The following is a 217,420-nucleotide window of genomic DNA, read 5'->3' on the forward strand; positions in this document are numbered from 1 at the left end:
CCGCCGCGTGGAGATCGTCCTCCGCTAAGCGGTCGCGACAGCGACTTCGCCTTCACGGGAAGGGGCGCCGAAAGGCGCCCCTTTCTGCGTTCAGGGGGCGGCAAGGGCCGCGAGGCCGGTGGCCCGGACCTCACCCGACAGGCGCAGCGCAGCGCCGTCGATCAGCCCGGCCGCGCGATAGGCTTCAGCGCGCGCGAGGCCGGCGGCGAGAGCGGCTTCGATGGCCGCGGGTTCCAGCGGTCCGACATTCACCGTCACGAGCAGGTCGCCGAGGTCGCTGTCGGGATCGAGGCTGCGTGCAGGTGCCCGCGTCACCGCCGGATGCGCGATGTCGACGGCGTTCGCGATCAGCGTCGCCGCCACATCCGCCGTCGCCGCATCGCGCGCCAGCACCGTCACCGCATCCGCGATGCCGAGGGAGAAGGAACGGCCGTGGCGTCCCGAGGTCGCGATCCCGCCAGGGCGTCGCAGCGTCACCGCGCCATCGAGGCCCAGCGCCGTCGGGTCCGCGACCAGGCCGATCGCGAGGGCTTCGCCCGGCGCGACATGCACCGCGATGTCCCCGCCGTCGTTCACATAGGCGCGGTCCAGTGCAGCGGCCGCGGTCATCGCTGCGAGCACCGCATCGGCCACCGACCCGGCCACGGCTGCCATCGGCGTCACGAAGACCGGCGCGAAGGGGCGGCAGGCCGCGATCATGCGGTGCGCTATGGGATGGTCGACGTGCGGACGCTCGTCCATGGGGCGGCGCAGCTCCCGCAACTCCGCGACGAGGCCCGGCAGGATCGTGGGGAAGAGGCGCAGCGCCGCGGCCTCGGCCGCCTGAACTGCCTCCGGTGCGCCCCAAACGCGCAGCACGACGTCGATCGGGCCGTGGGAAAGATGCAGTCGCCCGTTGGTCAGCCGCTGCGCAACGGGCGGGTCCACGACCTTACCGCGCGAAGGGCCAGGGATTGTCGGGGTGCCAGGTCTCGAGGCGCAGATCCTCGCCCAGGTCGCGCAGCACCTGCTGCACCGGTACGATCTCGTTCACATGCCCGCCGAGGCGCGCGTAGAGCGCGCGCGGCATGGTGAATTCGATCGGCGCGACGATCGCCGGCGTCGGGACGTAGCCGAAGGACAGCTTCGGCATGCGCAGGACGTCCGCCATGACGGTGATGCCGCCGCCGGGCCAGAGATAGACCGGCGCGCCGCCCATGGTGACGCGCGTTTCGCCCCGCGCGACAGATTGCGTCAGCAACACGGGGTTTTCCGTCACGCCCGCGCGCAGCGATCCGCCGGCGCCGGCCATGAAGATGACGGAGCAGAGCGAGGGCTCGCAATTCTCCCCGATGCGATCGACGACGGTGCGCACGGCGGCGGGCATCTCGGCCGGCACGGGCTGCAGCGCATCGTCCAGCACGCAGTAGAGCGCGTGGTCGCCGGTGGTGCTGGTGAACAGCAGGCGCAGGCCTGGCCAGGCCGTCTTCGGGTCGATCTTCTCGATGATCTCGAGCGGGTCGGTGATGTCGGTGCCGCCCCAGCCGAGGCCCGGCTGCGCGACCTGGAAGTAGCGACCCGGCGTGGAGCGCCGCCCGCGCACGCGGATGCCGGCGGGGCGCATGTTCAGCACCTTGCCGGCCTGGTGTTCCGACAGCACGCCGGTGATGTGGTCGTCGACGACAATCACCTCATCGACATGGCCGAGCCATTGCTGCGCGAAGATGCCGACCGTCGCGCTGCCGCAGCCGACGCGCATGCGCTTTTCGGGCGTGCCGTCCACGATCGGCGCGCGGCCGGCCTGCACCACCACGCCGTGGCCGCCGTCGATGGTCATCTCCACCGGTTCGGCATCGCAGAGCTTCAGCATGGTTTCGCAGGTGACGACGCCTTCCTTCTTGCTGCCGCCGGTCAGGTGGCGCACGCCGCCGATGGACAGCATCTGGCTGCCGTATTCGGCGGTCGTCACATGGCCCACCTGTTCGCCGTTCACCCGCACCGCCGCGGCTTCCGGGCCGAGGTGGCGGTCGGTGTCGATCTTCACCTTCACGCCGCAGTAGCTGAACATCCCTTCCGTCACGACGGTGACGGTGTCGACGCCTGCATGCGTGGAACCGACGATGAAGGGTGCGGGCTTGTAGTCGGGATAAGTGGTGCCGGCGCCGACGCCGGTGACGAAGGCGCGCGAGGGATCGAGCAGCTCGCCATCCCATTCGCCCTTCGCGAAGGCGACGACGGGGTGGTTGCCCTCGATCGCCTGGGCGAGCGTCAGGGCAGGATCGGTGCGGACCAGCACGCCGTTCTGGTTGGCGTAGCGCGCGCAGGCGCCGGCACGGCCGGGACGGATGCGGCACAGCACGGGACAGGCATCGCAGCGGATGATGCCGTCACCCTCGGCGGCGCCGAACTTCTCGCTGCGGGCGGCACGCGATGTCATGAGGATGCCTCCGAAGGGCGGGGGGAGAAGAGAACTTCTCCCCCCGGAACCCCCCTCAACCTTCTTTGGCACTTGGCGCTGTCCACGGCCGTCAGACCCCAAAAGCCAAAGAAGGGAGGGGGATCGGGGGAGGTTCTCCTCCCCCGAGCCTTTCCATCAACCGATGCGGCAGCACCGGCACCTCCGTCATCCGCACCCCCGTCGCATGCCGGATGGCCGAGAGGATCGCCGGCGCCGTCGGCACCAGCGCGGGTTCGCCCACGCCTTTCGCGCCGAGGGGGCCTTCGGGCTCGGGGTCCTCGACCAGGTGGATGCGGATGCGCGGCATGTCGCCGGCGGTCGGGATCAGGTAGTCGTGCAGGTTCTCGGTGCGGCCGGGGATGAATTCCTCCATCAGCACCAGGCCGAGGCCCTGCGCGACGCCGCCATGGATCTGTCCGGCGACGAGCAGCGGGTTCACTGCGCGGCCGACATCCTGCGCGACGACGATCTCCTCGACCTTCACCGTGCCGAGCGCGGTGTCGACCCGCACCAGCGCGACCTGCGCGGCGAAGCCGTAGGTCGCATAGGGCACGCCCTGGCCGTCGGCATCGAGCGTGACGGTGGGCGGGTCGTAGCGCGCCTCCGCGGTGAGGTCGGCGTCCAGCGCGACGAGGTCGAGGATGCGCGTGGTGTGCGCGTCGGCGACCGTCAGGCGCGTGCCGTCGAGCGACAGCCGCGCGCCGTCGCCGGCATTGGCCAGCGCGAGGATGCGCGCGCGCAGAGCCTTCGCGGCATCCTGCGCCGCGCGCCCCGACACGAAAGTCTGGCGCGAGGCCGAGGTCTTGCCCGCATCCGGCGTCAGCGCCGTGTCGCCGACGACCTGGCGCAGCGCGGCGATGGGCAGGCCGAGCGCATCCGCGGCGATCTGCCCGATCACCGTCGTGCTGCCCTGGCCGATGTCGACCGCACCGTTGAACAGCGTGAGCGTCCCGTCGCGCGCGAGCGTGATGCGCATGGTGGAGGGGTTGGAGAGCGCGGTGTTGCCGCAGCCGTACCACATGCAGGCGATGCCGGCGCCGAGGCGCAGCCTGCGATGCGTCGCGTTGTGCGCGGCGACGCGGGCAAGCATCGCGTCCCAATCGGCCTTCAGCGCGTCGAGGCAATCCGGCAGCCCGGCCGAGGCGTGCAAGACTTGGCCGGAAGGCGTCGTGTCGCCCTTGCCGATCGCATTGCGCCGGCGGATCTCCCAGCGATCCATGCCGAGGGCGAGGGCGAGGTCGTCGACCAGCGCCTCGGTCGCGATCGCGGCCTGCGGCACGCCGAAGCCGCGGAAGGCGCCGGCCGGCGTGTCGTTCGTGTAGACCGCGCGGGTGCGGTTCAGCACGTTGGGCACGCGATAAGGGCCGGAGGCGTGCACCGGCACGCGGTTCGCGACGGTCGGGCCCCACGAGGCATAGGCGCCGGTGTTGAAGTCGCCTTCGAGCGCATAGGCGGTGAAGCGGCCTTCGGCATCCGCCGCCATGCGGGCGTGCAGGATGGCGGGGTGGCGCTTGGTGGAGGAGGCCATGCTCTCAGCGCGCGAATAGACCATGCGCACGGGCTGGTTCGTCACCCGCGCGGCGACCGCGAGCAGCGGCTGCACCGAGACGTCGAGCTTGCCGCCGAACCCGCCGCCGCAGGCGGTGGGGATGATGCGCACCGACTCGTCCGGCACGCCGAGGACGCGGGCGGTTTCCTCGCGGTCCATCACGGGCGCCTGGGTGCAGGCGGTGATGATCATCGCGCCGTCTTCACCGGGTTGGGCGTAACCGGCTTCGGGTTCGATATAGGCGTGCTCGACGAAGGAAGTGCGGAAGGTGCCGTCGGCGCGAACCGGTGCAGCGGCAAGGGTTGCCTCCGCATCGCCGCGCCGCAGATGGCCGCGCACCAGGATGTTGCCCGGCGCATGGGCGTGGAGTTGCGCCGCATCCGGCGCGAGCGCGGCCGCGACGCCGGACAGGGCGGGCAGGACCTCCCACGCGATCGGCAGGTCGGCGTCGCGCACGGCCGCGACGGCCTCGCGCGTGCCGAGCAGGCCGAGCACGGCTTCGCCGCGGTAGCGGACATAGCCCTCGGCGAAGACGGGCTGGTCCTTGATGTCGGGCATGATACCGAAGGCGTTGCGCCCCGGCACGTCGCGTGCGGAGAGGATCGCGACGAGGCCGAGCTGGTCGCGCGCGGCGTCGAGGTCGCCGAGCGTGAAGCGGGCATGCGCGTGCGGCGAGCGCACTGCGCGCAGCCAGAGCGCATCATCCGGCGCGGCGTCGGCGCCATAGCGCTCGGTGCCCGCGACCTTGGGGGCACCGTCGACACGCGGAAAGGAGGCGCCGACGCGGCCATCCGTCGCAGCGGGCGCGACGTTCCCGCGCGCGACATCCAGCACGGCGTCGATGATCTGGAGATAGCCGGTGCAGCGGCACAGCACGCCGCCGAGCGTGTCCTCGACGGCACGTCGATCGGGCGTCGCGTTACGCCGCAGCAGGTCGAGGGCGGCCATCAGCATCCCCGGCGTGCAGATGCCGCACTGCGCCGCGCCGCGCGCGAGGAAGGCCGCGCGCAGCGTGTCGAGCAGGGGATCGTCGGCCTCTACGGTGGTGATCTCCGCGCCCTCGGCCTGGGCGGTGGCAACCAGGCATGCGCAGACCTGCGCGCCCTCCAGCAGCACGGTGCAGGCGCCGCAATCGCCCGCGTTGCAACCTTCCTTGGTCCCGGTCAGGCCGAGGCCCACCCGCAGTGTGTCCGACAGCGGCGCGAAGGGATCGGCGTCGACCTCGTGGCGCGTGCCGTTGACGGTGAGGGCGGTCATCGCGCGAAGCCCGCGAGCAGATCGCGCAGCAGCACCAGCGCGGCCTCGCTGCGATAGGCGGCCGAGGCGCGCACATCGCCGATCGGCGTGAGCGGGGCGAGATGCGCGGGCTGCGGCACATGCGGCAATTCGGAGGGATGCAGACCGGTCAGCGCGGCCTCGAGCGCCGGCAGGCGCCGCGCGACCGGGGAGCAGGCGCCGACGGCGATGCGGACGTCGGCAACGTGGTCGCCCTCGAGCCGTATCACGCCGGCCGCCATGGCGATGGAGATAACCAGGTAGCGCCGTGCGCCGAGTTTCTCGAAACGGCTGCGCGCGCCGTCGCAGCGGGGGATGTGCAGGGCGGTGACGATCTCGCCCGGCAGCAAGGCTGTGCTCCGATAGCCGGTGAGGAACCGGGCAATGGGCAGTCGCCGCGTCGCTCCGGCCGAAGCCAGTTCCACCTCGGCATCGAGCACCAGCAGGTTCGGGATGCCATCTCCGGCCGGGGAGGCGGTGACGAGGTTCCCCGCGATGGTGCCGCGGTTCTGCACCTGGCGCCCGCCGACCTCCCGCGCTGCCGCGCGCAGCCCGTCGAAGAGCGGCGGCAGAGGCGACTCCGCGATCGTCGTCCAGGTCGTACGCGCGCCGATGCGCCAGCCTTCGGCGGTCTCCGCAATGCCGTCGAGATCGGGCACGGCCGAGAGGTCGAGGATCTCCGGCCGCCAGGGATCGCCCCAGCCCGCGCGCGCGGTGCGGATCGCGTGGATGTCCGTGCCGCCCGCGAGCGGCAGCGCACCGGTCGCGGCGCGGATGGCGAGTGCATCCGCGAGCGTGCGCGGGCGGTGGTAGGCGCTCATGCGGCGCGGCCCTGGCGCAATGCTTCGGTCGCAGCGTTGTCCACCGTGCCGTCCGCGGCGATCGCCACGCCCCACAATGCTCGCGCCTGATCGCGTGTGTAGTAGCCGCGCCGCACGTCGCGCGCGACCAGCGCCGGATCGCGCGCGAAGGGATTGCCGTAGCCGCCGCCGCCGGGCGTCATCACCTCCACCCGGTCGCCGGGCGCAAGCGCGATGCCCTGGTCCTTCGACAAGTGCAGCGGGATGGTGGTCGCGCCGTCGCGATGGATGCGCACGGCGTTCGGCGCGCCGTCGGTGCCGCCGAGCACGCCGGGCGGGCCGAAGCGGCCATGGTCCATGACGAAGGACGCACGTGCCTCGCCGCGCAGCAGCTCGACCTCATAGTGCACGCCGAAGCCGCCGCGATGCGCGCCCGCGCCGCCCGAGGCCTCGCGTAGCGCGAAGCGCGTGAAGAGGATGGGGTAGTATTGCTCCATCACCTCGACCGGCGCGGTCTTGCTGATGCCGATGGTGGAGCAGCCATTGGTCAGCCCGTCCTCCTTCGCATTGCCGCCGTAGCCGCCGCCGGTGATCTGGTACATCACGTAGCCGGCGCCGCGCGCGGGATCGGTGCCGCCGAGGGCGAAATTGCCGGAGGTGCCGGCGGGCGCGGCGGTGACCTCGTCGGGCAGCGCCTGCACCAGGCAGAGGAAGACGGCCTCCGCGATGCGCTGGCTGACCTCCGCGGCGCAGCCGGAGACCGGGCGCGGATAGCGGGCGTCGAGGAAGGTTCCCTCCGGCCGGATGATGTTCAGTGGCGCGAAGGTGCCGGCGTTGATCGGCACGTCGGGGAAGATGTGCTTCACGCCGAGGCAGACGGCGGAATAGGTCGTGGCCCAGACGGAGTTCATCGGCCCGGCGCAGGGATTCGACGAACCAGTGAAGTCGAAGGTCAGCGTGTCGCCTTGGCGCGTCACGGCGAGGGCGATGCGCAGCGGTTCGTTCACCACGCCGTCGGAATCGACGAAGGCCTCGGCGCGCCAGGTGGCTTCGGGCATGCGGCGGATCTCGGCGCGCATGCGTTCGGTGGCGCGGTCGCGGATCAGGGTGATGGCCTCGCGCAGCGTCGCGGCGCCGTAGCGGGCGACCAACTCGCTCAGGCGGCGTTCGCCCACCAGAAGGGCGGCCGCCTGCGCCTTGATGTCGCCGATGCGCTGTTCGGCGACGCGGATGTTGGACTGGATGATGGAGAGGATCTCGCGATCCATCTCCCCGCGCTTGAACAGCTTCACGGGCGGCAGGCGCAGGCCTTCCTGCTCGACCTCGGTCGCGTGTGCGCTGAAGCCGCCCGGGACCATGCCGCCGGTGTCGGGCCAGTGGCCGGTGTTCTGCAGCCAGCAGAACAACGCGCCGTCGACGAAGAAGGGCCTGGCGAAGCGTACATCCATCAGATGCGTGCCGCCCAGGTAGGGATCGTTGACGATGTAGATGTCGCCCGGTTCCGGCGCGGCAACGGCACCTTCGCCGATCAGGCGGATCAGATGGCCGGCGGAATGCTGCATGGCGCCGACGAAGACCGGCAGGCCGCCTTCGCCCTGCGCGATGAGTGCGCCGTCCTGGGCGGCGTAGATGCCGTCGGAGCGGTCGTCGGCCTCGGCGATCACGGGCGAGAAGGCCGATCGCGAGAAGGCCAGGTCCATCTCGTTGCAGACCTGCTGGAGGCCGGCCTGGATGACGGCAAGGGTGAGTGCGTCCATCAGGCGAACAGGTCGGGGGAGTGAACTCCCCCGAACCCCCTCCTTCTTCTGTCCGGGTGCCCGTCCTGCGTCCGGGCACGAATCGTCAAAGAAGGGAGGGGGCCTCGGGGGAGGTTCTCCTCCCCCGACCTTCCTTCCGCCCGTCTCATACGCGCACCCGGAGATTGCCGAGCGCATCGACCACGGCCTCGCTGCCCGGTTCGAGGATGATGGTGGCGTCGGCCTGTTGCAGCACGGCGGGGCCTGGGATGCGCGCGTCCTGGCGCAATGCCTCACGCCGCCAGATGGTCGCCTCGTGCCAGGCACCGTCGGCGTAGAGGCGCCGCGTGCCAAGCCGCGCCTCGCCCCCATCACCGGCGGCGAGCGCACGCAAATCGAAGGCGCGGCGCCGTCCGACGACGCTCGTCGTCAGGTTCACCAGCACGGCGCGGATCTCCGGCAGGCGGACCTGGAAGCGGGCGTGGTAGGCTTCCTCGAAGGCGGCCTGGATCTGGCCGCGCGTCGGTGCGGCGGAATCGAGCGGCACGCGGATCAGATGGGTCTGGCCGCGGAACTGCATCTCGGCGACGCGCTGGACCTCGATGCGCTCGACCTCGGCGCCGCCGGCGGCGACGCCGGACCGCCCGCGCGATTCCTGCGCGGCGAGGACCTCGGCGATCTCGGATTCGGCGATGTCGTCCAGGCCGCGGTTCAGCGTGTTCACCACGTCCTGACGCAGATCGGCGACGAGGCAGCCCAGCGCATTCGTCAGGCCCGGGCGGAAGGGAACGAAGACCTCCGGGATGCCGATCTCGCGTGCGAGCGCGACCGCATGCAGTGGCCCTGCGCCGCCGAAGGCGAAGAGCGCGAAGTCGCGCGGATCATGCCCGCGCGAAAGCGAGACCATGCGGATCGCGCCCGCCATCAGCACGTTGGCCAGGCGGATCACCGCCTCGGCCGCCTGCTCGGGCGTCATGCCGAGCGGGTCGCCGATTTCGCGCGCGAAGGCCTCGCGGACTTCCTCGACGGCGACGCGACGGCCGGTGGCGAGCAGCCCGTCCGGATCCAGCCGCCCCAGCAGCAGGTTCGCATCCGTCACCGTCGGCCGCACCCCGCCGCGGCCGTAGCAGATCGGTCCTGGCGCGCTGCCCGCGCTTTCGGGGCCCACGCGCAGCATGCCGCCGCGGTCGATCCAGGCGATGGACCCGCCGCCGGCGCCGACGGTGCGCACATCGACCATCGGCAAGTGGATCGGCAGGCCATAGGCGATGGAGAGTTCCGCGGACACTTCCGGCACGCCGCCCGCGATCAGCGCGACGTCGGTGGATGTGCCGCCCATGTCGCAGGTGATGGCGTTCCGCACGCCGGATTGCACCAGCGTCGCCGCCGCGGCCATGACGCCGGAGGCCGGGCCGGACATCACCGTCTTGGCAGCCTCGCGCGCCACGGCGCGCGCCGGCACCGTGCCGCCATTGCCGTTCATCACCAGCAGGTCGCGCGCATGGCCGGCTTCCGCAAGGCGATCCTGCAGGTGGCGGATGTAGCGGTCGAGCACGGGCTGCACGGCGGCGTTCACGGATGCCGTGGTGCCGCGCTCGTACTCGCGGAACTCCGAGAGCAGGGAATGCCCGAGCGTCACGTAGTCGTTCGGCCAGATCGCGCGGGCGATTTCGCCAGCGCGGCGTTCATGCGCGGGGTTGGCGTAGGCGTGCAGGAAGTGGATGACCAGCGCCTCGCAGCCCTCGGCCAGCAGGGCGCGCACCTCGCGTTCGACCGCGGCCTCGTCGAGTGGCGTCAGGACATGGCCGCGGGCGTCCATGCGTTCGGCGACCTCGCGCCGCCATTCGCGCGGGATCAGCGGCTCGAAGGATCCGGTCATGCCATAGGCGCGCGGGCGCGTGCGGCGGCCGAGTTCCAGCACGTCGCGAAAGCCGGCCGTGGTGATCAGCCCGACCTTCGCGAGCTTGCGTTCCAGCACCGCATTCGTCGTCGCCGTCGTGCCGTGCACGATCAGGTCGAGCGCGGCGGGCGTCGTGCCCGCGGCCTCGATCGCCACCAGCACGCCGCCGGCCTGGTTCGCCGCCGTGGTCGGCACCTTGGCGATGCGAATGGTGCCGTCGGCTTCCTGCATCACCAGGTCGGTGAAGGTGCCGCCCACGTCGATGCCGGCGATGCGTCTGGCCATGCGATTACACCGTGAGGTAGGCGCGGCGGACATCCTCGTCCGCCTCGAGCGCCGCGATGCCGCCCTGCCAGCGCACGGTGCCCTTTTCCAGGATCAGTGCGCGGTCGGCGACCGCGGCGGCGAAGTCGAGGTTCTGCTCGGAGACCAGCACCGCGATGCCTTCGGCCTTCATGCGCAACACGGCTTCGGCCATCTGCTCGACGATCACGGGGGCGAGGCCCTCCGAAGGTTCGTCGAGCAGCACGGCCTCGGGGTTGCCCATCAGGGTGCGCGCGATGGTGAGCATCTGCTGTTCCCCGCCCGACATGGCGGAGGCGCGACGATGGCGCATCTCGGCGAGGTTGGGAAAGAATTCGAAGAGCCGTTCCGGCGTCCAGGGTGCGCGGCCGGCCGGCGCGGTGCGGCGGCCGACCTCGAGGTTCTCGGCCACCGTCAGGTCGGTGAAGATGCGCCGTTCCTCCGGCACGTAGCCGAGGCCGAGGCGCGCGATGCGGAAGGGGGCGTGGCCGGTGATGTCCTGCCCCGCGAAGCGGATCGATCCGCCGCGTGGGGTCAGCAGCCCCATGATGGCCTTGAGCGTGGTGGACTTGCCCGCGCCGTTGCGGCCCATCAGCGCCGCGACCTCCCCGCGCGCGAGGTGGAGTTCGACGCCGAACAGGACCTCGGCGGGGCCGTAGCCGGCGCGCAGGCCCGTGACGTCGAGCACGCGGTCATCCATGCGCGGCCCTCCGCGCGCGGGCGGCGGCGCGCGTGCCGGAATGGCCGAGATAGACGCGCTGCACCTCGGGGTCGGCGCGGACCTCCTCGGGCGTGCCGCGCGCGATGATCTCCCCGCGCACCAGCACCAGGATGCGGTCGGCATGGGCGAAGACGGCGTCCATGTCGTGCTCGGTGAAGAGCACGCCGATGCCCTCGCTGCGCGCGATGCCGGCGACGAGGGCCATGAGCGCGGCGCGTTCCGCCGGCGCCATGCCCGCGGTCGGTTCGTCCATCAGCAGCAGGCGCGGGGCGGCGGCCAGAGCGATGGCCAGTTCCACGCGCTTCACGTCGCCATAGGCGAGTTCGCCGACCGGGCGATCCGCCTGCGCCGCCATGCCGACGCGATCGAGCAGCGCGAGCGCCGCGTCGCGATGCATCGCCGCCGCGTCCGCCAGCAGCTTCCGCGTCTGCCCGTGATGCGCGATCAGCGCCATCTGGACATTGCCGAGCACGGTGAAGGACAGGAAGGTCTGCGCCACCTGGAAGGTGCGGCCGACGCCGAGGCGGCAGACCTCGCGCGGCGGCATGCCGGTCACCTCCTGCCCGGCGAGCGTCACGCGCCCGCCATCGGGCTTCAGCTGGCCGCCGACCATGTTGAAGGTGGTCGACTTGCCGGCGCCGTTCGGACCGATGATCGCCAGCATTTCCCCGGCGTTCAGCGCGAAGGTGACGTCCTTCGCGGCGAGCACGCCGCCGAAGCGCTTCGTCAGCCCCTCGGCCGCCAGCAGCGTCATGCCGGACGCCTCCGGAGAGAGGCCCAGGCGCCGGCCAGGCCGCGCGGGAAGACGAGGACCATGGCGATGATCGACAGTCCGAGGAACAGCCTCCAGTGGTCGGTCAGCGGCATGAAGAAGTCCTTCACCGCGTGGAAGGCGGCCGCACCTGCGACCGGACCGAGCACCGACTGGATGCCGCCGAGCAGGATCATGGACAGGAAGTCCACGCTCAACGGTATGCCGAGCAGCGTGGGATCGATCGACCCCTTCGAGAAGGCATAGAGCCCGCCCGCCAGCCCCGCCGCCGCACCGGCGAGGGTGAAGCCGAGCCAGCGATGCGTCCGTACGTCGACGCCGATCGCATCCGCCCGCTGCGCCGAATCCCGCGCCGCGCGCAGCGTCGCGCCGAAGGGTGCGTGGATGACGCGGCGGAGGAAGATGATCGCCGCGACCGTCAGCGCCGCCGTCAGGTAGTGATAGACCTCGCGCGACGCCGCCCAGCGCGAGGGCCAGACGCCGACCAGGCCGTTGTCGCCGCCGGTCACCTCGACCCACTGGAACACCACGGCATAGGCGATCTGCGCGAAGGCCAGCGTCAGCATCGCCAGGTAGATGCCTGACAGCCGCACGACGAAGAAGCCGAACAGCGCGGCGAAGGCGCCGCCGACGATCGGGGCGGCGACCAGCGCGGGTTCCATCGGCAGCCCCGCCTTTGTCACCAGCAGCCCCGCGCCATAGGCGCCGAGCCCGAAATAGGCCGCATGACCGAAGGAGACGATGCCGCCATTGCCGACCAGGAAGTTCAGCGAAAAGGCAGCGAGTGCCAGGATCAGCACCTCGGTGCCCACCTTCACCGCATAGGCGTCGACCAGCGGCAGGGCGAGCAGCGCGAGCAGCGCCACCCCCGCCAGCACCTTGCCCGCGAGGTCGAGCGGTCGCGGATCGAGGATGCCCTCCGGCAGTACGGCGCGGCCCGCCGCGGCCTCGGGCTTGCCGAACAGGCCCCAGGGCTTCACCACGAGCACGGCAGCCATCAGCAGGAAGACCAGCACCAGCGTGATCTTGGGGAAGACCAGCACGCCGAAGGCCTGCAGCAGCCCGATCAGCAGCGCCGCGACGAAGGCCCCCGGCACCGATCCCATACCGCCGATGACGGTGACGACGAAGGCCTCGGTGATGATGGACAGGTCCATCTGCGCGCTGGCCGAGACGCGCGGGATTTGCAGCGCGCCACCGAGGCCCGCCAGCGCGGCGCCGAGGAACAGCGTGCCGGTGAACAGCATCGCCTGGTTCACGCCGAGCGCGCCCACCATCTCGCGATCCTGCGTCGCGGCGCGGATCAGCACGCCGAAGCGCGTGCGGTGCATCAGCAGCCACAACAGCGCGAGGACTGTCGGCCCGACGAAGATCAGGAACAGCTCATAGGCCGGGAAACGCTGGTCGAGGATATAGACGCCATGCCGCAGCCCCGGCGCGCGCGGGCCCGGGATGTCGACCGGTCCCCAGACCAGCAGCACCAGGTCCTGCACGATCAGCACCACGCCGAAGGTGGCGAGCAGCTGGAACAGCTCCGGCACGCGGTAGATGCGGCGCAGCAGCAGCACCTCCATCACCACGCCGAGCGCACCCACCGCCAGCGCCGAGGCCAGTACGCCCGCGAAGAACAGCGTCGGCGAGCGGTCGAACTCCAGCAGCCAGGGGACGATCGTGACCGCGAGATAGGCCCCGAGCATGTAGAAGGAGCCATGCGCGAAGTTCACGATGCGCGTGACGCCGAAGACGATCGTCAGTCCGGACGCGATCACGAAGAGCGATGAGGCGCTGGCCAGGCCCGACAGGGCCTGGACCAGCAGGAAACTCCATTCCACGGATCGTCAGGCGGAACGGCGCGCCGCGCGGACCTCGTCCTCGGGGAACATGTAGTCGGCGCCGTCTGCGTAGCGGAAGTTCTTCATCGTGCCGCGATTGCCGCGCAGCGTCGTTTCCCCGACCCAGGCGCCGAGCGTGCCCTGGTGGTCGATGCCGCGCATCGTGACCGGCCCCACGATGGTATCGGACCGCAGGTCGGCAAGGCCATCGACCAGCGCCTCCGTGTCCAGCGCGTTCACCTTGTTGAGCAGGGTGGCGATGATCTGCACCGTGACATAGCCGAGCACGGAACCCAGCCGCGGCGTGTCGTTGAAACGGCCGCGATAGGCTTCGACGAAGGGCTTGTGCGCGGGCGGGCTGTCCACCTGTTCCCAGGGATAGCCGGTGACGATCCAGCCTTCCGGCGTCTCCTCGCCGAGCGGGATCATGTATTCCGGCTCGCCGGTCAGCAGGGAGACGACGGTGCGACGTTCGAACAGGCCGCGCGTGTTCCCCTCGCGGACGAAGGCGGTCAGGTCCGGGCCGAACAGCACGTTGAAGATGCCGTCCGGACGGGACTGCGCCAGCGCGCCGACCGTCGCGCCGGCATCGACGCGGCCGAGGGCGGGGAATTGCTCGGCCACGATCTCGGCATCCGGGATGGCGGAGGGCAGCAGGCGCTTGAAGTTGGCCGCGGCGGACTGGCCGTATTCGTAGTTCGGCGCGACGATCGCCCAGCGCTTGACCGTCTTGCCGCGGATCGCCTCGACCAGCATCCTGGTCTGCATGTAGGTCGAGGGCCGCACGCGCCAGGTGTACCGGTTGCCCTGCGCCATCGTGATGGCGTCGGTCAGCGGCTCGGTCGCGAGGAACAGGCGCTTGCGCTGGTTCGCGAAATCCGCGACCGCGAGGCCGACATTCGACAGGAAGGTGCCCGCGAGGAAGGCGACGTTCTCGCGCGTCAGCAGCTCCTCGGCCACGCGCACGGCGTCGCCGGGCGTCGATCCGTCGTCGCGGAACACGAACTCGATCCGCCGTCCGCCCATCACGCCGCCGGCGGCATTCACCGTATCCTGCGCCAGTTGCATGGCGTTGCGGTAGGGCACGGCGAAGGCCGCCATGCGCGAATAGGAATTGAGTTCCCCGATGCGGATCGGGGCGGGCTGCGCGAAGGCCGGGCGTGCCAACGGCGCGACGGCCAGCGCGCCGAGGGCGCGGCGGGAGACGGTGAAGCGCGGCATCCGGAGGCCTCCTGATAGGTCCCTGTCGCGGGGATGATCGGTGCGGTCGCGCTGCAGCGCAATGGGGTCGTTCCGCTTGACCAGCCGCGAGGGTCCATGCCTTTGTCGGACCCGGAATGGATTATGCCGCGGAGCTGCCCGACCTGATCGCCGCCATCGCCTCGGGCGAGCGGCGCGCGCTGCGCCTGGTCTACGAACGTCAGTCGGTGCGGCTGTTCGGCGTGGCCAATGCGATCCTGCGCGACCGGGACGCCGCCGCCGATGCCTTGCACGACGCCTTCGTGAAGATCGCGCGCCGCGCCGGCCAGTTCGACCCCGCGCGCGGCAGCGCGGAAGCCTGGCTCGGGTCCATCGTGCGCCACGCCGCGCTCGACCTGGTGCGTGCGCGGGGTCGCGAGATTCCGACCGATGACCCCGGCCTCGGCGACGAGGCGATCGACCCGGAGGCGGAGGAGCGCCTCACCGCGACCGAGGACGGGCGGCGGCTGCGGGAGTGCCTCGCCGGGCTCGAGCCCAAGAACCGCGACGGGATCATCCTCGCCTATGTGCACGGCCTGTCGCATGCGCAGATCGCGGCCCGGCTCGCCCTGCCGCTGGGCACGGTGAAGTCGTGGATCCGGCGCGGCCTGCTGGCGCTGCGGGAGTGCCTCGCATGATCCCGACCGATCCCGTGGAACGCGACGCGCTGGCGGCGGAATACGTGCTCGGCACGCTCGAGGCGCATCGCGCGCGCCAGGTCGCGCGCGCGATGGAAACCGACGCGGCGCTGCGGGACGCCGTGGCGGCCTGGGAGGCGCGGCTCGCGCCGCTCGGCGACCTGACGACGCCGGAAGCGCCACCGCCCGGACTGTGGGAGCGCATCGCCGCCGCGCTCGGCGGTCCGCCGGCCGAGGCGCCCGCGCCTGCGCCGCCCCCGGCGCCGCGCCTCTGGCGGTTTTGGGCGATCGGGGCGAGCGCCGTGGCGGCGGGCCTCGCGGCGCTGCTGGTGCTGCGCCCGGCGCCGGAGCCGCGGCTGATGACCGTGCTGCTGACCCAGCGCGACCAGCCGGCCTGGCTGGTCGAGGCCGAGGGTGGTGCGCTGCGCCTCGCCGCGCTGAACCCGCAGCCGGTGCCGGCCGATCGCGTCATGGAGCTGTGGGCGCTGCCCCAGGGGGCAACGGCGCCGACCTCGCTCGGCCTGCTGCCCGGGCCCGATGCGCGCCTGACCGTGACGCCGGCCCGGATCCGGCCGGAGCCGGGGATGCTGATCGAGATCACGCTCGAACCGCCGGGCGGTTCGCCGACCGGGCGGCCGACCGGGCCAGTGCTCTTCATCGGGCGGCTTTCACCGGCGCGGGGCACCTGAGATTTTTTCCGCGCGCCCTGCATCCGGGCGCGCATCCGGCCCGTAAGGCGGTCAGCGGGGCCAGACACGGCCCTGCGGGACGAAGGAATGACCGCCATGACGACCACCCTCCGCCTGGCCCTCGCGGCCTTCGGGACGATCGCCGCCGCGCAGGCCGCGCAGGCCGCGACGATCATCGGCCTGACGGCCGACAACGCGCTGGTGTCGATCGACAGCGAGGCGCGCCGCGCCGCAGCACCCGTGCGCATCACCGGCGCGGAGGGTCGCGTGCTCGGCATCGACCAGCGGCCGCAGGATGGGCGGCTGTATGGCGTGACGGATCGCGGGCAGATCGTGACCATCGACCCTGCCACGGGACGCGCGACGCAGGTCAGCCGGCTCAACACCGAATTCACCTCGGGCGGGCGCGCGGTGGTGGACTTCAACCCGGTCGCCAACCGCCTGCGCCTGATGGGCATGAACGGCACCAACCTGCGCGTGAACGTCGATACCGGCGAGGCGGCACGCGACGGGGAGCTGAAGTATGCCGCCGGTTCGCCCCATGCCGAGACGACGCCGCGCATCGTCGCCGGCGCCTACACCAACAGCGTCGCCGGCACGCAGGCGACGGCGCTCTACACCATCGACACGCTGACGCGGTCCTTCAACCTGCAGGCGCCGCCGAATGACGGCGTGCAGCAGCCGCGCGGCCAGGTGGCCGAGATGCTGCCGCCCGGCGTCGCCTTCGACATCCTGCCCGACGGGCAGGGCGGCAATGCGGGCTACCTGCTCGCCGGCCGCGTGCTGCACATGGTCAACCTCGAGACCGGCGCGGCGCGGGCGGCGGGCGAGGTCGCGAACCTGCCGGCCGTCGAGGTGATCGACATCGCCGCCATGCGGTGATCCGGGCGCGCCCCTGGGCGGGCGTGACTGCCCTGGCTGCGGCCCCCCAAGCCGCCCCGCCCTACCCGGGGGAAAGCGCAGGATCCGCGCCCGCATCCCACGAGATGCGGGCGCGGCGCCGTTCAGCCGGCGAGCACGCGCCGCGCGACGACGTCGAGCTTCGCGAGCATGTCCGGATCGCGCCGGTCCGGCGCGGTGATCAGCGCGTGTTCCAGCGCGCGGTCGCAGCCGGCGGGGCAGGGACCACGCGGCGCGCCGAGCCGCGGCACCACCGCCTTCACCAGCGCGCGCGCCTTGTCGGCGTTGGAGAAGAGGACCTTCACCACCTGCTCGACGGTGACGTGGTCGTGGTCGGGGTGCCAGCAGTCGAAGTCGGTCACCATCGCCATGCTCGCGTAGCAGAGCTCCGCCTCGCGGGCCAACTTGGCCTCGGGCATGTTGGTCATGCCGATGACGTGGCAGCCCCACTGGCGATAGAGCAGGCTTTCCGCCTTGGTGCTGAACTGCGGGCCTTCCATGACGAGGTAGGTGCCGCCGCGGCGCACCGGGATCGCGATCTCCTCCGCCGCCGCTTCCAGCGCGTCCGACAGGCGCGGGCAGACCGGGTGCGCGACCGAGACATGCGCGACGCAGCCGGTGCCGAAGAAGGATTTCTCGCGCGCGAAGGTGCGGTCGATGAACTGGTCGACGATGACGAAATGCCCGGGCGGCAGGTCCTCACGCAGCGAGCCGACCGCCGAGAGCGAGATCAGTTCCGTGCAGCCGATCCGCTTCATCGCATCGATGTTGGCGCGGTAGTTGAGCGCGGAGGGCGGCGTCGGGTGCCCGCGACCGTGGCGCGGCAGGAAGGCGACGCGCACGCCGGCGAGGCCGCCGGTCAGGATCTCGTCCGAGGGATCGCCCCAGGGGGTGCGGACCTTGATCCATTTGCGGTCCTCGAGCCCGTCGAGGTCATAGACGCCCGATCCGCCGATGAAGCCGATCATGGGGGTGATGGTGTCGGACATGGAAAGGACTCCGGGTGCTGCGCGACGCCCGTTTAGCGCGGGGCGCGGCCCGTGCTAAGCGGGCGGCATGACGTTCCGCGCCGCCGCCCGAGTCCTTCTGCCCGCCCTGCTGCTGACCCTGGCGCTGGCGGCTTGCGGGGACCGGTCGCAAGAGCGCGAGGGGCTGGGACCGCGCGGGACGGCGTTGCCGCCGCCGGATCCGGTCACGGGTGCGGCGCGGACGGCGCTGCCGGGGTCGTAGGCCGGACGCAGCCCTCACCCGTCCAGAACGTCGTCCTCGGGCTGGCGGCGCGCGCGATGCGCGTCGATCCAGGCCGCGACGGGCCGCAGCACGACGTTCACCGCCAGCACCAGCGCCGCGACGACCAGCGCCGCGACAAATTCCCGCGCCCCGATCAGCAGGCCGAGGATGGCGACACACCAGATCGTCGCCGCATCCCCCAGCCCCGTCACGTTGCGCCCGGCCTTGATGATGGCTCCGGCGCCGAGGAAGCCGACGCCGGTCGCCACCGCGCCGAAGGCGTTGCCCCAGCCGATCTCCGGCACCTTCGCGAGGATCAGGCAGGCGAAGCCGGCACAGGCCAGTGCCACCAGCGTGCAGGTGCGGATGCCGACCGAACTCGTGCTGATGCCGCGTTCGATCCCAATCGCCGCACCGGCCACGAAGGCAACCAGCAGCACGACGCCTGTCCCGAGATCGGGCCCGAGGGCCGTCAGCCAGGCGTCGAGCGCGGCGTTCACACGTTGAACCGGAACAGCATCACGTCGCCGTCCTTCACGACGTATTCCTTGCCTTCGACCCGCATCTTGCCGGCTTCCTTGGCACCCTGCTCGCCGTTCAGCGTCACGTAGTCGTCGAAGGCGATGGTTTCGGCCGCGATGAAGCCCCGCTCGAAGTCGCCATGGATCACGCCGGCGGCCTGCGGGGCCTTCATGCCCTTCAGGATGGTCCAGGCGCGGGCCTCCTTCGGCCCCACCGTGAAGTAGGTGATCAGGCCCAGTAGCGCGTAGCCGGCGCGGATGATGCGGTCCAAGCCGGAATCCTCCAGCCCGAGCGAGGCCAGGAACTCCGCCCGGTCGCCTTCGGGCATCTGGCTGATCTCGGCCTCGATGGCGGCCGAGACCACCACCGCCTGCGCGCCCTCGGCCTTCGCCTTGGCGAAGACGCGTTCGGACTGCGCGTTGCCGGTCGCAGCGCTGCCTTCGTCGACATTGGCGACATACAGCACGGGCTTCGTCGTCATCAGCTGCAGCCGCGACGCCGCCGCTTCCTCGCCCTTCGGCACCGCGGTGCGCGCGGGCCGGCCGGCCTCGAGCGCCGCCTTGATCGGTTCGATCAGCGCCATCTGCGCGATCGCTTCCTTGTCCCCGCCGCGCGCGCGCTTCACCAGGCCCTGGGCGCGCTTCTCGAGGCTGTCGAGGTCGGCGAGCATCAGCTCCGTCTCGACCGTCTCCGCATCGCGGATCGGGTCGATGTTGCCCTCGACATGGGTGATGTCGCCGTCCTCGAAGCAGCGCAGGACGTGGACGATCGCGTCCACCTCCCGGATGTTCGCGAGGAACTGGTTGCCGAGGCCCTCGCCCTTCGAGGCGCCGCGCACCAGGCCCGCGATGTCCACGAATTCCAGGCTGGTCGGGACGATCTTCTGGCTCTTGCCGACGCGCGCGAGGTCGTCGAGCCGCCGGTCCGGCACCGCGACGCGGCCGACATTCGGCTCGATGGTGCAGAACGGGTAGTTCGCGGCCTGAGCGGCCGCCGTCTGCGTCAGCGCGTTGAAGAGAGTCGACTTGCCGACGTTGGGCAGGCCGACGATGCCGCAATTGAAACCCATCTCAGTCCCCTTGGCCGCCGGCTTGCGGCGCCGCCTTGTGCCACGCGGCGCCGAACTCCTCGGCGAATGTCTCAGCGATCGTCGCGGCGGCGATGCGCGCCGCGCCGTCATCCGTCACGGGCGACAGCGCCGCCGCCCGCAAATGTCCCACGATCTCGCCCACCGACAGCGAGCCGCGCGGCAGCCGCCCGACCGTCTCATGCGCCGCGCGCACGGGGTCGCCGGTGAAGCGCAGGAGGTGCCGCGCCGTGAGCAGCAGGGCCCCCGCCAGCGCCGCGGCCTCGCGTGTGCCTTCGCGCATCACGCGCCGGTCCTCGGCCTCGGGCGAGAAGCCGTCGATGACGAAGAGGTCGAGCGTGTCGCGCAGCCCGGCCGCCGCGCGGGCCAGGCTTTCGGCCTCGCGCGTCAGGGCGGAGGCGAGGACGGCGGTGCCGTTGACGAAATCCTGCGGGCCGGGTCCGCCGAAGCCGCCGTCCATCGGGTGATCGTCGTCTTCCATCACGCCTCCTGGGTCAGCAGCGCGACGCGCGTCATGAAATCCTCGGGGCGGCCTTCGGCGAGCATCGGAGCACACTCGGCAACGGCATCGAGCAGCCGCGCGAGCCAGGCCTGGTCCTGCTTGGCGAAATTGCCCAGCACGTGGCCCGTCACCGCATCCTTGTGGCCGGGATGGCCGATGCCGAGGCGCACGCGCCAGAACTCGGCATTGGCGAAGGCCCGGCGCATGTCGCGCAGCCCGTTGTGGCCGGCGACGCCGCCGCCCTTCTTCACGCGGACCTTGCCGGGGGCGAGGTCGAGCTCGTCATGGAAGGCGGTGATGGCGTCGACCGGCAGCTTCAGGAAGGACGCCGCCTGCTGCACGGAATCGCCGCTCGCGTTCATGTAGGTCATGGGCTTCAGCGCCCAGACCTTCCGGCCGGCGATCACGCCCTCGCTGACCTCGCCCTTGAAGCGCTTGCGCCAGGGGGAGAAGCGGTGGCGGCGGGCGATCTCGTCGAGCGCCATGAAGCCGATATTGTGGCGCTGGCGCGCGTGCTCGCCGCCCGGATTGCCGAGGCCGACCCAGAGCAGGGGGGTGTCGTCGCGCGCGGGCATCATGACCGGGGGGAGAAGAGAACTTCTCCCCCCGAACCCCCCTCAACCTTCCTTGGAACCAAAGGGACAAGGAAGGGAGGGGGTGCGGGGGAGGTTCACCCTCCCCCGCCCTTCACTTCTTCTTCGCGGCCTTCGCCGGGGCGGCGGCAGCGGCGGCGGGCGCCTTCTGCTTGGTCGCCTCGACCGGGGCCGCGGCCGCGGCCGGGGCGCCGTCATCGACCACCGTGGGGGCGGCGATGGAGGCGATCATGAAGTCGCGGCCGACGATGACCGGCTTCGCGCCGAACTGGTCCTTCACGGCGGACCAGCGCAGGCCGGCGCCGATCGCGGCCTCGCCCAGGTCGACCTCGAAGGCCTCCGGCACGTTTTCCGGGTCGGCCATCACCTCGACCTCGCGGCGGACGACGTTCAGCACGCCGCCGGCCTTGATGCCCGGGCAGGTCTCTTCGTTCAGGAAGTGCACGGCGACCTTCACGCGGATGCGCGAACCCGGCGCCAGGCGCTGGAAGTCGACATGGATCGGGCGGTCGGTGACCGGGTGGAACTGCACGTCGCGCATCAGGCAGCGCTCGGTCGAGCCACCCTTCACGGCGACTTCGTACAGGTGCGACTGCCAGCCGCCCTTGTGCAGTTCCTTCATCACGTCGCGCGGGTCGAGCGCCGCGAGGGTCGCTTCCTTCTTCGCGCCGTAGATGACAGCGGGGACGAGCCCCTGACGCCGGGTTGCGCGGGCTGCCCCCTTACCTGCCTGCTCGCGCGCTTCGGCCTCGATCCGGATGGTCTGGACCATGGTCGTGCTCCTTGCATTGGTTTGGTCGCCGCTGCGGGCCGCGATTGGCATGCCGCAACGACAAGCGCCGGCCTCCAGGGGTGCCGGCGCAGGGGGCTTCTAGGGGAAGGGGGGCGGGGGCGCAAGCGCGGAACGGCTTGACGCGGCGCGGGGCCGCGGCCGAGCGTTGGCCGCATGGAAGGTTTCCTGCTGCTCCTCGTCCTGGCGTTCCTGGGCGGGTGGATCCTCGGCGTCGCCGGCTTTGCGCGGGCGGGGGCCGCGCGGCGGGAGGCCGAGGCGCTGCGGCGGGAGGTCGGGATCCTCCGCGGCGAGATCGTCGGCATGGGCGCCGCCCTGATGGCTGCCGGATTCCGCCCGCCGGGGGTCGCGACCGCGCCCACGCCCGAGATGGCCCCCGCCGCCCCGCCGCAACCGGTCGCCGAGGCCGCACCGGAGCCGCCGCCAGCCCCCGAACAGCCGGAGGTCGCCCCGGAGCCGGCCGCCCCGCTGCCGCCCTGGGCGCGCCCCTCCGGCCCGCGGCCGCAGCGGAACATCGAGGAACTGCTCACCCAGCGCTGGGGCGTCTGGCTCGGGGCCGGCGCGCTGCTGCTGGCCGGCGTCTTCCTGATCCGCTTCGCGGTGGAGGAAGGCTGGCTCGGCCCGGAGGCGCGCTGCGTGCTGGCGGCGCTGCTGGGCGTGGCGCTGATCCTTGCCGGGGAATGGCTCGCGCGGCGTCCGGCGCCGGAAGGCGGATCGGCGCTGCCGGATTACGGGCCGCCGGCGCTCGCCGCGGGGGGCGTCGCGGCGCTGTTCGGGGCGGCCTATGCCGCGACGGCGATGTACGCCTTCCTGCCGCCGCCGATCGGCTTCGCCGCCATGGCCGGGGCGGGCGGGCTCGGCATGCTGCTCTCGCTGCGGCGGGGGCCGCTGGTCGCGGTGGTGGGCCTGGTGGGCGCCTTCGTCACGCCGATGCTGGTCGCGACCGACGAGCCGTCCATCCCCGGCCTGTTCGCCTACCTGCTGGTGGTGACCGTCGCGGCGATGATGGTGGTGCGGCTGACCGCCTGGGGCTGGCTCGGCTGGTGCGCGACGGTCGCCGGGGCCTTCTGGGCGCTGGGCGGTACCTTCGCGGCGACCGGGCTCGACCTCTGGGCGCCGACGCTGTTCGTCGTCCTGGGGGCGGCGGCCTTCCTGTTCCTGCTGCCGCGGGAAGCGCTGGGCACGCCGCTCGGCAGCCGGCTCGCGCATGTGCCGCCGATGGTGCTCGGGCTCGCGCTGGTGCCGGTCGCGATCGGGCAATCCGGCCTGGCGCCGGCGATCGGCGTGCTGCTGCTCGCGCCGGTCGCCATCGCGGCGGGGCTGCGCGACGTGTCGCTGTCGCGGCTGCCCTGGCTGGTCGCGGGCCTGGGGCTGCTGCTCCTGCTGGTGTGGAACGTGCCGGCCTGGTCGCCGACCACGGAACTCGTCACGGTCGAGGGCGCGGTGCAGGGGCTGATCCCCGGCGCCTGGGTGCCGGAGGCGCTGTGGCGGTTCATCGGCGCGGCGGTGGCCTTCGCGCTGCTGCACCTGCTGGCCGGGCTGGCGCTGGAATCGCGGCATGGCACCGCCTGGGCGGGTCTCGCGGCCGCGGTGCCGGTGCTGACGCTGCTCGTGGCCTACGCGCGCATCGCCGGCATCGCCGCCGATCCGGTCTGGGGGCTGATCGCCTGCGGCGTGGCGGCAGTGCATGTCGGCGCGGCGGCGCGCGGCATCGCCGCCGGGGATACCGGGCGGGCCGGCGCACACGCCACGGGGGCCACGGCCGCGCTCGCGCTCGGCTGCGCCTTCGTGCTGCGGGACCAGTGGCTCACGCTCGCCGTCGCCCTGTTCCTGCCGCCGCTCGCGATGATCGCGCGGCGCACGGGGCTCGAGGCGCTGCGCCGCGTCGCGGTGGTGGTGGCCGTGACGGTGCTGGTTCGCCTCGCCGCCAATCGCTTCGTGCTCGGCTATGACTGGGGCGACTGGCCGGTGGTGAACGGGCTGCTGCTCGCCTATGGCGTGCCGGCGGTCTGCTTCGCCTGGGCGTCGCGGGTCTTCCTGCGGATGCGCGACGGCATTGTGGTGCGGCTGCTCGAATGCGGCGCGGCGTTGTTCGCGGTGCTGCTCGTGCTGCTCGAGATCCGCCACGGCCTGACCAACGGCAAGATCGGCGGCAGCAGCTGGGGCTTCGCGGAGGCCGGCTGGCAGGCGAGCGCTCTCTTTGCCTGCGCCTGGGTGGCGCTGCTGCTGCACCGGCGCGGCGGTCGCATCGCCATGCTGTGGGCGGCGCGCACTGCCGGGGTGGTGGGGCTTCTGCTCGGCGGCCTGCTGATCTTCTACAACCCCTGGACGGTGAACGAGGCGGTGCCCGGCCTGCCGGTGCTCAACGCGCTCCTGCCGGCCTATGCGCTGCCGGCGCTGCTCTGCGCACTTGCGCTGGCGCGCGCGCCCGAGGCGCACGAGCCCAAGAGCGCAGGGCAGGTCGTGGCGCTCTACACGCTCGCGGCCGCCTTCGCCTGGGTGACGCTCGAGGTGCGGCGCGCGTTCCATCCCGACGACATCGGCTGGGGCCGCATCGGGGAGGCGGAGATGTACGCCTATTCCGGCGCCTGGCTGCTGCTCGGCGCACTGCTGCTCGCGACCGGCATCCGCACGGCGCGGAAGGAGGTGCGGCTCGCCGCCCTCGCGGTCATCGCGCTCACCACCTTCAAGGTGTTCCTGGTGGACATGGACGCGCTGGTCGGTCTGTGGCGCGTCCTGTCCTTCCTCGGCCTCGGCCTGGCGCTGATCGCGCTGGGCGCGATTTACCGCCGCTTCGTGATGGTGAAGCCGCCGGCGCCTATGCCGGAAGCGGCGGCAGCGCCACCGGGCTGACGTCCCAGGCACCGCCGCCGGCGGGCGGGGTGCAGAGGATCGGCAGCGCGTTCGGCGTGCGCACATTGGGTTCGTGGCCGAGGGCGAGGCGCAGGGCGCGGAACAGCGCGCCATGCGCGACGACCAGCACCGGGCCGGGCAGGGCGGTGGCGCGGTTGATCGCCGCGACGCCACGCGCGACGAGACCGGCGAAGGTCTCCCCGCCCGCCGGCGTGTAGCGGCCTTCGATCCAGTCGTCGTACCAGTCGCCCATCGGCAGGCCTTCCTGCTCGCCGAAGGCGACTTCCTGCAGGTCCTCGTCGGTCGCGATCGGCAGGCCGACGGCCTGGGCGACGATCTCGGCGGTGCGGAAGGCGCGGTCGAGCGGCGAGGCGACGATGGTCGCGATGCCGCGCCCGCGCATCGCTTCGGCCGCGCGCGCGGCCTGCATCAGCCCGATGGCGTTGAGCGGGATGTCGGTGCGCCCCTGGCTGAGGCCCTGCGCGTTCCAGTCGGTCTCCCCGTGGCGGAGGAACCAGAAGGGGATGGGGTTCAGCGCGGGGGTCATCCGATCTCCTCTTCGCGGGCGAGCGCCGCGGCGATGGCCGGCACCGCGGCGACCTTCGCGCCCAGGGCCTTCAAATGGGTGAAGCGGTCGGTCGGCAGCTTGAGGAAGTCGGCGAGGAACAGCAGCGCCGACGCGAAGATGTCGGGCGCCGTCACCTGCGACGTGCCGAGCAGCGTGCCGTTCGGCTGCCGGGCCAGCGCGGCATCGACGAAGGCGAGCGCATCGCCCGCGCGGGCCATGGCGGCGCTGCGCAGCTTCGCGGCCGCCGCGGCATCGTCGGCGAGCAGCCCATCCGCCTGGAAGGCGACATAGAAGGTGTTGGCCATGCGGAAATGGCACCAGCAGAGCCATTCCATGCCCTTGGCCCGGCCGATCGCGTCGCGCGGCAGCAGGCCGGAGTCCGGCGCGGCTTCCGCGAGCCAGAGCGCCATGGCGGGGATCTCGGTGATCGTCACGCCCGCATCGGGGATCTGGATCGCCGCGACCTCGCCCTTGGGGTTGATGGCGAGGTAGTCGGGCGTCTTGTGCTCGCCCTTCCGCAGGCTGATGAAGCGGATGTCGAGGTCGACGCCGGCCGCCGCGGCCATCTGATGGACGATGGTTCCGCTGGTGCGGGTCGAGGTCCAGAGGATCGGCTTCGTCATGATGCGTCTCCGGCGAGGGCGATGCAGGCGAAGGCGACCTTCGCCTCGGTCGGCACGCCGAAGCGCGCGGTGTGGCGCGCGGGCAGGCCGTTCGGGAAGTGCTTCACGTATTCCGCGTTGCATGCGTCGTAGTCGGCGGGGTCGGTGATCAGCATCGTCACCTGCACCGCGCGGTCGAGGCTGCTGCCGGCCTCGCGCAGGATGCTCTCGACCATGGCGAGCGCGTTGCGCGTCTGTTCGGCCGCCGTGGCGCCGCGGTGGATGCCGCGGGCCGGATCGTGCGGGGCGGAATGCCCCGACACGAAGACCAGGCCGCCGGCCCGGGTGGCGCGGCTGAAGGGCCGCTTCTCCCCCGGTCCGGGCGGAAGGAAGATGTCGAAGGGTGCGACGCTCACGCCAGGCCTTCGGCCGCCAGCGTGCGCTGCACCGCGGGCCGCGCCTTCATGCGCGCGTAATGCGCGGCGACGTTGGCCGGCAGGTCCTTCTGCAGGCGCGCGTTCCACCAGAAGGAGACGTAGAAGAGCGCGGAATCGGCGAAGGAATAGGTGCCGACCAGCCACTCCTTGCCCTCGAGCGCCTTGTCCATCAGCGCGAGGCCGCGGGAGAAGATCTCGGCGCCGCGGGCCTTCACCGCCTCGGCATCGCCTTCCGACGGGGCGAAGTTCGACGGGCGGAACATGCGGGAGAAGCCCTGCATGTGCATCGTCGCGACGCAGTAGTCGGTGCATTCCAGCGCGCGCGCCTGGGCGTCCATGCCGATCGGCATCAGCCCCGCGGTCGGGAAGCGGGAGGCGATCCAGAAGGCGATGGCGGGGTATTCCGTCAGCACGCTGCCGTCGTCGCGCTCGAGCGTCGGCACCTTCGACTTGGGGTTCACGCCGGTGAACTCGGGCTTGAACTGCGCACCTTCGCGCAGGTTCACGAGCACCGCCTCATAAGGCGCGCCGGTTTCCTCGAGCAGGACATGGATGCCGACCGAGCAGGCGCCGGGGGCGTAGTAGAGCTTCATGGACGATCGTCCTTCCGTTCCGCCGCCGTTCAGGCGGGCGTCCGGACAATCCTCCGGGGGCGCGGGCTTGGCAAGGCGGGCTCGGGTTTCGTTCGACCTGGGGCCGTTCGGCGCGCCCGTCCGCGCCCGTGCCGGCCGTCTCGAAGGCTTTCTCAGTCGCGGCGCGCGAGCCAGACGGTATGACCGCCGCATTCGGGGTCGTTCGCGACGTGGGCCTGAACGGCAAAGCGGTTCGCGGCGAGCAGCGACCGGTATTCAGCCGCATCCAGGCTGGCATGGAACAACGGTTCGCCGCCGAGGCGTCCCATCGCGATGCCATGGCTGGGCCCCGAGGTGAACATCAGCGCGGCACCTGGCGCGGCATGGTCCGCAAAACGGCGGAACATCGCGCGTTGGTCGTCATGGCAGAGGTGGAAGAAGCTGTCCCACGCGAGGAGGGCATCGAAACGGCGTCCGAGCGCGAGGCCGCGCATGTCCGCAACGATCCAGTCGTGCCCCGGCAGGGCGGCCTGCGCCATGGCGATCATCTCGGGGGAGGAATCGACCCCCGTGATGGCGTGCCCGAGGCTGGCGAGATGCGCCGCGACCGGTCGTCCTGGCCCGCATCCGAGATCGAGCACCATCCCCTTGGGCGGCAGCAGCGCGGCGAAGCGCGCCAGCCATCCGGCCTCGACGCCGGGTTCGGTCCCGCGCGCCGCGGCCCAGGCCGCAGCGTGGCGCCGGTAGAGGCCGACGATCCGGCCGGCCTCCTCCTCGTTCAATTGAACAGCGAGGAGACCGAGGATTCCTCGCTGATGCGCTTCATCGCCTCGGCGAGCAGCGGCGCGATGGTGAGCTGGCGGATGTTGCGCGACACGCGCACCGCCTCGGTGGCCTGGATCGAGTCGGTGACCGTCATCATCTCGATCGGCGCCGCACCGATGCGCGCGACGGCGCCACCCGAGAAGACGCCGTGGGTGACGTAGACGCCGGCCGACTTGGCGCCGTTCTTCAGCAGGGCCTCGGCCGCGTTGCACAGCGTGCCGCCGGAATCGACGATGTCGTCGACCAGCAGGCAGTGGCGGCCCTCGACCTCGCCGATCACGTTCATCACTTCCGACACGCCGGCGCGCGGGCGCCGCTTGTCGATGATGGCGAGATCGACCCCGAGCCGCGCCGCGATGGCGCGGGCGCGCACCACGCCGCCGACGTCGGGGGAGACGATCATCAGCTCCCGCCCGTTGTAGCGTTCCTGGATGTCGCGGGAGAACAGCGGCGCGGCGAAGAGGTTGTCCACCGGGATGTCGAAGAAGCCCTGGATCTGCGCGGCATGCAGGTCCATCGTCAGCACGCGGTCGGCGCCGGCCGTGGTGATCAGGTTGGCCACCAGCTTGGCGCTGATCGGCGTGCGGGGGCCGGACTTACGGTCCTGCCGGGCATAGCCGAAATAGGGGATCACGGCCGTGATGCGCCGCGCGGAACCGCGCTTCAGCGCATCGAGCGTGATCAGCAGCTCCAGCAGGTTGTCATTGGCCGGGTAGCTCGTGGACTGGACCACGAACACATCCTCGCCGCGGACGTTCTCGTGGATCTCCACGAACACCTCCATGTCCGCGAAACGGCGGACGGAGGCGTTGGTCAGCGGGATGCCGCAGGCGGCGGCGACAGCCTCGGCCAGAGGGCGGTTACTGTTGCAGGCGACGATCTTCATGGCCGGGGGGCTCCGGGCGCCGTGGCGCGGGCGGTGTCGGGAGGGCGGCGGGTTCGTAGCAACGTGACGAAGATGTGTAAATCTGCCCGCCATACCGTCGCCGCAGGGCCGTATCACGCTGCCCCCGTTCTGAGGACCCCACGCATGCGCCGCGTCACCGCGCTGACCCTCGCGATTGCCCTGCTTGCCGGCGGCGTCGCCGCCCAGACCACCCGGGAATTCGATGCCCAGGGCCGGATGACCGGCCGCAGCGACGGCACGGGGGACGTCCGTCACTTTGATGCCGGCGGGCGGCTCATCGGCCGGTCCCAGACGACGGGCAACACGACGCGGCACTTCGACTCGGCCGGGCGGGCGATGGGCTACAGCGAAACCCATGGCGCCGTGACGCGTCATTACGATGCCGCCGGCCGGCTCACCGGTTCGACCGATTGGCACGGGAACACGGCCCGGCTGCGCGACGCCCAGGGCCGCTCGATCGGGCGCATCGAGCGCCATGGCGACACCTGGCGCCGCTACGACGCCCAGGGGCGTCTGGTGGCGCGAGGCACCGGCCCCGCGCCGAACCGCTGAGTGGATGCGCCGCGCGGCGCACCCGGAAGCGTTGCGAGGCCGCTACTTCTTGGCCTTCGCCATCAGCCCCTTCACCTCGTCCATCGCCTCGGTGAAGCGCTTGTTGAGCAGAGAGATCGCCTCGCTGTTCGACCGCTGGATGAGATCCGCGATCTCCTGCAGGTTCGCCACCGCCTTCTCGTAGGTCGACTTGGCGAGCTCCGCCTGCTTGGCCGCCTTGTCCTGCGGGGCTTCGGCCGAGGCGAGGGACTTCATCGCCTCGGTCATCTCGGCCACCGAGGACTGCAGGATCTCCATGTGGCGGCGCGCGACGGCCTGCGCGCCCTCGAGCGCGACGCGGTTCGCGGCCGACAGGGCCTCGATATTCTTCCGCTGGGCCGTCGCGACCGCTTCCATGTCCGGCATGGCGGGCATGTTGGGCATCTTGAAGTCGGCGAACATCTTGAAGACGTCCATGTCGGGCTTGAAACCGAACGGATCGGCCATCCTGCTCTCCCCTCGTTGCCCGAAAAGCCTAGAGCAGAACGCCGCCGCGGCGATACAGGAACTCGCGGCCGCGAACATTCGTCATGGTTGGGTCATGCCTGATCCGGCATGACCTCCGGATCGGCGGCGGAAGCATCGCGCGCCATGATGCCCACCGTGCGCGCCATCTGCTCCGCCCGGTCGAGCGCGCGGTCGAGCGCCGCCATGGTGTGCCCGAGATCCTCGCTCTCGTCTTCCGCCCAGGCGCGGACGGTGGCGAGCCAGACGCCCACGACGCCGAGCGCCATGGCCCGCCGGGCGCAGCCCTCGCCGCCGATCTCCGCGGCGTCGAGCATCCAGCGCATCGACATCGCGATGCGCGGGGCGAGGACCGCAGCCAGGCCCGGGTCGCGCCGCAGATGCGCGAGGAAGCGCAGGATGCCCGCCCGGTGGGGCTGCATCGCGTCGAACCGGCGCATCAGCACGTCGAAGAGCCGGTCCCGCGCCGCGCCGCCCTGACCCGGCACGGTCCCGTCGAGCACCGCCCGGTCGACGACCCGCCCATGCAGCACGAGGGCATCGAGCCTGGTCGGGAAGCGGTCCCGCAGTGTCGCCAGCGGCACCCCGGACTCGGCCGACAGGCGACCCATGGTCAGCCCGTCCCAGCCATGCGCTGCGACCACGCGCCACAGCGCGCCAATGAGGGCGTCGTCGTTCGTCTCGCTCATGGAGCCAGGATATGGGGGGTTGGGCTCAGCCCGCCAGTTCCCGCGCGCGATCCGTCGCGGCCGCGATGGCCTTCGACATCAGCGCGGGCCAGGCATCGGGTTCCATGAGAACGTTCAGAGCCCGTTCCGTGGTGCCCTTGGGGCTCGTCACGGCCTTGCGGAGGTCGGCGGCATCCTGCGGGCTGGCCGCGAGCAGCGCGCCGGACCCCGCGACGGTCGCCCGCGCCATGCGGCGCGCCAGGTCGGCCGGCAAGCCCTGTTCGATGGCCGCCTTCTCCAGCACTTCGGCCAGCAGGAAGACATAGGCGGGCCCGCCGCCGGACACGGCGGTGACCGGGTTGATCTGATCCTCCTCGGCCACCCAGGCCACCTCGCCCACGGCCTGGAGCAACGCATCGGCCAGCGCCTTCTGGGCGTCCGTCACGCCCGGCGCGGCGTAGGCGGCGGTGAAGCCCTGGCGCACGGCGGCGGGCGTATTCGGCATGGCGCGGACGACGGCGGCGCGCTCGCCCAGCGCGGCGCGCATCGACGCCACCGACCGCCCGGCCATGATCGAGACGAACAGCGCACCGCCCGGCGCGAAACGCGCGAAGGCAGGCAGGCTGGCCGGGGCTTCCTGCGGCTTGATGGCCAGGATCACCGCCGCGGGGCGGAAGTCGGCCGGGATCGATGCCGCATCGGGAACGATGCTTGCACGGCCGGCGAAGGCCGCGGCCGAAGCGGGGTAGGGTTCCACCACGACGGCACGGGACAGGCCGCGTTCCAGCCAGCCGGACAGCATGGCGCCGCCCATCTTGCCGCAGCCGATCAGCAGGAGGTCCGGAAGGGTCTCGCTCATGCCCGGCACCGTGCCTCCTCGGGCCCGGCCGGGCAAGCGGGGGCACGGCCCGATCAGCACGGACTCGCAACGCTCACGGATCCGTGCAGTAATTCCTCGATTCCGGAGGCCGGAACCGGACAGGATGGCAGCCCCCGTTCCGCACCCCGTGCGGGAAGGTCGGGGTGGCGTGCCACGAGGCAGGAGCGGATGGACGGGACGCTGGAAGCGATCGAAGCCGTGCGGTCGACCCGCGAGGCGGCGGCGCGCACCCGGCGCTGGCGCTTCGCGGAATGGATGGGGCGCATCAGCACCCGCGCCGGCATCGTCAGCATCCTCTTCCTGCTCACCGTCGGTCTGCTGGCCGGCAATGCCGCGACGAACCTCGCGCGGCAATCGGCGATCGTCGAGGAACTCGGCGTGCGCGTCCGCCTGGCGGACGAGGCGGTCAGCACCTTCGCCGCCAGCGTGAACAGCTACGGCACGGCGTTCAACACGATGGCGGCCACCGCCGGCCAGCCGAACGCCTTGCCGCCGCGCATCGTCATGCAGGGCACCCAGCTCCTCGCCGCGTTCCGCGAGGTCGAGGCGCTGTTCGGCGGCGAGATCGACAGCGTCGTCCTGGGCGGGGCGCGCGACATGAGCCGCCGCATCGGCGGCCTGTCCGAGCGCGCGCAGCAGGCGTTCGCCGCACGGCGTCGCGCGGATCTCGTTCCGCTGCAGGACGAATGGCTCGACATCCAGGTCGCCTTCAACCGCTTCGCGGATGCGGCGCGCGACGCCTCCCGCGCGCGGGCCGAGGCGAGCGTCGCGAGCGCGCGCCGGATCGCGGGCGACGCCCGCATCGTCACCATGCTCGGCACCGGCCTCGGCGTCTTCGCGGCGCTGCTGACCTGGTACGTGTTGGTGACGACCATCACCCGGCCGGTCGGCGCGCTGGCGCGGACCATGACCCAGGTCGCGCGCGGCGACGTCGCGACCGATGTGCCGCTGACCGATCGCGAGGACCAGCTCGGCCAGATGGCGCGTGCCGTCGTGATCTTCCGCGACAACCTCAACGTCACGCGCAGCCTCGCCGACCGCGCGCTCGACGGCGCGCGGCAGACGGCGAGCTCGACGACCCAGGCGTCCCAGGCCATCGGGAGCATCTCGGACGGTGCCTCGAAGCAGCTGAGCGAGCTGCGCGCCTTCGCCGCCTCGCTGGCCGACAGCGCCGAGCAGATCCGCCTGGTCGGCCAGAACACCCAGGATGCGAGTGCGCGCGCGAGCGACGCGAAGACGCTGCTCGCCGACAGCGTGCACCGCATCCGCGACCTGGTGCAGATCGTCGAGGGCGTGGGCGACGACGCCGAGCGGGTGAACCGCATCGCCGCCTCGATCGCGCAGATGGCGACGCAGACCAACATCCTCGCGATCAACGCCGCCATTGAGGCCGCGCGCGCCGGCGAGCACGGCCGCGGCCTCGCGGTGGTGGCCGAGGAGGTGCGCCAGCTCGCGGCGAACACCGAGGGGCTGGCGACCGAGATCGCCGACCTCGTCCGCGGTGCCGGCCAGCGCACGCGCGAGGGCGGGGCGGCGGCGAAGAATGTCGGCGTCTCGGTCGACCGGCTCGAAGGGCTGGTGGCCGAGAGCGCGCGACTGGCGAGCGACATCGCGACCGCCATGGACCAGCAGCAGGCGACCGTCCGGCAATTGGGAGAGCGCGTGAACACCTTGACCCTGATCGGCCAGTCCAGCGCGACGGCGGCCGAGCAATTGACCGGCACCATGGTCGAACTGTCCCGCCAGGCCGCGGATACGCGCGTGGCCGTCGAATCCGTCGCCGGCGGCGCGAAGCTGGGGCGCAACCTGTGACCGCGCCCGTCGCGCCGCCCGTCGCGGCCTCCATCCTCGTGGTCGACGACAGCGCCTTCAACCGGCTGCTGCTGACGCGCCGCCTCGCCGAGCTCGGCTACCATGACGTCGCGCTGGCCGAGGACGGGCAGCAGGGGCTCGAGGCCATCGCCGCGCGCGCCTTCGATGCCGTGCTGCTCGACATCGAGATGCCGGGCCTCGACGGCATCGGCGTGCTCGACCGGCTGCGCGGGCTGGGGGCCGTGGCCCCGCCGGTGATCGTCATCTCCGCGCTGACCGAGATGGCGGCGATCGTCCGTTGCATCGAGCTCGGCGCCGAGGATTTCCTGCCCAAGAACTTCGACCCGACGCTGCTGCGCGCGCGGCTGTCGACGGTGCTCGAGAAGAAGCGGCTCCGCGACCTCGCGGCGCAGCGCCTCGCGGCGCTGGAGGCGGAGCTCGAGAGCGCGCGCTCGGCGCAGGTCTCGCTCGTGCCGCACGATTTCGCGGCGATCATCGCGGGCGACCTGATCGACGTCTATGCGGCGATGATCCCGGCGCGGCAGGTCGGCGGCGACCTGTACGACGCGGTGCGGCTGAACGAGCGGACGGTGCTGTTCGCGGTCGGCGACGTCTCGGGCAAGGGGGCGCCGGCGGCGCTGACCATGGCGCGCAGCATGGGGCTCGTGCGCGCCTCGGCGCGGCTCTGCGCCGAGCGGCACTGCCCGCCCGATCCCGGCGAGCTGTTGACCATCGCCAATGACGACCTCGCCCGCGACAACGAGGACATGACCTTCGTCACCGCGGCGCTCGGCGTCATCGACCTCGAGACCGGGGAAGGGGCGATCGCCATTGCGGCGCATGACGCCCCGTTCCTGCTGCGCGACGACGCGCCGCCGCGCGATTTCGGCCCCTTCGGGCGGCAGCCGCCGCTCGGCGCGCGGGAAGGTACGGTCTATCGCAGCGAGCCCTTCCGCCTGGCGCGGGGCGAGGCGCTGCTGGTCTTCTCCGACGGCGTGACGGAAGCCGAGAACGCGGCCGGCGAGGCGTTGGAGCGCGAGGGCCTGTACCGCGCGCTGGCGGGCCTCGGGGCCGATCCGCGCAAGGTGGTGGATGGCGTGCTCGCCGCGGCGGCCACATTCGCCGATGGCACGCCGCAATCGGACGACATCACGGCGCTTGCGATCCGCATGCGCTGACCGGGTGGGTCAGGCGGGCGCCAGCCCGTCGGGTTCCAGGACCACCACCGGTTCACCGGTGCCGAGCACGCCGACGCCGCCCACGCCGGGCAGGGCGGCGAGCGTCGGGTGCAGCGGGCGCAGCAGCAGGTCGACGCGCCGGCTGACCCGGCCGACCGACAGGCCGATCCGCCGCCCGCCCGCACCGCGCAGCAGCAGGATGCCGCCCGGTTCGCCCGGCACCGGCAGGCCGAGCGCGGCCTCCAGCGAGACGACCGGCGGCAGTTCCCCCGCGCTGCCGAGGGTGCCGGTGTGCAGCACCGCCTCGACGCGCGCGACGGGCAGGGCGTAGGGGTGGCCGCCGGCCTCGACCAGCAGCACCGGGGCCATGGCGGCCGAGAGCGGCAGGTCGAGCACGAATTCCGTCCCCGCGCCCGGGCGGCTCGACACCGTCACCGATCCGCCGGCGCGGTGGACCGCGTCCTCCACCACGTCGAGGCCGACGCCGCGGCCCGAGGTCGCGCTGACGCGGTCCTTGGTCGAGAAGCCGGGGCGGAACAGCAGGCGGTGCACGCCGGTCTCGTCGAGGCGCGCGGCCTCGGCGCCGCCCACCACGCCACGGGCGACGGCGGCGCGGCGCACCGCCTCGGTGTCGATGCCCGCGCCGTCGTCGGCGACGGTGACGCGCACGCGGTCCGCGCCATGGCGTTCGGCGGCGATACGCAGGTGCGCGCGCGGCGGCTTGCCGGCGGCGCTGCGCTGCGCGGGGGGTTCGACGCCGTGGTCCACCGCGTTGCGCACCAGGTGCTGCAGGGGATCGGCGAGGATCTCAATCAGGCCGCGGTCGATGCTGACCTCGCCGCCGGCGAGTTCGACCTCGATCTCCTTGCCGGCGGCTTCGGCCACCGCGCGGGCGATGCGCGGCATGCGGCCGAACAGGGCGGCGAGGGGTGTGACGCGCAGCTCCATCATCGCTTCGTTCAGCCGGCGCAGCGCGATGGTCAGGCGGTCGGCGGTGCCCTGCACCTCCTGCATGGTGGCGCTGACGCGGTCGGCGAGCGCGGCGGCCTCGGCGGCGCGTCCGGGCGGCAGGTCGCGCGTCAGGCTGGCGATGCGCGTGGCGAGGCCGCGGACCTCGGTGCGGCCCGCGACATCGGCGAGGGAGAGGCCGGCGGCGCGCACCTCGGCCTCGAGGGCGATGATGCCGTCCACGGTTTCCTGCCGCAGGCGCAGCGTGCCGCCGGCGGCGGGCGTGGCGGGCTCGCCGGCCGGCGTGGCGCCGAGCGGCGTCAGCGCGGCGACCAGCGTGCCGGCGGGATCGATGGCGGCGCGGCTCGCCTCGAAGGCGCGGGCATCGGCGGGGCCGGCGAGGAGCAGTTCCAGCACCGGCGGGTCGCTGCCGGGCAGCAGGCGGCTGGCCAGCGCCTCGGCGCCCTGGGCGGTGAGCCATTCGATCAGCGCGGCCTCGCGCTCGACCGTCGCGAGGTGGCCGAGGCGGGCGCGGTAGAGGCCCCGCCCGGACGCGACCGCTGCGGCGGCGCGCTCGGCGCCTTCGGGGCCCAGTGTCGCGGCGAAGTCCGGCGGGATGCCGGGGGCGGCGACCGGTGCGGTGGGTTCCTCGGCCTGGGTGCGCAGGACGGCGAGGCCGCCGGTCGCGACCGCGCGCAGCCGGCCGGCGATCAGCGCGCGGCGGGCGGTGACGGCCGCGGCGGCGTCCGGCTCGGCGAGGCGGTCCCAGAGATCCTCGACCGTGAGCAGCAGGTCCTCGAGCGGCGCCTCGCCGATCGCGGCGGCGATGCGCGCGCCGTCCCGTGCCGCGGCCACGCAGGCGGCGGGGTCGGCGCCGTCCAGCAATTCCGCCAGGGCGCCGAGGCGCGCCGGCAGCCCGGCCTGGCCCGAGGTCTCGGCCAATGCCTGCTGAAGCGCCGCCGCGCCGGCATCCTGGCCGGTCAGCGCCGAGAGCGCCACGAGACCGCGGCACAGATCCCCGAAGGCCGGCAATGCAGAGGGGCCGGCGCGTCGCGGCAGGGCGTCGAGCGTCGCCGCGACGCGCCCCGCCCCCGCGGCGCGGGCGAGCGCCGCGAGCTCAGTGGCGAGCGTCGTCGCTTCGTGCGACGCGCCGGCCGCGAGCGGGGCGAGGTTCATCGCGACCTTGGCGGAGACCTCGGCGAGCACGGCGAAATGCCGCGCGGCCTGCGACGCCGCAGAAGGCGCCGATGCGGGTGGCGGTGCGGCGGCGGGCGGCGGCGTGGCCACCGCCGTGCCGTCCGCGACGGCGCCGAGCCGCGACAGCAGCGCCGCCGGGGCCGGGATGTCGCAATTCTCCCCGACCAGTCCGGCGCGCTGGCGGCGCATGGTGTCGACGGCCGCGACCAGCGCATTCGCCGCCTCCCCGACGATCGCCGCGCGGCCCTGGCGCGCCAGGCCGAGGATGTCCTCGCAGCGATGCGCCACCGCCATCATGCCCGCGCCGCCCAGCGCGCCGCTCATGCCCTTCAGCGAATGGAAGGCGCGGAAGAGGGAATCGATCGCCGCGCGATCGGCGACGCCGGCGGCGAGCAGGGTCTCGATGGTGTCGAGATGTTCCTCGCTCTCGGCCGCGAAGTGGTCGCGCAGGTCGTCGTCGATCACGGCGCGGCATCCTGCGGCAGGCCGGCGGCGCGGCGCGCGGCCGAGATCAGCGCCGCGCCCCGCCGTTCCGCCATGTCGGCCGACAGGGCGCCGGAGGGCTTGCCGGTGACGCCCGCGGCGCCGAGCCGCCGGACCTCCCGCGCCAGCGCCGATCCCGGCGGCGTCGCGGAGGAGACGACGAGCACCGTGCCGCGTCCGTTCAGCGCCCAGTGGCGCAGCATCGTGACGCCGTCCATGCCGGGCATCTCGATGTCGAGCAGCACGAGGTCCGGCGCCGTCTCGGCGCTGCGGGCGATCGCCTCGGCGCCGTCGGCGGCCTCGGCCACCACCTCGAAGGCGGCGTCGGCGGCGAGGATCTGGCGCAGCAGGCGGCGCATGGTGGGGGAATCGTCGACCACCAGCGTTCGGACGCGCCCGGCCGGCGGGGGCGCGGGCGGCGCGAGGGCGGCGTCGAGCGCCCCACCCATCGCCGCGGCCGCCGCGTGCAGCGCATCGGCATCCCCGGCCGCGACCGCGTCCGCCGCCGTGTCGAGCGGGGGCAGCAGCGCGGCGATCCCCACCGCCTCGACCATGGCGCGGAGATTGGCGATGACCCGTCCCGCCGCCGGCAGGTCCGTCGCGGCGGCGAGGCGCGCCGCGCCGGCGCGGTACTCCTCGGCGAAGGCGGCGACGAGGTCGGGATCGGGCGCGGTCATGCGGGCAGGGCCGCCGCGCGGCAGATGCGGACGCCCATGCCGTCGAGCGGTGCGAGGCCCGAGACCAGCACGTCGTCCGCGACCGCCTCGATCAGGGCCGCGGGCAGGGCGCGCAGGCCGAGCACGCGCTCGACCGGCACCGCGACCGGCCGCGGCAACGCCAGGCGCAGCAGCGGCGCCTGGGCGAGAGCCGGCGCGAGGAGGGGTGGACCGAGGCGCGGGTCGAGGTCGTGCACCGGCAGCACCTCCCCCCGATGGGAGACGACGCCGCGCAGGGACGGGACCGGCGCGGGCGCCGGGGCCGGGCGCAGCGGGGCGAGGACGGTCGCGATCTCGGCCGCCACGACGGCGAAGCGGGTGCCGCCGGCTTCGCACAGCAGCAGGCGCGCGACCTCGCGGCCCGCTTCGGGGCCGGCGGCGGGCAGCGCGTGCGGCGCGGCGTCGAGCAGCGCGCGGCCGTCCGGCGTTTCGCGCAGCCGTTCCTCGAGCGCGGGGCCTTCCATGCCGGGCGCGGCGCGACCGATCGGCATGGCGAGCAGGCGGCCGTCGATCCGCAGCAGCGCTACCAGCCCCGAGGCCATCCCCGTGGCGGGCCTGCCCCCGGTGCACCACGCGGGATCGAGGACCAGCACGCGCCGCCCGGCGACCTCATGGATGCCGAAGGCGCCGGGCAGGCCCGGCGGTGTCGCCGGATCCATGCCGGGCCGCAGCGAGCCCATCCCTTCCAGCGCCGCGAGCGGGACGGAGACCGATCCGGTACCGTGCGTGAGCAGGTAATGGTCGCGGCTGCGCGGCGCGGCGAGCGGCATCGCCGCGGGCCGGGGCGGGATCGATAGCGCCACGGGCGCCGGCATGGGCAGCGGCGTCGCTTCCGGCAGGGCGAGCGGCACCGCATCGGCCGTCGGTTCCGTCACCGCGTCACCGCCGCACACGACCGCGCCGCCGTCGCGTTCCACCACCACCCAGGCAGACGGGAAGGGGGTCAGCGCCCAGACCATCGCGCCGCGCCGGTCGACCATGGCGAGGCCCAGCAGTCCCGGCGGCGCGCCCGGCACGGGCCGCGGGGCGGGAGGGGCTTCGAGCCGGCGGGACCGCGGGGGCAGCAGGAAGCAGCGCATGCCCGCACGCAGGGCGAGCGCTTCGGGTTCCGCAGTCATGCGGAACCTCCAATGCCCGTGCGTGTTCCGGCAGCACTCCTCGGCACCGCGCCCCGCCTGTATCGCGAACCCCAGGCTAGGCCCTTCCAGCACCGGAACGCCACCGGCGCGTCAGAGCAGGACCATGCGCAGGCGGTTCCGCCCTTCCGGCAGGCGCTCATAAGCGAGTTCGCGCGTCATCCGCCGCATCAGCACCAGGCCGAGCCCGCCGGGTTCCGCATCCGCGAGGCTCAGCGGCCGTTCCTTCAACTCGCCGGCCGTGGGGTCGAAGGCGCGGCCGGCATCCTCGAAGACCAAAATGCAACGATCCGGCCCGGCCTCGGCCAGCAGGTCGACCTGCGCGGTCGCCGCATCCTCGGCGCCGTGCATGGCGACGTTCATCACCGCTTCCTCGACGAGGAGTTCGGCGCGGTCCGCGATGCCGCCGGGCAGGCCGCGGGCGTCGAGGAAGGCCCGCAGCCGGGGCTGCGCTGCCGTCAGCCCCGCCGAGGAGGCAGGGATGGAGAGGCGGAGCCTGTCCGCCTCTTCCGGACCGGTGGCCTGCGTCACCGACCGGCCCCCGCCTCAGGTCGCGGTCAGCGCCAGCGCCTCGGCATCGTCGGTCGCGATCGGGATCAGCGTACCGAGGGCGACGGTCTCGAACACCGTCATGACCGAGGGCTGAGGGTTGAGGATGACGGCCTTGCGGCCGCGCCGCTGCAGCGTGCGCGCGACGGTCAGCAGCAGCCGGATGCCGAGCGAGCTGACGAACGGGACGGCGGCGAGGTCGACCACCGCATGGCGGTCGGCGGGGGCGATGCTCGCGGTGAAGCGCAACTCGATCTCGCCGGTGCCGGCGGCGTCGAGGCGCCCGTCGAGGACGACACGGTTCACCCCCGGCGCCATCTCCTGAATGTCCATCTTCATCGCGCCATCATCCCTTCCGACCACCGCCAGGACGGTGAGCCACGCCCCACGCTGGACAGTCTCGTTGACGAAGACGTGATAAGGGAAGGGGGCGGCCTCCCGCATGTGACAATTGCATGTCGCGGCCGGCGCGGGGCGCCGGCCGGTGCGGTCAGGCTTCGCCGACGCAGTCCAGCATGGAGGCCGCCAGCGCCTCGGCCGGCGCCTTGCCGCCCCAGAGGACGAACTGGAAGGCGGGGAAGAAGCGCTCGCACTCGGTGATGGCGATGTCGACCATGTCCTCGAGGCTCTCGGCCGAGGCGGAGGGCGAGCCGCGGAGCAGGACGGAATGCCGGAACACCGGCACGCCGTCTTCCGCCTCGATGCCGAAATGGCCGATCCAGAGCCGGTCGTTCGCCAGGGCGAGGAGTTCGTAGAGCTTTTCGCGCCGGTCGGCCGGCACCTTCAGGTCGAAGGCGCAGGTGAAGGCCATCGCGCTGATCTCGTGCGACCAGGAGAAGTGCAGGCCGTAGTCGCACCACTTTCCCGGTGCCTCGGCCGCCATCTCCCCGTCCGAACGGCGCTCGAAGGCCCATTCATTGGCAGCGATGATCTGTTCGAGGATGTCGAGAGGGTTCGAGGAACGGTCGCGGTCCAAGTGGAGAGAGGCGGACATGCGGCACCTCCTTGCCCGGGTCTGCCGCCCGGCACCACTAAATATGGGGTGCGAATCGGGCAGCGGGATACGAAAGGCAGACTACGCAGACGCAGAATCGCGTCGCAAGCCTGCAGCGGTTGTAATTCGGTCTTCAGGTTTCGGGTGAGGAGTCCGTGCCAGCTTCAAGTTCCGAGACCCGGTGTTCAAGGGCGGCGAGCCGGGATTCCAGCGCTTCGGCCTGTTCCCGCGCGCGGCGGGCGACCTCCATCGCGGCGTCCAGTTCCTCGCGCTTGACCAGGTCGAGCCGCCGGACGATCGCCTCGGCCTGCGCCTTGGCCATCGCCTCGAGCTCGGTCCGCAGGCCGGCGAGGACCGAGAAGGCACCCCCGGCGACGCCCGCCAGGTCGTCCATGAATTTCGCGCGGCCACCATTGCCGACCATGGTCATCTCCTTCGTGCCGCTCGCCTTGCGGGGCCGTCCCACCGGGGCCTATACCGCCCGCGCCCCCCTCTCAAGGCCTGCCGGGCGGAATATCGACCATGCACATCGTCACCGGCGGGGCCGGATTCATCGGGTCCAACCTCGTCGCGGCGCTCTGCGCCCGTGGGGAGGAGGTGGTGGTCGTGGACCGGCTGCGCCAGGGCCTGAAGTGGCGCAACCTGGCGAAGCATCCGATCGCGGGCATCGTGGCGCCGGACGACCTTCCGGCCTTCCTGGCGACGAAACCGCCGGTCCGGGCGCTGTTCCACATGGGGGCGATCAGCGCGACGACCGAGACGGACGGGGACCTGGTCGCGGCGACCAACCTCGCCCTGCCGCAGATGCTCTGGGACTGGTGCGCGGATGCGGGGGTGCCCTTCATCTATGCCTCCTCGGCGGCGACCTATGGCGACGGGGCGCTCGGCTTCGAGGACGATCTGCGCGCCGAGGCGCTGGCCCGGCTGCGGCCGCTCAACCTCTATGGCTGGTCGAAGCTCGCCTTCGACCGGCGGGTGGCGCAGATGCTGGCCCTTGGGCGGAAGCGCCCGCCGGTCTGGGCGGGGCTGCGCTTCTTCAACGTCTATGGGCCGAACGAGCACCACAAGGGGCGCATGGCCTCGGTGGTGCTGCACAAGTTCAACCAGATCATGAAGGGCGAGGCGGCGACCCTGTTCGCCTCGGACCGCGAGGGCATCGCCGACGGGGAGCAGAAGCGCGACTTCGTCCATGTGCGCGACTGCGTCTCGGCGATGCTGTGGCTCGAGGCGCATCCGGAGGCGTCGGGCCTGTACAATATCGGCTCGGGCCAGGCGCGCACCTTCCTCGACCTGACGCGGGCGATCTATGCCGCGCTGGGACGCAACGCCGACATCCGCTTCGTGCCCATGCCGGATGACCTCAAGGGCAAGTACCAGTACTTCACGGAGGCGCGGATGGAGCGCCTGCGCGGGGCAGGTTTCACGCAGCCGCCCACGACGCTCGAGGACGGGGTGCGTTCCTATGTGCGGGACGTGCTGATGAACGCCGAGGATCCCTTCGCCTGATGTTCTTCGCCATTCCCTTCCCCGCCATCGACCCGACGCTGATCGAGATCGGGCCCTTCGCCATCCGTTGGTACGCGCTGGCCTACATCGCCGGCATCATCCTCGGCTGGCGGGTCGCCCGGGTGCTGGTCCAGCGCACGCCGAAGGTCGCCACACCCGAGCAGGTTGACGACTACGTCACCTGGGCGACGCTCGGCATCATCCTCGGCGGGCGGCTGGGCTACGTGCTGTTCTACCGGCCGGGCTACTACGTGACGGCGCCGTGGGAGGCCCTCGCGCTGTGGCATGGCGGGATGTCCTTCCATGGCGGGGCGCTCGGCGTGATCGTCGCGACCTGGCTGTTCGCGCGGCGCAACGCGATCGACTGGGTGGCCTTCGCCGACCGCATCGTCTGCGTGGTGCCGATCGGGCTGTTCTTCGGGCGGCTGGCCAATTTCATCAATGGCGAGCTCTGGGGCCGGGTCACCGATGTGCCCTGGGCCATGGTCTTCCCCACCGGCGGGCCGGACCCCCGTCATCCCTCGCAGCTCTACCAGGCCTTTCTCGAGGGCATCGTGCTGTTCAGCGTGCTGATGTGGCTCGCGCGCAGCGAATGGGTGCGGGCGCGGCCGGGCATCCTCTCCGGCACCTTCCTGGCGGGCTACGGCCTGGCGCGCATCACCGGCGAGTTCTTCCGCCAGCCGGACGCGCATCTCGGCTTCCTGTTTGCGGGCGCGACCATGGGGCAGTTGCTGTCGCTGCCGATGATCCTGATCGGCGGCTGGCTGATCCTCCGCGGCCGGGCGCGGCATGTCGAAGGCTGACGCGCCGCCCGAGCGCCTCGATCGTTTCCTCGGCCGGGCGGCCGCCGCCTACTACGCCACGCGGGAACCCTTCGGCACCGGGGGCGACTTCACCACGGCGCCCGAGATCACCCAGGCCTTCGGGGAATGCCTCGGCCTCTGGGCGGCCATCGCCTGGGAGGCGATGGGGCGGCCCGAGCCGGTGCTGCTGGTGGAACTCGGCCCCGGTCGCGGCACGCTGATGGCAGATGCCCTCCGCGCGGTGGGCGAGATGGTGCCGCCCTTCCGCGCGGCGGCGCGGGTGCATTTGGTCGAGACCTCCCCCCGTCTGCGCGCCGTCCAGGCGGAACGGCTGGGCGGCGCGGCGGCCGCCTGGCATGACGACATCGCCGCGCTGCCGCCGGGCCCGGCGATGGTCATCGCCAACGAGTTCCTCGACGCGCTGCCGATTCGCCAGTTCGTGCGCCGCGGCGGAGGCTGGCTGGAACGTTTCGTCGCCGCCGGCGCCTTGGTGGAGGGGTCGGCCGAGGGCGCGCCGGCCCTGCCGGAGGACGCGCCCGAGGGTGCGGTGCAGGAAGTCTGCGAACCCGCGCGCGCGATCGGCGCCGCGCTGGGGGCGCGGATCGCGGCGCAGGGCGGGGCGGCGCTGTTCCTCGACTATGGGCCGGCCGAGAGCGGCTTCGGCGACAGCCTGCAGGCGATGGCGCGCCACGGTGCCGCAGACCCGCTGGGCGCGCCCGGTTCGGCCGACGTCACGGCCCATGTCGACTTCGCGGCCTTCGCGGCGGCGGCCCGTGCGGCCGGGGCGCGGGTGCAGGGGCCGCTGCCGCAGGGGGTCTTCCTCGGGCGGCTCGGGCTGTTCAGCCGGGCGGCGATGCTCGCGCGGATGGACCCGAAGCGTGCGACGCACCATCTTGCGGCGGCGCAGCGATTGGCCGCGCCCGAGCATATGGGGCGGCTGTTCAAGGCGATCTGCCTCTGCCACGCCGGTCTGCCGACGCTGCCGGGATTCGAGGAGGGCTGATGGCCCAGTTCGTCACCGCCGAGAGCCTCGCCGCCGAGTCCGGCCTGGCTCATGCCTTCTTCACCCGCCGGGGCGGTGTGTCCGCCGGGCCCTTCGCGGCGCTGAACTGTTCCCTGTCGGGCAAGGACGACCCGGATGCGGTGCGGGAGAACCGCCGCCGGGCGGCCGACGCCCTGGGCGTGGCGCCGGGATCGCTCGCCGCGCTGACCCAGGTGCACGGCCCGGATGTCGCGGTGGTGGAGACGCTGTGGCCCGACGACGACCGCCCGAAGGCCGACGCGATGGTCACGCGGCGACCGGGGGTCGCGCTCGGCATCGTCACCGCCGATTGCGCGCCCGTCCTGTTCGCCGACCCCGCCGCCGGGGTGATCGGCGCCGCCCATGCCGGTTGGCGCAGCGCCGTCGGCGGCGTGCTGGAGGCAACCATTGCGGCCATGCTCGCGCTCGGCGCCCGGCGGGAAGCGATCGTCACCGCGGTGGGGCCCTGCATCCGCCAGCCCTCCTACGAAGTGGCGGCCGATCTGCGCGACGCGGTGCTGGCGCGTGACCCCGCCCATGCCCGCTTCTTCGCCGACGGGCGGCGGGAGGGGCGCTGGCAGTTCGACCTCGCGGGATATTGTGCCGCCAGGCTCTCGGCGGCGGGCGCCGGGGTCGAAATCACCCCCTACGACACCCTGGCGCTGGAAGGCGACTTCTTCAGCCATCGGCGGAACACGCTCGCCGGGGGTGGGCCGATCGGCCACCAGCTCTCGGCGATCGCGCTGGCGGTCTGAGCACCCCTGGTCAAGCCGGTGCCCGGCGCCAATAAGGACGCCATGCCCTACATCCTGATGTTCGGAGCGTTGATGCTGCTGACCCTGCTGGTGTCCTGCCTTGCGCTGGTCTGACCCCATCCGGGCCGGACTGGCCGCGCTCGCGCTCCTTGTCCTGGCCGCCTGTGGCGACCTGCCGCAGCCCTTCCGAGGCAATCCGGGCGGTCAGGCCGGGCTGCTCGCCGCGCCGCCCGCCTACCGGCTCGCCATTCCCCGGCCCGCTGGCGCCATGTTGACCGACCGCCAGGCGGATGGCTTCGCCGAGGCGCTGTCGACCGCCTTGCTGGCCAACGAGGTCCCGGCTTCGGCGACCGACCCGCTGCCGCTCGACTGGCGGCTGACGGTGGAAACGCGGATCGAGGGCAATGCCGTGGTGCCGCGCTACACCCTGACCGATCCGGACGGGCAGCGTCAGGGCAGCGCCGACGGGGCGCGGGTGTCGTCCCGCGAATGGTCGGCGCCGAGTGCGGACCTGCTGGCCCGCGTCGCGCGCGACGCCGCGCCGCGGGTGGCCGACCTGCTGCTGCGTGCCGAGGCGGCGCGGAAGGGCATGGACCCCGCGGCCCTCGCGGTCGCCGGGCCGCCCCGCATCTACGTCCCGATGGTCCGCGGCGCGCCGGGCGATGGCAACATGGCGCTGACGGCCCGGCTGCGCGAGGCGCTGACCCAGCAGGGCCTGGTGGTGCAGGAGAGCGCCCAGGGCGCCCGCTTCGCGGTCACCGGCCAGGTCGATGTGGTGAACCAACCGGCGACCCGGACCCAGCGGATCGAGATCCTGTGGACCGTGTCGCGCCAGGATGGCGAGGATCTCGGCCGCGTGCTGCAGCTGAACGAGGTGCCGCACGGGGTGCTCGAGCGCTTCTGGGGCGACGTCGCCTTCGCCGCGGCGAACGAGGCCGCGGGCGGCGTCAGGACGGTGGTGTCCAATGCTGGCGGCTTTCCGACCCAGCCGGGCGAGGCGCCGCGCCCATCCGGGCCGCAGGCCGGGCAGGGGCTCGCCATGCCGCAGAACCCGGGCACCCTGCCCACGCCGCAGCCGCAGGCCGCGGAATAGAGCCTGGTCCTGACCACGGCCGGACGATCGGCGAGGGCCCGTCGAAGGCCCTCAGCCGAAATTGAGCGAGGGCACCGCGTCGCCGGCGCGGACCAGGTAGCGGTAGCGATAGGCCTCGGTCATGCCGAGGCCGGTGTTGAGCGCGATCGAGGCGGTGTTCGCCTTGGCCACCTGGCAGAACATCCATTCGGCGCCGAGCCCGGCGGCCCAGTGCGCGGCGGCGCGCACCGCGCGGGCGGCGAGGCCCTTGCGCCGGTGCTCGGGACGCACGGCGAGGTCGAAGAAGCCCGCGATCGGACCGGCGGCGACGGCCGAGATCACGGCGGCCGGCTGCCCGGCGTCCCGCAGCGTGATCCAGGCGCCGGGGACCATCAGCAGCGCCGGGGTGCCTTCCTTTTCGCGGCGGCGCGCGGGGCTCTGGTGCTCGGCCGTCGCGGTGACCGCCATCCAGTCGGCGTCGGGTTCGGGATGGGCCTGGGCGGCGAGATCGGGGGCGGCGAGGGCTGCGATCGGGGCGAGCAGGATGACCGTCTCGTCCTTCTCGACATAGCCGCGCGCGGCCAGCGCCTCGGCCAGGCCCGGCGGATCCAGCGGCGTGGAGCGGAAGCGCGGCGGCACCCCGAGGGCGGCGTAGAATCCCTCGACCCGCGCGACGCGAGCTTCGAGATCCGGATCGGGCGACGGGTCGAGGCTCGACGCCGCATTGGCCCGCCCGGTGCCGCCGGCATAGGCGCGCACGACGAAGGGCCCGTCGAAGGCGATGCGGGGCGCGGGAACGGTGCTGAGCGTCGCGCGTTCGAGCGCGAGGATATCAGGAGGCGTCACGGCTGCAGGCCGAGCCGGCCGATCAGCATCTCCTCCACGCGGGCGGACTGGGCGAGGAAGGCCCCGTAGCTGGGGCCGTCGCGGTAGTCTTCGGTCATGTCGTTCCTGGACAGCACGTCGTGGAACGCCTGGTCCTGCATGGCGGCGCGGAAGGCGTCGTGCAGGCTGGCGGTGATCTCGGCCGGCAGGGCCGCCGGGCCCACGATGCCGAAGGGCGCGGTGACGGTGAGCCGGTAGCCGAGCTCGCGCAGCGTCGGCGCCTCGGGCCAGCGGGGCATGCGCTCGGCCGACCAGACGTTGAGCCAGACGGCATCCCCGTCGGTCACCGCGCTGCCGATGCTGACAGGGCCGGCCATGACGTCGACATCGCCCGCGACCACGGCGCGGACGCCGAGGGCCGCGCCGCGGAAGGGGACGTGGACGACCTGCACGCGTTCGCGCAGCAGCAGCCGTGCCATGGTCAGGTGGCCGTTCGAATTCACCCCGGCGCTGCCATAGGAGAGCACGCCCGGCTTCTCCCGCGCCTCGGCGATGAAGCCGCGCCAGCCCTCGGGGAAGCGGTCCTTCTTCGCGATCGACCCGAAGGCGCTGCCGGCGACGCCCAGGATCGGCGTGAGGTCGCCCGGGAAGTCGAGCGGCAGGTGGTCCAGCAGCGCGATGCGGATCGCCGCCGCGGGCAGCTGCGCGATGACGAGCCCGTCGGGCGTCGCCGAGGCGAGGCCGGCGATCATCCGCACGCCCGGACGGCCGGGCTTGTTGTGGACCTCGATGGGGCGGCCGAGGCGGCGGCCGGCGCATTCGGCCAGAACGCGCATCACCTCGTCATTCGTGCCGCCGGGCGCGAAGGGAACGATGACGCGGACCGGCCCCGAGGGTGTCCAGGCACGGGCCGGCCTGGCGAGCGCCGGCAGGGCGAGCGCCCCCAGCAGCAGGCTGCGCCGTCCGGCGCCGAAGCCTGTCCCGATCATCCGCATGCCCTGCTTCCCGTCGCGCATGCTGCGGGGGCCATCCGTTGCAATCCGTTGCGCGCCTGAAAAACGCTCGTCACCCGGCGCTGCTGTGGTGATCGCACGAGATTGCGAGGGACGGAAGATGGCAGCACGATTCACCGGTACGACGGGGCTTGCCGCCCTGGCCTTGGCCTGGATCCTCACCGCCCAGCCGGCGGTGGCGCAGCAGGGGGCGGCGTCCGCGGGCGAAGTCCAGGGCCAGCAGCGCCGCGGCGCCCTGCGGGCCGAATTCCGCGGCCATGTCGCCGCGGCCGATGCGGCGCTCGCCGCCGGCCGGCCGGCCGAGGCACGGGATCGCATCGGGCGGGCCGAAACCATGGTGGCGAACCTCCGCCGTCCGGGGCGGGAGCGGGTCGGACGGGCGACGCAGGCGCTCGAGGCGGCGCGCGTCGCCCTCGACCGTGGGTCCTATCAGGAGGCCCGGGCCGCGCTCCAGCCGCTGCTGGAGCGGACGGCACCGGTCTCCCGCAAGGCCTGACCGTCTACCAGCGGCGGCCATAGCCCCAGGCCTGGTCGCGGCGGTGCCACGCCGGCGGGGCCGGGCGGTGCCAGCTTTCCCGCCAGGCGGGCGCGGGCCGCCAGGGGCGGTAGGCGTAGCTGCGCCCGTAGCCGTAATGATGGCCGTGCTGCCACGCCGGGGCCGGTCGCCAGCCCTGCACCGGCGGCGGACGGTGGTAGTCCCAGGCGAGGGCCGGGGTGGCGGCGAGGGTGCCGAGGACCAGGGCGAGGATGGGAAGCGAACGGCGCATGGCGGTATCTCCTTCCAGCAAGGACAGGAGACGCCCGGCGCAAGGCGGCGCGGCGGCGCGCCCGTGGCCGGATGGCGGCAGCGCGTGACGGACGGTGACGGAGATCCGGGACCGTTCGGCGGATCCGACGCCGGCCGGCAGCCGTGCCCGCCCGGGGACGCGGGTGGCCGGCTGCGCGCCGGCGCCGCGTCGATCGGTCAGACGTCGTCGGCGAGGCGCGCCAACGCGGCGCGGTAGGTGTCGTCGAACAGCGCGTCGAGCGCGGGGTTCACGCCCTTGCAGCCGGCCGCGACGCGGCCCGCCCAGCCGACATACTCCGTGCGCCGGGCATGGTTCCAATTGGCCGGCGGGCTGTCCGCGATGGCCCGGAGGTTCGAGATCTTGTCGGCGAGCTTCAACTGCTTCGCCGCATCCGACTTCTTGGGCGCCAGCGAGACCTGCAGGGCCTTGCGCGTCTCCTTCGGCAGGGTCTTGTCGTCGGTGGCCTCGGCGACGAGGTTCGCGACCGTTTCGCCGAAGGCGGCGACCAGGTCGGCATGGGTCGTCTCGGTGTCCTCGACCGTGTCGTGCAGCAGGCCGGCGAGGATGGCCTCCTCCGGTGCGCCGGCCTCGGCGAGGATGGCGGCGACCTCGATCACATGGGTCACGTAGGGTTCGGCGGCCGCGCCCTTGCGCGCCTGGCCGGCATGGGCGCGGGCGGCGAAGAGCGTGGCCTGGAGGAGGCGGGCGGCGGAGGTCTCGGCGGGCGGCATGGGATTGTCCTTGCGGCGGAATGGGGCGGGGAGGCAAGCGGCCTCCCGCACGCGGCGCGCGGCGTGGGCGGTCGTGGGGGTTCGGCCCGTGGGGGCCGGTGCCGGCACGGGTCATGGCGCGCGAGGTGCCGGAAACAGCGCGGGCGATGCTCTGCGGCGACGGCGACAACGGCCGCGGGCGTGAACCGGCCGATGCGGCGCGCGGTGGCGGCGGAGATCTGGATAGCGCGGGCCGAGGCGGCGCTGGCGCCGGGCACCGCCGATCATGCGCGCCTCGCGGTCGCGGGTGGCGCTCGTGCCGATCCCCGGTGCCTACGCGGTGACGGCCTGGCTGGACCTGTGGTCGCCGATGCTGGCCGGGCTGGCGCCCTGGCAGACGGCCGCGTTGATCGTGCCGCACATGCTCGGCGCCATGGTCCGGGGCGAAATCCCCGCGGCGCACCGCCGGTTCGGGGGCTGCATCGTCGGCCGGCGCGTCGCCTGACGGCGCCGGCGGGCCCGGCCTGCACCGCGCAGGCCGGAGGCTGGTCGCCGGTCGCGTCCTATCGAGACGCGTCCGGCGCTGCCACGAACACCGATCAGGTGTTCATGGCATCGAAGAAGTCCTGGTTCGTCTTGCTGTACTTCAGCTTGTCGAGCAGGAACTCCATCGCGTCCTGCGTGCCCATCGGGTTCAGGATGCGGCGCAGGACCCACATCTTCGACAGCGTCGCGCGATCCACCAGCAGTTCTTCCTTGCGGGTGCCGGACTTGGTGATGTCGATCGCGGGGAAGGTGCGCTTGTCGGACAGCTTGCGGTCCAGGACGATTTCCGAGTTACCGGTGCCCTTGAACTCCTCGAAGATCACCTCGTCCATGCGCGAACCCGTGTCGATCAGCGCGGTGGCGATGATGGTCAGCGACCCGCCTTCCTCGATGTTGCGCGCGGCGCCGAAGAAGCGCTTGGGGCGCTGCAGGGCGTTCGCGTCGACACCGCCGGTCAGCACCTTGCCCGAGGACGGCACGACCGAGTTGTAGGCGCGGCCGAGGCGGGTGATGGAGTCGAGCAGGATCACCACGTCGCGCTTGTGCTCGACCAGGCGCTTGGCCTTCTCGAGCACCATCTCGGTGACCTGGACGTGACGCGTCGCGGGTTCGTCGAAGGTCGAGGCGACCACTTCGCCGCGGACGGTGCGGGCCATGTCGGTCACTTCCTCGGGCCGCTCGTCGATGAGCAGCACCATGAGGAAGACTTCCGGATTGTTCGCCGTGATCGACTTCGCGATGTTCTGCAGCATCACCGTCTTGCCGGTGCGCGGCGGGGCGACGATCAGCGCGCGCTGGCCCATGCCGATCGGCGCGATCAGGTCGATGACGCGATGGGTGTTGTCCTTGGTCGGGCCCTTGCCGACGGACTCGACCTCGGCGTTCTCCATCTTCAGCCGGCGCTGCGGATAGAGCGGCGTGAGGTTGTCGAAGTTGATGCGGTGCTTGAGCGCCTCGGGCGGCTCGAAGTTGATGCTGTTGACCTTCAGCATCGCGAAGTAGCGCTCGCCATCCTTGGGCGAGCGGATCTGGCCTTCGACCGTGTCGCCGGTGCGCAGGCCGAAGCGGCGCACCTGGGCGGGCGAGATGTAGATGTCGTCGGGGCCGGGGAGGAAGTTCGCCTGCGGGCTGCGGAGGTAGCCGAAGCCGTCGGGCAGGATTTCGAGCGTGCCTTCGCCGAAGATCGCCTGGTCGTTGTCGGCCAGGGTCTTGAGGATGGCGAACATCATGTCCTGCTTGCGGAGCGAGGACGCGTTCTCGATGTTCAGTTCCTCGGCGAAGGCGAGGAGGTCGGCGGGGCTTTTGGCCTTGAGTTCGGAAAGATGCATGGGGTCCTGGACGCGGTCCGAAGCAGGGGATTGGCCGGGACGTTCCCGATGGCCCCGAAGGAGCCTGATCGCCCGGGTCGGCGCCGCGATGGGCGCGAGGGGCGATGTCCCGAATGGAGGAGGGAAGTGGCGGCGCGGGGCGCGATGGCCCGCACCGTGAGCGGGAAGTACCCGGAACCTATGGATGCGCGGGCCGCCCGTCAACGGGGAACCGCGCGGCCGGGCGCGGAACCCCGCGAAATTCAGAAGGGTTTCGCGATCACCATCACGACGATGAGGATCAGGGCGAGGGTCGGCACTTCGTTCAGGATCCGCCAGGTGCGCTCGCTGCGGGTATTGGCGTCGCGCTCGAAGGCCTTGCGGGCGAGGCCGAGGTCATGGTGCAGCCAGGTCATGGTCAGCAGGCCGAGCATCTTCCCGTGCCACCAGCCGGCCTTCCAGTCGACGACCCCGGGGGTGAGGACGAGCAGTGTCCCGAAGGTCCAGGTCCAGATCATCGCCGGGTTCATGATGGCGCGCAGCAGGCGCCGTTCCATCACCTTGAAGAGCTCGGACTGCGCGGAACCGACCTCGACCTGGCAGTGGTAGACGAACAGGCGCGGCAGGTAGAACAGCCCCGCCATCCAGGCGAAGGTGCCGATCAGGTGCGCCGACTTGATCCAGACATACCAGGGCGCGAGCGCGTCGATCGTCACCCCGGCAGGCCCTCGACCAGCGCCATGCTGCCTTCGGTTGCCGAGAGGCGCAGGGCGAGCAGCGGGGCGTAGTCCTCGCTGGCGTAGAAGGCGCGGGCGGCGGCCGCGTCGGGGAATTCGAGGATGACGACACGGTCGAGGCCGGGATCACCTTCCAACACCTCGACCGCGCCGCCGCGGACGATGTAGCGGCCGCCGAACTTCGCGATCACCGCGGGGACGGCCTGGCGGTACTGCTCGAACTTCGCTGGGTCGCGGACGGTGATGTTCACCAGGAAATAGGCGGGCATGTTCTTTCCTCTGGCGCCGGGGCCGCAGCATGGGCGGGGCCGGCGCGCCGGGGCAAGACGGTCTACGGGCGGGCGAGGCCGAGGTCGCGCAGCAGCGTCTGGTTCGCGGCACTCTCGGCCGCGAAGGTCTCGCGGAAGCGATCGCCGGGCAGGAAGGCCGGGACGGAGGCGAGGCGCTGGGCCGTGGTCCGGAAGCCTTCGCTCGCCACCGCCGTCTCGCAGGCGCGCTCGATGGCGGCGGCCGCGGCGTCCGGGATGCCGGCCGGGGCGATCAGCCCGCCGTGGGAGGAGCCTTGGACGGGGTAGCCCAGCTCCCCGACCGTGGGCACGTCGGGCAGGTGCGGCAGGCGTTGGGCGGTGACGACCGCGATCGGCGTCAGGCCGGTCGAGGCCGGGATGGAGGAGGCTTCGATGAAGGCCATGATCTGCCCGCCGAGGGCGGCCTGGCTCATCGGCCCCGCGCCGGTGAAGGAGACCATCAGTCCTTCGACGCTGGCGCGCTTGAGCAGCGCGGCCATCAGGATGTGCTGCGTGCTGGCGCTGCCGGGTGCGCCGTAGACCAGGGCTTCGCGGGCGCTGCGGCCATGCGCGATCATGCCCCGGAAATCCTGGAAGGGCGCGTTGCGGCCGAGGATGACGACCTGCGGGTTATCGTAGACGCGGCAGAGGAAGCGGAAGCTGTCGAGCGAATAGGTGAGCGGGATGGCGTGCGGCTGCGCCGTGATCGGGTTGTTGGGCGTGATGCCGATCGTGTAGCCGTCGGGTCGGGCGCGGGCGAGTTCCGCGCTGCCGATCGTGCCCGCCGCCCCGCCGCGGTTCACCACCACCACGGTCTGCCCCAGCGCGCGGCTGAGTTCCGGCTGGATCGCGCGTGCCATCAGGTCGGTGTTCCCGCCGGGCGGATAGGCGGCGATGAGGGTGATGGTCCGGCTCGGGTAGGCTTCCTGCGCCGTCGCCGCGGAGGCGAGCAGGCAGAGCGCGGCGGCGATCGTGCGGACCATGGTGTTCCTCCCGGCGGTCTCGTTTCTGCCGCGAGACTAGGCGCCCCGGTCCCGGGTCCCAAGGGCCTTTCGGCCCTTGGCGGGGAGAGGTGCGGAGAGGGGAGGCGCCCCTCTCCGCGTCATGGCGTCAGAGCGCCTTCATCGGGGCCGCGATGCCGCGGTCCATCGTCCACTTGCCGAGCGTGTTCCAGCCGCGGTCGTACTGCGGCGGGATGTGCAGCGCGTCGACGCGGCCGAGCTCGGCCGCCGCGCGCATCGGCCAGTAGGGTTCGCGCAGCACCGCGCGCGCCAGCAGGATCAGGTCGGCCTTGCCGTCCGCGAGGATCTGCTGCGCCTGCTTCGGCTCGGTGATCAGGCCGACGGCCGCGACCGGCATGTCGGCGCCGCGCTTCACCGCTTCCGCGCCGGGAACCTGATAGCCGGGCCCCATCGGGATCTTCTGCCCGGCATCGAGGCCGCCCGAGGAGACGTCGAGCAGGTCGACGCCGAGCGCCTTCACGCGGCGGGAGAGCTCCACGCTCTCCTCCGTCGTCCAGCCGCCCTCGACCCAGTCGGTGTGGGAGATGCGCAGGCCGAGCGCGATGTCGGAGGGGATGGCGGCGCGCACGGCGGCCGCCATCTCGCGCGCAAAGCGGGTGCGGCCTTCGAAGTCGCCGCCCCAGGAATCGTTGCGGCGGTTGGAGATCGGGCTGAGGAACTGGTGGGTCAGGTAGCCATGGGCGCCATGCAGCTCGATGAAGCGGTAGCCGGCCTTCACCGAGCGCTTCGCGGCCTCGACGAAGGCGGCGAGGGTCGCGCCGATCTCGGCCTCGGTCATCGCGTGCGGGACGGCGAAGCCCTCGAAGGCTTCGGCGGAGGGCGCCTGGCAGACCCAGGACGGATCGGCCGCGCCGACGCCCCAGGGCGGCTGGCGGGACGCCTTGCGGCCGGCATGCGCGATCTGGATGCCGGCGACGCCGCCGGTGGCGTGGATCGCATCGACGATGCGGGCGTGCGGGGCGATGTGCGCGTCCGACCAGATGCCGACATCCGCCGGGGTGATGCGGCCCTCGGGCACGACGGCCGAGGCCTCGGTGATGATCAGCCCGGCGCCGCCGACCGAGCGCGAGACCAGATGCGCCAGATGCCAATCGGTCGGCAGGCCGTCGTCACGGCAGGAGTACATGCACATCGGCGACACGCCGATGCGGTTCTTGAGCGTGACGCCGCGCAGCGTCAGGGGTGAGAAGAGGTCGGTCACGAGGTGGGACCCTCATTGCGGGATGGGGAGGACCATGGGGGCAGGCGCCCCAGCCGGTTCTCGAGGACGGCGAACCATGTGGGTTGCCCGCGGCCGCGTGGAAGGAGGCGGCCGGAGGCATCGGTCGCGAAGCGGGACAGCGTGACCGCGTCCCGGATATTGCCCCCGATCGCATGCACGGCCCCGGGTTCGACGCGGACCACGATGTCGCAATGCATCGGGCGGAAGCGGCCGCGATCGGCGGCGCGGTCGCGCCAGGACGCCAGCGGCGAGGAGGAACGGTCGGCGCAGACCAGGTCGCCCAGCTGCGGCGCCCGCTCTGCGACTTCGTATGGCATGAAGGGCGCGAGGCCGGGGAAGCGCAGGGCATCGCCGATCAGGGCGTCGACATAGGTGCCATGCGCCGCGGAGGGCGGGAACTCGCGCGCATCCACGCCGGCACCGCGCATCACGTAGGAGATGAAGGCGGCCGACCATGCGGGTTCGCGCCACAGATTCGGGTCGCCGGCACGAAACCGCGCGCGGTTCCGCGCAATGGGTTCCGCGCCTTCGGGCACGGCGCGCCAATAGGCGAGCACGCGGGGGAAGTTGTACGGGTCCGATTCCACGCTCGCAGGGGGCGCCTCGCTGGTCTGCCGCCCCCAATCCACCCATTCGGCCTGCGCGATACGCAGCATGCGGTCGCGCGCCGCGGGCGGATAGGCGAGAGGCGGTTCCGGTGGCGGCGCAGGCGGCGCGGCACAGGCGGCGAGCAGCGCGCCGAGAAGGATGACGGCGCGCCGCATCATGCGGTCAGGCGACCTCGAAGAGGCCGGCCGCACCCTGGCCGCCACCGACGCACATCGTCACCACGACGTATTTCGCACCGCGGCGCTTGCCCTCGATCAGCGCATGGCCGGTCATGCGCGCGCCCGACATGCCGTAGGGATGGCCGATCGAGATCGCGCCGCCGTCGACGTTCAGCCGCTCCTGCGGGATGCCGAGGCGATCGCGGCAGTAGAGGACCTGGCAGGCGAAGGCCTCGTTCAGTTCCCACAGCCCGATGTCGTCCATCTTCAGCCCGTGCTGCGCGAGCAGCTTCGGCACGGCGAAGACGGGGCCGATGCCCATCTCCCCCGGATCGCATCCGGCGACCGCCATGCCGCGATAGATGCCGAGGGGATGAAGGCCGCGCTTCGAGGCCTCCTTCTCCTCCATCAGCACGGCGGCGGAAGCGCCGTCGGAGAGCTGGCTCGCATTGCCCGCGGTGATGAACTTCCCCTGCTTCACCACCATGCCGTCCTTGAAGACGGGCTTGAGGGACTGCAGGCCCTCCAGCGTCGTGTCGGCGCGGTTGCCCTCGTCCTTCTTCAGCGTGGTCGGGACGTCGAGGACCTCGTTGGTCTCCTTGTTGACCAGCTTCATCACGGAGGGCAACGGGACGATCTCGTCGTCGAAGGCGCCGCGGGCCTGGGCGGCCGCGGTGCGCTGCTGGCTGCCGAAGGCGTATTCGTCCTGCGCGTCGCGAGGCACGCCGTAGCGGTCGGCGACGATCTCGGCGGTTTCCAGCATGGACATGTAGAGCGCGGGGACGCGCTCCATCAGCGACGGGTCGGCGCGGCGGAACCAGTTGGCCTTCTCGTTCTGCACGAGGGAGATGGATTCCAGCCCCCCACCCACCGCGACCTGCATGCCGTCATGCAGGATCTGCTTCGCCGCGGTGGCGATGGCCATGAGGCCGGAGGAGCATTGCCGGTCGAGGCTCATGCCCGGCACGGTGTCGGGAAGGCCGGCGGCGAGGGCCACCTGGCGGCCGACATTGGATCCCTGGCAGCCCTGCTGGAGGGCGGCGCCCATGATCACGTCCTCGACCTCCCTGGGGTCGAGCCGGGCACGTTCCACCGCGGCGCGGACGGCGTGGCCGCCCAGCGTCTGCGCGTTGGTGTCGTTGAAGGCGCCGCGATAGGCGCGGCCGATCGGCGTGCGGGCGGTGGAGACGATGACGGCGCTTCGCATGGCGCTTCCTCCCTTGGCGGTGGGCCGAGGGTAGCCGAGCCCTCAGGGGGCGCCCAGCCGCTTCCAGACCCCGTCCGCCGTCGCGACGATCCGCTCCCCCACCGTGAGCTGCCCGCGCACGAAGACCACCGAGCGCGTCGCACGCACCGCCTCGGCCCGGGCCTCGAGGAACTCGCCCGCCTTGGCGCCGGAGACGAAATGCGTGTTGAGCTGGATGGTCACGACCGGGGCCTTGTTCGCGGCCGTCCAACAGGTCACGCCCAGGATCTGGTCGAGGAAGGTGACCAGCATGCCGCCATGGACGATGCCGTGCGTATTGCCGTGGCGCGGTTCGGCGACCAGGCCGTAGACCCAGCCATCCCCGTCCTTCTTCGACCAGAAGGGGCCGACGAGGGTGGGGAAGCCATCCTCGTGCCAATGCAGGATCTTCCAGCCATGGGCGGCGGGGTCGAAAGGGGCGGGGGCGTGCATCATGACCCTGGCTTCGCGCGCCGGGCTGGCGCCGTCAACGGGGGGTGGTAGCGTCCGCGGCATGAGGCTCTTCCATTCCCCCGGCTCGCCCTATGCCCGCATCGCCCGCATGGCGGTCATCGAACTCGGGCTCGAGGATCGCGTCGTGGCCGAGGAGGCGACGCTGCGCGATCCGTCCTCGGTCCTGCTCCCGCACAATCCGGTCGGTCGGGTGCCGACGCTGGTGCTCGACGACGGGACCGCCATCACGGAGACGACGGCGGTGCTGACGATGCTCGACAGCTTGGTCGAGCCAGCGCGGCGGCTGCTGCCGGGGCCGGAAAAGCCGCGGGCGCTCGCGGCCTATGGGCGAGTGCTCGGCGCGCTCGACGGCATCGCGGTGTGGAACCGGGAATTGCGCCGGCCGGAGCACGAGCGCTCGCCGGGCGTCATCGCGCTCGAGGCGCTGCGCGCCGTGCGCGTGACCGATGCGCTGGAGCAGGAGGCGGCGCGCGGCGGCTTCGCGGCGCGGGATGCCGGGTGGTTCGCGCTGGTCTCGCTGCTGGGGTATTGCGAGCGGCGGCACACGGCCTTCGCCTGGCGGCAGGGACGACCGGCGCTGGCCGCGCTGTTCGACGCGGCGCAGGCGCGGCCCGCGGTGGCGCGGACCGTGCCGCCGACAGGCATGGGCAGCGCGGCGCCGCCCCTGCGCTGATCAGGTCGGGATGCGGATGCCGCGGGCGCGGATCAGCGTGCCCCACTTGTCGAACTCGGCGGTCCAGTAGGGGCCGAATTCCGCCGGCGTGCCGCCGACCGGATCGGCGCCCTGGGCGACGACCTGCGCTCGGAAGGCCGGATCGGCGACGGCGACCTTCACCGCTTCGGTCAGGCGCGCGACGATCGGGGCCGGGAGGTTGGCCGGGGCCATCAGTGCCATGTCGGTCGAGGATTCGAATCCCGCGACGCCGGCATCCTGCAGCGTCGGCACATCGGGCGCGAGCGGCGTGCGCCGCGCCGTGCTGACGGCGAGCATCTTCAGCGTGCCGGCCTGGCGATGCGGCAACGCGGTGATGGCGTCGATGAAGGACATCTTCGTCTCGCCGGCGAGCACCGCCTGGGCCGAGGGTGCGCCACCACGATAGGGGACGTGCATCATGTCGAGGCCCGCAGCGGCCATCAGCAGTTCCGTCGCGAGATGGCTGGTCGCGCCGATACCGGCCGAGGAGAAGTTGATCTCGCCCGGCCGCGCGCGGACATAGGCAAGGAAGTCCTGGATCGTCGTGACGGGCACGGAGGGGTGCACGCAGACCGCCTGCGCGGTACGCGCCACCAGGCTGATGCCCGTGAAGGCGGCGCGATTGTCGTAGGGCAGGGGCGAGATCAGGTGCGGTGCGATGGCATAGGTGCTGTTCGTCGCCAGGAGCAGCACGTAGCCGTCGGGGCGCTGCTGGGCGACGAAGTTGTGCCCGATCGTGCCGGAGGCGCCGGTGCGGTTCTCGACCACGAATTGCTGGCCGAAAACCTGGCTGAAGCGCTGCGCGAAAATCCGCGTCATCGTGTCCGACGACCCGCCGGCCGGCCACGGATTGACCAGGGTGACCGGCCGCGTGGGCCAGGCGCCCTGGGCTGTGGCGGTGCGCAGCGCGGGAATGGCAAGTGTGGCGGCGAGCAGGGTGCGGCGGTCGATCAGCGTCACGACGGAGTCTCCTGGCATGGGGCCGGGCCGCCAGCGACGGGCTCGGTCATGGGCAGGGATGGTTCCCCCACGCGGCGATGTGCGCAACCCATGAAATGGCTCGGCGCGACATGGACCTGCACCGATCTGGACAGGCGAAGGCACCTGCGCACAGATGAGGCATGAGGACGCAGAAGCCCGAACCCCGTCTGCTCGATGCCGTCGAGAGCGATGCCGCCCTGCCTGCATCGGTCGATGTCGCCGTGATCGGCGCAGGCATCGTCGGCGTCGGCGCCGCCTATGCGCTGGCCAAGGCCGGGCATTCGGTCGCGTTGCTGGACAAGGGCGTCGTCGCGGGCGAGCAGTCGAGCCGAAACTGGGGCTGGTGCCGCACGCTGAACCGCGATGAGCGGGAGATCCCGCTCATGCAGCACAGCCAGTCGCTGTGGGACAGCCTGCCGGCCGAGATCGGCGCCGACATGGGGTTCCGGCGCAACGGCCTCGTCTACGTCACCAAGGATCCGCAGCAGCTGGCCGGCTGGAAAGCGTGGCTCGACATGGCGCAGCCCTACCAGGTGGGCGCGCGCATGATCGATGCGGCCGAGGCGAAGCGGCTGACGCCAGGCAACGAGCAGGAGTGGATCGGCGGCGTCGTCTCCCCGCGCGACGGGCGGGCGGAACCGGCGAAGGCGGCGCCCGCACTCGCGCGCGGCGCGCGGGCGCTGGGCGCGACGCTGCACCAGACCTGCGCGGTGCGGGGGCTCGACACCACGGGCGGGCGTGTCAGCGGCGTCTTCACCGAGAAGGGGCGGATCGGCGCGCAGGCGGTGGTGCTGGCGGGCGGTGCCTGGGCGTCGATGTTCCTGCGGCGGCACGGGGCGGACATGCCGCAATCCTCGGTGCATTCGACGATCTTCGCGACGACGCCGGCGAAGCAGGTGAGCGGCAGGCCGCTCTACACGCCGGACTTCATCCTCACGCCGCTGCTCGACGGCGGGTACCTGGTGGCGGCGCGGGCGCGCGGGCGGCTCGAACTGACGCCGGCTGGCATCCGCTATGCGCGCCAGTTCCTGCCGAGCCTGCGCAAGAACTGGAAGATGGTGGAGCTGCGCTTCGGCCGGTCCTTCTTCGAAGGGCCGGACGCCTTGCATGGCAAATGGTCCTTCGACCGCCCGACGGTGTTCGAGCGGATGCGCGTGCTCGATCCGAAGCCGAAGGCGAGCATCGTCGAGCCGACGCTGCGCGAGATCGTCGCCATCTATCCCGAGCTGGCGGGGATCCGCGCGGCGCGGCTCTGGGCGGGGTGGATCGATTCGACGCCGGATGCGGTGCCGGTGATCTCGCCGGTCGAGGCGCTGCCGGGCCTGGTTGTCGCTGCGGGGTTCAGCGGGCATGGCTTCGGCATCGGGCCCGGGGCAGGGAGGCTGGCGGCGGACCTTGCGACCGGCGCGCCGCCGGTCGTCGATCCGGCGCCCTTCCGTCTGTCGCGCTTCTTCGACGGATCGCCGCTCCGCCCTCCGGCTGGGATCTGAGCGCCCCTCGCCAGGCGTGGCCCGGACGTGTTCACTGCGCGGCCGGGAGGACTGCCATGGATCATGAGACGCGCCTGCTCGACCTGCCCTCCGGCCTGCTCGAGCTCTGGCTGCAGGGCCACGGGCATCCGCTGGTACTGCTGCCGTCGCTGGGCCGCGGGCAGGAGGATTTCGACGGCATCGCGCCGATGCTGCTCGCCGCGGGGCTGCGGCTGATCCGGCCGGAACCGCGCGGCATCGGACAGTCGGCGCCGCTGCGCGAGGGTTCGACGCTGTTCGACATGGCGCGGGACGTGATTGCGGCGATGGAGCAGGACGGCGTCGCGACCGCGCTGGTGGCGGGCCATGCGGCCGGCAACTGGGTCGCACGCATCACCGCGCATCTGCGCCCGGACCTGGTGCAGGGCGTGGCGATGCTGGCCGCGGTGACGGGGACGACGGTCGATCCGGAGATCAGCGCGGCGATCGCGGGGAGTTTCGATACGTCGCTGCCCGACGATGTGCGGCTGGGGCATCTGCGTCGCGGCTATTTCGCGCCGGGGAACGATGCGAGCGTCTGGCTGCCGGGCTGGCATACCGAGGTCGCGCGCGCCCAACGCCGCGCGAGGGAGGCGACGACGGACAAGTCCTGGCTGCGCGTGGCGGACCGCAAGCCGCTGCTCTATCTGGCGGCGGCTGAGGATGCGATCGCCGCGCCGCCGAGCGAGGAGGATCTGCGCGCGGCGCTCGGGCCGCTGGCGCAGCGCGTGGTCGTCGAGCGCGCCGGGCACGCATTGCTGCCCGAACAGCCCGACGCCGTCGCAGAAGCGCTGATCGACTATGCAAGAAAGCTGTGGCCGTAGGGCCAATGCCAGCGGCCCGAGGCTGAGCCTCGGGCCGGGAGCCCGAAGAGCGACCGCGCCCAGACCAACCGCCGTGCCGCGCGGTCCAGTGCATGGCGCGCAGGCCAAGCGCGCGGATGCGCGCGCCGGCGCCTGAGGCAGACCAAAAACTCGCGCCGGCGCTTGAGGTGAGGAAAACCTCTCACCTCAGCTTGATGTCGATCCGCACCACGTCGCCGCGATAGATCCCATCGGCGACCATCAGCAGTGTGCCGCTCGGGTTCACCGCAGCGCGGCGGACGAAGGCGACGGGGGCGTTGAGCGGGACCTGCAACCCCGCCGCCGTTTCCACATCCGCCGTGCCGATGGTGAGCACCTGCCGGGCATCGGCGATGCGCACGCCGGGAATGCCGGCGACCAGTTTCAGTGCCGTGCGGGTGCGCAGGTCGTTCGCCGTCACCTTCGGCCAGAGGCGTTCGTCGAGCCACACATCGGCGAGCAGGAAGGGCTGGCCGTCGCGCCAATGGCGGCGGCGGACATGGTGGTAGCGCGTCGCGGGGCGGCCGATGTCCACGGACGGCAGCGCATCGGCGGGTTGGTCGGGGCGGTCGTCGAGGATCTCGATCTCCGCGCCCTCGCGCGATCGGAGCAGGCCGGACCAGTCGGTCTTGACCTCGCACCACAGGCGGTTCGCTCCCGGCGTGGCGCGGACGAAGGTACCCTTGGCGCGGTAGCGCGCGATCAGCCCGTCGCGTTCCAACTCGTCGAGCGCCTGGCGGATCGTCGCGCGCGCCACGCCGCATTCGGCGGCGAGCTCGTCGACCGTCGGGATCCGTTCGTCCCGCCGCCAGGTGCCCTGTTCGATCCTGCGGCGAAAGAGCGTGGCGAGCTGGAGGTAGCGCGCCACCGCGCTGCGGCTGAGATCGACGGCCGCCGTCTTCATCCGGCGGCCGCGTTCAGGAAGGGGCGGCCCTCACGGAACGCCTCGATGTCCGAGAGGATGCGTGCGATCAGCGCCTGCCGCGTCTCGATGGTGAGGGACGCCGAATGCGGCGCGAGCACCACGTTGTCGAGGGTGAGGAAGCGCGGGTCGAGCCCGGGTTCGCGCGCGAAGACGTCGAGGCCCGCGGCGGCGATGCGCTTCTGTTCCAGAGCGTCGAGCAACGCCGCCTCATCCACCACCGACCCGCGCGCGATGTTCACCAGCACGCCGCGCGCGCCGAGCGCGTCGAGCACCGCGCCATCCACCATCCCGTCGGTTCCGACGCCGCCCGGCACGGCGAGGATCAGAACGTCGGAGCGTTCGGCCAGCGCGCGCAGGTCGGGCACATGGGTCCAGGGCTGGTCCGGCTTGGGGCGCGGGCCGGTCCAGGCGACGTCCATGCCGAGCCCGGCGCAGCGCCGCGCGATGGCCTGGCCGATCTTGCCCAGCCCCGCGATCCCCGCCGCCTTGCGATGCAGGCTGAGGCCGAGGCCCATGCGTTCCTTCGTCCAGCGCCCGGCGCGGACGAAGCGGTCGGCCTCGGCGACGCGGCGGGCGGCGGCGTACATCAGGCCGATGGCGGCATCGGCCACGTCCTCGGTCATCACGTCCGGCGTATAGGCGACGGCGATGCCGCGGCGCGTTGCCGCGGGCAGGTCGATGCGCTCGAGCCCGGTGCCCTGGCTGACCACCAGGCGCAGGTCGGGCAGGCGGGCGAAATGCTCCTCCCGCGCGCCGGCGAGGGCCATGGTCACGGCGATGCGGAAGCCGGGGCGCGGGCCTTCCGCCGGCGCGTCCTCGACCAGCGTGAAGCGTTCGGCGAGGGCCGCGCGCAGATCGGCCGGGATGGCGGAGAGGAGGAGGATCGCTTCCTTGGTGTCGTTCATTCGGCTCGGATTCCGGCGGCGTCGATGACCTGCTTCCAGCGCGCGGATTCGGCGGCGATGGTGGCGGCGAGGTCCTCGGGCGAGGAGGGCGTCGCTTCCTCGCCGAGGGCTTCCATCCGCGCGCGGTAGGCGGGGTCGTTGAGGATGGTGACGATGGCGGCGTTGAGCCGGGCGACGATCGGCTGCGGCGTGCCCGCCGGGGCGGAGATGTAGTTGAAGGGCGCGGCGTCGAAGCCGGGCAGCGTCTCGGCCAGCGCCGGCAGGTCGGGGGCGAGCGGCGAACGCTGCGGCGTGGTGACGGCGAGGGCGCGTAGGTTCCCCGCCCGTGCCGGGGGCAGAAGGATGGACAGCGTGTCGAGCGCCATGCTGACCGTCCCCGCGATGAGGTCCGTCGTCGCCGGGCCGGTGCCGCGGTAGGGCACATGGGTGATGTCGATGCGAGCCATGAACTTCAGCATCTCGCCGGCGAGGTGCGAGGAGGAGCCGATGCCCGAGGAGGCGAAGGAGAGTCGGCCGGGCTCGGCGCGGGCCAGTGCGATCAGCCCCGTCACGTCCTGCGCTGGCAGCGAAGGGTGGATCGCGAAGAGGTTCGGCGCGCGCTTGTAGCCAGAGACGGGCGCGAAATCGCGCACGGGGTCGTAAGGCAGGCTGCGCATCAGGTGCGGGTTGATGATCTGCGGCCCCGGCGTGCCGTAGAGCAACGTGTGGCCATCGGGCGTCGCGCGCGCGACGAAGAGCGCGCCGACGGTCGCGCCGCCGCCGGGGCGGTTGTCCACCACCACCGGCTGGCCGAGTGCGGCACCGAGCGGATCGGCGAGCATGCGCGCGCTGGCATCGGCCGAGCCGCCGGCGGCGAAGGGCACGACGAGGCGGAGCGGGCGGTTCGGGAAGGATTGCGCGAAGGCCGGCGCGGCGAGGGCGGCCGGGACGGCGAGCAGGGCGCGGCGGGCGAGCCTCATTCGATGGTGATTCCCTGGGATGCGATGACGCCGCGCCAGCGCGCGATCTCCTCCTGCACGGCGGCGGCGAGCTGGGCGGGCGTGCCGCCGAGAGGCTCGGCGCCGAGGGCGGCGAACCGCGCGCGGACGGAAGGGTCGGCAAGCGCATGGTTCGCCGCCTCGTTGATGGCCGCGATGGCGTCGGGCGGCGTGCGTGCGGCCGCGATCAAGTAGTTGAAGGAGGCGTCGTTGAAGCCCGGCAGCGTGGCCGCGATGGGTGGCAGGTCGGGCGCGGCTTCGGCGCGTTGAGGTGTGCTGACGGCAAGGGCGCGCAGCCGGCCTTCGCGCACCAGCGGCAGCAGCGCGGCGGCGGTGTCGAGGATCATGTCGACGCGGCCGCCCATCAGGTCCTGCACGCCGGGCGCGGTGCCGCGATAGGGGATGTGCAGCATCTCGATCCCCGCCATCTGCGCGAAGAGCGCGCCGGCGAGATGCGCGGAGGACCCGATCCCCGCGCTCGCATAGGTGAGGCCGCCGGGGCGCGACTTCGCCAGCGCGATGAGCTCCGCCACGCTGTGCGCGGGGAAGTCCGGCCGGACCACCAGCACCTTCGGCGCACGCATCAGGGCGACGACCGGCGTGAAGTCCGCCATCGCATCGTAGGGGATGTTGCGCATCATCAGCGGGTTGAGGATCTGGATCGACGGCGAGCAGTAGAGCAGCGTCAGCCCGTCCGCCGGTCCGCGCGCCACCGCGATGGCCGCGACGCTGCCATTGCCGCCGGGCCGGTTCTCGATCAGCACGGGCTGGCCGAGGGTCGCCGCCATCGGGTCGGCGACGATGCGCGCGATGGTGTCCGCCGTCCCGCCAGGGGCGAGCGGGACCAGGATGCGCATCGGGCGTGGCGGCTGCCAGGCTCCGGCCGTGACCGGGAAGGCAGCCGTCGCTGCGGCGATCAGGGCGCGACGGCGCATCGCGCTATTCCAGCTTCATGCCGGTCGCGCGTACCACCTCGCCCCAGGTGTCGTAGGCGGTGCGGATGAAGGTGGCGAATTCCTCGGGGCTGCTCGCGACGATGCGGCCGCCCTGGTCGAGCAGCACGCGGCGCGTGTCGGCATCCTCGAGCGCCGCGCGCGCGGCGGCGTACAGCGTCGCGACGCGATCGGGCGGCAGGCCGGCGGGGCCGAGCACGCCGTACCAGGTCTCGCTGATGAAGCCGGGCACGCCGGCTTCCTCGGCGGTGGGGACGTCAGGCAGGATCGCGAGTCGTTGCGGCGCCGTCAGCGCCAGCGCGGGCAGCGCGCCGGAGCGTACCTGGCCGAGCAGCGCGGGGACGTCGGCGCAGAGGATCTGGATGCGCCCCGCGAGAAGCTCCGTCACCGCCGGCGCCGCGCCGCGGAAGGGCACATGGGTGATGTCGATGCCCGCGCGCAGCTTGAACAGCTCGCCCGCGAGATGCAGCGAGGAGCCGATGCCCGCAGAGCCGAAGGTCAGCTGGCCGGGCCGCGCCTTCGCGAGTGCCACGAGTTCCGCAAGGTTGCGCACGCCGAGGCCGGGTGCGACGGAGACGATCTGCGGCACCGCCAGCACCTGCGTGATCGGCGAGAGGTCGCGCCGCGGATCGTAGGGCATGTTGGGCTGCAGGTGCGGCAGGATCGCCATGGCGCCGCTGCTCGCGAGGACCAGCGTGTAGCCGTCGGGGCGCGACTTCGCGACGTATTCGACGCCGATGAGACCACCGGCGCCGGCGCGGGCCTCCACGACCACGGGCTTGCCGAGGCGTTCGCCCATCACGCGTCCAACGGAACGCGCGATGAGGTCGGCCGGGCCGCCGGCGGCGAAAGGAATGACGAGGCGGATAGGCTGGTCGGGGAAGGCCTGGGCGCGGGCTTGCCCGGTCAGTGTCGGCAGCATCAGCGCGGAAAGCGCGGTCCTTCTGCGGATCATCCTTGGTTCCTCCCGTGTCGTTGTTCCTGGCGCCGCTACTCCGGCGGCGGTTGGTCGAAGAGTCCCTCCGGCGGTGCGGCGAGGGGGAGCGCCGCCTCCTCGGGCAGCGGGATGCCGTGCGCGTTCAGCGTCATCGCGACCATGGAGTAGTAGCCGACGAGCGCCGTCAGTTCGACCACGCCCTTGACGCCGAAGCGCTGCGTGACGCGGGCGTGAAGATCGTCCGGCACGTTGCCGTCGCGCAGCAGCAGGCGCGCATAGTCGTAGATCATCGCATCGTCCGGCTGCGTGAAGCGTGGCGGCCGGCCGTCGCGGATGGCGGCGATGATCTCGGGTTCGAGGCCGGCCTCCGCCGCGGCGCGGGCGTGGACGAACCATTCGACCTGCGCCGACCAGCGCCGGCCGGTGACGATGATGGCGAGCTCCGCCAGCCGCTTGCCGAGCGAGGTGCTGAAGCGCAGCGATTCCCCCAGCGCCGACCAGGCGCGCGCGAGGTCCGGCGCATGGATCGCCGCGCGCAGCGGGCCGACGACGCGCCCGCGCGGGCCGGAGACGACGCGGTCCCACACCTCCCGCTGCGCATCCTCGGTCAAATCCTCGCGCGCGGCGGGCAGGGGGATGCGGGGCATGGGCGGCGGTCCTTCCGGCGCGTCAGGCGTCGATGACGGGCGTGGCGAGCATCGACGGGCGCTTCGCGAAGCCGGCCTGCCAGGCGGAGAAGCGCGGGGCGCGGTCGCGCCAACCGAGGTCGGCGAAGCGGAAATCCATGTAGTCGCCGGCGATGGCGAAGGTGATCTGCGCGACGCCGACCGGCGCGGCAGCGATCGCCTCGATCTCGGCATCGATGGCCGGCAGCAGGGCGTCGAGCTTGGTCGTGAAGGTGTCGATCAGTTCGGGCTGCGGGACCGCGCGCGCGCGCTCGGCGCGCCAGAGGATCAGCATGTCGAGGAAGCCGGTCGCGAGCGCGTGGCGGCGAAGTTCGACGAAGCGCGGCATGCCAGAGGCCGGGATGAGGCGCCCGCCGCCGGCCAGGCTGTCGAGGTATTCGACGATGACGAGGCTGTCGTAGAGGACCGTCCCGTCCTCCAGCACCAGGGTCGGGATCTTGCCGAGCGGATTGTCGGGCAGGAGCTCGGGCGCGACCTTGGTCATGGCGACGACGGTGCGCACGGTGTCGATGCGGTCGGCGAGGCCGAGTTCGTGCGCCGCGACCATGACCTTGCGCACGAAGGGGGAGCGCGGGGACCAGTGAAGCTTCATCATGGACATGCGGCGCCGCGGCGCCCCTCCCTCTTGTGCCGTTAGGTCAGTTGTATGACTTTAAGGCCGCGCGCGCCGGCGTCCAGCCATCGCGTGCAGGGAAGGAAACCGGGGTGCATGCCCATCACCTATGAGGCGGTGAAGGCGCTGTCCGCGCAGCTCTACGACTGGTCGCTGCGCGCCGTGCCGGCCGACACCAAGGATGGCCTCGGCCGGGCGCTGGAGGCGGAAACCCATGACGGGGCGCGCCAAGTACTCCGGATGATGCTCGGGTCCGCGCGCAAGGCGGAAGCGGAAGGACGCTTCATCTGCTCGGATGCGGGCGTGCCGGTCTATCACGTCACGATCGGCACCGCGGCGCGGCTCGAGGGCGACATCAAGGCGGCGGTCTCGGACGGCTTCGACGAACTCGTCGCGACCATCGATCCGCCGCTGCTCAAGCATGTGACGAACCCGCTGACGAATGAGCGCGGCTACAAGGGCAAGGACATGCCGCTGGTGACCTGGGACGTCGCCGGCGGGGCGGACTGGGTCGAGATCCTGTGCCAGCCCAAGGCGCTGGGATCGGGCCGCTGGGCGGCGCTCGAGACCTTCTCCTTCCCCACCCTCGCCGAGATCGAGGCCTATGTGATGAAGGTGGTGCTGCAGGCGGGATCGCAGCACTGCCCGCCGGTGATCGTCGGCGTGGGCATCGGCGGGTCCTTCGACGTCGCGGCGCGCATCTCGAGCAAGGCGACGATGCGCCCGATCGGCAGCACGAACCCCGAGCCGGTGCTGGCGGCGATGGAGGAGCGGCTGCTGCGCGCGGTGAACGCCACGGGCTTCGGCCCGATGGGCACGGGCGGCGACACGACGGCGCTGGCGGTGCATGTCGATTACGCCTCGGGGCACGGCTACACGCCGGTCGCCGTGTGCTTCAACTGCTGGATCAACCGGCGGACGCGCGCGCGCATCCATGGCGACGGGACGGTGGAGCGCCTGGAATGACCAGCCTGCACAGCATCCGCATGCCGATGTCGCGGGAGGAGGCGCGCAGCCTGCGCGCCGGCGACATGGTGCTGCTCGACGGGGAGATCGTCATCACCGCCGGGCTGCCGACCGTCCAGCGCCTGGTCGCCTGCGCCGAGGAAGGGCGCGATCCGCCCATCCCGCTCGCGGGGGGGTCGCTGATGCATCTGGGGTCCTATTCGCGCGACACGGCGGATGGCGGGCTCGAGGTGCTCTACATGAACCCGACGACCAGCACGCGCTTCAACGCGCTGATGCCGCGGCTGATCCGGCATTTCGGGCTGACCGCGGTCGGCGGGAAGGGCGGGCTCGACGCTGCCTGCGTGGAGGCGATGCGGGAGGTGGGGTGCGTCTACCTCTCCTTCCTTGGCGGCGGGGCGCCGCTGCATTCGGCGGCGATCGAGGCGGTACGGGATGTCGCCTATCCCGACCTCGTCGCGCATTACCGGCTGGTGCGGCTCGCGGTGCGCGGGCTCGGTCCGCTGACGGTCGGCATCGACGCGCAGGGCAACAGCCTGTTCGACTCGCTGCGGCACGATGCGGAGGCACGCATGCCCGAAATCCTCGCACGGCTCGCCGCGGATCGCGCCGGCGCGCCGTGAATTCTGCCGGGGGCTCGCTTGCCGAGCCTTCCATCCGGTGCATAGACTTCCGCGATCAGCGCGGGACGAGTGATGCCGGGGTATTCGGGCTTTCGTATCCTGACGGAGGGGCTTCGCGGCAACAGCGGCTGGAAGCCCGCCTGGCGCAAGGCGGCGCCGAAGCCGTCCTATGACGTCATCGTCGTGGGCGGCGGCGGGCACGGCCTGGCCACCGCCTTCTACCTGGCGAGCGAGCACGGCATCACCAATGTCGCCGTGTTGGAACGCGGCCTGATCGGGCAGGGCAACACGGGCCGCAATACGACGATCGTGCGATCCAACTACATGCTGCCCGAGAACAACAATTTCTACGAGCATTCGCTGAAGCTTTGGGAGGGGCTGGAGCAATCGCTCAACTACAACGTCATGATGAGCCAGCGCGGCGTCATCAATCTCTTTCACAACGAGGCGCAGAAGAACGCCGCGCTGCGGCGCGGCAACTCGATGCGGCTGAACGGCATCGATGCCGAGATCCTGGATCGTGACGGCGTGAAGGCGATGTGCCCGATCGTCGACGTCGACAACGGCCGCTATCCGGTGATGGGCGGGCTGCTGCAGCGGCGCGGCGGCACGGCGCGGCACGATGCGGTCGCCTGGGGCTTCGCCCATGCGGCGGATGCGCGCGGCGTCGACATTGTCGAGCATTGCGAAGTCACCGGCATGATCATCGAGGGCGGCGCCATCCAGGGCGTGCGCACCACGCGGGGCGAGATCCGGGCGCCCAAGGTCGGTCTCGCGGTCGCGGGCAGCACCAGCACGCTGACGGCCATGGCCGGCTTCGACGTGCCGATCGAGACGCATCTGCTGCAGGCCTTCGTGAGCGAGGGGCTGAAGCCGCTGATCGACTGCGTCGTCACCTTCGGCGCCGGGCATTTCTACGTCAGCCAGTCGGACAAGGGCGGGCTGGTCTTCGGCGGTGGGCTGGACGGGTATCCGTCCTACGGCCAGCGCGGCACGCTGCCGACGGCCGAGCATGTGTATTCGGCGGGCGTCAGCATGATCCCGGCCCTCGGGCGGCTGCGCGGGCTGCGGTCCTGGGCGGGTGTGATGGACATGACACCGGATGGGTCGCCCTATATCTGCAAGACGCCGGTGCAAGGGCTCTACATGACCGCGGGCTGGTGCTACGGCGGCTTCAAGGCGACGCCGGGATCCGGCTGGTGCCATGCCTGGACCATCGCCAAGGACGCGCCGCACCGGCTGAATGCCGCGCATACGCTGGACAGGTTCCGCGAGGGCCGGATGCTCGACGAGCGGGGCAACGGCCCCTTCTTCTGGGCGCAGTAGATGCTGCGCATCCCTTGCCCCCATTGCGGCGCGCGCGACGAGGTGGAGTTCATTTACCGCGGCGATGCCACCGTCACGCGGCCCGGCCCGGATGGCGATGTCGGCGCCTTCCACGACTACCTGTATCTGCGGCGCAATCCGCGCGGCTGGCAGGTGGAGTGGTGGCAGCACAATGGAGGCTGCCGCACCTTCCTGAAGGTGCTGCGCCACACCGTGACGCATGAGGTCCGCGCCGTCGCCACCGCGACCGAGACGCTCGAGGTGCCCGGGGCATGAGCCAGCGCTTTCGCCTGCCCTCGGGCGGCCATGTCGACCGTTCGAAACGGCTGAGCTTCACCTTCGATGGGCGCGCCTATGACGGGCACCATGGCGACACCCTCGCCGCGGCGCTGCTCGCGAACGGCGTGCGGCTGGTCGGGCGATCCTTCAAGTATCACCGGCCGCGCGGGATCTTCTCGGCGGGCGCCGAGGAACCCAATGCGCTGGTCGAATTGCGCGACGGGGCGCGGCGCGAGCCGAACACGCGCGCGACGGTGGCCGAGCTGTTCGACGGCCTGGCCGCCACCAGCCAGAATCATCGCGGCTCGCTCGCCTTCGACTGGATGGCGGTGAACGGGCTGCTGGCGCCCTGGCTCGGCGCCGGCTTCTACTACAAGACCTTCATGTGGCCCGCGTCCTTCTGGGAACGCGTCTACGAGCCGATGATCCGCAAGGCGGCGGGGCTCGGGCGTGCGTCCGGACTGCCGGATCCGGACCATTACGAAGCGGCGCACGCACATTGCGACGTGCTGGTGGTGGGCGCCGGGGCCGCGGGGCTCGCGGCGGCGCGGGCGGCGGGCGCGACCGGCGCACGGGTGATCCTGGCCGAGCAGGACTTCCTGCTCGGCGGCGACCTGTTGAACGAGCCGGGGCTCGAGGTCTGGCGGCAGGAGAGCATCGCGGCGCTGGAGGCGATGCCCGAGGTGACGCTGCTGCCGCGCACCACCGTCTTCGGCTTCTACGACCAGGGCGTGCTGGGCGCGGTCGAGCGGGTGGCCGACCATCTGCCGCAGCCGCCCGCGCATACGGCCCGCCAGCGCTACTGGACGATCCGCGCGAAGGAAGTGGTGCTCGCCACCGGCGCGCATGAGCGGATCATTGCCTTCCCCGGCAATGACCGGCCCGGCGTGATGCTGGCCGGCGCGGCGCGGACCTACGCGCGGCGCTACGGCGTGCGCGCGGGCGAAACCGCGGCGCTCTTTGCGACGCAGGATGCGGCCTATGATGCCGCCTTCGCGCTGGCCGAGGCCGGCACGCGCATCGCCGCCATCATCGATCCGCGCGGCGACAGCGCCGCGATGCAGCGCGCGCGGGAGGCCGGCTTCACCGTGAAGCCAGGCTGCGTGGTGACCGGCACGGTCGGCGGCAATGCGCTGCGCGGCGTCGAGATCGGCGCGGTCGGCAGCGGTGGCCGTGGCGATGCGGTGCCGGCGGACGTGCTGATGGTCTCGGGCGGCTGGAATCCGGCGGTGCACCTCGCGAGCATGTCCGGATCGGCGCTGTCCTGGGATGAGGCGCTGCTGGCCTTCGTGCCGGGCGCGGCGTCCCAGCACGAACGCAGCGCGGGCGCCTGCCGCGGGGTGAACGGCATCGGCGCGGCGGCGGCGGATGGTGCGGCGGCGGGGCAGGCGGCGGCGGTCGCGGCGGGCTTCGCGGCGGCGCCTGCGATTACGCTGCCCGAGGCGCCGGCGCCGGATCATCGCCCCTACGAACTCTGGGAAGTGAAGGGCCGCGGCAAGGCCTTCGTCGACATCCAGGACGACGTCACCGCCAACGACATCCGCCTCGCGCATCGCGAGGGCTACAGCCACATCGAGCACGCCAAGCGCTACACTACCCACGCCATGGGTACGGACCAGGGCAAGGTGGGTGGCCTGGTTGGCGCCGCGGTGCTGGCCGAGGCGCGCGAGGAACCGGTCGCCAAGGTCGGCCTGCCGCGCTTCCGGCCCTACACCTCGCCGGTCGCCTGGGGCGCGATCGCGGGCGGCGAGGTCGGCCAGCACTTCCAGCCCGTGCGCCGGACCGCGCTGCATGGCGTGCATGAGGCTCTCGGCGCTGTGTGGATGGATGCGGGCATCTGGAAGCGCCCGGCCTATTACCCGAAGGCCGGGGACGCCGATGCCTGGGCCAGCGTGAAGCGCGAGGCGCGCGCGGTGCGCGAGCGCGTCGGCGTCTGCGACGTCTCGACCCTCGGCAAGATCGTGGTGGAGGGGCCGGATGCGGCGACCTTCCTCGATCGCGTCTACGCCAACACCTTCTCGACGCTGCAGGTCGGGCGGGCGCGCTACGGGCTGATGCTGCGCGAGGATGGCATCGTCTTCGACGACGGCACCACGACGCGCCTTGGCCACGACCGCTTCTTCGTCACCACCACCACGGCGCAGGCCGGGCCGGTGATGCAGCACCTGGAATTCCACCTGGCGAGCGCCTGGCCGGATCTCGATGTCAGCCTGGCGAGCGTCACCGACCAATGGGCGGCGATGTCGATCGCCGGGCCGAAGGCGCGGGAGGTGGTCGCGGCGGTCGTGACCGGCCTCGACGTGTCGAACGAGGCCTTTCCCTTCATGGCTGTGGCGGATTGCCTGGCGACGGGCGTTCCGGCGCGGCTGTTCCGCATCTCCTTCTCGGGCGAACTCGCCTACGAGATCGCGATGCCGGCGGGATACGCGGCGCAGGTCTGGCGGGCGGTGCTGGCGGCCGGCGCGCCGCACGGCATCGAGCCCTATGGGGTGGAGGCGCTGGGCCTGCTGCGCATCGAGAAGGGGCATGTCGCCGGGTCGGAGCTGAACGGCCAGACTACGGCGCAGGATCTCGGCTTGGGGCGGATGCTGAAGAAGAAGGGCGACTTCATCGGCCGCGTCCTGGCGCAGCGGCCGGGGATGACGGATCCGTCGCGGCCGCGACTGGTCGGGCTGCGCAGCGTCGATCCCGCGCGGCAGATCCGCGCCGGTTGCCACCTCATCGTCGACGGACGCAGCCAGGGCTGGATCAGCAGCGCGACGCAGTCGGTGGTCGATCCGGGCTGGATCGGGCTTGGCCTGCTGCGGGACGGCGAGACACACATCGGCAGCGTGATCGTCGCCGCCAACCCGCTGATGGGCGAGGAGGTGCCGGTGAAGGTGGTCAGCCCGCATGGCTACGACGCGGAGAACCTCCGTGTCCGCGCCTGAGCCCGTGCATCCGCTCGCCGGCGTCGCGCGCGGCCGGCATGGCGCGGCGGGCGATGCGCCGCTGCGCGTGTCCTTTCCCGCGCGCGACATCGTGCAGGTCATGGTCCGGCGCGGCCAGGACGCCGCGCTGGCCGCGGCGATGCGGACGGCCTTCGGCATCGACGCGCCCGGGCCTGGGCACACCGCTTCCGGCAGCGGCGTGACGGCGATCTGGATCCAGCCGGGGCAATGGCTGCTGACGGCGCCGCGGACGACCGAAGGCGCGCTCGCCGTGCGCGCGGCAGAGGCCTTCTCGACCTGCGCGGCCGTCGCGGACCAGAGCCACGGGCGGACCACCATCGCCGTGTCCGGCGCATCCGCGCGGGAGGCGCTGTCGCGCGGCTGCCGCATCGACCTGCATCCGCGCGCCTTCGGCCCCGGCCGTGCCGCGAGCACGCCGATCGCGCAGATCGGCTGCCTGGTGCATCAGACCGACGCCGCGCCGAGTTTCGAGCTGACGGTCTTCTCGACCCTGGCCGAGCCATTCCTGCATTGGCTGCTCGAGGCCGGCGCGCCCTTCGGCGTGGAGATCGCATGAGCGCGGCGGCGAGCCTTCCGGACGAGACCGGAGCGGCCGCCGCCGAAGCTCCGCTGCTCAGCGTCCGCGACCTGACGCTGCACATTCCTGTCCCGCCGCATGTGCTGCGCGCGGTGGATGGCGTGTCCTTCGACCTGCGCCGCGGCGAGACGCTCGGCCTTGTCGGCGAAAGCGGCAGCGGCAAGACGCTGACCGCGCTGATGCTGATGCGCCTGCTGGAACCGCCGCTCGCCGCCCTGCCGAGAGGGGAGGTGCGGCTCGACGGCGCCGACCTGATGACGCTCGATGAGAAGCGCATGTCGGCGCTGCGTGGGCGCACCATCTCGATGGTGTTCCAGGAGCCGATGACCTCGCTGAACCCGGTGATGACGGTGGGGCGGCAGATCGCCGAGCCGCTGGTCCGCCACCTGGGGCTGTCATCCCGCGAGGCCGCCGCGCGCGCGGAGGAGATGCTGCGCCTGGTGCATATCCCCGATCCGGCGCGGGTGGCGCGGGCCTATCCGCACCTGCTTTCGGGCGGGATGCGGCAGCGGGCGATGATCGCCATCGCGCTGGCCTGCCGGCCGGCGGTGCTGGTGGCGGACGAGCCGACCACGGCGCTCGACGTCACGGTGCAGGCGCAGATCCTGGAGCTGCTTGCCGAGCTGCAGCGGGAGATGGGCAGCGCGATCCTTCTGATCACCCACGACCTCGCGGTGATCGCGGAGACCGCGCATCGCGTCGCGGTGATGTATGCGGGCAGGATCGTCGAGGAAGCGCCCGTCGCCGCGCTGTTCGCCGCGCCGCGGCATCCCTATACGCGCGGTCTGCTGGCCTCGATCCCGAAGATAGAGCGCGTGCCGGCGCCGACCCTGCCCGAGATCCCCGGCATGGTGCCGGGAGCGGGGGACCGTCCGCGCGGCTGCGCCTTCATGCCGCGCTGCGCGCGGGCCGTCTCGGGCTGCGCCGCGGAGCCGCCGCCGCTGGCGGAAACCGATCGCGGCCATCGCGTCGCGTGCTGGAATCCGGCGCATGGCTGACCCGCTGCTGAAGGTCTCGGGCCTCGAGGTCCATTTCCCCATCCGCTCGCCCTTCCTGCGGCAGCGCGTCGGCACGGTGCGCGCGGTGGATGGCGTGGACCTCGAAGTCGGGCGCGGGGAAACGCTGGCGCTGGTGGGCGAGAGCGGCTGCGGCAAGACCACGACGGGCAAGGCGATCCTGCGGCTGATCGATCCGACCGGTGGCTCCATCCGTTTCGGCGGGGAGGAGATCGCGCAGCACGGCGCCTCGCGCCTCGCGCCCTTCCGCCGACGGATGCAGATCGTCTTCCAGGATCCCTATGCCAGTCTCAACCCACGCATGACCGTGGGCGGCATCCTGGCCGCGCCTTACGAGATCCATCGCATCGGCACGCCGGCCGACCGCCCCGCGCGGGTCGCCGAACTGCTGCGCACTGTCGGCCTGCCGTCCGAAGCGGCGCGGCGCTACCCGCATGAGTTCAGCGGCGGACAGCGCCAGCGCATCGGCATCGCCCGCGCGCTCGCGCTGGAGCCGGAACTGATCATCGGGGACGAGCCGGTCAGTGCGCTCGACGTCTCGATCCAGGCGCAGGTCATCAACCTGATGAAGCGGCTGCAGGCGGAACGCGGGCTCGCCTACATCATGATCTCGCACAACCTGGCCGTCGTCAGCCATGTCGCGGACCGGGTGGCGGTGATGTATCTCGGCCGCGTGGTGGAAACGGCGCCGCGCGAGACGCTGTTCTTCGACGCGCGTCATCCCTACACCCAGGCGCTGCTGTCCGCCGTGCCGGAACCGGTGCCTGGTCGCCGCCGCGCACGGCAAGTGCTGCAGGGCGACGTGCCGAGCCCCGCGAAGCCGCCCAAGGGCTGCCATTTCCATCCCCGCTGCCCGATCGCCCAGCCCCGCTGCGCGGAGGAGGTGCCGCTGCCCCGCGTCGTCGCCCCTGGCCATGCCGTGGCCTGCCACCTGGCCGCGCCATGATCGGCTTCGTCGCCTGGCGCCTGCTGCAGGCCATCCCGCTGCTGATCGGCGTCTCCCTGATCGGCTTCGGGCTGATGCACCTCGCCCCGGGCGGGCCGCTCGCGGTCTATACGCTGAACCCGACGATCCAGGCGCAGGACATCGAGCGCATCAAGATCATCTTCGGCCTCGATCAGCCGGTGCACGTCCAATACGTGAAATGGGCGACCGGCATCTTCTCCGGCAACTGGGGCTACACCTTCTTCGGCGGGCGACCGGTGCTCGACGTGATCCTGGAACGCCTGCCGGCGACGCTGCTGCTGATGGGTTCGGCGCTGTCGGTGGCGATCGTGCTCGGCCTGTCGATCGGCGTGCTGGGCGCGGTGAAGCGGTATTCCGTCTTCGACGTGCTGGCGACGACCGGCGCGCTGTTCGCGCTGTCCTTCCCGACCTTCTGGTTCGGGCTGATGGCGATCTTCGTCTTCGCGATCGAACTGCGCTGGCTGCCTTCGGGCGGGATGTGGGAGTTGGGGGAGGAAGGCAATATCCTCTCGCTCCTGCGACACCTGGTGCTGCCGACGATGGTCCTCGCGCTGGTGATCACGGCGACCTGGAGCCGCTATTCGCGCTCCGCCTTCCTCGAGGTGATGCAGCAGGACTTCATGCGCACGGCGCGTGCGAAGGGCGTGCCGCCGGCGGCGCGGCTGATGCGCCATGCCTTCCCCAATGCTGCCAAGCCTTTGATTGCCTTGCTGGGCGTCGAGCTGCCCTTCCTGTTCTCCGGCGCATTGGTGACCGAGACGATCTTCGGCTGGCCCGGCATGGGCCGCCTGTTCGTCGATGCCCTCAACATGAAGGAATACCCGATCCTGATGGGCATGATGATGTTCACGGCGATCTTCGTGATCATCGGCAACCTGCTCGCCGACCTGGCCATCGCGGCCATCGATCCGCGGGTGCGGCTGCGATGAGCGCGACAGCCGCCGCCCCGCAGGGCCAGATCGGCCGGGTCTGGACGCGTTTCCGGCGGCATCGCCTGGCGCTGGCGGGCGGCTTCGTGGTGGCGCTGCTGCTGGCCTCCGCGCTGTTCGCGCCGGCCTTCGCGCCGCAGGATCCGACGCTGCTCGACACCGCGCTGCGCTTCCGCCCGCCCTTCGCCGACTGGGCGCATCCCTTGGGCACGGACGAGCTCGGACGGGATACGCTGTCGCGGCTGCTCTACGGAGGTCGCGTCTCGCTCACGGTCGGGCTGGTGGCGATGGTCACCACGGTGATGACCGGGGCGCTGATCGGCATCACCGCGGGTTTCCTCGGCGGGGTCGTCGACAACCTGCTGATGCGTTTCGTCGACACCATGCTGTGCTTCCCGCAGGTCTTCCTGCTGCTGGTGGTCGCGGCCTTCGTACCGCCGACGCTGCTGTCGATCTCGCTGGTGATCGGCCTGACATCGTGGATGGAGGTCAGCCGCATCGTGCGGGCCGAGATCCTGCACCTGAAGGAACAGGATTTCGTCGCGGCGGCGCGGGCGCTCGGCGCATCGCGCGCGCGCATCATGTTTCGCGAATTGCTGCCCAACGCCGCGGCGCCGATCCTGGTCGCGGCGACGCTCAAGGTCGCCTCGGCGGTGCTGATGGAGAGCTACATCTCCTACCTCGGCTACGGGGTGCAGCCGCCGCTCGCTTCCTGGGGCAACATGCTCACCAACGCCCAGGGGTATTTTGATACCGTGCCCTGGCTCGCCATCCTGCCCGGGGCGGCGATCACGCTGACGGTGATGGGCTTCAACTTCATGGGCGACGGGCTGCGCGACGCGCTCGACCCGCGCCTGCGCATGGATCCGTGAACGACAAGAAGAAGGAGGCTCGCGACATGACCATCAGGATTTCGCGCCGCGGCATTCTCGCGGGGTCCGCGACGTTGCTCGCCGCGCCCGCCGTCTGGGGGCAATCGATCAACCGGGATCGCATCATCCTCGCGATGACGCAGGAACCGGTGCAGTTCAACCCGTTGCTGTATGTCAATGCCGGCACCGAGAACGTGCCGGAAGCCTGCATCTTCGACGCGCTGTGGGACGTGAACGACAAGGGCGAGTTCTTCCCGAACCTCGCCGTCCAGGTGCCATCCCGCCAGAACGGCGGCATCTCGGCCGACGGCCTGACCTGGACGGTGAACCTCAAGCGCGACGTGAAGTGGTCGGACGGCCAGCCTTTCAGCGCGAAGGACGTCGAGTTCACCTACCAGACCATCATGAACCCGAATGTCGCGGTGCGCAGCCGCGCGGGCTTCGACCTGATCAAGACCTTCCGCGTGAAGGACGACCACACGGTCGAGATGGAGCTTTCGCGCCCCTTCGTGCCGTTCCTCTGGGCGTGGCAGAACATGCACATCGTCCCGCAGCACATCCTGGGGCGGGAACAGAACATCCAGACCGCGGCCTTCAACAGCCAGCCGATCGGCACGGGACCTTATCTGCTGCGCAGCCGCACCGCCGGCAGCCACATGGTCTATGAGCGCAACCCGAACTACCACCGCGGCCCGGCCAAGGTGCGGCAGTTCATCCACAAGTTCGTGCCGGATCAGATGGCGGCCTATGGCCAGGCGCGCACGGGCGAGGTGGACTACTACGCCCTGTCCGGCGTGCCGCCCGATCGCTGGACCGAGGCCCGCGCCTTCCCGGATCGCGACTTCCTCCGCTACCCGTCGCCGAACGTCCAGTTCATCTACTACAATTGCGGCAAGCCGCAGTTCGCCGATCCGCGCGTGCGTCGCGCGCTGACCATGGCGACGCAGATGCAGAAGTCGATTGACGACATCTACTTCGGCACCTGGCCGCGCACGCTGTCCTACCTGCAGCCCACGCACTGGGCCTACAACAGCGACCTGCGCGACTACACCAACGACGCGGCCGGCGCCGAGCGCCTGCTGGACGAGGCCGGCTGGCGCAAGGGGCCGGACGGCATCCGCGCGAAGGACGGCGTGCAGCTGAAGTTCACCATGTCCACCACCGCCGGCAACACCGCGCGGCAGGGCTGCCAGGCGCTGTTCCAGCAGAACTGGAAGGCGATCGGGGTGGAGATGGAGATCCGCAACATGCCGGCCTCGGTCGTGTGGGGCGAGTACACGACGCAGTCCCGCTTCGACACGCTGCTGGTCGCGTGGGATCCGACGGTGGGCCTCGATCCGGACTACACGGCCCGCTGCCATTCCAAGATGATCCCGGTGAAGCACCGCCAGGGATCGAACTACGTGCAGTACGAGAATGCGGAGGTCGATCGTCTGCTCGAACTCGGCGTCACGCAGACCGAGCAGGCGGACCGCATCGCGACCTACCGGCAGATCCAGGCCATCCTGCACGACGAAGTGCCCTTCGCGGCGCAGGGTGGGTCGGTGCAGGGGCATCTGAAGCGCAAGCAGCTACAGGGGCCGACACCGAACCAGTACGTCACGGACATCACCTGGAACGTGTACGACTGGGCCTGGGCCTGACGAATGGGCGTTCGCGCTACGGCGTGAACGCTCCCCGAGCGGGCACCCATTGGCGTTGCGGTGCAACGCCAATGGGACCCTGGCCGGCCTCGGCGCGCCGGTGGCGCGCCGCCTGACATATCAGGCCGGCATCGCCTCCCAGCCCTGACGGCTACGCCAGTCCAGCGGCAGGTTGCCGAAGCGCGACAGCTTCAGCTGCGACAGGTCCGCGAAGTCGCAATGGCCCTGCAGCACCAGCTGCGCGAGCGCCCGCCCGGTCGCCGGCGAGAGGCCGAATCCGACCGAGGACATGCTCGCCACCACGACATTGCCCGGATCCTCCAGGCGATCGAGGATCGGGCGGCCGTCCGGGGTGTTCTCCACGATCCCGCCCCAGGAGCGGATGACGCGCACATGACCGAGGCGGGGGAACAATTCGTTCAGCCGCCGCGCCAGGCTGGCGACGACCGGCGAATTCACCGGCCGCGGCGTCGCCTCGCCGTCGAGGTCGATCCATTCATGCGGCCCGCCGCCATAGGCGAGGTTCCCGCGCAGCGTCTGCCGCCCATAGAGTCCGTTGCCGTCCACGCCGCCATGCACGATCGACGGCAGCGGCTCGGTGACGATCATCTCGACACGCGCCGGTGCCATCGGCACGCGATGGCCGAGCGGCGCGGCGAGTGCGGCGGTATGCGGCCCTGCCGCGATCACGACGGCGTCGCAGCCGATCTCGCCCGCGCTGGTCTCGACCGCGACGGCGCGGCCGCCCTGGGAGCGGATGCCGCGAACCGCGGTGTGCTGCAGGATGCGCCCGCCGAGCCGTTCCACCGCCCAGGCATAGGCCTGGCTGGTGCGCTGCGGATTGGCGTGGCCGCCATACTTCCAGTGGATGCCGCCGACGGCGTTGTCGCCGACCCAGGGCACCAGGTCGCGCAGTTCGGCGCGATCGAGCGGCGCGGCCTCGAAGCCCTGGTCGGTGGCGAGCTTGGTGCTCTTCCACAGCCGGTCGAGCTGGCCCTCGTCCAGCGCGACCTTCAGCCGGTGCGGGCGCCATTCGGTGGGATGGCCGAGCAGCTCGTCCATCATCGGCCACAAGCGCTGTTCCTCGCGGAACAGGGGCGAATAGGGATGGGTGCAGCCGCCGCCGTTCCGGCCGCTCGCTTCCCAGCCGACGATGCCCTTCTCGACCACCGTGACGGGATGGCCCTCCCGCGCGAGCCAGAAGGCGGTGGACAGGCCGGTGACGCCGCCGCCGACGATGACGATCACTTCACCACCTCCGCGCCGCTGAGCCGTCCACCGATATACTCGGCATCCTCCGGCGCCGGTTCCCAATGCGGCAGCCATTGCGCGGCGATGCCGAACCAGCCGGTCCAGTTGGCCCGCAGCGCGGGATCCTCCTCGAGCGCGGCGAGCACCGACAGCGGTAGCGGGCGGATCGGCGCGCGGTAGGAGGCGAGCGGCGCGGGACGGTCGCGCGACAGCAGCGCGTGCACGCTCTCCCGGCAGCGGCGCCCCTGGCAGGCGCCCATGCCGGCGCGCGTCAGGCGCTTCACCTGATCCTGGTTCAGCGGCCCCAGCGCGCCGAGCCCGGCTTCCGGTCCCGCGGCGTCGAGGTAGCGCGGCGGGCGCAGGGCGCGCAGGTCGCCGGCGCTCACCTCCTCGCAGGCGCAGACCAGGGCGTGGTCTTCGGCGAGCGCGAGGTCGAGCCAGGCGGCCCGCGCCGCGGGCGCCGTGCCGAGGGCATCGCCGACGATCGCGACCTGCGGCGTCGGCTGCGGCGCGAAGCCACCCTTCGCGGCAACCCAGGCGATCGGGCAGCCGAGCAGTTCGGCAAGATCCACCATCGGCACTGTGTCCACGGCCATGACGACGGTGTCGCAGGCGGCCTCGCGCCAGGCATCGCCGTCCTGCCAGGTGATGCGGGCGACGTCCTCGCGCCCCTCGATGCGCAGCGCCGTGGGTGCGGCGATCTGCGCGGCGACCTCGATACCAGCGGTGCGCGCGGCCGTGACGACGCCATCTGCCAGCGTGCCGCCGCCGATCACCGCGATCCGGCGGCCCGAGAAGGCGCCGTAGAGCCGCAGTGCCGCGTCGAAGCCGCGCGCGCCCATGACGCCGGGCAGCGTCCATCCGGCGAAGGGCACTACGACGTCGCGCGCGCCGGTCGCGACGGTGATGCGATCCACCGCGACAAGCCAGGCCGCCTCCCGGTCCGCTAGGCCGAGCACCGGCCGCGGCAACCCGCGATTGGCCACGCCGCGCACGAAGCCGCCCCAGGCGGCAACGCCGAGGGCGACCTCGACGCCGGCTTCCATCGCCGCGATCAGCCCGGGCCGGGCGGCGACGATGCGTTCCTCCATCCGACCCGCATTGCGCGTCGCGGCATCGACGCGCTCGCCGAACAGGTAGGGAATGTCGAGGCCGAAGAGGCCGGGGTCGAGCGGATGCTCGTCCACCAGCAGCGTCTTGGCCCCGGCGGCGGCCGCGGCCTGCGCGGCGGCGATGCCGGCATCCCCGGCACCGATGACGACGTGGTCGTAGCCGTCCCTCAGCGGAAAGGTCTTGCCGGCGAGGGAGGTCGGATCCGCTTGCGACATGCGGAAAGTCTAGGCGGCTCCCCGCCGTCCGTCACCGCACCTTTCGCAGCGCCGTCGGATAGAGTCGACCCGAAGGCGCGCGCATCGCCTCGAGCATGAAGCCGCCGGGCAGTTCGATCGTCTCGCGCGCCGGCGGGGCGTCGGCGGTGGCGTCGAGCGCGGCGCGCAGCGGGCGGCCTTCCATGCCCTCGGGCGCGAGGCCGAGCATGTGCAGCACGGTCGGCACGATGTCGGTGAGGTCGGCGGGCTCCTCGGCCACGGCACCGCGCCGCACCGGCCCGCCCTGCATCACCAGCACCGTCGCGAGTTCCGCGCGGTGCAGCCCGCCATGCATCCCTCCGCCCTCGGGGACGTCCGGGGCGTCGAAGGGGGCGTGGCCGGGCAGGCCCCATTCGTCGGGCTCCTCATGTCCCGCGAAAGTCGCGACGAGGTCGGCGCTGCGTGCATGACCGCTGCCGAGCAGGGAGAGCGGCAGCGCGCGCCCGTCCGCCAGGATCGCGGGATCGCGCGCCAGCAGCGGCCCGGCCCAGTCCTGTGTGGCGAGGAAGTCGGCGATCTGCGGCGCCAGCGCGCGATCGCGGAACCACAGGCCAGGCGCGGCGGCCGGCGCGACGACGACGTCGACATCGGGCGCCATGCCCGTGCCGGCGCGGAAGCCGGCGCGCTGGAGTTCCGTACGCAGGCAGCGCTTGCCGCGCCCGGTCACATGGCCGTGGTCGGACAGCACGACGATCGCGATCTCCGCGGCATCCGGCTGCGCGTCGCGCCAGGCGCGGATGCGTCCGAGCACGGCATCGGCGGCGCGCAGCGCGCGCTGGGTGTGCTCCGCGCGCAGCCCGCCCCAGTGGAACGAAATGTCGGGCTCCGACAGCCAAAGCAGCGCCACGTCGGGGCGGTGCTTCGGTAGGACGTGATCGAGCAGCACGCGCCCGGCGAAGTCGACACGCGGGATGTTCGGTACCGCGGCCTCGGGCGTCGCGCCAAGCGCCTCGCGCACCTCTGTGGCCGTCGCGCCCTCGGTGTCCTCCACGTTCCAGCGGAAGGAGGCGAGGCGCTCCGCCGCCGGGTGCAGCAGGCGCGCGGCACCTGCCGTGCCGGCGCTCACCAGCGCGAAGGTCTTGCCGGCAGGGGCGAGGCGTTCGGCGAGGCTCGGGCGCTGAAGGGGCGATTCCGCGCCGTTCGCCAGCGCGAGCACATCCTCGACCAGTTTCGTGCGCAGCAGCCGGTCGGGGGCGACCGAGGCGTCGAAGACCGTGTTCGCCACCATGCCGTGCCCGCCGGGCCGGCAGCCGGTGATCAGCGAGGGCGTCGCGACGCGCGTCTCGGACGGAAAGACGCTGCGCGCATTGGCGAAGCGCGTGCCTTCGTTCGCGAGGGCAAACAGATACGGCGTCGCCGCCGCATCCACCATGTCGGGCCGCAACCCGTCGAGTGCGACCATGACGACGCGCGTCATGGCGCGGGCTTCAGGCAGCGCGCGACATAGGTCATGAAATGCGCGACGGGGGGCGTCTCGAGGTCCTTGATCTTCGCTTCCTCATCGTAGCGGCGTAGCTGCACGGCATCGGCGTGGTGGGGCAGGGCCTCGAAGGCGGCGACCTCCCCGGCGCTCATCGGCCCTCCCTGGAGCGAGAGGCTCAGCACGCTGTCGGGCGAGAGCTTGCCGAAATAATCGGCCTCGGTCGCGCAGAGATAGCGCTTGGCGGCGACGTGCAGGCGCACGGGTTCGGTCACCTCGGGCCCGAAATACTGGGCCAGCCAGGCATGGCCGAGATCCTCGTGCCGGTCGTCGACGCCCTCGGCCGCGGGGTTCTCGCCGAGGTCGTGCACCAGGTGCCCGATGTCGTGCATCAGCGCCGCGGCGATCAGCGCGGGCGACTTGCCCTGCTGCTCGGCGAGCCAGGCGGATTGCAGCGCGTGCTGGCGCTGCGTCACGTCGTGCAGCCCATAGGCGCCGTCGGCGCGGCGCTCGAGCATGTCGTGGATCTTCTCGACGATGTCGCTGGCCATGGCGGGTGTCCTCAGCCTTCGAAGTGGACGGGGTTGGCCCAGGCGCGGCGGCCCTGGGCATCGGCGACGACGATGCGCGCGAAGCCGCCGCCGCGGGGCTTGGCGATCGGCAGGCGGACACGCGTGGTGCCGGGGGCGACATGCTGCGCGGCGCGCGATCCGCGGCCGAGCACCATCACGCTCGCGGCGGGGGAGCAGGTCACCTCGACCTCGTGCTCGCCCCAGGCGATGTCGTGGATCAGCGGGCCCTGCGTCGCGTAGTAGGCGCCGCCCTTCAGCGCGGCGAGCAGCGCCTCCGGCTCGTTCGCCTCGGCCTTGACCATCAGCCAGCCGCCGAAGGCGTCGGGGCAGGCGAAATGGGCATCGTCGACCGCGATCAGCCCGATGCGCCGGCCGCCGGCGAGCATCTGATCCGCGAGATAGGCGCCGTCGCCGCGGTCCGTGCGCAGCTGGGAAGTGTGGTTGTAGACCTCGACCGCGTGGGCGCCCGGGATGCGCGCCGCGTCCTCGATGGTCAGGCCGTACCAGGCAGGATGGGGGATGGCGACGAAGGCGCCGGCGGCGATGGCGCGCGCGGCGATCGCCGGGCCGTCCTCGCCCTCCGCGAGCGGCGCGAAATCGGGCGGCAGGCCGACGGCGAGGATGTGCCAGATCTCGCCCAGCGCGGTCTGCGGCGCGTGGAGCTCGGCGCCGAGGATCGTCGTGAAGCCGCTGGTGCGGAAGGGGCGCGTGTCGACGATCGGGAAGCCGTACTTCGCCATGAAATGGTCGGTCAGGGCGAGGAAGTCGTAGCCAGCCTCCCGATAAGTCGCGCAGACATCCGCTGCTGTGCGCATCCCGTCCGACATGTCGGAATGGGTGTGGATGTTGCCCTTCCAGAAGCGGCCGGGGCGGGCGAAGGCAGGGTCGGCGATCATGCGCGCATGATCCGCCGCCGCGGCCTGCCTGTCACGCGGCGATCAGGTGACACGCCCCTGCGAGACGCCGGCGGGTGCCGCGGTACGGCCGCCATCGACGACGTACTGCGCGCCCGTGACGTTCGCGGCGAGGTCCGAGCAGAGGAAGAGCACGACATTCGCGACTTCCTCCGCCGTGCCGTAGCGGCGCAGCGGGATGCCGGCGGAATAGCGTTCCTCGACGCCTTCTGGATTGTTCGGCGAGACCTGCCGTTCGATGTCGTGGATCATGCGCGTGTCGATCGGCCCGGGGCAGACGGCGTTGACGCGGATGCCGAGCGGACCGACCTCCCCGGCCGCGACCTTGGTCAGGCCGATGACGGCGTGCTTGGACGCGACATAGGCCGGCATGCCCGGCGTGCCGACCAGCCCGGCGATCGAGGCGGTGTTGACGACCGCGCCGCGCCCCTGGCGGATCATCACCGGCAGGACGTGACGCAGGCCGAGGAAGACGCCCTTCAGGTTGACGCCGATGACGGCGTCGAAATCGGCCTCAGCATGTTCGGCGGTCGGCGCGACGCGGCCTTCGATGCCGGCATTGTTGTGGAAGCAGTCGATGGCGCCGAAGGCGTTGAGCGCCACCGTCACATAGGCCTCGACATCCGCCGCGCGGGTGACGTCGGCGGTGCAGGCGATGGCGTTGCCGCGCCCGATCTCGGCGGCGACTGCGGCGGCGCCGTCGGCGTCACGATCCACCACGACGACCTTGGCGCCGAGCCGCGCGAAGCCGAGGCACGTCGCGCGCCCGATGCCGTTGCCGCCGCCGGTGACGACCGCCACCTTGCCCTTGAAGTCCATGCCGTTTTCCTCCGTCGCCCGGCGCTGCTTCGGCGGCAGGGCGCTTTGCTCCGTCACGATCCAACAAGCGGCGACCGGCGTCCAGCCGAGGCGCCCGCCTTGCCCGGTCCGGTCATGCCGCCGCATGCTGCGCGCCATCTCGTCCGCACCAGGAGCAATCGTCCATGAGCACCAAGACCGCCCTCGTCGTCAGCGCGCATTCCGCCGACTTCGTCTGGCGCTGCGGCGGCGCGATCGCGCTGCATGCCGAGAAGGGATATCAGGTCACGGTCATCTGCCTGTCCTACGGCGAGCGCGGCGAATCGGCGAAGCTGTGGCGGCAGCCGGGCATGACGATGGACCGCGTGAAGACCTCGCGCGAAGCGGAGGCGAAGAAGGCCGCCGGGCTGCTCGGCGTGCACGACATCCAGTTCTGGGACCTCGGCGACTACCCGATCAACCTGACCGAGGCTGCCTTCTTCCGCCTCGTCGATGTCTACCGCGCCATCCACCCGGCCTTCATGCTGACCCACAGCAAGGAGGACCTCTACAACCACGATCACCCGACGGTGTCGGCCTGGGCGCAGAACGCGCGCATCACCGCGCAGGCGCATGGGCACAATCCGGGGCAGAAGGTGCTCGGCGCGCCGCCGGTTTTCCTGTTCGAGCCGCACCAGCCGGAACAGTGCAACTGGAAGCCCGACGTGCTGCTCGACATCGGCAGCGTCTGGGCGAAGAAGCGCGCCGCGATCGAGGCGATGGAGGGGCAGGAGCACCTCTGGGAATACTACACCCGGGTGGCGCAGCAGCGCGGCGCGCAGGCGGCGCGCAACTCCGACAAGAAGATCACCTGGGGAGAGGGCTACCAGTCCGTCTTTCCGCATGTCGTGGAGAGCCTGGCGTGAACGGCGGAGGTGCCGTCCATGGCTGACGCTCCCCTCTCCACGGCGCTGGGCCGCTACCCCGGCACCGCGGCGCTGATCGACGGGCACATGACGTCGCCGCTGTTCGCCCTCGCCCCGGTCGAGGTGAAGCCGATCTCGCGCGCCTTTGCGCCGATGGTCCGCGCGTTGCGCTTCGATGTCAGCGAAATGGCGATCGTGACCTTCCTGATGGCCAAAGCCTGGGCGAAGGACCTCGTGCTGCTGCCGGTCGCGGTCGTTGCGCGGTTTCAGGAGGCAGCACTCCTGTGCCGCGCGGACGGATCCGTGTCCGGCCCGGGCGACCTCCGCGGCAAGCGCGTGGGGGTGCGGGCGTATTCGCAGACCACGGGCCTGTGGCTGCGCGGGCGGATGCAGGACGCCTTCGGCATCGCCCCGGAGGACAATGCCTGGGTGACCTTCGAGGACGCCCATGTCGCGGAATACGGCGATCCCCCCTTCGTCGCGCGCGCGGCGCCGGGCGAGGACATGCTGGCGATGCTGCGATCCGGTGCGCTGGACGCGGCGATCTTCGGCAACGACGTGCCGGCCGATGCGGGGCTGCGGACCGTGTTCGACGATCCGGCGGCAGCTGGCCGGGACTTCGTCGCCGCGCATGGCTTCGTGCCCGTCAATCACCTGGTCGTGGTGCGCGGCGCCCTGGTCAGGGAGCGGCCGGACGTCGTGGCCGCGCTCACGGCGATGCTGCGCGAGGCGGCCGGCGAAGCCGGGCTGCCGCATGGGCGGCCGGCGCTCGAGCCGGCCCTGGCGCTGGCCATCCGCTATGCGCGGGAGCAGGGGCTGCTCCCGCGCGACATGGCCGTCGACGAGGCCTGGGACGGGCTGCCCGCCGGGATCGGATGAGGGCGAGGCGGCCCGGCGCGTCAGCCGCGGCGGGCCGCCTCGATCGCCGCGACGTCGATCTTCCGCATGGTCATCATCGCTTCGAAGGCGCGCCGTGCCTCGTCGCCGCCGGCCGCGAGGGCCTCCATCAGGATCCGTGGCGTGATCTGCCAGGAGAGCCCCCAGCGGTCCTTGCACCACCCGCAGGCGCTTTCCTCCCCGCCATTGCCGACAATGGCGTTCCAGTAGCGGTCGGTTTCCTCCTGGTCCTCCGTCGCGATCTGGAAGGAGAACGCCTCGCTGTGCCGAAAGGCCGGCCCGCCATTCAGCCCCAGGCAGGGAATGCCCGCGACGGTGAACTCGACCGTCAGCACGTCGCCGGCCTTGCCGGAGGGGAAGTCGCCGGGAGCGCGATGCACGGCACCCACGGCGCTGTCGGGAAAGGTCGCGGCATAGAAGCGCGCGGCGGCCTCCGCGTCCTTGTCGTACCAGAGGCAGATCGTGTTCTTCGGCATCGCCTTTCCCTTCCTGATGGATGTCCTGCGTCGAGGCAGGGCCGTGCCGCGACGATGCCATGGCGGGCAGGGCGGGGCACCTCGCAACGGCTTGAGCCGGGCGCGTCCCGGGTCGCATCCCTGGACCGGGCTTGCCTTTCATGGTCTCGTCCGGCGCGCAACGACATCGTGGCGGAGCTGGATACGTCGATGGTCGCTTCTCGACCTGACGTCGTGATCGTCGGTGCCGGCGTCGTCGGCATCGCGACGGCCTGCCACCTGGTCGAGGAGGGTCGCCGCGTCCTCCTGATCGATCGCGACGCACCCGCGCGCGGCGCGAGTTTCGGCAATGCCGGCGGCTTCGCCTTCTCGGACGTGATGCCGCTCGCATCGCCAGGCATCATGCGCAAGGCACCGAAATGGCTGCTCGATCCGCTGGGACCGCTGGCCATCCCGCCGGCCTACCTGCCACGCATCGCCCCCTGGCTGCTGCGCTTCTGGCGCGCGAGCCGGCCCGACCGTGTCCGCGCCAGCATGGTCGCACAGGCGGCATTGATGCGCCTGGCCCGCGAGGCGATGAGCGACCTGGTGCGGCGTGCCGCCTTGGGCGGGATGGTGCGCTCGGACGGTGCGCTGGAGCTGTATGAATCCGAGGCCGAATGGCGCGAGGCCCTGCCGGGGTGGGAGGCGCGCGCGCGGGAGGGCATCGCCTTCGAACACCTTCGCGGCGAAGCGATTGCCGCGCTGCAGCCGGGCCTCGCGCCGGTCTTCCCCGTCGCCACCTTCGTGCCCGGCTGGCAGACCGTTGAAGACCCGCATCGCTTCGCCTTGGCGCTGCTCGCCTATGCCGAGCGTCTCGGCGCGGAGGTCCGGCATGGGTGCGTCGCCGCCATCACGCCACGTGACGACCAGGTCGTCATCGACATCGAGGGCGGCGAGACCATCGAGGCGACGCATGCCGTGATCGCCGCCGGCGCCTGGTCACGGCCGCTGGCCCGCGGCGTGGGGGACCGCATCCCGCTCGAGACCGAGCGCGGCTACAACACCACCCTGCCGCCAGCGGCGTTCGACCTGCGGCGGCAACTGACCTTCCCGGGCCACGGCTTCGTCGTCACGCCGATCGGCGGCGGCGTGCGCGTCGGCGGCGCGGTGGAGCTCGGCGGCCTTACGCGACCGCCGGATTTCAGACGCTCGGCGGCCATGCTCGCCAAGGCGCAGCGCTTCCTGCCGGGGCTGCGTGCCGAAGGCGGTGTGCGGTGGATGGGATTCCGCCCGTCGCTGCCCGACAGCCTGCCGGCCATCGGTCCTTCACGACGGTCGCCGCGCATCATCCACGCCTTCGGGCACGGTCATCTCGGCCTGACGCAATCGGCCGCGACGGGGCGGATCGTCGCGGCCCTCATTGCCGGGCGCAGGCCGCCGCTCGACATCGCGCCCTTCAGCCCGCAACGCTTCTGAGGAACACCGGACCGCTTCCATGGCACGGCACACCTTCTCCTGCATCGATGGACATACCTGCGGCAATCCGGTGCGGCTCGTCGCCGGCGGCGGGCCGCTGCTGCAGGGCGCGACCATGATCGAGAAACGCGCGCATTTCCTCGCCGAGTTCGACTGGATCCGTACCGGGCTGATGTTCGAACCGCGGGGGCACGACATGATGTCGGGCTCGATCCTCTATCCCCCGACGCGTCCCGACTGCGATGTCGCGATCCTGTTCATCGAGACCTCCGGCTGCCTGCCGATGTGCGGGCATGGCACGATCGGAACGGTCACCATGGCGATCGAGAACGGGCTGGTGACGCCGAAGGAACCGGGGGTCGTGCGGCTCGACACGCCGGCCGGCGTGGTGACGGCCCGATACCGCCAGGAGGGTGCGCATGTCGAGGAGGTGCGCATCACCAACATCGCCTCCTTCCTGCAGGCCGAGGGCTTGCCGATCGACTGCCCGGGCCTCGGGCCGCTGAAGGTCGATGTCGCCTATGGCGGCAACTTCTACGCCATTGTCGACGCGCAGGACGGCTTTCGCGACATGGCGGATTTTTCCGCCGGACGCCTGGTGGAACTCAGCCCCAAGCTGCGACACGCGCTGAACGAGGCCTACGAGTTCGTTCACCCGGAGCAGCCCGAGATCAAGGGGCTCAGTCACATTCTCTGGACCGGCGCGCCGACGCGGCCCGGGGCCCATGCGCGCAACGCCGTGTTCTACGGCGACAAGGCGATCGATCGCTCGCCCTGCGGCACCGGGACCTCGGCGCGCATGGCGCAATGGGCTGCCCAGGGGCGGCTGAAGCCGGGCGACGCCTTCGTGCACGAGAGCATCATCGGGTCGCTCTTCCAGGGCCGCGTCGAGGCGGCGACCACCGTAGGCAACAAGCCGGCGATCATCCCCTCCATCGCCGGATGGGCGCGCATGACGGGATACAACACCATCTTCATCGACGACCGCGATCCCTATGCGCATGGCTTCCAGGTGGTCTGAGCGCACTCGCGGGGCGGCTGGCGAACCTTCGTGCGCCTGCGAGGTTTCCCCTGCATCAAGCAAAGGGGAGCAGCTGCATGGCGAACCCATCGAAGACCCGCAAGATCCTGACGAAGCTCGACGATCAGCTCGATGACAGCTTTCCGGCGAGCGATCCGCCGAGCCTGACGGATCCGAGCCGCACCATCCTTCCCAAGGAGGCGGCGGCGGCGGATGCGGAGGATCCGAGCACGAAGGCCGGTCAGAAGGGCAGCGGCAAGACGCCGCTGCCAAAGCGCTAACTTGTGTTCGGCGCCGCCATTGGCTCGCTAAAGTGTTAACCCCAAATCGTGGTGCCGTCCGTAACTTTGAGGTTGCACCTCACTCAACCGGGAGGGATCACCGATGTATTCCCTCTCTCTGTCCAGCGAGGCCGGGATGCCAACCGACAGCGCGGTGGCCGTGATGCGCACGCCCGAACGCTGAGGGGAAATGGAAGCGCCGCTCTTCGCCTTCAGCTGGACGACGACGGCGCTCGCCCTCGTCCTGCTGGCCTTCGTGTCCTGGCGTTGCAGGAGCTGGATCCGCCATCGGCGGTCCCGGAAGGGCGTCGACGACACGACGCGGACCGCGCTGTCGCTTGACGGCGGGCATCGTGTCGCCAGCACGCTGCAGATGGTGCTCTCCCTGCTGCGGGTTCATGAACGCCGGGTGCGGACCCATGAGGAGGAGCCGAAGGAGGCTGCCGCCGCGCTGCGCGCCGCCGAGGAACGCATCGCCACCGTCGCGATCATTCATCGCGAGCTGCACCGCATCGCCGCCAACGGAACGGCGGATATGGGCCGGCTGTTATGGATGGTGGCCGACAGCCTCGCCGGCAGTGCCGGCACCGAGAAGCAGGTCACCGCGCATGTCGAGTGCGGGTCCGTGTCGCTTCCGGCTCAGGACGCCATCCCGACCGCGCTCATCGTGGGGGAGTGGGTCACCCACCGTCTCGCCCGGCGCGGCAAGCCAACCGAGATCCGGATCGACCTGCAATCCGAGGACGGGTTCGTCGCCGTCCAATACGCTGATGACGGCCCGGACTGGGACAGCGACGGCGATGACGAGATGCTGCACTCGGCCATCATCGAGGCTCTTGTCCGTCAGGCCTCCGGAACACTCATTCGAGCGCCTGGGCAAGGCGTTCGTCTTCGTCTGACATTTCCCGCCTCGTCGGCCGCTGTTCCTCAGCCGTGAGGGGCTGCGCCCCCTCGTCCAGCAGTCGTCGCAGTTCGCGCCTGGCGCGGAAGGCACGACTCTTCACCGTGCCGACCGGGCAGCCCATGACCCGGGCCGCATCGTCGTGGCTGAGGCCCGAGGCGACCGTCAGGGCCAGGACCTCGCGCAGCTTCGGCTCCAGCCGATGCAGCGCGCGCCGGATATCCCGTCCTTCCGCCAGGCGTTCCTGGAGCGCCGGCGTCGCGACCAGGTGCTGCGCGACATCGTCGACATTGTCGTGGGCGTGTTTCGACAGGAACGCGTTGTAGAAGCGGTTGCGCAGGATGGTGAACGCCCAGGCCCTGAGATTCGTGCCGGGTTCGAAGCGATGCTGGGCCTGCCACATCCGCAACACCGCGTCCTGAACCAGATCATCCGCATCGGCATGCCGCCGCACGAGAACCCGCGCGAAGGCCCGCAGGTCTGGCAGCAGCGCCAGCATGTCGCGTTCAAAATCCATGCAGCCCCTACCTCGTCAGGGACAGCAACCACTAGCATTGCGCGAGGTTCATTCGCCTTTGGCGGCGAGGCGCTTCACGAGATCGACGAGATGTGATGGCAGCGGCTCCGCCGCCGCATTGGTGTAGATCCGGCGGATGGCTGCCTCGAGTTCTCCCGATGGCCGCTCGTCCTCCCTCGGCGGGGGGGCGGTAGGGGCCGGGAGTTTCTGGTCAGCAATCATCGTCCGCTCATGGAGTTTTCGCGCATCGCCGTATGCAACCACAAGCGCCGCCGGAAGTTCCACCACGACTGAGTGCCGATCGAACCGGCAACCGACTGTGACATCCTGGTCGCAGTGCAGGCGTGGGGCAGGCATGAAGGAAGAGCATGATCATCTCTGGAACCGGTTGAGAGCCTATCTGCGGATCCTGGCCGGAAGCCAGGATCGGGCGGACAGGATCCTGATGGCGTTCCTGCGGCATCTGCTCGGACACCAACGACCGCCGGAGGATTTCATCGAGGCCCTGTCGGCTCTGCACGCGTGGCTGCCGGACCAGTTCTGGCTGCCCGTGAAGAACGACGACGCGCCGGAGCTGCAGCGGGTCATCGGCTGGTACCTGTCGGGGTTCACCTTCCGGGAACGTGCGCTCATCGTCCTGTCGAGCATGCCCGATGTCGGGCTTCCCGCGGCCCGCCGCATCCTTGGGCTGCAGGACGAGGAAGCGGCCGCCATCCTGCACGACGTTGGCCGCCGTGGCGGGGATACCTCCGTCATCGTCCTGTCGGCGCAGGCCTTCGTCGCGCTGGATGTCGCGATGATCGTGCAGGATCTCGGCATCCGGCGCGTGCGCGTGACGCCCCATCTGACGGGGCTGTGCGCGATGGCGGCCCGCGAGCGGCCGCTCGCCGTGATCGCCGATACGGAAGGCGGCATCGCGCCGGAGACCGTGGCGTCCGTCCTGCACCGGTCGAACGGACGCGATATCCCGTCGGTGATCCTGGACGCCCGCGGACGGTCGGTGCGCGGCGGCGTATCGCTGCGCAAGCCGTTCACTGCACGCGCGCTGCGCCAGGCGTTTCTCACCGCGATCGGCGCCTGATCCGCGCGATGCGCGTCCTTCGCAGCGTTGCGCAGGTGAACCCACGGGCTCACCGCCGGTTACTTCGGTCTCTCAATGACGGAGGTATCCATGTCAGACCCGACCATCGCCGGCCAGGCGACCGCCCTCGAGGAGACGCAGCAGCTGATCTCCTCCGACAAGGTCGAAGGCACCAGCGTCTATGGCCGTGATCGGCAGAAGATCGGTTCGGTCTACACGCTGATGATCGACAAGGTGTCGGGCCAGGTCTCCTACGCCGTGGTCAGCTTCGGCGGCTTCTTCGGCATCGGCAGCGACTACTACCCGTTGCCGTGGAGCAGCCTCGAATACGACACCGAGCTCGGCGGCTACTTCGTCTCCATCACCCGCGAACAGCTCGAAGGGGCGCCGCGGTACCGCGCTGATGAAAGCCCCTGGAGCCAGCCCGGCTATGGCCGCGGCGTCTACGAGTATTACGGCATGCCCATCGTGTGATGCGGCCGCATCCCACATCGCATCCATGTCCCGAGGAGCTCCCATGAAGACCCTCACGACCATGCTCGCCGTCAGCGGCATCCTGGCCGGACCCGGTCTGGCCCAGGCGCAGCCGACGCCGGCCACGCCGCCGCCACAGCGCCCGGCGCCGATGCCGCCGGCGACCGTGCCGGCTCCGCAGGCCGGTACCCCCCAGGCCAGCGTGCCGGCTCCCGCGGCGGAGGCGCGCCGTGCGAGCCGCATCATCGGGGCCAATGTCGTCAACGAGCAGAACCGCACCATCGGCTCGGTCGACGATCTGATGCTGTCGCCGACGGGCGGCCCGGTCACCGCGGTGCTGTCCGTCGGCGGCTTCCTCGGCATCGGTGAGCAGTATGTGACGGTGCCGATCAGCGAGTTGCGCTGGAGTACGGAGCATGGGCGCTGGATGCTGCCCGGCGCGACGGCGGAGAGCCTGAAGGCACGTCCCGCCTTCACCTATCCGGATACCGATCGTCGCTGATGGCCTCGGGTCGCGGCGCGACCAGACGCGCGCCCTCGCCAGGAGGGTGCGCGTCCGTGTGCGGGCAACGGCGACGCCCGGTGCGGCCTGGCGGGACATTGCTCGCGAACCCATGCCGCGTTCCTCGGTTCCCCCCTCGACAGCGAGCGGCACCAAGAGCCGCTGCGTAGCCGAGAAGGAGACGACGCATGAAGGTGAGCGACGCGATGACCCGCCAGGTCCAGGTCGTCAACCCGGCTGCCACCGTCGCGGCGGCGGCCCGGGTGATGGCGGAGATGGATGCCGGCGCGCTGCCGGTCGGAGAGAACGATCGCCTCCTCGGCATGATCACCGATCGCGACATCGCCATCCGCGGCGTCGCCATGGGGCGCGGCCCGCAGACCCCTGTGCGGGAGGTGATGACCGGCGAGGTGAAGTACTGCTTCTCCGACCAGGAGCTCGACGAGGTCCTGCGCAACATGGCGGAGATCCAGGTCCGCCGCCTGCCCGTGGTCGACCGCGGCAAGCGGCTCGTCGGCATCCTGTCGCTCGGCGATGCGGCGCTGGCGACGGGTGGGCCGCGGGTCGGCGACGCGCTGGGCGGCATCTGCCGGCCCGGCGGCGCGCGCAGCCAGACGGGGTGAGCACCGGCGATGGTCGAGCCGATGAACAGGCCCCTGGGCGCGGCCAGCGGCGAGGAGCCCGCCGCGCCGCCACCCACCGCGCACCAGGTCTGCGGCGAGTTTCACGACAAGCGGCAGCTCGACGCAGCCATGTCGCGCCTCGAAGGATCGTACTTCCAGCATGCCGATCTTTCGGTCCGGCCGCTGGTGGGCGGGGAGCCCCTGCGGTCGAACGTCGCCGCGGAGGAACCGATGCGACGGGACGAGGCGCGCAACCTGCGGCAGCTCGCGATCAGCCTTGCCGCGGTCGTGACCGGTATGGTCGCTGCCGGCGTGGTGGTGATCTCGGGCGGAGGCATGACGCTTGCCGCCATCGTCGTCGCTGTTGCAGCGCTGCTCACCTTTGCCGGCGCGGCGGCGGTGGGCATCCGCCGCGCGCCACGCGGTGACACGGCCATTCATCGCGCCGCGCAGGAGGGCGAGGGCGCCGTGCTGCTCGTTCATGCCGCAACCCCCGAGAAGCGCGGCGCGGCGGCCCGCATCCTCGAGGAAACGGGCGCGGCGCGCGTGTGGCAGGCGGACAGTGCGTGATGGACCGGGCGACGCCGCCACCGCCCGATCCTCCGCCCCGGGGCGTCGTCGGCGGGACGGGTCGGCCGCGGCGGCCCGTCAGCTTTCGGACGCATTGGTGGTTCGGTGTCTTCGCGACGCTGCTTGCGGTGCTGGGCCTGTTCTGGCTGCTCAGCCCGTGAGGCGCGCCGCCAACGATCCCGCCCGGGCGTGTCGAGCGGGGTAGCGACGCCCGGCACGGGGCATGCGCCGACCCCGCCAGGCCCGTCCTGCGTCGCGGAGGTGCTGGACCGGTTGGAACAGGCGGCCGAAGGGGCCGAGCGCGTCAGTGTCCAGGACCTCGCCCGCGCGATCGGGGAGCGGAGCTATGGCCCGTTCATCCTGCTGCCGGCGGTGCTCGACATCTCGCCGGTCGGCACGGCACCGGGCGCCCCGACGGTGCTCGCGGCGATCCTGGTCGTCTTCGCCGCGCAGCGTGCGGTCGGGCGCCATCATCTCTGGCTGCCGCGCCTCATCGCCCGTCGGACCGTCGGGGCGCAGCGTCTGCACAAGACCGTCGGCCTGATCCGGCCCGTCGGCGACCGCATGGACCGCTGGTTCCATGGGCGCCTCCCGGCGCTGTTCCAGGAGCCGGTCGTGCGGGCGGCGGCCATCACCTGCGTGGTGCTGGCGCTGCTGATGCCGCCTCTCGAAATCATCCCCTTCGCGACGACGCTGGCCAGCGCGCCGATCGCGCTGTTCGGCCTGGCCTTCGTCTTTCGCGACGGCGTGCTGATGCTGGGCGCCTTCGCCGCCGCCGCCGGCGCCATGGGCGGCGCCCTGTGGCTGGCGGCGGGCTATCTGGGCTCAGGCTAGGCGACGGCTACACGTCGAGATTCGCGACCTTCAACGCATTGCCGACGATGAAGTCGCGGCGCGGCTCGACCAGGTCGCCCATCAGGGTGGAGAAGACCTGTTCCGCATCCTCGACATCCTCGATGCGCACCTTGAGCAGCGTGCGCGCCGCGGGATCGAGCGTCGTCTTCCAGAGCTGGTCCGGATTCATCTCGCCCAGCCCCTTGAAGCGCTGGATCGCGAGGCCGCGGCGGCCTTCCCCGATCAGCTTGTCGAAGGCGTCGAGCGGCCCGCGCAGGCTGTGCTCGTTCGATCCCAGCGTGAGGACCGGTGCGACCGCGAAGTCCCGCGCCAGCCGCTCGCGGCGCTCATCGAGCCAGCGCGCCTCGGCGCTGCGCAGGGCGGTGGCGTCGAGGGCATGACGTTCCATCACGCCGCGGACGGTCCGATAGACCGCGAGCCCCGCGGCATCCGCCGTCGCCACCCAGCCGCGTTCATTTTCCGGCGCCAGCGCGTCGAGCCGTGCGGCAAGGCTCTGTGCGCCCTGCAGCGCGCGGTCACCTTCCATCGTCAGCGCGCCGACAACCGCCGCCTGCTCCACGATCTCGGCCGGAACGGTCCCGGCGAGGCGGCGGATCCGGGCCGAGGTCTGGCGATAGTATTCCTGTTCGCTGCGCAGATCCTCGATGCCGAGCACGCGCCCGTCCGCGTAGCGGATCGCCGCGGCGGCCAGCGCCTTCTCGAGCAGGAAGTCCTCGAGCGCCCGGTCGTCCTTCAGGTAGCGCTCCTCGTTGCCGCGCTTCGCGCGGTAGAGCGGCGGCTGGGCGATATACAGGTGTCCCCGCGAGATCAGCTCCGGCATCTGCCGGAAGAAGAAGGTCAGCAGCAGGGTGCGGATGTGCGAGCCGTCCACGTCCGCGTCGGTCATGATGACGATGCGGTGGTAACGCAACTTGCCGGGGTCGAAGCCGCCTTCGCTGATGTCGCCGCGGCCGATGCCGGTGCCGAGCGCGGTGATCAGCGTGCCGATTTCCTGGCTGCCCAGCATCTTGTCGAAGCGAGCGCGCTCGACGTTCAGGATCTTGCCCTTGAGAGGCAGGATGGCCTGGAAGGCGCGGTCGCGACCCTGCTTGGCGGACCCGCCGGCCGAGTCACCCTCGACGATGAAGAGTTCGGACTTGGACGGGTCGCGTTCCTGGCAATCGGCGAGCTTGCCGGGCAGGGAGGAGACGTCGAGCACGCCCTTGCGCCGCGTCAGTTCGCGCGCCTTGCGTGCCGCCTCGCGCGCCGCGGCGGCGTCCAGGATCTTGCCGACGACATCCTTCGCTTCCTTCGGATGCGTCTCGAACCAATGGGTCAACGCATCGGCCACGGCCATCTGCACGACCGGCTGCACTTCCGAGGAGACGAGCTTTTCCTTGGTCTGGCTGCTGAACTTGGGGTCCGGCACCTTCACCGAGAGAACAGCGGTGATGCCCTCGCGCATGTCCTCGCCGGCGAGGTTCGCCTTGTCCTTCTTCGCCAGCCCTTCGGCGACCTTGCCCACGACGCGCGTCAGCGCCTGGCGGAAGCCCGCCAGATGCGTGCCGCCATCCCGCTGCGGGATGTTGTTCGTGAAGCAGAGCATCGTCTCGTGGTAGGAATCGTTCCAGCGCAGCGCGAGCTCGACGCGGATGCCGTCCTGTTCCTTCGACACGACGCTGATGGGCTGGCCGAAGACCGGCGTCTTGCCCTTGTCGAGCCATTCGACGAAGGCGATGAGGCCGCCGTCGAAGTGAAACTCGGTTTCCTGCACGTCGGCATGGCGTTCGTCGCGCAGCGTGATCTTCAGGCCGGAGTTGAGGAAGGCGAGTTCGCGCAGGCGCCGTTCCAGGACGGCGAAGTCGAAGTCGGTCTTCGTGAAGGTCAGCGCGGAAGGCTTGAAGGTCACCTCGGTGCCGGTCGGCCTGTCGGAAGGGCCGATCACCTCGCAGGGCACGACGGTCTCGCCATGCTCGAAGCGCAGGCGGTGTTCGCGCCCGTCGCGCCAGATCCGCACTTCCATCCATTCGGACAGCGCGTTCACCACCGCCGCGCCGACGCCGTGCAGGCCGCCGGAGACCTTGTAGGAATTCTGGTTGAACTTGCCGCCCGCATGCAGGCGCGTCAGCACGACCTCGGCCGCGGACACGCCTTCCTCGGGGTGGATGTCGACCGGGATGCCGCGGCCGTCGTCGCGCACGGTGACGGACCCGTCGCCGTTCAGCGTGACGTGGCAGCCGGTCGCGAAGCCTGCCTGTGCCTCGTCCACCGCGTTGTCGATGATCTCGAAGGCCATGTGGTGCAGGCCTGAGCCGTCATCGGTGTCGCCGATGTACATGCCTGGCCGCTTCCGCACGGCTTCGAGGCCACGCAGGACGGTGATGGAGGCGCTGTCGTAGGCGTCCGACTCCGGACGCGCGGGCTCGCTCATGCGGCGCGCTCACTCCTGGCTGGAGGGGGGCTGAATAGGTACCCTGAATATAGGCTTTCTCACCCCTCAGGGCGACCCGCTTTCGCCCATGGGAAGCAGCTTTCCGGGCCGCGCGGCGAACATGTCCGCGATGCCGCGGAGGGGGCGGAAAACTTCGGCATCCGTACCGGTGAGGAAGGATTGGGCGGGCAGGGCGGCCAGGGCGGCGAAAAGCGCCTCCCGCCGGGCTGAATCGAGGTGGGCGGCGACTTCGTCCAGAAGCAGCAAGGGGGCGAAGCCGCGGGCCTCGGCGATCAGGGCGGCATGGGCCAGGACCGTGGAGATCAGCAGCGCCTTCTGCTCGCCCGTCGAGCACAGTTCGGCCGGCTGGTCCTTGGGCAGGTGCACCAGCGTCATGTCGGCCCGGTGCGCGCCGCGCGCGGCGCCGCCGGCGGCTGCGTCGCGCCGGCGGTCGGCGGCAAGCGCGGCGCGCAGGCTGTCCTCGACGGCGAGGGCCGGCTGGTCGGCCAACGCGGCGGCGATCGGGCACAGCAGATCCATCCGCGCCGCGGGGAAGGCGCCCGTGGCCGTGCCTGCGGACATCACCGTGTTCAGCCGCAGCGCCAGCGCGCGCCGCGCGGCGGCCGCTGCGACGGCATGGCGCGCCATGGCATCCTCGAGCCCCGCCAGCCAGCGCGGATCGGCCCGGCCGCCGCCCAATAGGCGGTTGCGCTGGGCCATGGCGTTGTCATGCGCCGCGACCTCCCGCGCATGGGCGGGTTCCAGGGCCCAGGCCAGGCGGTCCAGGAAACGCCGCCGGCCGGAGGCCCCTTCCTGGAACAGCCGATCCATCTGGGGGGTGAGCCAGACCGCCGCGACGCGGTCCGCGAGGTCCGCCTGGGTCCGCACCGGTTGCCCGTCCAGGCGGAACAGGCGGCGTTCCGAGGCGCCCTCGGGGTCGGCGCCCGTGCCGACGTCGAAGGCGCCCAGCGGGCCCGTGAAGCGCCCCGCAGCGGCCCAGGGCCGCGATGCGCCCTCCACGCGGCGGCCGAGTTCGCCCATCCGCGCGCCACGCAGGCCGCGGCCGGGGCCGAGGAGGGAGATGGCTTCCAGGAGGTTCGTCTTGCCGGCGCCGTTCTCGCCGGCGATGGCGACGATGGGCGCAGCGAAATGGGCCTCGAGCGTCGGCCAGGAGCGGAAGTCTTGCAGCAGTAAGCGCGTCAGCAGCAGACTGGGCGAATGGATGGACTGCACGGACCACGGGATACCAGCCGCTCGAGATGGCGGGAATGGTCCGGCTTCCGGGTTCCGGCGGATGGCAGTCTGTGACAGCGGTCCAACTAGCAGGCCTCGTCTGGACCGCCTTCATGGTGTGGTGGAACGCAGGGGTCATCCGCAGCGCTGGGCGCTCGCGCATGTGGCCGCGAGCCGAAGCTCGGATTCTCAGGACACTCCGATTCGGAACAGCCGTGGAGGTTCTGTTCGCACTACCACCTGGGCACGAGGTGACGGCCCGCTTCCGGGTAGATCCAGAGGGACCGCCACTTATGCCCGGCGCCACGATTGTCGTCGTCTACGACGCACGCGAGCCCACGCGCTGCGAACCTGCAATATCCCCGCGCGAGATCATCGTATCCCTCGGTCTCGGCGCGGCCGTCCTCTTGGGCGGGGTGGCGATGCTCGTCTGGGGCTAGGCTTGCCTACACCCGCATCGGCATCAGCACGTACAGCGCTTCCGGCTTCGCCTCGTCCTTCACGATCGTCGGCGCCGCGCCGTCGGCGAACAGGAACTCCACCTTGTCACCGATCTGCGCGGTGATGTCCGTCAGGTAGCGCGCCTGGAAGCCGATCTCGAGGGGGCTGCTCTCGTACGCGACCGTGTCGGCGTCGAGCTCCTCCTGCGCCTGGCCCTGTTCGGGGCTGTTCGCGGTCAGCAGCAGGTTGTTGCGCGAGATCGAGAGCTTCACCGGCCGCGACCGCTCGCTGCTGATCGCCGCGACACGCGCCACCGCTTCCTCGAAATCCTTCTTGGGCACCGTCAGCTTCTTGTCGTTGCCGCGGGGGATGACGCGCTCGTATTCGGGGAAGGTGCCGTCGATCAGCTTCGAGGTCAGCGCGACGGTGCCGAGGCCGAAGCGGATCTTGGTGTCCGACAGGCGGATCTCGATCTCGTCCTGCGTCTCTTCCGCGAGCTTGCGGACCTCGTTCACCGTCTTGCGCGGCACGATCACGCCGGGCATGCCCTTCGCGCCTTCGGGCAGTGGCTCCTCGACGCGCGCAAGGCGATGGCCGTCCGTCGCGACCGCGCGCAGCACCGGCGCGCCCTCGGCTTCGGCGGCATGCAGGTAGATGCCGTTGAGGTAGTAGCGCGTCTCCTCGGTGCTGATCGCGAAGCGCGTGCGGTCGATCAGGTCGCGCAGTACGCCCGCCTTGATCGCGAACTTGGTCGGCAGCCGCCCTTCCGTCATGGACGGGAAGTCGTCCACCGGCAGCACCGCGAGCGTGGTGTTGAACTTGCCCGCCCGCAGCGTCAGCGGACCATCGCCGCCGCCGTGGTCGAGTTCCACCCGCGCGCCCTCGGGCAGCTTGCGAACGATCTCGTACAGCGTGGCCGCCGGCGCCGTGGTGCGCCCGCCGCGCGCGACGGTCACGCCCGCGACCTCCTCGACCACCGCGATCTCCATGTCGGTCGCGGTGAGCGTCAGGTTGCCCTCGGTCTTCGCGTCGATCAGGACGTTGGCGAGGATCGGAATGGTGTTGCGGCGCTCGACCACGCTCTGCACGTGCGCAAGAGCCTTGAGCAGCACCGCCCTGTCCACCGTGAACTTCATCGCAGCCCGACGCCCCGATTTCTGGGCGGTCCTGCCAGACCCGTCCGAGGGTCCGGCGGGACCGCGTGTGTCCCCCTGGTTCCCCCGGCTGCCGGGGCCGAATCGGCCCGCGCGGCGGCCCGCCGAGGGGTCGGCACCATATCAGCCGGACTCAGCGCGGAAAAGCGGGGAAAAACCGAAGCGAAGCGTCGCAAAGCCAAGCGAATCGGGGCTTACGGAAGGACGGTCGCAGACCGGCTCAGGTCTCGAGCATCCGGCGCAGCAGCTCGACATCCTCGGCGAAGGCGGCGTCGGCCTGCATCAGCTCCGCGATGCGGGACACCGCGTGCATCACCGTGGTGTGGTCGCGATTGCCGAAGCGCCGCCCGATCTCGGGCAGGGAGCGCGAGGTGAGCTGCTTCGCCAGGTACATCGCCACCTGGCGCGGCCGCGCCACGGCCCGCGCGCGCCGCGCGGAGGACATGTCGGTCAGGCGGATGTTGTAGTGCTCGGCGACCTTGCGCTGGATCTCCTCGATCGTCACGCGACGGTCGTGCGCGCGCAGGATGTCGTGCAGCACTTCCTGCGCGCCATCCAGCGTCACCGCGCGGCCGAACAGGTTGGCGTGCGCGATCAGGCGGTTCAGCGCGCCCTCGAGCTCGCGCACGTTGGACGTGATCTTGTGGGCGAGGAACTCGATGACGCTCTTGGGCACGTCGATGCCCGCCGCCGTCGCCTTGGCCTGCAGGATCGACAGGCGCAGTTCGTAGGTCGTGGCGTGGATGTCGGCGACCATGCCGCAGCCGAGGCGCGTGCGGAGGCGATCCTCGAGGCCCGACAGGTCCGAAGGCGACTTGTCCGCGCTGACGATGATCTGCTTCCCGGCGTCGACCAGCGCGTTGAAGGTGTGGAAGAACTCTTCCTGCGTGTTGTCCTTGCCGATCAGGAACTGCAGGTCGTCGACCATCAGCACGTCGACGGACCGAAGGCTTTCCTTGAACTCCATCGTCGACTGGCTGCGCAGCGCGGCGATGAAGCGGTACATGAACTTCTCGGCGGACATGTAGGCGACATTGCGCGCCGGCTCGCCGTTGCGGATCGCCCAGGCGACGGCGTGCATCAGGTGAGTCTTGCCCAGGCCGACGCCGCCATAGAGGAACAGCGGGTTGAAGCCCGGGCTCGCCGGCTTCTCGGCGACGCGCCGCGCGCAGGCATGGGCGAATTCGTTCGGCTTGCCGACGACGAAGGTATCGAATGTGAAGCGGGGATCGAGCGGCGCGGACCAGTCGCTGCGCGCATCCGCGGCGGCCGCCCGCGCTGCCGCGGCCGGCTTGCCGGCGAGCGGTTCGGCGAGGCCGTTGCCGCGCGGCGCCTCCGCTTCGGGCGTCGTATCCGTGGCCGGGCGCTCCGGCCCGACGCGCACGTCGACGCGGCGCACCGTGCCGTTCTCCTGCTGCCACAGCGCACGCAGCCGATCGCCGTAGTGGCTACGGACCCAGTCGCGCAGGAAACGCGTGGGAAGCACGACGATCGCTTCGTCGCCCTCGATGCCGACCAGCGTCATCTGGCGCAGCCAGGTGCGGTACTCGACCTCCCCGACTTCCTCGCGCAGGCGCCCGCGGATGCGGGCCCAGGCTTCGCCCATGGCGGCGGCGGAGAGCGCGGAGACGGAACCGGCTTGCTTCTCCATGAACCCCCCAGACAACTCGCCCCGGCCGGATCGTCCCGGCCCAACCCTGCCGTCTTTCGATCGGCCAACGATGCTTGTTCAAGCCCCCAACGCCACGAAGACTAGTCGCCCTCAACGTTGCCGCAAGGCTCAAAACGCATCATGCGTCATCAGACCCGAGGTCGTGAAAACGCGCGCACGACAAAGCAGCCGCAAATGGATTCGCGGCTGCTACTGCCGTGATAACGATGGATACTTTGGGTGTGTTCCGCCCCGTGGGGCGGAGTACTCAGCCCTGCGCGGCGCCCAGGGCCTTCACCCGGGCCGAAAGGCGCGAAACCTTCCGGGACACCGTGTTCGCATGCAGAGTGCCCTTCGTGACGGCGCGCTGCAACTCCGGCTGGGCGGCACGGAAGGCTTCCTGCGCCGCGGCCTTGTCGCCGGACGCGACGGCTTCCTCGACCTTGCGCACGAAGGTGCGGACGCGCGACTTGCGCGCCTTGTTGCGCGCCATGCGCTTCTCGGTCTGGCGGATGCGCTTCTGCGCGGACGCGGTGTTCGCCATGGGGTTCCGGTTCAGTTCAATATCGGGTGAAACGAGGCCGCGCCCGGGAGCCCGGGCGCGGCGAAGGCCGGGGTTCTAGAGCCCCCCACCCTGACCCGTCAAGCCAAAGCGCGGAGCGAAATCCATGAACCCCCGGGGCGACGCCGCATGACGGCACGGGGCAAGGGTGCGCTGGACCGCCACGCGCCGGCTCAGCGGTTCCGGAAAGCGGGCTTCCGCTTCTCGGCGAAGGCCGACATGCCCTCCTTCTGGTCCTCGGTCGCAAAAAGGCTGAGGAAGAGCCGCCGTTCGGTCCGGACGCCTTCGGTCAGGGTCGTCTCGTAGGCGGCGTTCACCGCTTCCTTCGCCATGGCGACGGACGGGGCGGACAGCGCGCCGATCTTCTCGCCGATCTTCACCGCCTCGGCGACCAGATCCGCGGCGGGGACCACCCGGCAGACGAGGTTGGAGCGCTCGGCCTCCGCGGCATCCATCATGCGCCCCGTGAGCACCATCTCCATCGCCTTGGACTTGCCGACGGCGCGGGTCAGGCGCTGCGTTCCGCCCGCGCCCGGAATGATGCCGAGGTTGATCTCCGGCTGGCCGAACTTCGCCGTGTCGGCCGCAATGATCAGGTCGCACATCATCGCGAGTTCGCAGCCGCCGCCGAGCGCGAAGCCCGCCACCGCGGCGATCACCGGCTTCTGGATCTCGAGCACGGTCTCCCAGCGTTCGCCGATGAAGTCGTTGAAGTAGACCGACGGATAGGTGCGGTCCTTCATCTCCTTGATGTCGGCGCCGGCGGCGAAGGCGCGCTCGCTGCCGGTGATGACGATGGCGGCGATGGCGGGGTCCTTGTCGTAGCCGCGCAGCGCGTCGCCGAGCTCGCCCATCAGCTGGTCGCACAGGGCGTTCAGCGCCTGCGGGCGGTTCAGCCGGATGACGGCGACCTTCCCCTGGGTCTCCGTCAGGATCATCTCGTAGGCCATGCGCTGCGTTCCTCGCCGTATGTCGGTGGGCAGTGCGTAGCGCAGGCCCGCGGCCGCCTCAACGCTGCCGCTTGGGGCAGAAGAAGGTGGACCGCCCGGCCTGGACGATCCGCTGGATGCCCTGGCAGGGCGGCACCCCGGGGCAATCGGGGCAGGGCTCGTCCTCCCGGCCATAGACCGCGAAGCGTTCCTGGAAGCGGCCGACCTCGCCATCGGCACGGACGTAGTCGCGCAGGGAGGACCCGCCGGCGCCGATGCTTTCGGCCAGCACGGCCTTGATCGCCGGAACCAGGCGCTCGGCGCGCACCCCCGCGCAGCTGTCGGCAAGGCGGCGGGGCGAGATGCCCGCACGGTACAGCGCCTCGCAGACATAGATGTTGCCCAGGCCCGCCACGACGGTCTGGTCCAGCAGCGCCGCCTTGATCGGCGTGCGCTTGCCGGCGAGCGCGGCCGACAGCGCCGCCGGGGTGAAGGCGTCGTCGAGCGGTTCCGGGCCCAGCCCCGACAGCAGCCGGTGACCCTCCTCCTCCGCGGTCGGGACCAGGTCCACGGCTCCGAAGCGTCGCGGATCGACGAAGCCGACCCGCCAGCCATGGTCGGTGACGAGGACCATGTGCTCATGCGCCTCGGGCGGGGCGTTGTGCCCGCGCGCGTCCGAGACCGCGCCCTGCGGCCCAAGCCGCGGCATCGCTGCGTCCCCCACCGGCCGCGCCACCATGCGTCCGGACATGCCGAGATGGATGAGCAGGCTCTCCCCGTCCTCGAGCCGCATCAGCATGTATTTCGCCCGCCGGCGGAACGAGATGACCCGCCGCCCCTCCACCCGCCGCGCCAGGCCGAGGGGGAAGGGGAAGCGGAGGCCCGCGCGGCGCAGCTCGACCTCGACGATGCGGTGGCCCTGCAGCACGGCCGACAGGCCGCGCATCACCGTCTCCACCTCGGGCAACTCGGGCATGGTCCCTCCCCATTTCCGGCCACCACGCTATGGTGACGCCACGATGAGCGACAGCCCCCAGGACAGCGCCGATTTCGGCTACCGCACCGTCCCCCGCGCCGAGAAGGCCGGCTTGGTGCGCGAGGTCTTCGAAAGCGTGGCCCCGCGCTACGATGTCATGAACGACCTGATGTCCCTGGGCGTGCACCGGATCTGGAAGCGGATCTTCGTCAACGCCATCGGCTGTTCGCCGCGGGAGACGCTGCTCGACCTCGCGGGCGGTACCGGGGACATCTCGTTCCTGGCGCTCGAGCGGGGCGCCGGGCGCGTCATCCTCACCGACATCAACCCCGCCATGCTCGCGGTGGCCGAGAAGCGGGCGCTGGACCGCGGGCTCGCGGCCGGCCTGTCCTTCATGTGCGTCGACGCCGAGCGCATCCCGCTGCCGGACCGCAGCGTCGAGAAGGTTTCGATCGCCTTCGGCCTGCGCAACTGCACCGACAAGGACGCCGTGCTGCGGGAAGCCCACCGCGTGCTGCGGCCCGGGGGGCGGTTCCACTGCCTGGAGTTCTCACGCCTCGAAATCTCGGCCCTCGTGCCGCTCTACGACGCCTGGTCGTTCAAGGCGTTGCCGGAGATCGGCGCCCGCGTGGCGCAGGACCGCGACTCCTACGAGTACCTCGCCGAGAGCATCCGGATGTTTCCCGACCAGGAGACCCTGGCCGGCATGATGCGCCAAGCCGGCCTCGAGCGCGTCGAGGTGCGCAACCTGTCGGGCGGGATCGTCGCGATCCATACAGGTTGGCGGCTGTAGCACCGGCCTCCGGTTCCAAGCGGGCTTTCATCTCCATGCGTCGGAGTGCAACATGGCCGTTGCGCGCAGCGGCGCATCGGGATTCGCCACATTGACGATCCGGGCGGAGCTGGCTGGAACCGGGAGTTGCGACGATGGCTGTCTTCGCATCGTTGGTCGTGTCGGCGCCGTGACCCGCATCACTCGCACAGCCGTAACGACTGCGGCAGCTTTCGACCCGCCGGCGCCCGGGTGGCGCACCGGCATGGAGGCTGTCCATGCGCGTCGTTCAGGATCCGGTCTTCCCGCACCTCGTCTGGCTCCGTCCGGTCATGGCTGACGCCGGCCGGCCGCCGGCGCTGTCGGATATCGCATTCTTTCGGGGCGCCGCGCCGGAGTCCCTCACGAAGCTGTCGGCGGCCGCCCGCTGGCGCACGGTCGAACCGGGCCAGGTCGTGGTGGATGAGGACGAGCCGTCCACCGACATCTTCTTCGTCGCCGCCGGTGCGGTCCGGGTGCAGCTGCGCGCCGCCTCGGGGCGCGAGGTGTTGCTCAACGAATTCGGCCCGGGCGAGTTCTTCGGCGAGCTCGCGGCGATCGACGGCGCGCCGCGCGCGGCCAATGTCAGCGCGGTGACGCGGTCGCGGCTCTGCATCATTCCGGCGCAGGCCTTCCTCGACTTCGTCTTCGCGAACCCGACGGCGTGCCACGCGCTGCTGCGAACGCTGGCCTCCAAGCTGCGGCTGCAGACGGAACGCACGCTGGAACGGGAAGCACTGCCGGTGCGGCTGCGCCTGTTCTCGGAACTGCTGCGCCTGTCGCGGCCGCGCACCGGGGCGCCGGGGGAACGCGTCGTCTCCCCGCCGCCGCCGCACCATGAACTCGCCGCGCGCATCGGGGCGCGTCGTGAGGTCGTGTCGCGCGAATTGTCGGAGATGACGCGCGAGGGCTGGCTGGCGCGCGACCGCCGCGCCATCCGCATCCTCCGCGTCGCCGAGATCCAGGGCCTGGTCGCCGCCGAGCTGCGCGCCCCGGCCGCCTGACCTGGACGCCCCGCCGTCGCTGCCGCAGCATCCGCGGCAGCAATCGGAGGGGATCCCATGACGAAGCCGCTCGTGCTGCTGTGGACCGACGGGGCGGAGCCCTATGCGCGCGCGATCGCTGCCGCGGGGTTGGGCGACCGGCTGCGTGTCGAGATCGTGCCACGCGCCGGCACGCCGGACGAAGCGATGCTGGCCGAGACGGCGGCGCTTCTCTCCTGGGGGCCGCCGCCGGGCACGCTCGATCGCATGCCGAAGCTGCGCTTCGTCCAGGCGCTGACCGCGGGCGTCGAGCATTGGCTGGCGCGCGCCGACCTGCGCGCGGACCTGCCGCTGTCCTGCGCGCGCGGCACGCACCGGGTGCAGATGCCCGAGAACATCCTCGGCGCGCTGTTCCACATCACCAAGCCCTACGCCGCGATCGCCGCGGACAATGCGGCGCAGCGCTGGACGCGGCGGGTCTCCTCGACCTTGGCGGGCAAGACACTCGGCATCCTCGGCCTCGGCGCCATCGGGGCGGAGCTGGCGCGCAAGGCCGCCGCGCTCGAGATGCGGGTCGTCGGTACCAAGCGCGGCATGGCCGAGGTGCCGCATGTCGCGCAGGTCTTCGGCCCCGATGGGACGGACGAGGTCCTGGCGCAGAGCGACTTCGTCGTGCTGCTGCTGCCGGCGACGCCCGACACCGAGAACTTCATGAACGCCGCGCGCCTGGCGAAGATGCAGAAGACCGCCTGGCTGCTGAATTTCGGCCGCGGCGCGCTGATCCGCGACGAGGACCTGATCGCCGCGGTGCGCGAGGGGACGATCGCGGGCGCCGTCCTCGACGTCTTCCGCACCGAGCCGCTGCCGTCGAACCACCCCTTCTGGGGCGAGGAGAAGATCATGGTGCTGCCGCATATCGGCGGCCTGCACCCGCAGCGCGACGAGATGGTCGCCGCCCTGCTGGTCGAGAACCTGCAGCGCTTCGTCGACGGCCGCCCGCTGTCGCAGCTGGTGGACCGGGAGGCCGGCTACTGATGGCCTATCGTCCCTTCGACCTTGCCGGGAAGGTCGCGCTCGTCACCGGGGGGAACTCCGGCATCGGGCTCGGCATGGCGCAGGCGCTGGCCGAGGCCGGCGCCGATGTCGCGATCTGGGGCACCAACGCGGCGAAGAATGCCGAGGCGGTCGACGCGCTGTCCGCCACGGGCGTGCGCGTGCATACCGAGATCTGCGACGTCGGCGACGAAGCCGCCGTCGATCGCGCCTTCGCCGCCACGGTCGCGACGCTGGGGCGTGTCGATGCCTGCTTCGCCAATGCCGGCACCTATGGGCGGAAGGGGAAGTTCGTCGAGCTCGACAGCGCGGAATGGCATCGCGTCACGCGGGTGAACCTCGACGGCGCCTTCTACACGCTGCGCGCGGCGGCACGGCACATGGTGGAACGCGGTGGGGGCGGGTCGCTGGTCGGCACGGCCTCGCTCGCGGCGATCGAGGGGGCCGCGCGCAACACGCAGTATGCCGCGACCAAGGGTGCGATGGTCGCGGTGGTCCGGGCGCTGGCGGTGGAACTCGCCCGGCATGGCATCCGGGCGAATGCGGTGCTGCCCGGCTGGATCGAGACCTCGATGACCGCGCGCAGCGTCGGCGACGAGAAATTCGCCGGTGCGGTCCTGCCGCGCATTCCCGCGCGCCGCTGGGGGACGGGTGCGGATTTCGGCGGCCTTGCCGTCTATCTCGCGAGCGATGCTTCCGCCTATCACACGGGCGACTGCCTGGTGGTGGACGGCGGTTACTCACTCTACTGAAAGTGACGGTTTCCAAAGGCCTTTCGGCCTTTGGTGGGGAGGTCCGGAGGGGCAAGGCCCCTCCGGTCATGTTCAGCGCATGGGCGGCGCGTACATCAGCCCGCCCTGGTTCCACAGCCGGTTCAGCCCGCGCTCGAGCCCGATCGGCGAGTTCGGCCCGAGGTGCCGGTCGAAGATCTCGCCGTAGTTCCCCACCGCCTTGATGGCGTTGTAGGCCCAGCGGCGGTCGAGACTCATGGCCGGTCCGGTGTCCCCGGCCTCGCCCAGCAGGCGGCGGACCTCGGGGTTCGGGCTCTGCAGCATCTGGTCGACATTGGCCTGGGTGATGCCGAGTTCCTCGGCGAGGATCAGCGCGTAGATGGTCCAGCGCATGATGTCGAACCACTGCGGGTCACCCTTGCGGACGGCCGGCGTCAGCGGTTCCTTGCTGATGATGTCGGGCAGGATGATGTGCTCGCCGGCGGGCAGCGAGGTCCGGAAGGCGGCAAGCTGGCTGGCGTCGAGCGTGTAGGCGTCGCAGCGGCCGGCGGTGTAGGCCTTGCGCGTGTCCTCGTTGCTCTCGAAGACCAGCGGCTGGACGCCGATGTTGTTGGTGCGCGCCCAGTCCGCGAGGTTGAGTTCGTTGGTCGACCCGGCCGTGGCGCAGACCGTCGCGCCATCGAGCTGCGCGGCGCGCGTCACGCCCGTCACCCGGCGCACGATGAAGCCCTGCCCGTCGAAGAAGACCGTCGGGCCGAACTGCAGGCCCGCATTCACCTCCCGCGAATGGGTCCAGGTGAAGGTGCGGGCGACCATGTCGACCTGGCCCGATTGCAGCGCGGGGATGCGCGCTTGGCTGGTCAGCACGTGCCAGCGCACGCGGGAGGCATCGCCGAGCACCGCGGCGGCGACGGCGCGGCAGATGTCGGGGTCGAGGCCGCGCTGCTCGCCGCGGCTGTCCGGCACGCCGAAGCCGGGCGAGCCCTGGTTCGCGCTGCAGTCGAGCATGCCCTTCGATCGCACCGAGGCGAGGGTCGGGCCGGGCTGGACGCCCTGCGCGGCGGCGAGGGTCGGCAGCAGCGCGCCTGAGGCGAGCATCACGGCCGCGGCGGCGCGGCGGAGGATCGGCGTTGTCATGGCTGGCTCTTGGCTCCCGGTTCTGCCGGGATCGTCGCCCGCCTGCCGCCGGCCGGCAACCCGGCGGCTAGATGGACCCGCCGGTGCGGAAGCCGCCGCCGGAATCGCTCTTGCCGCCGGTCCTGAAGTCGCCGGAGGACCCGCCGTCGCTCCAGCCGCCCGGATCCTTCGATCCGCCGCCACCACCGCCGGGCCAGGGCTTGGACGGCGCATCCCATCCGCCGCCGCCCTTGCCGCCGCCCCACCAGCCGCCGCCATTCTGCTCGCCGGCCCAGGGGCCGGGCGCGGGGCGGCCCCAGGGTCCGGGCGGCGCCTTGCCCCAGGGGCCGGGCTGGGCGGTGCCGCGCATCGACCCCGGCAGGCGCTGCCGTTCCATGCGCCCCCAGAAATCGTCGCGGGACAGCGCGCCGCGCAGCACCTCGGCGATCAGCGCGCCGACCAGGGCGCCGCTGGCGAAGCCCCATTCGTTGCGTTCCACCCCGCGGCTGCGCATGTCCTGGCGCAGCGCCTGGAGCTCGGCGAGGCGCCGGCGCGCGCCCTCGGCCTGCGCCTGCGCGTCCGCGAGAGCGGATTCGAGCCGCCCGCGCTCGGCCGCCGTGATCTCGAGCCGCGCGACGATCGCGTCGTCGTCGCGCGTCGGCGTGCGCGCCGCTTCCTCGCGCAGCGTGCGGAGCGACCGGGCGCCGATCGCGGCCTCGAGCGCGCGGACCGCTTCCTGGGACGCCGGATCCTCCCCCGCGGCGAGCGCGCTGCGCTTGCCTTCCGCCGCGGCGAGCGCGGCGCGGGCAGTCTCCACCTTCTCCTCGGCGGCCTGGAGCGCGGCGGCGGACGGCTTGGTTGCCTCGTCCAGTCCCGCGATGGCGCGGCGCCGCTCGATCAGGTCGCGCACCGCGGCCTCGGCCGCCGCGCGCATGCGCTTCGCGTGGTCCTGCATCTGGCCCGGCAGGTCGGACAGCAACGCATAGGACCGCCGCGCCGGTTCGAATTCGATCAGCCGCGCGACCCAACCGTCGACCATGCGCACCAGCGGGAAGGCGCGATAGCGCGCCGTGCCGTAGCCGCGGTCCCAGAGATAGGCGAAGAGCGGATCGGCGCGATAGGGCGCGCCCTTCTCCTCGAAGTCGCGCCCGGCGAAGGAGGCCTTTTGTTCCGCATGCTGGGCGATGCGTTCGGCTTCTTCCGCGGCGGTGGACAGGCGCTGGAACTCGGCATCGGCGGCGGCCTTGGCGTCCGCCTCGCGCAGCGCCTGGGCCTCGGCCTCCTGCGCGACGGCGAGGCGCTGGGCCTCCGCGTCGCGCGCGGCCTCGGCGGCGGTCAACGCATCGCGCGCGTCGAGCACGGCGCGTTGCGCCTCATCGAGCCCCGCCGCTCGCTGGCGCAGGCTTTCCTGCACGCGCGTCCCGGCGGCATCGAGGGCATCGAGGGCGGCCTTGCCGTCCGCGATCTCGAGCAGGCGGAGCCGCGCCAAATCGCGCAGCGTGGCGGCTTCCTCGGCACGCAACCCGTCGCGGCGCGCGGCGAGGCGGTCGGCCTCGGTCTGCGCGGCGGAGGCCTCGTGCTGCGCCTGGGCCAGGCGCGCATCCATTTCCTGCAGGACGACGGCGCCGTTCACCATGACAGGATCGCTCCCCCGGTGGTCTGCACCGTCCACTGCGTGTCGAGCGTGCCGGCGGCCTTCTGGCCGATCACCGGCTGGTCGATGATGCCGTCGGCGAGCTTGTCCTGGCGGACGCGTTCGAATTCCGCCTCGCTGACGCGCAGGCCCCAGCGGGCGGTGCGCGCGGTGCGGCTGTCCTCCTCGCTGGTGACGGGAACCTCGACGGGGCGGCCGTTGCGGTCCACCGCCTCGACGATCAGGTAGTAGTTGCGCGCGCGCGGGTTGGAGGCCGGCACGCGCCAGACGGCGGAGGGCTCGCCCGGCCGGTTGACGATGCGCACCGTGTAGGCGGCGGCCAGACGGTCGGTGAGCTCGATCAGCGCGGCGCGGCGGGCGCGTGCCTCGGTCAGGTGACCGGCGCGGGCGGCGGCCTCGCCCTCGGCCAGCAGGCGCTGGGCCTCGGCGCGCGCGGCGGCATCCTGCGTGCCGGCCATCACCCGGTCGTATTCGGCGCGCAGCGTGCGGGGCAGGTCCTGCTGCAATTCGCGCGTGACGGCGGCGGCCTCGCGCTGGCGCGGGGCCACCACGGTGAAGTGCCAGATGCCCCAGCCGATGACGAGCACGCCAAGGCCCGCGAGCGCCGCCTTGCCCCAGCGTCCGCGCGTCGCCCAGGCGACCGCGAGGCTGCGGCGCCAACCCTGGCCCTTCGCGACATAGGCGAAGCGTTGTTCCTCGAGCGCCCTGATGCCCTGGTCGAGTACCGCGTCGGAAACCTCGATGCCCTGCGAGGCGTAGATCTCGCGCAGGCGGTCGCGCAGGCGCGTCTGACGCTCCTCGCCGGAGAGTTCGCGCTCGACCAGGCGTTCGGCGTGGCGGATCGTGTCCACCACGTCCATCGCCATCATCGTCTCGTCGAGCGCGGGCGCGCCCGCGCGGGCCTCAGGCATTCGTCGCGGCGACCGCCGAGGCGCGCTGGGTCAGCTTCGCCATGCGCTGCTTCGCGTCCTCGACTGAGCGGCGGATCTCCTCGCTGTTCTGGGTGGCGGCGGTGCGCATCTCGTCGATGATCTCGATCGATCGCTCCTGGTAGTTCACCACCGATTCCACCAGCTTCTTGACGGCATCGGCCTGGATGGTCGGGCCGTAGCCGGCGCGCAGCGCCGCTTCCTGCACCTTGCCCCCGATCTCGGCGAGCACTTCCAGGGACTGGTTCACGCCGGCCTTCATGCCTTCCAGGGTGCGGGTGCTCTCGTGCAGCCCGTGCATGCCGGTGAAGGACGCGGTCAGCGCCGTCAGCACCGCCTCATTGGTCGAGAAGAAGGAGACGGACTGCTGGTAGACGCGTTCCTTGGCCGTCGTGATCTGCACCAGCCGGGCCATGATGACCTCGGAGGTGTTGTAGGAGACGGTCAGGTTGTCCGCGAGGTCCTTGGCGATCTGGTACTTGCCGTCCTCGCCCTGCAGGTGGCGCAGCGCCTCGTCGCGGGCGAGTTCCAGCTTGGCGCGCTCGGCGGGTTCCATGGTCGCCGCGCCCTCGGCGGCCTTCACCGCGGCGTCCGTCGCGGCCTTGGCGGCGTTCAGCCGGCCCTCGGCCGACTTCAGCACCTCGAGCGCCAGGACCTCGGCCTGCTTCAGCGCGCCGCGGAAGTCGCGATAGGCCTCGAGGATGGCGTGCTCGCGGTCGATGTTCTCCTTGGTGTCCTTGGAGACCTCGAGATAGGTGTCGCGGATCTTGTTGAAGCGCGTCGCGATGTCGCCGCGGGTCGCCTTCTGCCAGATGTTCGACAGCCGCTCCATGGTGGAGATGCGGCCGTCCTCCATCTGGGCCACCATGCCGCGCGCGTCGTCGCGGATGGAATTGAAGGCGGCGGTGATCGTCTCGTAGCGCTCGCCGACCTCCATCGCCTTGATCTGCTCGCGCACCACCTCGTTGAAGTTCGAGGCCTGGTTCAGCACGCGGGCGATCAGTGTCACGCGGTCGGCGTCCACCTCCATGATTTTGGAGAGCAGGCCGGTTATCGGCGTCTCCTCGGCATTCTGGGTCGGGACGGGCAGGCCGAGGTCGCGCAGCGCGCCCATCGCCTTGTCGAGGTAGCGCATGGGCTGCACGGTGACGGCGGTCTCGCTCATCCTGATGGTCTCCTGGCGGGTCCGGACTCATAGCCTGCCCGGCCAGCCAAGTCAGCCATTCATGCCGATGGCGTTCCTTTCAGCGCTCGGCCGGCCGGACGTCCTGGGCGCGCGTGCGCTCGTCCACGCGCGGCGTGTGCACCAGCCCCTGGCGCATCGCCCACACGTTCTTTTGCAGATGGGTCGGGATGATGCCGTAGTCGTTCACGACGATGCGCGTCGCGTCCTGCAACAGGGCCTCGCGCCGGGCGTCGTCGAGCTCCCGGCTCGCGAGGTCCAGCGCCTGGTCGAAGGTGGGGTTGGAATAGCGGCCGCGGTTGACCGCCCCGGTGCCGCGTTCGCGGCTGTAGGTGGCGGCGACCGACCGCAGGCCGGCGAGCGGTTCCCCGGTCGAGGTCCCCCAGGACACGAGGAAGGCCGAGAAATCCTGGCGTGACGCGCGGGCGACGAAGCTTGCGAAGGGGGCGACCTCGACCTGCGTACGCACGCCGATCCGCGTCCACATCTGCCCGACCGCCTGGGCGATTCGCGCATCGTTCGGGTAGCGGTCGTTCGGCCCGTGCAGCGTCAGGCGGAAGCCGTTGGGATAGCCGGCCTCGGCGAGGAGGCGGCGCGCCGCCTCGGGGTCCGCGCGCGGCACCTCGAGGTCCGGCACGAAGCCGAAGGCGCCGGGCGGCATGACCTGCACCGAGGCGGTCGCTGCCCCTTCCATGACCCGCGCGACGATCGCCTGGCGGTCGATGGCCAGCGAGAGCGCCCGGCGCACCCTGATGTCCTTCATCGGGTTGCGGTCGAGCGGGCGGCCGTCATTGTCCGTGACGAAGGGCGTCGGGCCGGTGCGCAGGTGGTCCAGGGCGAAGTAGATGAACCGCATGCTGTCGATTTCGCTGATCACGATCCGCGGCGCGCGGCGCAGCCGGTCCGCGTCGGTCGTCGGCACCTGATCGATGAAGTCGACATCGCCGGCGAGCAGCGCCGCGGTGCGCGCCGCATCGTTGGTGATCATGCGGTAGTCGATCGCCTGCCAGCGCGGCCGTCCGCCCCAATAGGCATCGTTGCGCTGCAGTTCGATCCGGTCGCCCGGGCGATGGACGGTCATGCGATAGGGGCCGGTGCCGATCGCCGCGCGACCGGCGTTGAAATCCTCGGTCGTCGCGCCCTGATGCGTTTCCCGGTCGAGCATCGGCACCATGGCGAGGTCGTTCGGCAGCACCGGCGCGGGGCCGTTGGTGCGGAAGCGGACGGTGTAGGCGTCGAGGATCTCCACGGCGGTGATCGCCTGGGTGTAGGTGCGGAAGGATCCCGGGCTGTTCACCACGGTCGGGATGCGGTCGATGGTGAAGGCGACGTCCTCGGCGGTGAATTCCGACCCGTTCTGGAAGCGCACGCCGCGGCGGAGGCGGAATTCCCAGCTGTCCTCCCCCACCGGCCGCCAGGACTCGGCCAGGCCCGGCATGGGGCGCGCGCGGTCGTCGGTCTCGATCAGGTTGTCGAAGACCATCGAGGCGAAGGCGTTGTTGGGCGAGATGTTGTGGAAATGCGGGTCGGTCGAGGTGATCTGCGCGCCGACGCCCATGCGCAGCGTCTGCGCGCCGGCGGGCGCGGCGATCAGCGCGATGGTTGCGGCCGTCATGGCCAGGGCCTTCCTCATCGCGCGATCCTCCCGTCTTGGGTTTCGAGTCAGGCGAGCAGGTAGGCGGCCCCCGAGCGTTCGCAGATGCCGCGGATCAGCGTGTCGAGGGAGGCCGGGATCGGGATCCCCTCGGCGAGCCGCCGCCGATGCTCCGCTTCCTCGGGATCGCCGGCGACGAGAACCGGCTTCGAGGGATCGGCCGCCGGCGTCGCGTGCAGCACGTCGATGACGTCGTCGAGGTCGTCCTCGAAGGCGCCCGGGGCGCGAAAGGCGGCCGGGTCGATCGCCATGAAGAAATGGCCGATGTCGTCCGGGTCGCCCGGCTTCTGCGTGCGGTTGCGGATCGGCGAGAAGGAAGAGCCGACCAGCGTCCCGCCCAGGATATGCACCATCATGGCGAGGCCGTAGCCCTTGGCACTCGCCATCTCCGCCGTGCCGCCCAGGGGGGAGAGTCCGCCATCGGGCCGGTTGAACACGATGTCGAAGCCCTGCTTCGGGTCGGTCACCGGCTGGCCCTTCGCATCCAGCACCCAACCCGCGGGCAGTTGGCGGTCGTTGAGGTCGTAGACCTTCACCTTGCCGGCCGCGGTCGTCGTCGTCGCCATGTCCAGCACGAAGGGCGGATGCCGCTTCGCCGGGGCCGCGAAGGCGAGGGGATTGGTGCCGAGCACCGGCGCCGCGCCGCGCGTCGGCACCATGGTCACGCCGCGCGTCGCCGAGGTGACCATGCCGATCGCCCCGCGCCGCGCGGCGATGCGCGCATAGACGCCCGCCGCGCCGAAATGGTGCGAGTTGCGCACGCCGACGATGCCGACGCCGGCCTCCTTCGCCTTGTCCACCGCGAGGTTCATCGCGAAGGCCGAGACCGGATGCCCGAGCCCCGCGCCCCCGTCCACCAGGGCGGTGCAGGCGGTCTGCTTCTCGATGCGCGGCCGCGCCTGCAGCTTCAACGAGCCGTCGCGGTAGCGCTTCTCATAGGTCATCAGCATCGAGATGCCGTGGCTGTCGACGCCGAGCAGGTCGGTCTCGATCATCGCCTCCACGGTCGTCTGCCGCAGGTCGGGGGCCATGCCCCAGGATTGCAGGATGGCCTCGATCTGCGCGCGCACGCGCTCATGCGGAACGTTCACGGTGTCAGGCGCCTTCGCGGATGAAGGGGTTGGTCAGGTGGCCGATGCCGGTGATCTCGATGTCCACCACGTCGCCATGCCTGAGGTCCGGCGAGACGCCGTCAGTTCCCATCCAGATCACGTCGCCCGGATGGAGCGTGATGTTGCGCGTCATGGTCGCGATGAACTTCGCCACGCCGAACAGCATGTGGTTGGTCGCGAAGCGGGTCCGCACCTCCCCGTTCAGGCGCACGATGGTCTCGGCGGCGTCGAGGTCGAGATCGGTCTCGATCCAGGGGCCCATCGGCTTGAAGGTGTCGGTGTTCTTGGATCGCCAGAAGGTGCGGTCGGCCTTCTGCCAGGTGCGCTCGCTGACATCGTTGCCGATAGTCCAGCCGAGCAGGCAGGAGAGCGCAGTCTCCTCCGTCAGGTGCTTGGCCTTCTTCCCCACCACGGCGACGAGCTCGCCCTCGTAGTGCACTTTCTCGGTGGCGTCGGCGGGGATGACGACGGTCTCGCCATGGGCGATCAGCGCATTGGCGGCGCGGTATCCCATGTCGGGCTTGGCCGGGATGTTCGGTACCTCGCCGCGCCGGGCCGCGCCTTCCTTCACATGTTCCACGTAGTTCAGGCCCGCCGCGTAGAATGTGGGCGGGATGACCGGCACTTCGATCTTCACGGCCGGGAGGTCGTGGCGCCGTGGCGTCGGCTCATAGCCGCGGAAGGGGTCGCCGGCGACCTCGGCGATGCGGTCGCCTTCCAGGATGCCGTAGGCCGTGCGGCCTTCGGCCGAGAAGCGGATCCAGCGCATCAGGCGGCCAGCGCCTGGCGGACGAAGTCGGGCTGGAAGACCTTGTCGGCCATGACCTGGCAGCGCTTCATCAGGCGGTGCTCATCCGGGCCATAGTCCGGGATGGCATTGTGCAGCGTGCCGATGTTGTCCCAGATCAGCAGGTCGCCTTCGGACCAGACATGGGTGTGCAGGAAGCGCGGCTGCAGCTGGTGCTCGAACAGGGCTTCCAGCACGCGGTCGCTCTCGGCCTCGTCCAGTTCGTTGATCCGCACCGCGTAGCCGGGATTGCAGTAGAGCACCTTCCGCCCGGTGATTGGGTGGGTGAGGAAGACGGGGTGCACGGAAGGCGGGCGCTTGGCGCGCTGTTCCGGCGTCAGCGGCTGGCGGCCGCTGGTGCCGCGCTTGACCATCATGTCCCAGAACTTGTTGAAGTCATGCGTCGCCGTCGCGTTCTCGAGCCGGCGCTTCAGACCGGCATCCAGCGCGTCAAAGGCCGCGTGCATGTTGGCGAAGACGGTCGAACCCAGCACCTTCCCGTCGCGCCGCGGCACCTTGTGCGCGTTCAGCACGTTCACGAATCCCATCGTGTCGCGATAGGACATGTCCGTGTGCCAGTCCTGACCCGCATCCGCGAGGCCGATCGGCTGCCCGTTCTCGACGATGTTGGACAGGATGCCGACCTCGGGGATGCCGGGTTCCTGGAACTTCCCCGTCAGCGAGGTCTGGATCGACCCGAAGCGCAGCGAGAAGTCCCGCAGCGCCGCGGGTTCGAGCAACTGGCCCGGAAAGCACAGCACGCCATGCGCGCCGAGGGCGCGCAGCACGGCCGCGAAATCGGGCGACGACAGGGGTTTCGAGAGATCGATGCCGGTCACGCTGGCGCCGAGGACGCCGCCGGTCGGTCGGATGGTGAGCATCGCGCTTCTTCCCTAGCCTTCGGGCGTCTGCCGCGCCCGGCTCCCGGCAGGCTACGCCGCACCCGCCGGGGCGACAATCCACGCCGGGCTTGGAAGCATCCCGGCGCGGGGCCAGTGTGGCGCGGACGCAGGAGCCCCGATGCCGCCGCCGACCGAGACCGCAGCCGCGCCGACGATGCCGGAGGCCGCCCGCCCGGCGGGCTTCTTCCGCGACTTCCTGCGCCTGGCCGGGGGCTTCTGGCTGCGCGGCCCGCGGCGCTGGTATGCGCGGTTCTGGACGGCGGCCATGGCGCTGCTCTGCGCCGCGCAGGTCGCCCTCGCGATCCGGCTGAATCTCTGGAGCGCGGACCTGTTCGACGCGCTGGAGCGGCGCTCCATGGACCGCTTCCTCACGCAGATCGAGATCTTCGCCCTGATCGTGGCCGGCGCGGTCCTCGCCAATGCGCTGCACATGGTAGCGCGCCGGCGGGTCAACCTCGCCTGGCGCGCATGGCTGACGCAGCGCGTCGTCGGTGACTGGATGCTGGATGCGCGCCACTACCAGGTCGCGCAGATCCCGGGTGACCACGACAACCCGGATGGCCGTATCGCCGAGGACATCCGCATCGCGACCGAGTATGCCGTCGACCTTGCGCATACGCTGCTCTACGCGACGCTGCTGCTGATCACCTTCATCGGCGTGCTCTGGAGCCTGTCGGGCCGGGTCGAGGTGTTCGGCGTTCCGATCCCCGGACACATGGTCGCGCTCTCGGTCGGCTTTGCCGCGCTCGGTTCGGTGGTGGCCTTCCTGCTTGGCCGACCGCTGGTGCGTGCGACCGATCATCGCCAGACGCGCGAGGCCGATTTCCGCTTCGGCCTGGTCCGCGCGCGGGAGACCGCCGAGCCCATCGCGCTGGCGCGCGGGGAGGGCCGGGAGCGCCAGCGTCTGGCGACCCTGTTCGACGGCATCGCGCCGGCCTGGGCAGCGCAGACCCAGGGCCTGGCGCGGCTGACCGGCTTCTCCGCCGGCTACATCGCTTTGGCGCCGGTCTTCCCGATCCTCGTCGCGACCCCGCGCTTCATCGAGGGGACGATCACGCTCGGCATGCTCATGCAGACGGCGCAGGCCTTCCAGCAGGTGACGGCCGCACTCTCCTGGCCCGTCGACAACCTCCAGCGCATCGCCGAATGGCGCGCCTCGGTCGAGCGCGTCCTGTCGCTCGAGGACGGCATCCGCATCGTCGCGGCCGAAGCGGCGCGCGAGGGGCCGGACGCCATCATGCTCGACCGGACCGGCGTGCAGGGGCTCGGCGCACGCGGCCTGTGCGTGGCCGAACCGGACGGCACCGCGATCCTGAGCGACATCACCCTGCATGTCGCCGCCGGGGAACGGGTCCTGGTCGACGGCGATGCCGGCGCCGCGCAGTCCCTGTTCCGCGTGCTCGCCGGCATCTGGCCCTGGGGCCGCGGCATCGTCGACCTGCCGCCGGACCAGGCGATCGCGACGGTGGGCGAGCGGCCGCATCTGCCTGCCGGCCCGCTGCACGACGCGATCGTCTTCCCCGATGCCGCCGCGGACCATCCGCGAGAGGCGGTGGAACGCGCCCTGGTCGCCGCCGGCCTTGGATCGCTGGCCGAGCGGGTCGCGGAGGCCGCGGATTGGGAAGGCATCCTGGGCATCGTGGAACTCCAGCGCGCTGCCTTTGCGCGGCTGATGTTGCAGAAGCCGCGCTGGGTGCTGCTGGGGGACACGACCTCGGCGCTCGAGGCGGACGAGGCGGACGACATGATCCGGCTGCTCGCCGCCGAACTGCCGGAGGCGGGGCTGCTGGTGCTCGGTCGCCATCCGGGCCCGGCGGAACGCTTCACCCGCCGCCTCACCCTGCGCCGCCTGCCCGGCGGCGAGATCCTGTTGCGCGAGATCCATGCGCGGCGCGAGGCGGCCCGCGCGCCACGGCGCCGCCCGTTGCCGCTGGTGGATTGGCTCCGCCGCGGCTACGAGCAGCGCCGGCAGTACTAGACCGGGCTCTTCACTCCGAGCCGCGTCGCGGTGGCGAGGATGTTCGACCAGGTCTCGGCCGGCAGCGGCACGCCATGGGCGGTGCGGTCGGCGCGGCGCTGGTTCTCGGGGTCGCCGGGCAGCAGCACGGGCTCGGCCGGGTTTGCCGGCTGCGTCGCCGCGATCCAGTCGGCATAGACGAGGCCCATGCGCTCGAATTCCGCCTGGGTGCCGAAATGCCTGGGCGAGATGAAGACCGAGAGCATCCCGTTGGCGATGCGCCCGCGCTCGTTCACCGGGCCGGAGGTGCCGCCGGCGGTGAGGCAGCCGGCCAGCATCTCGCACATGAAGGCGAGGCCCGAGCCCTTGTGCTCGCCGAAGGCGCGGATCGCGCCCTTGCCATTGGCCGGGTTGCGCGGCCCGACCGCCTCGTAGGGGCCGTAGAGCGTGTGCGGATCGGTCGAGAGCCGCCCGTCCGGCTCGATCAGCGCGCCCTCGGGCAGCTTCTTCCCGCCCGAGGAAGCGACCAGCACCTTGCCTTCCGCGACGAGCGAGGTCGCGAAATCGAGCACCAGCGGCTTGTCGGGCAGCGGCACGCCGATCGAGACCGGGTTGGTCGAGAAGCGCCGCTCCACCCCGCCGAAGGGCGCCACCAGCACCGACCCCGCGACGTTGACGAAATGGATCGAGATCAGCCCCGCGGCGATCGCCTGCTCGGCATAGTCGCCGACGCGGCCGATATGACCGGCGTTGCGCAGCGCGGTGACGCAGACGCCGTGCTGCTGCGCGCGCGCGATGCCGAGTGCGACGGCCTGCGGCGCCACCGTCTGGCCGAAGCCCCACTTGCCGTCGAGCACGGCGAAGGCGCCGCCATCGGTCACCACCTCGGCGTCCTGGCCCTTCACCACGAAGCCGGCCTCGAGCCATTCGACGTAGCGGGGCACGCGCACCACGCCATGGCTGTCATGCCCGGCGAGGTTGGCGCCGACCAGGTGCGTCGCGATGCGCCCCGATTCCGCCGCGTCGCAGCCGGCGGCGACGAAGATGTCGCTCACCAGCGCGGTCAGCGCGGGGGTGGGGATGCGGAGCTGGTCGGCGGGCGCTTCGGCCATCGGGTGCGTTCCTCCTTGGGGAGGCGCGACATTGGCCCCGCGCGCGCGGACGGTCCAGCCGGCGCGGGTCAGCCCTGCGCGCCGGCCGCCAGGATGCGCCGGAACAGCGGCACCGCCGCGACGAGGTCCGCCACCGCGACGCATTCCCGCGGCGTATGCGCGGCGCCGATCCCGCCGGGGCCGAGCACCAGGCAGGGCGCGAGGTCCTGCAACTCGCTGGCATCCGTTCCGTAGGGCGCGGTGCGCGGCGCCTGGCCGGTCACCTCGGCGCCGAGGCGCACCAGCGGGTGGTCGACCGGCAGTTCCGGCGGCGTGCCCTCGCGCTTCTCGGTCAGCGTGACGCCGGCGCGGCGGGCGGCGTCCTGCACCGCGGCCTCGATGCCCGAATAGTCGATGCTGCGGCTGCGGCGGAACTTGATGCGCGCGGTGGCCTTCGCGACCGTCACGTTCACCGCCGTGCCGTGGTTGTCCACGACCAGGTTGAAATCGGAGAAGGGCGGGTCGTAGGCCGCATCGTGGAAGGCGGGGTCGTGGCGAAGCCGTTCGAAGATCCCCTTCATCTCGGCGAGGAAGGGGATCAGCGCCCAGTTCGCGTTGACACCCTGACCGGTCGAGGAATGCGCCTGCACCCCGGTCGCGACCGCCGTGTATTCGATGTGGCTGCGATGCCCGCGCACAGGCCCGAGGCCGGTCGGTTCCGCCACCACGATGCCCTTCAACCCGAGCGAGCGCGCGGCATCGGAGGCGGCGATCGCCCGCGCGCCCTGCTTCGATGTCTCCTCGTCGGTCGTCAGCAGCAGCGTGACCGGAACGTCCGAGGGCATGCCCCGCGCTGCGACGACGCAGGACGCGACCGGCCCCTTCATGTCGACCGAACCGAGGCCGTGCAGCACGCCGTCGATCACGCGCGGCGTCCAGGGCGGGTCGGTCCAGCTCGTCTCCGGCACCGTGTCCATGTGGCCGGAGAGCGCGTAGCCGCCCTTCGGCCCGCGATGGGCGACCAGCACGCGCTTGGCCACGCCGTTCGCGTCCAGGTAGTCCAGCCGCTCGATGTCGAAACCGGGCAGGGCGGCTTCGAGCCGGTCCGCGACAGGAATGTTCGAGACGGAGGAACGGCTGTCGATCGCAACGAGATCGGCGGCCAGGCTCAGGACGGCATCGGCATCTTCGGACATGGGCGCAGCATCCCTTGCCGGACGGGCGCGGGCAAGCGAGGCTCCCGCGCCATGACCGAAACCGCCTACCTCGACCCCCGCACGGGGCGCACCTATCCCCTCGCGACGCCGCGCTGGTGCGGCGACGACCGGGCCCCGCTGTTGCTGACGCCGTTGCCCGGCATCACGCGCGACGCGATCCGCACGGAGGAACGCTCGCTGTGGCGCTACGGCGCAGCACTTCCCTTCGTGCCGGAGGACCCGATCAGCATGGGGGAGGGGTGCACGCCGCTCGTCCCGCGGGTGATCGGCGGCGCCTCGGCGCTGCTGAAATGCGAATGGTTCATGCCGACCGGGTCCTTCAAGGATCGTGGTGCGAGCGTGATGCTGTCCCTGCTGCGCGCGCAGGGCGTGACCGATGTGCTGGAAGATTCCTCGGGCAATGGCGGCGCGGCCGTGTCCGCCTATGCCGCCGCAGGCGGGATGAAGGCGACGATCTTCGTCCCCGCCAGCACCTCGCCGGCCAAGACGGTGCAGTCGCGCGCCTCGGGGGCGACGATCCAGCTCATCCCCGGCAGCCGGCAGGATTGCGCCGATGCCGCGCTCGCGGAGTCCGAGCGAATCTTCTACGCCAGCCACAACTGGCACCCCTTCTTCCTGCACGGCACCAAGACGCTCGCCTATGAGCTGTGGGAGGATCTTGGCTTCGTCGCCCCGGACAACGTGATCGTGCCCTGCGGCGCGGGGTCGAACGTGCTCGGTTGCGGGATCGGCTTCGCGGAACTGGTCCGTGCCGGCGAGATCGCCCGCAGCCCGCGCATCTTCGCCGCCCAGCCGGCGAATTGCGCGCCGATCGCCCGCGCCTTCCTCGGGCAGGCGCCGGTCGCCGCGCAGCCGACCATCGCCGAGGGCACCGCCATCGCGCAGCCGCTGCGGACCATGGAGGTCAACCAGGTCCTCAGCGAGACCGGCGGCGGCGCGGTGATGCTGAGCGAGGAGGAGATCGCGGCCGCGACGCTCGACCTCGCCCGCACCGGCATCTATGTCGAGCCGACCTGCGCCCAGGCGGCGGCGGCCTTCGCGCGGCTGCTCGAGGCCAGGACGATCCGCGCCGACGAGACGACGGTCGTCGTGCTGACCGGCACGGGGCTGAAATCCACCCCGCGGATCGCGGAACTGCTCGGGGTGGCGGTCTGATGGCCGGCCCGCGCATCGCCCTGCTGGGCTTTTCCATCGAGTGCAACCGTTTCGCCGCCCCGGCGACGAAGGCGGATTTCACCAGCCGCTGCTACCTCGAAGGCGCGGCCATCGTCGCGGATGCGCGCAGCCCCGCCCCGCGCGCCCTGGCCGAGATGCCCGGCTTCGTCGCCGACATGGACGCCGCCGGGCCGTGGCAGCCCGTGCCGATCCTGCTCGCCATGGCCGAGCCGAACGGCCCGGTGGATGCCGGCTTCTTCGCCGAGATGATGGCGATCTGGCGCCGCGGGCTGGAGGCGGCGAAGGGCCGGGTGGACGCTGTCTATTGCGTCATGCACGGCGCCGGCCTGACGACCGTGGATCTCGACCCCGAGGGCACGCTGCAGGCGCTGATCCGGGAGATCCTGGGCGACATCCCGCTGGTCTGCTCCTACGACCTGCACGCCAATGTCTCGGACCGCATGGTCGCGACAACCGATGCCTTCGTCGGCTACCGCACCAATCCGCATCTCGACATGCGCGAGCGCGGGGCGGAAAGCGCGCAGCTGCTGCGCCGCCTGCTGGCCGGCGAGCGTTTCGTCCGCGCCTTCCGCCGGCTGCCGATCGTCGCCCCCACCGTCTCGCAGCTCACGGCGCAGGGGCCCTATGCGGAGGTGATCGACCTCGGCCAGGCGCTCGCCGCGAAGGATGCACGGATCGCGAATGTCTCGGTGATGGGCGGCTTCGCCTATGGCGACACGCCCTTCAACGGCATGGCGGTGATCGTTACCGCGACCGACGCCGCAGTGGCCGAGGCGCTGGCGGACACGCTCGCGAAAGCCGCCTGGGAACGCCGGCGCCGCTTCGTCGCCAACCTGACGTCGCTCGAGGACGCGGTGCGGCTCGCCAAGGACAGCCCGACCCCGCTCGCCTTCGCCGATGTCGCCGACAATCCCGGCGGCGGCGGCCACGGCAACACGACCTGGATCCTCGAAGCCTTCCACAAGGCGGGCGTCGAGGGCGCGCTGATCGGCATGATGCTCGACGCGCCGCTGGCGATCGAGGCGCATGGCCTCGGCGTCGGCGCGCGCTTCACCGCGCGCTTCAACCGCGACAGCACCCCCGGCGATCCCTTCCGCCGTCCCTTCGCGGCCGAGGCCGTGGTCCGCGCCGTCTCCGACGGCAACGTCACGGGCCGGCGCGGCATCTACGCCGGCACGGCGATGACGCTCGGCCGCACCGTCTGCCTGCAGATCGGCGGGCTGTCGGTCGTCGTCGTCGAGGGCCGCGCGCAATGCGCCGACCCGGTCTTCTTCGAGCATCTCGGCCTCGACATCGGCAAGGCGCGCTGCATCGTCGTGAAATCCCGCGGCCATTTCCGCGGTGGCTTCGACGAGTTCTTCCACCACGAACAGATCGTCGAGGTGGATTGCCCCGGCCTTACCTCTCCCGTGCTGTCCCGCTTCCCCTGGAAGGACCTGCCGCGCCCGCTGCTGCCGATCGACCCGGAGGCGCATTGGCCCTGACCGGGCCTTGCGCCGCGCCCCGCGCCTTGCGAGCGTGGCGACCCTTCCGATCCGGAGACGCATCGTGCGCCGCCACCTCCTGGCCCTGACGCTGCTTGCCGCCGCGCCCTTCGAGGCCTCGGCCAACACCGCCTTCTGCGAGGCGCTGAACCAGCTCGTCTCGGCGGCGCAGTCGCGCTTCGACTGGTTGCCGCCCGGCCGTCACCTCATCCCGGGGTCGATCGACGAGCGGCATGGGGTCGTGCAGCGGCCGGACGGGGAGCCGCGCGGCGTGATCGTCGCGGTGATGTATCGCCAGAACGGCCCCGTGCAGGCGAATGTGGTGCGGCAGCGCTTCGACACCCTGCAGCGGGAGGTCGGCGGCTGCCTGCCGAACGCCACCACGCTCGACACCATGCAGGGCGCTGGCGCGACACTCGCCCGTTGGCTGACCCCCTATGCCGATATCGGCCTGCGGCGCGTCGACGGCGGCGCCGAGGTCCCCGAGACCGTGATCGAACTCTCCGTCGCTTCCCGTTGGTGAACCCACGCATGACTCTCGACGACCTGCCGACGCCCTCCCTCGTCCTCGACCTGGGTATCCTCAAGCGCAACCTCGGCCACATGGCCGCCGCGGTCGCGCGGCATCCCGGGCTGAAGCTGCGCCCGCACATGAAGACGGCGAAGTCGATCGCGGTCGCCGACCTGGCCGCACCTGGGAAGGGCCCGATCACCGTCAGCACGGTCGCCGAGGCGCGCTACTTCGCCGGCGGCGGCTTCCATGACCAGATCTATGCCGTCGGCATCACGCCGGCGAAGCTCGACGCCATCGCGGCGCTGAACGCGCAGGGCGCCGACGTGAAGGTCATCACGGACGATGCCGACGTCGCCTCGACCATCGCCGCGCATCCCGGCCCGCTGCGGGCGCTGATCGAGGTCGATTGCGGCGAGGGCCGCGGCGGCGTGACGCCGGACGGCAACCTGCTGGCCGAGATCGGCGGCCGGCTCGGCGCGCGCTGCGCCGGGGTGATGACCCATGCCGGGCATTCCTATGCCGAGCGCAGCCAGGCGGGCATGGAGAATGTCGCCGAGGCCGAGCACCGCGGCGCGGTGACCGCCGCCGACCGCCTGCGCGCCATGGGGGCCAAGGTCGACGTCGTGTCGCTCGGCTCCTCGCCCACCGCGCTGTACGGCAAGGACATGTCGGGCATCACCGACGTCCGTGCCGGCGTCTACATGTTCGGCGACCTCTTCCAGGGCCAGATCGGCACCCATGGGATGGGCGACATCGCGGTGACGGTGCTGGCCGCGGTGACCGGCCGCAAGCCGGACCGCAATGCGGTGCTGGTCGATGCCGGTGCCATCGCGCTGTCCAAGGACCGGTCCACCGAGAAGGCGCCGAAGGATTACGGCTTCGGCCTGATGCTCGACGCCGACGGCAAGCCCGCCTTCGGCGATGCCATCGTGGCCCGCACCCATCAGGAACATGGCGAGGTCCGCGGCGACGGCCCGCTGCCCTTCGACCGCCTGCCGATCGGCGCCCTGGTCCGCATCGCGCCGAACCACACCTGCCTGACCGTGGCGGCCCATGACCGCTATTACGTGGTCGACGGCGGGCGGGAGGTGATCGCCGTGTGGGACCGCGTGAACGGCTGGTGACAGCCGGCCGCCGGGCAACGATGCGTTAACCTCCTGCGCGTCAGGGTGGGTCGAGCAGAACGCGACGGGAGTCTCGCCATGCCGATCCGCATCGGAACCTTTGCCCTGGCGGCCGCCGCGATGGCGGCGGCCGTCTTCGACCTGACGGGGAGCCTCCTGGCCGCCATCGCGGCGGCGGCCATTCCCTTCGCGCTCGGCGCCACGAACATCATGCCCTTCGCCGGCTGGGCCGTGCCGGTGGTATTCGTGGCCTGGGCCGTGACCGCCCGGACCCTGGCACCACCGGCCAATGCCGCTGCGCCGTCGCCTGACCGCGCCGTTCTCGCCGCCGCGCCGCCGGCCGCGGACTGATCCGCACGTACCGGCGCTTGCATTCCGGCAAACCGACCCAATTCCTGATGCAAGGAAACAGTCGGGAGCCTGTCCGGGATGCGGGTCGTCTTGGCGCAGCCGCGCGGATTCTGCGCGGGCGTGGTGCGTGCGGTGGATATCGTCGAGCGCGCGCTCGCGACCTTCGGTTCACCCGTCTATGTCCGGCATGAGATCGTCCACAACGCGCATGTCGTGGCCGATCTCAAGGCCCGCGGCGCCGTCTTCGTGCGCGAGGTGGACGAGATCCCGGAGGGCGCCGTCGCCGTATTCTCCGCCCATGGCGTGGCGCGGCAGGTGGAACGCGCCGCGGCCGCCCGCGGCCTGGACGTGCTCGATGCCACCTGTCCCCTCGTGACCCGGGTGCACAATGACGGCCGCCGCTACGCCGCCCAAGGCCGCGCCGTCATCCTCGTCGGCCATGCGGGCCACCCCGAGGTGATCGGTACCCTCGGCCAGATCGAGGGCGAGGTGCATCTGGTCGCCACGGCCGATGACGTGGCCGCCCTGCCGATCCCGCCCGACCGGCCCGTCGCCTATGTCACCCAGACCACCCTGTCGGTCGATGAGACCCGCGGCGTCATCGCCGCCATCGCGGCGCGCTTCCGCGACGTCGCGGGCCCCGACACCCGCGGCATCTGCTACGCGACCCAGAACCGACAGACCGCGGTGCGGGACCTCGCGCGCCTCGCGGACCTCGTTCTGGTCATCGGATCCGCCAATTCGTCGAATTCCAACCGGCTGCGGGAGATCGCCGCGGAATGCGGCGTATGCGCCCACCTGATCCCGGATGCCGACGCGCTGGACCCGGCCTGGCTCGAGGGGGTGCGGGTGGTGGGGGTGACGGCCGGCGCCTCGGCGCCCGAACGGCTGGTCGCAGCGCTGGTCGCGCGCCTGCGCAGCCTGGGTGCCACCTCGGTCGAACCGCTGCCCGGTCCCGTCGAGGACGTCGCCTTCCGCCTGCCGCCGCGCCTCGCCGCGGCCTGAGGCCGATCAGCCGGCGGTGATGAACAGGGCCGCTGCTCCGGCGGCGAGGCCCGCGGCCGATCCCAGACCGAAGATCCGCCCGAAGCGCGCGTCGCCAAGCGTGACGCCGTAGACCGCCTTGGCGACGATGTTGCTCGCCACCGCCACCGCGACGGCCTGCGCCGCCAGTGCCGTCGTGATGGTCCCCGGTGCCAGCAGCGGCACGGACAGGGTGATGGCGTCCACGTCGGTCAGGCCCGTCACCGCCGCGATCACGATCACCGCGGCCTCGCCCAGTCGTTCCGAGCCGAACTTCGCCAGGGCACCGACGCCCGCCAGCAACAGCGCCATGCGGAGCACGGCCCCGATCTCGAAGGGATTGCCCGGGGGCGTCGCCGGATCCGACGCGGGCGTCCGGCGCCGCATCAGAACGGCGGCCACCAGCCCCATCGCGACCGCGGCCGCCAGCAGCGCGGGCCACAGCAAGAGCGCCGTGTCGGGCGCCACCAGGAAGGCCAGCACCGCGGTCCGCAGGCACGAAACGACGCCCGCCACCAGCGCGCCGGCCGCCAGGGCGCCCGCCGCACCGCCCTTCGCCGAGGACGCCGCATTGGACAGCGTCACGGCGGTGGACGACACCAGCCCGCCCGCCGCGCCCGCGAGCAGCAGCCCGGTCCCTTCGCCGCCGAGCTTGATGCCGAGGTAGCCGAGGAAGGAGATCCCCGCGAGCAGGATGGCGAGCGTCCAGACCTTGTGCGGATTCACCCCGGCCAGCCAGGGGATCGGCACGTCCGGCACCAGCGGCAGCGCCACCAGGGTCATGGACAGCAGAAGGATCGCCGAGCGGAGCTCCACCCAGGTAATGCGCGCCATCAGCCCGTGCAGGCTGTCCCGCGCCGCCAGCACGGCCGTCATCGCGACCGCCGCCGCGCCGGCCGCCTCCGCGTCCCCCGACATGGCCAGTGCGCCCAGCGCATAGGTCGCCACCGCTGCGACGAGGCCGGTGGCGCTGTAGCGGTTCTCGGCCTGCGCTTCCCGCAGCGCGAAGGGGATCAGCGCCGCCATCAGCGCGAGGAGGCCGGCGCCGAGCAGCACCGCCGCGCCCAGCTGGCCCAGCGGGCTGGCCAGCGCCGCCACGATCCCGCCCGACAATCCGACCAGGGCGAACGTACGCACGCCTGCGGTCCGCTTGCCGGCCGCTTCGTCGCGTTCCCGCCAGTGCCGCTCGGCGCCCACCAGCAGCCCGATGGCCAGGGCGACCGCCAGGCGGCGGATCAGGTCGTCACCATGCATGGCGGCATTTCGCGCGGCGCGGCCGCCGGCCGCAAGGCCGCGGGTTGCGCCGGACGGTCCGGCGCGCCCATATCGGGGCCATGGACCTCGACTTCACCACGGCGGAACTGCACCGCTATTCGCGCCACATCCTGCTCGAGGAGGTGGGCGCGATCGGCCAGGCGAAGCTGCGCGCGGCGCGCGTGCTGGTGGTCGGGGCCGGCGGGCTGGGCTCGCCCCTCTCGCTGTACCTTGCCGCCGCCGGTGTGGGCACGATCGGCCTGATCGACCACGACGTGCTCGAATTGTCGAACCTCCAGCGCCAGGTCGCGCACACCACCGCGCGCATCGGCCGCAACAAGGCCGAAAGCGCCGCGGAGACGCTCGCGGCGCTCAATCCCGGCACGCGCGTCGAGGTCCATGCGCGGCGGATGGACGTCGCGGCGGCGCTCGACCTGATCCCCCGCTACGACATCGTCTGCGACGGCACCGACAATTTCGCGACGCGCTTCCTGCTCGGCGATGCCTGCCACCTGCTGCAGCGCCCGCTGGTCAGCGCTGCGGTGCTGCGCTTCGAGGGCCAGCTGTCGGTTTTCGCCGGCTATGACGGCATGCACCCCTGTCATCGCTGCCTGCACCCGGAACCGCCGCCCCCCGGTCTGGTGCCCACCTGTTCCGAGGCGGGGGTGCTCGGGGCGGTGACCGGCGTGATGGGCACGCTGCAGGCGGCCGAGGTGCTGAAGCTCATCATGGGCATCGGCGACCCGTTGAAGGGGCGCCTGCTGCTGTGGGACGCGCTCGATGCGCGCTTCCGCACGGTGCGGCTCAAGCGTGATCCGGGCTGCGCGCTGTGCGGAGACCAGCCCGCGATCACCGACCTGGCCGCCCATCTGGAGCCTGCCGCGCCGGTCTGCGCCATCTGATCGGGACCAGGGCGCGGAATGGCGTCCCCGGCGGGCACGACCCGCGCCCGCGTCGGGGCGGAGGCGGGGCCGCCTCGGGGTGGCGTCGCCAGGGCCCGTTCGCCGCAGGCCGGGAGCGCCGGCGCGGCATGTGTTGGGGGGGTGAAGAGTGACGCGGCTCGGGATCCTGCTGGAAGCTGGCACGCATGAAAGGGCGCATTACGCCCTGGTTGTCGCCGCCGGCGCCGCCGCGCTCGGGCGCGAGGCGACGCTGTTCGTGACCAACGCCGGCTGCGCCTTGCTGCTGGATCCGACGCCGCTGCTCGACGACCCCCGCGAAGCCCGGATCGTCGCCCGCGGCGTGGCCGGGATCGCGACGCTGTTGCCGGCCTGCGCCGAACTCGGCGTGCGGCTGATCGCCTGCGAGGCGGGGCTGAAGGCGGAAGGACTCGCCGCCCGGACGCTGGCCCCCGGCGTCGAGGTGGCGGGGATCGCCACCTTCCTGGCCGCGGTCGGCGATGGGCAGATCGTTGCGCTGTAGCGCGCTTGCTTGACCGGGTGGGGGGCGGGGGGAGAGACAGGGGCATGACAACGGCCCTGCGCTCCGGATTCGTGATGCTGGCGCTGCTTGGCGCCACGCCTGCGCTGGCACAGTCCAGCCTCGGCGGGGCGGGAAGCCTGCCGCCGCCGCAGCGGCCGGGCGGCGCGCCTGCACCGAGCACGACGCCCCCGGCCACCGCCCCCGCCACGCCGCCGCGGCAGGCGACGCCCGCGCCCGCGCCTCCGAGCCGGCCGCAGGCCCAGCAGCGGCCGAACCCGGCGCGTCCGCAGGCCGCCGCGCCTGTGGTGCGTCCGCCCTCGCGGCCCGACGCCCGCCCGCCAGGCGGCACCTCGGCGGCACGCCAGGGCACCACGTCGCGCCGCGCCGGGGCTGCCGCGGGCGCCGCCGGTGCGGCGGCCGGCGCCGCGGCCGCCCCGCGCCCCGCCGAACCCGCGCCGGTGGCGCCGCCGCCGGAACCGCAGCAGTCCATCGGCTCGGTCACCAACCTGCCGCTGCCCCGCTTCGCCGCGCTGCGGTCCGACGAGGTGAACCTGCGGACCGGCCCGGGCACGCGATTCCCCATCGAATGGACCTATCAGCGCCGTGAGCTGCCCGTGGAGATCACCCGCGAATTCGAGCTCTGGCGCCGCATCCGCGATCCGGAGGGCACCGAGGGCTGGGTCCACCAGTCGACCCTGATGGGCCGGCGCAGCGCCATCGTGCGCGGTGCGCCGAACGCCGAGGTCGTCCTCCGTCGCCGGCCCGAGGAGACGGCCAACCCCGTGGCGCGCCTGCGTCCCGGCGTGATCGTCCGGCTCCGCCAGTGCGAGGCGCACAACGCGTGGTGCGAGGCGCAGGTCGGCGACCATCGTGGCTATGTCCGCCGCACCGATGTGTGGGGCGTGCTGCCGGATGAGGAAGTGAAGTAGCACCGCTTGCCGGGCCGGCGCCGGCCGGCCTAGCCTCGCGTCCATGTCGGACGACACTCCCATCCCGGCGACCCACGATATCGGTGGCCTCGCCCGCTTCCATTGCACGCCCGTCGAGCATGACGAGGTTCCGCCCGATGGCTTCGGCCGCAAGGTCGATGCGCTGCGCCAGGTCCTCGCGCAGAAGGGGCTGATGACCGTGGACGAACTCCGCCGCGGCATCGAGAGCATCCCCGAGCCGGAGTATTTCGCCCTCGGCTACTACGAGCGCTGGCTGCGCTCGATCACCGCGCTGATGATCGAGAAGGGCCATGTCCAGAAGGACGTGATGGAATGAGCGACGCGCCCCGCTTCGCCCCCGGCGCGGCCGTGCGCGTGAAGGACGACTGGCCCGAGCGCCGCGGCCCCTGCCACATCCGCACGCCGCACTACATCCGCGGCCGCCGGGGGACGATCGTGCGTCCCCTCGGCGCTTTCGCGAACCCCGAGGACCTTGCCTTCGCCCGACCCGCGCCGAAGCGCACGCTCTATCACGTGCTCTTCGAGCAGGAGCCGATCTGGCACGAGGGCAAGCCGGCCGACACCATCATGGTCGAGGTCTTCGAACACTGGTTGGAGGAAGCCTGATGGCCGCCCCCCCGCGCCCCGACAGCCTCGCGTTGCTCGACCGCCTGATGGCGGCGCTCGAGGCCAAGGGCATCGTCACCGAGGCCGAGATCGCCGAGCGCCAGGCCAATACCGACAAGGCCAGCCCCGAGACCGGCGCGCGCATGGTCGCCAAGGCCTGGACCGACCCGGCCTATCGCCAGTTGCTGCTGACCGACGGCAAGGCGGCGGCCGAGGCGATGGGCGTGTCGATGGCCGGCGCGCCGCCGCTCGGCGTGCTCGAGAATACGCCGACGCGGCATCACCTGGTCGTCTGCACCCTGTGCTCCTGCTACCCGCGCGCGGTGCTGGGCTACCCGCCGAACTGGTACAAATCCTTCGCCTACCGGTCGCGGGCGGTGCGCGAACCGCGCGCGGTCCTGGCCGAATGGGGCCTGAACCTGCCGGACAGCGTCGAGGTCCGCGTCGTCGACAGCACCGCCGACTATCGCTGGATGGTGCTGCCGATGCGCCCCGCGGGGACGGAAGGCTGGGACGAGGCGCGGCTCGCGAGCCTCGTCACCCGCGACGCCCTGGTCGGCGTCGCGGTCGCGAAGCCGGCCTGATCAGCCGCGGCCCGGCCAGACGCCGGGCCGGACCGCCGCGGCGCAGATCGCGCCATAGGCGGTGATGCCGAGGGCGACCGCGACGAACTGGCCGGTCAGCCCGTGGCCCATCACGTCCGACAGGACCCAGCCGCCTCCGACCGCGAGGCCGATGCGGCTGAGGGCGGCCGCCACCGGCCAGGCCATCCGGCCCGCCCCCATGGCGGCGAAATACAGCGCCATGCCGATGCCGAAGCCTGGCATCGCCCATCCGATGATCGACAGCGCCTCCGTCGCGATGACGCGCACGGCGGGATCGGTGGTGAAGAGTGCGGCCGTCGTCGCGGGGAAGATCGCCACGGGGATGCCGACGGCGGCCGTGACGCCGAGGGCGAGTGCCCCGCCGGCCCAGGCCGTCCGCCGCGCCTCCGCCCAATCCCGCGCCCCGACGGCCCGACCCACCAGGGCGGTGAGCGCAGAGCCGACCCCGAAGGCGAGCGGGACCATCAGGAACTCGATGCGCGCCGAGATGCCGTAGCCCGCGATGGCCGCGGCGCCGTGCCGGGCGATGCGGGCGGTGACGAGGATGGTGGCGAGGTTCGCGATCGTCGCCATGGCGCAGGCGATCAGCCCCACGGCGAGGATGCGTTGGAAATAGGCCCCGCGCATCGGCGTGCGCAACGCCGGCGTGAAGCCGGCCCCGCCCGCCATCACGGCGGCGGCCATGACCGCCGCGGCGCCCCACATCGCGATGGCGAAGGCGAGGCCCGCGCCTGGCAGGCCCATGCCGAGGGGTTCCATCAGCAGCCAGGCGAGGGGCGGGAAGGCGACCCAGGCCCCGATGATCCCCCGCGCCGCCAGTGCGTGCCGGCCGCCACCGCGAAGGATGGAGGCGAGGGTATTCGCCAGCCAGGTCGGCAAGGCGCCGGCGCCGAACAGGAACGCGGAGTAGCCGGCCGCGGCGGCCGCCGTTTCCGGTCCGCCGATCAGGCCCAGCACCGCGTGCGGGAACAGGGCGAGCGGAATGGCGAAGAGCGCCGCCCCCGCGCAGGCGATCACCAGCGCATGCGTGGCGAGGGCGGCCGCTTCCTCGCGGTTGCCGGCGCCGAGCGCCCTGGCGATGGCCGAGACGACGCCGCCGCCCATGGCGCCAGCCGACATCTGGCCGAGCAGCAACGCAAAGGGCAGCACCAGCGCCCAGCCCGCCAACGCAAGCGTGCCCTGCCGCGCCGCGAGCCAGGGCTCGATGAGCAGGGCGCCCACCTGCGTCGCGGCCAGCAGCGTGGTCGGTGCCGCAAGTGCCAGGATGCGGCGGATGCGATCCCGCGTCGCCAGGGTGGGTGCCGGCGCGGCGGCCGTGGTGCCCGCGTCACCCATCGGCCCGGCCCTCGCCGAACCGGCGGCGCACGGCGTCGTTCGCGCCGGGGCCGGGCAGGATGCGGACCTCCTCCGGCAGGATCCGCGTCCCGTCGGCGCGCAGCGGGTCCGGGGCCTGCACCGGCGCACCGGTCAGGATGTCGATCATCACGGTGGGTGGTCCTTCCGGGCCGGAGAGATGCCGCGCGCCCCAGTCGCGGATGGCGAGGTAGAGCGGGAAGGCATCCCGCCCGCGCTCGGTGAGGCGATAGGCGTGCCGCCCGCCATCGGGCACGCGCTCGAGGATGCCGTGCTCGACCAGGGCGGACAGGCGCGTCGAGAGGATGTTCGGCGCGATACCGAGGTTGCGTTCGAAGGCGTCGAAGCGGGTGGTGCCGGCGAACGCCTCCCGCAGCACCAGGATGGTCCAGCGCTCGCCCAGCACCGCCATGGCGCGGGCGACGGGGCAGCGCATGCGGGCGAAGTCGGTCCGTTGCATGGCGGGTCATCCAGTGACCGGCGCATCGGAGCCGAAAAGCTTTCAATTTGCAAGTAAGCCGGCGCCGAGTCTTGTCCACAGGATTCTGTGGCTCTGCACCATCGCAGTGCTTGTGTCCTAGCCACCCTTTTGCCTACTGTATCTTGTGTCTGGGGGACATCGGGGGAGTTCAGCCATGGACTGGACGGCGGAGGCGATCGAGCGCCTGAAGGCGCTCTGGGCCGAGGGTCACTCGACGGCGGAGATCGGTCGCCGGATGGGTATTTCGAAGAATGCCGTGGTGGGCAAGGCGCATCGCCTGAACCTGTCCGCGCGTCCGAGCCCCATTCGTCGGGACGCGGCGCCGCGACCGGCCCCGGTGCCGCGGGCTCCGCGCCCCGTGCCGGCGCCGATCCAGCGCCTTGCGCCCGCGCCGGTGGTGCGTGCGGCCGTGGCGCCCGCGCCGCAGCCCGTGCCGGCGGTCGCCGCCGCCCCGGTCCCGGTCGTTCGCGGCTTCCCGTCGGCCCGGCCGCGCCTCGGCGCGCGGAGTTGCTGCTGGCCGATCGGCGAGCCCGGCACCAGCGGGTTCCGCTTCTGCGGCAGCGAACCGATGGCCGGCAAGCCGTACTGCACCGAGCACGCGGCGCTTGCCTATGTGAAGCCGCGCGATCGGCGCGAGGACGCGGCCTGAGGCCCGCCGGAGGGGCTCCGCCCTTCCAGGTCGTCCCGCCAAGGGTCTGATGGCCTCAGGCCCTCAGGAACAGGTGCCGGGTAGGGCGGGCTTGGACCGCCTGTCCGGCGCTTTTTGTTGGCTCCGGTCCGGTGCCGGGCGGCCGGTAGAGGTCGCCAGCCCGGACGGCTGACGACGCGCCGTACCTCTGGGCGTGCGCCCTAGCCCCGCCGCGGGGATCCGCCCTCGATCGTCGACGCCGCTTTCTGCTGATCGAGCCGCGCCAGATCGTCGGCCAGGTAGCCCTGCAGGATCTCGGCCGTGTCGATGGTCGCCGCGGGCGACCGCCCGGCGCGCGCGATGCCGGGCGCGGCTGCGGCGCGGATCGCTTCCGCGCGGTCGGCGAACCAGGCGTCCCGGGCCTGTGCCGACGCGAAGCGGGCAGGCGGCATCGCCACCGTCGTATCGATGTAGCGGCGGGTGCGGCCCGTCCGGACCGCGTCGGCCACCTGGATCACCGCCGTGGGACCGGTGGGCTGCGGATGATGGATGTCCGGCGCGAAGTCCCGCACCGGGCGCAGCATGGCCACGGTGTCCATCCGGCCGACCGCCGTGCACCGCGCCTCGACGATCGCGGTGCTGCGCGGCAGCGCCACCTGCGCCGGCGTCGTCACCGTGCCGATCACCGCCTGCGTCGCCGTGTTGGTGAGCACGCAGGATGCGCCCGGCGGTTCCGACGACAAGGTGATGGTGCCGGGATACGGCCCCGGCCGTCCCTCGCCAGCCAGGGCGGTGCTGTCCGCGACCGAACTGCCGCACCCAGCCAGCACGGAGGGTCCGAGGAGACATGCGGCCAGGATGGCCATCCGGCGGCGCGCGGCGGTCGGGTACGGCATCGGGTTCCCCTTCGATCGGGCGCACGATCGCGCACGACGTCCTCATGCCGGAACGTTAATCATTCGAAAGAAACAGGCAACCACGAAACCGTGAGGACCCAGCCGTCGCTTGATGCGGTCGGCCACCGCGCCGAGACTACAGGGATGCCAGCTTCCCCCCAGGACGAGGCCCGCGCCGCGCTCGAGGCCGCGGGCCAGCTGCCGGACGCCGAGATCGACCTCGCCGCGACGGCGCTGCAGTTCGCCCGCATCGATGCGCCCGCCGCCGATTGGCGGCGCGCCGCCGAGACCCTCACCGGCGTGGCGCGCCTCGCGGTCGCCTCCGCCGCGGCCGATCCAAACGCGGATGGTGGCGATCTGTCCGCGCGCCGCGCCGTGCTCACGCGCGTGATCCATGAACTGTTCCACTTCGCCGGCGATGCCGAGACCTATGACGACCTTGCCAACGCCAACCTGATCCACGTGCTGGAGCGCAAGCGCGGCCTGCCGGTCGCGCTGGGCATCCTGTGGCTGCACGCTGCCGAGGCCGCGGGCTGGGGCGCGCACGGCGTCGACTTTCCCGGCCATTTCCTGATCGCGCTGGAAGGCGAGCGCGCGCAGCAGGTGATCGACGTCTTCGGCGGCGGCGAGCCGCTCGAGGCCCCGGCGCTGCGCAGCCTGCTCAAGCGCATCGAGGGCGAGGCAGCCGAGCTGCGCCCGGGCCTTCTGCGTCCGATGGGCAAGCGCGAGGTCCTGCTGCGCCTGCAGAACAACATCAAGCTGCGGCGGCTGAAGGCGGGCGACCTCAAGGGTGCGCTCGACTGCACCGACGACATGTTGCGCCTCGCACCCGATGCCGCGCCGCTGTGGCGGGAGGCGGGGCTGATGAACCAGCGGCTCGAGCGCATCGGCGCGGCACTCGCCTGCTTCGACCGCTTCCTCGATCTGGTGCCGGACGGCGATGCGGCGGCGCGCATCCGCGCGCTGACGATCGAGCTGCGCCAGCGGTTGAACTGACGCCGCAGGCGCGTAGTCTCCGGCCCCAACAAGCAAGGCCGGAGGATCGTCCACCCCATGAATCGTCGTCTGCTGCTCGCGGCTGGTCTCGCCGCGCCGTTCGCGCGCGCCAACGCCCAGCCCGCCTGGTCGCCCAACCGGCCGATCCGCTTCATCGTGCCCTTCGTCGCCGGCGGCAGCACCGACGTCGCGGCGCGCATCATCGCCGACCGGATGGGCGAGACGCTCGGCCAGCCGGTGATCGTCGAGAACCGCGGCGGATCGGGCGGGAACATCGGCGGGGACATCGTCGCCAAGGCGCCGCCCGACGGCCACACCATCCTGATGGGCGTCACCGGGCTGCTGTCCACCAACAAGCACATCTACCGGCAGATGGCCTTCGACCCGGATCGCGACCTCGCTCCGGTGTCGATGGCCTATACGGCCGACATGGCGATCGTGGTGACCAACCGGCTCGGCACGCGGACGCTCGCGGAGTTCGTCACCCTGGCCAAGGCCAATCCCGGGAAGTTCTCCTTCGGCTCCTCGGGCCATGGCGCATCGACCCATACGGCTGCCGAGCTGTTCCGCCAGCAGGCTGGGCTCGACATGGTGCACGTGCCCTATCGCGGCTCGGGCGCCGCGGTGAACGACCTCGTGGCCGGCAACATCGAGATGATGCTGATGCAGATCGCCGGCGCGGCGGGCAGCATCACCTCGGGGCAGATCACCGCGCTCGCCGCCACCGGGCCGCGCCGCCATCCGCTGATCCCGACCGTGCCCTCGATCGCCGAAGCCGGGTACCCGCAGGCCGAGGCGACGTCCTGGGGCTGCGTCATGGTGCCCGCCGGCACCCCGGCGCCGGTGGTGCTGCGCCTGTCGCAGGCCGTGCAGGAGGCGATCGCCCATCGCCCGGTGGCCCAGCGTCTTGAGGGGGCCGGCGTGGACGGCGCGTCCTCGACCCCCGAGCAGCTCGCCGCCTTCATCCGCTCCGAGAGCGAGAAATGGGGCCGGGTCGTGCGCCAGGCCGGCATCCGTGTCGAATAGCAGGGCGGCGTCCAGGTCGGGCATCGGGGACTGTTGCCAGGACGACGCGGTCCCTATTCTCCGCCCCATGTCGCAGAGCAAGCCGCGCGTCGCGCTCCTCGTCACCTGCCTGGTGGATCTCTACCGGCCGACCGTCGGCTTCGCGGCAATCCGGCTGCTGGAGCAGGCGGGCTGCCTGGTCGAGGTGCCGCCGGCCCAGACCTGCTGCGGCCAGCCGGCGTACAACAGCGGCGACCGCGCGGCGGCGAAGGACCTCGCGCGACAGGCGATCGACGCCTTCGCCGGCTACGACTACGTGGTCGCGCCCTCGGGGTCCTGTTCCGGGATGGTGGCGCACCACTATCCGTCGCTGTTCGAGGACGACCCGCAATACCGCGCCAAGGCCGAGGCGCTGGCGGAGCGGACGCACGAGCTCGTCTCCTTCCTGCGCGACGTGATGAAGATGGAGAAGGTGGCCGCGCGCTTCGACGGCAGCGTGACCTACCATGATTCCTGCTCGGGCCTGCGGGAGATGGGGGTGAAGGCGCAGCCGCGCGCGCTGCTCGCCACCGTCGCGGGGCTGACCCTGGCCGAGATGGCCGAGCCCGAGATCTGCTGCGGCTTCGGCGGCACCTTCTGCGTGAAGTATCCCGACATCTCGACGCGCATGGTGACGGACAAGTGCCGCGACATCGCGGCGACGGGCGCGGGCACGCTGCTCGCCGGCGACCTGGGCTGCCTGTTGAACATGGCCGGCCGCCTGAAGCGCGAGGGCAGCCCGGTGAAGGCGCGGCATGTGGCGGAGGTGCTGGCAGGCATGACGAACGACGTGGCGCCGATCGGCGAAGGCGGGTCGCGGTGACGGCCCCGGCGGGACCGCTGGCCGACCTGGCGGCGAAGGGCTTCGCCCGGGTCCCGGGCACGACCCTCATCGGATTGATGGGCGAGGCGGGGCGGGCCGAGGCGCTCGCGCCCTTCTTCGCCTCCTGGGGGCGGCTCGAGACCGATGCCTTCATGCGCGACGGCGGACGCTACCGTCGCCGGCGCATCGCGAACTTCGCCGCTGAACCCGGGGTGCCCGGCCATGTCCGCGGGCCGCACCGGCCGCATTTCCAGGCGGTGGTGCACAACACGCTGAATGGTGGCGTGGATCGGTGGTTCGCGGCGATGGAGGACGCGGTCGCGGCCTCGGCGCCGCTGACGGCGCTGCTGGACCTCGGCCGTTCGATGGCCGAGGCGCTGCACGGCCCGCAACCCTGGTTCGTCGAGGCGCACCAGTTCCGCATCGAGGCCGCCGCCGGCGCGCCGGGATTCCCGACGCCCGAGGGCGTGCATCACGACGGCGTGGATTTCGTGCTGATCGCGATGATCGCGCGGACGAATCTGACGGGCGGGGAGACGGTGATCGAGGACGATGCCGGCCACCGCCTGGCACAGTTCGTCCTGCAGGACCCGCTGGACACCGCGATGGTGGACGATCCGCGGGTGATGCACGGGGTGACGCCTGTGGCGCCCGCCGATCCGGCGCTGCCGTCCTGCCGGGACGTGCTGGTGCTGACCTGGAAGCGGGGCGGCGCGCCGGGGTAAGGCTGGACCGAGAGGGGGCGCTGCCCCTCTCTGGCTCTCCCCGCCAAAGGCCGAAGGACCTTTGGGAACCGGTACGCGCGCTTGCGCGCATGTATCCCTGACGGGACATCGGCGCGGCTTGCCGCGCCCGCAGCGGGGAATCCGCGGTGCACGGGCCCGCAGGCCCCTGGCGGGATGGTCCGGAGGGGCGGCGCCCCTCCGGTGAATTCAGCCTCAGCTCGGGATCAGCACCGCGCCGATGACGTGGATGATCCCGTTGCTGCACAGGATGTTCGGGCGAACGATGCTGCCCGAGGCGCCCGACGGCGCGGCGTTGCCGCGGGCCGCCTGGATGCGCGGCTCGGCCGGGGTGCCGCCGACCACGCGGATGTCGACGCCCGAGAGCATGCGCACGCGGTTGCCGCGGGCGGCGATGTCCGGCAGGCGCAGGCGGCCGGCCGCGATCAGGTTGCGCAGCGTGGCCGGGTTGGCGTTGCGGAAATCCGGCGGGGCACCGCCCCAGGCGGTGTTGGTCGGCGCGAAGACGGTATAGGGGCCGGGGCCCTTGAGGAGATCGTCGAGGTCCGCGCGGCGCAGGGCAGAGCGGAAGTCCGACACCTCGGGAATGATCCCGAGGACATCCATGATCGGGAAGCGACCATCGGCAGCGACCTGGGCAGTCTCGCAGCCCGCGAGCATCAGGGCCCCGCCGCCGGCGGCGAAGAGGGAACGACGCGTGATCACCGGGCGCATCTCCTTGTAACGGCGCGAATCGGGCCCCGGTCACGGGGCGCGGCCTTTTCGCGCCCTGGGCGGCATAGGGCAAGCCCTGAGACGTCCCCGCCTGTCATGGGCCGCCATTCGCGCTAGACTGGGCGCTTCCGCAGCGTCTCCGTCGGGATATTTCCTTGGTCCAGATCACCTCCCCCGCCTTCAAGCAGAATGCGGCCCGCGCCCTGGCGGATGCGGGGCTGCAGAAGGCGCTCGGCAAGGCGAAGGGCGCCTTCCTGCAGCGCCGCGCCGAGGCCGTGGCCCGCCTGCCCGAATTCGAGCAGCTGCGGGACATCGGGCGCGACATCAAGAATCACACCCTCGCGAACCTCGATTTCTACCTCGAGACCTTCGCGGCGAATGTCGAGCGCGCCGGGGGCAAGGTGCACTGGTGCTCGACCGCCGAGGACGCCCGCGCCGCGGTGCTCGAGATCTGCCGCCAGGCGGGCGCTAGGACGGTCACCAAGGGCAAGTCGATGATCTCCGAGGAGATCGCCCTCAACGACCATCTGGAGAAGAACGGCGTCACACCGGTCGAGACCGACCTTGGCGAGTACATCATCCAGCTCCGCAAGGAGCATCCGTCCCATATCATCGCCCCGGCCTTCCACCTCAACCGCGAGGATTGGGAGGCGGATTTCCGCCGCATGCACACCGATCTGCCGGCGGACCGGGTGTTCAACGAACGGCGCGACATCCTCGCCGAGGCGCGGACGAAGCTGCGCGAGCGCTTCATCGCCGCCGATGTCGGCATCACCGGCGCGAACTTCCTGATCGCCGAGACCGGATCGTCCGTGATCGTCACGAACGAGGGCAATGGCGACCTGACGCAGACGCTGCCGCGCGTGCACATCGCGCTGGCGTCGATCGAGAAGGTGGTGCCGACGCTCGAGGACGCGACATCGCTGCTGCGGCTGCTGGCGCGGTCCGCCACGGGGCAGGATTTCTCCGTCTACACGACCTTCAGCACGGGCGGGCGGCGGCCGGGCGACCTCGACGGGCCGGAGGAATATCACGTCGTCCTGATCGACAACGGCCGGTCCAACATGATCGGGTCCGAGTTCCAGGAGATGCTGCGCTGCATCCGCTGCGCGGCCTGCATGAACCATTGCCCGGTCTATGGCGCGACCGGCGGGCACGCCTATGGCTGGGTCTATCCGGGGCCGATGGGGTCCGTGCTGACGCCGGCGCTGGTCGGCGTCGACAAGGCCGGGCTGCTGCCCAATGCGTCGACCTTCTGCGGCAAGTGCGAGAGCGTCTGCCCGATGAAGATCCCGCTGCCCAACATGATGCGGCATTGGCGGGAACGGGAGTTCGAGCGCCACCTGACGCCGGCGACGGTGCGCAGTAACCTCGCGTTGTGGGCCTGGGTGGCGCAGCGGCCGGGGCTCTATCGCTTCGCGACGAAGATGGCGGTGGGGACGCTGCGGCTTCTCGCGCAGGGCAAGGGGGCGCTGCGCTCCATGCCGTTCGCCGGCGGCTGGACCCAGGGGCGCGACCTGCCGGTGCCGGAGGGCGGCACCTTCATGGACCGCTACGCGAAGATGCAGCGGGGGCGCTGAGGCGATGAGCAAGGATGCGATCCTCGGCGCCATCCGCCGCGGCCTGAAGCGCGGGCCGCTGCCGGCGGACCAGCGCGCGATGCTGGAAGGCCGCCTCGCGACCCATCCGCGCCACCTGATCCCGCAGCGGTCCCGCCTGCCGCGGCCGGAGCAGGTGACGCTGTTCGTGAAGAACGTCGAGAAGGAATTCGGCACCGTCGCGCGCGTCGCCTCCGCCGCCGAGGTGCCCGGCGCGGTCGCGGACTACCTGGCGCAGCAGAACCTCGCGCCGCGCTTCGTCCTCGCGCCGAACGACGAGCTCGCCGCGCTGCCCTGGGCCGAGAAGCCCCTGCTGGAATTCGAGGCGCGGCGCGCCCAGCCGACCGACACCGTCTCCGTCCAGCACGGCTTCGCCGCCATCGCGGAGACGGGGACGCTGATGCTGCCCTCGGACCCGCAGCGGCCGACCACGCTCAACCTTCTCGCCGAGACCGAGATCGTCGTGCTGCGCGCCTCGCGCATCGTCGGCGCCTATGAGGAAGCCTGGGACCGGCTGCGCGCGGAGCGCACCGATCCCGTCACCGGCGGCTTCATGCCGCGCAACGTGATGCTGGTGACCGGGCCTTCGCGCTCGGCCGATATCGAGCAGACGCTGGAACTCGGCGCGCACGGGCCGCGGCGGCTGCACATCGTGCTGGTCGACGACGACCCGGCCGCACTGCCGGAGGCATGACCCGCCGCCGCCCGCGCGGCCTGACCGAGGCCGATCGCGCGCTGTGGCGGGCCTATGCGGCGGAGATCGTGCCCCTGCCCGGGCGCGAGCTGCCGCCCGAGTCCGCCCCGCCGCCCGTCCCGGTCGCCGCACCGCCTGCCGCGCCATCGCCCACGCCGGCCGCGCCCGCGCCACGCTGGGCGCCGCCCGACATCGTGGTGAACGCGCCGCCTTCCGGGCTCGACGACCGGCGCTGGCGCGACCTGCGGCGCGGCAAGGTGAAGCCCGAGCGCACGCTCGACCTGCATGGCCGCTTCGCGCAGGAAGCGCATGGCGCCGTGCGCGCCTTCCTGGCCGATGCCTATGCCGAAGGGCTGCGCTGCGTCGCCGTCATCACCGGCCGCGGCTCCTCGCCCGAGGGCGGCGTGCTGCGGCGGGAATTGCCGCATTGGCTGAACGCGCCCGATTTGCGGCGGATCCTGCTGGGTGCCGCGCATCCGCACCGGGCGAATACCGGTGCCGTGCATCTGCTGCTCCGGCGGCGGCGATGACGCCGTTCGGGGCCAGGCTGCGGGAACTGCGCGCGCAGCGCGGCGTGACGCTGAAGGACCTCGCCGCGGCGCTGCAGGTCTCGGCGGCCTATCTCTCGGCGCTCGAGCACGGGCAGCGCGGCAAGCCGAGCGCGGGCCTGGTGCACCAGGTGAACGAGTTCTTCGGCCTGATCTGGGACGATGCGGAGGAACTCGCGCGGCTCGCGCGGCAATCGCACCCGCGCGTGGTGCTGGATACCTCCGGCCTCGCGCCTGAGATCACCGATTTCGCGAACCGCCTCGCGCGCGAGATCCGGCATCTGACGCCGGAGGCGGCGGCACGAATGGAGGCGGAACTCGACCGCCTGCCGAAAGGAAAGCGGTGATGCAGGCAGTCTCGGCCGGTCTTCTCGCGGGGTTCGTCGGCTTCGCGTCGTCCTTCGCCGTGGTGCTGCAGGGGCTGGTCGCGGTCGGGGCCTCGCCGGCGCAGGCGGCCTCGGGGCTGATGGCGCTGTCGATCGCCATGGGGTTCGCGGGCATCGTGCTGTCGCTGCGGCTGCGGCTGCCGATCAGCGTCGCCTGGTCGACGCCCGGCGCCGCATTGCTCGCCGCGACCGCCGCCCCGGCGGGTGGCTTCGGTGAGGCGGTCGGGGCCTTCCTTCTCTGCGGCGTGCTGCTGACGGTGGCGGGCTTGTGGAAGCCGCTGGGGCGGGCGGTGGCGGCGATCCCGGCGCCGCTCGCGAATGCGATGCTGGCGGGAATCCTGTTCACGCTCTGCCTCGCGCCGGTGCGCGCGGTGGCGCAGCAGCCGGTGGCGGGGTTGGCGATCATCATTGCCTGGGCGGTGGTGGCGCGGATCAACCGTGTGCTGGCGGTGCCGGCGGCGGTGGCGGTGGCGGTCGGCGTGATCGCGGCCTCGGCACCGCTGCCGACGCAGGGCTGGGTGCCGGACCCGGTGCTGGTGATGCCGGGCTTCTCGCTGTCCTCGCTGACCGGCATCGCGCTGCCGTTGTTCATCGTGACCATGGCCTCGCAGAACATCCCGGGCCTCGCGGTGCTGTCGGCCAATGGCTACCGGCCGGAGGCGGGGCCGCTCTTCGCGACGACGGGCGCCTTCAGCCTGGCCTCGGCGCCTTTCGGCGGGCATGCGGTGAACCTCGCGGCGATCACCGCGGCGCTGTGCGCGGGCGAAGGGGCGGGGCCCGATCCGGCGCGGCGCTGGATCGCGGCGGTGGTGGCGGGGGCCACCTACGTCGTCTTCGGGCTGCTCGCCGGCGGGGTGACCGCCTTCGTCGCCGCGGCGCCGCCCGTGCTGATCCAGGCGGTGGCGGGGCTGGCGCTGCTCGGGCCCTTCGGGGGCGCCATGCTCGGCGCCGTCCATGCGCCCCAGGGTCGCGAGGCGGCGCTGGTCTGCTTCGTGGTCACGGCCTCGGGTGTTGCGTTCCTCGGCATCGGTGGGGCCTTCTGGGGCCTGCTGGCAGGGGGCGCGATGATGATCCTGGCGCGGTGGCGGGCGTGACGGCGCGCTGGGTGCCCTGGGCGACGATGGCGGGGATTCTCGCCATCGTGGCGGGCACGCAGTTCGCGATGGGGCGGCTGCCGATCTGCGCCTGCGGCGAGGTGAAGCTGTGGCACGGGGATGTCTGGTCCTCGGGCAATTCGCAGCACCTGACCGACTGGTACACGCTGTCGCACCTCGCGCACGGCTTCGTCTTCTATGCGCTGCTGCGCTGGCTGCGGCCGGGCTGGAGCGTCGCCTGGCGCGCCGTCACCGCGCTTGCGATCGAAGGCGCGTGGGAGATCGCGGAGAACACGCCGCTGATCATCGACCGCTATCGCGCGGTCACGGCCTCGCTCGACTATTACGGCGACAGCATCGTCAATTCCTTCGGCGATGGCGTCGCGATGCTGGCGGGATTCTTCCTCGCGGCGCGGCTGCCGGTGGCGGCCTCGGTGCTCGTCGTGCTGGCGCTCGAGGGTGTCGCGGCCTGGATGATCCGCGACAACCTGGCGCTGAATATCCTGATGCTGCTCTGGCCGATCGAGGCGGTGCGCGAGTGGCAGATGCAGGGCGCGCCGCCGAGCGTCGGGCGGTAGCGCCTCAGGTGATCCAGGGCTGGCGGCGCCAGAGGTCGGCGTAGACGCCCTGCACGCGGCGCATCCGCGCTTCCCAATGCTCGCCGGGCTCGTAGTTCGGCTCGATGAACTGGGCCTCGAAGGTGCGGCGGGTGGCGGGGTCCTCGGCGGCGTCCTTCACCGCCTCGCGCAGGCGCTCGACGATGGTCGCGGGTGTGGCCCTGGGCACGACGATCCCACGTTCGGAATACATCTCGATGTCGATGCCCATGCTGCGTAGGGTCGGCGTGTCGGGGGCGAAGCGGCTGCGCTCGGCGCCGGCATGGGCGATGTAGCGCATGCCCTCGGGCGTCGGCGCGTATTCGCCGATCGAGACCATGTTCACCTGCACCTGGCCGGCCAGCATCGCGTTCCGCTGCTGCGGCGCGCCGTTGTAGTGGACGATGGTGAAGCGCGCGCCGGTCGCGCGTTCCAGCATCACCAGCAACAGGTGGTCGTCGGTGCCGATGCCGGAGGTGGAGACGACGATCTCCTCCGGACGTTCGCGGCCGAGGCGGACGAGGTCCGCCATGTCGCGGATCGGCCCGTCCGACTTCACCATGAAGCCGGTCGGGTCGGTCATCACGTTGCCGACGAAGGTGAAGCTGTCGAGGTTGTACTGCGCGCGACGTTCCACTGGGACGGTGACGAAGGAGGGCATGTTGGTCAGCCCCAGCACCAGACCGTCGGGCCGTGCCCGCGCGACGTAGGTCAGCGCGATCTCGGAGGAGGCGCCCGGCCGGTTGGTGACGGTGACCGGCTGGCCCAGCCGCGGTTCGAGATGCCGGGCGAACAGCCGCGCGACGATGTCCGTGCCGCCGCCCGCCGAGAAGCCGACGGCCAGTTCGACCGGCCGGTCCGCGCGCCAGGGTGCCGCGATCGCCGGCGCGGCGAGGGGGGTGGCGATCAGGGCGCCGAGGGCGGCGCGGCGGGTCAGCGTCGTCATGCGGTCCTCCTGGGAACGGACCGCTGATGTGCCGGGAGTCCGGCGGATTTTCAGGGGGAATCTGGGGGTGGGCTGCGTGAAGTCGTGAAGGTCCACACACGGATCGCGTCGAATGTGTAAGCAATTCACAGCAGGCTGAGCCCCCGCCCATCGCGCCGGCGGGGAAATGCCCTAGGCTGCCCGCGACATGGGAAGGAAGCGTCGATGCTGCGTGTTTTCCTGACGCATACACCGGAGATGTTCACCGGCTACTACGGGGCGCGCGCCCTGGCCGCGCTGCAGCAACATGCCGAGGTGGTGCGCAACCCGGGCACGACGGTACTGTCCGGCGCCGCGCTCGCCGAGGCGGCGCGCGGCTGCCAGGCGATCGTCGCGGACCGCGCGACGCCCGGCACGCCGGAGACCTTCGCCGCGGCGCCGGACCTGGTCGCCTTCCTGCGGGTGGCCGTGGACATCAGCACCATCGACGTGGCGGCGGCGAGCGCGGCGGGCGTGCTCGTCACGCGCGCGACGCCGGGCTTCGTGGACAGCGTCGCGGAGCAGGCGGTGGGCTTCATGGTGGATCTGGCGCGCGGCCTGTCGGGCCATGTGCAGGCCTACCGGCGGGGCGAGGAGCCGCAGGGGCGGATGGGCGTGCAGCTCTCGGCCGCGACGCTCGGCATCGTGGGGTATGGGCGGATCGGGCAGCGGCTGGCGGAGGTCGCGCTCGCGCTCGGCATGCGGGTGCTGGTGGCGGATCCGCATGCGACGGTGGCCGACCCGCGCATCGTACAGATGCCGATGGCCGAGCTGCTGCCGCAGGCGGATTTCGTGGTGTGCCTGGCGATCTCGATCCCCGAGACGCGCGACCTGTTCGATGCGGCGGCCTTCGCGCGGATGAAGCGGGGGGCGCGGTTCATCAACCTCTCGCGCGGGGAACTGGTGGACGAGCAGGCGCTGGCGGCCGCGCTGGACAGCGGACAGGTGTCGGGGGCGGCGATGGATGTGGGGCGGGCGCTGGACCAGCGGCCGTCGCTGTTCCTGGCGCGACGGCCGGATGTGATTGCCGCGCCGCATATCGGCGGCATGACGCCCGAGGCGATGGAGCACCAGGCGATGGACACGGTGCGGCAGGTGGCCTCGCTGGCGCGGGGTGAGTTGCCCGACAACGCGGTCAATGCGGCTGCCGCGCATCGCTTGGCGCGCCTCGGCATCCGCGTCGCCTGAGTATCGGTTTGCAAGGGCCTTTCGGCCTATGGGCACCCATTGGCGTTGCTTCGCAACGTCAATGGGATCCCCGCCGGGGTGGTCCGGGGGGGGCGCCCCTTCGGCTGCATCAGCCGGCCGCGATGCCGGCGCGCCGAACCACGTCCCGCCACCGCGTCGTCTCGCTTTCAATTGTCGCGGTCGGTTCCGTCGCGCTGCTCGTTTCGGATGCCGAGCCCGGCGGCCGCCAGGCCGCGGGGTGCGACGATGCTGTGCGAGTCGGACGGCCCGCCCGGGACGTAAGGCACCACGATGGCAGCCAGGATCAGGCTGCGGCGGTTCATGCGGAAACTCCCGGGGATTGTCGCCCCGGGAGGAAGCAACCCGCGTGCCGGATCAGCCCTCGGCGGGCTTGCGCCGCCGCAGCAGGCCGGCGACCGAGGGGATGGACCAGAGCGCCGCGATCAGCGTCAGCGCGCAAAGCCCCATGCTGATCGGCCGGGTGAAGAAGGGCGTGACATCCCCGCCCGAGAGCACCAGCCCGCGCAGCAGGTTCTTGTCGAGCAGGTCGCCCAGCACGATGCCGAGCACCAGCGGCGCCATCGGGAAGCGCAACTCCCGCAGGATGAAGCCGACCAGCCCGGCGCCGAGCATCACCCAGATGTCGAAGAGCCGCGACGTGATGGCGAAGGCGCCGACGGTGCACAGCACGAAGACGATCGGCATCAGTCGTTCGCGCGGGATCAGCAGGATCCACAGCAGCGGGCGCACCAGCACCAGGCCGTAGAACATCTTCACCATGTCGGCGATCACCAGCATGGCGACGATCTGGTAGATGAACTCGGGCGCGGTGATCGCGAGCATCGGCCCGGGGTTGAGCCCGTGGATCATCATCGCGGCCATCAGCACGGCGGCCGGTGCGGAACCGGGGACGGCGAGGGTGAGGACGGGGATGATGGCGCCGGGGACGCAGGCGCTCTCGCCGGTCTCGGCGGACATCAGGCCCTCGATGCTGCCCTTGCCGAACTTCTCCTTTTCCTTCGAGGCGCGCTTGGCGGCGGCGTAGGAGGTCCAGGCGGCGATGTCCTCGCCGAGGCCGGGCATCGCCCCGATGAAGGTGCCGAGTGCGCCGGATCGCAGGATGGTCTTCCAGTACTTCGCGACGTCCGACAGGCGCGGAATGACGGAATCGATCTTGGAGGAGACGGCCTTCACCGCCGGCCCGCGCATCGCCGAGAGCACCTCCGCCACGCCGAAGACGCCGACAAGGACCGGCAGCAGGCCCAGCCCGCCGGCGAGGTCGCCATTGCCATAGGCGAAGCGGGCATAGGCGTGGTTGGTTTCCTGCCCGATGGTCGCGACAAGCAGGCCGATGAACCCGGCGATGTAGCCCTTGAGCGGATCGCCGCCGGACAGCGACCCGGCGATGACGATGCCGAACATCGCCACCCAGAACATCTCGTAGGAGCCGAACTGCAGCGCGAATTCCCCGAAGGTCGGCGCGAACAGGGCGAGGATCAGCGTGCCGAACAGCGTTCCGAGCCAGGAGCCGGAGGTCGAGATGCCCATCGCCCGGCCGGCGAGCCCCTGCCGCGCGAGCGGAAAGCCGTCGAGCGTCGAGGCCGCCGAGGCCGGCGTGCCCGGGATGTTGAGCAGGATGGCGCTGCGCGACCCGCCATAGATCGCGCCGACATAGACGCAGACCAGCACCAGCATCGCGACGTTCGGCCCCATGCCGAAGGTCAGCGTGGTCAGCAGCGCGACGCCCATCGTGGCCGTGAGGCCTGGCAAGGCGCCGATGACGATGCCGATCAGCGTGGCCCAGAGCGCGTGCCAGACCGCCCCGCCGCCGAGCACATGGGCGAAGCCGCCCATCAGGTTGTTGAGCGCGTCCATCAGGGCAGCCGCAGCAGGAAGAGCTTCTCGAAGACCAGCATCACCGCGACGCCGGTGCCGATTCCGATCAGCGCGGCCTCGATCATGCGGCGGGCGCGGCGTTCGGGCCCCTGATCCCATTCGAAGGCGGTGGTGAAAGCGAAGACGAACAGTGCGGAGGCGATCCAGAACGGCACCCGGCCGACGAGCACGCCCGCATAGAGAATGCCGAGCAACGCCGCGAGGCCGAGCCGCCGCCCGTCCCCCGTCGCCTTGGCGACCGGCCCGCGCACCGCCCAGCCGCCGCGCCCGATCGCCCGGACGCCGAGCACGACGGACAGCAGCGCGAGCATCACGCCGTAGAAGCCCGGCACGATGCCCGGTGCGGTGAGGCCGGTGCCCGATTGCTCGACGAAGCGCGGCATGGCGATGGCCTGCTGGACGATCGCCACGCCGACGACGAAGAGGACCGCCGCGGTGATCAGGTCCGCGCGCGGCGAGGCCGGCGCCTTTTCGCCGTCGAAGGGGGAGTCGGCCTCGACCTCGCTCAAAGTCGTGCGATCCCCAGCGTGTCGGGGGAAACGCGCGCCTTGCCGCCGTCGAAGTAGAGCCAGGCGGTCTGGCGGACCATCTTCCACGCCTCGTCATGGGCCTGCTGGCCGTAGATCGGCGTGAAGAGCGCGGCCCGCGACGTCGCGTAGTCCTTCAGGCGCTGGGAATTCGCGATGGTGGTGCGCCAGATGTTGGTCATGGTCGCGACCACGGGTTCGGGCACGCCCTTGGGGCACCAGATGCCGAAGTAGTTCAGCGGCGCCGGCATGTTCGGCACCCAGCGGCGGACGGAGGGGATCTCGATCGCCGGGCTGTTGCCCTGCGCGGCGAGCGTCACCGGGTTGTCGGACTGCACGGCGAGCGGCACCAGGCGGCGGGCGCGGATCATCTCCGCGGCCTCGACCAGCAGCATCGCGCCCAGCGGCGTCTCGCCCGAAACGGTCGCGATCATCGCCGGATTGCCGCCGTCATAGGTGGCGTGGCGGTACTGCATCCCCGGCGTGGCGGCGCGCAGCGCCTCCATCATGTTGTGCCCGGCCGAGGAGACGCCGGCGGTGGCGATGCCGATGCCCTGGCCGCGGGTCTTCAGCGCGTCGAGCGCCGCGGGGAAGTCGCGGAAGCCGGCCTGCGGGTTGGCGACCAGCACGTTCACATTGGCCACCGCGAAGAACAGGTTCCAGTCCGACAACTGCGTGTCGAGCAGGCCGAGCACCTTGTAGCAGCCCACATCCACCGCCGCGCCGGCGGCCCAGGTGTAGCCATCCTTCGCCGCTTCCATGGCGTTGCGCGTGCCGATCGAGCCCGAGGCGCCGGGCTGGTTCACCACCACGACCCGCTGGCCGAGCGAGCCTTCCACCTCGGCCGCCACGATGCGGGCCATCTGGTCGGTCGATCCGCCGGCGGCCCAGGGGACGATGATCGTGACCGGGCGATCCGGCCGCCAGGCGGCCTGGGCGCGGAGCGTGGCGGGCGCCGCGATCCCGGCGGCGGTGGCGGCGAGCAGGTGCCTGCGCAGCATGTCTTCGACCCTTTCCTCGTTCGCGCGCCGCGTTCGCCGCGGCGTCCTTGGGCGGTAACCCGGTAGTTACTGCGAATGGTGCGGCGGTCCTCGCGGTGACGTCAAGCCGGGCGGGTCAGCCGAACTCCGGCCCGGCGACGGCGGCGAACATCGACGGGTCGCCCGGCGTGTCCGCGCCCAGGGCCATGCGCGTGAAGTGCCGCTGCGGCGTTGCGCCGTGGGCGGCGAGCCAGGCAGCGACCTCGCCGCGCGCATCGGGCAGGTCGAGCACCGGCGCACCGGGAAGGGCGTTGCGCGCGGCGGCGAGGAGGGCACGCGCCGTTGCATCGTCGCGCGCGACCACCGGGCCTATCTGCGGTCCGCGTGCGCCGTCGCGGGCGAGGGCGAAGCCGCTGCCGTCCTCGGCGATGAAGGCCGCGCCGGGCTGGCGCGCGGCGAAGTCGCGCAGCAGGGCTTCGCGCGGCGCGCCGAAGGCGGCGGCGTCGAGGGCGAGCAGTGCCGGCCAGTCGGAGTCGGCCACCGGGCGAACGCCGGTCCCGCCGGGCAGCGGTGCCGGCAGCGACCAGCGCGCGAATCCCCAGAGGTCGCGGAAGCCAAGGCGGCGATAGACCTCCCGCCCCGCCGGCGTCGCGTCGAGCGCGGCGCAGCGCGTGCCGGAGAGCGTGTCGACGGCCCAGCGCATCAGCGCCGTCGCATGGCCCTTCCGCCGCATGTCGGGACGCACGAGGACCATCGAGATCCAGGCGAGGTCGCCGCCGTAGCGGATCACGGCGGCGGTTGCGGCCAGCGCCTCCTGCCCGTCGTCGAGCGCCTGGCCCTCGCCTTCGTGGAGGAACAACGCCCAGTCGCGCGCGACCTGGTTCCAGCCGATGAGGAAGGACAGCGCGGCGGCGCGGGGCAGGTCGGCCTCGGTGAGCGGTCGCATGGGCCTGATGCGACGATGCGCCGGGCCGCGCGTCAAGCGCTTGACGGTCGCGCGGGATCGAAGCCCACTCGCGCGCATGGAACGACCGGGACTGCTGCTGATCGGATGCGGCGCCTTCGGGCGCGTGCACCTCGCCGCGCTGAAGCGGCTCGGCATGGCTGCCACCGTGTTCGATGCGGACCGCGGCCTGGCGGCGGCGACGGGGGAGGCGGTGGCGGAGAGCCTCGAGGCCGGGCTGGCCGCCTGCGATGCCGCGATCGTGGCGACGCCGGTGCCGACGCATGTCGCGGTGGCGGGCGCGGTGCTGCGCGCCGGGCGGGACCTGTTCCTGGAAAAGCCGGCGACGGAGACGGCGGCCGAGGCCGCGGCGCTGGCGGACCTCGCAGAGGCGCAGGGCCGCATCGCGCAGGTCGGGCTCTATTTCCGCTTCCATCCGAAGGCGATCGCGTTGCGGCGGATGGTGGCGGCGGGCGACTTCGGGAGGCTGCACTACCTCGCCGCGCGGTTTTCCGGTCTGAAGCGCGCGCGTGGCGATTCCGGCGCGCTGTTGAACGACGCGGTGCATTTCGCCGACCTGCTGCCCTGGATCGCGGGCGAGGCGCCGTCCCGGATCTTTGCGACGACGGCCGATCCGCTGGGGCGCGGGCGCGAGGACCTGGCGGTGATCCAGATGACGTTCCCCTCGGGCCTGGCGGGATTGATCGAGGCCGGCTGCGTCCTGCCCGGGCGCTGGCCCGACGCGGTGGTGCCTGGGGCGGAGACGCGCAAGGAGATCGTCGTCGCTGGCCATGACGCGCTGGCCGAGGTCGACTTCGCCGCCGAGACCTTCGCGCTCCGCCGCGGCGCCCATGCCCCCGGCGCGAACGGCGCCTGGCTGCCGCAGCATGCGGCGCGCGAGGATGCCGCGATTCCCGCCGCCGATCCGGTCGAGGTCGTCGCCGCCGAGCTTGCTGCCTTCATCGAAGCAGTGCGGACGCGTCGCGCGCCGGAGGCCGGGCTGCGATCCGGCGCCGTCGCGCCGGCACGGATCCTGGATGCCGCGCGGCTGTCCGCCGCCGAGGGGCGCGTCGTCGCGCTGGAGGAGATCGCCTGATGCGCATCAGCCTGTGCAACGAGGTCATCCGCGACCTCGACTTCGCCGCGCAATGCGCGTTGGCGGCGGGGCTCGGCTATGACGGGCTGGAGGTCGCGCCCTTCACGCTCGATGCCGAGGCGCCGCATCTGCTGCCGGCCTCGCGCCGCGCCGCAGTCCGCCGGGCGGCGGCGGAGGCCGGCACGACGATCACCTCGCTGCACTGGCTGCTGGTCGCGCCCGCGGGGCTGTCCATCACCAGCGCGGACCCGGCGCTGCGCGCGCGCACGCTGGATGTGATGGAGCGGCTGGTGGCGCTGGCGGCCGATCTCGGCGCGACGCTGCTGGTGCATGGCTCGCCCGGCGCGCGCCGCGTGGAGGCCGAAGACGACCCGGCCCGCGCCGAGGAGGCGATGGCCAAGGCCGGCGAATGGGCGGCGCAGCACGGCGTGACCTATTGCCTGGAAGCGCTCGACCCCGGCCAGACCAACTGGTGCACCACGGTGGCGGAGGCGGCGGCGATCGTGCGGCGCATCGGCAATCCGGCGCTGCGGACGATGCTGGATGTCTGTTCGGCGGGGAATGGCGAGGTGGAGCCGGTGCCCGCGCTGCTGGAACGCTTCGTGCCGTCCGGCGACGTGGTGCATGTGCATCTCAACGACCGCAACAAGCGCGCGCCGGGGCAGGGGAATGACCGCTTCGGACCGGTGCTCTCGACGCTGCGGCGCATCGGCTATGGCGGCTTCTGCGCCGTCGAGCCCTTCGACTACGTCCCCGACGGGCCGACCAGCGCGGCGCGCGCCATCGGCTACCTCCGTGCGCTCGAGGAGACCACCGCATGACCGCGCCCCGCTTCCGGTTGCTGGAGACGCAGCGCTTCGAATGGCCGTTCAAGCTGCGGATGCCCTTCCGCTTCGGCGTCATCACGGTGACGCATGGGCGCCAGGCGGTGATCCGCGCGCGCATCGTGCTGGAGGACGGGTCGGAGCACTGGGGCGTGGCGGCGGAGACGCTCGCCGCGAAATGGTTCGACAAGGATCCGCGCTGGACCGATGCGCAGAACGAGGACCAGCTGCGCCGCGCGCTCGAGATCGCCTGCGCGGCGACGATGGCGGCGGGTGCGAACACCGCCTTCGGGCATTACGCGGATGCTTATGGCGCGCATGTCGCGGCCTGCGGGGCGGAAGGGCTGAATCCGCTGGTCGCGGCCTATGGGCGTGCGCTGCTCGACCGCGCCATGCTGGATGCGCTGCTGAAGGCGAAGGGGCTGTCCTTCGCCGCCGCGATGCGCGCCAATGTCGGCGGTATGACGGCGCATGCGGCGCTGCCCGACCTCGCCGGACATGATTTCGGGGCGATGCTGGCCTCGCTGACGCCCGCACGGCGGATGCATGCGCGGCATACGGTCGGGCTGGTCGATCCGATCACCGCGGCGGACCAGGCGGAACGGGTGAATGACGGCCTGCCCGAGACGGTGGAGGAGGTCGTCGCGACCTATCGCCATTCCTGGTGGAAGCTGAAGGTCGGCGGGAATGTCGCGGCGGATGTGGACCGGCTGTGCCGGATCGCCTCGGTGCTCGATCGGCTGCACGGCTATCACGTCTCGCTCGACGGCAATGAGCAGTACGAGGATGCGGAAGGCGTGCTCGCGCTGTGGCGGGCGATGCAGGCGGAACCGCGCCTGGCGCGGCTGAATGCCTCGATCGCCTTCATCGAGCAGCCGGTGAAGCGGGCCAAGGCACTTGAAGGCGCGATGGGAGCCCTGGCGGCGGAACGCCCGGTGATCGTGGATGAGAGCGACGGGCCGCTCGACGCCTTCGTGCAGGCGAAGGCGCTCGGCTATGCCGGCATTTCGTCGAAGGCCTGCAAGGGCGTGTGGCGGTCGCTGATCAACCTGGCGCGCTGCGGCGCCTGGAATGCGGCCCTGCCCGAGCCGCGCTACTTCATGAGCGCGGAGGATTTGACGACGCTCGCCGGCGTCTGCGTGCAGCAGGACCTGGCGCTGGTCAGCGCGATGGGCCTGGTTCACGTCGAGCGCAACGGCCATCATTTCGTGGACGGCTTCGCGGGCCGGCCGAAGGCGGAAGCGATCCGTTTCATGGAGGCGCATCCGGACCTCTATGCGGACACGCCGCGTGGCCCGCGCCTGGCGATCCGCGACGGAGCGCTGGACCTTGGATCCGTGGTGGATGCCGTGGGCCTGGGCACCGCGCTGGAGCCCGACGTCACGGCAATGGCACCGATGCCCGCCGCCGCCTGGCCCCCTCGCTGACGTATCCAAAGAAGGGAGGGGGATTCGGGGGAGGTTCTCCTCCCCCGCTCTTCGGCGTAGAACCCGCCCGTGACCGATCCGGCCCCTTTCTGGCGTGCGAAGACGCTCGACGCGATGACCCGCGCCGAGTGGGAGAGCCTGTGCGACGGCTGTGGCCGCTGCTGCCTGCACAAGCTGCGCGACGAGGAGACCGATCGCCTCGCCTACACCAACGTCGCCTGCCGGCTGCTGGATGGTGAGACCTGCCGGTGCAAGGACTACGCGAACCGGCGGAAATGGGTTCCGGACTGCGTGAAGCTGACGCCGAAGCGGCTCGAGAAGATCGACTGGCTGCCGCCGACCTGCGCCTATCGCCTGGTGGCCGAGGGGCAGGACCTGCCCTGGTGGCATCCGCTGGTGTCGGGCCGGGCCGAGACGGTGCACGAGGCCGGGATTTCCGTCCGCGGCCGGACCGTCGCCGAGCGCGATGCCGGCGATTTCGAGGACCACGTCGTGTCCTGGCCGGGCAAGTGGCCGGCCAAGGCACGCACGCCCCCTGTTGTGACGAACCGGAGGAGACCGGGATGAAGGACGCGATCTATGGCGGCGTGAATGCCGCGGTGCTGACGGCGATGGGGCCCGACCTCACGCCCGATCTCGACCGCATGGCGGCGCATGCGAAGTGGCTGCTCGCCAATGGCTGCACCGGCCTCGGCGTTCTGGGCACGACGGGGGAGGCCAATTCCTTCGGCCTGCATGAGCGCAAGGCGATCCTCGAAGGCCTGATCGCGCGCGGCATCCCGGCGGCGAAGATGATGCCGGGCACGGGCTGCGCCAGCCTGACGGACAGCGTGGAACTGACGAAGCATGCCCGCGACGCCGGCTGCCCCGGCGTGCTGATGCTGCCGCCCTTCTACTACAAGGGGCCGAGCGACGACGGGCTGTTCGCCTATTTCTCGGAAGTGGTGCACCGCGTCGGCGGCGGGGTGAAGATCTACCTCTATCACTTCCCGCAGCAGTCGGCGGTGCCGTTCAGCCTCGACCTGATCGGGCGGCTGCTGAAGGCCTTCCCGGGCGCGATCAAGGGCGTGAAGGATTCGTCCGGCGACTACGCCAACATGCTCGCGATGGTGAAGGCCTTCGCGAAGGACGGGTTCGAGGTCTATTCGGGCAGCGACGAGTTCCTGCAGCAGATCCTCGCCGAAGGCGGGGCGGGCTGCATCACCGCGGCGTCCAACGCGAACAGCCATTGGGGCGGCATCGTCTATGCGAAGCGCACGGGCCCCGAGGCCGATGCGGCGCAGGCGACGCTGACCGCGACGCGCCGTGCCGCGACGTCCGTGCCGCTGATCCCGGGCCTGCGCGAGATCATCGCGCGCAGCACCGGCGATGCCGGCTGGCGCGTGATCCGTCCGCCGCACCTGCCCCTGACGGCCGAGCAGGCCGAGAAGGTCTGGGCCGCCTGGACCGCGGCCGGCGCCATCCCGCTGCCCGGCATGGTCCCCGCGAAGGCGGCCGAGTGATGAACGAGCCGCTGCGCTGCCGCGAGCCCGCCATCGCCACCGTCCAGGTGGATGACGACAATGTCCGCGTGACCCGGTGGGATTTCCCGCCGGGCTCCGAGACCGGCTGGCACCGGCACGGCATGGCCTATGTCGTCGTGCCCGTGAGCGACGGGAAGATGCTGCTGGAACTGCCGGGCGGCGAGACGGCGACGGCCGAGATCAAGGCGGGCGTGGCCTATGCGCGCGCCGCGGGCATCGAGCACAATGTCGTCAATGCCGGCGACACGGCCTTCGCCTTCGTCGAGACGGAGCTGAAGCACCTCATCGGGTGACCTTGCGCCCGGGCAGCGTCACCAGCGCGAGCCCGGCGAAGACCAGCGAGGCGGCCGGGATGGTCAGCCATCCCGGCCGTTCGCCGAACAGGGCCCAGCCCCAGGCCAGGCCCGTCAGCGTGATGATGTAGCCGGTCTGCGACGTGACCACGCCGCCATGCGCGGCGAGCGAGCGGAAGTAGATCATGAAGGCCGCCGCGGTGCAGGCCGCCTGCAGCGCCGAGACCGGCAGGCCGTCCAGCGGCGGCACTCGCATCTGCCCCAGCAGCGTGGCGACGATGCCCGCCTGCAGCGCCCCGGCCGTCAGCGTGCCGGTGGCGAGCGCGAGCGGCGCCGTGCCCTGCGGCGCGAGCCGTACCGCGAGCAGGTTCGACGCCGCGTAGCAGGCCGGCGTCAGCGCCGCGAAGAGCGCCCAGGGCAGCATGGACGGATCCGGCAGCGCCGCGCCGGGCCGCATCGCGACCACCACCCCCGCGAAGCCCAGCACCGTGCCGAGCAGCCGTCGCCGCGTTGCCCGTTCCATGCTGAGCGCGGCCGCGCCCAGCACGGTCAAGATCGGCGAGAGCGGCACGATCAGGGAGAAGAACCCCGCGGGAATGTGAGGAATGCTGGTGAAGGCGACCAGGTTCGCCAGCGCCATGCCGAACAGGCCCGACACCGCATAGTGGCGCAGATGCGTCCGCGACAGCGGTACGTCGATTCCGCGGAACCGGCAGGCGGCGAACAGGATCACGGCGCTGCCCGCCGCGGCACAGGTCGCGATCAGCATCGGGGGCCAGCCGAGGGCGGCAAGATGCTTCACGAAGGCCGGCGTCGCGCCCCAGATCGAGCCCAGCAGGAGCAGCGGTGGCAAGGGGCGGAGCGCCTCGGGCATGACAATCAGTGGTCGTGTGCACGGCGCCGCTGTCAAGCAGTTGAAGCCGCCATCGTCGCTGAGCCATGTTGCTGCGATGCAGTCGCCCGATTCGGAAACCGTCGTGTTGCGCCCCGGCGTGCTCGGAGCCCCGGTGGGCTGCCCGGTGCGTTGGAACCGCTCCGCGCGCGCGCGCCGGGTCAGCCTGCGGATCGATGCGCGCGCCGGGGAGGTCGTGGTGACGCTGCCGATGCGCGCCGGACGGCGCGCGGGCATGGCGCTGCTGACGACCCATGCCGCCTGGGTGATGCAGCGCCTGGCAGCGCTGTCGCCGCCGGTGGAACTGGCGCCGGGCGTGGAGGTGCCGCTCGGCGGCCTGCCGCATGTCATTCGCCACGATCCGGACGCGCGCGGCGGCGCGTTCCTGGATGGCCAGTCGATCGTCGTGTCCGGGCGGGCGGAATTCCTCGCGCGCCGCGTGAAGGACTTCCTGCGCGCCGAAGCCAAGCGCCGCATCGCCCTGCTGGCCGAAGGGCACGCCGCGACGCTCGGGGTGAAGATCCGCGCCATCCGGCTGAAGGACACCAACAGCCGCTGGGGGTCCTGCGCGCCGGACGGGACGCTCGCCTTCTCCTGGCGCCTCGTGATGGCGCCTGACTGGGTGCTGGACTACGTCGTGGCGCATGAGGTCGCGCATCTGCGCGAACTGAACCACTCGTCGCGCTTCTGGGCCCATGTCGCGGCGCTGACACCGCATCGCGAGCCGGCGCAGGACTGGCTGCGCGAGAACGGGCCGGCCCTCCTGCGCGTCGGTTGAATCCGGCCTATATCCTCCGCAAGCCTACGGAGGATGCGCATGAAGGCGGTCGGTTTCACCAAATGCCACCCGGTCGATCATCCGGAGGCGTTGCTCGACCTCGATATCCCCGAGCCCGGCGCGCCGGCCGGTCATGACATGCTGGTCGAGGTGCGCGCCGTCTCGGTCAACCCGGTCGACACCAAGCGCCGCAAGACGGAGGAGCCGAAGGATGGCCCGCGCATCCTGGGCTTCGATGCCGCCGGCATCGTCCGGGAGGTCGGCCCGGCGTGCACCCTGTTCCGCCCCGGCGACGAGGTCTTCTACGCCGGCGTCGTGAACCGGCCCGGTAGCAATGCAGCGTTGCAACTGGTCGATGAACGCATCGTCGGGCGCAAGCCGGCCTCGCTGTCCTTCGCCGAGGCGGCGTCGATGCCGCTGACGACGATCACGGCCTGGGAAGGGCTGCACGACCGGCTGAAGATCCATGAGGGCGGCGGTGTCGGGGAGGCGCTGCTGGTCATCGGCGGCGCCGGCGGCGTCGGGTCCATGGTCATCCAGGTCGCGCGGCAGCGGACCGCGCTGACGGTGGTTGCCACGGCGTCCCGGCCCGAGACGGCGCAATGGTGCCGCGACCTCGGCGCGCATCACGTCGTCGACCATCGGGAGGACATCCCCGCCCAGCTCAAGGCTTTGGGCGTGAAGCCGCGCTACGTCTTCTCGACCAACACCACGGCGCGGAACTGGGATCAGATCGTCGCGTCCATCGCACCCCAGGGTGCGATCGTGCTGATCGAAAGCCAGGCGCCGATCGATGCGCGGCAACTGATGCCGAAATCCGTGTCGCTGCACTGGGAGCTGATGTTCACCCGACCGATCTTCGGCACGCCGGATATGATCGAGCAGCATCACCTCCTGACCGCCGTGGCCGACATGGTCGACCACGGGCGCATCCGTCACACCATGACGCTGAACCTCGGTCCCATGACCGCCGCGCGGCTGCGCGAGGCGCATGCGAAGGTCGAGAGCGGCACGATGATCGGCAAGGTCGTGCTCGACGGGCTCTAGACAGCCACCCCGGCGGCGCGCGCCTTCTCCACCATGTACCCGCGCGCCGCCTGCATGTCCTCGAGCGTGCCGAAGGCATTGGTGTAGGCGCCGCGATAGCCCTTGCCTTCGAGCAGCGCGAACATCGCGCCGAAATCGAAATCGCCCTTACCGGGGATAAGGTGCTCCTCGTAGCCGTTGCGCCAGCAATCGGCGAGGCGGACCTCCTTCACCCGCTCCATCGGGATCTCCGCGACGAAGCCCTCCACCCCCGGCGGCAGCAGATGCGCGTGGTTGGCGGTGAAGGACAGGGCGAAGGCCGGCGAATGGATGGCGTCGAAGTAGTAGCGCCATTCCTCCATGGTGTGCGCGAGGTAATGCACCTCGGCATTGTCGGGTTCACGGTTCAGGTTCTCGAGCAGCAGCAGGGCGCCGTGCTGTTCGGCGTGCTTCACCATGCGCTGCAGGCGGTCGCGCCCGGCTTCCATGCGCATCTTCACGTCGGCGGTGAAGTGATAGCCGGCGTGGACGACGATCCACTGGGCTTCGAGCCGTGGCGCGACCTCGATATAGGCGCGAAGGTAGGCGTCCACCGCCTCCGACAGGAAGGGCGAATACTCGGCGACGTTCACCGCCGAGAGCGTGTGCAGCGCAATGTGGACGCCGTTTGCCTTGGCACTCTGCCTGATCGCGCGGCAGCGCGCCTCATCGAACAGCGTCACCGCATTGGCACCGGTATCGAGCTGGATGTCGATGTGCCGGACCTCATTGCGCGCGGCCCATTCGATAGCGTCCTCGAGCTTAAGCTTGCGCCCGACATCGACGCCGATCCGATCAAGTAGCGACATCGCTTCCTCCTGCCGTTTTGCGATGGTTGCCAGCACGCGGAGGCGATGGCAACGTTCCCACGTCCAAGAACAACGCGCGCCGAGACCGCCCAACGCGGCAGGTGCGCCATGGTTGGGAGGAAGCCGGATGTTCCTGATCGACAGGCGTCAGATGCTGGCGCTCGCGGCATGGTCCGCGGCGGCCTCCAAGGCCTGGGCCCAGGCCCCGCTCACGCCGGCGGAACAGGCGCTGCATGAAGCGGCGAAGCGCGAAGGCGAGATCACCTGGTATTCCGGCCAGTACAGCGCCGAGGCATCGGAAGCCGCGGGCCGCGCCTTCAATGCACGCTATCCGGGCGTGCGCTGCAACGTGGTGCGCTCGACCTCGCAGGTCGCCTTCCAGCGTCTCTCGCAGGACCAGCGGGCCGGCGTCGCGCAGTGCGACGTCTTCTCCTCGACCAATGGCGGGCACTACATCCAGCTCAAGCGGCAGAACCGGCTGATGCAGTTCCGCCCGGCGAGCGCCGACGGGGTGCTGCCGATCCTGCGCCAGGCGGACCCGGACAACTACTTCCAGTCCTCCTTCCTCGGCATCTACCTGATGGCGCACAACACGCGCATGGTGCCGGAGGCCGAGGCGCCGAAATCCTGGACCGACATCCTCGATCCCAAGTGGAAGGACAAGCTGGCGGTCGGGCATCCCGGCTTCAGCGGCGCGATCGGGCTGTGGGCACTGCAGATGCGCACCATGTACGGCCCGGACTACCTCCGGCGCTTCGAGCGCAACAAGCCGCAGATCGGCCGTTCCTCCATCGATCCCGTCACGATGATGGAAGCCGGGGAACGCGCCGTCGGCGTCGCGGTGCCGTCCGCCTCCACCCTGTTCTCCATGTCGCGCGGCAATCCGCTGAAGCTGATCTACCCGACCGAGGGCGTGATCGCCGCGCTCTCGCCGTCCGCGATCATCCGCAACGCGCCGCATCCGAATGCGGCGAAGCTGTTCATGGAGTTCACCTGCGGCCCGGCGCTGTCGACGGCCGTCCGGGAACTGTTCAACGAGAGCCTGCGTCCGGACGTGCCACCGCCGGAAGGGTCCCGCCCGCTCGACCAGGTGACGATGCTGGCGCCGAGCCTCGAGGACGCGGAGAAGGGCGTGCCCGAGGTCCGCGAGCAGTGGCGCGAGATCTTCGGGGTCTGAGCCGCTGTCCGTGAATGCCTTGAGGCCGTCCCGGCTCCGCCTGCTGGAGCCGGTCGCCGTCCTGTGGATCGCACTGATCGTCGCGCTGCTCGTCCTGGTGGCGGTGCCGCTGGGCAAGATGGTGGTGATCTCCTTCGAGACGCAGGAGACCGGCGAGTTCACCATCGCCAACTACCTGACCGCCTATGGCCGGCAGCGCTACCTCGATGCGCTGCGGAACTCGCTGCTGCTCGGGCTCTATTCGGCGGCGATCTCGACCGTGCTGGCGGTGCCGATGGCCTGGGCGGTGTCGCGCACGGACATGCCGGGCAAGACCTTCACCTGGGTGATGGTGCTCGCGGCCTTCATCATGCCGCCCTATCTCGGCGCCATCGGCTGGATCCTGCTCGCCGGGCCCAATGCCGGCTGGATCAACCAGGTCTGGCGCTGGGCGAGCGGGGCGGAAGCGCCGCTGGTGAACGTCTACACCTTCACCGGCCTCGCCTTCGTCATCGCGCTGCATTCCTTCCCGCTCGTCTTCATCTTCGTGAAGTCGGCGCTGGACCTCATCTCCTCCGAGATGGAGGACGCGGCGAACATCCTCGGCGGCGGGACCTGGGTGACGATGCGCAAGGTCACCCTGCCGCTGGTCTGGCCGTCCATCCTCGGCGGCTTCATCCTGATCTTCCTCGAGACCATCGCGCTGTTCGGCACCCCGGCGATCATCGGTATCCCCGCGCGGATCAACGTCGTCACCACGCAGCTGTGGCAGTTCTTCGAGGATCCGGTCCGCGTCGAGGTCGCGGCCGCCTATGCCATTCCGCTGCTGCTCATCACCGTCGCGCTGATCGCGGTGCAGAAGCTGATGCTGAACCGCAAGGGCTTCGTCTCCCAGACCGGCAAGGGCGGGGAGCGGCGGCAGGTGAAGCTCGGCCCCTGGCGCTGGGTGCTGTTCGCCTGGTGCCTGATGGTGGGCATGCTCTCGGTCGTGAAGCCGCTCGGCGTGCTGCTGCAGGCGTCATTCTCGCGCGCCTGGGGGCGGGGGCTGTCGTGGGACAACCTGACCTTCCGCAACTACCACCTGCTGCTGTTCGACCACGACATGGCGCCGCAGGCGGTGTGGAACACGATGTGGTTCTCGGCCGCCTCGGCGAGCCTCGCGATCGTGCTGGCGCTGCTGGTCGCCTACATCGTCGTGCGGCGGCTGATGCGCTTCGCCGATGCGCTCGGCTTCCTCGCCATGGCCCCCTTCGTCATCCCGGGCATCGTCATGGCGATCGGCTTCTATGCCGCCTATGCCGGGCCGCCGTTGTCGCTCTACGGGTCGGCTTTGCTCATCATCCTCGCCTTCACGGCGCGCTTCCTGCCGATCGCCTATGCCAACTCCCAGGCGGCGATCCGCGCGGTGCACCCCGAGATGGAGGAAGCCGCACGCATCCTCGGATCGGGACGGTTGCGGGCGATCCGCAGCATCACCGCACCCTTGCTCAAGACGTCCCTGCTCGGGGGCTGGCTGATCGTCTTCATCGTTGCCTCGCGCGAGCTCTCGGCCGCCATCTTCCTGGTCGGGCCGCGGACGCGGACCATGTCCGTGCTGCTCTACGACCTCAGCGAGCAGGGCAATTTCGAGGTCGTCTCCGCCTTCGGCGGCATCCTGCTGGTCATCACCCTCGTCATCGTCGGCATCGGCATGAAGCTGGTCGGCCGCGACTTCATGCTGCGGAGGGAATAGCGTGCCCCGCCTGACGCTCTCCGGCCTGACCAAGGCCTATGGCAAGCTGACCGTCGTCGACGGCGTCAACCTGACGCTCGAGGAAGGGGAATTCGTCTCGCTGCTCGGCCCGTCGGGCTGCGGCAAGACCACGACGCTGCGGATGATCGCGGGCTTCGTCGATCCCACGGGCGGGACGATCTCGGTGGACGGCAACGTGCTGTCCGCCCCCGGTGCCGTGGTGCCGCCCGAACGGCGCGGCATGTCCATGATCTTCCAGTCCTACGCCATCTGGCCGAACATGACGGTGGAGGAGAACGTCGCCTTCGGACTCAAGCTGCGGAAGCTGCCGCGGGAGGAGATCCGCCGCCGCACGGCCGAGATGCTGGAGGTGGTGAAGCTGAACCATCTGGCGCATCGCTACCCTGCGGAACTGTCGGGCGGCCAGCAGCAGCGCGTCGCGCTCGCTCGCGCCATCGTCGTGAAGCCGGCGGTCCTCCTGCTCGACGAGCCGCTCTCGAACCTCGACGCCAACCTGCGCGAGGAGATGCGCTTCGAGATCCGCCGCCTGCACGACGAGTTCCGCATCACCACGGTCTATGTCACCCATGATCAGGCGGAGGCCATGGCGACCTCCGACCGGATCGCCGTGATGAATGGCGGGCGGATCGAGCAGGTCGACGCGCCGCACCTGCTCTACACCAGGCCGCGCACGCGCTTCGTCGCGGGCTTCGTGGGGCGCACCAATCTGCTCGAGGCGCGGGCGGAGGGAGGCATGCTGCGCATCGACGGCCTCGCGCTCGCGCCCACGACGCAGGCCGATGGCCCCGCGCTGGTGTCGCTGCGGCCGCAGGCGATGACGATTCTCGACGCGCCGCCGACCGGCGATGGTCCCGCGCTCGAAGCCATGATCGTGGAACGCACCTATCTCGGCGAGGCGTGGGATTATGTCGTGACGCCCACTGGCAGCGCGCTGCGCCTCCGCGCCTCGGCACCGCCGCTCGCGGCCTATGAGGTCGGGAAGGCCGTGTGGGTCGAGATCGATCCGCGGCAGGTTGCTGTCGTGCAGTAGGCGGGGGGAGAAGGGAACTTCTCCCCCCGAACCCCCCTCAACCTTCTTTGGAACCAAAAAGACAAAGAAGGGAGGGGGTTCGGGGGAGGTTCCCCTCCCCCGACCTTCACCTTGCCCTGTTCGCGTAATCCCACGCCGTGAAGGTGAAATCCTGCTGCCCCCGCGCCTGCAGGTGGCAGGTGAAGCACGCGTTCAGTGGCGTGTCGCGCCGCGCGCCGGTCTGCGCGTCGAAACGGGCATACTCCCATTCGCCGTTGCGCTGCTCGGGCCCGTAGCCTTCGCCCCAGCCGCGCTCCTTCTGCTGCATCTCGATGCCGATGAAGGCGGGTTCCGGGATCATGCGCCCGGCGGCGTCGCGCAGCGGCACGCCCTGCGCGTCGACCCGCGCGCGCTGGTCGGCCATGATGATCATCGCGCCATAGGGCAGCGGCTGGCCCGGTGCGAGCGCCTCGAAGGCCTCGGGGTTGATGTAGATGTTGCGGATGATCTTGCGGTCGGGCTTGTCGACGGTCGCGTAGCGGATGAAGCGCGCCTGCCAGTCCGCCGGCAGGCTGATGTTCTGCGGTCCCGGCGTGTAGGGCCGCTGCTGGGCCGTCGCCGATGCGGCGAGGGCGGCGCCCAGAAGCGCCGTGGCCAGGATGGTGATGCGCATGACGGGATCCTCCCGGATCGCATCGGGCCTCGTTCCGGGTGCGGGATGCAAGACCTTCGATGCGGCGGCTAGGATGGGTGCCGGGAGGACCGCCGCGACATGACCGATGCCCTGCTGCTTGCCCTGGACCAGGGCACCACCAGCACGCGGACCATTGCCTTCGATGCGGCGTTGGTGCCGCGGGCCGCGGCACAGGAGGAACTGCCGCAGCATTTCCCTGCCCCGGGCTGGGTCGAGCACGAGCCGGAGGACATCTGGCGCGGCGTGGTCGCGACGCTGCGCGGGGCGCTCGAGCGCGCGGGCGGCGACGCCTCCCGCGTCGCAGGCATCGGGATCACCAACCAGCGCGAGACGACGTTGCTGTGGGACCGGGCGACGGGACGCTGCCTGCACCGTGCCATCGTCTGGCAGGACCGCCGCACCGCCGAGCATTGCGCCAGGCTGCGCGCCGAGGGTCTCGAGGACCTGATCACCGAGCGCACCGGCCTGCTGGCCGACCCTTATTTCTCCGGCACGAAGCTCGCCTGGCTGCTCGACCGCGTACCCGGCGCACGGGAGGCGGCTGAACGTGGCGACCTCGCCTTCGGCACGGTCGATTGCTTCGTGCTGTGGCGGCTGACCGGCGGCCGCGTCCATGCGACGGACGCCACCAACGCGGCGCGGACCATGCTGTTCGACATCCGGCGCGGCGATTGGGACCAGGATCTGCTCCGCCTGCTCCGGATTCCGCGAGCGATTCTGCCGGTGGTTCACGACTGTGCGAGCGATCTCGGGGTAACCGAGGCCAGGATCCTCGGAGGGCCGGTCCCGGTCCGCGGCATGGCGGGCGACCAGCAGGCGGCGACGCTCGGCCAGGCGTGCTTTTCGCCGGGCATGGTCAAGTCGACCTACGGCACCGGCTGCTTCGCACTGCTGAACACCGGGGCGGGACCGGTGGCCTCGCGCTCGCGCCTGCTGACCACCATCGCCTATCAGCTCGCCGGCCGGCGGACCTATGCGCTGGAGGGTGCGATCTTCGTGGCCGGCGCGGCGGTGCAATGGCTGCGCGACGGTCTCGGCATCATCGACCGCGCGTCGGAGGCCGGAGACCTGGCCGCCAAGGCGGATCCGGCGCAGCGCGTGGTCATGGTGCCGGCCTTCACCGGGCTCGGCGCGCCGCACTGGGATGCCGAGGCCCGGGCGGCGATCTTCGGCATGACGCGCGGGACCGGGCGGGCCGAGCTCTGTCGCGCGGCGCTCGAAGCGGTCGCCTTTCAAACCCGTGATCTGATCGAGGCGATGCGCGCCGACTGGCCCGGCGCCGCGGGGGAAACGGTCCTGCGCGTCGATGGCGGCATGACCGCATCCGACTGGACGATGCAGGCGCTGGCGGACGTGCTGGGCGCGGCCGTGGACCGGCCGCAGGTGCAGGAAACCACGGCGCTTGGGGCGGCCTACCTGGCGGGCCTTCAGGCGGGGCTGCTGCCCGAACCGGGCGCGGCCGGCGCCTCCCATTGGCGGCTCGAACGCCGCTTTCTGCCCGGCACCGGGTCGGCGGAGGCGGAGTTGCGATACGGGCTCTGGCGCAACGCGGTGCGGCGGACGCTGGGCGCGTTGGACGCATAGCGTTCAGGGCGCGGGCTCATACACGCCGCGGTTGAGAATATTCTCCCCGGCATGTGATTCGCTTCCGATTCCTTCGCGACTCTAACCCCGTCGTCCCAAGCGGCGCCCCTGTCGCCGCGGGCAGGAGTCGCTGACGATGATGATCCACGCCTGCACGCGTATGCTCGCGCGTCTCGGACGACGCGGCATCACCTCGGCCGAATACGCGATCCTGGCGAGCGGCCTGGTCGCCGTCATCGGCACGTCCGCGATCAACTACGGCGGCAACCTGACCGGCGCCTTCGGAGGCATCGGGACCGAGATCAGCCGGCAGACCAATGCCGTGCAGACAGCGACACGCAGCGGTGGATCGGGCGGCAGCATGTCGGGAGGCGGCGGCGCATCCTCGGGCGGCGATGCCGGCGCGGGCGGTTCGGCAGGGGCGGGAAGTGGCTCGGGCAGCGGTGGGACGACCGCCGGCGGTGGGACCGGTGGCGGCACGACGGGCGGGACGGGTGTCGGATCCGGCACCAGCGCCGGGACAGGGACCGGCAGCGGTTCGGGCAGCGGCACGACAGGCGGCGGTACGGCCTCCGGTGGCGCCGATGGCGGAAGCGGCACCTCCTCCGGCAGCGGCAGCGGAACCGGTTCGGGCAGCGCGTCCGCCGGTTCGGGTGGCGGCGGGTGCACCACCAATGGCAATGGCAATGGCAACGGAAACGGCAACGGGAACGGCAAGAAGAACACCTGCACCACCTGACGCACGCCCTCGCCCTGGCGCACGTCCCTTGGCAGGATGAACGCCGGCGGGTGACCAGGACGATGGGCATGGGTGGAAACAGGATGACGGTGCCGCGGGCCACGCGGGCATGACGGGTGGCATCTACGCCGCGCTCGGCGTGCGGCGGATCATCAACGGCTATGGCACCAATACGCGCCTCTCGGGCGGCCTCATGGCGCCGGAGGTGGTGGCCGCGATGGCCGAGGCCTCGCGCGCCTGCGTCGAGATGCATCACCTCCAGGCCGCGGCGTCGCGCGCCATCGCCGAGGCGACGGGTGCGGAGGCCGGAATCGTGACGTCGGGCGCGGCCGCCGCCCTGCTGCTCGGCGCTGCGTCCTGCATGGCGCGGCTCGACCCCGGCGCGATGAACCGCCTGCCCGAAACGGCCGGGATGCCCGACGAGTTCATCGTCATCCGCAGCCAGCGCAACATGTACGACCGCGCGCTGCGCGCCGCCGGCGGCCGCATGGTCGAGGTCGGCATCCCCGATCGCTATTCCGGCCCCGGCGTGCGGGATGCGAGCGCCGGCGAAGTCGCCGACGCCATCACCGATCGCACGGCGGCGATCTACTACCTGGCCGGCGATGCCGCCGAGCCGCCGCTGCCCGATATCGTCCGCGTCGCCCATGCCCGCGGCGTGCCGGTCCTGGTGGATGCCGCGGCGCAATTGCCGCCCGCGTCGAACCTCCGCCGCTTCATCGCCGAGGGCGTCGACCTGGTCTGCTTTTCCGGCGGCAAGGCGATCGGCGGGCCGCAGGCCTCGGGCATCCTCGCGGGGCGGCGGGACCTCGTCAGCAGCGCGCTGGCGCAGATGCTCGACCTCGACCTGCCCGAGGCGCAGTTCGTCGCACCTGCGGAATTCGCGCCGCTGAACCAGATGCGCTTCCTGCCGCATCACGGCATCGGCCGTTCCGGCAAGGCAGGGAAGGAGGAGATCGTCGGCCTGATCGTCGCGCTCCGTCGCTTCGTGGCCGAGGATCCCGCGCAGCGCACCGCGCGCTGGACGGCGCGCCTCGCCACCCTGCGCGACGCCGCGCCCGGTGCTGTGATGCTGCCCGACGGCGCCAAGCCCGGCCTGCCGCTGCTCGAGCTGCGCTTTCCCGACCGCGCGGCGGCGGAACGCGCCGACGCCACGCTGCGCGCGCGCGATCCGGCGGTGCATCTCGATGCCTCCCGCATCCGGCGCGGCGTACTGGTGGTGAACCCGATCGCGCTCGACGATGCCGACCTCCCGCTGCTCGCAGCGGCGCTGAAGGAATGCTGCGCATGAGTGACCTGTTCCTCGTCGGCAATGGCGCCGGTTTTTCCGGCGACCGCGTCGACGCGCCGATCCCCGTGGTGCGCGCGCTGGTGCAGCGCGGCCTGCCGGCGGCGATGTTCTTCGAATGCCTGGCCGAGCGGACCATCGCGCTCGCGCAGATCGAGAAGCGCCGCGATCCCGATGCGGGCTATGAGCCGATGCTCGAACGCCTGCTCGAACCGATCCTGGTCGACTGCGCGCGCGCGGGCATCCCGATCCTGGGGAATTTCGGCGCTGCGAACCCGATGGCCGCGGCGCGCTGCGTCGCGCGGCTGGCGCGGCGCCTCGGCATTCCGGAATTGCGCATCGGCGTCGTCACCGGCGACGACGTGTCCGGCACCGTCGACCTGTCGAAGCTCGCGGTGCACGAGGCCGATGCCGGGCTCGACATGTCCGCCTGGACGCTGGTCTCGGCCAACGCCTACATCGGCGCTGCACCGCTCGCCGAGGCGCTCGCGCGCGGCGCGCAGGTGGTGGTGGCGGGACGCACCTCCGACCCCTCCCTCGCCATCGCGCCGCTGATGCATCACTACGGCTGGGCGGAGGATGACTGGCAGGCGCTCGCGCTCGGCGCGGCCTGCGGGCACCTTCTGGAATGCGGGTCGCAGGTGACCGGCGGCGTCTTCTGGGATCCCGGCTTCAAGGACATTCCCGACCCCGCGAATATCGGCTTCCCCTATGCCGAGATCGGCCGCGACGGATCGCTCGTGGTTACCAAGCCCGCGGGCACCGGCGGCCTGGTGGACCTGCGCAGCGTGAAGGAACAGCTGCTGTATGAATTGCACGACCCGGCCGCCTACCTGACGCCGGACGTGGTCATGGACATCACCGGCGTGACGCTCGAACAGCAGGGCAGGGACCGCGTCGCGCTGCGCGGCGTGAAGGGTCATGCGCGGCCGGAACGGCTGAAGGTCACCGCCTGCTACGAAGGGTCATGGCTCGGCGAAGGCGAGGTCTCCGTCGCCGGCCCCAACGCGCTGGCCCGGGCGCGCGCGACCGCGGACGTGCTGCTGCAGCGCGTGAAGCAGCGCGGCCTGGGACGCCGCGCGCGCGCCGACCTGATCGGGATTTCAGCGGTGCACGATTCCGACGCCGGCGCGCTCTGGCGATCCTATGACGGGCCGGAGCCGCCCGAGATCCGGATCCGCCTCGCCGTCGAATCCGCGACGCGGGACGACGCCGACCAGGCCTCGCGCGAGGCGCTCGCCATGCTCTGCTGCGGCACCGCCGGGACCTCGGGTGCGCGCTGGCGCGTCACGCCGCGCATCCTGACGCGATCCTTCCTCGTGCCGCGCGAGATGGTCCCGACGGAAGTGACGGTGCGGGAGGCCCGGCTATGGAACTGATCGAAGTGCCGCTGCACGCGGTCGCGCATTCCCGCGCGGGGGACAAGGGCAATCGCGCCAATCTCTCGCTGATGCCCTACGACCCCGCGCTCTGGCCCGCGCTTGCCGAGCAGGTGACGGAGGCGCGAGTCCTCGCGCTGTTCGCGCACCGTGGCGCCACGCGCTGCACGCGCTACGACCTGCCGCTGATCCACGCCTTCAACTTCATCATCGACGATGCGCTGGAAGGCGGGGTGAACGGATCGCTCAACCTCGACGGCCACGGCAAGAGCCTGTCCTTCCGGCTGCTGTCGCTGACCGTGAAGGTGCCGGCGGACAAGCTGCCCCGGACCTGACTCAGGCCGCGCCGCCGGCATCCGGGCCGGCGGCGATCTCGAGGATCAGCTTGCGCCGGATGGCGTGGCCGAAGTCGCGGATGCTGTCGGCGACCTCGACGAAGGCGCCGGGCCCGCCGATCACCGCATCGCGGTAGTAGTCCGCCAGCCGCGCGCCGGGCCCGAGCACCCGCTCGACCTCGGGATCGCCCTCGACCGCCAGGCCATTGACGGTGATGCCGGCGGCGACCGCGCGATCGCGCGCCTCCTCGACGGGCGGGCCTTCGTTGTTGGGGCCGTCGCCGGACACGTCGATCACCCGCCGCGGCGCATCCCAGGCCGCCTGTGCGAAGAGGCGGCGCGAGAAGTCGATGCCGCGGGAGATGCAGGTGAGCGACCCGTTCGGGAAGGCCTCGGACGCCGCTTCGTCCGGCACGGGCAGCCAGGCGGTCGCCAGCGCGTCGCCCCAGGCCTCGGCGTCGCGACGGTCCGCGATCCGGGTCCAGGGCAGCACCAGCTTCTGGAAGCCGAGGCCGGCCCAGGCGACGGTGGCGATGGCAATGGCGCCGAGCGGGCCGGAGGCGATCGCATCCAGCACCTGCGGATGGGGCAGCGCACGCTGGTAGCCGCGCTGCTGCATCCGGGCTTCCTCGGCACTGATCGAGGCTGAGGCATCCACGGCGAGGACCAGCAGCAGGTCGACGCGGTCGTGCATCTCCGCCGGCCGCGCCGCTCCTGGAATCCACAACCTCGGCCGCTGCATGAGGATCCTCGCCCGCGCAGGGCCGGTCGCCCCGCACGCAAGACCCTAAGCCGCGGCCGTCGCCGCGCGGTCCGAAATTCTCACGAAATCGCGATGGTTGTGCGGCTCACCCCCCCGCCACCCCCTGGGTGTTCACGTACAGCGCGTAGAGCGACTGCGCGGCGGCCATGAAGAGCCGGTTCCGGTGCCGCCCGCCGAAGGCGACATTGGCGCAGCGCTCCGGCAGGTGGATATGGCCGATTGGCGCGCCGGCGCTGTTGAACACGCGGATGCCGTCGAAGGCCGGCGACATGCCCCAGCCGCACCAGAGGTTGCCGTCGATGTCGACGCGGAATCCGTCCGGCGTCTCGCCCGGCTGGCAGGCGATGAAGGTGCGGCGGTTGCGGATCGTCGCGCCATCCACGTCATAGGCAAGGATGTTGCGTGGCTCGGAGCGGCTCTCGACGATGTAGAGGATGCGCTCGTCCGGACTGAAGGCGAGGCCGTTCGGATGGTTGATGTCGTCGGCGACGAGGGTGATCTCGCCGGTCGTCCCATCCACCCGGTAGACATTCGTGTGCGGCAGTTCCGGCGCGGTCTTCTCGCCTTCGTAGAAGCCGTAGATGCCGAAGGGCGGATCGGTGAACCAGATCGACCCGTCGGACTTCACCACCACGTCGTTCGGGCTGTTCAGCCGCTTGCCCTGGAAGTGGCTGGCGATGACGGTGATGGCGCCGTCATGCTCGAAGCGCACCACGCGCCGCCCGCCATGCTCGCAGGCGATGATGCGGCCCTGCCGGTCGCGCGTGTGGCCGTTCGCGTTGTTCGACGGCTTGCGCCAGGCGGAGACGGCGCCCGTCTCCTCCTCCCATTTCAGCACGCGGTTGTTCGGGATGTCCGACCACAGCAGGCAGCGCGCATCGCCGAGCCAGACCGGCCCCTCGCCCCAGCGCGTGCCGTGATACAGGCGCTCCACCGCCGACAGCGGCAGCTGGTAGCGCTTGAAGGACGGGTCGAGCGCGACGATGGACGGGTCGGGGTAGCGCAGGCTCGGCTGCCAGCGCGTGTCGTCGGTCATGGGGCTTCCTCCGGTCGTTGCACCGGAGGATAGGCGGGATGGCACGGCGCGCGAAGGCGCCCGTCAGGCGCGTTCGAGCAGGCCGTGCCGCGCGAGCCTGCGGCAGAAATCCAGCGCGTTCTCGCCCAGCGCGGCCGGCGTCGCACCGTCCTCGAGCGCCTGGAGCCAATCGAGCTCCGCGGCCGAGAGTGTCTCGACGCCGCCATACCAGCGCAGCGCGGCGCCGCCCTCGGGCAGCGGGACGATCGCGTGGTGCATCGTCTCCGACAGGCGGAGCCGGTCGTCGGCGCCCGGCGGCGGCGTATGGAGCGCGCGGCCCGGCAGGGACATCCGGTCGCGCAGCACGCGATCGAGCGCGTTCACCGCCATCCGGTCCGCGACATCCGGCCGGTCCAGCACCTCGAGCGCGGCGGCGAGGCGGCTACGCAGCAGCGCCACGCCTTCGGGCTCGGCCAGGCGCCAGGTCGGGATCGCCGCGCGTAACGCGGGTTCCTCCGCCTCGAGCTCGCCGAGCAGGGCGCGCAGCACCTCGCCCAGGCCGGGTTCGAGCAGGCCGATCGTGATGTGCAGCGACGGCTCGGCGCCGGCCTGGACCATCGCCTCATGCATCACGCCGCGCGGCAGGTAGAGCGCATCGCCCGGCGCCATCACCAGCTCATGCGGCTCGCCCTCGGGCGTGGCGTTGTTGCGCCAGGGCGTGTGGCGGGTGGGCGCGGCGTAGGGGATCGCGTCCCACACCCGCCAGGCCTTGCGGCCGGAGACCTGCAGCACCAGCACGTCATGCGTGTCGAAATGCACGCGGAAGCCCTGCGCACCCGGCGGGGTGAGGTAGATGTTCGCCTGCACGCCGTGCAGGAAGGCCTTCTCCAGCCCACGGCAGAAACGCGCGAGCGGCGGGTGGATCTCATGGAACTGGGAGACGACGAGACTCGCGCCCTCGTCGTGGCGGGCCATCAGGCGCGGCAGGTCGACGCGGTCGCCGCCCTCCTCGATGTACTCCTCGATCGGAACGGCGGCGCTGCCCTTGCGCGCGCCGTCGGCCATCGACACGCGCGGCGTCCGTGCCGCGTCGGTGCGCAGGAAGGCGTCGAGGTCGCCGATCGACAGCAGCCCCGTGAAGCGGGCCGGATCGTTGCCCGGCATCAGGCGCCACGCGGTGCCTTCGCGCAGCGCCAGCCCGTCCTCGAGCGGCATGGTGCCGAAGGCGAGTGCCCAAACATCCTCGGCGAGTGTCGCTACCATCGTGATCCTCTGCCGCGCCCGGCGGCGTCGCGCGGGTCGCTGTCTGAAAAGCCGGTGCGCGGGCGGCCCCGGCCGGCGGCATCGTTGGGGTCGCTGTCGGAATAGCCGGTGCGGGGCCGGCCACGCCCGGCGGCGTCGCGCGGGTCGCTGTCGGAATACCCGGTCCGCGGCCGGCCGCGGCCCGCCGCATCGCGCGGGTCGCTGTCGGAAACCCCGGTGCGCGGTCTGCCGCGCCCTGCCGCGTCGCGCGGATCGCTGTCGGAGTACCCGGTGCGCGGACGGCCGTATCCCGCCGGATCGCGCGGATCGCCGTCGGACAGGCCGGTGCGACCCTGAGCGACCGCGGCGGCGGGAACCAGACCCGCGGACGTGCCGATCACCACCAGCCGGCGCGTCAGCCGGCCTCGACGGGCTTCGTCATCCGCGACCATGGCCCATGCGCCGTCAGCGCCAGCCGCGGCCGCGGCCGGGCGCATCGCCCGGGTCGTTGTCGGTCACGCCGCGCTGGCGATAGCCGCCACGGCCGCGACCCGGCCCGTCGCTGGGGTCGGCGTCGGTGATGCCGGTGCCGCGCTGGCGCCAGCCCGTGCCGTAGCCCGACGGGTCGCGCGGGTCGCCGTCGTTGATGCCGGTATAGGCGCGCCCCTGCGGCGCGGCGCGATAGCCGCGGCCCTGTCCGGCGCCGTCGCCGGGATCGTTGTCCGTGATGCCGGTGCGGGGTGCGCCGCGATAGCCGCGGCCCTGTCCGGCGCCGTCGCCGGGATCATTGTCGGTGATGCCGGTCCGCGGGCGATAGCCGCCGCGGCCATAGCCCGGCCCGTCGCCGGGATCGGAATCGGTGATGCCGGTGCGGTACTGGACGGGCGTCGGTTCCAGCGCTTCTGCAGCGCGCGTGGCCGTCGCGGTCGCGCCCCCTGCGACCGCGAGGACGAGGAGGCGCCGGCCGAGGCTGCGTGAGGGCGCCGGGCCGTCCGCCTGCGGCGCGTCGGGCGCACCCTTGGTGTCGTCACGTTCGGTCATCGGCGTCGCTCTCCTTCCCCCAGGCGCATCATCCTGCGGAGAGCGGCCCTACGGCAAGATTGCGCCACGCATGCTGCGTGCGCCGGGTCACTACCAGCCGCGGCCGCGCCCCGGCGCGTCGCGCGGGTCGCTGTCCGAGACCTGACGGCGGGAACTGCCACGGCCCTGCCCGGGTCCGTCGCCGGGGTCGGCGTCGGTGTAGCCAGTGCGGACGGGGCCCCGGTATCCGCCACGACCCTGGCCGGGCCCGTCGCCCGGATCGGCGTCGGTGTAGCCGGTGCGCGCGGGGCCGCGGTATCCGCCGCGCCCCTGGCCAGGTCCGTCGCCCGGATCGGCGTCGGTGTAGCCGGTGCGCGCGGGGCCACGGTATCCGCCGCGCCCCTGGCCAGGTCCGTCGCCCGGATCGGCGTCGGTGTAGCCGGTGCGCGCGGGGCCGCGATATCCGCCGCGGCCCATGCCCGGTCCATCGGCCGGATCGGCATCCGTGATGCCGGTGCCGCGCGGTGCGTAGACCGGCTGGGGCGCGACGACGCACCCCGCCAGCGCCGGCGCCGCGGCGCCCACCGAGGCAAGCTTCAGCACCAGCATGCGGCGCTTCAGGCGCGGCGCGCCGTCATTCTCATCCATGCCGCGTCCTTCCCCGATACGCCCGCCGCCATACTTCCCGCGCCACGGTGCCGGCGCAACCGGTCATCGCGCGCGATTGCCCCTTCACGGCGGATGCCGCACTGACGCAGACTTTACGGCTCAGGGAAACGATCCGGACCACGCCATGATCAATCGCCGCACACTTCTCGCCGCCACGGCCGGGCTTGGCCTCGCCCCTGGCCTGGCCGGGGCGCAGCAGCGCTTCGCCAGCATCTACATGTTCGTGCCGGCCAATCCGGGCGGCGGGTGGGACGGCCTCGGCCGGGCCATCGAACAGGCAGCCCGCCAGGCCGGGCTGGTCGGGTCCTTCCAATTCGAGAATGTCGGCGGCGCCGGCGGCACGGTCGGCCTGCCGCGGTTCCTGGCGCAGCGGCGCGGGCGCGCGGATGCGCTGATGGTCTCGGGTTCGGTGATGGTCGGCGCCACCTTGACCAACAAGACGCCGGTGTCCCTGCAGAACACCGTGCCGATCGCGCGCATGACGGACGAGGCCGGCGTCATCATCGTGCCGGCCAACAGCCCGATCCAGAACATCGGCCAGTTCGCGGATGCGCTGAAGGCGAATCCGCGCGGCGTCTCGGTGGCCGGCGGCAGCGCCGGCGGCACCGACCACATCGTCCTGGGGCTGATGCTGCAGAAGCTCGGCCGCCAGCCGCGCGAGGCCTCCTTCGTCGCCTTCCCCGGCGGCGGGCCGGCCCAGGCCGCGATCCTCGGCGGACAGGTCACCGCGGGCATCTCCGGCTGGTCCGAATTCTCCGAACAGATCAAGGCGGGCCGCGTGCGCGCCCTGGCGACGACCGGCGAACGCCGCATCGACCCCGCCGTGCCGACGCTCAAGGAAAGCGGCATCGACGTCGTCGCGACCAACTGGCGCGGCGTGTTCGGCGCCCCCGGCATCAACCCGAATCAGCGCCAGGCGCTGGTCGACCTGATGACCGCGATCCATGCCAGCGAAGGCTGGCGCCGCATCCTCGAGGATCGCGGCTGGGACGACGCCTTCCTGACCGGCACGCCCTTCGAGGAATTCCTCGCCCGCGACCGCGCGGACACCGAAGGCGTGCTCAAGGACCTCGGCCTCGCCTGACCGGAGGAGTGACGGCATGAAGCCCGGTGCGGCTCCCGACCTCGCCGTCGGCCTCGGCGTGGTGGTGCTCGGCATCCTCGCGGCCTGGCTGACCTGGGTCATTCCGGTCACCCCGGTCTATGCGGTGGTCGGGCCGAAGCTGGTGCCCGCGGTGATCGCCGCGGCGCTGGTGGTGCTCGGGCTGATGCTCACCGTCGCCGCGCTGCGCGGTGGCTGGAGTGCCGACCTGCCCGAGGTGGCCGAGGCGGGGCCGCCGAACCTGCTCGCCCTCGCCTGGCTGGGCGGCGGCATGCTGCTGAACCTGGTGCTGATCGAACCGCTGGGCTTCTCGATCGCGGCGGCGATCCAGTTCGTCTGCACGGCGCGGGCCTTCGGCAGCACCTCGATGCTGCGGGACGCGGCGATCGCGCTCGCCGTGTCGCTCGCGGCCTTCTTCCTCTTCGTGGAGGCGCTCGGCGTGAACATCGGCGCCGGGCTGCTGGAGGGCGCGATCCTGCGCCTGCTGGGTCAGGAGGTGCCGTGAGGGCGTTCCGTTTCGTCACCGTCGACGTCTTCACCGAGACGCGCTTCGGCGGGAACCAACTGGCCGTCTTCCCCGATGCGCGCGGGCTGACGGATGCCGAGATGCAGGCGCTCGCCGCCGAGTTCAACCTGAGCGAGACGACCTTCGTCCTGCCGCCGGAGAACCCGCAGAACTCGGCGCGGGTGCGCATCTTCAACCGGGTGCGGGAGATGGGCTTCGCCGGGCATCCGAATGTCGGGACGGCCTATGTCCTCGGCCGCGCGGACGAGGAGAGCCCACGCACCTACCGGTTCGAGGAACCGGCCGGCCTCGTCGAGGTGACGCTGCTGCGCGACGCGTCGGGCCGGGTGACGGGCGCCGAGGTCGCGGCCCCCCAGCCGCTCGCGATCGGGGCGACGCTGCCGGTGGCGCTCGCCGCGGCCTGTGCCGGCATTCCGGAAACCGCGATCGTCACCGCGCGCCACCAGCCGACGCTCGCCGCCGATGGCGGCAACCAGCGCCTGCTGACGGAGGTGACGCCCGAGGGTCTGGCCGCGGCCTCGCCCGATCTGGGCGCGTTCCGCCGTGCCGTCGCCGAGCATCCGGAGGCAACGCGCGGTTTCCTCTCGCTCTACATCTACTGCCGCGACGGGGCGGAGGTGCGGACGCGCATGTTCTCGCCGCTGGTCGGCACCTGGGAGGATGCGGCGACGGGCAGTGCCGCGACGCCGCTGGCGGGCTTCCTGCTGCATCTCGACGGCGCCGATGACGGCGCCTGGCGGATGCTGCAGGGCGTCGAGATGGGACGTCCGAGCGTGATGCTCGCCCGTGCGCGCCGCCGCCCCGAAGGCATCCGCGCCTGGGTCGGCGGCAGCAGCGTCCCGGTCCTGCGGGGCGAGGCCGTGCTGTGACGTTGCATTGCCTGATGCGGATCGCCGGAGGCGATCCGCCCTGACAGAAAAGGGAGGGGGTGCGGGGGAGGTTCATCCTCCCCCGCATCTTCTTCGTCCTTCGCGAAGGTCGACTGCATGGATTCGCTCTCGGGCCTGGCCCTCGGCTTCGGCAATGCCTTCTCCCTGGTGAACCTTGCCTGGGCGTTGCTCGGGTGTTTCCTGGGGACGGCCGTCGGCGTGCTGCCCGGCATCGGGCCTGCGCTGACCATCGCGCTGCTGCTGCCGATCACCTTCAGCGTGAACGCGACCGGGGCCTTCATCCTGTTCTGCGGCGTCTTCTACGGGGCGATGTACGGCGGTTCGACGACCTCGATCCTGCTCAACACGCCGGGCGAGAGCGGGTCGATCATCACCGCGCTGGAGGGGGCCAAGATGGCCCGCAACGGGCGCGCGGGGCCGGCGCTGGCGACCTCCGCGATCGGGTCCTTCGTCGCGGGCACGGTGGGTACGCTCGGCATCGCCTTCCTCGGGCCGGTGATCGTGGAATGGGCACTGGTGCTGGGGCCGGCGGAATACTTCACGCTGATGGTGCTGTGCTTCGTCACCGTCTCTGCGGTGCTGGGGTCCTCGGCGCTGCGCGGCCTGACCTCGCTGTTCTTCGGGCTGCTGCTGGGGCTGGTCGGGATCGACCTGCAGACGGGCCAGCCGCGGCTGACCTTCGGTGTGCCGGAGCTGCTCGACGGCGTGAACGTGGTGCTGGTGGCGGTCGCGCTGTTCGCGGTCGGCGAGGCGCTCTACATGGCCTGGCACCATCATGCCGGGAAGCAGGAGGTCCTCGAGGTCGGGCGGCTGATGCTGTCGAAGGAGGACCTGAAGCGGTCCTTCTGGCCCTGGATCCGCGGGGCCGGCCTCGGCTTTCCCTTCGGCGTGCTGCCGGCCGGCGGCACCGAGATGCCGACCATGCTGTCCTATTACGCCGAGCGGAAGCTGGTGGACCCGAAATACGCCCCGGAGTTCGGCACGACCGGCGCCATCGAGGGCGTGGCCGGGCCCGAGGCCGCCAACAACGCCGCGGCCGCGGGCATCCTGGTGCCGATGCTGACGCTCGGCATCCCGACCAGCGCGACGGCGGCGATCATGCTGTCCGCCTTCCAGTCCTACGGCATCAATCCCGGGCCGCTGCTGTTCACCCAGCAGGCGGAGCTGGTCTGGACGCTGATCGCGTCCCTGTTCATCGCCAACGTGATGCTGGTGGTGCTGAACCTGCCGCTGGTGGGGCTCTGGGTGCGGATCCTGAAGATCCCGGTGCCGCAGCTCTATGCCGGCATCCTCGTTTTCGCGACGATCGGGACCTATGGCATCTCGAACAGCGTCATCGACCTGGTGATCCTCTACGCGCTCGGCGTGGTGGCGATGTTCATGCGACGCTTCGACTTCCCCGTGGCACCCGTGGTGATCGGCATGATCCTGGGGCCGATGGCGGAGCAGGCGCTGCGCCAGGCCCTGACGATCAGCCAGGGCGACTGGACGGTGTTCGTAACGCGGCCGGGCAGCGCGCTGATCCTCGGCCTTGCCCTGGTGGCGCTGGTCGGGCCGAAGCTCTACGGCGCCTGGACGGCGCGCCGCGCCTGAGGCAAGCGGGCCGACGAGGCGGCATCCGGCCCTCCGGCGTCCAGGAGGTCGAAGCCGCCGACGGCTGACGTGATACGAGGTGACCGATGTTCTACGAACCCCGCAACGGCCACGGCCTGCCGCACGACCCCTTCAAGGCCATCGTCGCCCCGCGACCGGTGGGTTGGATCTCGACCATCGACGGGCAGGGGCGGCCCAATCTCGCGCCCTATTCCTTCTTCAACGCGGTGCATTCGCGCCCGCCGATGCTGATGTTCACCAGCGAGACGATGAAGCACAGCGCCGCGAACGCCATCGCGACCGGGGAGTTCGTGTTCAACCTCTGTTCACGCGCGCTTTTCGACGCGATGAACATCTCCTCCGGCGCGCTCGGCGAGGGGGAGAGCGAATTCGCCGCCGCGGGGCTCGAGGCCGCGCCCTGCCGGGTGGTGAAGGCGCCGCGCGTCGCCGCCGCGCCGGCCTCGCTGGAATGCCGGGTGACCTTCTCGACCCGGCTGCACGATGTGGACGGCGCGCCGCTGGAGGGCTGGATCATCATCGGCCAGGTCGTCGGCGTGCATATCGACGAAGCCTTCCTTAAGGACGGTCGCTTCGACACCGCGGCGGTCCAGCCGGTGGCCCGCTGCGGCTACCGCGACTATTCCGCCGTGACCGAGATGTTCGAGGCGCTGCGCCCGACCGATGGCGGGGCCTACGCGCTGGGTCAGCGCGACCGCTAGCAGCGCACCGGGCGGACGGTCGCGAGGATCGCCGCGCCGAGGGACAGGAACACCAGGACCGTCGCCATCCCCGCGCGCTGGCTGCCCGTCGCCGCCGTCACGGCGGCGAGCACAGCCGGGCCCAGGAAGCCCGTGATCCGTCCCGACAGGGCGAACAGGCCGAAATGGGAGGTGATCTCCCCCTCCGGCGCCATGCGCGCCATCAAGGTGCGGGACGCCGCCTGCGCCGGCCCCATGAAGATGCCGAGCGCCATCGCGAGGCCCCAGAAGGCCGTCTTGCTGTCGGTCAGCAGCAACCCTGCCCCGAGCACGGTCATCGACACCAGCGCGACCATCACGGTGCGCTTCGATCCGACGCGGTCCTCGACCAGGCCGAAGCCCGCGGCGCCGAGGCCCGCGGTCACGTTCAGCGCGATGCCGAAGACCATGATCTCCTCGAAGCTCATGCCGTGGACGCCGGCGGCATAGATGGCGCCGAAGGCGAACAGGGTATTCAGCCCATCGGTGTAGAACAGCCGCGCGACCAGGAAGCGCAGCATGTCCGGCCGCCGCGGCAGGCCACGGACCAGCAGCCGCGTTTCGCGCACGCAGGCGGTGACGGCCTCGCGCATCGGCTTGCGCTCGCAGGCCGGGTCGGGCACGGCGATCAGGACCGGCCAGCCGAAGAGGATCGTCCAGGCGGCGACCAGCAGCGCGGTCGCGCGGACCGGCTCGGCACTCGCGCGGTCGAGGCCGAAGAGCGGCGGATTCGGCTGCACCAGCAGGACCAGCGCGATGGCGAGGCAGGCCAGGCCGCCCGCATAGCCAAGCCCCCAGGCGAGACCCGAGACCCGGCCCATCCGTTCGGGCGTGGTCACGTCGGGCAGCATGGCGTTGTAGAAGACGGTCCCGACCTCGAACGCGATGGTCGCGAGGCCGACGCAGACCAGCGCCCAGAGCGTCCAGGACGGGTCCGGCTTCGCGTACCAGACGAGTCCCGTGAAGATGGCGGTGCACAGCGTGCAGGCCGCGAGCAGTGCTCGCCGCCGCCCGCCATGGTCCGCGACGGCCCCGAGCAGCGGCGAGAGGATGGCGATCCCGACCGCCGAGACCGTTTGCATCCAGCCCCATTGCGCCTGGCCGGTCGCCGGGTCCGGGGCGATGCCCTGGGAGAAGTAGGCGGCGATGACGAAGGTCGAGACGACCGTCGGGAAGGCGCTGTTCGCCCAATCGAAGGTGGCCCAGGCGATCGCCTTGCGGTTCATCCTGCCGGCGTGCCGGATCGCCGCGCGGCTGACAAGGGGCCTTTGCGTGACAGCCCGGTCAGGTCCCGGTTTCCGCCCGCACCACCCGTCCGGACTCGTCGTGATGCACCACCAAGCGTTTCGCCCCCCGCCAGGCGGTGAGGTCCGCCGAGGGCAGGGACAAGGCGGCCGCGACCGCGGCATCCGAGGGGGGCGCGAAGCCGAGCCGCCGGTCGTCCCCGGCGAACCGCCGCCGTTCGAACAGCACGCGGACGAACATCCAGGCGCAGACGACCGAGGCGACCATGACGTTGATCAGCGCGATGCGCAGTACCTCGAGCGGATGCTCCGGCGGGGACACCGGCAGCATGTGCTGCACGAAGGGCGGCATCCACAGCGTCCCGACCGCCGCCATCAGCAGGTACAGCCAGCCGAGCCAGAGCAGCGCGGTCAGCACCGCGTCGCGGATCCGCGCCCAGCGGGGCCGGGAGGCGGCGTCGAGGATGAGCGGCGGGTCGAAATGCGTCGCCATCAGCGGAACCCCCGGTCCGGGCTGGTCCATCGCGCGCGGCGTCCCCCGCGCCGGAGGATGGCGCGGGGGAATCCGACCGCCGTCGCCGCCGCCGAGAGGCACCAGAACACCGCCGGGTACCAGATCACCCACAGCAGCGGGCGCAGCGTCTCCCGCCGGTGCGGTTCATGGCGGCGATCGACCCAGAGGCTGACGGCGAACTGCACCATGCACGCGACCGACAGCACCATGCCCCAGATCGACAGCAGCGCCGGCGGCGGACCCAGCCGCGCCGGCATCAGTCCCGCGAGCGACAGCAGCGCCAGCGCGAGCGTCAGGATCATCGCGTAGCACCAGAAGACGGACACCACGTACTCGCCGAGCACGCCCCACATCCGTCGGCCCTTCCAGTGCAGGAAGTCCGGCGCGTAGCGCAGGAAGGTCTGCGCCCCGCCCGAGGCCCAGCGCAGACGCTGCCGCCACAGGCCGCGCAGCGTTTCCGGCATCAGGATGTAGCAGAGCGCATTGGGTTCGAAATGCACGGTCCAGCGGCGGCGCTGCAGCTTCCAGGTGACGTCGACGTCCTCGGTGAGGTTGTCGTCGGTCCACCAGCCGACATCGTGCAGCGCGCTGACGCGGAAGGCGACGACGACGCCCGAGACGGTGAACACCCGCCCATAGAGCCGCTGCGTCCGCTTGATCAGCCCGATCGTCGCGGAAAATTCCCCCACCTGCAGCAGGCCGAGCAGCGAGGACCGGTTGCGGATGCGGGGGTTGCCGGTGACGGCGCCCAGGCGCGGACGGTTGCCGAAGCGCCGCACCAGCCAGGCGACGCAGTCGGGGTGCAGGATCGCGTCGCCGTCGATGCAGACGAGAATCTCGCCGTTGGCCACCAGCGCGCCGGTGCGCAGCGCCGTGGCCTTGCCCTGGTTCTGCGCCAGGTGGACGACGCGCAGGCGCGGGATCTCGGCGGCGAGGCGGTCCAGCACCTCGGCGGTGCGGTCGCGGGATCCGTCGTTGATCGCGATGATCTCATAGTCCGGATAGGACTGCGCGGCGCAGGCGCGGATCGTCTCCTCGGCGTTGTCCTCCTCGTTGTAGCAGGGGATCAGGATGCTCACGCGCAGCGACTGCGCGAGGGGCGGCGGCGCTTCGCGACGACGCGCGCCGGTCTCGTGCAGCAGGTAGAAGCCGAGCCCGCCGATGACCCAGACAAGCATCATCAGCAGCGGCCAGAAGCCCACGAAGGCGTAGAGCCAGGTCAGGATGGCGGCGAGGGTCTCCATCACGGTCACCGCCGATAGGGGAAGGAATGCGCGTTGATCGCGTCGCGCACGACGGAGGCCTCCGGCAGCCCCCGCACGAAGTCGTCCGGATACCAGCCCATGTGATGCGCGCCGAGACGCTGCAGCAGGCGCAACTGCGCCCGCAACGTCGCGGCCGGAACCGGCCGCGCGGGACGGTGGCGCCAGTCGGCGGCCTGCAATTCGAACACCGTCCTCGCCACGCCGCCCGGTTCCGCCGCCACGCGGGCGTAGAGGCGGCGCAGGAAGGCGTCGGGGTCACGCGCCCGCTCCATGTACGGCATGGCCATGATGGCCGTGCGGTCATAGGCGGCGAGGAAGGCCGGCAGGGACTGGGCGAACCAGTCCTCGGATGCCGGATTCAGCACCGGTTCGGCATACATGTTGCGCGCGGTCTCGAGTGGCGCGCGCCACCGTCGCGCATGGTCCGCCGCGGCGACCGTCAGCTCGATCAGCGTCCGCGTCTTGAGTGCGGTCCAGCGTGCCCGCGCCTCCTGATCCGAGCGCAGGGCCGCGACGTCGCCGGGCAGCCCCGCCGCACGATAGGCGGCGAGCGCGTCGGGGTTCGCGTCCTCGTAATCCGTCAGGAAGGCGTCGTCATGGAAGACGATGCCGGCGAAGGAGGCATGCTTGGCGAGATCGTCATACAGATCGAGGATCCAGCCCCGCGCCCGCGCGCTGAAGGGCGACAGGCGGCGGTAGTGATCGGGGTCGATGGCGGGCGCGCCGCTGCGCGTGGACAGCACGAGGTCCGCCTCGGTCCCGAGGCGGAAGCCCAGCACCGGCATCCAGGCGAAGACCTTCACCCCCGCGCGGGAGGACAATTGCCAGGCGACGCGGTTGAACAGGTCGGCCCGCATCGGCAGGTGCCGGTTCGGGAAGTACATCGCATCCGCGACGCCATCCCCGTCCGGATCCGCGAAGGCCTGCAGGTAGACATGCGACGGCCCGAGCGAGGCGACGCGCTCGATCAGCGCATCGAGGTTGCGCACCGCCTGCGCCGCGTCCTCGTCGTACACGGCGTCGAGGTCGACATGCAGCACGCGTTCGCGCACGGGCTCGTCGAAGCGCATCAGGCGCGCGAGGTCGCCGACGCGCGGATCGCCCATGGTCAGCAGCCGCCCGACCGCGCCGAGGCGATCGGTGCGCGCCGGCTCGGGGTCGAGCGTCATCGCCACCGGCATGCCCAGCCGCCGCGCGATGGCCACGGCCTCGAGGTTGTAGCGCCCGTAGGGCCAGACCATGACGCGCGGGCGTCGGCCGAGGCGGTTCGCCATGATGCTGCTCGCCCGCGACAGGTCGCCCTCGATCCGCCGGGTCCAGGCGGCGTCGGTCTCATAGGTGCCGGTGCGCGCGTCCCAGATGCGCGTCACGGCCGCGGGCTGCACATTGCCCTGCGGGTTCGCCGGCACGCCGTGGTGCAGGTCGTGGGAATGGGAGGCGAACTCGCACAGCCCGCTCGCCTGCATCTCGCGCGCCTGGGCCCACGTCATGAGCGCGCTGCGCGGCGTCGCCTGCCCGCCATAGTCGAAGGTCCCGCCGGGCGGCGTCTCCATCCAGGACGTCACCAGCGCGAAGACCCCCGGCGCGTTGAAGGCGCGCAGCAGGGGGAAGACGCGCGTGTAGTAGTCGTTGTAGCCGTCGTCGAAGCTCAGCAGCACGGTCTTGTCGGGCAGCGGCCGGCGCCCGTCGCGCGCGGCGAGCAGCTCGTTCACGCTCGCGAAATGCCAGCCGTCGTGCCGCAGGAAGGACAGGTGCTGGACGAGCTGGCTTTCCGACAGCGAATAGTGCCGACCGGCCCCGTCCTCGCCGATCTCATGATAGGCGATGGCGACGAAGCGGCCCGGGCCGGGCTGGGCGCGCGTGCCCTGCGGCAGCGCCAGCGCACCGGCCAACGAGAAGACGCCGCGGCGGGTCAGGGGGATCAGCCGCATCAGAACCTCCAGCGCAGGCCGCCGACGACCGAGCCGGAATCCTCGGCCTGGCCGTCATAGTCGCGCCGCACCCAGCCCGCGCCGTAGACGACGGAGAGCGTGTCCGACAGCGTGTGCTCGTTCTCCCATCGCGCCGCGAGGACGGGCGACCAGCCGAAACCTTCCTGCCAATAACCGCCGGCGGTGACGACGAAGCGGACGCGCAGGTCGCGCTCGTAGCGCTTCCACGGGATCCAGGTCAGCGCGGCGGTGGCCGCGACCTCGAGGTCGCGTTCCGGACTGTAATAGGGCACGTCCTGCCGCGTGTTCGACGAGGCATAGGCATAGGGCTGGATGTCGAGCTTCCAGTCCGGCAGGTTCATCACGCGTTCCTGCCAGCGCGCGAAGCCGATCCAGCGCGTGTTGTCGTCCGAGAACTGCATGACGCGGACATAGGCCGCCGCCTCGCGCAGGTCCGATTGCCGCCAGGTGGCCCCGATCCGCGCCGAATCCGCATAGACCCCGGCGCGCAGCGCGGCGAGGGGCGTATCCGCCGCCGTCAGCTGCCCGCCTGCATCGATGGTCCACTGGTCCGACAGGCGCAGCGCGGCGTCCACGAAGGCGCCGCCACGGTCGACGCCCTCCCAGTCGATCGTCACGCCACCGCTGACGACGATGTCCGGCGAACGCCATTCGAGCCCCGCCACGGCGCGGTAGGTCGTCAGCGAGCCGTTGTTGGTGTCGCCGGTGCGGAGCAGGGCGCCGCTGAAGGCGCGCCAGTTCTCCGCGATCGGCGGGGTGTAGAGCCGCACGCCGACATCGAGCTCAGGCTTGCTCGAATCGCGGCCCAGGCCGCCGCGCACCGTGGCTTCCAGTTCCCACATGTCGCGGATCGCCTGGCGGCGCTGCAGCCGCTGGACCGCGGTGTTCTCGGGGTACTGCTCGCCGAGCACGCGGATCTCCTCGCGTGCCTCGGCATAGCGGCGCCGGTCGAGCAGCGCCTCGGCACGGCCGAGCCGCAGGTCGAGATCGTCCGGCGCGTTGGTCAGCGCCGTCTCGTATTCCTCGAGCGCCTGGTCGGGCCAGCCGCGCAGGCGCCAGATGTCGCCGCGCAGCGACCGCAGCGAGGCGTTCATCGCCGCCGCCGAGGCAAGCGGATCGACCACCGCCTCCGCCCCCGCGAGGTCGTCGCCCCACATGCGCCAGAGAATGCCCGCGGTGTCGACCTGCAACCTGTCCCATTCGGCGACCGGCGGCTCGGGGCCGCGCAGGGCGCGCCAGGCCGGGATCTCGCGGTCCAGGCGTTGCACCACCTGCTGCGCCTCGGTCCAGCGGCGCTGCTCCGACAGGGCGTAGAACAGGCCGACGGAGGGGGCGAGCGCGCCCGGGTCGGCGGCGAGCACGGCGCGGTACTCCGCCTCGGCCTCCTCCGGCCGGCGCCGGGACAGCAGCGCATCGCCCACCGCTTCGCGCGCGTAGGGGGGCAGCTCGCCGCCCTCGCGCAGCCGCGCAGCCTCGGCGATCACCTCCTCCATCCGGGTGCGGTCGCGGAGCGCGACCAGGCGGTCGGTGCGCGCGGCCCGCACCGCATCCGCCGCCTCGGGCCCCAGAGGCGTCCAGGCGGCGATGGCGGCGTCGAGCGCGGCGATGGCCGCGTCCGTGCGCGCGTAGCGCGCGGCGGGGTCGCGCGGCGTCGGCGATTCGATCTGCGCGCCCCAGCGCACCAGGAAGGCGTTGGCGGCGCCGCGGATGCGGCGTTCTTCGGCGGGGCGGAGAGCGCCGGGCACGGAGGCCGCCCGCACCAGCGCGAGTTCCGGCGCCCCGACGGCCGCCAGCGCCAGGGCTTCGCGTCGACGGAGCGCGGGATCGCGCGGCGCGCGCAGCAGGGCGGGTTCCAGGACCGCCAGGGCATCGAAGGGGCGGCGGAGGTCCATCAGCGCATCGGCCATGGCCGCGGCGGATCCGGCATTGCCGCCGCTCGCCGCCAGCCGCGCGGCGGTGACGGCCTGGTCCGGTCCGGCGGATTGCGCCAGGGCGCGGACGCGCCGGGCCTCGGCTGCCGGGTCGGGGCGCAGCAGCGCCTCCACGTCGCGCGCCGCCTGCCGCAGCCGCGGGTTGGACGGGTCGGCGGCTTCCGCCTCGGCCAGCGCCGCGCGGGCGGCTGCGCCGTCGCCGCGCGCGGCTTCGGCCAGGGCGAGGCCGATGCGTGTCTCGGTGCTGCGGTCCCCGCCTGCGATGGCGGCCTGGTAGAGCTGGACCGCGCGCGCCGCCTGGCCGATGCGGCGGGCGGAGACCGCCGCGGCCGCGATGGCATAGGCGGGGGCGCCCGCGGCCCCGAGGCTGTCGAAACGCGCCAGAGCCTCCCGGTCCCGGCCCGCCCAGGACAGGACGACCACGAGGTCGGCGAGGGTCCCGCGGTCCGACGGCGCGGCCGCGAGCGCGGCTTCGAGCAGCCGCCGTCCTTCGTCGAGCCGGCCGGCGCGCGCTGCGCTCACGCCTTCGGCGCGCAGCGCCGTGGCATCCTGTGCAGCGGCAGGAATGGCGGGAAGCAGGGCGGCGACGAGACCGAGGGCGAGAAGCCGATGGCGGCATCGGGAGCGTGCGGCAGGCGACAGGGCGAAGCGTCCTGATCTCGGGGGTCGGCGGCCCCACCGGGCCGCGCGACGAAGTGTATCGGCGTTATGGTTATAGCTTCCTTCGCGCGGATGCAGCGCCGACGCTATTCCCGGCGCCCCATTTTAAGGCCCCGGCCCTTCACTACTGCGTCATCCCCGAAACGGGCGCGCAGCGCCTCCACCGCCGCCCAGCGCGCGGCGCGCTTCGGCGCCTCGGGGTCCGCGAGGTCGCCGCGATCCGCCTCCGCCGCCTGCACCAGGGGCTGGGCACCGATTCCGATCAGGCGGAAGGCCGTGCCGTCGGCCTCCCGGGCCAGCAGCGGTTGCGCGGCGGCGAACAGCACGTCCGGCAGGCGCGTGGGCTGCGGCAGCCGCGCCGCCCGGGTGCGCGTGGCGAAGGCGGCGGTCTTCAGCTTCAGCGTGACGCCCGCGGCGGCGAGGTCCTTCTCCTTCAGCCGCCGCGCCAGCTTCTCGCACATCCGCCACAGCGGCGCCTCGAGGGCCGCGCGCGCCGCGATGTCGGCCTCGAAGGTCGTCTCGGCGCTGATCGACTTGGTCTCGCGGTCGGGGATCACGCGGCGCTCGTCCTCCCCGCGTGCCCGGGCGGCGAGGGAGGGCCCGTCCTCCCCGAAGCGCTGCATCGCCTCGCGCGGCGACAGGGCGGCGAGCTGGCCAAGGGTGCTGAACCCGGCGGCCTGCAGGCGCTTCGCCATGGCCGGGCCGATGCCGGGCAGCAGCGAGACCGGCTGCGGCGCGAGCCAGCCCGCGGCCTCCCCGGCGCCGATCACCGCGAAGCCGCGCGGCTTGTCGCGCTCGGCCGCGAGCTTCGCCATCAGCCGGTTGGCCGCGAGGCCGATCGAGACGGTGACGCCGACCTCCTTCTCCACCTGCCGGGCGAAGCGGGCGAGCACGACGGCCGGCGGCGCGCCGTGCAGCGCTTCCGTGCCCGTCAGGTCGAGCACCGCCTCGTCGATCGACAGCGGCTGCACGAGGGGCGTCAGCGCTTCCATCAGCGCGCGGATGCGCCGACCCTCGCGCACGTACTTCGCCATCTCCGGCTTGATCACCACGGCGTCCGGGCAGGCGGCCAGCGCCTTGAACATGGGCATGGCGGACCGCACGCCGCGCGTGCGCGCCAGGTAGCAGGCCGCGGCGACCACGCCGCGCTTGCCGCCGCCGACGATGACCGGCTTCGTCAGCAGGTCCGGCCGGTCGCGCTTCTCGACGCTCGCATAGAAGGCGTCGCAATCGACATGCGCGACGGTCAGGTGGAACAGGTCGGGATGCGTGACCGTGCGTCGCGACCCGCAGGCCGGGCAGCGGCCGAAGGGCTGCGCCGCATGGCGCAGGCAGTCACGGCAGAGCGACGGCACGGCGACGCACCAGGAAGGGCAGGGCGAAGAGCCAGGCGAGCAGCGCGATGCCGATGCCCTGTTCGGCGAGGCCCCGGGGCGCGCGGGTGGCGGCGAGGCCGCTCATGTCCAAGGCGAGGGCGAGCAGCGACTCGAGCGCCAGAACGACGACCAGCCCGAGGCCCGCGACCACCGCGCGGCCGCGGGCCGCGTCGATGCCTGCCACCATGCGCCGCGCGGCCAGCCACAGCAGCCCGGCCATCGCGGCGGCCTCGGCCATCGCGGCGGCCGCGCCGCCGATGCGCGGCGCCAGGACCAGTTCGCGCAGCGGCCCCAGCACAGCGCCCGCCGCAAAGGCGAGCCCGCCATAGAGAACGCCGGCGCGGGCCGCGGTCATCCCGCGTCCCACAATCGCGCCGCGCCGAAGACGCCCGAGGAATCCCCGTGCCTTGCCTGGACGATCGGCGTGCGCGCCACGTCGCCGAAGACATGCCGCGCCATCAGCGGCGGCACCTCGGCATAGATGTGCTGCATGTTCGACAGGCCGCCACCGAGCACGATGACATCCGGGTCGAGGATGTTGGCGAGCATGCCGAGCGCACGCGCCAGCCGGTCGGTGTGCCGGGCGAGGGCGGCCGCCGCCTTGGCCTCCCCCGCGGCGGCGCGGGCGGGGATCGATCCCGCGTCGCGCGACCCGGGCCCGTCGCAATCCGCCGCGAGGCCGGGGCCGGCGAGGAAGGTCTCGAGGCAGCCATGCCGGCCGCACCAGCAGCGCGGCCCGGGGAATTCCGCCGGCGTCATCCAGGGCAGGGGCGTATGGCCCCATTCGCCGGCGGTGCCGTTCGGTCCGTCCAGGATGCGGCCCGAGGCGACGATGCCGCCGCCGCAGCCCGTGCCGATGATGACGGCGAAGACGGTGCGATAGCCGGCGCCGGCGCCGTCCGCGGCCTCGCTCATGGCCAGGCAGTTGGCGTCGTTGGTCACGCGCACCTCCCGCCCGATCGCCGCGCCGAGGTCCTTGTCGAGCGGCTGTCCGTTCAGCGCCTGGGTATTGGCGTTGCGCACCAGGCCCGTCGCCGGGCTGAGGCTGCCGGGGATACCGACGCCGATCGTCCCGCGCGATCCGGTCTCGCGCTCGGCCTCTGCGACCAGGGCGGCGATCGCCTCGACGGTCGCGGCGTAGCTGCCGGGCGTCGGGCACCGTTGGCGCAGCCGCACCCGCCCGTCCCGGTCGAGGGCCACGATCTCGATCTTCGTTCCGCCCAGGTCGATACCGAAGCGCATCGTACTACTCCCCGCTGTTCCCGTAGAACCTCAGGGCGGCGGGGTGGAAGGGCAAGGGGCGCGGACCGCGCGCCGTGGCGCGCCGGATCATCAGCGCCGCCGGGCCGCCGATCGCCGCGGCGATCCGGCCGCCGGCCAGTGCCTGCGGGACCTCCTCCGGCATGCAGCCCCGTCGCCAGCAGCGCGAAGGCGAGGCCGCCCGAGATCGGCTGCGGGATGTTGTAGCGCGCGAGCGGCGCGATCCCGGCATTGAGGAACCGCCCCGCCAGCAGGATCGCCGCCGCAAGCGCCAGCGTTCCCGTCGAATCGAGCGTCATCGGCAGTCCCTCCATTGCCATTGTGCACCGGTCGTCGAGGCGCGCGGAACCCTCGCGCGCCGTGCTTGCCCCGGGCGGCGCCGGGTGGTGCAATCGCGCGCATGGGAGAGACGCTGCTCGACGTGAAGGGCCTCACCTGCCCCTTGCCGGTGCTCAAGGCCAACAAGGCACTGCGCGGACTGCCGGCCGGCACGCGGCTGACGGTGCTCGCCACCGACCCGGCCTCGGTCGCCGACTTCCGCGCCTTCTGCAAGGAGACGGGGCATGCCCTGGTCGCCTTCGGGGAGGAGGCCGGCGCCTATCGCTTCGTCATCCGCAAGCGGGAGGACCCGCCCGCGTGAGCGTCCTGCTGCTGACCCACCGCGCCTGCCTGCATCACGATCCTGGTCCGCATCATCCGGAATGTCCGGACCGCCTGCGCTACGTGCTCAAGGCGCTCGATGCCGGGGAGTTCGCCGACCTGATCCGCGACCAGGCGCCGCTCGCCACGGTCGAGCAACTGACGCGCGTGCATCCGCAGAACTACGTGGACGCGATCCTCGCCATCCGGCCGGAGCCGGACGAGCATGTGCCGCTCGACGGCGACACCATCATGTCCTGGGGCAGCGCGGAGGCTGCGCTGCGATCCGCGGGTGCGGCGATCGCCGCGGTGGATGCGGTGATGAAGGGGGAGTTCCGTCGCGCCTTCTGCGCCACCCGTCCGCCGGGCCACCATTGCGAACCGGCTCGGCCGATGGGCTTCTGCCTGTTCGCCAATGCCGCCGTCGCGGCGCGTCACGCCCAGGCGGCGCACGGCGCGAAGCGCGTTGCGGTGGTGGATTTCGACGTCCATCACGGCAACGGCACCCAGGCCTGCTTCGAGACCGATCCCTCGCTGTTCTACGCGTCGAGCCACCAATGGCCGCTCTATCCGGGCACCGGCGACGTGAGCGAAACCGGGGTGGGCAACATCCTCAACGTCACGTTGCCGCCGGGGGCCGATGGCGCCGCGTTTCGCGATGCCTGGGCGGACCGGATCATCCCCGCGCTCGACGCCTTCGCGCCGGATCTTCTCATCATCTCCGCAGGATTCGACGCGCATGCGGCCGATCCGCTCGCGCAGTTGCGCGTGCGGGAAGCCGACTTCGCCTGGCTGACCGAGGCGCTGTGCGGCATGGCGGACCGGCAATGCCAGGGGCGGGTCGTGTCGGTGCTGGAGGGCGGATACGACCTCGATGCTTTGGGCCGGTCGGTCGCGGCGCATGTGCGGGCGCTGATGCGGGCTTGAACCCCTGGGAGAGCGACGGGCTGCTCAGGCGCTTCCGGCGACATCCGGATGTACCCGGCGCATGGCTTTACCGGGAGGAGTGGCCGTTCCGGGGTGTCTGAGAGATCTCCGGGACGACGCCCTTGCCGGCGGATGGCGCCGTGTTCTTCGGCCGGCATGAGGCGACAGCCCTCGAATCCTGGCTGAACCCTGGCGGCGCGCTGGTGCTTCTCGCGCTGGGGTGGCAGCGCCGGGGGTGGCTCCGGCGGCATGCGAAGCGGTCGGATGACAGGCTCTGGGCGCGTCGGACGCCTTCGATATAGGCCAGCCCCTTGCCCTGTCCCGACCCCCGGGCCTATCTGCCCGCCGCGTTCCGGGAAGGAGATGCCATGAACCGCCGCGCCTTGCTGGCCGCCATGCCGGCCGCCGCCCTGCTGCCCGCTGCCGCCGGTGCCCAGGCCTGGCCGGACCAGCCGGTCCGCGCCATCGTTCCCTTCGCCCCCGGTTCGGCCACCGACACCGTCGCGCGCGTGGTCGCCGAAGGGATGCGCCCTGCCCTCGGCCAGCCCGTGGTGGTCGAGAACCGCGCCGGCGCCAACGGCCTGATCGGCGCCGAGGCCGTCGCCCGTGCCGCCCCGGACGGCAACACGGTGCTGATCGGCACCAATTCGACCAACGCCGCGGCCAACGCCCTGTTCCGCCGCGTCCCGTTCGACATGGAGAACGGCTTCATCCCCGTCTCCACCATCGCGACCGTTCCGCTGCTGGTCGCGGTGAAGGCGGACAGCCCCTACCGGACGCTCGCCGACCTGATCGCCGCGGCCAAGGCGCGGCCCGAGGGCATCACCTTCGCCTCCGCCTCCTCCTCCCAGCGCGTCGCGACCGAATCGCTGGCGGCGATGGCCGGCATCAAGATGCTGCACGTGCCGTATCGGTCCTCGCCGCTCGCAGTGCAGGACGTGCTGTCGGGACGCGTCGACCTGTTCATCGCCGACCAGGCGGTGATCCTGCCGCAGGCCCAGGCGGGCGCGCTGCGTATCCTCGCGGTCACCTCGGGCCAGCGTTCGGGCGCGGTGCCGGAGATCCCGACGGTGCGCGAGGCCGGCAGCCTGCCGGACTACGAGGTGATCGCCTGGTTCGCGCTGTTCGTGCCGGCCGCCACGCCGGCGGACCGGGTGGCGAAGCTGAACACCGCCGTGGTGACCTCGCTCGGCACCGCGGAGGTCCGCCAGCGCCTCGGCACCTTCGGCATGGACATCCGGCCCTCCACCCCGGCCGAGGCCGTCGCCTTCGTCCGTGCCGAAACGGTGAAGTGGACCAACGCCATCCGCCAGGCCGGCATCGAGCCCGAATAGCCCCGGCCCGCCAGGGCTGGTAGGATGGCCTCGCATGGTCAGGACACGCACGGCGGAGGGTGAGACGCCCTCCGACATCGAGACACTGACCTTCGAGCAGGCGCTGGCCGAACTCGAAGGCATCGTGAAGGCGCTGGAGAGCGGGCAGGGGGCACTCGAGGCCTCGGTCGCCGCCTATCAGCGCGGCGCTGCGCTCCGCGCGCATTGCGAGCGCAAGCTCGCCGAGGCGGAGCAGAAGGTGCAGGCGATCGTGGAAGGGCCGGTCGGCCCCGCGCTGCGCGATGTCGAATAGCGCGACGGACGCGCCGGCCGAGGACGCGCTGCGCGTCGCCATGGCCGAGGCCGCGGCTGAGATCGACCAGGCGCTCGAGGTGCTGATCCCGCCGCCCGACGGGCCCGAAGCGAAGCTGTTCGAGGCGATGCGCTATGCCACGATCGGTGGCGGCAAGCGGCTGCGCGGCTTCATGGTGCTGGAAGGGGCCCGCCAGTTCGGCGTGGCGCGCGATGCGGCGTTGCGCACGGCCGCCGCGATCGAGATGCTGCACGCCTATTCGCTGGTGCATGACGACCTGCCCTGCATGGACGACGACGAGCTGCGCCGCGGCAAGCCGACCGTCCACAAGGCCTTCGACGAGGCGACCGCAGTGCTCGCCGGCGACGCGCTGCAGGCCAATGCCTTCTATGTGCTGTCCGAGGCGGACACCCATGCCGATCCGGGCGTGCGGGCCGAACTCTGCCGCGGCCTCGCCCGCGCGGCGGGCCCGCGCGGCATGTGCGGCGGGCAGATGCTCGACATGCTGGCCGAGGAAGCGGGCGAGCCGCTCGAGGAAGCCGAGATCGGCCGGCTGCAGCTACTCAAGACCGGCAAGCTGATCGAATTCGCCGCCGAGGCGGGAGCGATCCTGGGCAAGGCGCCGCCCCAGCTGCGCCACGCCTTCGCGGCCTATGGGCGCGATGTCGGCGCCGCCTTCCAGATCGCCGACGACCTGCTCGATGCCACGGCCTCGGCGGAGGAGACGGGCAAGCGGACCGGCAAGGACGCCGCGGCCGGCAAGGCGACGCTGGTCGGGCTGCTCGGCATCCCGCGGGCCCAGGCGCAGGCGGAACGTCTGGCGGCCCAGGCAGCCGGACATCTGGACGCCTTGGGGGAGCGTGCCGATCTATTGCGGGCGCTCGCCCGTTACGCGATCGCGCGGAGGAGCTGATGACCCGCCCGGCCACACCCCTGCTGGATCGCGTGACGGTCCCTGCGGACCTGCGCAACTTCTCGGCCGACCAGCTGAAGCGCCTGGCCGAGGAGCTGCGCGCGGAGACGATCGACGCGGTTTCGAGCACCGGGGGGCATCTCGGCGCCTCGCTCGGCGTGGTGGAGCTCACCGTCGCGATCCACGCCGTGTTCGATACGCCCAAGGATCGGCTGATCTGGGACGTCGGCCACCAGGCCTATCCGCACAAGATCCTGACCGGGCGGCGCGACCGCATCCGCACCCTGCGCCAGGGCGGCGGTCTGTCCGGCTTCACGCGGCGCAGCGAGAGCGAATACGACCCCTTCGGCGCGGCGCATTCCTCGACCTCGATCTCGGCCGGCCTCGGCATGGCCGTGGCCCGCGACCTCAAGGGCGACGACCGCAACGTCGTCGCCGTGATCGGCGACGGCGCGATGAGCGCGGGCATGGCCTATGAGGCCATGAACAATGCCGGCGCGTCGAAGGCGAACCTGATCGTCGTCCTCAACGACAACGACATGTCGATCGCGCCGCCGGTCGGCGCGATGTCGGCCTATCTGTCGCGGCTGATCTCCTCGCGTCCCTTCCTGAACCTGCGGGAGCTGATGGCGCGCGTGGCGCGGCGCTTCCCGGCGCCGCTGGAACGCGCCGCGCGGCGCGCCGACGAATATGCGCGCGGCCTTCTGACGGGCGGTACGCTGTTCGAGGAACTGGGCTTCTACTATGTCGGCCCGGTGGATGGGCACAGCCTGGATCACCTGCTGCCGGTGCTGCGCAACCTGCGCGACACCGACCATGCCGGCCCCATCTTGCTGCACGTCGTGACGCAGAAGGGCAAGGGCTACGCGCCGGCGGAAGCCTCGGCCGACAAGTACCACGGCGTGGTGAAGTTCAATGTCGTGACGGGCGAGCAGGCCAAGGCGCCGCCCGGCCCGCCCTCCTATACCAAGGTCTTCGCCAACGCCCTGATCGCCGAGGCCGAGGCCGACGATCGCATCGTCGCGATCAACGCCGCCATGCCGTCGGGTACTGGGATGGACGCCTTCGCGAAGAAGTTCCCCCGGCGCTGCTTCGATGTCGGCATCGCCGAGCAGCACGCCGTCACCTTCGCCGCCGGCATGGCGACCGAAGGCATGAAGCCCTTCTGCGCGATCTACTCGACCTTCCTGCAGCGCGCCTACGACCAGGTGATGCACGACGTCGCGCTGCAGTCGCTGCCGGTGCGCCTCGCGATGGATCGCGCGGGCCTCGTCGGCGCGGACGGCGCGACGCATGCGGGGGCCTTTGACATCGCCTATCTCGGCTGTCTGCCGAACATGGTGCTGATGGCGGCCTCCGACGAAGTCGAGCTGGCGCACATGGTCGCGACCGCGGCGGTGATCGATGACCGGCCGTCCGCCTTCCGCTATCCGCGGGGGGAGGGGCTCGGCCTCGAGATCCCGAAGCGTGGCAGCGTGCTGGAGATCGGCCGCGGCCGCGTGCTGCGCGAGGGAACGTCCATCGCGATCCTGTCCTATGGCGCGCGGCTGCAGGAATGCATCAAGGCGGCGGATGAGCTCGCCGCGCACGGGCTGTCCTGCACGGTCGCCGATGCGCGCTTCGCCAAGCCGCTCGACGCCGCGCTGGTCGAACGTCTGGCGCGTGAGCACGAGGTGCTGATCACCATCGAGGAAGGCTCGATCCTGGGCTTCGGCGGGCTGGTGATGCACCACCTGGCGACGCGCGGGCTGCTCGATGGCGGGGTGAAGATCCGGCCGATGTGCCTGCCCGACCGCTTCATCGACCACGATGCGCCGCGCAAGCAGTACGACGAGGCGGGGCTGAACGCGCCGCACATCGTGGCGACGGCGCTGGCGGCGCTCGGCCAGGCGGACAAGGTCCTGCCGGCCAGGGCCTGATCAGGGCACGCGGGCGAGGACGAAGGCGGTCAGGCCGAACAGGCGGTTGCGCCGGAAGACCGGCAGTTCCGCGGTGCTGAGGCTGCCGAGGATGGCGTTGCCGACGGCGCCGTGCCGGCGCATCTCCGACCGCGGGCCGGGCTGTGCGCCGGTCACGGCATGGCGGATGGCCGCCGGCAGCCGGAGCGCCGCGGCGATCGGGAAGATGGCGGCGAAGAAGTAGCAGCCGCGCTCCACCGACAATCCGGCGCGTCGCGCGACGTCCTCGATGGCGGCAACGGTGTAGCGCCGCCGGTGGCCCAGGAAGACATCGTGCCCGCTCCAGAGGAAGCGGAAGGCGGGAACGGTGATGAGGACACGGGTGCCGGATGTCGCGTCGCCGACATAGGATCGCAGCAGCCCGACATCGTCGTCCACGTGCTCGAGGACATCCATCAGCAGCATCAGGTCCGCCTCGCCGGGCGGTGCGGCCCGCCGGAAGGCGATCGGCTTGCCGGCCTCTGTCTCGTCGTGTTCGGCCGGGTAGTTTGGATCGACGCAGACCGCCTCCCGCGCCCGGGTGTCGCGCAGCAGCGCACGCGAGAAGAAGCCCGAACCGGCGCCGATATCGAGTATCCTGCGCGGTGCGGCATCCCCGATCATCGCGAGAAGGGCGCGGCGCTTGGAAACGTAGTACCAGTGCCGATCGATGTCTTCGCCAAGGATTCGCTGTTCCAGCAGATCCATGCGGTGCAAGAACCTTCCCGGCCGAAAGAACGCGTGCCAAGCCAGTCTAGAGGCCGCGTTGTCGCACCGCAATCAAGGGCCGGATTGCCCCAGTGAGGGCGTCCGGGCAGGGTGGGAAAGCCATGGCCAAACAACGCGCCGATATCGCTCTCGTCGAACGCGGCCTGGTCGAGACGCGCGCCCGGGCCCAGGCGCTGATCCTCGCCGGCAAGGTCTTTTCCGGCGAGAAGCGCATCGCCAAGGCCGGCGACCTGCTGCCCGAGGGCACGCCGATCGAGGTGCGCGGCCAGGAGCATCCCTGGGTCAGCCGCGGCGGCATCAAGCTGGCCCATGCGCTGGCGCATTTCGGGCTGGACCCGGCGGGGCGCATCGGGCTCGACATCGGCGCCTCGACCGGCGGCTTCACCGACGTGCTGCTGCAGAAGGGCGCGGCGAAGGTCTATGCCGTCGATGTCGGCCATGGGCAGCTCGACTGGAAGCTGCGCAACGATCCGCGCGTGGTGGTGCTGGAACGGACCAATGCGCGTCATCTCACGGCGGAACAGGTGCCCGAGGCGCCCGGCGTCGTCGTCTGCGACGCCTCCTTCATCGGGTTGCGCACCGTGCTGCCGGCGGCGCTTGCGCTCGCCGTGCCTGGGGCCTTCGCGGTCGCGCTGATCAAGCCGCAATTCGAGGCCGGGCCCGACAAGGTCGGCAAGGGCGGCGTCGTCCGGGACCCCGCGGTGCATGAGGAGGTCTGCGCGACCATCCGCACCTGGTGGGAAGCGCTGCCGGGCTGGCGCGTCCTCGGCATCGAGCCCAGCCCGATCACCGGCCCCGAGGGCAACCGGGAATTCCTGATCGCCGCCATCCGCGACTAGCGCGCGGCGGCCCCGCGCGGCAGGATCGCCGCCATTGCGGAGGAGCCTGCCATGTCCAAGGTCATCATCACCTGCGCCGTCACGGGCGCGATCCACACGCCCTCGATGTCCGACCACCTGCCGATCACGCCGCAGGAGATCGCCGAGCAGTCCATTGCGGCGGCCGAGGCCGGCGCCTCCATCATCCACCTGCACGCCCGCGACCCGAACGATGGCCGTCCGACGCCGGATCCGGCGGTGTTCATGCAGTTCCTGCCGGTCATCAAGCAGTCCACCGACGCGGTCATCAACATCACGACCGGCGGCGGGCTCGGCATGACGGTGGATGAGCGCCTCGCCGCACCGCTGCTTGCCAAGCCCGAGATGTGCAGCCTCAACATGGGCTCGATGAACTTCAACATCGCGCCGTCCGCCGCGCGGGTGAAGAAGTTCAAGTACGAGTGGGAGCGGCCCTACCTCGAGGGCACCACCAACTACATCTTCCGCAACACCTTCCAGGACATCGAGCAGATCGTCGAGCGCCTGGGCAAGACGCACGGCACGCGCTTCGAGTTCGAGTGCTACGACATCGGCCACCTCTACAACCTCGCGCACATGCTGGACCGCAAGGTGGTGGAGCCGCCGCTCTTCACGCAGACGATCTTCGGCATCCTCGGCGGCATCGGCGCCGAGCACCGGAACCTGATGTTCATGAAGGAGACGGCCGACCGGCTGTTCGGCAAGGACTATGTCTGGTCCGTGCTGGCGGCCGGTCGCCATCAGATGCCCTTCGTGACCATGGCCGGCATGATGGGCGGCAATGTCCGCGTCGGGCTGGAGGACAGCCTCTGGATCGGCAAGGGCAAGGCCGCGACGTCCAACGCCGAGCAGGTGGCGAAGATCCGTCGCATCCTCGAGGAGCTCAGCCTCGAGATCGCGACGCCGGCCGAGGCCCGCGAGATGCTGAAGCTGAAGGGCGGCGACCTGGTCGGCTTCTGAGGCTTAACGCGGCGCCAACCGGCTCGGGGGCAGGGTCGCGCCCATGCGCCCCGATCCCGCCGCCGCTGCCGCGGCACTTGCGCTCGTGCCGCGGGAGGCGGTGCAGGGCACCGTCACCGGTCTTGGCGGCCTGACCGTAACGCTGGCAGGCTTCGGCCCGCTGGCCGCGATCGGAGACCGGGTCCGCATCGACCTGCCCCGCGCCGCCCCCCTGCTGGCCGAGATCGCCGCCTTCCGCGACGGCATGGCCGAGGCCATCGCCCTCGGTCCGCTGCACGGAGTTTCGGCCGGCGCGCGCGCGGTGCTCGCACCGCGGCCGGCGCTGTCGGTCTCGGACGCCTGGCTCGGCCGCGTACTTGATCCAATGGGCCGGCCGATGGATGGGCGGCGGCCGCCTGCGCTGGGCGCGGGCCTACGCCCCACCCACGCCCCCGCGCCGGAGGCCGGCGGCCGCGCCCGGCTCGGGCCGCGCATGGCGCTCGGGGTGCGCGCGCTCGATCTCTTCACGCCCGTGCGCCAGGGGCAGCGGCTCGGGTTGTTCGCCGCCTCGGGCGTGGGGAAATCGACGCTGATGGCGATGCTCGCCGGCGGCGTCGCGGCGGATGTCATCGTCTTCGCCCTGGTCGGCGAACGCGGACGCGAACTGCGCGAGTTCCTCGAGGACGACCTCGGTCCCGAGCGCCTCGCGCGGTCCGTCGTCATCTGCGCCACCTCCGACACCGCGGCGCCCGTGCGGCGGGAGGCCGCCTACGCCGCCATGACCGTCGCCGAGCATTTCCGCGACCAGGGCCGCCAGGTGCTGCTGTTGATGGACAGCGTGACGCGCTTCGCCCTCGCCCTGCGCGAGATCGGTCTCGCCGTACGCGAACCCCCCGCGACGCGGGGATATCCGCCCTCGGTCTTCACCGAGTTGCCGCGTCTGCTCGAACGCGCCGGACCGGGGCCGGAGGGTTGCGGCGGCGCCATCACCGCGCTGTTCACCGTGCTGGTCGAGGGCGACGACCATGACGAGCCGGTGGCCGACGCCGTGCGCGGCATCCTCGACGGCCATGTCGTGCTCGACCGCCGCATCGCCGAGGCCGGGCGCTATCCGCCGGTCGACGTCCTCCGCTCGCTGAGTCGCACCGCGCCCGGCGTGCTGGACGCGCATGAACGCCCGCTGGTCGCGGAGGCGCGCCGCCACCTCGCGACCTGGGCGGAGCTGCGCGACCTGGTGCGCCTCGGCGCCTATCGCCCTGGGCATGACCGCGAGGCCGATGCGGCCGTCGCCCTCGCCCCCGCGATCGAGCGCGTCCTCGCCCAGCCCAAGGGCATGGCGAGCGATCCGGACGAGGCCTTCAGCGCGCTCGCCTCTGCCATGTCCATGCCGGACTCGCCCTGACGCGTCGCGCTGCGCCAGGATGGCCGGCATGAGCGAGATGGTCCTGCACTGCTTCCCCGAATCCGGCGGCTGCTACAAGGCGGCGCTGATGCTGGCCCTGACCGGCACGCCCTGGCGCGGCGTCTGGGTCGACTACTTCAAGGGCGGGCAGACGCGCACCGCGGAATGGCGCGGCGCCCATTCCGTGATGGGCGAGGTGCCGGTGCTCGAGGACGGCGGGCTGGTGCTGACCCAGTCCGGCGTGATCCTGCATCACCTGGCGGAGCGCACCGGGCAGTTCGGCGCGGCGGGCAAGGAGGAGGCGCGGGAGATCCTGCGCTGGATCCTCTTCGACAACCACAAGTTCACCTCCTACCTCGCGACCTGGCGCTTCCTGCTGGGCTGGGCGAAGGACCCCGATCCGGCGGTCGTCGCCTTCTTCCGCGCGCGGGTGGACGCGGCCTTCGCGGTCGCCGACCGGCAGCTCGAGACGCGGCCCTTCATCACCGGCGACCAGCCGACCATCGCGGACGTGTCCATGAGCGGCTACGTCCATTATCCGGAGTCGGAATGGCCGCTCGACGTCGCCACGCGCTATCCCGCGGTCGCGGCCTGGATCGGGCGCATCCGCGCCCTGCCGGGCTGGCAGGCGCCCTACGACCTGTTGCCAGGCCCGCGCACGCCGCCCCACGCCTGACCGGCCCGCGTTGCCCCCGGACCCGCCCGGGGGCTACACGGAAACGGAATTCGCGGAGGGAGCCATGTCCGAAACCGCCATCATCAGCGAGGTCGCCCCGCGCGACGGCATCCAGTCGATCACCGGCGCGCCGGTGACGACCGAGGCCAAGATCGCCCTGATCCGCGCCTGCTACGACGCGGGGATCCGGCGCATGGAGGTCGGGTCCTTCGTCTCGCCCAAGGCGATCCCGCAGATGGCCGGCACCGAGGCGGTGCTTGCAGCCTGCAAGACGATGCCTGGCCTCGAATCGACGGTGCTGGTGCCCAACCGCCGCGGCTTCGAGACGGCGATCGCGAATGGCGCCGATCGCCTCGGCTTCTTCATGTCGGCCACGGCGGGGCACAACAAGGCGAACCTCAACCGCACGCGGGAGGAGAGCTTCGCCGAGCTCGCGAAGCTCGTTCAGGACACGCCCAAGGGCACGCTGATCCGGTTCAACCTCTCCTGCGTCTTCCACTGCCCCTTCGACGGCGTGGTGCCGGAGGCCGAGGCGCTGGACTGGGTGGAGCGCATCGTCGCCCTGGACCCGGACATGGAGATCGCGCTGGCCGACACGACCGGCAATGCGAGCCCCGACCAGGTCGGGCGCGTCTTCCGCCACGCCATCCGCGCCTGGGGCAAGCGCTTCGCCTTCCACGGCCATGACACCTACGGGATGGGCGTCGCCAACGTCATGGCGGCCTGGGAGGCCGGCTGCCGCGTGTTCGACAGCGCGGCGGGCGGCATCGGCGGCTGCCCCTTCGCGCCGGGGGCCACCGGCAACGTCGCGACCGAGGACGTGGTCTGGATGTTCCGCCGCATGGGCGTGAAGACCGGCGTGGAGTGGAACCGGCTGCTGGTCGCTGCCGACATGGCCGCGGCGATCCCGGGCGCGGTGCCCGGCGGGCGGATGCGCGCGGTCCCGGCGGCGCGGCAGGCGGCGTGAGGCGCTTGCCGCCCCTTTCCCCGACGGGTCGGGGACCCAAGGTGAAGGGGACGATGCGTCGCGCCACTCCGCTCTTCCTGCTCCTTCTCACCGCGGCCTGCGCCGAGACTCCGATGGGTCCGGCACCCCAGGCATCCGACCAGGGTCCGGACGGGACCATCGTGACGGATTACGGCGGCGGCCAGGCGCCGGTCGCCAGGTACATCCGCCTGCCGGACGGGCGCGCGGTCCGCGTCGGTGACGATGGCGCGCCGGCTGCGCCCCCGCCGGCGGCGGCCGGCGGAGCCACCGGCAAGCCCGAACAGACCGGCCCAGCCCAGGCGGAGGGAACGGCGCCGCCGCCAAACCGGCGCGGGCGGCCGATCGGCACCGGGTCCGCCTTTGCGGTTTCGGCGAACGGCCTCGCCGTCACCAACGCCCATGTGGTCGATGGCTGCCGCCAGGTGGTCGATGATCAGGGGCGCTCGGTGCGCGTCGTCGCCGCCGACGAACGCCGCGACCTTGCGCTGATCGATACCGGCCGTTCCTTTCCCTCCGTGGTGCATTTCCGCCAGCAGGCCGCGGTGGAACTGGGCGAGACGGTCCTCGTCTTCGGCTTTCCCTATGGGCAGGCGCTCGGCACCGGCCTCAACGTGACCAACGGGATCGTGACCGGCCTGGCCGGGCCCGGGGGCGATGCCTCGCGCTTCCAGATGAATGCGGCGGTGCAGCCGGGGAATTCCGGCGGGCCGGCGGTCGACGATGCCGGGTTGCTGCTCGGCGTTGCCGTCGGGCGGCTGAACGACATCGCGGTGCTGCGTGCCACAGGCAGCCTGCCGCAGGGGGTGAACTTCGCCATCCGGGCGGCCGAGGTCGAGCGCTTCCTCGCCGAGCGGGGCGTCATGCCCTCCCGCGGATCGAGCGCCGCCGGCACCGGCGCGCGGGCAGTTTCGGCCGCGGTCGCCCCGGCCGTCTTCCAGGTCCTGTGCCGCGGCTGAAGCCGCGCCCGGGGATTGCCCCTGCGCGTCCACCTTTCCGTCGCTTTTCCTGGCGAGAGTTCTCGTCCGTCGCAGACCTCGATGGTGGGGATATGTCGGATCTCGAGACTGATCGCCGGATGGCGGAAGTGGAGCGGCTGCTGAACGATCCGGAGGTGCGCCTCGATCCCCATCGGGTCTGGGCGCTGCTCGCGGAAATCAGGCTGCGCGCAACGGCCCCGCGCGGTCTTCAGCCGGCGTAGGCGGACGCGACCTCCGGCGGGAAGCCGGTCAGCGTCCGCGGCCGCCGCGGCCGGGGGCTGCGCGGAACCAGGCCGGCCATCGCCTCGGCCAACCGCACCGCCGCCTGGGTGCCGTCGACCAGCGGCACCGCCACGCGGGGCTGCAGCAACGGCGCGATGCCAGCGAGCGGCCCGCCGGCGAGGATGACCGCCTCGGCCCCGTCCTGCTCCACGCTCTCGGCGCAGAGGCCGGCGAGGAGCTCGAGGCGCTCCTCCGCCACCTTGCCCGGATCGCCCGCGAAGGCCGGGCCCATGCGGAAACCGGTGCAGCGCGCCGTCAGGCCGTGATGCGCGAGGCATTCCTCGAACATCGGGCGCAGCGCGGCGGTGAAGGAGACGACGCCGAAACGCCGCCCGAGCATCGCGGCGGCATGAAACGCGGCCTCGCTGATGCCGAGCACGGGCACTTCGATCAGTTCCTTCGCCGCGTCGAGTCCCGGATCCCCGAAGCAGGCGATCACCGCCGCATCATAGGTGCCGCACCGGGCCTGGAGCGCCGCGAGCGTCGCCGGTCCTGCGACGAGCCAATCCGCGCGCGTGACGATCAGCGGCAGGCCGAAGGGCGCGGTCACCGCCTCGATATCCGTGCCGGGACTCGCCACCGCCCGCGCGGCGGCGCCGATGCGGTCGGTGACCGAAGGCGTGATGTTGGAGTTCACGACGAGGATCTTCATTCCGCCACTGTGCCCCATGTTGCACCGCACACCAACTGGGTTGACCTGACATGTCCATGCATTGTCAGATTGCGATGTCCAGTTCGGGGCAACGTCCAGGAAAACGGCGCCGATCAACGGCGACAGGCCCGCTCAGCCGCAAGGCGAGCGGGCCTTTCATTGAGGGGTCAGGAAACTGCATCAGCGTGTTGCCACGCTGCGCCCCCGGCGCCGTCATCGCCCCGGCCTCACAGCACCGGAGTCGCATCGATGAAGCCAGCCGCCCTCGTCACCGGCGCGCGGCGCGGGATCGGCCGCGCCACCTGCGTCGCCCTCGCGGAGAAGGGCTTCGACATCGTCGGCGCCGACATCGTCGAGGAAGGCGTGCCCGAGACACGCGCGGCGGTCGAAGCTGCGGGCGGCCGTTTCGTCTTCGTGCCGGCCGACGTGTCGGACGTCGCGGCGCATGGCGCGCTGATCGACGCGGCCTGGGCGGCCTTCGGCGGGCTCGAATGCCTGGCCAACATCGCCGGCGTGCAGGTCGCCAAGCGCCAGGACATGCTGGAGACGACGCCGGACTCCTGGGACCGGCTGCTCGACGTCAACACGCGCGGCACCTTCTTCCTCAGCCAGGGCGTGGCGAAGCGCATGATCGCCGACGGTGCGCCGAAGCGCGGGCACCGGTCGATGTGCTACGTGTCCTCGGTGAACAGCGTCATGGCCTCGGTGAACCGGGCCGAGTATTGCGTGTCCAAGGCCGGCGTGACGATGGTCGCGAAGCTGTTCGCGCTGCGCCTCGCGGACCATGGCATCAACACCTACGACATCCAGCCCGGCGTCATCCGCACCGACATGACGCGGGGCGTGTGGGACAGCTACGGCGCGCTGCTCGAAGGCGGCCTCGCGCCGATCCGCCGATGGGGGGAGGCCGAGGATATCGGCCGCGCCATCGCGACGCTGGCCGCCGGCGCCATGCCGTATTCCACTGGCCATTCCTTCCCCATCGACGGCGGCATGCTCATGCCGCGCTTCTGAGCGCGGCGCGACGGAGCGCGATCAGGTACAGCTCGGCGAAAGCCGCCACCGCGACCGCCTGGACCGCGAGGAAGGCGATCCCCAAGCCGTTCGGCGCCACCCAGCCGAGCAGCGGCAGGGCCGCGCATTCCGCTGCCCAGGCCAGGTTGCCCGCGACGAGCAGCCAGAGCATCGGCCGCGGCAGCGCCGCCCGCGCGCCGAGCCAGGCGAGCAGCCCGCCATAGGCGAGCAGGAACAGCCCGGCGCCGAGCAGCAGCGGCGCCGGCAGCCCGGTCAGGGCCGCGACCGGCCGGGGCAGGCCGGCCATCAGCAAGCCGCAGGCGCCGCTCACCGCCGCGTCGAGCCGCAGCGCCAGCCGCAGGAAGGGGGTCATCGGAACCGTCGTCATCGCGTGTCTCCTCGTCGCCGCGGGATCGCGGCCGAGGGAGGGATCGCCGATGGCGGGGCGCGAAGCGATTACCTCGCAGGTCATCGCCGCGCCGCACCGCGCGGGTAGGATCGGCGCCATGACGGATTTCGGACCCCTGCTGAAGGAATGGCGCCAGCGTCGGCGTATCAGCCAATTGGACCTGGCCCTCGAGGCCGAGGTCTCGCAGCGCCATCTCTCCTTCGTGGAGTCCGGCCGTTCGCGGCCGAGCCGGGAGATGGTGCTGCGGCTGGCCGAACGGCTCGCCGTGCCGCTGCGCGTGCGCAACGCGCTGCTGGTCGCCGCCGGCCATGCGCCGGAATTCGGCGAGCGCGGGCTCGAGGATCCGGCCCTCGCGCCGGCGATGGAGGCGGTGCGCCTGGTCCTCCACGGGCATGCGCCCTGGCCGGCGCTGGCGGTGGACCGTCACTGGAACCTGGTGGCGGCGAATGCGACGGCGGGGCGGCTGATGGCGGGCGTCGCGCCGGCGCTGGTCGCGCCGCCGGTGAACGTGCTGCGCCTCAGCCTGCATCCCGACGGGCTGGCGTCGCGCATCGCCAACCTGCGCGCCTGGAAGACGCATGTGCTGGACCGGCTGCGGCGGGATGCGGAGGCCTCGGGTGATGCGGGGCTGGAAGCGCTGATCGCCGAGATCGCCCGCTATCCCGCCGGGACCGACGCCCCACCGGGGCGGGAGGATCGCGCCCGGGCGCTGATCGCCACCCCGCTGCGCCTGCGCGTGCCGGGTGGCGAGCTCTCCCTGATCAGCACCACGACCGTCTTCGGCACGGCGACCGAGGTCATGCTGGCCGAACTGACCCTGGAGACCTTTTTCCCGGCGGATGGGGAGAGTGCCGCGATGCTGCGGGCCATGGTGGCGGATTGATCAGTCGCGCCCGTCATCGGGGATGTTCAGCGTCGTGCCGCAGGCCTTGCAGTGCACCGCGTCGGCGTCGTGGCGCTGCAGCCCGCAGGTCGGGCACGGGAAGCGCACCCGTGCCGGACGGAACAGCGCCTGCGCGAGGCGCAGGAACAGCGTCACGCCGGCAATCATGATGACGACCGAGAGGAGCCGCCCGCCTGTACCGGCCAGCGTGATGTCGCCGAAGCCGGTCGTCGTCAGCGCGGTGACGGTGAAGTAGAGCGCATCGGCGTAGTTCGCGATGTGCGCGTTGCCGTCGTGCTGCGTCTCATAGACCACGGCCGTCATGACGAAGATGAAGACGCAGAGATGCGTCGCGGCCAGCACCGCCTCCTCGTTGCGGCGGAACATGGGGAAGTCCTGCCGCAGCATGCCGAGCATGCGGTAGGAGTGCAGCAGCCGCAGCGTCCGCATGATCCGCAGGAAGCCGAAGCCCTCGCCCGCGAGCGGGGCGAGGAAGGAGGCGATGGCGAGCAGGTCGGCCGCCGTCGCGATGGTGAAGGCCTCCCGCAGGGGCCGCCGGCTGCCGTAGAGCCGCGCGACGAACTCGGCCGCGAGGACGATCCCGATCAGCACGTCCACGACGCCGATCCAGGTCGCACGATCGATGAAGGAGGTGCTGACCACGAACAGCATGGTCGAGAGATCGAAGACGAGGACGGCGTAGCGGAAGCGGCGGCAATCCGTCGTCGTGCCGTAGTAGAGGTAGTGCAGCCGCCCTCGGAGGCGGGAGGGCGTCTGCGACATTCAGTCCTTCATCCCCGAAAGCTCGGCGACAAGTGCGCCGAGGCTGGCGCAATCATCCCCGCCGCGGCCGGAGTTCACCACCGCTTCCATCATCTGCGCGGCCAGCGCCGTGGAGGGGGCGAAGACCCCGTTGTCCCGCACCGCGCCGAGCGCGAGGCGGATGTCCTTGCGCATGAGCTCGGCCCGGAAGCCCGGCTTGAAGTTGCGGTCGAGCATGCGCTTCGCGTGGTTCTCCAGCACGAAGGAGCGTGCCGAGCCGCCGAGTAGCGCCTGGCGCATCAGCATCGGATCCAGGCCTGCCTTGCGGCCCATGGTCAGTGCTTCGGCCACCGCCTGCATCGCCGCGACGATCATCAGCTGGTTGGCCGATTTGCAGATCTGGCCCGACCCGGCAGGGCCGAGCAGCGTGATGGTCTTGCCCACCGCGTCGAACACCGCCCGCGCTGCCGAGAAACCGGCATCCGCGCCGCCCACCATGCAGGTCAGCGTGCCGTCGATCGCCCCCTGGGGCCCGCCCGAGACCGGGCTGTCGAGCAGGGTGATGCCGCGTTCGGCCATGCGCTTCGCGAATTCCGCGGACGCCGCGGCGGCGATGGTCGAGAAGTCGATCACGACGGTGCCGGGCGCGGCGCCGTGAATCACGCCTTCCTCGCCGAACAGCACGGCTTCCACGTCCGGCGTATCGGGCACGCAGAGGCAGACGCAGCCCGCGCCGTCCGCCGCATCCTGGGCGGTCGGCGCCCATTCGGCCCCGGCGGCGATCATGGCTTCGGCCTTGGACCGGCTGCGTGAGCTGACGGTAAGGTCGAAGCCCGACTTCATGATGTTGGCCGCCATGGCAGCGCCCATGACGCCCATGCCGATGAAGGCGACGCGGGCCGGCGGCAGGATCGGGGTCATCTCGGTTCAGCCTCGGTCTGGAGTGCGAAAGGGCCGTGGGGACCTGGCCGGCGGCGGCGCGCGATCATCTCGTTTCATCCCCGGGCGGTTGGCGGACAGAGTGCCCGAGGGGCGCGCAAAGGCAAAGGCGAGCGCACGCAGGCGTGAGGAAACCATGGGCGGCCCTGGCCGTTGTGCGCCTGACGGGACGCCGGCGCTCTGCGCGGTCCCGGGCACCTCTGAAGGAGCTTCCTATGCGTCACCCTCGTATTGCCGCCATCGGCGCTCTGCTCGGCCTCGCCGTCGCCGTTCCCGCGATCGCGCAGACCCAGCAGCAGCAGCCGCAGCCGCAGCAGACCGGGCATGTGCGCGTCGGCACGCTGCGGTGCGACGTGGCGCCGGGGAACAGCTTCGTCTTCGGTTCGACACGCGAGGTGACCTGCGTCTACACGCCGACGCGCGGCCCGGCGGAGCGGTACACGGGCGAGATCAAGCGCTACGGCGTCGATGTCGGCTACACCAGTTCGGCGGTCATGCTCTGGGGCGTGCTGGCCTCGACGGGCGACGTGGGCCGCGGCGCGCTGGCCGGCGGCTATGCGGGTGTCTCCGCGGGGGCCACCGCGGGCGTCGGCGCCGGCGCCAACCTGCTGGTCGGGGGCAGCAATCGCGGCGTGTCGCTGCAGCCGCTCAGCGTCGAGGGCAATACCGGCCTGAACATCGCGCTCGGCGTGGCGGAACTGACGCTCACCGCGGCGCGGTAAACGCGTGGAGGGGCCTTCGGGCCCCTCCATGCGACGACTTTGCGTGAGCCCGGCACCGGCCCGCACCCCCACCCGGCCACCCACGTCAGTATCCTGGAATGGGTGGCCGGGTGGGGGTGCGGGCCGGTGCCGGGCCTAGGAATGCGCCGCGAGGCGCATTCCGGAACCCGCACTCAGCGCGTCGGCGTCGGCGGGTTGGTCGCGTAGTCGTAGAAGCCCTTGCCCGACTTGCGGCCGAGCCAGCCGGCCTCGACATACTTCGCGAGCAGCGGGGAGGGGCGGTACTTCGGATCGCCCAGCCCCTCGTGCAGCACCTTCATCACCGACAGCAGCGTGTCGAGGCCGACGAAGTCGGCGAGCTGCAGCGGCCCCATCGGATGATTGGCGCCGAGCTTCATGCCCTCGTCGATCGCGGTGACGTCGCCCACGCCTTCCATCAGGGCCTGGATCGCCTCGTTCAGCATGGGGCAGAGCACGCGGTTCACCACGAAGCCGGGCCAGTCCCCGGCGGCGACCGGCGTCTTGCCGAGCTTGCGCGCCAGCGCCTCGACCGCCGCGGCGGTCGCGTCGTCGGTGGCCAGCCCGCGGATGATCTCCACCAGTTGCATCATCGGCACGGGGTTGAAGAAATGCATGCCGATGAAGCGCGCGGGCCGGTCTGTCGCGGCGGCGAGGCGCGTGATCGGGATGGAGGAGGTGTTCGACGCCAGGATGGCGTCCGCCTTCAACTTCGGCAGAAGACCCGCGTAGATCTTCTTCTTCAGCTCCTCGTTCTCGGTCGCGGCCTCGATGACGATGTCGCAGTCGCCGAAGGCGTCGTTCGTCGTCGTGGTGGTGATGCGGGCGAGCGCAGCGGCCTTGTCCTCGGCCGTGATGATCGCCTTCTTCACCTGGCGGTCCATGTTGCCGGACATGGTGGCCATCGCCTTGTCGAGGGCGGCCTGCTGCACATCCATCAGCACGACCGGCAGCCCAGCCAGCGCCGAGACATGGGCGATGCCGTTGCCCATCAGGCCGGCACCGATGACACCAACCTTCGCGATTTCAGCCATCTCAGGCCTCCTGATCAGGGTACGAAAAAGAAAACGGGGGGAAGCGAACTTCCCCCCGTGCCCCCCAACCTTCTTTGTGTTTCCGCAAACAAGGCCGCGGGGGCGCGTTCACGTCACTTGGACAGCTCGGCCTCGAGCTCCGGGACCGCCTTGAACAGGTCCGCCACCAGGCCGTAGTCGGCGACCTGGAAGATCGGCGCCTCCTCGTCCTTGTTGATGGCGACGATGACCTTGCTGTCCTTCATGCCGGCCAGATGCTGGATCGCGCCCGAGATGCCGACCGCGATGTAGAGGTCCGGCGCCACGATCTTGCCGGTCTGGCCGACCTGCATGTCGTTCGGCGCATAGCCTGCATCGACGGCGGCGCGGGATGCACCCACCGCGGCGCCGAGCTTGTCGGCGACCGCCTCGAGGATCTTGAAGTTCTCCGAATTGGCCATCGCGCGGCCGCCCGAGATGACGATGCGCGCGGCGGTCAGTTCCGGGCGCTCCGACTTCACGATCTCGGCGCCGAGGAAGGAGGACAGACCCGGATCGGCCGCGGCCGGGGCAGCCTCGACCGCGGCGGACCCGCCATCGGCCGGGACCGGGTCGAAGGATGCGGCACGGACCGTGATGACCTTCTTCGCATCCGACGACTTCACCGTCGCCATCGCGTTGCCCGCATAGATCGGGCGGACGAAGGTGTCGGCATCCACCACGCCGGCGATGTCCGACAGGATCTGCACGTCGAGCAGCGCTGCGACGCGCGGCATCACGTTCTTGCCCGCGGCCGAGGCCGGGGCGAGCAGGTGCGAATATCCCGGCGCGAGCGCGACCAGCAGCGCGGCGAGCGGTTCGGCCAGCACGGGGCCGTCGCCGCCGGTCAGGACCTTCGTCACACCCGGCAGCTTCGCCGCGGCGGCCGCACCGGCCGCGGCGCCGGGGCCGGCGACGAGCACATGCACCTCCCCGAGCTTGGACGCCGCGGCGACCGTGCTGCGCGTGGGCTGGGTGACGGCGCCGTCCTTGTGGTCGGCGAGAACGAGGACGGCCATGATCAGATCACCTTCGCTTCGGTGCGCAGCTTCTCGACCAGCTCCTGCACGGAACCGACCTTCTTGCCGGCCTGGCGCTTCGCCGGTTCCTCGACCTTGAGCACGGTCAGGCGGGGCGTGACGTCGACGCCGAGGTCGCCCGGCTTCACCGTCTCGATCGGCTTCTTGCGCGCCTTCATGATGTTGGGCAGCGAGGCGTAGCGCGGCTCGTTCAGGCGCAGGTCGGTCGTCACGATCGCCGGCAGCTTGAGCGAGACGGTCTCGAGGCCGCCATCGACCTCGCGCGTCACCTTCAGGTTGTCGCCGTCCTTCTCGACCTTCGAGGCGAAGGTGCCCTGGCCCCAGCCGAGAAGTGCCGCCAGCATCTGGCCGGTGGCGTTCATGTCGTCGTCGATCGCCTGCTTGCCGAGGATGACCAGCGCCGGGCCTTCCTTGTCGACGATCGCCTTGAGGATCTTCGCGACCGCCAGCGGCTCGAGCGTGCCGTCGTGCTCGACCAGGATGCCGCGGTCGGCACCCATGGCGAGCGCGGTGCGGATCTGCTCCTGCGCCGCGGAGGGGCCGGCGGAGATGGCGACGATCTCGGTCGCCACGCCCTTTTCCTTGAGGCGCACCGCTTCCTCGACCGCGATCTCGTCGAAGGGGTTCATGGACATCTTGACGTTGGCCGTCTCGACGCCCGTGCCGTCCGCCTTCACGCGGACCTTGACGTTGTAGTCGACCACCCGCTTGACGGGGACGAGGACCTTCATGGCGTTACCGTGTGCCTTCCGGATGGGGCGCACGGCCCGGCCGCGCGCAGGGGGCGGAAAATACGGGGGTGACTTAAGCGGGGCAAGTTGCCCCTATCGTTTCATCACCAGCAGCAGGATGGCGAAGAGGACCAGCGTCAGGGCCTGCAGGCCGATCCGCCATCGCATCAGTTTGTTCGACCGTTCCCCACCGGCCTTGGAGCCGGACATGCCGAGCACGCCCGACAACAGCACGCCGAGGGTGGCGAGCATGGACAGGGCGACGAGGATCGTCAGGAACGTGACCATGGCGTTCACCTAGCGCGGTTTCAGGCCCTGGCAACAGCCCCCGTGCCGCGGACCAGCGATGCGCCGAGCAGGGCGGTGACCACGCAGAAGCCGAAGCCCAGCGCATAGCCGCCGGACGCCTGGACCATCAGCGTGAAGAGCGGCGGGCCCACCAGCATGCAGGCCCCGAAGACGAAACCCGCCGCCGCCGTGGTCGCGCCGACCTTGCCGGGTTCGGCGAGGCGCGCGGTCTCGGCCAGGAACACCCCGTTCCAGCCGATCGCCGTCGCGCCCATGCCCATCCCGGCCAGGGTCAGGATGAAGCCCGGCCAGCCGGGGCCGGAAAGCAGCAGCGCGAGGCCCGAGGCGGCCGCCGCGATCCCGAGCCCGCGCAGCACCGGCGCCGCCCCCACCCGGTCGGCGACCAGCCCCCAGGCGACGCGCCCCACGACGCCGGCGGCCTGGGCGAGCGCCAGGCGGAAGCCGGCCTCGGTCAGCGGGACGCCCAATGCTTCGACCTGGAAGACCACGAAAAAGGAGGAAAAGCAGAACTGGGAGATGCCGTAGAGCGCCGACATGACCGTCATCCGGCGCAGGATCGGCGCGGTGCGGAGCGTCGCGAGGCTGCCCAGCGCCGCCCCCCAGGCCGCGCGCAGGTTGCCGATCGCGGCCGACCGGTTCCGCTCCGCATCGAGCGGCCCGCGCAACGGTTGCAGCAGCAGCGCCATGGCCGCCAGCAGCGCGGCGACCGCCAGGATCCCAGCCCGCCAGCCGAAGGCGATGGCGATGACCGGCGTGATAGCCGCGATCAGCATCGACCCCGCCGGCACCCCGCATTGCTTGAGGCTGAAGATCAGCGCCCGCCGGTTGGGCGGCGCCTTCTGGGCCAGCAGGTGGCTGCCCGCCGGGGTGACCGGCCCGTGCCCGATGCCGCACGCCAGCGCCGAGACCGCGAGTGCTGCCGGATGGGCCAGCACCGTCAGGGCGATCGACGCGGCGCAGATCGCAAGCCCCCCCTGGAGGACCCTTATCCCGCCGTAGCGGTGGATGAAGGCCCCGGCCAGGGGCCCCGAGATCAGGGCACCACCATAGACCAGGGCGGTATGGACCCCGGCCAGTGCCGCAGGAATGCCAGCTTCGGCCGCTATCGCGGGCGCGAGGACCGGAACGGCGATGAAGACGCCCATGCCGGCGAGATGCGTGCCCAGCAGGGCGACCATCACGGTCCAGACGGAAGGAGAATGACTCATGCTGCGGTGCAATGCTGGACCCGGCACGGCTGATCGGCAACCGGGCTATCCCGGCTTGACCCGACACGGCCGGATGGGGTCCCTGCCGGCATGACCCGTTTCAACCGGCTCCTTCTCGCGATCCTGTGTGTGCTGGTGGTCGTCTCGGCGGTGCGCCTGGCCGCCCAGACCGTGCCGGTGGAAGCCCCGGAGCCGGAGCCCGCGGAAACCACCGCCCCGGTCCCGGTCGCCCCGACGCCGGCGCCGGCGGCACGACCGGCCCCGCCGCCGGCGGCCGAACTGCGCCGCGCGCCGCCCCGCCAGGCACAGCCGCAGCCGCAGTCGCACACGCCCGTGCCGGCCGCCGCGCAGGCACCCGCGCCGGTCCCTGCCGCCCCTGCCGCCCCTGCCGCCGCGGCGGCCGTCCCGTCCAGCGAGGCCGAACGCCTGGTGCGGCTGCTGCAGGACGATGCCCGTCGGGCGGAACTGATCCGCAATCTGCAGGCCCTGACCGCCGCCTCCGGAGGCGCGGCCGCCGGCACCGCCGCGGCCACGCCGGCCCCGGCCCCGGCCACGGCCGCCACGCCGCCGCCCGCCGAACCCGCGAACGGCGCCCAGGTCGTGGCGCCGGAGATCCTCGCGCCGAACACCCTGGGCGCGCAGTTGCTGCAGGGCGCTCAGCAGCGGCTCTCGGCGATGACCGACCAGGTCGTCCTGGCGGCGCAGGCCATCGCGGATTTGCCGTCGCTCCTGGCCTGGGCGTCCTCCATGGCGCGGGATCCGGTGACGCAGTTCCGCGTCATCGACGCGTCCTGGAAGCTCTTCCTCGTTCTCGGGCTTGGCCTTTTCGCCGAATGGGCCACGGCACGGCTGCTGACGCGGGCGCGCGACCGGCTGGATTCCCGGGCGCCGGCCGAAGGGGAGGCGTATTCCTGGCTGCGCAAGGTGCCGCTGGTGGTCGCCCGGCTGGGGCTCGACCTGGTGCCGATCGGCGCCTTCGCCATCGTCTCCTACGGCCTCATCGGCGCGGTGCAGCCATTGCCGACGACCGAGCTCGTGATGCTCACGGTCAACAACGCCTACATGGCGTCGCGTGCCGTGATGGTCACCTCGCGGATGCTGCTGTCGCCCGCCTCGCCGATGCTGCGGCTGCTGCCGGTGGCCGACGAGACGGCCGCCTACATCACCGTCTGGCTGCGGCGGATCACCTTCGTCCTGGTCGTCGGCTACGCGACCGCCGAAGCCGGGCTGCAGTTCGGCCTCCCCTGGACGGCCTATGATTCGATCCTGCGGGTCTGCCTGCTTCTGGTGACGCTGTTCCTCATCATCGTCATCCTGCAGAACCGCACCGCGGTATCCGATGTCCTCCGCGCGCCGGAGACGCCCGAAGGGGCGCATGTCGAATCGGCGCGTCGCTTCCTCCGCGCCGCGCGGGACCGCGCTGCCGAGGTCTGGCATATCCTCGCGATCGCCTGGCTGATCGCCGCCTGGGGCGTCTGGGCCCTGGAGGTCCAGGGCGGCTTCTGGCGGCTGGCGCGCGTCTCCCTGGTGACGCTCGCCGTGCTGATCGTGGCGCGGCTGGTCGATGTCGGCATGCGGCGGGCGCTGGCGCGCGCCTTCCGCATCACGCCGGACCTGGCACGCCGCTATCCGGGCCTGGAGGCGCGGGCGAACCGCTATCTGCCGATCCTCAAGGGCACGCTCTCCTTCCTGCTCGGCGGCCTCACCTTCCTGTTCCTCCTCGAGGCCTGGGGCCTCGATGCCTTCGCCTGGTTCGGGGTGGGCAAGCTCGGCAACCGGCTGGTCGGGTCTCTGGCCTCCATCGGCTTCACGCTCATGATCGCGCTGGCGGCCTGGGAAGCGGCCAACGCCGCCATCCAGCGGCACCTCGAGAAACTGTCGCGCGACGCCAAGGCGGCGCGCAGCGCCCGCGTGCGCACGCTGCTGCCCATGCTGCGCACGGCGCTGATGATCACCATCGTCGTCATCTCGGGCTTCATCGTGCTGACCGAGATCGGCGTGAACGTCGCCCCCCTGATCGCCGGTGCCGGCGTCGTCGGTATCGCCATCGGCTTCGGGTCCCAGACGCTGGTGCGGGACATCATCACCGGCATTTTCCTGCTGTTCGAGGATGCGCTGGCGGTGGGCGACGTGGTGCAGGTCGGCGGCCTGTCGGGCGTGGTCGAGCAATTGTCGATCCGTTCGATCAAGCTGCGCGCGCAGGACGGCAGCCTGCACATCATCCCCTTCAGCGCCGTCACCACCGTGACCAACATGACGCGCGACTTCGCCTTCGCCGTCCTCGACGTCTCGGTCGCCTACGGGGAGGACACCGACCGCGTCGCGGAGGTGCTGCAGGGCATCGCCACCGAGATGCGCGAGGACGTGAAGTGGCGCCCCGCCATCCGCGACGACCTCGACATCCTGGGCGTCGAGCGCCTGGCCGATTCGGGCGTCATCATGCGGGTGCGGCTCAAGACCGAGCCCTCCCAGCGCTGGTCGGTGGCGCGCGAGATGAACCGCCGCATCAAGAAGCGCTTCGACGAGCTCGGGATCGAGATCCCCTATCCGCACCAGAAGCTGGTGCTGGAACGGACCGAGGCCCGGCATCCGGTGGAATCGGGCCCCGCCGCCGCAACGGCCGAGGCGTGATGGCCGCACCGCGCATAGCCCTCGGCGCCTTCATGCTCGAGAGCAACGGCCACGCCCCGCCCGCGACCCGGGCGGAGTTCGAGGCAGGCTGCTGGCTGGAAGGCGCGGCGCTGGCCGCCGATCTCGCGCGCCCCGCGCCACGTGCGCCCACGCCGCTGACCGGCTTCATCCGCGCCATGGATGCCGGGCGGGACTGGACGCCGGTTCCCCTGCTGGCGGCCGCCGCCGGGGCCTCCGGGCCGGTGGAGCAGGACGTCTTCGACGACCTCCTGCTGCGGTTCGAAGGCGCGTTGCGCGCGTCGCTGCCGGTCGATGGCGTCTTCCTCGCCCTGCATGGCGCGGCGACGGCGACGGTGGAGGTCGACCCCGACGGCGTGCTGCTGGCGCGCGTCCGGGCGATCGTGGGCCCCGACGTGCCGATCATCGCGACGCTCGACCTGCACGCGAACGTCTCGCGGACCATGGTCGACCGGGCGGACCTGCTGGTCGCCTACCTCACCAACCCGCATGTCGACATGCTCGAACGCGGCGCCGAGGCCGCGGCGGCGATGCGCGCCATGCTCGGCGGCCTCAGGCCCCGCAAGGGCTTCCTGAAGCTGCCCATGATCCCGCCGGCGACCAGCCAGAACACGGATGGCGGCCCGTATGCCGACGCGATCGCCCATGGCCGCGGCTTCCTCGACCACGAGGTGATGAACGTCTCGATCTCCGCCGGCTTCTCGCTCGGGGATACGCCGAAGAACGGCCTGTCGGTGGTTGTGACGACGCGTACCGACGCGGCGCGCGCGCAAACCGTGGCGGAGGAGATCGCGCGCTTCATCTGGTCCTCCCGCGGGCGGTGGGTCGCGAATCTCCTGCCGCTCGAGGAAGCCACCCGGCGCGCGCGCGCGACCGGAGCCGACCCGCGCGCCGCGCCGCTGCTGTTCGCCGACGTCGCCGACAATCCCGGCGGCGGCGGCCGCGGCAACACCACCTGGATCCTCGAGGCCTTCCATGCCGCCGGGGTGCAGGGCGCCGTGCTCGGTGTCTTCAACGACCCGGAACTGGCGGCGGAGGCCCATCTCCTCGGCGCCGGCGCGGCCTTCCCGGCGCGCTTCAACCGCGCCGAGACGCATCCGCTCTCCCACGCCTTCGCTGCCCCCGCCGTGGTGGAGGCGCTGCATGACGGGCACATCACCGGACGCCGGGGGATCTATGCCGGCCGCGCGCTCGACCTCGGCCCGATGGCGCTGCTGCGCCTGGACGGATTGCGCGTCGCGGTCGCAACCAACCGGCGGCAGCTGTGCGAACCCGCGATGCTCGAGGCGCTGGGCGTCGACATCGCCCGCGTCCGCACCCTGGTCGTGAAGTCGCGCGGCCATTTCCGGGCGGGCTTCGACGAGGTCTTCACCGCCGACCGGATCCTCGAGGTCGACGTGCCGGGCCTGACCACGGTGATGCTGAATCGCGTGCCCTGGCGCCGCGCCCCGCGGCCGATCTGGCCGCTGGATCCCGCCATGGAATGGGCCCCCTGACGACGCACCCATCGCCTGGGCTTGGACAGGGGCGCCGCCGCGCGGAATACTGATCCGCTCGGAGGGACCGCGATGTCCTGGGCTGCCGCCATCTTCCTCGGCCTGCTGACCGGCGCCATGGCGGCGATCTACGCCGGCTTCGTCGCGGACCTTTCGGTCCCCTGGCTGCGCATCTCCACCTTCGAAGGCGGCGCGGGATACTTCGTGCTGGCGATGGGGCTGCTGGGCCTGGTCGGCGGCGCCCTCGCCGGCGTGGTCATCGGCCGGGTGCTCGGCGGGCCCGGCGGGGACGGGGCGCTGCGCGGCTTCGGCTACGCCGTGCTGATCGTCGGGGGGATCATCACCGCGGCGGGCGGATGGGCCTGGATGCAGCGGGACGTGGCGCCCGAGATCGCCGGCGGACCGATCGACCTGGCCCTGGAACTGCGGCTGCCGCGCGGCATGGAGCCCGGCGAGCATGCCTACGCCTATCTGCGATCCGGCCCGCGCGGCCGCTCCGGCGGCGGCAGCCTGGATCGTGGCGCCGCGCGCCGGGAGGACGGGCGCTGGATCCTCCCGGGCCGCGTGAGTGTCACGACCTCCGAGGGGGACCGGCGGATCGTCGCCGGCGAGGTCGGCGCGTCCGCCTGGAGTTTCCCGATCCCGCTGCCGGCGCGACCTGCGGCGTTGGAGGACGCCTTCGGCCCCTGGATCGCCGCCGCGGATGCGACGGGGTCGGACGGCCCGCCCGAGCTCCGCTATCGCGTCGTGCGCCGGCCGCCGCCCGCCCCGCCGCCGCCGCCCGAACCGAGCGAGGAAGCGCGCCGCCGCGCCGACTTCGCGGCTCTGCCCGCCGACGCCCCGACCGCCGCGCTGCTCGGCTTCGTGAACGCGATCTGGCAGGACGAGGTCGCGGCTGCCGCGTTGCGGGCGGCGCAGGCGCGGTCCGATTTCCTCGCGGCGCTTGCCGCCCGCGCCGCCTCGCCCGACCACGATGCGGCGCGCGACGCGTTGTACGTGATCGGCGCCATGCGCCCCGCGCCGGCGGAGCTCGCCGATGTCGTCCGCGCAGGTGCGGCGGAGGTCAGCCGCATCGCCGAGGCGATCGATCCGTCCG

General features: G+C 71.7%; 227 protein-coding genes and 1 pseudogene (1 of these 228 cut by a window edge). 110 read left to right on the top strand and 118 right to left on the bottom strand.

What is annotated here, in order from left to right; all coding sequences use genetic code 11:
- Window positions 1-90: 90 nt before the first annotated feature.
- The 10 genes from GWK16_RS16575 to GWK16_RS16620 form a co-directional block, all read right to left on the bottom strand.
- On the bottom strand, window positions 91-927 hold the full coding sequence (locus GWK16_RS16575; protein ID WP_170055101.1) for a UPF0280 family protein: 837 nt from the start codon (window positions 925-927) through the stop codon (window positions 91-93).
- A gap of 4 nt (window positions 928-931) precedes the next feature.
- Entirely contained in the window at window positions 932-2,416 is a 1,485-nt protein-coding gene (locus GWK16_RS16580) for a 6-hydroxynicotinate reductase (RefSeq protein WP_170055102.1), read from the bottom strand.
- A gap of 91 nt (window positions 2,417-2,507) precedes the next feature.
- A complete protein-coding gene (locus GWK16_RS16585; protein WP_170055103.1) occupies window positions 2,508-5,243 on the bottom strand; it encodes a molybdopterin-dependent oxidoreductase in 2,736 nt (911 codons plus the stop codon).
- Window positions 5,240-6,082 carry an FAD binding domain-containing protein gene (locus GWK16_RS16590; RefSeq protein ID WP_170055104.1) on the bottom strand — a complete coding sequence of 281 codons (843 nt, stop codon included), beginning with the start codon at window positions 6,080-6,082 and terminating at the stop codon, window positions 5,240-5,242. The genes GWK16_RS16585 and GWK16_RS16590 overlap by 4 nt, the downstream gene beginning before the upstream one ends.
- Window positions 6,079-7,818, bottom strand: coding sequence for a hydantoinase B/oxoprolinase family protein (locus GWK16_RS16595; RefSeq protein ID WP_170055105.1), 1,740 nt, complete (start codon window positions 7,816-7,818; stop codon window positions 6,079-6,081). The genes GWK16_RS16590 and GWK16_RS16595 overlap by 4 nt, the downstream gene beginning before the upstream one ends.
- Window positions 7,819-7,963: 145 nt before the next feature.
- Window positions 7,964-9,982, bottom strand: coding sequence for a hydantoinase/oxoprolinase family protein (locus GWK16_RS16600; protein WP_248291441.1), 2,019 nt, complete (start codon window positions 9,980-9,982; stop codon window positions 7,964-7,966).
- Between the two features lie 4 nt (window positions 9,983-9,986).
- Window positions 9,987-10,700 carry an ABC transporter ATP-binding protein gene (locus tag GWK16_RS16605; RefSeq protein ID WP_170055107.1) on the bottom strand — a complete coding sequence of 238 codons (714 nt, stop codon included), beginning with the start codon at window positions 10,698-10,700 and terminating at the stop codon, window positions 9,987-9,989.
- Window positions 10,693-11,475 carry an ABC transporter ATP-binding protein gene (locus tag GWK16_RS16610; protein ID WP_168043456.1) on the bottom strand — a complete coding sequence of 261 codons (783 nt, stop codon included), beginning with the start codon at window positions 11,473-11,475 and terminating at the stop codon, window positions 10,693-10,695. Before GWK16_RS16610 ends, GWK16_RS16605 begins: the two co-directional genes overlap by 8 nt.
- Window positions 11,472-13,325: an ABC transporter permease subunit gene (locus GWK16_RS16615; protein WP_170055108.1), complete on the bottom strand. Its 1,854-nt coding sequence runs from the start codon at window positions 13,323-13,325 to the stop codon at window positions 11,472-11,474. The genes GWK16_RS16610 and GWK16_RS16615 overlap by 4 nt, the downstream gene beginning before the upstream one ends.
- A gap of 6 nt (window positions 13,326-13,331) precedes the next feature.
- Window positions 13,332-14,546 carry an ABC transporter substrate-binding protein gene (locus tag GWK16_RS16620; RefSeq protein ID WP_170055109.1) on the bottom strand — a complete coding sequence of 405 codons (1,215 nt, stop codon included), beginning with the start codon at window positions 14,544-14,546 and terminating at the stop codon, window positions 13,332-13,334.
- Window positions 14,547-14,662: 116 nt separating this feature from the next.
- Here GWK16_RS16620 and GWK16_RS16625 point away from each other — a divergent pair, with 116 nt between their 5' ends.
- The 3 genes from GWK16_RS16625 to GWK16_RS16635 all read left to right on the top strand — a co-directional run bounded on the left by GWK16_RS16625 (window position 14,663) and on the right by GWK16_RS16635 (window position 16,773).
- Window positions 14,663-15,202 carry a sigma-70 family RNA polymerase sigma factor gene (locus tag GWK16_RS16625; protein ID WP_170055110.1) on the top strand — a complete coding sequence of 180 codons (540 nt, stop codon included), beginning with the start codon at window positions 14,663-14,665 and terminating at the stop codon, window positions 15,200-15,202.
- Window positions 15,199-15,891, top strand: a complete 693-nt coding sequence (locus GWK16_RS16630) for an anti-sigma factor (RefSeq protein WP_170055111.1) — start codon at window positions 15,199-15,201, stop codon at window positions 15,889-15,891. The genes GWK16_RS16625 and GWK16_RS16630 overlap by 4 nt, the downstream gene beginning before the upstream one ends.
- Before the next feature lie 96 nt (window positions 15,892-15,987).
- Window positions 15,988-16,773, top strand: coding sequence for a DUF4394 domain-containing protein (locus tag GWK16_RS16635; RefSeq protein ID WP_170055112.1), 786 nt, complete (start codon window positions 15,988-15,990; stop codon window positions 16,771-16,773).
- Between the two features lie 122 nt (window positions 16,774-16,895).
- Here GWK16_RS16635 and GWK16_RS16640 read toward each other — a convergent pair whose 3' ends face one another.
- The 6 genes from GWK16_RS16640 to GWK16_RS16665 form a co-directional block, all read right to left on the bottom strand.
- Complete coding sequence (locus tag GWK16_RS16640; RefSeq protein WP_170055113.1) at window positions 16,896-17,780, bottom strand: S-methyl-5'-thioadenosine phosphorylase; 885 nt, start codon at window positions 17,778-17,780, stop codon at window positions 16,896-16,898.
- A gap of 255 nt (window positions 17,781-18,035) precedes the next feature.
- Window positions 18,036-18,521 carry an MgtC/SapB family protein gene (locus tag GWK16_RS16645; RefSeq protein ID WP_170055114.1) on the bottom strand — a complete coding sequence of 162 codons (486 nt, stop codon included), beginning with the start codon at window positions 18,519-18,521 and terminating at the stop codon, window positions 18,036-18,038.
- Entirely contained in the window at window positions 18,518-19,612 is a 1,095-nt protein-coding gene (ychF, locus tag GWK16_RS16650) for a redox-regulated ATPase YchF (protein ID WP_170055115.1), read from the bottom strand. The genes GWK16_RS16645 and ychF overlap by 4 nt, the downstream gene beginning before the upstream one ends.
- 1 nt (window position 19,613) lies before the next feature.
- The gene (locus GWK16_RS16655) at window positions 19,614-20,111 is read right to left on the bottom strand and encodes a hypothetical protein (protein ID WP_170055116.1); all 498 of its coding nucleotides are present in this window, start codon (window positions 20,109-20,111) and stop codon (window positions 19,614-19,616) included.
- Window positions 20,111-20,707, bottom strand: a complete 597-nt coding sequence (gene pth / locus GWK16_RS16660; RefSeq protein WP_170055117.1) for an aminoacyl-tRNA hydrolase — start codon at window positions 20,705-20,707, stop codon at window positions 20,111-20,113. Before pth ends, GWK16_RS16655 begins: the two co-directional genes overlap by 1 nt.
- A gap of 112 nt (window positions 20,708-20,819) precedes the next feature.
- Window positions 20,820-21,497, bottom strand: coding sequence for a 50S ribosomal protein L25/general stress protein Ctc (locus GWK16_RS16665; RefSeq protein WP_170055118.1), 678 nt, complete (start codon window positions 21,495-21,497; stop codon window positions 20,820-20,822).
- A gap of 174 nt (window positions 21,498-21,671) precedes the next feature.
- Here GWK16_RS16665 and GWK16_RS16670 point away from each other — a divergent pair, with 174 nt between their 5' ends.
- Window positions 21,672-24,368 (top strand): DUF2339 domain-containing protein, encoded by a 2,697-nt coding sequence (locus tag GWK16_RS16670; RefSeq protein WP_170055119.1) that lies wholly within the window; start codon window positions 21,672-21,674, stop codon window positions 24,366-24,368.
- On the opposite strand, the gene GWK16_RS16675 is transcribed toward GWK16_RS16670, so the two are convergent.
- The 6 genes from GWK16_RS16675 to GWK16_RS16700 all read right to left on the bottom strand — a co-directional run bounded on the left by GWK16_RS16675 (window position 24,334) and on the right by GWK16_RS16700 (window position 28,258).
- Window positions 24,334-24,915 carry a histidine phosphatase family protein gene (locus GWK16_RS16675; protein WP_170055120.1) on the bottom strand — a complete coding sequence of 194 codons (582 nt, stop codon included), beginning with the start codon at window positions 24,913-24,915 and terminating at the stop codon, window positions 24,334-24,336. The two genes, GWK16_RS16670 and GWK16_RS16675, sit on opposite strands and share 35 nt — an antisense overlap.
- Window positions 24,912-25,559: a glutathione S-transferase family protein gene (locus tag GWK16_RS16680; protein WP_170055121.1), complete on the bottom strand. Its 648-nt coding sequence runs from the start codon at window positions 25,557-25,559 to the stop codon at window positions 24,912-24,914. Before GWK16_RS16680 ends, GWK16_RS16675 begins: the two co-directional genes overlap by 4 nt.
- On the bottom strand, window positions 25,556-25,954 hold the full coding sequence (locus tag GWK16_RS16685; protein ID WP_170055122.1) for a Rid family hydrolase: 399 nt from the start codon (window positions 25,952-25,954) through the stop codon (window positions 25,556-25,558). The genes GWK16_RS16680 and GWK16_RS16685 overlap by 4 nt, the downstream gene beginning before the upstream one ends.
- Window positions 25,951-26,568: a glutathione S-transferase family protein gene (locus GWK16_RS16690; protein WP_170055123.1), complete on the bottom strand. Its 618-nt coding sequence runs from the start codon at window positions 26,566-26,568 to the stop codon at window positions 25,951-25,953. Before GWK16_RS16690 ends, GWK16_RS16685 begins: the two co-directional genes overlap by 4 nt.
- 152 nt (window positions 26,569-26,720) lie before the next feature.
- Window positions 26,721-27,329, bottom strand: coding sequence for a class I SAM-dependent methyltransferase (locus tag GWK16_RS16695; protein ID WP_170055124.1), 609 nt, complete (start codon window positions 27,327-27,329; stop codon window positions 26,721-26,723).
- Window positions 27,326-28,258: a ribose-phosphate pyrophosphokinase gene (locus GWK16_RS16700; protein ID WP_170055125.1), complete on the bottom strand. Its 933-nt coding sequence runs from the start codon at window positions 28,256-28,258 to the stop codon at window positions 27,326-27,328. The genes GWK16_RS16695 and GWK16_RS16700 overlap by 4 nt, the downstream gene beginning before the upstream one ends.
- Window positions 28,259-28,402: 144 nt before the next feature.
- Here GWK16_RS16700 and GWK16_RS16705 point away from each other — a divergent pair, with 144 nt between their 5' ends.
- Window positions 28,403-28,831: a hypothetical protein gene (locus tag GWK16_RS16705; RefSeq protein WP_170055126.1), complete on the top strand. Its 429-nt coding sequence runs from the start codon at window positions 28,403-28,405 to the stop codon at window positions 28,829-28,831.
- A gap of 42 nt (window positions 28,832-28,873) precedes the next feature.
- Here the strand turns inward: GWK16_RS16705 and GWK16_RS16710 are convergent, their stop codons facing one another.
- From GWK16_RS16710 to proC, 3 genes are all read right to left on the bottom strand, one after another.
- Entirely contained in the window at window positions 28,874-29,317 is a 444-nt protein-coding gene (locus GWK16_RS16710) for a phasin family protein (RefSeq protein ID WP_170055127.1), read from the bottom strand.
- A gap of 92 nt (window positions 29,318-29,409) precedes the next feature.
- Window positions 29,410-30,024: a TetR family transcriptional regulator gene (locus tag GWK16_RS16715; protein WP_170055128.1), complete on the bottom strand. Its 615-nt coding sequence runs from the start codon at window positions 30,022-30,024 to the stop codon at window positions 29,410-29,412.
- Window positions 30,025-30,049: 25 nt separating this feature from the next.
- On the bottom strand, window positions 30,050-30,862 hold the full coding sequence (gene proC, locus GWK16_RS16720) for a pyrroline-5-carboxylate reductase (RefSeq protein WP_170055129.1): 813 nt from the start codon (window positions 30,860-30,862) through the stop codon (window positions 30,050-30,052).
- 189 nt (window positions 30,863-31,051) lie between these two features.
- Between proC and GWK16_RS16725 the strand changes: the two genes are divergently transcribed.
- On the top strand, window positions 31,052-32,695 hold the full coding sequence (locus GWK16_RS16725; RefSeq protein ID WP_170055130.1) for a methyl-accepting chemotaxis protein: 1,644 nt from the start codon (window positions 31,052-31,054) through the stop codon (window positions 32,693-32,695).
- Entirely contained in the window at window positions 32,692-33,873 is a 1,182-nt protein-coding gene (locus tag GWK16_RS25755; RefSeq protein ID WP_170055131.1) for a SpoIIE family protein phosphatase, read from the top strand. Before GWK16_RS16725 ends, GWK16_RS25755 begins: the two co-directional genes overlap by 4 nt.
- A gap of 9 nt (window positions 33,874-33,882) precedes the next feature.
- Here GWK16_RS25755 and GWK16_RS16735 read toward each other — a convergent pair whose 3' ends face one another.
- The 7 genes from GWK16_RS16735 to GWK16_RS16765 form a co-directional block, all read right to left on the bottom strand.
- On the bottom strand, window positions 33,883-36,483 hold the full coding sequence (locus tag GWK16_RS16735) for an ATP-binding protein (RefSeq protein WP_170055132.1): 2,601 nt from the start codon (window positions 36,481-36,483) through the stop codon (window positions 33,883-33,885).
- Complete coding sequence (locus GWK16_RS16740) at window positions 36,480-37,178, bottom strand: response regulator (RefSeq protein WP_170055133.1); 699 nt, start codon at window positions 37,176-37,178, stop codon at window positions 36,480-36,482. The genes GWK16_RS16735 and GWK16_RS16740 overlap by 4 nt, the downstream gene beginning before the upstream one ends.
- Complete coding sequence (locus tag GWK16_RS16745) at window positions 37,175-38,335, bottom strand: chemotaxis protein CheW (protein ID WP_170055134.1); 1,161 nt, start codon at window positions 38,333-38,335, stop codon at window positions 37,175-37,177. Before GWK16_RS16745 ends, GWK16_RS16740 begins: the two co-directional genes overlap by 4 nt.
- A 111-nt stretch (window positions 38,336-38,446) precedes the next feature.
- Window positions 38,447-38,884, bottom strand: coding sequence for an ATP-binding protein (locus GWK16_RS16750; RefSeq protein WP_170055135.1), 438 nt, complete (start codon window positions 38,882-38,884; stop codon window positions 38,447-38,449).
- 15 nt (window positions 38,885-38,899) lie between these two features.
- The gene (locus GWK16_RS16755; protein ID WP_170055136.1) at window positions 38,900-39,241 is read right to left on the bottom strand and encodes an STAS domain-containing protein; all 342 of its coding nucleotides are present in this window, start codon (window positions 39,239-39,241) and stop codon (window positions 38,900-38,902) included.
- Window positions 39,242-39,392: 151 nt separating this feature from the next.
- Window positions 39,393-39,896, bottom strand: coding sequence for a type III secretion system chaperone family protein (locus tag GWK16_RS16760; protein ID WP_170055137.1), 504 nt, complete (start codon window positions 39,894-39,896; stop codon window positions 39,393-39,395).
- 133 nt (window positions 39,897-40,029) lie between these two features.
- Complete coding sequence (locus GWK16_RS16765) at window positions 40,030-40,320, bottom strand: accessory factor UbiK family protein (RefSeq protein WP_170055138.1); 291 nt, start codon at window positions 40,318-40,320, stop codon at window positions 40,030-40,032.
- Between the two features lie 98 nt (window positions 40,321-40,418).
- On the opposite strand from GWK16_RS16765, the gene rfaD reads away from it, so the two are divergent.
- From rfaD to GWK16_RS16790, 5 genes are all read left to right on the top strand, one after another.
- On the top strand, window positions 40,419-41,402 hold the full coding sequence (rfaD, locus tag GWK16_RS16770; RefSeq protein WP_170055139.1) for an ADP-glyceromanno-heptose 6-epimerase: 984 nt from the start codon (window positions 40,419-40,421) through the stop codon (window positions 41,400-41,402).
- Window positions 41,402-42,205 carry a prolipoprotein diacylglyceryl transferase gene (lgt, locus tag GWK16_RS16775; RefSeq protein ID WP_170055140.1) on the top strand — a complete coding sequence of 268 codons (804 nt, stop codon included), beginning with the start codon at window positions 41,402-41,404 and terminating at the stop codon, window positions 42,203-42,205. Before rfaD ends, lgt begins: the two co-directional genes overlap by 1 nt.
- On the top strand, window positions 42,192-43,208 hold the full coding sequence (locus GWK16_RS16780; RefSeq protein WP_170055141.1) for a class I SAM-dependent methyltransferase: 1,017 nt from the start codon (window positions 42,192-42,194) through the stop codon (window positions 43,206-43,208). The genes lgt and GWK16_RS16780 overlap by 14 nt, the downstream gene beginning before the upstream one ends.
- Window positions 43,208-43,981: a polyphenol oxidase family protein gene (locus tag GWK16_RS16785; protein WP_170055142.1), complete on the top strand. Its 774-nt coding sequence runs from the start codon at window positions 43,208-43,210 to the stop codon at window positions 43,979-43,981. Before GWK16_RS16780 ends, GWK16_RS16785 begins: the two co-directional genes overlap by 1 nt.
- Window positions 43,982-44,081: 100 nt before the next feature.
- Window positions 44,082-45,074, top strand: a complete 993-nt coding sequence (locus GWK16_RS16790) for a hypothetical protein (RefSeq protein ID WP_170055143.1) — start codon at window positions 44,082-44,084, stop codon at window positions 45,072-45,074.
- Between the two features lie 51 nt (window positions 45,075-45,125).
- Here the strand turns inward: GWK16_RS16790 and GWK16_RS25760 are convergent, their stop codons facing one another.
- Entirely contained in the window at window positions 45,126-45,899 is a 774-nt protein-coding gene (locus GWK16_RS25760; protein WP_170055144.1) for a GNAT family N-acetyltransferase, read from the bottom strand.
- Window positions 45,896-46,894, bottom strand: coding sequence for a tripartite tricarboxylate transporter substrate binding protein (locus GWK16_RS16800; RefSeq protein ID WP_170055145.1), 999 nt, complete (start codon window positions 46,892-46,894; stop codon window positions 45,896-45,898). The genes GWK16_RS25760 and GWK16_RS16800 overlap by 4 nt, the downstream gene beginning before the upstream one ends.
- Before the next feature lie 97 nt (window positions 46,895-46,991).
- Between GWK16_RS16800 and GWK16_RS16805 the strand changes: the two genes are divergently transcribed.
- Window positions 46,992-47,387 (top strand): hypothetical protein, encoded by a 396-nt coding sequence (locus GWK16_RS16805; protein ID WP_170055146.1) that lies wholly within the window; start codon window positions 46,992-46,994, stop codon window positions 47,385-47,387.
- A gap of 4 nt (window positions 47,388-47,391) precedes the next feature.
- On the opposite strand, the gene GWK16_RS16810 is transcribed toward GWK16_RS16805, so the two are convergent.
- Window positions 47,392-47,658, bottom strand: coding sequence for a hypothetical protein (locus GWK16_RS16810; RefSeq protein WP_170055147.1), 267 nt, complete (start codon window positions 47,656-47,658; stop codon window positions 47,392-47,394).
- A 197-nt stretch (window positions 47,659-47,855) separates the two neighbouring features.
- A complete protein-coding gene (locus GWK16_RS16815) occupies window positions 47,856-48,410 on the bottom strand; it encodes an HD domain-containing protein (RefSeq protein WP_170055148.1) in 555 nt (184 codons plus the stop codon).
- Window positions 48,411-48,675: 265 nt separating this feature from the next.
- On the opposite strand from GWK16_RS16815, the gene GWK16_RS16820 reads away from it, so the two are divergent.
- Window positions 48,676-48,894: a hypothetical protein gene (locus GWK16_RS16820; protein WP_170055149.1), complete on the top strand. Its 219-nt coding sequence runs from the start codon at window positions 48,676-48,678 to the stop codon at window positions 48,892-48,894.
- 94 nt (window positions 48,895-48,988) lie between these two features.
- On the opposite strand, the gene rho is transcribed toward GWK16_RS16820, so the two are convergent.
- From rho to GWK16_RS16860, 8 genes are all read right to left on the bottom strand, one after another.
- Complete coding sequence (rho, locus tag GWK16_RS16825) at window positions 48,989-50,263, bottom strand: transcription termination factor Rho (protein WP_170055150.1); 1,275 nt, start codon at window positions 50,261-50,263, stop codon at window positions 48,989-48,991.
- A 242-nt stretch (window positions 50,264-50,505) separates the two neighbouring features.
- Window positions 50,506-50,958: a protoporphyrinogen oxidase HemJ gene (hemJ, locus tag GWK16_RS16830; protein ID WP_168043501.1), complete on the bottom strand. Its 453-nt coding sequence runs from the start codon at window positions 50,956-50,958 to the stop codon at window positions 50,506-50,508.
- Complete coding sequence (locus GWK16_RS16835) at window positions 50,955-51,248, bottom strand: DUF1330 domain-containing protein (RefSeq protein ID WP_170055151.1); 294 nt, start codon at window positions 51,246-51,248, stop codon at window positions 50,955-50,957. The genes hemJ and GWK16_RS16835 overlap by 4 nt, the downstream gene beginning before the upstream one ends.
- A gap of 62 nt (window positions 51,249-51,310) precedes the next feature.
- The gene (locus GWK16_RS16840; protein WP_170055152.1) at window positions 51,311-52,249 is read right to left on the bottom strand and encodes a tripartite tricarboxylate transporter substrate binding protein; all 939 of its coding nucleotides are present in this window, start codon (window positions 52,247-52,249) and stop codon (window positions 51,311-51,313) included.
- 127 nt (window positions 52,250-52,376) lie between these two features.
- A complete protein-coding gene (locus GWK16_RS16845; RefSeq protein WP_170055153.1) occupies window positions 52,377-53,489 on the bottom strand; it encodes an oxidoreductase in 1,113 nt (370 codons plus the stop codon).
- Window positions 53,486-54,277 (bottom strand): DUF2272 domain-containing protein, encoded by a 792-nt coding sequence (locus GWK16_RS16850; RefSeq protein WP_248291442.1) that lies wholly within the window; start codon window positions 54,275-54,277, stop codon window positions 53,486-53,488. Before GWK16_RS16850 ends, GWK16_RS16845 begins: the two co-directional genes overlap by 4 nt.
- A gap of 4 nt (window positions 54,278-54,281) precedes the next feature.
- Entirely contained in the window at window positions 54,282-55,484 is a 1,203-nt protein-coding gene (locus GWK16_RS16855; protein ID WP_170055154.1) for an acetyl-CoA C-acyltransferase, read from the bottom strand.
- A gap of 42 nt (window positions 55,485-55,526) precedes the next feature.
- Window positions 55,527-55,958, bottom strand: a complete 432-nt coding sequence (locus GWK16_RS16860) for a PaaI family thioesterase (RefSeq protein WP_170055155.1) — start codon at window positions 55,956-55,958, stop codon at window positions 55,527-55,529.
- Between the two features lie 58 nt (window positions 55,959-56,016).
- Between GWK16_RS16860 and GWK16_RS16865 the strand changes: the two genes are divergently transcribed.
- Window positions 56,017-56,649: a glutathione S-transferase family protein gene (locus GWK16_RS16865; RefSeq protein WP_170055156.1), complete on the top strand. Its 633-nt coding sequence runs from the start codon at window positions 56,017-56,019 to the stop codon at window positions 56,647-56,649.
- Here GWK16_RS16865 and GWK16_RS16870 read toward each other — a convergent pair whose 3' ends face one another.
- Window positions 56,650-57,630 (bottom strand): tripartite tricarboxylate transporter substrate-binding protein, encoded by a 981-nt coding sequence (locus GWK16_RS16870; protein ID WP_170055157.1) that lies wholly within the window; start codon window positions 57,628-57,630, stop codon window positions 56,650-56,652.
- A gap of 161 nt (window positions 57,631-57,791) precedes the next feature.
- On the opposite strand from GWK16_RS16870, the gene GWK16_RS16875 reads away from it, so the two are divergent.
- Together GWK16_RS16875 and GWK16_RS16880 are read left to right on the top strand one after the other, a co-directional pair.
- Window positions 57,792-59,141 (top strand): NAD(P)/FAD-dependent oxidoreductase, encoded by a 1,350-nt coding sequence (locus GWK16_RS16875; RefSeq protein ID WP_170055158.1) that lies wholly within the window; start codon window positions 57,792-57,794, stop codon window positions 59,139-59,141.
- A gap of 56 nt (window positions 59,142-59,197) precedes the next feature.
- Window positions 59,198-59,983, top strand: coding sequence for an alpha/beta fold hydrolase (locus GWK16_RS16880; protein WP_170055159.1), 786 nt, complete (start codon window positions 59,198-59,200; stop codon window positions 59,981-59,983).
- A 181-nt stretch (window positions 59,984-60,164) separates the two neighbouring features.
- Here GWK16_RS16880 and GWK16_RS16885 read toward each other — a convergent pair whose 3' ends face one another.
- Genes GWK16_RS16885 through GWK16_RS16915 form a run of 7 tightly spaced genes read right to left on the bottom strand, consistent with a single transcriptional unit; the run spans window position 60,165 to window position 65,979 of the window.
- Window positions 60,165-60,905, bottom strand: a complete 741-nt coding sequence (locus GWK16_RS16885; RefSeq protein ID WP_170055160.1) for a GntR family transcriptional regulator — start codon at window positions 60,903-60,905, stop codon at window positions 60,165-60,167.
- On the bottom strand, window positions 60,902-61,831 hold the full coding sequence (locus GWK16_RS16890) for a 2-hydroxyacid dehydrogenase (protein WP_170055161.1): 930 nt from the start codon (window positions 61,829-61,831) through the stop codon (window positions 60,902-60,904). The genes GWK16_RS16885 and GWK16_RS16890 overlap by 4 nt, the downstream gene beginning before the upstream one ends.
- Window positions 61,828-62,790 (bottom strand): Bug family tripartite tricarboxylate transporter substrate binding protein, encoded by a 963-nt coding sequence (locus tag GWK16_RS16895; RefSeq protein ID WP_170055162.1) that lies wholly within the window; start codon window positions 62,788-62,790, stop codon window positions 61,828-61,830. Before GWK16_RS16895 ends, GWK16_RS16890 begins: the two co-directional genes overlap by 4 nt.
- Window positions 62,787-63,743 carry a Bug family tripartite tricarboxylate transporter substrate binding protein gene (locus GWK16_RS16900; protein ID WP_170055163.1) on the bottom strand — a complete coding sequence of 319 codons (957 nt, stop codon included), beginning with the start codon at window positions 63,741-63,743 and terminating at the stop codon, window positions 62,787-62,789. Before GWK16_RS16900 ends, GWK16_RS16895 begins: the two co-directional genes overlap by 4 nt.
- A 4-nt stretch (window positions 63,744-63,747) precedes the next feature.
- Window positions 63,748-64,716 carry a Bug family tripartite tricarboxylate transporter substrate binding protein gene (locus GWK16_RS16905; RefSeq protein WP_170055164.1) on the bottom strand — a complete coding sequence of 323 codons (969 nt, stop codon included), beginning with the start codon at window positions 64,714-64,716 and terminating at the stop codon, window positions 63,748-63,750.
- A 35-nt stretch (window positions 64,717-64,751) separates the two neighbouring features.
- Window positions 64,752-65,345, bottom strand: a complete 594-nt coding sequence (locus GWK16_RS16910; RefSeq protein ID WP_170055165.1) for a carboxymuconolactone decarboxylase family protein — start codon at window positions 65,343-65,345, stop codon at window positions 64,752-64,754.
- A 22-nt stretch (window positions 65,346-65,367) separates the two neighbouring features.
- On the bottom strand, window positions 65,368-65,979 hold the full coding sequence (locus tag GWK16_RS16915) for a glutathione S-transferase (protein WP_211187499.1): 612 nt from the start codon (window positions 65,977-65,979) through the stop codon (window positions 65,368-65,370).
- 114 nt (window positions 65,980-66,093) lie between these two features.
- Here GWK16_RS16915 and GWK16_RS16920 point away from each other — a divergent pair, with 114 nt between their 5' ends.
- The 11 genes from GWK16_RS16920 to GWK16_RS16970 all read left to right on the top strand — a co-directional run bounded on the left by GWK16_RS16920 (window position 66,094) and on the right by GWK16_RS16970 (window position 78,146).
- Window positions 66,094-66,963 (top strand): fumarate hydratase, encoded by an 870-nt coding sequence (locus tag GWK16_RS16920; RefSeq protein WP_170055166.1) that lies wholly within the window; start codon window positions 66,094-66,096, stop codon window positions 66,961-66,963.
- Complete coding sequence (locus GWK16_RS16925; RefSeq protein ID WP_170055167.1) at window positions 66,960-67,586, top strand: fumarate hydratase C-terminal domain-containing protein; 627 nt, start codon at window positions 66,960-66,962, stop codon at window positions 67,584-67,586. Before GWK16_RS16920 ends, GWK16_RS16925 begins: the two co-directional genes overlap by 4 nt.
- A 72-nt stretch (window positions 67,587-67,658) precedes the next feature.
- A complete protein-coding gene (locus GWK16_RS16930) occupies window positions 67,659-68,912 on the top strand; it encodes a sarcosine oxidase subunit beta family protein (RefSeq protein WP_170055168.1) in 1,254 nt (417 codons plus the stop codon).
- On the top strand, window positions 68,913-69,188 hold the full coding sequence (locus tag GWK16_RS16935; protein WP_170055169.1) for a sarcosine oxidase subunit delta: 276 nt from the start codon (window positions 68,913-68,915) through the stop codon (window positions 69,186-69,188). It abuts the gene before it with no gap.
- On the top strand, window positions 69,185-72,121 hold the full coding sequence (locus tag GWK16_RS16940) for a sarcosine oxidase subunit alpha family protein (protein WP_170055170.1): 2,937 nt from the start codon (window positions 69,185-69,187) through the stop codon (window positions 72,119-72,121). Before GWK16_RS16935 ends, GWK16_RS16940 begins: the two co-directional genes overlap by 4 nt.
- Entirely contained in the window at window positions 72,108-72,698 is a 591-nt protein-coding gene (locus GWK16_RS16945; RefSeq protein ID WP_170055171.1) for a sarcosine oxidase subunit gamma family protein, read from the top strand. The genes GWK16_RS16940 and GWK16_RS16945 overlap by 14 nt, the downstream gene beginning before the upstream one ends.
- Window positions 72,695-73,717, top strand: coding sequence for an ABC transporter ATP-binding protein (locus GWK16_RS16950; protein ID WP_170055172.1), 1,023 nt, complete (start codon window positions 72,695-72,697; stop codon window positions 73,715-73,717). The genes GWK16_RS16945 and GWK16_RS16950 overlap by 4 nt, the downstream gene beginning before the upstream one ends.
- Entirely contained in the window at window positions 73,710-74,681 is a 972-nt protein-coding gene (locus tag GWK16_RS16955) for an ABC transporter ATP-binding protein (RefSeq protein ID WP_170055173.1), read from the top strand. The genes GWK16_RS16950 and GWK16_RS16955 overlap by 8 nt, the downstream gene beginning before the upstream one ends.
- Window positions 74,678-75,631, top strand: a complete 954-nt coding sequence (locus tag GWK16_RS16960) for an ABC transporter permease (RefSeq protein ID WP_170055174.1) — start codon at window positions 74,678-74,680, stop codon at window positions 75,629-75,631. Before GWK16_RS16955 ends, GWK16_RS16960 begins: the two co-directional genes overlap by 4 nt.
- Window positions 75,628-76,503, top strand: coding sequence for an ABC transporter permease (locus GWK16_RS16965; RefSeq protein WP_170055175.1), 876 nt, complete (start codon window positions 75,628-75,630; stop codon window positions 76,501-76,503). Before GWK16_RS16960 ends, GWK16_RS16965 begins: the two co-directional genes overlap by 4 nt.
- A gap of 26 nt (window positions 76,504-76,529) precedes the next feature.
- Window positions 76,530-78,146, top strand: coding sequence for a peptide ABC transporter substrate-binding protein (locus GWK16_RS16970; RefSeq protein ID WP_170055176.1), 1,617 nt, complete (start codon window positions 76,530-76,532; stop codon window positions 78,144-78,146).
- A 120-nt stretch (window positions 78,147-78,266) separates the two neighbouring features.
- Here GWK16_RS16970 and GWK16_RS16975 read toward each other — a convergent pair whose 3' ends face one another.
- Genes GWK16_RS16975 through GWK16_RS17000 form a run of 6 tightly spaced genes read right to left on the bottom strand, consistent with a single transcriptional unit; the run spans window position 78,267 to window position 84,489 of the window.
- The gene (locus GWK16_RS16975) at window positions 78,267-79,394 is read right to left on the bottom strand and encodes an NAD(P)/FAD-dependent oxidoreductase (protein ID WP_338144496.1); all 1,128 of its coding nucleotides are present in this window, start codon (window positions 79,392-79,394) and stop codon (window positions 78,267-78,269) included.
- Window positions 79,391-80,725, bottom strand: coding sequence for an NAD(P)/FAD-dependent oxidoreductase (locus GWK16_RS16980; protein WP_170055178.1), 1,335 nt, complete (start codon window positions 80,723-80,725; stop codon window positions 79,391-79,393). The genes GWK16_RS16975 and GWK16_RS16980 overlap by 4 nt, the downstream gene beginning before the upstream one ends.
- A gap of 31 nt (window positions 80,726-80,756) precedes the next feature.
- Window positions 80,757-82,181, bottom strand: a complete 1,425-nt coding sequence (locus GWK16_RS16985) for an alkaline phosphatase family protein (protein WP_170055179.1) — start codon at window positions 82,179-82,181, stop codon at window positions 80,757-80,759.
- Complete coding sequence (locus GWK16_RS16990; protein ID WP_170055180.1) at window positions 82,178-82,735, bottom strand: phosphonate degradation HD-domain oxygenase; 558 nt, start codon at window positions 82,733-82,735, stop codon at window positions 82,178-82,180. The genes GWK16_RS16985 and GWK16_RS16990 overlap by 4 nt, the downstream gene beginning before the upstream one ends.
- 11 nt (window positions 82,736-82,746) lie before the next feature.
- Window positions 82,747-83,652: a PHP domain-containing protein gene (locus GWK16_RS16995; RefSeq protein ID WP_211187500.1), complete on the bottom strand. Its 906-nt coding sequence runs from the start codon at window positions 83,650-83,652 to the stop codon at window positions 82,747-82,749.
- A gap of 42 nt (window positions 83,653-83,694) precedes the next feature.
- The gene (locus GWK16_RS17000) at window positions 83,695-84,489 is read right to left on the bottom strand and encodes an SDR family NAD(P)-dependent oxidoreductase (RefSeq protein ID WP_170055181.1); all 795 of its coding nucleotides are present in this window, start codon (window positions 84,487-84,489) and stop codon (window positions 83,695-83,697) included.
- 164 nt (window positions 84,490-84,653) lie between these two features.
- On the opposite strand from GWK16_RS17000, the gene GWK16_RS17005 reads away from it, so the two are divergent.
- Together GWK16_RS17005 and GWK16_RS17010 are read left to right on the top strand one after the other, a co-directional pair.
- Window positions 84,654-85,373: a PIG-L deacetylase family protein gene (locus GWK16_RS17005; RefSeq protein ID WP_170055182.1), complete on the top strand. Its 720-nt coding sequence runs from the start codon at window positions 84,654-84,656 to the stop codon at window positions 85,371-85,373.
- Window positions 85,374-85,391: 18 nt separating this feature from the next.
- Window positions 85,392-86,252: a substrate-binding domain-containing protein gene (locus GWK16_RS17010; protein WP_170055183.1), complete on the top strand. Its 861-nt coding sequence runs from the start codon at window positions 85,392-85,394 to the stop codon at window positions 86,250-86,252.
- 20 nt (window positions 86,253-86,272) lie between these two features.
- On the opposite strand, the gene GWK16_RS17015 is transcribed toward GWK16_RS17010, so the two are convergent.
- Window positions 86,273-86,746 carry a VOC family protein gene (locus tag GWK16_RS17015; RefSeq protein ID WP_170055184.1) on the bottom strand — a complete coding sequence of 158 codons (474 nt, stop codon included), beginning with the start codon at window positions 86,744-86,746 and terminating at the stop codon, window positions 86,273-86,275.
- Window positions 86,747-86,935: 189 nt separating this feature from the next.
- On the opposite strand from GWK16_RS17015, the gene GWK16_RS17020 reads away from it, so the two are divergent.
- From GWK16_RS17020 to GWK16_RS17035, 4 genes are all read left to right on the top strand, one after another.
- A complete protein-coding gene (locus GWK16_RS17020) occupies window positions 86,936-88,183 on the top strand; it encodes an NAD(P)/FAD-dependent oxidoreductase (protein ID WP_170055185.1) in 1,248 nt (415 codons plus the stop codon).
- 19 nt (window positions 88,184-88,202) lie between these two features.
- Window positions 88,203-89,204: a 4-hydroxyproline epimerase gene (locus GWK16_RS17025; RefSeq protein ID WP_170055186.1), complete on the top strand. Its 1,002-nt coding sequence runs from the start codon at window positions 88,203-88,205 to the stop codon at window positions 89,202-89,204.
- A gap of 77 nt (window positions 89,205-89,281) precedes the next feature.
- Entirely contained in the window at window positions 89,282-89,485 is a 204-nt protein-coding gene (locus tag GWK16_RS17030) for a hypothetical protein (RefSeq protein ID WP_170055187.1), read from the top strand.
- Window positions 89,486-89,675: 190 nt separating this feature from the next.
- A complete protein-coding gene (locus GWK16_RS17035) occupies window positions 89,676-90,422 on the top strand; it encodes a sensor histidine kinase (RefSeq protein WP_170055188.1) in 747 nt (248 codons plus the stop codon).
- Here the strand turns inward: GWK16_RS17035 and GWK16_RS17040 are convergent.
- Entirely contained in the window at window positions 90,346-90,903 is a 558-nt protein-coding gene (locus GWK16_RS17040) for a sigma-70 family RNA polymerase sigma factor (protein ID WP_170055189.1), read from the bottom strand. The genes GWK16_RS17035 and GWK16_RS17040 overlap by 77 nt on opposite strands.
- A gap of 48 nt (window positions 90,904-90,951) precedes the next feature.
- Entirely contained in the window at window positions 90,952-91,125 is a 174-nt protein-coding gene (locus tag GWK16_RS17045; protein WP_170055190.1) for a hypothetical protein, read from the bottom strand.
- Window positions 91,126-91,348: 223 nt separating this feature from the next.
- On the opposite strand from GWK16_RS17045, the gene GWK16_RS17050 reads away from it, so the two are divergent.
- From GWK16_RS17050 to GWK16_RS17080, 7 genes are all read left to right on the top strand, one after another.
- Window positions 91,349-91,984 (top strand): hypothetical protein, encoded by a 636-nt coding sequence (locus GWK16_RS17050; protein WP_170055191.1) that lies wholly within the window; start codon window positions 91,349-91,351, stop codon window positions 91,982-91,984.
- 90 nt (window positions 91,985-92,074) lie between these two features.
- Complete coding sequence (locus GWK16_RS17055) at window positions 92,075-92,458, top strand: PRC-barrel domain-containing protein (RefSeq protein ID WP_170055192.1); 384 nt, start codon at window positions 92,075-92,077, stop codon at window positions 92,456-92,458.
- Between the two features lie 43 nt (window positions 92,459-92,501).
- Complete coding sequence (locus tag GWK16_RS17060) at window positions 92,502-92,960, top strand: PRC-barrel domain-containing protein (RefSeq protein ID WP_170055193.1); 459 nt, start codon at window positions 92,502-92,504, stop codon at window positions 92,958-92,960.
- A gap of 188 nt (window positions 92,961-93,148) precedes the next feature.
- On the top strand, window positions 93,149-93,583 hold the full coding sequence (locus tag GWK16_RS17065) for a CBS domain-containing protein (protein ID WP_170055194.1): 435 nt from the start codon (window positions 93,149-93,151) through the stop codon (window positions 93,581-93,583).
- 21 nt (window positions 93,584-93,604) lie between these two features.
- Entirely contained in the window at window positions 93,605-94,153 is a 549-nt protein-coding gene (locus GWK16_RS17070) for a hypothetical protein (RefSeq protein WP_170055195.1), read from the top strand.
- A complete protein-coding gene (locus GWK16_RS17075) occupies window positions 94,153-94,314 on the top strand; it encodes a hypothetical protein (protein ID WP_170055196.1) in 162 nt (53 codons plus the stop codon). The genes GWK16_RS17070 and GWK16_RS17075 overlap by 1 nt, the downstream gene beginning before the upstream one ends.
- 28 nt (window positions 94,315-94,342) lie before the next feature.
- Window positions 94,343-94,987: an exopolysaccharide biosynthesis protein gene (locus tag GWK16_RS17080; protein ID WP_211187504.1), complete on the top strand. Its 645-nt coding sequence runs from the start codon at window positions 94,343-94,345 to the stop codon at window positions 94,985-94,987.
- Between the two features lie 7 nt (window positions 94,988-94,994).
- Here GWK16_RS17080 and gyrB read toward each other — a convergent pair whose 3' ends face one another.
- From gyrB to mutM, 7 genes are all read right to left on the bottom strand, one after another.
- Entirely contained in the window at window positions 94,995-97,418 is a 2,424-nt protein-coding gene (gene gyrB / locus GWK16_RS17085; protein WP_170055197.1) for a DNA topoisomerase (ATP-hydrolyzing) subunit B, read from the bottom strand.
- Window positions 97,419-97,484: 66 nt separating this feature from the next.
- Window positions 97,485-98,651: a DNA replication/repair protein RecF gene (gene recF / locus GWK16_RS17090; protein WP_338144497.1), complete on the bottom strand. Its 1,167-nt coding sequence runs from the start codon at window positions 98,649-98,651 to the stop codon at window positions 97,485-97,487.
- A 446-nt stretch (window positions 98,652-99,097) separates the two neighbouring features.
- Complete coding sequence (gene dnaN / locus GWK16_RS17095; protein WP_170055198.1) at window positions 99,098-100,228, bottom strand: DNA polymerase III subunit beta; 1,131 nt, start codon at window positions 100,226-100,228, stop codon at window positions 99,098-99,100.
- A gap of 238 nt (window positions 100,229-100,466) precedes the next feature.
- Window positions 100,467-101,897, bottom strand: a complete 1,431-nt coding sequence (gene dnaA / locus GWK16_RS17100; RefSeq protein WP_170055199.1) for a chromosomal replication initiator protein DnaA — start codon at window positions 101,895-101,897, stop codon at window positions 100,467-100,469.
- 268 nt (window positions 101,898-102,165) lie between these two features.
- Window positions 102,166-102,441 (bottom strand): 30S ribosomal protein S20, encoded by a 276-nt coding sequence (gene rpsT / locus GWK16_RS17105; protein WP_170055200.1) that lies wholly within the window; start codon window positions 102,439-102,441, stop codon window positions 102,166-102,168.
- A 191-nt stretch (window positions 102,442-102,632) separates the two neighbouring features.
- Window positions 102,633-103,409, bottom strand: coding sequence for an enoyl-CoA hydratase (locus tag GWK16_RS17110; RefSeq protein ID WP_170055201.1), 777 nt, complete (start codon window positions 103,407-103,409; stop codon window positions 102,633-102,635).
- Window positions 103,410-103,467: 58 nt separating this feature from the next.
- Window positions 103,468-104,364: a bifunctional DNA-formamidopyrimidine glycosylase/DNA-(apurinic or apyrimidinic site) lyase gene (mutM, locus tag GWK16_RS17115; RefSeq protein ID WP_170055202.1), complete on the bottom strand. Its 897-nt coding sequence runs from the start codon at window positions 104,362-104,364 to the stop codon at window positions 103,468-103,470.
- A gap of 43 nt (window positions 104,365-104,407) precedes the next feature.
- Here mutM and GWK16_RS17120 point away from each other — a divergent pair, with 43 nt between their 5' ends.
- From GWK16_RS17120 to GWK16_RS17135, 4 genes are all read left to right on the top strand, one after another.
- Window positions 104,408-105,157, top strand: a complete 750-nt coding sequence (locus tag GWK16_RS17120) for a class I SAM-dependent methyltransferase (RefSeq protein ID WP_170055203.1) — start codon at window positions 104,408-104,410, stop codon at window positions 105,155-105,157.
- A gap of 257 nt (window positions 105,158-105,414) precedes the next feature.
- Window positions 105,415-106,179, top strand: coding sequence for a Crp/Fnr family transcriptional regulator (locus GWK16_RS17125; protein WP_170055204.1), 765 nt, complete (start codon window positions 105,415-105,417; stop codon window positions 106,177-106,179).
- Between the two features lie 57 nt (window positions 106,180-106,236).
- Window positions 106,237-107,193, top strand: coding sequence for a D-2-hydroxyacid dehydrogenase (locus GWK16_RS17130; RefSeq protein ID WP_170055205.1), 957 nt, complete (start codon window positions 106,237-106,239; stop codon window positions 107,191-107,193).
- Window positions 107,193-107,963, top strand: coding sequence for an SDR family NAD(P)-dependent oxidoreductase (locus tag GWK16_RS17135; RefSeq protein WP_170055206.1), 771 nt, complete (start codon window positions 107,193-107,195; stop codon window positions 107,961-107,963). The genes GWK16_RS17130 and GWK16_RS17135 overlap by 1 nt, the downstream gene beginning before the upstream one ends.
- Window positions 107,964-108,035: 72 nt before the next feature.
- Here GWK16_RS17135 and GWK16_RS17140 read toward each other — a convergent pair whose 3' ends face one another.
- From GWK16_RS17140 to GWK16_RS17175, 8 genes are all read right to left on the bottom strand, one after another.
- The gene (locus tag GWK16_RS17140; RefSeq protein WP_170055207.1) at window positions 108,036-109,079 is read right to left on the bottom strand and encodes an amino acid ABC transporter substrate-binding protein; all 1,044 of its coding nucleotides are present in this window, start codon (window positions 109,077-109,079) and stop codon (window positions 108,036-108,038) included.
- Between the two features lie 67 nt (window positions 109,080-109,146).
- Window positions 109,147-110,694, bottom strand: coding sequence for a coiled-coil domain-containing protein (locus tag GWK16_RS17145; protein ID WP_170055208.1), 1,548 nt, complete (start codon window positions 110,692-110,694; stop codon window positions 109,147-109,149).
- Window positions 110,688-111,623 carry a DUF6384 family protein gene (locus GWK16_RS17150; protein ID WP_170055209.1) on the bottom strand — a complete coding sequence of 312 codons (936 nt, stop codon included), beginning with the start codon at window positions 111,621-111,623 and terminating at the stop codon, window positions 110,688-110,690. The genes GWK16_RS17145 and GWK16_RS17150 overlap by 7 nt, the downstream gene beginning before the upstream one ends.
- Window positions 111,616-112,806: a cell surface protein gene (locus GWK16_RS17155; protein ID WP_170055210.1), complete on the bottom strand. Its 1,191-nt coding sequence runs from the start codon at window positions 112,804-112,806 to the stop codon at window positions 111,616-111,618. Before GWK16_RS17155 ends, GWK16_RS17150 begins: the two co-directional genes overlap by 8 nt.
- A gap of 79 nt (window positions 112,807-112,885) precedes the next feature.
- Entirely contained in the window at window positions 112,886-114,457 is a 1,572-nt protein-coding gene (locus tag GWK16_RS17160) for an ABC transporter substrate-binding protein (protein WP_248291443.1), read from the bottom strand.
- Window positions 114,458-114,486: 29 nt separating this feature from the next.
- A complete protein-coding gene (locus tag GWK16_RS17165; RefSeq protein ID WP_170055211.1) occupies window positions 114,487-115,569 on the bottom strand; it encodes an Ldh family oxidoreductase in 1,083 nt (360 codons plus the stop codon).
- Between the two features lie 4 nt (window positions 115,570-115,573).
- Window positions 115,574-116,359: a fumarylacetoacetate hydrolase family protein gene (locus GWK16_RS17170; RefSeq protein WP_170055212.1), complete on the bottom strand. Its 786-nt coding sequence runs from the start codon at window positions 116,357-116,359 to the stop codon at window positions 115,574-115,576.
- Entirely contained in the window at window positions 116,359-117,258 is a 900-nt protein-coding gene (locus tag GWK16_RS17175) for a TauD/TfdA dioxygenase family protein (RefSeq protein WP_170055213.1), read from the bottom strand. Before GWK16_RS17175 ends, GWK16_RS17170 begins: the two co-directional genes overlap by 1 nt.
- Window positions 117,259-117,397: 139 nt before the next feature.
- On the opposite strand from GWK16_RS17175, the gene GWK16_RS17180 reads away from it, so the two are divergent.
- The gene (locus GWK16_RS17180) at window positions 117,398-119,257 is read left to right on the top strand and encodes an ABC transporter ATP-binding protein/permease (protein WP_170055214.1); all 1,860 of its coding nucleotides are present in this window, start codon (window positions 117,398-117,400) and stop codon (window positions 119,255-119,257) included.
- On the opposite strand, the gene GWK16_RS17185 is transcribed toward GWK16_RS17180, so the two are convergent.
- Window positions 119,254-120,348, bottom strand: coding sequence for a malate/lactate/ureidoglycolate dehydrogenase (locus GWK16_RS17185; RefSeq protein WP_170055215.1), 1,095 nt, complete (start codon window positions 120,346-120,348; stop codon window positions 119,254-119,256). The two genes, GWK16_RS17180 and GWK16_RS17185, sit on opposite strands and share 4 nt — an antisense overlap.
- Window positions 120,349-120,416: 68 nt before the next feature.
- On the bottom strand, window positions 120,417-121,523 hold the full coding sequence (locus GWK16_RS17190; RefSeq protein WP_170055216.1) for a M20/M25/M40 family metallo-hydrolase: 1,107 nt from the start codon (window positions 121,521-121,523) through the stop codon (window positions 120,417-120,419).
- Window positions 121,524-121,574: 51 nt separating this feature from the next.
- On the opposite strand from GWK16_RS17190, the gene GWK16_RS17195 reads away from it, so the two are divergent.
- The 6 genes from GWK16_RS17195 to ispH all read left to right on the top strand — a co-directional run bounded on the left by GWK16_RS17195 (window position 121,575) and on the right by ispH (window position 127,198).
- Entirely contained in the window at window positions 121,575-122,699 is a 1,125-nt protein-coding gene (locus GWK16_RS17195; RefSeq protein WP_170055217.1) for a pyridoxal-phosphate dependent enzyme, read from the top strand.
- Window positions 122,699-124,204, top strand: coding sequence for a M81 family metallopeptidase (locus GWK16_RS17200; protein WP_170055218.1), 1,506 nt, complete (start codon window positions 122,699-122,701; stop codon window positions 124,202-124,204). The genes GWK16_RS17195 and GWK16_RS17200 overlap by 1 nt, the downstream gene beginning before the upstream one ends.
- A gap of 64 nt (window positions 124,205-124,268) precedes the next feature.
- A complete protein-coding gene (locus tag GWK16_RS17205; RefSeq protein ID WP_170055219.1) occupies window positions 124,269-124,727 on the top strand; it encodes a hypothetical protein in 459 nt (152 codons plus the stop codon).
- Between the two features lie 8 nt (window positions 124,728-124,735).
- Window positions 124,736-125,842 (top strand): alanine racemase, encoded by a 1,107-nt coding sequence (locus GWK16_RS17210; RefSeq protein ID WP_170055220.1) that lies wholly within the window; start codon window positions 124,736-124,738, stop codon window positions 125,840-125,842.
- A gap of 78 nt (window positions 125,843-125,920) precedes the next feature.
- The gene (locus tag GWK16_RS17215) at window positions 125,921-126,193 is read left to right on the top strand and encodes a hypothetical protein (protein ID WP_170055221.1); all 273 of its coding nucleotides are present in this window, start codon (window positions 125,921-125,923) and stop codon (window positions 126,191-126,193) included.
- Between the two features lie 78 nt (window positions 126,194-126,271).
- Window positions 126,272-127,198 (top strand): 4-hydroxy-3-methylbut-2-enyl diphosphate reductase, encoded by a 927-nt coding sequence (ispH, locus tag GWK16_RS17220; protein WP_170055222.1) that lies wholly within the window; start codon window positions 126,272-126,274, stop codon window positions 127,196-127,198.
- Window positions 127,199-127,204: 6 nt separating this feature from the next.
- On the opposite strand, the gene GWK16_RS17225 is transcribed toward ispH, so the two are convergent.
- The gene (locus GWK16_RS17225; protein WP_170055223.1) at window positions 127,205-128,470 is read right to left on the bottom strand and encodes an MgtC/SapB family protein; all 1,266 of its coding nucleotides are present in this window, start codon (window positions 128,468-128,470) and stop codon (window positions 127,205-127,207) included.
- A gap of 80 nt (window positions 128,471-128,550) precedes the next feature.
- Here GWK16_RS17225 and GWK16_RS17230 point away from each other — a divergent pair, with 80 nt between their 5' ends.
- The 6 genes from GWK16_RS17230 (at window position 128,551) to GWK16_RS17255 (ending at window position 132,032) form a co-directional block, all read left to right on the top strand.
- Complete coding sequence (locus GWK16_RS17230; protein ID WP_170055356.1) at window positions 128,551-129,372, top strand: HesA/MoeB/ThiF family protein; 822 nt, start codon at window positions 128,551-128,553, stop codon at window positions 129,370-129,372.
- 148 nt (window positions 129,373-129,520) lie between these two features.
- Window positions 129,521-129,892 carry a DsrE/DsrF/DrsH-like family protein gene (locus tag GWK16_RS17235; protein WP_170055224.1) on the top strand — a complete coding sequence of 124 codons (372 nt, stop codon included), beginning with the start codon at window positions 129,521-129,523 and terminating at the stop codon, window positions 129,890-129,892.
- Between the two features lie 44 nt (window positions 129,893-129,936).
- Entirely contained in the window at window positions 129,937-130,821 is an 885-nt protein-coding gene (locus tag GWK16_RS25020) for an SH3 domain-containing protein (RefSeq protein WP_248291444.1), read from the top strand.
- A 43-nt stretch (window positions 130,822-130,864) separates the two neighbouring features.
- Window positions 130,865-131,158, top strand: coding sequence for an SH3-like domain-containing protein (locus GWK16_RS25765; protein ID WP_170055225.1), 294 nt, complete (start codon window positions 130,865-130,867; stop codon window positions 131,156-131,158).
- Window positions 131,155-131,448 (top strand): SH3-like domain-containing protein, encoded by a 294-nt coding sequence (locus GWK16_RS25770; RefSeq protein ID WP_170055226.1) that lies wholly within the window; start codon window positions 131,155-131,157, stop codon window positions 131,446-131,448. The genes GWK16_RS25765 and GWK16_RS25770 overlap by 4 nt, the downstream gene beginning before the upstream one ends.
- Window positions 131,448-132,032: a nitrile hydratase subunit alpha gene (locus GWK16_RS17255; protein WP_170055227.1), complete on the top strand. Its 585-nt coding sequence runs from the start codon at window positions 131,448-131,450 to the stop codon at window positions 132,030-132,032. The genes GWK16_RS25770 and GWK16_RS17255 overlap by 1 nt, the downstream gene beginning before the upstream one ends.
- On the opposite strand, the gene GWK16_RS17260 is transcribed toward GWK16_RS17255, so the two are convergent.
- The gene (locus GWK16_RS17260; RefSeq protein ID WP_170055228.1) at window positions 132,033-133,388 is read right to left on the bottom strand and encodes an MATE family efflux transporter; all 1,356 of its coding nucleotides are present in this window, start codon (window positions 133,386-133,388) and stop codon (window positions 132,033-132,035) included. It lies immediately after the preceding gene.
- Window positions 133,381-133,866: a winged helix-turn-helix transcriptional regulator gene (locus tag GWK16_RS17265; protein WP_170055229.1), complete on the bottom strand. Its 486-nt coding sequence runs from the start codon at window positions 133,864-133,866 to the stop codon at window positions 133,381-133,383. Before GWK16_RS17265 ends, GWK16_RS17260 begins: the two co-directional genes overlap by 8 nt.
- A 175-nt stretch (window positions 133,867-134,041) precedes the next feature.
- On the opposite strand from GWK16_RS17265, the gene GWK16_RS17270 reads away from it, so the two are divergent.
- Window positions 134,042-134,536 (top strand): GcrA family cell cycle regulator, encoded by a 495-nt coding sequence (locus tag GWK16_RS17270; RefSeq protein WP_170055230.1) that lies wholly within the window; start codon window positions 134,042-134,044, stop codon window positions 134,534-134,536.
- A gap of 200 nt (window positions 134,537-134,736) precedes the next feature.
- Here the strand turns inward: GWK16_RS17270 and GWK16_RS17275 are convergent, their stop codons facing one another.
- Window positions 134,737-135,411, bottom strand: coding sequence for a hypothetical protein (locus GWK16_RS17275; RefSeq protein ID WP_170055231.1), 675 nt, complete (start codon window positions 135,409-135,411; stop codon window positions 134,737-134,739).
- A gap of 144 nt (window positions 135,412-135,555) precedes the next feature.
- On the opposite strand from GWK16_RS17275, the gene GWK16_RS17280 reads away from it, so the two are divergent.
- The 4 genes from GWK16_RS17280 to GWK16_RS17295 all read left to right on the top strand — a co-directional run bounded on the left by GWK16_RS17280 (window position 135,556) and on the right by GWK16_RS17295 (window position 138,999).
- A complete protein-coding gene (locus GWK16_RS17280; RefSeq protein ID WP_170055232.1) occupies window positions 135,556-136,407 on the top strand; it encodes a SirB1 family protein in 852 nt (283 codons plus the stop codon).
- 57 nt (window positions 136,408-136,464) lie between these two features.
- Window positions 136,465-137,433 carry a Bug family tripartite tricarboxylate transporter substrate binding protein gene (locus tag GWK16_RS17285; protein ID WP_170055233.1) on the top strand — a complete coding sequence of 323 codons (969 nt, stop codon included), beginning with the start codon at window positions 136,465-136,467 and terminating at the stop codon, window positions 137,431-137,433.
- Between the two features lie 67 nt (window positions 137,434-137,500).
- Window positions 137,501-138,274 carry a (Fe-S)-binding protein gene (locus GWK16_RS17290; RefSeq protein ID WP_170055234.1) on the top strand — a complete coding sequence of 258 codons (774 nt, stop codon included), beginning with the start codon at window positions 137,501-137,503 and terminating at the stop codon, window positions 138,272-138,274.
- On the top strand, window positions 138,271-138,999 hold the full coding sequence (locus tag GWK16_RS17295; protein ID WP_338144498.1) for a 2OG-Fe dioxygenase family protein: 729 nt from the start codon (window positions 138,271-138,273) through the stop codon (window positions 138,997-138,999). The genes GWK16_RS17290 and GWK16_RS17295 overlap by 4 nt, the downstream gene beginning before the upstream one ends.
- Window positions 139,000-139,212: 213 nt before the next feature.
- Here the strand turns inward: GWK16_RS17295 and GWK16_RS17300 are convergent, their stop codons facing one another.
- The gene (locus GWK16_RS17300) at window positions 139,213-139,722 is read right to left on the bottom strand and encodes a fasciclin domain-containing protein (RefSeq protein WP_170055235.1); all 510 of its coding nucleotides are present in this window, start codon (window positions 139,720-139,722) and stop codon (window positions 139,213-139,215) included.
- A 164-nt stretch (window positions 139,723-139,886) separates the two neighbouring features.
- On the opposite strand from GWK16_RS17300, the gene GWK16_RS17305 reads away from it, so the two are divergent.
- The 6 genes from GWK16_RS17305 to GWK16_RS17330 are packed head-to-tail and all read left to right on the top strand — an operon-like array spanning window position 139,887 to window position 144,629.
- Window positions 139,887-141,311, top strand: a complete 1,425-nt coding sequence (locus tag GWK16_RS17305) for a LutB/LldF family L-lactate oxidation iron-sulfur protein (protein ID WP_170055236.1) — start codon at window positions 139,887-139,889, stop codon at window positions 141,309-141,311.
- A 4-nt stretch (window positions 141,312-141,315) separates the two neighbouring features.
- Complete coding sequence (locus GWK16_RS17310; protein ID WP_170055237.1) at window positions 141,316-142,023, top strand: LutC/YkgG family protein; 708 nt, start codon at window positions 141,316-141,318, stop codon at window positions 142,021-142,023.
- Complete coding sequence (locus GWK16_RS17315; RefSeq protein WP_170055238.1) at window positions 142,020-142,553, top strand: Smr/MutS family protein; 534 nt, start codon at window positions 142,020-142,022, stop codon at window positions 142,551-142,553. Before GWK16_RS17310 ends, GWK16_RS17315 begins: the two co-directional genes overlap by 4 nt.
- Entirely contained in the window at window positions 142,550-142,918 is a 369-nt protein-coding gene (locus tag GWK16_RS17320) for a helix-turn-helix domain-containing protein (protein ID WP_168043207.1), read from the top strand. Before GWK16_RS17315 ends, GWK16_RS17320 begins: the two co-directional genes overlap by 4 nt.
- Complete coding sequence (locus tag GWK16_RS17325; RefSeq protein WP_170055239.1) at window positions 142,918-144,051, top strand: benzoate/H(+) symporter BenE family transporter; 1,134 nt, start codon at window positions 142,918-142,920, stop codon at window positions 144,049-144,051. The genes GWK16_RS17320 and GWK16_RS17325 overlap by 1 nt, the downstream gene beginning before the upstream one ends.
- A complete protein-coding gene (locus GWK16_RS17330) occupies window positions 144,039-144,629 on the top strand; it encodes a DUF2585 domain-containing protein (RefSeq protein ID WP_338144499.1) in 591 nt (196 codons plus the stop codon). Before GWK16_RS17325 ends, GWK16_RS17330 begins: the two co-directional genes overlap by 13 nt.
- Window positions 144,630-144,633: 4 nt before the next feature.
- Here GWK16_RS17330 and GWK16_RS17335 read toward each other — a convergent pair whose 3' ends face one another.
- Complete coding sequence (locus GWK16_RS17335) at window positions 144,634-145,593, bottom strand: tripartite tricarboxylate transporter substrate binding protein (protein ID WP_170055240.1); 960 nt, start codon at window positions 145,591-145,593, stop codon at window positions 144,634-144,636.
- A 204-nt stretch (window positions 145,594-145,797) separates the two neighbouring features.
- Here GWK16_RS17335 and GWK16_RS17340 point away from each other — a divergent pair, with 204 nt between their 5' ends.
- A complete protein-coding gene (locus GWK16_RS17340) occupies window positions 145,798-146,799 on the top strand; it encodes an NAD(P)-dependent oxidoreductase (RefSeq protein WP_170055241.1) in 1,002 nt (333 codons plus the stop codon).
- Window positions 146,800-146,966: 167 nt separating this feature from the next.
- Here the strand turns inward: GWK16_RS17340 and GWK16_RS17345 are convergent, their stop codons facing one another.
- The 5 genes from GWK16_RS17345 to GWK16_RS17365 form a co-directional block, all read right to left on the bottom strand.
- Window positions 146,967-147,122: a hypothetical protein gene (locus GWK16_RS17345; protein WP_170055242.1), complete on the bottom strand. Its 156-nt coding sequence runs from the start codon at window positions 147,120-147,122 to the stop codon at window positions 146,967-146,969.
- Window positions 147,123-147,174: 52 nt separating this feature from the next.
- Entirely contained in the window at window positions 147,175-148,674 is a 1,500-nt protein-coding gene (locus tag GWK16_RS17350; protein WP_170055243.1) for a tripartite tricarboxylate transporter permease, read from the bottom strand.
- Window positions 148,674-149,204 carry a tripartite tricarboxylate transporter TctB family protein gene (locus tag GWK16_RS17355; RefSeq protein WP_170055244.1) on the bottom strand — a complete coding sequence of 177 codons (531 nt, stop codon included), beginning with the start codon at window positions 149,202-149,204 and terminating at the stop codon, window positions 148,674-148,676. Before GWK16_RS17355 ends, GWK16_RS17350 begins: the two co-directional genes overlap by 1 nt.
- Window positions 149,201-150,223 (bottom strand): tripartite tricarboxylate transporter substrate binding protein, encoded by a 1,023-nt coding sequence (locus tag GWK16_RS17360; protein WP_170055245.1) that lies wholly within the window; start codon window positions 150,221-150,223, stop codon window positions 149,201-149,203. The genes GWK16_RS17355 and GWK16_RS17360 overlap by 4 nt, the downstream gene beginning before the upstream one ends.
- Window positions 150,224-150,338: 115 nt before the next feature.
- Complete coding sequence (locus GWK16_RS17365; RefSeq protein WP_170055246.1) at window positions 150,339-151,148, bottom strand: GNAT family N-acetyltransferase; 810 nt, start codon at window positions 151,146-151,148, stop codon at window positions 150,339-150,341.
- Window positions 151,149-151,224: 76 nt separating this feature from the next.
- Between GWK16_RS17365 and GWK16_RS17370 the strand changes: the two genes are divergently transcribed.
- From GWK16_RS17370 to GWK16_RS17395, 6 genes are all read left to right on the top strand, one after another.
- On the top strand, window positions 151,225-152,241 hold the full coding sequence (locus tag GWK16_RS17370; protein WP_170055247.1) for a Gfo/Idh/MocA family protein: 1,017 nt from the start codon (window positions 151,225-151,227) through the stop codon (window positions 152,239-152,241).
- Window positions 152,241-153,062, top strand: coding sequence for a sugar phosphate isomerase/epimerase family protein (locus GWK16_RS17375; RefSeq protein WP_170055248.1), 822 nt, complete (start codon window positions 152,241-152,243; stop codon window positions 153,060-153,062). Before GWK16_RS17370 ends, GWK16_RS17375 begins: the two co-directional genes overlap by 1 nt.
- Window positions 153,059-154,492, top strand: a complete 1,434-nt coding sequence (locus GWK16_RS17380) for an enolase-like domain-containing protein (RefSeq protein WP_170055249.1) — start codon at window positions 153,059-153,061, stop codon at window positions 154,490-154,492. Before GWK16_RS17375 ends, GWK16_RS17380 begins: the two co-directional genes overlap by 4 nt.
- Before the next feature lie 69 nt (window positions 154,493-154,561).
- Window positions 154,562-155,059: a YcgN family cysteine cluster protein gene (locus GWK16_RS17385; RefSeq protein WP_170055250.1), complete on the top strand. Its 498-nt coding sequence runs from the start codon at window positions 154,562-154,564 to the stop codon at window positions 155,057-155,059.
- Entirely contained in the window at window positions 155,056-155,994 is a 939-nt protein-coding gene (locus tag GWK16_RS17390; protein WP_170055251.1) for a dihydrodipicolinate synthase family protein, read from the top strand. The genes GWK16_RS17385 and GWK16_RS17390 overlap by 4 nt, the downstream gene beginning before the upstream one ends.
- The gene (locus GWK16_RS17395) at window positions 155,994-156,308 is read left to right on the top strand and encodes a cupin domain-containing protein (protein WP_170055252.1); all 315 of its coding nucleotides are present in this window, start codon (window positions 155,994-155,996) and stop codon (window positions 156,306-156,308) included. The genes GWK16_RS17390 and GWK16_RS17395 overlap by 1 nt, the downstream gene beginning before the upstream one ends.
- Here the strand turns inward: GWK16_RS17395 and GWK16_RS17400 are convergent.
- Window positions 156,298-157,182, bottom strand: a complete 885-nt coding sequence (locus GWK16_RS17400; RefSeq protein ID WP_170055253.1) for a DMT family transporter — start codon at window positions 157,180-157,182, stop codon at window positions 156,298-156,300. The genes GWK16_RS17395 and GWK16_RS17400 overlap by 11 nt on opposite strands.
- A gap of 103 nt (window positions 157,183-157,285) precedes the next feature.
- Here GWK16_RS17400 and GWK16_RS17405 point away from each other — a divergent pair, with 103 nt between their 5' ends.
- Both GWK16_RS17405 and GWK16_RS17410 read left to right on the top strand, forming a co-directional pair.
- Window positions 157,286-157,978, top strand: coding sequence for a M48 family metallopeptidase (locus GWK16_RS17405; protein ID WP_338144500.1), 693 nt, complete (start codon window positions 157,286-157,288; stop codon window positions 157,976-157,978).
- A 39-nt stretch (window positions 157,979-158,017) separates the two neighbouring features.
- Window positions 158,018-159,025, top strand: coding sequence for a zinc-binding alcohol dehydrogenase family protein (locus tag GWK16_RS17410; protein WP_170055255.1), 1,008 nt, complete (start codon window positions 158,018-158,020; stop codon window positions 159,023-159,025).
- On the opposite strand, the gene GWK16_RS17415 is transcribed toward GWK16_RS17410, so the two are convergent.
- Entirely contained in the window at window positions 159,022-159,852 is an 831-nt protein-coding gene (locus GWK16_RS17415; protein ID WP_170055256.1) for a sugar phosphate isomerase/epimerase family protein, read from the bottom strand. The two genes, GWK16_RS17410 and GWK16_RS17415, sit on opposite strands and share 4 nt — an antisense overlap.
- A 127-nt stretch (window positions 159,853-159,979) precedes the next feature.
- Here GWK16_RS17415 and GWK16_RS17420 point away from each other — a divergent pair, with 127 nt between their 5' ends.
- From GWK16_RS17420 to GWK16_RS17430, 3 genes are read left to right on the top strand one after another with little or no spacing between them, the layout of a single operon-like run.
- Window positions 159,980-161,029, top strand: coding sequence for an ABC transporter substrate-binding protein (locus GWK16_RS17420; protein ID WP_170055257.1), 1,050 nt, complete (start codon window positions 159,980-159,982; stop codon window positions 161,027-161,029).
- A gap of 10 nt (window positions 161,030-161,039) precedes the next feature.
- On the top strand, window positions 161,040-162,740 hold the full coding sequence (locus GWK16_RS17425) for an ABC transporter permease (protein ID WP_338144501.1): 1,701 nt from the start codon (window positions 161,040-161,042) through the stop codon (window positions 162,738-162,740).
- Between the two features lies 1 nt (window position 162,741).
- On the top strand, window positions 162,742-163,791 hold the full coding sequence (locus tag GWK16_RS17430) for an ATP-binding cassette domain-containing protein (RefSeq protein ID WP_170055258.1): 1,050 nt from the start codon (window positions 162,742-162,744) through the stop codon (window positions 163,789-163,791).
- Window positions 163,792-163,897: 106 nt separating this feature from the next.
- Here GWK16_RS17430 and GWK16_RS17435 read toward each other — a convergent pair whose 3' ends face one another.
- A complete protein-coding gene (locus GWK16_RS17435; protein WP_170055259.1) occupies window positions 163,898-164,443 on the bottom strand; it encodes a cytochrome P460 family protein in 546 nt (181 codons plus the stop codon).
- A 99-nt stretch (window positions 164,444-164,542) separates the two neighbouring features.
- Here GWK16_RS17435 and glpK point away from each other — a divergent pair, with 99 nt between their 5' ends.
- From glpK to GWK16_RS17460, 5 genes are all read left to right on the top strand, one after another.
- Entirely contained in the window at window positions 164,543-166,048 is a 1,506-nt protein-coding gene (glpK, locus tag GWK16_RS17440; protein ID WP_170055260.1) for a glycerol kinase GlpK, read from the top strand.
- Between the two features lie 136 nt (window positions 166,049-166,184).
- Window positions 166,185-166,787 carry a hypothetical protein gene (locus tag GWK16_RS17445; protein ID WP_170055261.1) on the top strand — a complete coding sequence of 201 codons (603 nt, stop codon included), beginning with the start codon at window positions 166,185-166,187 and terminating at the stop codon, window positions 166,785-166,787.
- Between the two features lie 109 nt (window positions 166,788-166,896).
- On the top strand, window positions 166,897-168,078 hold the full coding sequence (locus tag GWK16_RS17450; protein WP_170055262.1) for an aminotransferase class V-fold PLP-dependent enzyme: 1,182 nt from the start codon (window positions 166,897-166,899) through the stop codon (window positions 168,076-168,078).
- A complete protein-coding gene (locus GWK16_RS17455; RefSeq protein ID WP_170055263.1) occupies window positions 168,075-169,454 on the top strand; it encodes an acyclic terpene utilization AtuA family protein in 1,380 nt (459 codons plus the stop codon). The genes GWK16_RS17450 and GWK16_RS17455 overlap by 4 nt, the downstream gene beginning before the upstream one ends.
- A complete protein-coding gene (locus GWK16_RS17460) occupies window positions 169,445-169,789 on the top strand; it encodes an AtuA-related protein (protein ID WP_170055264.1) in 345 nt (114 codons plus the stop codon). Before GWK16_RS17455 ends, GWK16_RS17460 begins: the two co-directional genes overlap by 10 nt.
- Window position 169,790: 1 nt before the next feature.
- Here GWK16_RS17460 and GWK16_RS17465 read toward each other — a convergent pair whose 3' ends face one another.
- The 6 genes from GWK16_RS17465 to GWK16_RS17490 all read right to left on the bottom strand — a co-directional run bounded on the left by GWK16_RS17465 (window position 169,791) and on the right by GWK16_RS17490 (window position 174,477).
- On the bottom strand, window positions 169,791-170,483 hold the full coding sequence (locus GWK16_RS17465) for a DUF1194 domain-containing protein (RefSeq protein ID WP_170055265.1): 693 nt from the start codon (window positions 170,481-170,483) through the stop codon (window positions 169,791-169,793).
- Between the two features lie 154 nt (window positions 170,484-170,637).
- Window positions 170,638-171,588 (bottom strand): SMP-30/gluconolactonase/LRE family protein, encoded by a 951-nt coding sequence (locus GWK16_RS17470; RefSeq protein WP_170055266.1) that lies wholly within the window; start codon window positions 171,586-171,588, stop codon window positions 170,638-170,640.
- Window positions 171,589-171,651: 63 nt separating this feature from the next.
- Entirely contained in the window at window positions 171,652-172,830 is a 1,179-nt protein-coding gene (locus GWK16_RS17475) for a cupin domain-containing protein (RefSeq protein ID WP_170055267.1), read from the bottom strand.
- Window positions 172,824-173,261: a hypothetical protein gene (locus GWK16_RS17480; RefSeq protein ID WP_170055268.1), complete on the bottom strand. Its 438-nt coding sequence runs from the start codon at window positions 173,259-173,261 to the stop codon at window positions 172,824-172,826. Before GWK16_RS17480 ends, GWK16_RS17475 begins: the two co-directional genes overlap by 7 nt.
- Window positions 173,262-173,274: 13 nt before the next feature.
- On the bottom strand, window positions 173,275-173,850 hold the full coding sequence (locus tag GWK16_RS17485) for a hypothetical protein (protein WP_170055269.1): 576 nt from the start codon (window positions 173,848-173,850) through the stop codon (window positions 173,275-173,277).
- A 90-nt stretch (window positions 173,851-173,940) separates the two neighbouring features.
- Window positions 173,941-174,477 (bottom strand): hypothetical protein, encoded by a 537-nt coding sequence (locus GWK16_RS17490; RefSeq protein WP_170055270.1) that lies wholly within the window; start codon window positions 174,475-174,477, stop codon window positions 173,941-173,943.
- Window positions 174,478-174,622: 145 nt separating this feature from the next.
- Between GWK16_RS17490 and GWK16_RS17495 the strand changes: the two genes are divergently transcribed.
- The 5 genes from GWK16_RS17495 (at window position 174,623) to GWK16_RS17515 (ending at window position 179,328) form a co-directional block, all read left to right on the top strand.
- Window positions 174,623-175,582, top strand: coding sequence for a Bug family tripartite tricarboxylate transporter substrate binding protein (locus tag GWK16_RS17495; protein ID WP_170055271.1), 960 nt, complete (start codon window positions 174,623-174,625; stop codon window positions 175,580-175,582).
- 16 nt (window positions 175,583-175,598) lie between these two features.
- Window positions 175,599-176,105: a tripartite tricarboxylate transporter TctB family protein gene (locus GWK16_RS17500; RefSeq protein ID WP_170055272.1), complete on the top strand. Its 507-nt coding sequence runs from the start codon at window positions 175,599-175,601 to the stop codon at window positions 176,103-176,105.
- The gene (locus GWK16_RS17505; RefSeq protein ID WP_170055273.1) at window positions 176,102-176,995 is read left to right on the top strand and encodes a PhzF family phenazine biosynthesis isomerase; all 894 of its coding nucleotides are present in this window, start codon (window positions 176,102-176,104) and stop codon (window positions 176,993-176,995) included. Before GWK16_RS17500 ends, GWK16_RS17505 begins: the two co-directional genes overlap by 4 nt.
- 117 nt (window positions 176,996-177,112) lie before the next feature.
- Entirely contained in the window at window positions 177,113-178,609 is a 1,497-nt protein-coding gene (locus GWK16_RS17510; RefSeq protein ID WP_170055274.1) for a tripartite tricarboxylate transporter permease, read from the top strand.
- 86 nt (window positions 178,610-178,695) lie between these two features.
- Complete coding sequence (locus tag GWK16_RS17515; RefSeq protein ID WP_170055275.1) at window positions 178,696-179,328, top strand: flavin reductase family protein; 633 nt, start codon at window positions 178,696-178,698, stop codon at window positions 179,326-179,328.
- Here GWK16_RS17515 and GWK16_RS17520 read toward each other — a convergent pair.
- The 10 genes and pseudogenes from GWK16_RS17520 to GWK16_RS25895 all read right to left on the bottom strand — a co-directional run.
- Complete coding sequence (locus GWK16_RS17520; protein ID WP_170055276.1) at window positions 179,325-180,572, bottom strand: MFS transporter; 1,248 nt, start codon at window positions 180,570-180,572, stop codon at window positions 179,325-179,327. The two genes, GWK16_RS17515 and GWK16_RS17520, sit on opposite strands and share 4 nt — an antisense overlap.
- 58 nt (window positions 180,573-180,630) lie before the next feature.
- Window positions 180,631-181,083 (bottom strand): poly-beta-1,6-N-acetyl-D-glucosamine biosynthesis protein PgaD, encoded by a 453-nt coding sequence (pgaD, locus tag GWK16_RS17525; RefSeq protein ID WP_170055277.1) that lies wholly within the window; start codon window positions 181,081-181,083, stop codon window positions 180,631-180,633.
- A complete protein-coding gene (gene pgaC, locus GWK16_RS17530; protein ID WP_170055278.1) occupies window positions 181,083-182,348 on the bottom strand; it encodes a poly-beta-1,6-N-acetyl-D-glucosamine synthase in 1,266 nt (421 codons plus the stop codon). The genes pgaD and pgaC overlap by 1 nt, the downstream gene beginning before the upstream one ends.
- A 5-nt stretch (window positions 182,349-182,353) precedes the next feature.
- Window positions 182,354-184,300, bottom strand: coding sequence for a poly-beta-1,6-N-acetyl-D-glucosamine N-deacetylase PgaB (gene pgaB, locus GWK16_RS17535; RefSeq protein WP_170055279.1), 1,947 nt, complete (start codon window positions 184,298-184,300; stop codon window positions 182,354-182,356).
- Window positions 184,300-186,774, bottom strand: a complete 2,475-nt coding sequence (gene pgaA / locus GWK16_RS17540; RefSeq protein WP_170055280.1) for a poly-beta-1,6 N-acetyl-D-glucosamine export porin PgaA — start codon at window positions 186,772-186,774, stop codon at window positions 184,300-184,302. The genes pgaB and pgaA overlap by 1 nt, the downstream gene beginning before the upstream one ends.
- A gap of 224 nt (window positions 186,775-186,998) precedes the next feature.
- Window positions 186,999-188,267, bottom strand: coding sequence for a DNA polymerase IV (locus GWK16_RS17545; RefSeq protein WP_170055281.1), 1,269 nt, complete (start codon window positions 188,265-188,267; stop codon window positions 186,999-187,001).
- Window positions 188,248-188,643 carry a hypothetical protein gene (locus GWK16_RS17550; RefSeq protein WP_170055282.1) on the bottom strand — a complete coding sequence of 132 codons (396 nt, stop codon included), beginning with the start codon at window positions 188,641-188,643 and terminating at the stop codon, window positions 188,248-188,250. Before GWK16_RS17550 ends, GWK16_RS17545 begins: the two co-directional genes overlap by 20 nt.
- A complete protein-coding gene (locus GWK16_RS17555; RefSeq protein WP_170055283.1) occupies window positions 188,640-189,530 on the bottom strand; it encodes an ROK family protein in 891 nt (296 codons plus the stop codon). The genes GWK16_RS17550 and GWK16_RS17555 overlap by 4 nt, the downstream gene beginning before the upstream one ends.
- Window positions 189,531-189,534: 4 nt before the next feature.
- Window positions 189,535-189,693, bottom strand: coding sequence for a hypothetical protein (locus tag GWK16_RS17560; protein WP_170055100.1), 159 nt, complete (start codon window positions 189,691-189,693; stop codon window positions 189,535-189,537).
- A 13-nt stretch (window positions 189,694-189,706) separates the two neighbouring features.
- A pseudogene (locus GWK16_RS25895) lies at window positions 189,707-189,868 on the bottom strand (sodium/glutamate symporter); the annotation flags it as partial.
- An 80-nt stretch (window positions 189,869-189,948) separates the two neighbouring features.
- Here GWK16_RS25895 and GWK16_RS17565 point away from each other — a divergent pair.
- The 6 genes from GWK16_RS17565 to dxs all read left to right on the top strand — a co-directional run bounded on the left by GWK16_RS17565 (window position 189,949) and on the right by dxs (window position 195,572).
- A complete protein-coding gene (locus GWK16_RS17565) occupies window positions 189,949-190,188 on the top strand; it encodes a sulfurtransferase TusA family protein (RefSeq protein WP_170055284.1) in 240 nt (79 codons plus the stop codon).
- Complete coding sequence (locus GWK16_RS17570; protein WP_170055285.1) at window positions 190,185-191,114, top strand: arginase family protein; 930 nt, start codon at window positions 190,185-190,187, stop codon at window positions 191,112-191,114. The genes GWK16_RS17565 and GWK16_RS17570 overlap by 4 nt, the downstream gene beginning before the upstream one ends.
- Before the next feature lie 368 nt (window positions 191,115-191,482).
- Window positions 191,483-192,448, top strand: coding sequence for a Bug family tripartite tricarboxylate transporter substrate binding protein (locus tag GWK16_RS17575; protein WP_170055286.1), 966 nt, complete (start codon window positions 191,483-191,485; stop codon window positions 192,446-192,448).
- Between the two features lie 34 nt (window positions 192,449-192,482).
- A complete protein-coding gene (locus GWK16_RS17580; RefSeq protein ID WP_170055287.1) occupies window positions 192,483-192,740 on the top strand; it encodes an exodeoxyribonuclease VII small subunit in 258 nt (85 codons plus the stop codon).
- Entirely contained in the window at window positions 192,730-193,653 is a 924-nt protein-coding gene (locus GWK16_RS17585; RefSeq protein ID WP_248291445.1) for a polyprenyl synthetase family protein, read from the top strand. The genes GWK16_RS17580 and GWK16_RS17585 overlap by 11 nt, the downstream gene beginning before the upstream one ends.
- Window positions 193,653-195,572, top strand: coding sequence for a 1-deoxy-D-xylulose-5-phosphate synthase (gene dxs / locus GWK16_RS17590; protein ID WP_170055288.1), 1,920 nt, complete (start codon window positions 193,653-193,655; stop codon window positions 195,570-195,572). The genes GWK16_RS17585 and dxs overlap by 1 nt, the downstream gene beginning before the upstream one ends.
- Here the strand turns inward: dxs and GWK16_RS17595 are convergent, their stop codons facing one another.
- The gene (locus GWK16_RS17595; RefSeq protein WP_170055289.1) at window positions 195,573-196,298 is read right to left on the bottom strand and encodes a class I SAM-dependent methyltransferase; all 726 of its coding nucleotides are present in this window, start codon (window positions 196,296-196,298) and stop codon (window positions 195,573-195,575) included.
- Between the two features lie 122 nt (window positions 196,299-196,420).
- On the opposite strand from GWK16_RS17595, the gene GWK16_RS17600 reads away from it, so the two are divergent.
- From GWK16_RS17600 to GWK16_RS17630, 7 genes are all read left to right on the top strand, one after another.
- Entirely contained in the window at window positions 196,421-197,158 is a 738-nt protein-coding gene (locus tag GWK16_RS17600; RefSeq protein WP_170055290.1) for a TlyA family RNA methyltransferase, read from the top strand.
- 51 nt (window positions 197,159-197,209) lie between these two features.
- Window positions 197,210-198,136 (top strand): BKACE family enzyme, encoded by a 927-nt coding sequence (locus tag GWK16_RS17605; RefSeq protein ID WP_170055291.1) that lies wholly within the window; start codon window positions 197,210-197,212, stop codon window positions 198,134-198,136.
- Between the two features lie 43 nt (window positions 198,137-198,179).
- Window positions 198,180-199,517 (top strand): FliI/YscN family ATPase, encoded by a 1,338-nt coding sequence (locus tag GWK16_RS17610; RefSeq protein WP_170055292.1) that lies wholly within the window; start codon window positions 198,180-198,182, stop codon window positions 199,515-199,517.
- Between the two features lie 28 nt (window positions 199,518-199,545).
- Window positions 199,546-200,193 (top strand): glutathione S-transferase family protein, encoded by a 648-nt coding sequence (locus tag GWK16_RS17615; RefSeq protein WP_170055293.1) that lies wholly within the window; start codon window positions 199,546-199,548, stop codon window positions 200,191-200,193.
- Between the two features lie 64 nt (window positions 200,194-200,257).
- The gene (locus GWK16_RS17620) at window positions 200,258-201,160 is read left to right on the top strand and encodes a hydroxymethylglutaryl-CoA lyase (protein WP_170055294.1); all 903 of its coding nucleotides are present in this window, start codon (window positions 200,258-200,260) and stop codon (window positions 201,158-201,160) included.
- A 53-nt stretch (window positions 201,161-201,213) separates the two neighbouring features.
- Window positions 201,214-202,137: a S1C family serine protease gene (locus tag GWK16_RS17625; protein WP_170055295.1), complete on the top strand. Its 924-nt coding sequence runs from the start codon at window positions 201,214-201,216 to the stop codon at window positions 202,135-202,137.
- A gap of 92 nt (window positions 202,138-202,229) precedes the next feature.
- Window positions 202,230-202,379 (top strand): peptide chain release factor 1, encoded by a 150-nt coding sequence (locus GWK16_RS17630; protein ID WP_170055296.1) that lies wholly within the window; start codon window positions 202,230-202,232, stop codon window positions 202,377-202,379.
- Here the strand turns inward: GWK16_RS17630 and GWK16_RS17635 are convergent.
- Entirely contained in the window at window positions 202,367-203,092 is a 726-nt protein-coding gene (locus GWK16_RS17635; protein ID WP_170055297.1) for an aspartate/glutamate racemase family protein, read from the bottom strand. The two genes, GWK16_RS17630 and GWK16_RS17635, sit on opposite strands and share 13 nt — an antisense overlap.
- 249 nt (window positions 203,093-203,341) lie before the next feature.
- On the opposite strand from GWK16_RS17635, the gene GWK16_RS17640 reads away from it, so the two are divergent.
- Window positions 203,342-204,106 (top strand): 3-ketoacyl-ACP reductase, encoded by a 765-nt coding sequence (locus GWK16_RS17640; protein ID WP_168043267.1) that lies wholly within the window; start codon window positions 203,342-203,344, stop codon window positions 204,104-204,106.
- Here the strand turns inward: GWK16_RS17640 and GWK16_RS17645 are convergent.
- Window positions 204,090-204,494, bottom strand: coding sequence for a hypothetical protein (locus GWK16_RS17645; protein WP_211187506.1), 405 nt, complete (start codon window positions 204,492-204,494; stop codon window positions 204,090-204,092). The genes GWK16_RS17640 and GWK16_RS17645 overlap by 17 nt on opposite strands.
- Window positions 204,495-204,612: 118 nt before the next feature.
- On the opposite strand from GWK16_RS17645, the gene GWK16_RS17650 reads away from it, so the two are divergent.
- Window positions 204,613-205,398, top strand: coding sequence for a helix-turn-helix domain-containing protein (locus GWK16_RS17650; RefSeq protein WP_170055363.1), 786 nt, complete (start codon window positions 204,613-204,615; stop codon window positions 205,396-205,398).
- Here the strand turns inward: GWK16_RS17650 and GWK16_RS17655 are convergent, their stop codons facing one another.
- A complete protein-coding gene (locus GWK16_RS17655; RefSeq protein ID WP_170055298.1) occupies window positions 205,399-206,181 on the bottom strand; it encodes a potassium channel family protein in 783 nt (260 codons plus the stop codon). It abuts the gene before it with no gap.
- Window positions 206,182-207,081, bottom strand: a complete 900-nt coding sequence (locus GWK16_RS17660; protein WP_170055299.1) for an NAD(P)-dependent oxidoreductase — start codon at window positions 207,079-207,081, stop codon at window positions 206,182-206,184.
- 233 nt (window positions 207,082-207,314) lie between these two features.
- Between GWK16_RS17660 and GWK16_RS17665 the strand changes: the two genes are divergently transcribed.
- Window positions 207,315-207,821 carry a DUF992 domain-containing protein gene (locus GWK16_RS17665; protein ID WP_170055300.1) on the top strand — a complete coding sequence of 169 codons (507 nt, stop codon included), beginning with the start codon at window positions 207,315-207,317 and terminating at the stop codon, window positions 207,819-207,821.
- Window positions 207,822-207,994: 173 nt separating this feature from the next.
- On the opposite strand, the gene GWK16_RS17670 is transcribed toward GWK16_RS17665, so the two are convergent.
- The 5 genes from GWK16_RS17670 to GWK16_RS17690 all read right to left on the bottom strand — a co-directional run bounded on the left by GWK16_RS17670 (window position 207,995) and on the right by GWK16_RS17690 (window position 212,179).
- Window positions 207,995-208,873, bottom strand: a complete 879-nt coding sequence (locus tag GWK16_RS17670) for a 3-hydroxybutyryl-CoA dehydrogenase (RefSeq protein WP_170055301.1) — start codon at window positions 208,871-208,873, stop codon at window positions 207,995-207,997.
- A gap of 113 nt (window positions 208,874-208,986) precedes the next feature.
- Window positions 208,987-209,910: an electron transfer flavoprotein subunit alpha/FixB family protein gene (locus GWK16_RS17675; RefSeq protein ID WP_211187507.1), complete on the bottom strand. Its 924-nt coding sequence runs from the start codon at window positions 209,908-209,910 to the stop codon at window positions 208,987-208,989.
- Window positions 209,911-209,912: 2 nt separating this feature from the next.
- Window positions 209,913-210,662, bottom strand: coding sequence for an electron transfer flavoprotein subunit beta/FixA family protein (locus tag GWK16_RS17680; RefSeq protein ID WP_168043273.1), 750 nt, complete (start codon window positions 210,660-210,662; stop codon window positions 209,913-209,915).
- 93 nt (window positions 210,663-210,755) lie between these two features.
- Window positions 210,756-210,950 (bottom strand): twin transmembrane helix small protein, encoded by a 195-nt coding sequence (locus GWK16_RS17685; RefSeq protein ID WP_168043274.1) that lies wholly within the window; start codon window positions 210,948-210,950, stop codon window positions 210,756-210,758.
- A gap of 20 nt (window positions 210,951-210,970) precedes the next feature.
- A complete protein-coding gene (locus tag GWK16_RS17690) occupies window positions 210,971-212,179 on the bottom strand; it encodes an MFS transporter (protein ID WP_170055302.1) in 1,209 nt (402 codons plus the stop codon).
- A gap of 90 nt (window positions 212,180-212,269) precedes the next feature.
- Between GWK16_RS17690 and GWK16_RS17695 the strand changes: the two genes are divergently transcribed.
- From GWK16_RS17695 to GWK16_RS17705, 3 genes are all read left to right on the top strand, one after another.
- On the top strand, window positions 212,270-214,810 hold the full coding sequence (locus GWK16_RS17695; RefSeq protein ID WP_170055303.1) for a mechanosensitive ion channel domain-containing protein: 2,541 nt from the start codon (window positions 212,270-212,272) through the stop codon (window positions 214,808-214,810).
- Window positions 214,810-216,324 carry a M81 family metallopeptidase gene (locus GWK16_RS17700; RefSeq protein WP_170055304.1) on the top strand — a complete coding sequence of 505 codons (1,515 nt, stop codon included), beginning with the start codon at window positions 214,810-214,812 and terminating at the stop codon, window positions 216,322-216,324. The genes GWK16_RS17695 and GWK16_RS17700 overlap by 1 nt, the downstream gene beginning before the upstream one ends.
- Before the next feature lie 72 nt (window positions 216,325-216,396).
- Window positions 216,397-217,420, top strand: partial view of a hypothetical protein gene (locus GWK16_RS17705; RefSeq protein ID WP_170055305.1) — the 5' portion only. It continues 224 nt past the right edge of the window; only the first 1,024 of its 1,248 coding nucleotides appear in the window; the start codon lies at window positions 216,397-216,399; its stop codon lies off the right edge, out of view.

Origin of the sequence: Neoroseomonas marina (genome assembly GCF_012927745.1) — a bacterium.
Lineage (GTDB): Bacteria > Pseudomonadota > Alphaproteobacteria > Acetobacterales > Acetobacteraceae > Neoroseomonas > Neoroseomonas marina.

Excerpts from the sequence above, each read along its gene's own strand:
- GWK16_RS16580 (WP_170055102.1), bottom strand. The coding sequence starts at position 2,416 with ATGACATCGCGTGCCGCCCGCAGCGAGAAGTTCGGCGCCGCCGAGGGT.
- GWK16_RS16585 (WP_170055103.1), bottom strand. The coding sequence starts at position 5,243 with ATGACCGCCCTCACCGTCAACGGCACGCGCCACGAGGTCGACGCCGAT.
- GWK16_RS16590 (WP_170055104.1), bottom strand. The coding sequence starts at position 6,082 with ATGAGCGCCTACCACCGCCCGCGCACGCTCGCGGATGCACTCGCCATC.
- GWK16_RS16595 (WP_170055105.1), bottom strand. The coding sequence starts at position 7,818 with ATGGACGCACTCACCCTTGCCGTCATCCAGGCCGGCCTCCAGCAGGTC.
- GWK16_RS16600 (WP_248291441.1), bottom strand. The coding sequence starts at position 9,982 with ATGGCCAGACGCATCGCCGGCATCGACGTGGGCGGCACCTTCACCGAC.
- GWK16_RS16605 (WP_170055107.1), bottom strand. The coding sequence starts at position 10,700 with ATGGATGACCGCGTGCTCGACGTCACGGGCCTGCGCGCCGGCTACGGC.
- GWK16_RS16610 (WP_168043456.1), bottom strand. The coding sequence starts at position 11,475 with ATGACGCTGCTGGCGGCCGAGGGGCTGACGAAGCGCTTCGGCGGCGTG.
- GWK16_RS16620 (WP_170055109.1), bottom strand. The coding sequence starts at position 14,546 with ATGCCGCGCTTCACCGTCTCCCGCCGCGCCCTCGGCGCGCTGGCCGTC.
- GWK16_RS16625 (WP_170055110.1), top strand. The coding sequence starts at position 14,663 with ATGGATTATGCCGCGGAGCTGCCCGACCTGATCGCCGCCATCGCCTCG.
- GWK16_RS16630 (WP_170055111.1), top strand. The coding sequence starts at position 15,199 with ATGATCCCGACCGATCCCGTGGAACGCGACGCGCTGGCGGCGGAATAC.
- GWK16_RS16635 (WP_170055112.1), top strand. The coding sequence starts at position 15,988 with ATGACGACCACCCTCCGCCTGGCCCTCGCGGCCTTCGGGACGATCGCC.
- GWK16_RS16640 (WP_170055113.1), bottom strand. The coding sequence starts at position 17,780 with ATGTCCGACACCATCACCCCCATGATCGGCTTCATCGGCGGATCGGGC.
- ychF (WP_170055115.1), bottom strand. The coding sequence starts at position 19,612 with ATGGGTTTCAATTGCGGCATCGTCGGCCTGCCCAACGTCGGCAAGTCG.
- GWK16_RS16655 (WP_170055116.1), bottom strand. The coding sequence starts at position 20,111 with ATGGAAGACGACGATCACCCGATGGACGGCGGCTTCGGCGGACCCGGC.
- pth (WP_170055117.1), bottom strand. The coding sequence starts at position 20,707 with ATGCCCGCGCGCGACGACACCCCCCTGCTCTGGGTCGGCCTCGGCAAT.
- GWK16_RS16665 (WP_170055118.1), bottom strand. The coding sequence starts at position 21,497 with ATGGTCCAGACCATCCGGATCGAGGCCGAAGCGCGCGAGCAGGCAGGT.
- GWK16_RS16670 (WP_170055119.1), top strand. The coding sequence starts at position 21,672 with ATGGAAGGTTTCCTGCTGCTCCTCGTCCTGGCGTTCCTGGGCGGGTGG.
- GWK16_RS16675 (WP_170055120.1), bottom strand. The coding sequence starts at position 24,915 with ATGACCCCCGCGCTGAACCCCATCCCCTTCTGGTTCCTCCGCCACGGG.
- GWK16_RS16680 (WP_170055121.1), bottom strand. The coding sequence starts at position 25,559 with ATGACGAAGCCGATCCTCTGGACCTCGACCCGCACCAGCGGAACCATC.
- GWK16_RS16690 (WP_170055123.1), bottom strand. The coding sequence starts at position 26,568 with ATGAAGCTCTACTACGCCCCCGGCGCCTGCTCGGTCGGCATCCATGTC.
- GWK16_RS16700 (WP_170055125.1), bottom strand. The coding sequence starts at position 28,258 with ATGAAGATCGTCGCCTGCAACAGTAACCGCCCTCTGGCCGAGGCTGTC.
- GWK16_RS16705 (WP_170055126.1), top strand. The coding sequence starts at position 28,403 with ATGCGCCGCGTCACCGCGCTGACCCTCGCGATTGCCCTGCTTGCCGGC.
- GWK16_RS16710 (WP_170055127.1), bottom strand. The coding sequence starts at position 29,317 with ATGGCCGATCCGTTCGGTTTCAAGCCCGACATGGACGTCTTCAAGATG.
- GWK16_RS16715 (WP_170055128.1), bottom strand. The coding sequence starts at position 30,024 with ATGAGCGAGACGAACGACGACGCCCTCATTGGCGCGCTGTGGCGCGTG.
- proC (WP_170055129.1), bottom strand. The coding sequence starts at position 30,862 with ATGAGCGAGACCCTTCCGGACCTCCTGCTGATCGGCTGCGGCAAGATG.
- GWK16_RS16725 (WP_170055130.1), top strand. The coding sequence starts at position 31,052 with ATGGACGGGACGCTGGAAGCGATCGAAGCCGTGCGGTCGACCCGCGAG.
- GWK16_RS16740 (WP_170055133.1), bottom strand. The coding sequence starts at position 37,178 with ATGACCGCGCCCGATCCCGACCTCGTCGCCGCCTTCGCCGAGGAGTAC.
- GWK16_RS16745 (WP_170055134.1), bottom strand. The coding sequence starts at position 38,335 with ATGACTGCGGAACCCGAAGCGCTCGCCCTGCGTGCGGGCATGCGCTGC.
- GWK16_RS16755 (WP_170055136.1), bottom strand. The coding sequence starts at position 39,241 with ATGAAGATGGACATTCAGGAGATGGCGCCGGGGGTGAACCGTGTCGTC.
- GWK16_RS16760 (WP_170055137.1), bottom strand. The coding sequence starts at position 39,896 with ATGTCCGCCTCTCTCCACTTGGACCGCGACCGTTCCTCGAACCCTCTC.
- GWK16_RS16765 (WP_170055138.1), bottom strand. The coding sequence starts at position 40,320 with ATGGTCGGCAATGGTGGCCGCGCGAAATTCATGGACGACCTGGCGGGC.
- rfaD (WP_170055139.1), top strand. The coding sequence starts at position 40,419 with ATGCACATCGTCACCGGCGGGGCCGGATTCATCGGGTCCAACCTCGTC.
- lgt (WP_170055140.1), top strand. The coding sequence starts at position 41,402 with ATGTTCTTCGCCATTCCCTTCCCCGCCATCGACCCGACGCTGATCGAG.
- GWK16_RS16780 (WP_170055141.1), top strand. The coding sequence starts at position 42,192 with ATGTCGAAGGCTGACGCGCCGCCCGAGCGCCTCGATCGTTTCCTCGGC.
- GWK16_RS16785 (WP_170055142.1), top strand. The coding sequence starts at position 43,208 with ATGGCCCAGTTCGTCACCGCCGAGAGCCTCGCCGCCGAGTCCGGCCTG.
- GWK16_RS16800 (WP_170055145.1), bottom strand. The coding sequence starts at position 46,894 with ATGCGCGACGGGAAGCAGGGCATGCGGATGATCGGGACAGGCTTCGGC.
- GWK16_RS16805 (WP_170055146.1), top strand. The coding sequence starts at position 46,992 with ATGGCAGCACGATTCACCGGTACGACGGGGCTTGCCGCCCTGGCCTTG.
- GWK16_RS16810 (WP_170055147.1), bottom strand. The coding sequence starts at position 47,658 with ATGCGCCGTTCGCTTCCCATCCTCGCCCTGGTCCTCGGCACCCTCGCC.
- GWK16_RS16815 (WP_170055148.1), bottom strand. The coding sequence starts at position 48,410 with ATGCCGCCCGCCGAGACCTCCGCCGCCCGCCTCCTCCAGGCCACGCTC.
- GWK16_RS16820 (WP_170055149.1), top strand. The coding sequence starts at position 48,676 with ATGCGCGCCTCGCGGTCGCGGGTGGCGCTCGTGCCGATCCCCGGTGCC.
- rho (WP_170055150.1), bottom strand. The coding sequence starts at position 50,263 with ATGCATCTTTCCGAACTCAAGGCCAAAAGCCCCGCCGACCTCCTCGCC.
- GWK16_RS16835 (WP_170055151.1), bottom strand. The coding sequence starts at position 51,248 with ATGCCCGCCTATTTCCTGGTGAACATCACCGTCCGCGACCCAGCGAAG.
- GWK16_RS16840 (WP_170055152.1), bottom strand. The coding sequence starts at position 52,249 with ATGGTCCGCACGATCGCCGCCGCGCTCTGCCTGCTCGCCTCCGCGGCG.
- GWK16_RS16850 (WP_248291442.1), bottom strand. The coding sequence starts at position 54,277 with ATGATGCGGCGCGCCGTCATCCTTCTCGGCGCGCTGCTCGCCGCCTGT.
- GWK16_RS16855 (WP_170055154.1), bottom strand. The coding sequence starts at position 55,484 with ATGCGAAGCGCCGTCATCGTCTCCACCGCCCGCACGCCGATCGGCCGC.
- GWK16_RS16860 (WP_170055155.1), bottom strand. The coding sequence starts at position 55,958 with ATGATGCACGCCCCCGCCCCTTTCGACCCCGCCGCCCATGGCTGGAAG.
- GWK16_RS16865 (WP_170055156.1), top strand. The coding sequence starts at position 56,017 with ATGAGGCTCTTCCATTCCCCCGGCTCGCCCTATGCCCGCATCGCCCGC.
- GWK16_RS16875 (WP_170055158.1), top strand. The coding sequence starts at position 57,792 with ATGAGGACGCAGAAGCCCGAACCCCGTCTGCTCGATGCCGTCGAGAGC.
- GWK16_RS16880 (WP_170055159.1), top strand. The coding sequence starts at position 59,198 with ATGGATCATGAGACGCGCCTGCTCGACCTGCCCTCCGGCCTGCTCGAG.
- GWK16_RS16885 (WP_170055160.1), bottom strand. The coding sequence starts at position 60,905 with ATGAAGACGGCGGCCGTCGATCTCAGCCGCAGCGCGGTGGCGCGCTAC.
- GWK16_RS16890 (WP_170055161.1), bottom strand. The coding sequence starts at position 61,831 with ATGAACGACACCAAGGAAGCGATCCTCCTCCTCTCCGCCATCCCGGCC.
- GWK16_RS16895 (WP_170055162.1), bottom strand. The coding sequence starts at position 62,790 with ATGAGGCTCGCCCGCCGCGCCCTGCTCGCCGTCCCGGCCGCCCTCGCC.
- GWK16_RS16900 (WP_170055163.1), bottom strand. The coding sequence starts at position 63,743 with ATGCGCCGTCGCGCCCTGATCGCCGCAGCGACGGCTGCCTTCCCGGTC.
- GWK16_RS16905 (WP_170055164.1), bottom strand. The coding sequence starts at position 64,716 with ATGATCCGCAGAAGGACCGCGCTTTCCGCGCTGATGCTGCCGACACTG.
- GWK16_RS16910 (WP_170055165.1), bottom strand. The coding sequence starts at position 65,345 with ATGCCCCGCATCCCCCTGCCCGCCGCGCGCGAGGATTTGACCGAGGAT.
- GWK16_RS16915 (WP_211187499.1), bottom strand. The coding sequence starts at position 65,979 with ATGATGAAGCTTCACTGGTCCCCGCGCTCCCCCTTCGTGCGCAAGGTC.
- GWK16_RS16920 (WP_170055166.1), top strand. The coding sequence starts at position 66,094 with ATGCCCATCACCTATGAGGCGGTGAAGGCGCTGTCCGCGCAGCTCTAC.
- GWK16_RS16925 (WP_170055167.1), top strand. The coding sequence starts at position 66,960 with ATGACCAGCCTGCACAGCATCCGCATGCCGATGTCGCGGGAGGAGGCG.
- GWK16_RS16930 (WP_170055168.1), top strand. The coding sequence starts at position 67,659 with ATGCCGGGGTATTCGGGCTTTCGTATCCTGACGGAGGGGCTTCGCGGC.
- GWK16_RS16935 (WP_170055169.1), top strand. The coding sequence starts at position 68,913 with ATGCTGCGCATCCCTTGCCCCCATTGCGGCGCGCGCGACGAGGTGGAG.
- GWK16_RS16940 (WP_170055170.1), top strand. The coding sequence starts at position 69,185 with ATGAGCCAGCGCTTTCGCCTGCCCTCGGGCGGCCATGTCGACCGTTCG.
- GWK16_RS16950 (WP_170055172.1), top strand. The coding sequence starts at position 72,695 with ATGAGCGCGGCGGCGAGCCTTCCGGACGAGACCGGAGCGGCCGCCGCC.
- GWK16_RS16955 (WP_170055173.1), top strand. The coding sequence starts at position 73,710 with ATGGCTGACCCGCTGCTGAAGGTCTCGGGCCTCGAGGTCCATTTCCCC.
- GWK16_RS16960 (WP_170055174.1), top strand. The coding sequence starts at position 74,678 with ATGATCGGCTTCGTCGCCTGGCGCCTGCTGCAGGCCATCCCGCTGCTG.
- GWK16_RS16965 (WP_170055175.1), top strand. The coding sequence starts at position 75,628 with ATGAGCGCGACAGCCGCCGCCCCGCAGGGCCAGATCGGCCGGGTCTGG.
- GWK16_RS16970 (WP_170055176.1), top strand. The coding sequence starts at position 76,530 with ATGACCATCAGGATTTCGCGCCGCGGCATTCTCGCGGGGTCCGCGACG.
- GWK16_RS16980 (WP_170055178.1), bottom strand. The coding sequence starts at position 80,725 with ATGTCGCAAGCGGATCCGACCTCCCTCGCCGGCAAGACCTTTCCGCTG.
- GWK16_RS16985 (WP_170055179.1), bottom strand. The coding sequence starts at position 82,181 with ATGACGCGCGTCGTCATGGTCGCACTCGACGGGTTGCGGCCCGACATG.
- GWK16_RS16990 (WP_170055180.1), bottom strand. The coding sequence starts at position 82,735 with ATGGCCAGCGACATCGTCGAGAAGATCCACGACATGCTCGAGCGCCGC.
- GWK16_RS16995 (WP_211187500.1), bottom strand. The coding sequence starts at position 83,652 with ATGATCGCCGACCCTGCCTTCGCCCGCCCCGGCCGCTTCTGGAAGGGC.
- GWK16_RS17000 (WP_170055181.1), bottom strand. The coding sequence starts at position 84,489 with ATGGACTTCAAGGGCAAGGTGGCGGTCGTCACCGGCGGCGGCAACGGC.
- GWK16_RS17005 (WP_170055182.1), top strand. The coding sequence starts at position 84,654 with ATGAGCACCAAGACCGCCCTCGTCGTCAGCGCGCATTCCGCCGACTTC.
- GWK16_RS17010 (WP_170055183.1), top strand. The coding sequence starts at position 85,392 with ATGGCTGACGCTCCCCTCTCCACGGCGCTGGGCCGCTACCCCGGCACC.
- GWK16_RS17015 (WP_170055184.1), bottom strand. The coding sequence starts at position 86,746 with ATGCCGAAGAACACGATCTGCCTCTGGTACGACAAGGACGCGGAGGCC.
- GWK16_RS17020 (WP_170055185.1), top strand. The coding sequence starts at position 86,936 with ATGGTCGCTTCTCGACCTGACGTCGTGATCGTCGGTGCCGGCGTCGTC.
- GWK16_RS17025 (WP_170055186.1), top strand. The coding sequence starts at position 88,203 with ATGGCACGGCACACCTTCTCCTGCATCGATGGACATACCTGCGGCAAT.
- GWK16_RS17030 (WP_170055187.1), top strand. The coding sequence starts at position 89,282 with ATGGCGAACCCATCGAAGACCCGCAAGATCCTGACGAAGCTCGACGAT.
- GWK16_RS17035 (WP_170055188.1), top strand. The coding sequence starts at position 89,676 with ATGGAAGCGCCGCTCTTCGCCTTCAGCTGGACGACGACGGCGCTCGCC.
- GWK16_RS17040 (WP_170055189.1), bottom strand. The coding sequence starts at position 90,903 with ATGGATTTTGAACGCGACATGCTGGCGCTGCTGCCAGACCTGCGGGCC.
- GWK16_RS17045 (WP_170055190.1), bottom strand. The coding sequence starts at position 91,125 with ATGATTGCTGACCAGAAACTCCCGGCCCCTACCGCCCCCCCGCCGAGG.
- GWK16_RS17050 (WP_170055191.1), top strand. The coding sequence starts at position 91,349 with ATGGCGTTCCTGCGGCATCTGCTCGGACACCAACGACCGCCGGAGGAT.
- GWK16_RS17055 (WP_170055192.1), top strand. The coding sequence starts at position 92,075 with ATGTCAGACCCGACCATCGCCGGCCAGGCGACCGCCCTCGAGGAGACG.
- GWK16_RS17060 (WP_170055193.1), top strand. The coding sequence starts at position 92,502 with ATGAAGACCCTCACGACCATGCTCGCCGTCAGCGGCATCCTGGCCGGA.
- GWK16_RS17065 (WP_170055194.1), top strand. The coding sequence starts at position 93,149 with ATGAAGGTGAGCGACGCGATGACCCGCCAGGTCCAGGTCGTCAACCCG.
- GWK16_RS17070 (WP_170055195.1), top strand. The coding sequence starts at position 93,605 with ATGAACAGGCCCCTGGGCGCGGCCAGCGGCGAGGAGCCCGCCGCGCCG.
- GWK16_RS17075 (WP_170055196.1), top strand. The coding sequence starts at position 94,153 with ATGGACCGGGCGACGCCGCCACCGCCCGATCCTCCGCCCCGGGGCGTC.
- gyrB (WP_170055197.1), bottom strand. The coding sequence starts at position 97,418 with ATGAGCGAGCCCGCGCGTCCGGAGTCGGACGCCTACGACAGCGCCTCC.
- dnaN (WP_170055198.1), bottom strand. The coding sequence starts at position 100,228 with ATGAAGTTCACGGTGGACAGGGCGGTGCTGCTCAAGGCTCTTGCGCAC.
- dnaA (WP_170055199.1), bottom strand. The coding sequence starts at position 101,897 with ATGGAGAAGCAAGCCGGTTCCGTCTCCGCGCTCTCCGCCGCCGCCATG.
- rpsT (WP_170055200.1), bottom strand. The coding sequence starts at position 102,441 with ATGGCGAACACCGCGTCCGCGCAGAAGCGCATCCGCCAGACCGAGAAG.
- GWK16_RS17110 (WP_170055201.1), bottom strand. The coding sequence starts at position 103,409 with ATGGCCTACGAGATGATCCTGACGGAGACCCAGGGGAAGGTCGCCGTC.
- mutM (WP_170055202.1), bottom strand. The coding sequence starts at position 104,364 with ATGCCCGAGTTGCCCGAGGTGGAGACGGTGATGCGCGGCCTGTCGGCC.
- GWK16_RS17120 (WP_170055203.1), top strand. The coding sequence starts at position 104,408 with ATGAGCGACAGCCCCCAGGACAGCGCCGATTTCGGCTACCGCACCGTC.
- GWK16_RS17125 (WP_170055204.1), top strand. The coding sequence starts at position 105,415 with ATGCGCGTCGTTCAGGATCCGGTCTTCCCGCACCTCGTCTGGCTCCGT.
- GWK16_RS17130 (WP_170055205.1), top strand. The coding sequence starts at position 106,237 with ATGACGAAGCCGCTCGTGCTGCTGTGGACCGACGGGGCGGAGCCCTAT.
- GWK16_RS17135 (WP_170055206.1), top strand. The coding sequence starts at position 107,193 with ATGGCCTATCGTCCCTTCGACCTTGCCGGGAAGGTCGCGCTCGTCACC.
- GWK16_RS17140 (WP_170055207.1), bottom strand. The coding sequence starts at position 109,079 with ATGACAACGCCGATCCTCCGCCGCGCCGCCGCGGCCGTGATGCTCGCC.
- GWK16_RS17145 (WP_170055208.1), bottom strand. The coding sequence starts at position 110,694 with ATGGTGAACGGCGCCGTCGTCCTGCAGGAAATGGATGCGCGCCTGGCC.
- GWK16_RS17150 (WP_170055209.1), bottom strand. The coding sequence starts at position 111,623 with ATGCCTGAGGCCCGCGCGGGCGCGCCCGCGCTCGACGAGACGATGATG.
- GWK16_RS17155 (WP_170055210.1), bottom strand. The coding sequence starts at position 112,806 with ATGAGCGAGACCGCCGTCACCGTGCAGCCCATGCGCTACCTCGACAAG.
- GWK16_RS17160 (WP_248291443.1), bottom strand. The coding sequence starts at position 114,457 with ATGAGGAAGGCCCTGGCCATGACGGCCGCAACCATCGCGCTGATCGCC.
- GWK16_RS17170 (WP_170055212.1), bottom strand. The coding sequence starts at position 116,359 with ATGCGCTGGATCCGCTTCTCGGCCGAAGGCCGCACGGCCTACGGCATC.
- GWK16_RS17175 (WP_170055213.1), bottom strand. The coding sequence starts at position 117,258 with ATGCTCACCATCCGACCGACCGGCGGCGTCCTCGGCGCCAGCGTGACC.
- GWK16_RS17180 (WP_170055214.1), top strand. The coding sequence starts at position 117,398 with ATGCCGCCGCCGACCGAGACCGCAGCCGCGCCGACGATGCCGGAGGCC.
- GWK16_RS17185 (WP_170055215.1), bottom strand. The coding sequence starts at position 120,348 with ATGGCCGAAGCGCCCGCCGACCAGCTCCGCATCCCCACCCCCGCGCTG.
- GWK16_RS17190 (WP_170055216.1), bottom strand. The coding sequence starts at position 121,523 with ATGTCCGAAGATGCCGATGCCGTCCTGAGCCTGGCCGCCGATCTCGTT.
- GWK16_RS17195 (WP_170055217.1), top strand. The coding sequence starts at position 121,575 with ATGACCGAAACCGCCTACCTCGACCCCCGCACGGGGCGCACCTATCCC.
- GWK16_RS17200 (WP_170055218.1), top strand. The coding sequence starts at position 122,699 with ATGGCCGGCCCGCGCATCGCCCTGCTGGGCTTTTCCATCGAGTGCAAC.
- GWK16_RS17210 (WP_170055220.1), top strand. The coding sequence starts at position 124,736 with ATGACTCTCGACGACCTGCCGACGCCCTCCCTCGTCCTCGACCTGGGT.
- GWK16_RS17215 (WP_170055221.1), top strand. The coding sequence starts at position 125,921 with ATGCCGATCCGCATCGGAACCTTTGCCCTGGCGGCCGCCGCGATGGCG.
- ispH (WP_170055222.1), top strand. The coding sequence starts at position 126,272 with ATGCGGGTCGTCTTGGCGCAGCCGCGCGGATTCTGCGCGGGCGTGGTG.
- GWK16_RS17225 (WP_170055223.1), bottom strand. The coding sequence starts at position 128,470 with ATGCATGGTGACGACCTGATCCGCCGCCTGGCGGTCGCCCTGGCCATC.
- GWK16_RS17230 (WP_170055356.1), top strand. The coding sequence starts at position 128,551 with ATGGACCTCGACTTCACCACGGCGGAACTGCACCGCTATTCGCGCCAC.
- GWK16_RS25020 (WP_248291444.1), top strand. The coding sequence starts at position 129,937 with ATGACAACGGCCCTGCGCTCCGGATTCGTGATGCTGGCGCTGCTTGGC.
- GWK16_RS25765 (WP_170055225.1), top strand. The coding sequence starts at position 130,865 with ATGTCGGACGACACTCCCATCCCGGCGACCCACGATATCGGTGGCCTC.
- GWK16_RS25770 (WP_170055226.1), top strand. The coding sequence starts at position 131,155 with ATGAGCGACGCGCCCCGCTTCGCCCCCGGCGCGGCCGTGCGCGTGAAG.
- GWK16_RS17255 (WP_170055227.1), top strand. The coding sequence starts at position 131,448 with ATGGCCGCCCCCCCGCGCCCCGACAGCCTCGCGTTGCTCGACCGCCTG.
- GWK16_RS17260 (WP_170055228.1), bottom strand. The coding sequence starts at position 133,388 with ATGGGTGACGCGGGCACCACGGCCGCCGCGCCGGCACCCACCCTGGCG.
- GWK16_RS17265 (WP_170055229.1), bottom strand. The coding sequence starts at position 133,866 with ATGCAACGGACCGACTTCGCCCGCATGCGCTGCCCCGTCGCCCGCGCC.
- GWK16_RS17270 (WP_170055230.1), top strand. The coding sequence starts at position 134,042 with ATGGACTGGACGGCGGAGGCGATCGAGCGCCTGAAGGCGCTCTGGGCC.
- GWK16_RS17275 (WP_170055231.1), bottom strand. The coding sequence starts at position 135,411 with ATGCCGTACCCGACCGCCGCGCGCCGCCGGATGGCCATCCTGGCCGCA.
- GWK16_RS17280 (WP_170055232.1), top strand. The coding sequence starts at position 135,556 with ATGCCAGCTTCCCCCCAGGACGAGGCCCGCGCCGCGCTCGAGGCCGCG.
- GWK16_RS17285 (WP_170055233.1), top strand. The coding sequence starts at position 136,465 with ATGAATCGTCGTCTGCTGCTCGCGGCTGGTCTCGCCGCGCCGTTCGCG.
- GWK16_RS17290 (WP_170055234.1), top strand. The coding sequence starts at position 137,501 with ATGTCGCAGAGCAAGCCGCGCGTCGCGCTCCTCGTCACCTGCCTGGTG.
- GWK16_RS17310 (WP_170055237.1), top strand. The coding sequence starts at position 141,316 with ATGAGCAAGGATGCGATCCTCGGCGCCATCCGCCGCGGCCTGAAGCGC.
- GWK16_RS17315 (WP_170055238.1), top strand. The coding sequence starts at position 142,020 with ATGACCCGCCGCCGCCCGCGCGGCCTGACCGAGGCCGATCGCGCGCTG.
- GWK16_RS17320 (WP_168043207.1), top strand. The coding sequence starts at position 142,550 with ATGACGCCGTTCGGGGCCAGGCTGCGGGAACTGCGCGCGCAGCGCGGC.
- GWK16_RS17325 (WP_170055239.1), top strand. The coding sequence starts at position 142,918 with ATGCAGGCAGTCTCGGCCGGTCTTCTCGCGGGGTTCGTCGGCTTCGCG.
- GWK16_RS17335 (WP_170055240.1), bottom strand. The coding sequence starts at position 145,593 with ATGACGACGCTGACCCGCCGCGCCGCCCTCGGCGCCCTGATCGCCACC.
- GWK16_RS17340 (WP_170055241.1), top strand. The coding sequence starts at position 145,798 with ATGCTGCGTGTTTTCCTGACGCATACACCGGAGATGTTCACCGGCTAC.
- GWK16_RS17345 (WP_170055242.1), bottom strand. The coding sequence starts at position 147,122 with ATGAACCGCCGCAGCCTGATCCTGGCTGCCATCGTGGTGCCTTACGTC.
- GWK16_RS17350 (WP_170055243.1), bottom strand. The coding sequence starts at position 148,674 with ATGGACGCGCTCAACAACCTGATGGGCGGCTTCGCCCATGTGCTCGGC.
- GWK16_RS17360 (WP_170055245.1), bottom strand. The coding sequence starts at position 150,223 with ATGCTGCGCAGGCACCTGCTCGCCGCCACCGCCGCCGGGATCGCGGCG.
- GWK16_RS17365 (WP_170055246.1), bottom strand. The coding sequence starts at position 151,148 with ATGCGACCGCTCACCGAGGCCGACCTGCCCCGCGCCGCCGCGCTGTCC.
- GWK16_RS17370 (WP_170055247.1), top strand. The coding sequence starts at position 151,225 with ATGGAACGACCGGGACTGCTGCTGATCGGATGCGGCGCCTTCGGGCGC.
- GWK16_RS17375 (WP_170055248.1), top strand. The coding sequence starts at position 152,241 with ATGCGCATCAGCCTGTGCAACGAGGTCATCCGCGACCTCGACTTCGCC.
- GWK16_RS17380 (WP_170055249.1), top strand. The coding sequence starts at position 153,059 with ATGACCGCGCCCCGCTTCCGGTTGCTGGAGACGCAGCGCTTCGAATGG.
- GWK16_RS17390 (WP_170055251.1), top strand. The coding sequence starts at position 155,056 with ATGAAGGACGCGATCTATGGCGGCGTGAATGCCGCGGTGCTGACGGCG.
- GWK16_RS17395 (WP_170055252.1), top strand. The coding sequence starts at position 155,994 with ATGAACGAGCCGCTGCGCTGCCGCGAGCCCGCCATCGCCACCGTCCAG.
- GWK16_RS17400 (WP_170055253.1), bottom strand. The coding sequence starts at position 157,182 with ATGCCCGAGGCGCTCCGCCCCTTGCCACCGCTGCTCCTGCTGGGCTCG.
- GWK16_RS17410 (WP_170055255.1), top strand. The coding sequence starts at position 158,018 with ATGAAGGCGGTCGGTTTCACCAAATGCCACCCGGTCGATCATCCGGAG.
- GWK16_RS17415 (WP_170055256.1), bottom strand. The coding sequence starts at position 159,852 with ATGTCGCTACTTGATCGGATCGGCGTCGATGTCGGGCGCAAGCTTAAG.
- GWK16_RS17420 (WP_170055257.1), top strand. The coding sequence starts at position 159,980 with ATGTTCCTGATCGACAGGCGTCAGATGCTGGCGCTCGCGGCATGGTCC.
- GWK16_RS17435 (WP_170055259.1), bottom strand. The coding sequence starts at position 164,443 with ATGCGCATCACCATCCTGGCCACGGCGCTTCTGGGCGCCGCCCTCGCC.
- glpK (WP_170055260.1), top strand. The coding sequence starts at position 164,543 with ATGACCGATGCCCTGCTGCTTGCCCTGGACCAGGGCACCACCAGCACG.
- GWK16_RS17445 (WP_170055261.1), top strand. The coding sequence starts at position 166,185 with ATGATGATCCACGCCTGCACGCGTATGCTCGCGCGTCTCGGACGACGC.
- GWK16_RS17450 (WP_170055262.1), top strand. The coding sequence starts at position 166,897 with ATGACGGGTGGCATCTACGCCGCGCTCGGCGTGCGGCGGATCATCAAC.
- GWK16_RS17455 (WP_170055263.1), top strand. The coding sequence starts at position 168,075 with ATGAGTGACCTGTTCCTCGTCGGCAATGGCGCCGGTTTTTCCGGCGAC.
- GWK16_RS17460 (WP_170055264.1), top strand. The coding sequence starts at position 169,445 with ATGGAACTGATCGAAGTGCCGCTGCACGCGGTCGCGCATTCCCGCGCG.
- GWK16_RS17465 (WP_170055265.1), bottom strand. The coding sequence starts at position 170,483 with ATGCACGACCGCGTCGACCTGCTGCTGGTCCTCGCCGTGGATGCCTCA.
- GWK16_RS17470 (WP_170055266.1), bottom strand. The coding sequence starts at position 171,588 with ATGACCGACGACACGCGCTGGCAGCCGAGCCTGCGCTACCCCGACCCG.
- GWK16_RS17475 (WP_170055267.1), bottom strand. The coding sequence starts at position 172,830 with ATGGTAGCGACACTCGCCGAGGATGTTTGGGCACTCGCCTTCGGCACC.
- GWK16_RS17480 (WP_170055268.1), bottom strand. The coding sequence starts at position 173,261 with ATGGTCGCGGATGACGAAGCCCGTCGAGGCCGGCTGACGCGCCGGCTG.
- GWK16_RS17485 (WP_170055269.1), bottom strand. The coding sequence starts at position 173,850 with ATGACCGAACGTGACGACACCAAGGGTGCGCCCGACGCGCCGCAGGCG.
- GWK16_RS17490 (WP_170055270.1), bottom strand. The coding sequence starts at position 174,477 with ATGGATGAGAATGACGGCGCGCCGCGCCTGAAGCGCCGCATGCTGGTG.
- GWK16_RS17495 (WP_170055271.1), top strand. The coding sequence starts at position 174,623 with ATGATCAATCGCCGCACACTTCTCGCCGCCACGGCCGGGCTTGGCCTC.
- GWK16_RS17500 (WP_170055272.1), top strand. The coding sequence starts at position 175,599 with ATGAAGCCCGGTGCGGCTCCCGACCTCGCCGTCGGCCTCGGCGTGGTG.
- GWK16_RS17510 (WP_170055274.1), top strand. The coding sequence starts at position 177,113 with ATGGATTCGCTCTCGGGCCTGGCCCTCGGCTTCGGCAATGCCTTCTCC.
- GWK16_RS17515 (WP_170055275.1), top strand. The coding sequence starts at position 178,696 with ATGTTCTACGAACCCCGCAACGGCCACGGCCTGCCGCACGACCCCTTC.
- GWK16_RS17520 (WP_170055276.1), bottom strand. The coding sequence starts at position 180,572 with ATGAACCGCAAGGCGATCGCCTGGGCCACCTTCGATTGGGCGAACAGC.
- pgaD (WP_170055277.1), bottom strand. The coding sequence starts at position 181,083 with ATGGCGACGCATTTCGACCCGCCGCTCATCCTCGACGCCGCCTCCCGG.
- pgaC (WP_170055278.1), bottom strand. The coding sequence starts at position 182,348 with ATGGAGACCCTCGCCGCCATCCTGACCTGGCTCTACGCCTTCGTGGGC.
- pgaB (WP_170055279.1), bottom strand. The coding sequence starts at position 184,300 with ATGCGGCTGATCCCCCTGACCCGCCGCGGCGTCTTCTCGTTGGCCGGT.
- GWK16_RS17550 (WP_170055282.1), bottom strand. The coding sequence starts at position 188,643 with ATGACCGCGGCCCGCGCCGGCGTTCTCTATGGCGGGCTCGCCTTTGCG.
- GWK16_RS17555 (WP_170055283.1), bottom strand. The coding sequence starts at position 189,530 with ATGCGCTTCGGTATCGACCTGGGCGGAACGAAGATCGAGATCGTGGCC.
- GWK16_RS17560 (WP_170055100.1), bottom strand. The coding sequence starts at position 189,693 with ATGCCGGAGGAGGTCCCGCAGGCACTGGCCGGCGGCCGGATCGCCGCG.
- GWK16_RS17565 (WP_170055284.1), top strand. The coding sequence starts at position 189,949 with ATGGGAGAGACGCTGCTCGACGTGAAGGGCCTCACCTGCCCCTTGCCG.
- GWK16_RS17575 (WP_170055286.1), top strand. The coding sequence starts at position 191,483 with ATGAACCGCCGCGCCTTGCTGGCCGCCATGCCGGCCGCCGCCCTGCTG.
- GWK16_RS17580 (WP_170055287.1), top strand. The coding sequence starts at position 192,483 with ATGGTCAGGACACGCACGGCGGAGGGTGAGACGCCCTCCGACATCGAG.
- GWK16_RS17585 (WP_248291445.1), top strand. The coding sequence starts at position 192,730 with ATGTCGAATAGCGCGACGGACGCGCCGGCCGAGGACGCGCTGCGCGTC.
- dxs (WP_170055288.1), top strand. The coding sequence starts at position 193,653 with ATGACCCGCCCGGCCACACCCCTGCTGGATCGCGTGACGGTCCCTGCG.
- GWK16_RS17595 (WP_170055289.1), bottom strand. The coding sequence starts at position 196,298 with ATGGATCTGCTGGAACAGCGAATCCTTGGCGAAGACATCGATCGGCAC.
- GWK16_RS17600 (WP_170055290.1), top strand. The coding sequence starts at position 196,421 with ATGGCCAAACAACGCGCCGATATCGCTCTCGTCGAACGCGGCCTGGTC.
- GWK16_RS17605 (WP_170055291.1), top strand. The coding sequence starts at position 197,210 with ATGTCCAAGGTCATCATCACCTGCGCCGTCACGGGCGCGATCCACACG.
- GWK16_RS17610 (WP_170055292.1), top strand. The coding sequence starts at position 198,180 with ATGCGCCCCGATCCCGCCGCCGCTGCCGCGGCACTTGCGCTCGTGCCG.
- GWK16_RS17615 (WP_170055293.1), top strand. The coding sequence starts at position 199,546 with ATGAGCGAGATGGTCCTGCACTGCTTCCCCGAATCCGGCGGCTGCTAC.
- GWK16_RS17620 (WP_170055294.1), top strand. The coding sequence starts at position 200,258 with ATGTCCGAAACCGCCATCATCAGCGAGGTCGCCCCGCGCGACGGCATC.
- GWK16_RS17625 (WP_170055295.1), top strand. The coding sequence starts at position 201,214 with ATGCGTCGCGCCACTCCGCTCTTCCTGCTCCTTCTCACCGCGGCCTGC.
- GWK16_RS17630 (WP_170055296.1), top strand. The coding sequence starts at position 202,230 with ATGTCGGATCTCGAGACTGATCGCCGGATGGCGGAAGTGGAGCGGCTG.
- GWK16_RS17635 (WP_170055297.1), bottom strand. The coding sequence starts at position 203,092 with ATGAAGATCCTCGTCGTGAACTCCAACATCACGCCTTCGGTCACCGAC.
- GWK16_RS17640 (WP_168043267.1), top strand. The coding sequence starts at position 203,342 with ATGAAGCCAGCCGCCCTCGTCACCGGCGCGCGGCGCGGGATCGGCCGC.
- GWK16_RS17645 (WP_211187506.1), bottom strand. The coding sequence starts at position 204,494 with ATGACGACGGTTCCGATGACCCCCTTCCTGCGGCTGGCGCTGCGGCTC.
- GWK16_RS17650 (WP_170055363.1), top strand. The coding sequence starts at position 204,613 with ATGACGGATTTCGGACCCCTGCTGAAGGAATGGCGCCAGCGTCGGCGT.
- GWK16_RS17655 (WP_170055298.1), bottom strand. The coding sequence starts at position 206,181 with ATGTCGCAGACGCCCTCCCGCCTCCGAGGGCGGCTGCACTACCTCTAC.
- GWK16_RS17660 (WP_170055299.1), bottom strand. The coding sequence starts at position 207,081 with ATGACCCCGATCCTGCCGCCGGCCCGCGTCGCCTTCATCGGCATGGGC.
- GWK16_RS17665 (WP_170055300.1), top strand. The coding sequence starts at position 207,315 with ATGCGTCACCCTCGTATTGCCGCCATCGGCGCTCTGCTCGGCCTCGCC.
- GWK16_RS17670 (WP_170055301.1), bottom strand. The coding sequence starts at position 208,873 with ATGGCTGAAATCGCGAAGGTTGGTGTCATCGGTGCCGGCCTGATGGGC.
- GWK16_RS17675 (WP_211187507.1), bottom strand. The coding sequence starts at position 209,910 with ATGGCCGTCCTCGTTCTCGCCGACCACAAGGACGGCGCCGTCACCCAG.
- GWK16_RS17680 (WP_168043273.1), bottom strand. The coding sequence starts at position 210,662 with ATGAAGGTCCTCGTCCCCGTCAAGCGGGTGGTCGACTACAACGTCAAG.
- GWK16_RS17685 (WP_168043274.1), bottom strand. The coding sequence starts at position 210,950 with ATGGTCACGTTCCTGACGATCCTCGTCGCCCTGTCCATGCTCGCCACC.
- GWK16_RS17690 (WP_170055302.1), bottom strand. The coding sequence starts at position 212,179 with ATGAGTCATTCTCCTTCCGTCTGGACCGTGATGGTCGCCCTGCTGGGC.
- GWK16_RS17695 (WP_170055303.1), top strand. The coding sequence starts at position 212,270 with ATGACCCGTTTCAACCGGCTCCTTCTCGCGATCCTGTGTGTGCTGGTG.
- GWK16_RS17700 (WP_170055304.1), top strand. The coding sequence starts at position 214,810 with ATGGCCGCACCGCGCATAGCCCTCGGCGCCTTCATGCTCGAGAGCAAC.